Origin of the sequence: Flavobacterium sp. N502536 (assembly GCF_025947345.1) — a bacterium.
Lineage (GTDB): Bacteria > Bacteroidota > Bacteroidia > Flavobacteriales > Flavobacteriaceae > Flavobacterium.
On sequence record NZ_CP110011.1, the window covers coordinates 1,441,784 to 1,672,469 of the forward strand.

The window sequence follows — 230,686 nt, forward strand, 5'->3', positions numbered from 1 at the left end:
AGACACCATTCCACCAAAAGCTTTCATTTGCTTTTTGGCAATTTCATGAAAAGAATGACTTTTTAAACCCGGATAATAAACCGTATTAATTTTAGGATGATTGCTCAGATATTCTACTACTTTTTCTCCATTTTCGCAATGTCTCTGCACTCTCAATGAAAGTGTTTTGATTCCTCTTAAAACCAGGAAACTATCCATTGGTCCCAATGTTGCTCCGGTTGCAAATTGCTGAAAGTGCAATTGGTCTCCTAAAGCCTCATCTTTTACAATTAAAGCTCCGGCAATAACATCTGAATGTCCGCCCAGGTATTTTGTGGCAGAGTGCATCACAATATCAGCTCCCAGATCAAGTGGTTTTTGTAAATAAGGTGTTGCAAAAGTATTGTCAACCGCAAATAAAATATTATTCGCTTTGGTAATTTTAGCCACTTCTTCGATATCTGCTAATTTCATCAACGGATTGGTTGGTGTTTCAACCCAGATCAGTTTCGTATTTTCATTGATTAATGATTTCAGTTTTTCGATATCGGTCATATCCACAAAATGAAATTTAATACCTGAATCTTTATAAATTCGGGAGAACATTCTGTAGGTCCCTCCGTATAAATCATCCATTGCGATAATCTCATCACCGGCTTTAAACGATCTTAAAATACAATCTGTAGCCGCCAAACCTGATGAAAAAGCCAATCCACGAGTACCATTTTCAATACTAGCCAAAGCATTTTCTAAAGCTGTACGGGTTGGGTTTGACGCTCTGCTATACTCATAATCCGCCAAAGGTTTTCCCGGACTGGTTTGTATAAAAGTTGAAGTTTGATACACCGGAGGCATAACAGCTCCTGTAGCTGGATCATGATGCTGACCACCATGTATTACTTTAGTATTGAATTTCATAGAGTTATATTTTTAAAATGCATAATTATGGTACAAATTTACCGTTTAATTTATTTTAATCCTGACACAACTTCTTACCTTTGTATATAATTAACACTTTTTGACATGAAACAATATCCTTTTTTAATCTTTTTGCTTTTGACATTTGTAAGCTGCAGCAAAGAACTTTCGTTTGAAAATGAGACATTTGAAAAAGAATCTACATTGCCTTGTGAAAAGGACTGTCCGAAAATAACCATTGATGTTCCTATCGCAAAAAATATCCCAATTGTAGCCGATAGTATTAATAAAAAAGTTTTTGCGGTCATTAAAGAAATCGTCTATTTTGAAGAAGACCCGAAAAAAGCCAATGATTACAAAGCACTGGCGGCGTCTTTTATTGGCTCATATGAAGAAATGCACAAAAAATTCCCTGGCGAAACTTTTGGATGGGAGGCAAAAATAAAAGGAAATGTTGAATTTGAATCCGATCAGATTATCAACCTCAAAATTGACCACTATACTTTTACCGGAGGTGCTCATGGCTATCAGGGGTATCGTTCTTTACTGTTCCATTCTAAAACAGGAAAAACGATTTTTATCGATCAGATTTTTAAAAATGAAAAAGAGTTTCTGGCTTACGCTGAAAAAGAATTCCGTAAAAAATATAAAATCCCCGAAAAATCAAACATCAATGCAACAGGTTTAATGTTTGAAAATGACAAATTCCACCTGCCACAAAACATTTTTTACACCAAAGAAGGATTGCTTTTATATTACAACTCCTATGAAGCCGCTTCTTATGCTGATGGCCCAAAAGAACTGTTGTTCCCGTATGATGAAGTCAGTAAATATTTAAAATACCAATAGCTTTAAACCAAAGCTGCATAACTAAAAAACCTTTGTCGCTTTGCCCCTCTGAACCTTTGCCATTTTACTCAGAACCTCAGAACCTTAGCAGCTCAGAACCCCTACTTAGCTCCTTCCTGAAAATCGTATTTCATCTTACGCAAAATTCGAAGTGCTTCTTTAAAGGACAAATAAATATTTCCAAAAGGTTTTAAAAGCAGTTTGGCATCGATTAGTTTTTGTTTGGCATCGTCAAAGCCATTCAAATAACAAATCATAAAAGTAGAAGGCAGATTTTCCAGATCTTTCAATTCACGCCCCGACAAAGCGATCCCACGCTGCAGTTTTTGAAGCAGGGCCATATTCGAATTGTAAATGTGATACAGCATTTTTCGGTTGAATTCAGGAGGCTGAAAAAGCATTTCGCTGTCAATTTTGTAGTAACCGTTGTCAAAAAAATGAATGGTTTGTTTTTCTAACGGATAATAACTGGTTTTGTCGTTTAAGCCCAGCGGAACATACTCCGTTATGGTAAAACTATCTTCGTCATAAACAATCGTAACCACATCCTGAGCGGAATAAAAGAGTTTAATCTGTTCATTGATCAGCTCAATATCAACACGGGATAAGAAAGTTTTGTCTCTGGATTTTTTAGGAACTCCTGCCCAGCAAATTACAAACAATTCTTTAAAAACATGATATTTGGGTGACATGTCCTTGTGTCTGAAATTCATAAAATCAATTACACCGTCGAGTGTGTACTGAATACTGTTTCTCGAACTGTTTTCAATCCCGATAACGGTTTCTGTATTCTGATAGTTTTTTTCGATTTCGCCCTCAACGGGAACCGAATTACTCCCGCGACGCATAAAAACACTATTGGCAACAATCGTATGAATTCCTTTTTTGAAATAGGAGATTTTGCTTTTGGGTTTAATGGTCACCAATCCAATTACCTTATCTTTTGGAAGATTCGGAAAGGGCACATTTTCGTATTGAATTCTTGGTGGATTTTCTAAAAAAGCATTCACCAGATTCTGGATTCGGCTGTCATCAAAGAAATCATCGCCTACAATTTCGTTGTCGTGATCCTCTACTCCAACCACGATATAGGAATTATTCGTAGGATTTGAATTCGACAAAGCACAAATGTGTTTCAGGAATTTCCCTTTCCCTTCACGTGAATGTAGGTTCAATTGCCTTTTTTTATCATAAAAACTGCTCTCGTCGTTATGAGCGAGCAGGTTTTTTATTAAAAGGCGTTTATTGATCATTTTTTTTAGATTGTTAGACTGACTTAGACTTCTTAGACTAGCTTAGATCTTTAGACATTCTTAGAATGTTAAATTATTGAGTTGGGAAACAAATTACCAAACTTCTCAGACACCTAAATTAATCTAAAAATTCAAGAAGTCCGTCAACCCAATTTTAAGATTACTCACTTAGAACTTAAAAAAATCTAAGCAAGTCTAAGTTAGTCTAAAATTCTAAGAAGTCTAAGCCAGTCTAAGAAAAGTCTATAAATCTTTTTTAACAATGGTCGATGACGCCTGCGCGGTACTCATGACCACTAAATCGGCAATATTGACGTGGTAAGGTCTTGAAATCACAAAGTGAATAATATCGGCGATATCTTCTGCCTGAAGCGGATCAAAACCTTTGTACACATTCGAAGCTCTTTCTACATCGCCTTTAAAACGCACTTCACTAAATTCGGTCGCTACCATCCCGGGATGAATTCCGCCAACCCTAATTCCAAACGGATTTAAGTCGATTCGCATTCCGGCAGTAATCGCGTCAACGGCATGTTTACTTCCGCAGTACACATTTCCGTTTGGGTACACTTCTTTTGCAGCTGTTGAACCAATGTTTATAATATGTCCGGATTTTTTGGCGGTCATTTTCGGAATCACAGCTTTCGAAACATACAAAAGTCCTTTTACATTAATATCGATCATCGCGTCCCAATCGTCTAAATCTCCGGTTTGAATCGGGTCTAAACCATGTGCATTCCCAGCATTGTTTATCAAAACATCAATATCCGAAAAGGAAGCAGGAAGCGCTTCAATTTTTTCAAGAACCTCCTTTTTGTCCCGAACATCAAATGACAGGGAATGTACTTCTGTAAATGCCGAAAGTTCTTTTTCAAGTTCGCTTAAACGGTCGATACGTCTTCCGCAAAGCACCACTTTAAAATTGTTCCTGGCCAGTATTTGTGCGGTTGCTTTTCCAATTCCGCTTGTGGCACCCGTAATTAAAACTGTTTTTTTCATTGTATATTTTTATTTTTATGCCCCAGATTAAAAGATTTTCACAGATTAATCAATCCTTTCTAATCCTTTAATCTGTGGCAAAATATTTTTAGCATTTTCACTGAATACTGAAATCTGAATACTGAACACTAAGCCACATCGTCACCCATACTTTCCGTCCAGATCGCGAACCAGTCTTCTTTATCCATTTCCAATTCTACTGCTTTCATCAGCGATTGAATTCGGGCAACATTTACAGTTCCGGCAATTGGAATTACTTTGGCCGGATGTTTTAAAATCCACGCCAATAAAAGGGTATCTGAACCAAAACCATATTTTTTAACTAATTCCACCATCAGCTTTTTCAAACGGCGTGTTTTTTTAGTGTCTTCTCTAAAAACCGTTCCAAGCGGATTCCATGACAACGGACGGATTCCGTGTGTTTGCATATAATCAAAACTTCCGTCAACCATAGGCTCAAAATTGGTTGCTGAAAACTGCACCTGATTATAGCTCACTTCTGTTTTCTGACGAATCAGCTCGGTTTGTGAACTGGTAAAATTTGAAAGTCCGAAATCGATAATTTTACCTTCTGATTTTAGCTTTTCAACGGCTTCTGCAATTTCATCGGCCTGCATAAGCGGACTAGGTCTGTGCAGTAAAAAAACGTCAACATAATCTGTTTTCAGTTTCTTCAATGATTCTTCAACAGACCATACAATATATTCTTTAGAGTAATCGTAATGTTTGATTGTATTTTTACGGCTTTCAGCAATCATCTGGATACCGCATTTGGTGATTAATTGTAATTTTTCACGCGAAATTTTACTGGCCTGAAATGCTTTTCCAAAATCGGCTTCCGTAGTATAAGCGCCGTAAATATCTGCGTGATCAAAAGTAGTTATTTTATTTTCGATACAAATCTGTATCATGTTTTCCATTTCTTTAAGTGTTAGGTTTTTATCCCATACACCCCAATTCATAGTGCCCGAAATAATAGGCGATAATGCTGTTTTACTCATGGTTTTATTGCGTTATTTTTGGTAATAAATGTGCTTTTCTGAAGCATAATCACCAAAGTTCTTAAAAATATAAAAATAGATTCCCAATTCGTCCTTAAAATTAGGTCGTTGGTCGAAGTTTTAACCATTCTTTAACATCTTACTTCTCAAAAAATATTCAATTTGCACTCTCAAAAGTTAGGCATAAAAATCAACGTTTTAAAAAGGTTTTAAAAATATTTATATGGAAGAAAATACAACGACTTTAGACATTAGAGCGATAAATGAAAAAATTGAAAGAGAAAGTGCTTTTATAGACCTTCTTACAATGGAAATGAACAAAGTTATTGTGGGCCAGAAACATATGGTCGAGCGTTTACTAATCGGACTTTTGGGACAGGGGCACATTTTGCTTGAAGGTGTTCCGGGATTAGCCAAAACTTTAGCGATAAATACTTTGTCGCAGGCAGTTCAGGGTTCGTTCAGCCGTATTCAGTTTACTCCAGACTTATTGCCTGCCGATGTTGTTGGAACGATGATTTACAATATCAAAGCCAACGAATTTTCTATTAAAAAAGGGCCAATCTTTGCTAATTTCGTCCTTGCCGATGAGATTAACCGTGCTCCGGCAAAGGTGCAATCTGCACTTTTGGAGGCGATGCAGGAAAAACAAGTTACTATTGGCGATACCACTTTCAAACTAGATCGTCCATTCTTAGTACTTGCAACCCAAAACCCGGTAGAACAGGAAGGAACATACCAGCTTCCGGAAGCGCAAGTCGATCGTTTTATGCTTAAAACTGTAATTGACTATCCAAAAATTGACGAAGAGCGTTTTGTAATTCGTCAAAACCTAAAAGGAAGTTACGAAAAAGTAAATCCTGTAGTTTCTGTAGAGCAAATTTTGCGTGCGCAGGAGGCTGTTCGTGAAGTTTATATGGACGAAAAAATCGAAAAATATATCTTAGATATCATCTTTGCTACCCGTTATCCGGAGAAGTACAAACTTGCCGACTTAAAACCTCTTATCAGTTTTGGAGCATCACCACGTGGAAGTATCAATTTAGCTAATGCAGCAAAATGTTACGCTTTCATCAAACGTCGTGGTTATGTAATTCCCGAAGATGTTCGTGCAGTTGTACATGATGTTCTGCGTCACAGAGTGGGTATTACTTATGAGGCCGAAGCCGAAAACATTACTTCTGTAGACATTATCAACAAAATCGTAAACGAGATTGAAGTACCTTAAAAATAGTTTTCAGTTTTCAGTCACAGTAAACACCTTATTAAGTAAACTGCGACTGAAAACTGCGACTGAAAACTAAAGAAATGGATACAAAAGAGCTTTTAAAAAAAGTACGGAAAATAGAAATCAAAACCAAAAGACTGAGCAATCACATCTTTTCGGGAGAATACCACTCTTCCTTTAAAGGGCGAGGGATGACTTTTAGTGAAGTACGTCAATACCAATATGGCGATGACATTCGTAACATCGATTGGAATGTAACGGCGCGCTACAATGAAGCCCACGTAAAAGTTTTTGAAGAAGAACGCGAACTAACCATGGTTTTAATGGTGGATATTTCGGGCTCTGAAGGTTTTGGTTCAAAAAGTCAGTTTAAAAAAGACATCGTCACCGAGATTGCGGCAACGATGGCTTTTTCGGCTACACAAAATAATGATAAAATTGGTTTAATATTATTCTCTGACAATGTAGAGTTGTATATTCCCCCAAAAAAAGGACGTTCTCATGTACTGCGAATCATTCGTGAGTTAATTGAATTTGAACCTAAAAGTCACAAAACCGATATTTCACAAGCTTTGAAATTCCTGTCCGGAACACAAAAAAAGAAAGCTATCGTTTTTATGATTTCCGATTTTATGTCTGAAAATTACGAGCAGACTTTAAAAATTGCTTCTAAAAAACACGACATAACCGGCGTTCGCGTATACGATATCCGCGAGGAAAAAATTCCAAATTTAGGGATGGTGAGTATGCTTGATGCTGAAACAGGAAAAGTACAATTGGTCAATACCGGTTCAAAAACGGTGCGACTCAATTACGAAAAACATTACCAGGAGCGCGTAAACTATTTCAAAGATATTTTCAGCAAATCGGGAGCAGGAGTCGTAAATACAAGAGTCGACGAAAATTATGTGACCAAATTATTAGGTTATTTCAAATCAAGATAATTTAGATTGTTAGACTTCTTAGATTGTTAGAATATTAGATTTTAAAAAATATAAATATCCCAAAAATAAAATCTGCTTAAATCTGTGTCATCCGCGTGCCTTTTTTAAGCATTCATTTTAGACTAAAATCTGAAATCAAAAATCAAATGAAATTAAAATTTTACATATTTTTATTTTTACTTTCTTCCGCTGTTTTTGCGCAACAAAAACAAGTAGAGACAAGCATTGATACTACAAAAAATAAAATTGGCGCCGAATTTAAACTAACCTTAAAAACGGTTGTAAGTTCGAAGTCTACCGTTGTTTTTCCGAAACTAAAAAACATAGGACCTTTAGAGGTGATTCAATCGTATCCGATTGATACCGTAAAGAAAAACGACACTTACGAACTGATCAAAAAATATGGTTTAACACAATTTGATTCCGGAAAATATACCATTCCGGCGATTAAGATTTTAATTGACAAAAAACCTTACTTAACAGATTCTATTCGTGTTGAAGTGGCGAATGTAAAAGTCGACACCCTGCAACAAAAAATGTACGACATCAAAGACATCACTCCAGCCGATAGCGGCATGGGCAAATGGTGGCTTTATCTTTTAATTCTGATTGTAATTCTGGCCATTGGTGCTTTTGTATATTGGTACGTTAAGAAACACCAAAAGAAAAAGATAGAAGAGGAAGTTTACAAAACACCTATCGAAAAGGCGACCAGCTTACTAAACAATCTGGAGCAAAAAGAATTGGTGCAAAAAGGCGAAATTAAAGAATACTACAGTGAACTAACGGATATCGCCCGAAACTATATCGAAGAAGCCATTCACATTCCGGCCATGGAAAGCACCACTTCTGAACTGATTCAGGCCATCAGAACGGCTTCGACCAAAAAGAAAATGACTTTAACTCCGGAAACCGTTGAAAACCTAGAACGTGTACTACGTCAGGCGGATTTGGTAAAATTTGCGAAGTCTAAACCTTTAGAGTTTGAAATTACGGAAGACCGAAATAAAATTCAAAAAGTAATCTTAACCCTTGATAATGCTATTCCGACCGAAGTTCCGGCAGAGGAAGAAGATCAATTGTTGAACGAAGCACAAAAGCAAAAACAGATTAAGCTGCAGTTGTTAAAGAAACGCAACAAACGCATTGCGATTTCGGTAGGCTCGGTTTTGTTTTTATTAATAGCCACTACAGCCTTTTTTATCGTTACCAAAGGTTTCACCTATGTAAAAGATAATGTAATCGGACATCCGTCGAAAGAATTATTAGAGGGAGAATGGGTAAAAAGTGAGTACGGAAATCCGGGTATTTTAATCGAGACGCCAAAGGTTTTAAAACGTATGGATACACAGAAAGTGCTTCCGAAAGAAACTATGGCGCTGATCAAAGAAATGCAGCTTTTTGCTTATGGAAGAATGGTGGGTAATTTCTATGTAACCGTTTCAACAAGCAAATTTAAAAATCCGGTAGAACTTGATCTGGCCAAAGCACTAGAAGGTTCTCTAAAAGTTATTGAAGCTCAGGGCGGACAAAATATTATTGTAAAACAAGAAGATTTTCAAACCAACGAAGGCGTTCAGGGACTAAAAGGATACGGAACCATGACGGTCTTCAATCCGGTTGACAAAACAAGCTCAAAAGCATATTACGAACTTTTACTCTTTAAACAGGATCAGGGATTACAACAAATCCTGATTTTACACGAAGAAGGAGACACTTATGCGAATGATATTACAACCAGAATATTAAATTCTGTCGAACTTAGAAAAGCGAGTAACTAATGAATAAGATAACTTTTTTAAATCCGGAATTCTTTTGGTTATTTCTGTTAATTCCAATTGCGATCGCCTGGTTCTTCTGGAAACGCAACCAGCAGTCGGCGACTTTAAAGATGAGTTCCACGCAGGGTTTCAAAAACAGCGAATCATTGCTGACCAGATTAAAACCTTGTTTATATGTTTTCAGGGTTATTGCCTTAAGCTCTTTAATCGTTGCTTTAGCAAGACCAAGAACGGTTGACATCAGCAATCAGACTAAAACCACAAAAGGAATCGATATTGTAATGGCAATTGACGTTTCGGGTAGTATGCTGGCCAAAGATTTAAAGCCAAACCGTATGGAAGCTTTAAAAAGAGTGGCTGCAGATTTTGTTGAGGAAAGACCTAATGACAGGATCGGATTGGTTTTATATGCCTCAGAAGCATACACCAAAACTCCCGTTACAAGTGACAAAGCCATAATCTTAGAAGCCATAAAAGGAATCAAATACGATACGGTGCTGCAAGACGGAACCGGAATTGGAATGGGATTGGCAACAGCCGTAAACCGCTTAAAAGACAGCAAGGCAAAAAGCCGTGTCATTATTTTAATGACCGATGGTGTAAACAATGCCGGTTTTATCGAGCCTGAAACCGCTTCAGACATTGCAAAACAATATGGAATAAAAGTATATACCATTGGAATTGGTACCAACGGAATGGCTTTGTCTCCATATGCATACGCGCCAAACGGAGGTTTCTTATTTAAAATGCAAAAAGTAGAAATCGACGAGCAACTCATGAAAAGCATCGCCCGTAAAACAGACGGAACTTATTTTAGAGCCACAAGCAACGATCGATTGGCCGAAATATACAATGCAATCAATAAGTTAGAAACCACTGAAATACAAGAATTAAAATTCTACGATTACGATGAAAAGTACAGAGGATTTGTTTTATTAGCAGCCTTTTTACTATTATTGGAAGTAGGTTTACGAAATACGGTTTACAGAAGCTTTATTTGATTTTGGAAAAATCAAAAAATTCCAAAATTTAAATACCAAATAACAAAACTGGAATTTGGAATTTAAGTATTGAAAATTAGAAAAAAGTTGGAATTTGGAATTTATCCCCTCAACGATGGGATTGGAATTTTAAAAATTATATGGAATTAGACGAAAAAAAATATTTATACCTTTTATTCTTACTCCCGATTGTGGCGTGTATTTTCCTTTTCAATATGTATTGGAAGAAGAAAAAGCAACGCGAATTTGGTGATCTTGAAATGGTAAAAAGACTGAGCCCTGAACGTTCTGTTTTTAAACCTGTATTAAAATTATCGGTATTGCTTTTGGCACTTGCCTGTTTGATTATTGGATTGGTAAATCCGAAGATTGGGACCAAAATGGAAACTGTAAAACGTGAAGGTATCGATATTGTTTTTGCCGTTGACGTTTCAAAAAGTATGCTTGCCGAAGATGTTGCACCAAGCCGTTTGGAAAAAAGTAAACAATTGGTTTCTCAAATCATTAACAATTTAGGAAGCGACAGAATTGGAATTGTGGCCTATGCCGGAAGTGCTTTCCCGGTTTTACCGATTACCTCCGATTATAGTGTGGCCAAAATGTTTCTGCAAAGCATGACTCCTGACATGGTTTCTTCACAGGGAACTTCGTTGGACGAAGCCATTCGATTGTCTTCGACTTATTTTGACGAAAAAAGCAAAACCAGCAAACTGTTGATTTTGATTTCTGATGGAGAAGACCACTCTGAAGGTGCCTCAGCCGCTGCCGAAGAAGCCAATAAAATGGGAATGAAAATCATTACCGTTGGTGTTGGAACAGAAAAAGGAAGTACCATTCCGTTAAAAGAAAACGGAGTAGTCAGAAGCTATCAAAAAGACCAAAACGGAGAGACCGTTATTACAAAATTAAATCAGGAAGGTTTAAAAACTATTGCAAAAGCGACTAAAGGTGGCTATGTTTACGGCGGGAATACAAAGGAAGTTCTGGAATACGTCAAGAATGCCCTGAACAATATCCAGAAAACAGAATTTGAAGCGACTCAAATGGCCGATTTTCAATCCCAATTTCAGTGGTTCATCGGATTCGCCTTTCTGCTGTTGTTTTTAGATATTTTCCTTTTAGAAAGAAAAACAAACTGGATTAAAGAGTTGAATTTATTTAACGAAAAGAAATAATTAAAGTTAGCCACTAATTACACAAAGGAAAAAATGTCTTTGTGAGATTCAAAAAATAAAAAACAATTAAATTAGTGCAAATTGGTACAATTTGTGGCCCACTAAAAACATAAAAAATTAGAATGAAAAATTTACTTCTTTATATTTTACTAACATTTTCTTTGGCAGTTTCTGCTCAGGAGAAAGACAAAACATTGCCTGACGCCAATGAGGAATATAAGCAGAATAAATTTACTGATGCCGAAGCCAACTACAGAATTTCTGAGTCAAAATTCCCAAAACGCGCGACTGCCCCTTATAACCTGGGAAATACAATTTACAGACAAAATCAGGCTTCTGAAGCCAAGTTTGCTTACGCGAAAGCCATCAAAAATTCAAAAACAAGACCTGAAAAACACAAAGCATTTCACAACTTAGGAAATGTTTTCATGAAAGAGAAAAATTATACTCAGGCCGTTGAAGCCTACAAAGAAGCTTTGCGCAACGATCCGACTGACGAAGAATCGCGTTACAACTATGCTTTGGCCAAACAAAAACTAAAAGAAAATCCTCCGAAAAACGATAAAAACAAAGACAAGAATAAGGATAAAAAGAACGACAAAAAAGACGATCAGAAAAAAGACGGCGACAATAAAGACAAAAAGGACGGAAAAGACGATCAGAAAAAAGACGATAAAGGCGACAAAGACAAGGATAAAAAAGACGGCAAAAACGACCCTAAGAAAGATGACAAATCCGACAACAAAGGGGAGCCAAAACCAATGCCGGGAGGAATATCCAAAGAAAGAGTTCAGAATTTACTAGATGCGGTAAACAACGAAGAAAAGAAAATTCAGGACAAAGTAAACGCCCAAAAGGTAAAAGGTAACCCTAAAAAAACAGAAAAAGACTGGTAGACCGATTGTTTGTCGTTTATAGTTTATAGTTCTTAAACCAACCATAAACTACAAACAACCAACAACAAACTATAAACAACAAACCGATTAAACAAGTAATGAAAAGATATTTAATTCTATTACTATTCACTTTTCAGGGGCTTATGGCTCAGGTTCAATTTGAAGCCAAAGTAAGCAAGAACACGCTTGGCGTAAATGAAAGACTGCGTATTGACTTCATCATGAATGTGGATGGAGACAACTTTGACCAGCCTACATTTGATGGTTTTAAAATTGTAGCCGGACCCAGCCAGCAAATAAGTCAGTCCTGGATTAATGGAAGAAGTTCTTTTCAAAAAATCTATTCTTATATTTTACAGCCCGACCGCAAAGGGACTGTAACGATCAAACAGGCCGCAATTGAATACAATGGTCAGGTTTACAAAACGGCACCTTTAAAGATTGTGGTAACCAATGCCGTTGCACAGGAAAGAGATCCGAATGACAGACCGCAAGGGTCCAGTACAGGCGATGAAATGCTCAATCTTGTAGCCGAAATTTCAAAGACAAATCCATATCTGAATGAACCGATTACCGTGGTATACAAGTTGTATTTCAATTATATCAATGTAACAGGCTTCAAAGAACTGGCAAAACCTAAATACAACGACTTCTGGAATCAGAATATCGATATCAAACAACTGGCTGTTGAACAGGGAAGTTATCAGGGACAAAGATGTTATTATGTCATCTTAAAAAAGACCATTTTATATCCTCAAAAATCAGGAAGGCTTACGATTGAACCGCTTTCACTTGACATAGGTGTGCAGCTACCAACCAACCGTCGTGATATGTTTGGTCAGATGATTGTAAGCGACGACAACAAAGTCGTTTCAGCAGGTGCTAAAACAATCAACGTACGTCCTTTGCCGGAAGCTACGAAACCTGAAGGTTTTGGAGGTGCGGTAGGTAAATTTAATTTTACGGTGACCCCTTCTAAAACAACTTTGAAAAACGGAGAAAGCCTTGACTTGTTTGTGAGTGCCACCGGAAACGGGAACATGAAATTGTTTACGTTGCCAAAACCTGTTGTGCCTAATGCCTTAGAAATGTACGATCCTGTACACGACGAAAAGGTAACCACTTCACTGTCGGGAATGTCTGGAAAAATTAGCGACAAATACACCATCATTCCACAATACAAAGGGAAGTATGCGATCAAACCGATGCAATTTTCTTATTTTGATTTGAGTACCGGTTCCTATAAAACGATCACTTCTCAGGAAATTATGATTGATGTTTTAGACGGTCCGATGCAGGCAGAAGCAAATGCTACGGCACACGCCTCTAAAAACGTAATTGCAAAAACAGAACAATTTAAATACATCAAGCCTAAAACAACTTTAGTAGCTATTGCTAAAAACGATTTCTACGGCTCTAATTTGTATTATATTTTATTGTACCTGCCTTTCGTTATTCTGCCAATTATTATTCTGGCGAAGAAACGAAAAGAAGCCATTGACGGTGATGTAACCGGAAACCGTATTAAAATGAACAACAAGCTGGCGAAGAAATATTTATCTGAAGCTAAAAAACAGCTTAACAACAAAGAACCATTTTATATCGCGCTGGAAAAAGCAATGCACAATTTCCTGAAAGCGAAACTGCATATTGAAACCTCAGAAATGAGTAAGGATAATATTCGCGAATTGTTACTGTCCAGAAGTGCCAACCCGGAATCTGTACAGAGTTTTATTGATCTGACCGAAAACTGTGAATTCGCAAGATACGCTCCGGCATCAAGCGCGTCAATCCAGCAGGATTTTGACAAAGCTGTTTTGATCATTTCGGATTTAGAAAAGCAAATTGTTTAAACTTAAATAAACTCAAATCCGACTGGTTTTAAAAACGGGTCGGGTTTAAAAGAAATAAAATGAAAAACATAGTCTTGTACCTTTTTTTATTAATTACTCAGGTTTTCTTTGCTCAGAGCAGCTTTGAAAAGGGAAATGCGTTGTATCAAAAAGGACAATATCAACAAGCCGTTGATGTATATGAAAGCATTATCAAAGAAGACAAACAGCAATCGGCAGAATTGTATTTCAATCTGGCAAACAGTTATTACAAATTAAACAAAGTCGCTCCTTCGATCTATAACTACGAAAAAGCACTGGTCTTAAAACCACATGATCCGGAGACCTTAAACAACCTGAAATTTGCCAAGAAACTAACCATTGATGAAATCAAAGAAGTTCCAAAAGTAGGTTTCGCCAAACTGATTCAAAACTTTACCGGTATCTTCAATTACAATACCTGGGCTATCATTTCGATCGCAATTGCCTTCGCCTTTTTATTGACTTTTATTGGCTATTACTTTTCTCAGCTGACCCTTTCGAAAAGAATTTACTTCATCGGAATGTTTGTTCTTTTGGTGGCTTTGCTTTTAAGCGTTTCGGCAGGTATGTCTGAAAAAAATCATTTTGACAACGATCGTCCTGCAATTGTTTTTGCCGAATTGAGTGAAATTCGCAGTGAACCACAAAAAGCAGGCTCTGCCATTACTTTGTTACATGAAGGAGCTAAAGTCTACGTTTTAGAAACTGTTGGAGGCTGGAAAAAAATCGAATTAACCGACGGAACAGAAGGCTGGATTGATGCTTCAACCATTAAAGAAGTAAAATAAAATTTCTCTAAAACTCAAATAAAAAATCCCAAAACCAATTTTAAAATGGTATTTGGGATTTTCATTTTAGGCTCTAATTGTTTCAAAATCACATAAGTGATATAAGAATAATTAGATTTAAGACTGTTTAAGCAATAAACTTACTTATATCAATTTTACGGTTTACAATCAAAAAGTATAGGTTTTTAAAGGCGTCACACAGTAATCCAGCTTCACATCTGATTCAAAGACATCTGCAATCTGATCCTCGGCTTCAAAAAAGGAAAGTCCAATCTTGATCGTCTCCGGTTTGCATTCCGCGAGAAACTTATCGTAAAAACCTTTTCCATAACCTACCCGATTTCCAAAGCTATCAAAAACTAAAAGCGGCACAAAAACCACTTCAATCGTTTCAGACGGAACAGGCAAACCATTTACGGGTTCCGGAATATTATATTCGTTTTTCTTGATTCTGGTATTGTCTGTCAACAAAAAATGGGTCATGCCCCGGGTTTCAAAATCACTTTTTGAAACCACTATTTCTTTGTCTTTTCCCGAAAGCAAATGCAAAACATATTCGGTATTCACTTCCCGCTGTTCCTCAATCGGAAGAAAAACGTGGTAATAGGTTTTATCCCAAATGGGCAATTGGATTAAAGCATTGGCAATAGCCAGACTTTTTTCTTCGATATCATTTTCCGAAAGTTCTTTTCGAAGACTTTTATAGTGTAATCGTAACTCTTTTTTATTCGTCGGCATGTTCATCACTGTTTTTAGACATATGGTAAATGGCATCCCCTTCGTACACGATTGGCGAGTGATTGGCGTTAATCACAAACCCATCATGAGGTGCTTTTACTTTTTGTTCAAATTTACCAAACGGATCTGTAATAATGGCCAGGATAGTCCCTTTGGTTACAAAACGTCCAATCCTGTTATAATCGTGCAGCAGGCCTGAGCATTTGGCGCGCAGCCAAACCGAATTTTTAATATAAATAGAAGGTTCATCCTCTGTTTCCACCAGCTGTTTGGAATCGAGCATTTTTAAATAATGCAACAAACGCTTTGCTCCCTTTACCCCTTCATTTGCAACAAAATCATTAATATCCAGCGATTTTCCTCCTTCAAAAAGCAGCATTTTTACATTGGCTTTTTCGCAGGTATTTCGGAAAGAACCGTTGATGTTTTTAGAGTATAAAGTAAAAGGCGCGTTAAACACATCGGCAAGTATTTTCAACTCGGGATTGTTCTGTGTGATTCTGATTTGCGGAGCATTAAAACGGCTTGCTCCTCCGGCATGAAAATCAACTGCATAATCGATAATCGGTAAAATTTCGGCCACAATATGATAGGCAAAACGGCTTGCCAGAGAACCTTTTTTACTTCCCGGAAAAACCCGGTTCAGGTCACGCCCGTCGGGAAACTCTCTCGATTTATTTACAAAACCGTACATATTGATAATGGGAATACAAATGATAGTTCCTCTCGAAGGGCGATTGATTTTTTTGCTGATAATTTGTCGGACCACTTCGACACCGTTGATCTCATCTCCGTGGATTCCTGCCGAGAATAAAACAACAGGACCTTCTATTTTCGAACGGCGTACAATAACCGGAATATTAAGTTTTGTGGTGGTGTGCAGGCGCGCAATTTCAACGTTTATCGTTTTACTCTCACCCGGCAAAATTGCTTCGCCAAAAATAATCAGGGGTTTACTGTTTTTCATGTAGAATTATAAAATCTAAATATAGAAATTATTCTTTTGATTTCGTAAATTTGAAACTAAATCAATGTTAAGGTTTTTAAACGCCGAAAGGTTCTTTAAAAAGCACAACCGCTATCTTCAGAAATAAAACAGAATGCATAAACCGTCCTTAGATCTTCAAATCCAAACCTTGCCTGACAATCCGGGCGTGTATCAATATTATGATAAAGACGGGAAGATTTTATATGTTGGAAAAGCCAAAAACTTAAAAAAAAGAGTTTCCTCTTATTTCAATAAAATACACGATACCGCCAAAACCAATGTGCTGGTTAAGAAAATTGTAACCATAAAACACATCGTCGTTCCCACAGAAACCGATGCGCTTTTATTGGAAAACAACCTGATCAAAACCCTGCAGCCCCGATACAATGTGCTGCTTCGTGACGATAAAACTTACCCTTGGCTCTGCATCAAGAAAGAACCTTTTTCGAGAATATTCTCTACACGAAAAATGGTCAAAGACGGCTCTGAATATTTTGGCCCTTACACCAGTTTCAAAACTGTACATACCATACTCGATTTAATCAAAGAATTGTACCCTTTAAGAACCTGTAATTTCGATTTAAGCCAATCCAACATCGATTCAGGAAAATTTAAAGTTTGTCTCGAATATCACATTGGCAATTGCAAAGGCCCTTGTGAAGGACTGGAATCTTTGGAAGACTATCAGCGGCAAGTCGATGCGATTCGCGAAATTCTAAAAGGGAATTTCAAAGAAAGCATGAAAGACTTCAAACGACTGATGACTCAATATGCAAAAGATTTACGTTTTGAAGAAGCTCAAAAAATAAAAGAAAAAATTGATGTCCTCGAGAATTACCAGTCGCGATCGACTATTGTAAATCCGAAGATTACCAATATTGATGTTTTCTCGATTGTTTCGGATGAAAGTGCCGCCTATGTTAACTTTCTACAGATTTCGCACGGGTCGATTATACGTTCGCATACCTTAGAAATCAAGAAAAAACTGGACGAAACCGACGAAGAATTATTAGAACTTGCCATTATAGAGCTTCGCGAGCGTTTTCAGTTGCTTTCCAAAGAAATTATCGTTCCGTTTGAAATGGATCTGGGCGAAAACATTAAAACTACCGTTCCGCAACTGGGAGACAAAAAACAAATACTGGAGCTCTCGATTCGAAATGCAAAGTTTTACCGAATTGAACAGCTCAAACAGTTACAAATTATAGATCCCGACCGACATGCCAACCGAATCATGGCGCAAATGCAAAAGGACCTGCGATTGCCTGTTGAACCACGTCATATCGAATGTTTTGATAACTCAAACATTCAGGGAACAAATCCGGTCGCAGCCTGTGTTGTTTTTAAAGACGGGAAACCCAGTAAAAAAGACTATCGTCACTTTAACGTCAAAACCGTTGAAGGTCCTGACGATTTTGCTTCGATGACCGAAATCGTATACCGTCGTTACAAAAGACTGTTAGACGAAAATGAACCTTTACCGCAATTAATCATTATTGACGGTGGAAAAGGACAACTGTCTGCAGCATTAAAAAGCATCGATGCCTTAGAACTTCGCGGCAAAATTGCGATCATTGGAATTGCGAAACGACTCGAGGAATTATTTTATCCGGGCGATTCAATTCCGCTATATCTCGATAAAAAATCTGAAACTTTAAAAGTGATTCAGCAATTACGAAACGAGGCACACCGCTTTGGAATTACTTTTCACAGAGACAAACGAAGCAAGGCAGCGCTCAACTCTTCTGTAGAAAGCATACCCGGCATTGGCGAAAAAACAATGCTCACGTTAATACAACATTTCAAAAGTGTTAAAAGATTGAAATTAGCGACTGAAAAAGAAATATCCGATATCATAGGAGTGTCAAAAGCCAAAAAAATTGTCGACTTTTACAAAACCAACTAGTTATCTTTATGCGTACTGATCGACTGCCCCACGAAAATACCACATCGAAACGTTCTTTTTCTTCACTGCAAAAAGATTTTTCTAAAGTTGCTCTTTTCTTCCAGAAAGGAAAGGCGCTTTGTATTTCGCAGTTGTCATTCTCCATGTGGAGCGCAATGGTCTTACTTTTTGTAGTATTGCTAAATCCACAAAAAATATTCTCGCAGGAACAAAAAAAAGACAGTCTGAAAAGACCCAAAATTGGATTGGTTTTAAGCGGTGGAGGAGCCAAAGGATTTGCACACATTGGAGTGCTAAAGGTTCTCGAAGAAGCCGGAATCAAAATCGATTTTATTGGCGGTACGAGTATGGGATCTATAATTGGCGGACTTTATGCTTCCGGTTATAATGCAACACAAATCGATTCCATTTTCAAAAAGACCAACTTCGACGAACTCATCAACGATTACATTCCGCGTTCGTCCAAAAACTTTTATGGCAAAAAAAATGACGAGCTGTATGCCATCGTTTTGCCTTTCAGCAACTTCAAAATCGGAATTCCGGAAGCCCTTTCCAAAGGAATGTACAACTATAATTTGTTAAGCGGTCTTACGAGAAATGTACGTCATGTACGCGATTTCAACAAACTCCCGACCCCCTTTTTGTGTATTGGTACCAATATTGAAACCGGTGAAGAAGTTTTACTAAACAAAGGAAATCTCGTTCAGGCCATGATGGCAAGTGCGGCATTCCCTTCCCTGTTCACCCCTGTTGAAATTGATGGCAATTTACTGGTTGATGGTGGTGTAGTCAATAACTATCCCATCAAAGAAGTGCGCAACCTGGGCGCTGATATTATTATTGGTGTGGATGTGCAGGACGATCTTATGAACCGCAAAAACCTTAAAAACGCAACTAAAATACTGGTACAGATTACCAATTTGCAATCTATCGATAAAATGAAAAGCAAAATCAAGGATACCGACGTTTACATCAAACCGGACATTCGTGATTATGGCGTAATTTCATTTGACAAAGGAGAAGAAATCATCAGAAAAGGAGAAGAAGCAGCCTTTGCCGTTTATGAAAGAATTAAATCTTTGACCGATGAAACGCATTTTTATAAAAAACCAAAACTAAAAATTGTCACCGATACACTCGAGATTAAAGAAATAAACAGCGAAAACCTTGAGAATTACACCAAAGAGTACATTCGCGGAAAACTTCGTTTTAAACCCGGAAGCACCATCACCTATAGCGATCTTAAAACCGGAATCAACAATCTGAATGCTACCCAGAACTTTAGCACCATATCATATTGCCTGGAGCCGAATGAGCAGCAGGACAATCTTGATATCGTTTTGAAAGAAAACCCAACCCAGACTTTTTTAAAACTGGGCCTGCATTATGACGGACTTTACAAAAGCGGTATCCTGCTCAATCTTACCCATAAAAAAACCTTCTTAAAAAATGACGTTACTTCTATCGACGTTATTTTGGGAGATAACTTTAGATACGATTTCAATTATTATGTGGAAAACGGTTTTAATATCAGCTTTGGATTTCAGTCCCGATTGAACCAATTCAATCGAAATGTTACCACAAGCATCAGCACCTTAACCACACAGACTCCAAATATAAACCTCATTAATGTTGATTTCTTAGACATCACCAATCAGGCTTATTTTCAAACCATCTTTGTGCAAAAATTCCTCATGGGCGGTGGTTTTGAACACAAATATTTAAAAATCAACTCGCCTACACTTAACACTACAGGAAACATTATTGAAAAGAGCAACTATTTTAGTCTTTTTGGTTATTTAAAATACGATTCGTTCGACAAAAAGAGTTTTCCACACTCAGGCTTGTATTTCTCTACCGACTTGCAAACCTATCTGGCGTCATCCGATTACACCCATCAGTTTAAACCGTTCTCGATTGCACAGGCCGAAATTGCATTTGCAAAAACACTGTTCAGAAAAGCTACCGTAAAAATTGAAGCCGATGCCGGATTTAATATTGGCAGCGACAGCGTTCCGTTTTTCGATTTTATCCTTGGTGGATATGGTTACAGCAAAATCAATAACTTCAATTATTTTTATGGATATGACTTTCTAAGTATAGCCGGAAACAGCTTTATCAAAACCGCGATTACCTTAGATTATGAAATTTTTAAAAAGAATCACGTTAACTTATCTGCCAATTTCGCCAATTTAGGAGACGATATTTTTACTAAGGTCGACTGGATTTCGATGCCAAAATACTCCGGATACGCGGTTGGTTATGGATTAGAAACCATCATTGGCCCAATCGAAATCAAACAATCCTGGTCACCTGAACTATCTAAAAGCTACACCTGGTTTAGTATTGGATTTTCATTTTAGCACTAAGGCCAAGAATAATTCAATAAAAATGTACTATTTTTTTGCCCTTTAAAAATTATATCAAAAAAAAGTAAAATAAATCATGTTTATAAATGATATAATTTATAATTTTACTCAGCAAAAATTACGACATTTGTTATAATGAAAACAAAATGGACAGGTTTATTAGAGTATCTTCAATTCCTCATCAAGAGAAATCCTGAGTGAAGCTATCGAATTGAGATAATTAGTCAATTATAAGAATTGAGCTGATTATCTGTTCACACAATTCAAATTTTTCAAATTATCTAATTTTTAAATTATCTAATAGAAAAGCCATGCCATTATATCATAAACTTGGAGACTTCCCTCAAAAGAGACATACACAATTCGAAAAACCTAACGGAGGTTTCTACTACGAACAATTATTTGGAACTGAAGGTTTTCACGGACATTCGTCATTGTCGTATCACGTACACCGACCAACTCAGGTAAAAGAAATTTTAAACTCTTATTCCGTTGAGCCTAAAATTGCCATCGGAAAAAACATAAAATCATTACTTTTTAAAGGTTTTGAATTAAAACCGGAAAATGATTTTCTGGACAGCCGCAAAGCCATGATGGTCAATAAAGACTGTATTATTGGATTGGCTGCACCTAAAGAATCGCTTCGAAATTATTTCTACAAAAATGCCGATGCCGATGAGATGCTTTTCATCCACAAAGGAAAAGGAAAATTAAGAACCATGTTGGGAAACATCCCATTTGAATATGGAGATTACCTAATTATTCCACGAGGCATTATTTACCAAATAGAATTTGAGACGGAAGAAAACCGACTTTTTTATGTCGAATCGTACTCTCCTTTTTATACCCCAAAACGTTACAAAAACCAATCGGGGCAACATTTAGAGCACTCGCCGTTTTGCGAACGCGATTTTATTTTGCCAAACGAACTGGAAACACATGACGAAAAAGGTGATTTTTTAATTAAAATCAAAAAAGAAGGCATGATTCACGAAGTGGTTTACGCCACACATCCTTTTGATGTAGTGGGTTGGGACGGTTACAATTTCCCATACGGATTCTCGATTCATAATTTTGAGCCTATAACGGGACGTGTTCACCAACCGCCTCCGGTACACCAAACATTCGAAACGGCCACTTTTGTCGTTTGTTCTTTCTGCCCAAGACTTTACGATTATCATCCGAAAGCAATTCCGGCACCTTACAACCACAGTAATATTGATTCTGATGAAGTACTTTATTATGTGGACGGTGACTTTATGAGCCGTAACAACATTGAGCAGGGTCATATCACTTTACACCCAAAAGGAATTCCACACGGTCCGGCGCCAGGTGCGATGGAACGCAGCATTGGTCACAAAGAAACTCAGGAATTAGCCGTTATGGTTGATACTTTCCGCCCATTAATGGTTACAGAAGAAGCCATGGGTCTTGACGACGGTCAGTATTACAAGTCCTGGACGGAGTAATTAGCTAATTAGAAAATGAGATAATGTGGCAATTAGACAATGTGTTAATTATATAATAAAAAGTAGTCTTTGGATTACAAATTCATATCTTTAACCAGATGTAAAAATTATCAAATTTTCTAATTATCTCATTAACTAATTAAAACAATGACTTTCAATGATAAGTACAAAGACAATGTTCTTTTAATTAAAACATTCCATTTCGCCCTAAACATAATTGATTTCACGAGTGAACTTCAGGAACAAAAGAAATTCGTAATCGCTAATCAGTTATTAAAAAGCGGAACATCAATTGGAGCGAACTCAAAAGAAGCACAAAACGCAGAAAGCAAGGCCGATTTTATTCATAAATTAAAAATTGCAATCAAAGAAGCTGACGAATCTGAGTATTGGTTGTTTTTATGTGAAGCACATAAGGATTATCCAAATTGTAAAAATCTGTTAAACGATCTATCAGAAATTCAAAAAATTCTAAACAAAATAATATCAACATCTAAAATGAGATAATTTGTCAATGCGAAAATGTGTCAATGAGATAATTTTTATCGGAACGCACATTATCTAATTCTCTAATTAACTCATTTTCAAACTAAAAAAACAATATCAACATCAAAAGTGAAGTAATTAGATCATTTCCAAATGCGAAAATGTGAAAATGTGTCAATGAGATAAGTTTTATCGGAACGCACATTATCTAATTTTCTAATTAACTAATTATCAAATTACCTCATTTCCAAATTAAAAACAAAATGAGCAAAGAAGTAAAATCAGTAGAATACGGATTAGAAAAAATCTTTGAAGGAGCACAGGATTTCCTTCCATTATTAGGAACCGATTATGTAGAATTCTACGTTGGTAATGCCAAACAATCGGCACATTATTACAAAACGGCTTTCGGGTATCAGTCATTAGCTTATGCCGGACTGGAAACCGGAGTAAAAGACAAAGCCTCTTATGTTTTAAAGCAGGACAAAATCAGAATCGTTCTGACAACACCTTTAACACAGGATTCACCAATACACGAACACCTTAAAAAACATGGTGACGGTGTAAAAGTAGCAGCTCTTTGGGTTGAAGATGCCAGAAGTGCTTATGAAGAAACGATAAAACGTGGCGCTCGTTCTTTTATGGAGCCAACGGTTGAATCAGACGAATTTGGAGAAGTGATTCGTTCAGGAATCTATACTTACGGAGAAACGGTTCACATTTTCGTAGAAAGAAAAAACTACAACGGTATTTTCCTTCCGGGATATAAAGAATGGAAATCGGATTACAATCCGGAACCAACCGGTTTAAAATACATCGACCATATGGTTGGAAATGTAGGCTGGAATGAAATGAATACCTGGGTAAAATTCTACGAAGACGTTATGGGATTCGTAAATTTCTTATCATTTGATGACAAACAAATTACCACAGAATATTCAGCATTGATGAGTAAAGTAATGTCGAATGGAAATGGAAGAATCAAATTCCCTATTAATGAACCGGCAGAAGGAAAGAAAAAATCTCAAATCGAAGAATATTTAGATTTCTATGGCGGTCCCGGAATTCAGCACATTGCCATTGCTACAGATGACATCATTAAAACCGTATCACAATTGAGAGCAAGAGGTGTTGAATTTTTATCTGCTCCCCCTCACACCTACTACCAGGCAATTCCTGAGAGACTAGGCGTGCACATGGACATGATGAAAGAAGACATTAACGAAATTGAAAAGCTGGCCATCATGGTCGATGCAGACGAAGACGGTTACTTATTGCAAATATTTACAAAACCGGTTCAGGACAGACCAACACTATTTTTCGAAATTATTCAAAGAATGGGTGCAAAAGGATTTGGAGCAGGAAACTTTAAAGCCCTTTTTGAGTCAATCGAAAGAGAACAGGAATTGAGAGGAACGCTATAAAAACGCATTTTTTTTACATTATGCAAAAAAATTCTCTGTAAAACGATGGTTTTTATGCAAATGTTATGTTAAACTCACTTTTTAACATTTATTTTTTGAACTTTGTATCTATCTTTGCACTCGCAAATCAGGAAGGGGTGGTTTCCTTCCGAATTGATATAAATTTCATAATTTATAGTTTTTTGGTTAGTTAATAGCATAAAAACTCCGTCATTCCTTGACGGAGTTTTTTTGTTTTGGTACATTTGGAATAAAATTTGCATTTATTTATCTTTATAATGGAATGTAAAAAATGTACTATGAAAAAATTAGTTCTACTCCTATTAATTCTCACTACCTTAAGTTTCGACACTCAAAAAGAAAATGCTTTTGATACTGGAGAATACTTCAAATTCAGAATCCATTACGGAATTATCAATGCCGGCTATGCGACACTCGAAATTAAAGATGCCACAATCAACAATAAAAAAGTGTTTCACGCTGTGGGAAAAGGATACACTACCGGAATGTCAAAATTTTTCTTTAAAGTGGAAGATCTTTATGAGAGTTATTTTGACAAACAAAACGGAGACCCTTATCGCTACGTTCGAAAAATAAACGAAGGCGGTTACACCAAAAACCAGGAAGGCTTTTTCGATCAGCCCGAAAGCAAGGTTTTGGTAAAAGATTACAAACGAAAAACAGAAAAAACAATAGTAATTACTCCTAATGTACAGGATATCATCTCTTCTTTTTATTACCTGAGAAACCATCCAAGTATAGACAAATTAAAATCGGGGGAAGCCATTACAATTGACATGTTTTTTGACGATGAAATCACAAAATTTAAGTTAAAATATGTAGGCCGTCAAGATATTACAACTAAATTTGGCACCGTTTCTACGATGGTCTTCAAGCCATTAGTACAAACAGGAAGAGTTTTCAAAGAAAAAGAAAGCGTAACACTCTGGATCACAGACGACGACAACAAAGTTCCAATACGAATAAAAGCAGATCTGGCTGTCGGATCGCTTAAAGCGGATCTTGACGAATACAAAGGATTAAAAAATCCATTTAAAGCAAAAAAATAATGAACCCTACTGATCATTCAGAATCAATTTTAAAAGAGATTGACCTTAAATACCAAGCTATAAATCAAAAAACTGATGTACAATTAGAAGGATTACTTTGGTCAAAACCAATCACCTACTGGGATTACATTCAGACCGATGCCCTCTTAAGCTTACAAACACAACGCACGACGCTTCCTGACGAAATGGTTTTCATCATGTACCATCAGGTAAACGAGTTAATTTTTAAAATGATTTTGTGGGAAATTGATCAAATTGCCGATACACAAAACATTCAGGTTGCCTTTTTCAGCGAAAGACTTTCAAGAATCACCCGATACTTTGACATGCTGACCAATTCATTCAGCATCATGGAAAACGGAATGGAAGTCGACCAATACATGAAATTCAGAAATACCCTGACTCCGGCCAGCGGGTTTCAAAGTGCACAATACAGATTAATTGAATTTGCTTCGACCGATGTTATCAATTTAACCGATCGCAGATACAAACCCAACTTTGACGAAAACACGCCATTAGAAACCAGCTTCGAACATCTGTACTGGCAGGCTGCCGGAAAAGATTATCAGACGGGTGAGAAATCATACCTGCTTCAGGAATTTGAAAACAAATACAAAGATCAGTTTTTGAGACAGATGTCTACTTTTAAATCAAAAAACATCTGGCAAAAATTCACGCAATTACCTTTAGAAGATCAACAAAACCAAGAGTTAATTGATGCCATGCGTCATTACGACAAAACGGTAAACATTACCTGGGTCATGCAGCACCTAAACACTGCAAGAAAATACATACTGGAAAGCGGAAAAGGAAACGGAGAAGCTACCGGCGGAAGTGATTGGCAAAAATATATGCACCCAAAATACCAAAGACGCATCTTTTTTCCTAAATTGTGGGCCGAAGAAGAATTGTCCAATTGGGGAAATGAAGCAGCCAATTAATTTCCTAAAAAATTTAAAAGTTTGAAAAAAGCATTCGTAATTATAATCGTTTTATTCTCGATATTTTCATGTAACAAAACCGCTGAAAAAGTTGAAACTAAAATCACTAAACCAAAAACTAAAAAAGTAGAATTTGGTTTTAATTACGCCGACTTCAATGTCATTCACGATACCATTAAAAAAGGAGACTCTTTTGGATCTATCATTCAGGGGCAAAATATCGGAGATAAAAAAGTCTATGATGTTGTAGAACAAATCAAAGATTCTTTTAACGTAAGAACCATTCGGTACAACAAACCTTATACGGTACTTCGTTCTAAAAACAAAACAAACAAGCTTCAGGTTTTTATTTATCAGCCGGATGCCCTTACTTATTATGTAGTTGACTTTAGAGACAGTATTGCAAAAGCATACAAAAAAATAAAACCAGTCATTTTAAAACGCAAAATCATTGGAGGTGTTTTAAAAAGTTCCCTATCTGAAACCTTAGGAAACGAAAGTGTAGAAGCAGCTCTTGCCGGCAGAATCACCAAAGTATTCTCGTGGTCTATTGACTTTTTTAAACTTAAAAAGGGAGATCGTTACGGTTTAATTTTTACCGAACGTTTTATAAATGGCAAAACCTACGATGGCGTTGAAGATCTTCAAGCCGCTTTTTTTGAATACAAAGGTAAAATTATCTATGCTTTTCCTTTTGAAAGAGATACAACCTCTGGGAAAATTGAATATTATGACGATCAGGGAAAAACACTAAAAAACTTTTTCTTAAAAACTCCGATTAAGTTCAGCCGAATCACTTCCCGATTTACCGCAAACCGTTTTCATCCGGTACAGCATACCTGGAAAGCACACAAAGGAACCGACTATGCCGCTCCAACAGGTACACCAATTTCGACAACTGCGTCGGGAACGGTAGAAGCAACAGGATACACCGCAGGAAACGGAAACTTTGTGAAAGTAAAACACAACGGAACTTATTCCACTCAATATTTACACATGTCCCGAATTTTAGTTCGACGCGGTCAGCGTGTTACTCAGGGACAAACTATCGGACTAGTGGGCAGCACCGGTCTTGCGACAGGACCCCATGTATGTTACCGGTTCTGGAAAAATGGCATTCAGGTTGATGCTTTGAGACTGAACTTACCAACCGGAGAGTCTTTAACAGGAAATGCCAAAACCCGTTTCTTCCAACAAATCGAACCTTTGAAGAGAGAACTGGACAGCATTGGAAATCTATAAGAATCTGTATTTATCTTTAAAATAGAAGTAAACATGAAAAACAAACGCATTAAAGACATTCTTGATGAAACTTTTTCAGACTTAAAACTATTCTACAGAGACACTACTTTAAACGACAACTTACTTGCCGCTTATCAAATTGGGCAAATACTAAAAGAAAAAGATTTTACAGACATGTCTTTTCTTGGCGGCGGGCTTTCGGGCAATTGCAGATTTTTGATTGCAAGCGCCGGAGCGAGAGACCTATCCAAGTTCAATCCTGATTCGGTAAAAAACGGACATGCTCTTTTAGACGACAATTCTTTCTTTAAAGTATTAGACATTTATAAGATCGGCAACAAAACCCAAATCTTCCTGCTGAACATTCCCGGAAATTCGCTTCCACTTTTCAAAAATTCAACTTCAAATCTTGAAGAAGAAATTAGCGAAAAAGCTAAGCAAAAATTTGCCGCTAAAATCAACTCGTCTTTAATACCCGAACTTCAAACGGAGGATTGGAAAGAAAAAACAAAAGCCCCTGTTGGCATGAGCAGTACCGGCGAATTCTATTTTGATGATTCCACCATAAAAACTGAAGCCCCAAAAAGAATAGAAATCAACAAAGCCAGGAAACAGATTGAAATCAATAAAAAGCCCTGGTGGAAAATATGGTAAATAACCCTGCTGCTTCAAACACTATTTTGCCACTTCAGCCTTCCCGAATGAAACGAATTCTATTATTGCTTACTTGCGCAATAACCATAGGCTGCTCCAATAATCCCCACACTTTTATTTTAAACGATAAAAAAGAAAATAAGTACTTTGTTGCGGAATCAATCCACCGGGCATTTGAAGAAGATCTAATCGAGAAATCGCCTTTAATCGTCATAAACGGAGTTCCTTTCAGGTACAACAAAAAGCAGGACACCATAGTATTGCCTCTTAAAAAATCTGACATTATTAGCCTTGATTTTCTAAACAAAAACAGCAGCCGCATCATTTACAATGAAAAAGAAAACGATGGCGCTGTCATCATAACGACAAGAATTAAGGCCAAATAAACACATATATCGTTTTCGTAACTAATTGTTATATAATCGTGAAGCGTTACACTATTAAAAACTAATTTCAGTATTTTTGTTTTTTATAACCGCATTCTCAATTAAACAAAAAATGGCTTTAAACACAACAAACCCAACCGGGACTGAAGCGTGGAAAAATCTACAAAACCACTATAACGCAATTCACGAAACTACGATACAAGAATTATTTCAACAAGACAAAACTCGCGTTGAAAAGTTCAATTTACAATGGAATGACTTCCTTGTTGATTATTCTAAAAACAACATCAGCCAGGAGACCATTTCTCTTTTACTGGAATTAGCTAACTCAATTGGATTAAAAGAAGCCATCTCACAATATTTTGGAGGAGAAATCATCAACCAAACCGAAAACAGAGCCGTTTTGCACACTGCATTACGCGCACCTGAATCGGCAGTTATTAAAGTAGATGGCGAAAATGTAATTCCGGAAGTTTACGAAGTAAAAAACAAAATCAAACAATTTAGTCACGAAGTAATCTCAGGAGAAAGAAAAGGTTTCACCGGAAAAGCTTTTACGGATATTGTAAATATAGGTATTGGAGGTTCTGATCTTGGACCTGTTATGGCAGTTGAAGCCTTACAATTTTACAAAAACCATTTAAACTTACATTTTGTATCCAATGTTGATGGCGATCATGTAAACGAAGTAATCAAAAAACTGAATCCGGAAACGACTTTGTTTTTAATTGTTTCCAAAACGTTTACTACTCAGGAAACTTTATCGAACTCTGAAACCATTAAAGAGTGGTTTTTAAAGTCGGCTTCTCAGGAAGATATCGCCAAACATTTTGTTGCTGTTTCTACCAACATCCAAAAAGTAACCGAATTTGGAATTAATCCTGACAATGTTTTCCCAATGTGGGATTGGGTTGGAGGAAGATTCTCTTTATGGAGTGCTGTCGGTCTAAGCATATCTTTGGCAATTGGTTTTGACAACTACAACGAAATGTTAAAAGGAGCCAATCAAATGGATGAACATTTCAAAACAACAGCTTTCGACGAAAACATCCCTGTGATCCTGGCCTTATTAAGCATTTGGTACAATAATTTCTTTGGTGCTGAAAGTGAAGCATTGATTCCATATACCCAATACCTTCAAAAATTGGCCCCTTACCTGCAACAGGCAACCATGGAAAGCAACGGAAAAAGTGTTGGACGTGACGGAAAACCAGTAAACTATCAAACCGGAACCATCATCTGGGGAGAACCGGGAACAAATTCTCAACATGCGTTTTTCCAATTGATTCATCAGGGTACAAAATTGATTCCGACAGATTTTATCGGATTTGTCCAACCATTATACGGAAATGAGGATCACCACAACAAACTAATGTCAAACTTCTTTGCTCAGACTGAAGCTTTGCTAAATGGAAAAACAGCTGCACAGGTTCAGGCAGAATTTGACAAACAAGGATTATCGGCCGAAAAAGCTTCTTACTTGTTACCTTTTAAAGTTTTCACCGGAAACAAACCAACAAACACGATCTTAATACAAAAACTAACTCCGAAAAGTCTGGGGTCACTGATTGCTTTGTACGAACACAAGATTTTCGTGCAGGGTATCATCTGGAATATTTTCAGTTATGATCAATGGGGAGTAGAATTAGGAAAACAATTGGCGAATTCTATTTTGGATGAAATTAACACTAAGACTGTACAAAATCACGACAGCTCGACCTCTTTTTTGTTAAATCACTTTTTGAAGCACAAATAAAATTAACAAAAGCCCTCTAGCGCAACATACTGAAACGCCTTGATTTAATAAAAATTAAGGCGTTTTTTCGTACAAATAAGACTCAAAAGCGACCTAAAGTACTGGTTCTTGCAAGTTTAGCACTACAAGACTATTACAATTATTACGATTTTAACAAAATCAATGCCTAAAAATTTAAAAGAAGTACATTTTATCTAACAAAAAATAGAAAAATCATTTTAATGCGCAACACATTATATAAAACTTAATTTTCTTAACATTTTGATAACACTATCTGATTTAATTGTTATAATTTTGCCAAAAACAATAAACTAAATAACAAATGAAGACAATGAAAAATTGGTTACTTACTGGACTATTGTTCATGATAGTTTCAACCGCATTTTCTCAAGGAAAAATTTCTGGTATGATTACCGATGGGGTAGGCTCATTACCAGGAGCAAACGTAGTCATTAAAGGATCTACAGTTGCTACTTCTACAGATTTTGATGGTAAATTTACTCTTAATGCAACAACAAGTACAGGAGAAATCGTTATTTCTTTTTTAGGTTACGAAAACAAGACTGTAAAATTTTCAGTATCGGGTGGAACAGCTAACGTAGGAACCATCGTTTTAACTTCTAATTCTAACGAATTAAGCGAGATTGTTGTAAAAAGCACTATCGTCGACATCGCAAAAGACAGAAAAACTCCTGTAGCAGTATCTACAATTAAAGCTGCTGAAATTCAGGAAAAACTTGGAACTCAGGAATTTCCGGAGATCTTAAGAAACACACCTTCTGTGTACGCTACTAAAGCGGGTGGAGGTTTTGGAGATTCAAGAATCAACATTCGTGGTTTTAACCAAAACAATATCGCTGTAATGATCAACGGTATGCCGGTTAACGACATGGAAAATGGTTCTGTTTACTGGAGTAACTGGTCTGGTTTATCTGAGGTAGCTTCTGCTATTCAGGTTCAAAGAGGTTTAGGAGCTTCAAAATTGGTAACTCCATCTGTTGGAGGAACTATCAACATTGTAACTAAAGCTTCTGACAGAAAAGAAGGAGGATCTTTCTCTTCTGGTTTCGGAAATGGAAGAAACTTCAAAGTTCAAGGTTCATACAGTACTGGAAAATTAGCAAATGGTCTTTCTGCTTCTATCTTATTGTCTCAAACAATGGGAGACGGATACGTGAACGGAACTGAATTTGAAGGTTCTAACTACTATGTAGCTTTAGGATACGGAACAAAAAACGACAAGCATGACTTTCAACTTACAGTAACAGGAGCGCCACAATGGCACAACCAAAGATCTACTGTACCTACGATTGCTACTTACCAAAAATATGGTATCAATGGAGATCCAAACATCAGATATAACGCTGACGCAGGATTCTTAAATGGTGAATCTTACAACATCAGAAAAAACTACTACCACAAACCGGTAGCTTCTTTTAACTGGGACTATAAAATCAATGAAACTACCAAACTTTCAACTGTAGTTTACGCGTCTATGGGACGTGGAGCTGGTGCAGGAGCAACAGGTGGTATTGGTGGAAACACTTACAACAGTGCAGTATTCTTAACACCTAATGGTTTAGTTGATTACAACAAAATCCAAGCTTGGAACAACGGTACCGGACAAGTTAACTTTAACGGTGCAAACAGAACAAGAACACAAATTGGTGGTGTTTACCAAAACAGTTCTTCAACTGGTAGAACTGGAGCAGGAACTACTGCATCTCCATATGTTTACAACACTACATCAGGTATTTCACAAACTTCATCTATCAACTCTCATGACTGGTTTGGAGCGGTTATTAACCTGAACAAAAAATTATCAAATACACTTACTTTAGATTTCGGTCTTGATGCAAGAACTTATACTGGATACCACTTTACTGTTGTTAACGACAGATTAGGCGGAGGTGAATTCTTTGACAACACCATGGCAAGTTTGAAACCAACTGGAAGACGTCTTACAACTACAGCTGCTACAAACGTACAATGGAATGTTTTTGACAAAAGACAATATGACAAAATCTCATTCAACAGTACTGGAAAAGTAAAATGGTATGGTGCGTTTACTCAATTAGAGTACTCTAAAGACAATTTAACTGCATTCGTACAAGGAGCAGTTTCTCAACAAGGATTCAAAAGAGAAGATGACTTCGTTTACTTACCAACTGATCCATTAGCTTCTACTCCTTACAAAAACATCTTAGGAGGAAACGTAAAAGGGGGTGCTAACTACAACCTTAGCGAAAAAAGTAATGTTTACGTAAACGCTGGTTACTACTCAAGACAACCATTCTTTAACTCTGTTTATCCAAACAACAGATCAACAGTAAACCCTAACCTTACTAACGAGAAAATTGTTGGATTTGAGGCTGGATACGGTTTCCGTTCAAGATTCTTTAACGCTACAGTTAACGTTTACAACACAACTTGGAATGACAGATACTTAAAAGGTAATGCATTACCAACTGACCCAAATACTTACACTGAATACTTAGGATTAAACGAAGTACACTCTGGAATTGAAGTTGAAGGAAGCTCTAACATCACTGACAGATTAAAAGTAACAGGTATGATCTCTTACGGAATCTGGGAATACAAAGGAAATGCTACTGTTAACGCATACAATCAGGCAGATAACTCTCCTGTAGTTGGATACACTGCTGCAACAGTATACATGGACAAAGTAAAAGTAGGTGATGCTGCTCAAATGACAGCTTCATTAGGTGCTGCTTACGAAGTTTTAACAAGAGTAACTGTTGATGCAAACTACAACTTTAACGATAAATTGTACGCTGGATTAAGCCCGATTAACTTTGCAGATCCAAACAACAAAGGAGCATTACAATTGCCTTCTTACGGTTTATTAGATGCTGGTTTTTCATACAAAATGTTAGTAGGAAAAGACAAAGACAAATCAGTTAACTTCAGATTAAACGTTAACAACGTATTAGACAAACTTTACATTGCTGAATCAAGAACTAATACTTTTGCTGACGACAATCTTCCTGTAGCTACTGGTCAACCAGCTGGTTCAAAAGGAACTTACGCTTCTAACGGAATGCTTTACAATGGAGTTGCAAACGTAAACCAGGTTTTCTTTGGTTTCGGAAGAACATGGAACTTCTCTCTACGTTACGATTTCTAATATTTAGAATCTAAATAAATACCAAAAACGGCATTGACTTTTAGTCTGATGCCGTTTTTTTTATGCCTTTTTTGCTATATTTGTTTTAACAAAAAATTCAATTTATGTACTATTTTCTACAAAAGTTCCATTCAGGTTGGGCTTATTTAGCACTGTTGCTTTTATTAATTGCTGTTGTAAATGCCATCATCGGTCTTACTTCTAAAAAAGACTTTACAGGCAAAGACCGCAAAATTGCACTGTTTGCTTTGATCGGAACTCATACACAATTACTGATTGGTCTTATTCTTTATTTTGTATCTCCTTTAGGAAAAGCTGCCTTTGGACAAATGTCTAATGCAGAACTTAGACTTACCTCATTAGAGCATCCTTTAATCAACATTATAGCTATCATTTTGATCACTATCGGGTGGTCTAAACATAAAAAATTAGTGAATAGCGAAGCGAAATTTAAAACTTTCGCTATTTTCTACGGATTAGGATTATTACTTATATTAAGTAGAATCCCATGGAACCTATGGTTCTAAAAAAAACCAATTAAAGCCCTAAAATTAGGGCTTTTTTTATCTCGGCATATTATTTGTACAAACTCCCAAGTCTGAAAAAAAATAAAACATGAGAAATAAAAAATATATTTTACTCACTTCACTTACTATCACTTTTTTAAGTTGTTTTACCTATGTCATAAGTCAAACAAAACCAGCTACTGAACCTAAAATCACTCAGGATACTGTCAAAACTGCCAGACCTAATTTAATCGCAATACCAACCGATTCTGTTTTTACTGATAAAGGTTTAAAATTAAAACCTTACAAGAAAAATGCACATGCCTCCTACTACGCTGACCGTTTTAACGGAAAAAAAACTGCCAACGGAAGCCGATTCAGTAACAGCGCTTATACTGCAGCACACAAAAAACTGCCCTTCGGAACCAGAATAAAAGTTACCAATGAGGCCAATGGAAAATTTGTAATTGTAAAGGTTACAGACCGCGGTCCGTTTGTGAGAACAAGAGAACTCGATTTATCTAAAAGAGCCTTTATGGAAATCACTAAAAGCAAAGGAAGTGGTGCTATGAAAGTGACTATTGAAACGATAGTAGAGTAATAAAAAATTTAATATTCAAACCCGACAGCTTTAAAACTGTCGGGTTTGTTGTATTTTAAGGTCTAAACAAACTTGCGGATACTCATTACAATTCCGGTATGCACACCTTCATGATAATTATTAAAATCTAATGCCCCGTTTATATTTTTCAGGGTATATCCTAAGCTGGTTGTGTATTCGTTGTACTGAACAAAAATACCTGCTGCGAAATCCTTTTGAACCTGTTCTAAAGTAGTCGAAAGCAACGTTCGTATTTCATCCACTTCTGCTTGCGACACGTCTCCTTCCGGTTTAGTGTCTTTTCGGTACTTGGCAATAAACGCTTCCGAAATGGTAACCGGCAAGCCCGATAATTTATAAACCAGAGCCTGCTGTGAAGCAATACAATGTGCAATATTCCAAATGATATTATTATTAAATCCCGGCGGAATTTTGTTTAACTGTTCTAATGAATGATGGTCTAAAACTTTCAAAAGAATTTCTCTAATGGTCTTTTGTACTTCAAAAACTGAGTTCATATATTTATTTTTTTTCTAAAATTAGGCAATTTTAAGTTTCAAATGAATTTTCTTTGTAGTCTCTTAAATTTAAAATTATGAACAAAATATACTACCTGGCTTCCTGCGACACTTGTCGAAAAATTATCAAAGGTTTACCAAAAGACAACAATCTCGTTTTTCACGATATCAAACAAAACCCGATTACTACCGAAGAACTTGAAGAAATGTACCAGCTTTCGGGTAGCTACGAAGCTTTATTCAGCAAAAAAGCACAATTGTACAAGTCAATGGACTTAAAAAACAAGTCTTTAACCGAGGCGGATTTTAAGAAATACATCTTAGAACATTATACTTTCTTAAGTCGTCCGGTTTTTATCATTGATGGCAAAATTTACATCGGCAACAGCCAGCAAAACATCCTACAGGTAATGAAAGCTTTGGGCTAAAAAAAGTTAGCCACAAATTGCGCAAATTTTCAGGAATTATATATTGATTCATTTTCTCCAATCTGTTTCAAATTTGAGGTTCGTGTTATTCCGGCATTTAAGCTCCGGAATTTGTGTAAATTCGTGAAATTTGTGGTAAAAAACTTTAAAAAGCTTTACGCTTAACACTTTAGCATTTTACAGCCAAACACTGCAAACTTTTATTTATCTTTGCGCCTTTATACTCAATTATATGATACAATCTATGACAGGGTTTGGCAAAGCTTCTTTGCAATTGCCTACAAAAAAAATTACCGTTGAAGTAAAATCCTTAAATAGCAAAGGTTTAGATTTAAATGTTAGAATGCCTTCGCTTTACCGCGAAATGGAATTAGGTTTAAGAACTCAAATCTCTACCAAACTAGAAAGAGGAAAAATTGATTTCGGAATTTACGTTGAAAGTACTTCTGAACAAACCTCAACTAAAGTAAATGTTCCTGTTGTAAAAAACTACATTGCTCAGCTAAGAGAAGTTTACCCGGATGCCGACGAAACTGAACTAATGAAGATGGCCGTTCGCATGCCTGATACGCTAAAAACAGAACGTGAAGAAATTGACGAAAATGACTGGGAGCAAATCCAGGGAATCATTGAAGAAGCCTTAGAAAACATTCTGACTTTCAGAAAAGACGAAGGCGAATCTCTTGAAAAAGAATTCAATCTTAGAATATCGAATATCCGTCAATATATGAACGACGCTCTGGCACTTGATCCGGAACGTGTAAAAGCCATTAAAGACCGTTTACAAACTGCTATTTCAGAATTAAAAGTAAATGTGGATGAAAATCGTTTCGAGCAGGAATTGATTTATTATCTGGAAAAACTTGATATTACCGAGGAAAAAGTTCGTTTAACCAATCACTTAGATTATTTCCTTGAAACTATTAAAGGTACAGAAGCCAATGGTAGAAAACTAGGATTCATCACTCAGGAAATGGGTCGCGAGATCAATACCATGGGTTCAAAATCGAATCATGCACAAATGCAAAAATTGGTTGTAATGATGAAAGATGAGCTGGAAAAGATCAAAGAACAGGTTTTAAATGTACTTTAAAAGCCCTAAGCTTTAAGCATTAGGCTATAAGCAAAAAAACATAAAGTAAGAGAGCTTAAAGCGTACTGCCTAAAGCCTAAAGCATAAATTAATGAATAAAGGAAAATTAATTGTTTTCTCAGCACCTTCGGGATCGGGAAAAACAACTATAGTAAAGCATTTATTAGGGAAAGAAGATTTAAATTTAGAATTTTCAATCTCGGCAGCTTCACGCGAACCACGCGGAGAGGAAGAACACGGAAAGGATTATTATTTTATTTCGTTGGAACAATTCAAAAAGCACATTAAAGCAGAGGAATTCCTGGAATGGGAAGAAGTGTATCGCGATAATTTTTACGGTACTTTAAAATCGGAGATTGAAAGAATCTGGGCTTTAGGAAAAAATGTAATCTTTGATATTGATGTGGCCGGCGGACTGCGTATCAAACACAAATTTCCGGAACAAACTTTAGCGGTATTTGTAAAACCACCAAGTGTTGACGAACTAAAACGCCGACTAAAACAACGTTCTACAGAAAGTGATGACAAAATAAACATGCGAATTGCAAAAGCTTCGGTTGAACTGGCAACGGCACCGCAATTTGATACGATTATCAAAAATTACGATTTAGATACCGCTAAAGAAGAAGCGTATCAATTGGTAAAAGATTTTGTAAACAAATAGCTATTACACCAAGATTCACAAAGAAAAACTCAGAGATTCACCAAAATTTTATAAATTACTTCGTGAATCTCTGCCAGAACTCTGCGAATCTTTGTGAAACAAAACACTTATGAAAATAGGCCTTTATTTCGGAACGTATAATCCCATTCATGTTGGTCACTTAATTATTGCCAACCATATGGCCGAGTTTGCCGATTTAGATCAGATATGGATGGTCGTTACACCACACAATCCGCTTAAAAAGAAGTCTACCCTATTAGACGATCATCAACGTTTGCAAATGGTTTATTTAGCTACGGAAGATTATCCAAAAATAAAACCTTCAGACATAGAGTTCAAATTACCCCAACCCAATTATACCGTTAATACGTTGGTTCACCTGCATGAAAAGTACCCAACGCATGACTTCTCTTTAATTATGGGAGAAGACAATTTGAAAACGCTTCACAAGTGGAAAAACTACGAGGTTCTTTTAGCGGATTATGATATTTATGTTTATCCCAGAATTTCAGAGGAAGAGGAAAATATCGAATTAAAATCGCATCCAAAAGTTCATATTATTGATGCTCCGATTGTAGAGATCTCTTCTACCTTTATCCGAAACAGCATTAAAGAAGGAAAAAACATTCAACCTTTGTTGCCTCCAAAAGTTTGGGAATATATCGATCACAATAATTTTTATAAAAAGTAAATGTCTTTCTCTGCTTCGATTTTTTATCCAAAGAAACCCAAACAATTTGATTTTACTTTATCTGAAAAACTAACTTATTATACTTTAATTGCTAGTGTTTTGTATGTATTATTGCTTGTATTTATAGAAACTTCATTTGGATTTAAGATTTCAAAATATGCGTATTATTTGCTTATCATTCCTGTTATAATTTATTTCATTGCTGGCGCTATCAGGCTCAACGAATATGAGAACCTAAATGGATCTTTTATAGGAACAATTTCCTTTGAAGATGATTTTTTAGTTATTGATGCCAAACAATATCACTATAATAAAATAGAAAATTTAATTCTATACGGAAACTCTTATTCTGGTCAAAGAAACGAAAACACAAGATATGGTCCGTTATACAGCAACGGAATAAACAACTTGATTTCTTTTAATTATGAAGGTGAAAAAATCTCCCTAAATTTCAAATTAGATTCTGAAAGACATATTGATGAACTGCAATTAGCTTTATTGGACATTATTACCAATGAAAAAATTCCATATCAAAGAAAGTATTTGAATTTAATAAATACAGAACACCGCTCCTACACAAAATTTGAGTTATTCGTTGCGAAATTGATTAAAGAAAAAAGAATGGAATGCACGGAAGGATTGTTATTAATTGGATATGATTCTGATAATGAAGCAAAAGAATTAAGAGCAAAATACTGTTGCTAAAAAACATGACGACAATCACAAAAAAAAAGCCTGAATTTGAAAATTCAGGCTTTTTTTTTAAAATACTAGTTGCTTTATAAACAACTCCAGCGGAATATCATCAAAACTATTGATATATCATCCCTCGGGGATTTAGTAATTCAATTAATAAGTATCTGCAACAATACTATTAATTTTAACCCGAGATCTAATATCTGCTAAAGACTGATCTACTAAAAGTTTTCCATCTCTGAAAACTTCTTTCAATTCGCCCTGTTTTTCTTCTTCCCACGAAACATTATCCGTTAAATGATATACACCATCAATCAAATCAATTTTCATCAATCCTTTGGCTGATTTTTTAGTTCCGTCATCTGTGATCGGATCTTTAAAAATAGCTCTTCCTTCTCCGTCTACTTCTCCATAGGTGGCTTTCATCGCAAAACCAAAAGTATCTCTGGTGTTGTATTGATACGTGAATGAACCAATTCCTAAAACAACGTTGGTAGAAGCAAAACCTTTTTCTTTTAATCTTTCGCCAATCTGAGTTGCTCTGGCTACGGTAATACTATCCCCGTAAATAGCCCCAATTTGAGGAATAAGCTCTTTATATCCTTTTGCATTAACAGCGCCTCCAAAAACGTCCCAAAGCAGCTCAATTACCCTTTTTTCTCTTCTTCGTTTTTTCCGTTTGGATTACCGCAAATAATATCCACCGGATCTCCACTATCAGGACGGATCACTACTTTACCTTCTCTGGCAACGATATCTTCTTTTAATCGCGGCAAATAATCGGTAAGCACTTTCCATAAGTCCCAGGTATCCGAAACGATAGAAACGATTCCTTTTGGATATACTTCTGTCACCAATCTTTTGAAAGTTTCGCATTCGCCTTCCGTCGTTCCCATGCACATTACAGAATGCTCTGTTGCCGCAACCGAACCTGCGATTAATTCGGTATCCGAATTAGCCTTGTAATATTCTTCAAAAAAGTCAATTACCGGAATGGTGTCTGAACCTGTAAAGCTCAACAAATGTCCGGCAGCAGAAGTAATTGCAGCTTCAATTCCACCCATTCCTCTCATAGAGAAATCATGTGCCTGCCAGTCTACAAACTCAGGAGCAGAAGAGGTTTCTTCGGCAAATTTGTCCAATACTTTTCGATATTCTTTAGCAATCGTAGCAGAATTACAAGGCAGCCATACTACTGCAGACAATAAGGTTTCAAAATAATTCGTCAGCCAGAAGAACTCCGGAAGTGTGTTGTACATGGTAAACATTGGCACTCTTAAAGGTACGCTTACCCCTTCTGGCAACGCTTTAAATACCATTGGGATATATCCTAAATCGTGTAAATCTTCGATATGTTTGGTTCCAACCTGATTTTCACCTAAATAATTATTGATTCTGCGAGCGTATTTTTTAACCACTTCCTCTTTCGGCTGTTTAAAAAAATCGGCTTCAAAATCATGAATAATATATTTTTTGATGAAATATTGCAATCCGAAAAACACAACTTCTTCCAAACCTTCGATTCTTGATTTTCTTGGTGTCCAGTTGGAGTATACTAGTGTGGTTTTATCCGGATATTGTCTTCTGTGGTCAACTTTGTAACCGTCGGTTAATAATAATGGGTTCATAAAATTTCTTAGTTATTTTTATATTATTTATTTCTTCCTTTTTCATTTGAATAAAGCTGTTGCACGATATCACTTTGCCAATATCCTTTTGTTTCGACATCAAGACAGGTTAATTTACCATAAAAACCAGCTCCGGTATCAACATTCCACACATTGCAACCTTGCATTGGAATCTCTATATCATAATGAAGGGTTGGCGTGTGACCAATATAAATCTCGTTATAAAGTAATAATCTTTTCGGATAGGAAAGCGAATTTTTTTGAATTCTCTTATCCATTGTCAAAGCCATTTCCCACAACGTCCTATCCCACGAATAATTAGTTTTGTAATGTTCTTTCTCCGGACCATGCATCGACGAAAAACCGGCATGAATGAATAAATTGTTGTTTTCGTCTACAAAATAATCTTTCATGGTATGGAAAAAATGACGGTGTTTTTCTTTTTCTGAACGTTCAATACCAACATAACTCTCTATGGTCGATTTTCCTCCGTGCAAAAACCAAATATCGTTTATAACCTCATCCTCTAACCATTCCTGACACCAGACATCATGATTTCCTTTGATAAAAATACACTCCTGTTTTTCAGATAAATCAATAAGAAAATCAATTACTTGTTTTGATTCACTCCAGCCGTCTACATAGTCTCCCAGAAAAACAAACCGATCCGTCTCTGAACAGTCAATTCTGTCCAATAACTGAATTAATGCTTTTAATCCGCCGTGAATATCACCAAAAACAAAGGTTCTTTTCATGATTTAATTAAACTTATTATCGAGAGCTGTATCTAATTTTATTAGAAAGTCTTTTCCAAATGTATCATTCTCTAGACCTTCGTACAAAAATGCAGGTAAAGTTTTATCGCAGTTTTCTTTTTTACTCAAAATCGCCATGCATAAGGCGGCAACCGTATCGGTATCTCCACCATAATCTATACTTGTTTTCAGGCAATCTTTCATAGAAGTGGCTTCCGAAACGATTTTAATGACCGCTTGCGTCGTTGGATAACCGTGCATATCAATTGGCGAAGTAATCCTGTAGGTTTCATTTTCCTTTAGCGTTTCATTCAAAAATGGGATCAAAGTTGATCCATCCCCTAAATTGTATTTGAAGTAGTGAACCGCCAACGCAATACGCTTCGCACAACTGATCCCTTCGACTGTATAATGGGAAGTTCTTGCCTGAATTTCGCAGAACTGCATCAATTGATCAATATCTTTTAAGTAGCCAATACTATAAGCTCTCATGGCAGAACCGTTTCCGCTACTTCCTTTATCGATTGTTTTGATGAAATCAATTCCACTCTTACTGGCGTCCAATGCATTGTAAACTCTGTCGGAATACCCTCTTCTTTTATCTCTGTGAAAGACCTCAACAAATTTATCGGCCACTTTTACTTCGTTCCAGTTCTCGTCCTCTAACAGCAATTCTGAAATTGCAATTGCCATCTGAGTATCGTCTGTATATCTTTTGTAAATTTCGATATAAAGTCCGTGTTTATGATATTGGGTTAAATGATTGTTTTGAGCAATAAAATCCAAATCCCGAAATTCAAAACCTGCACCGTATGCATCGCCTATTGCTGCTTCTAGTATCATAATGAGTTGTGTTTTATAATTTAAAAATGGCGGCTGATACTTTTACGATTTAAATTCTATGTATTTTGCCGGAACCTCAGCAGTCAGCCAAACATTGTTTTCGGACAAATAAAATTTAAATCCGTCTTTGTACATGGCACCGCTTCTAACAGTCAGAATCTGCGGAACGCCTCGTCTGCTCCCCACCTTTATCGCCGTTTCTTTGTCTTTGGAAAGGTGTACGTGCTGGCGGCTCATTTTTTGTAAACCTTCACGTTTTATGCTTTCCATAAACTTTCCAACTGTTCCATGGTATAGAAACTCTGAAGGTTCGGCCTCATTCAGGTTCAGCTCAACCGAAATCGAATGTCCCTGACTGGCTCTGATTTTTGTTTTGGCTTCATTAAAAGCAAAACGTTTTTTATCATTGCTTTCTACCACATAATCCAAAAGTTCGACGTCTAATTTGTTTCCCTTTTGGGAACATTTTGTAATTAGCTCTTCTACATCTGCCCAACCGTTTTCGTCTAATTTTAAACCTATCGTTTCCGGTGAGTGTCTGAGTACCAGACTCAGAAATTTACTCACACTTTTTGCTATTTTTTCATTCATATTTTTTAATTTTTTAACGTTAAAGACAATCGTTCACACAAATCATCAATATCGTTTTTTCTTGCTACTCCCAAAATCCACTTTTGAGGAATGTTGTCAATTCCATAATAAATACCTGCCAAACCTCCTGTGATAGCAGCGGTTGTATCGGTATCTCCACCTAAGTTTACGGCTTTTAAAACGGTTTTCTCGTAGGAGTCCCCATTTAAAAAACACCATAAACTAGCTTCTAAACTATGAAGAACATAACCTGACGACTGGATTACATTTTCGGGATATTCCGCTATATTATTCTTTAAAATCCTATCAAACAATTGAAGTTCAAGAGGACTATATTTCTTGTCCTTTAAAGATTCGACAAGAATATCCTTCATCTTTGTATAAGCCACTACCTTATCACTGCCTTTTAAAAGTTCTAAGCAATACACAATGTAGATAAAACAGGCAAATCCTGATCTAAAATGGGCATGGGTAATAGACGATACTTCTTTTACTTTTTTATAAATGACTTCGATATCTTTTTCGTTTTTAAGATAAAAGACTAAAGGTAAAATTCTCATCAAAGAACCATTTCCATTATCCTCTTCAAAAAAATTACCCGAAAATCTGGCAGATTCCCCTTTTACCACTCTCGCTAAAGAATATCTTGTTGAGCCTCCAATATCAAATACTTTGTGGTGCGCTCCCCAGTACCCTTCCTGCATCCATTTTACAAAAGTTTGCCCCATGTTCTCTATGTCATAGCCCGTACACAAACTTTCGGCAGTACAAAAAGTCAATGAGCTATCATCGCTCCACGTTCCCGGAGGCTGATTCCAACACATATACCCCATCATATCTAAAACAGGGCTTTCTCTTAAAATCTCTCTTGTTTTAAATTCAACCGGAACACCCAGCGCATCACCAACAGCTACACCAAACAAACCTGATTTAATTTTATAATCGAAATCATCTTCTATTCTATCAGTATAAATTCTGAAATTCTCTTCATCAAAACAAACAAAAACAATTTTCTCGAATTGATTTTTTAACTCAAAATTATTGATGGTATTAATCGCGATTTCGGCCGCCAGGTCCTTTGGGAACTTATAGATCCCAGTACTTATATTAGGAAAAGCAATTGTTTTTATATTATTCGCGATCGCCAATTCTAAAACACTCCAATAGCAGTTTTGCAACAATTCGACTTCCAGACTTTTACCTCCATTCCAGACAGGTCCAACGGTATGAATCACATATTTTGAAGGCAAATCGCCGGCTGTTGTTAGTACAGCATCGCCCACTTTACAGCCGCCTTGTTTGTTTCGAATTTGAATACATTCCTCTAAAACAGCTTTTCCACCTTTTCTATGAATAGCACCATCGACTCCGCCACCGCCTAATAGTGAAGTATTCGCTGCGTTTACAATTGCGTCAATCTGAATTTCAGTGATATCCCCTTTTAGAATTTCTATTTTCATAACCTATACCTATCTCAATTCATCTCTAACTTCCATCAAAGCAAAACCTAACAAATTCAAGCCTTTCCATTTAGCGGGATTCAAAACATCTTTGTGATCACCAGCCATACCAATTCCCCAAATGGCATCAACCGGACTGGCTTCTACAATAATTCTGTCCTTCGTATTTAGTAAAAAAGTTTTTAGTTCTTGATTTTGACTGAATTTATGATAATTACCTTCTTTCACAATGTCAAATCTGGCAGCTAACCAAAGCGTTTCATTATAATTCTTCACTTCTCGTCCTAACTTTTTAGCTTCGGCAGGAGAATTGGCTTTAATAATTTTTGCTAAAACTTCGTTATCTTTAAACAATTCAGCCTTCTTAGCCATCATCCAGTGTTCGGCAGTTTTGTAAGTCACGTTATCAACGGTAAAAGCACTTAACCACCACTGACTGAAACAGGTTTTCGAAATGCTTCCGTCGTTTGTTGGCTGGTGTCCCCAAAAAAATAAAAATTTACTTTCCGGAACTATGGTATTTATATTGTATTTCATGTTTTCTGTTATTGAAACAAAGATGTGATTTCTTTGTTTTTTTGTTTCAGGTTTCAAGTTTCAGGTTCACTATGTAACTTGAAACTTTTTAAACTAATTGATCCAATCCAATCACCTGAACGCTTTCGCCTTCGAAATCTTTTACGGAATTGGTGGTAAAAATAGCGTCGAAGCAATTTAAAACTTCGAAACCTTTATTGAAAATTCCGTGGCTTACGGCCAGGTATAATTTTCCTGCATTTTTCTTTTTTAGCTCTTCGGCCAGTCCTACGAAAGTTCCTCCTCCGTCACAAATATCATCCACAATTAAACAATCCATTCCGTTTAGATCGTCTTCATATACTTTGAAACCAGATAATCTTCCGGTTTTTACATCGCGGCTTTTGCTGCATTCTACCACATCAATACCACCCAGAAATTCAGAAACTTTGTAGATTTTCTTTAAAGCGCCACCATCAGGAGAAATTAATTTTACGTTTTCACCAATTACTTTTAAAACTTCTGCTATAAAAGTATGATTAGGGATCACTTCGCAATTGTTTACCAATGCCGGAGTCACTTCAGAGTGCGCATCAAAAACAAACACTTTATTCAACTGAAGCGAATTGATGATATCAGCATATACTTTTACAGATAAAGATTCGCCTTTAATCATTACACGATCCTGTCTGGCTGCCGGGAAATACGGAATGAACAAATCAATTACTTTAACCTCCATTCTGCGCAGCGCGTCTACTGTGATGCACAATAAACCTAAATCGTTGAATGAATTTAATCGATGTGTAATGGTTACTTTTTGTGTAGGATCAAAATCAGGGTTAATTTTGATATGAGGCTCTCCTCCTGAAAATGTAAAGCTTTGGAATTTTATTTCTTCTGTATTAAGAATTGGAGTGAATTTTGGGTCTAAGTTAAGTATCATAGTTTTTTAGTTTGCGTTAATTATACGCAAATATAGATCAATATATTTATTAAACAATTTATTTTGTGTAAAATTTACGCAAACTTTATTTCGAAGTGAAAGCCTTTCTCGATTAACTCTTTATATTTCAAATCATTAAACCTAAAAAGTTTTGCAGGACGGCCGCTTTTTACGGGCGAAAAATGATCGGTTTGATCTAGAAAGCCATAACTGAGTATCTTCTTTCTGAAATTTCGACGGTCAATTTCTTTCTCCAAAATGGTACAGTAAAGATTCTCTAAGTCGGAAAATAGAAATTCTTGTGGAAGTAAATCAAAGCCCACCGGTTCATAAGTCAGTTTTGCTTTTAGTCTTGCGATCGCTTTTTTTACTATTAAATTATGATCGAAAGCCAGAGCGGGAATCTCGTCTATTTTGCACCATTGCACTCGTTCGGCATCGGTATCAGCCTTAATTTCCAGACCTGAAGCGTCTACTAAAGCATAATAGGCAACCGAAATGACACGATTTCTGGAGTCCCGGTTAATATCATCTCCAAAAGTATAGAGCTGTTCCATATAAGTAAGCCGAACATTGGTCTCTTCGTGCAGCTCTCTGATAACCGCTTCACTTAAAGATTCATCGTGTTTTACTAAACCGCCCGGCAAAGCCCAATACTTTTCGGCAGAGCCAAACTTTTGCTCAATTAAAAGGACATACAAACTGTTGTTCTTATATCCAAACACAATGGCATCAACCGCAATCCGAATATTTTGAAAATTCTCCATATCTAAAAAATCATATCTCACAAATATAACGAATGAGAGCCAATTTTATAATCTATCGCCTGAGCAATAAATCATAAAACTGACTCTCATCACTATCCTTTTTCTTTCTGCCTGTCTAATTTATTGTTACTGTTCTTTTTGGAATAGACGTACAATCTGCACCATTTTTTGCAACAGTAACCTCTGCTTTCACCTCATACGTTCCTGCTGCCGGGTAAATATGTGTAGTACTGGTCCCGGTTCCGGTGGTACCGTCGCCAAATGTCCACTTTACCCCCACTAAAGTTCCGGTTCCGCTATAACCAACGGAGTAGTTCATTAATTTCGGATTAGTAGCATCAGTTGAATTATGTAGTTTTACAAAAATTGCTTCTCCCAGGCAATCTACAATCTCCTCAGCGTCGTCTTTGCTGCAGGAGTTCGCCGCAAAAAACACCAGAGCAAGCATTAAAATTGATACTATCTTTTTCATTTTTATTTTTATTTAAGAATTTATTTATCAAAATTATTCTATAAAAATACAGAAAACAATGATTTTCATCATAATCGGTTACCAAAAAACAATTTTAATTCTTTGGAAATAATTTCAAAAAACGAATTCAAATTATTGTTTTTAGCGGTCAGCAGATACACATACTCTTCCGGTACATGAAAACTGTTCCATAACAATTGTAGTTTATTCTCTGTAATGTATTTTCTCGCATTGCAATTCCAGGTAACCGCAACTCCTTCATTATCGGATAACATTCGGAGCATTTCAGATTCAGAGGGAATAATATAATTTGGCACCATCGACGGCCTTTTTTTATTGAAAGCATGCAGCCAGAATAGTTTTATGTGCGGAATTCTTGCATCATGGCTGTACCATTTTTGCTCATTCAGCCACTGCTCTACTGCGGTATAATTATCCGCTTTCAGTTTCTGACGAAATTCAGTCGCATCCAAACGCACCGGCGCCACCATGATTAGCTTAATTTTTCCCACGATTTCATAAATCGTATCAAACGTATCATACCTTTTTGTGGTGATTGCAAAATCAAGTTTTTTAGCATCCACTAACTCAAAGAGCACATCGTTTTCTGCAAAAGTAAAATCGATTAAATCAAACTTAGAGATCAGCAGATTTCCAATACAATTAAAAAGATTCCTCGAAATACCAACCGAAATTAATCGGGTAGCATCTTCTGCTTTTGCGCGAAAAGTACTCTCTACATTTTCAAGCCGGTCGAGGGCATCTATGATTAAATTATTGAGTAACTTAGCGTATTCCGTTGGTTCTACGCCTTTTGACTTTCGGTTAAACAATTTATTCCCAACATGGGCTTCCAGCATTGAGATTTGCTGGCTAACTGCAGGCTGACTCATAAATAACTCTTTTGCAGCGATCGAAAAATTTCCGTTTTTATATACAGCCTTAAAGGTTCTGTACCACTCCAGATTCACCATGACATAAATATATTTATAACAAACATAGTTTATTTTATTTTTACTGATATCACTTTAACCGTAAATTTGATCAAAATTTAAACTTATGAAAAAAATAGCCTTACTTACGATTATAGCATTCAGTGCTTTTAGCACCTCTGCTATAGCTCAAAAATCAACAAAAAAAGGTACCAAAAAGGTACTATTTGTTGTAACCAGCAACGATAAACTGGGGAATACCGGAGAGAAAACCGGATTTTGGTCAGAAGAATTCGCTGCACCATATTATGAACTATTAGATCAGGGTGTCGAAATCACCATTGCTTCGCCTTTAGGAGGTCAGCCGCCAATTGATCCAAAAAGTGCCGATCCGGCATCGGCAACCGCAGACACTAAACGTTTTGACGCCGATAAAACTTTACAGGAAAAATTAAAACATACCCATAAACTTTCGACCATCAACCAGAAAGATTATGATGCTGTTTTTTATCCGGGAGGTCACGGACCACTTTGGGACCTGGTAGAAGATAAAAACTCGATTGCTTTGATCGAATCTTTCTACACTCATAAAAAACCTGTTGCCTTTGTTTGTCACGCTCCGGCAGTTTTAAAAAACGTAAAAGTTAACGGTGTCTTTTTAGTGAAAGGCAAAAATGTTACCGGTTTTACAAATGCCGAAGAGGAAGCTGTGGGGCTAACCAAAGTAGTTCCATTTTTACTCGAAGATGCTTTGACAAAAAATGGCGCCAAGTTTTCGAAAGAAGCCAACTGGCAGCCATATGCCGTACAAGACGGTCTTTTAATTACAGGACAAAATCCGGCCTCGTCTAAATTAGTGGCTGGAAAATTATTACAACAGTTAAAGTAAAAAAGGGGCTGAGGGACTAAGGTACTGAGATACTAAGGTTCTTAGGTACTTAACAAAAAAAACTTAGAACCTTAGTACCTCAGCGCCTCAGAAACTTAAAAATACAACAATTAAAACAACAAAGATGATAAAGGTTATGAATTACTAAGATTATAAACAAAAAAACTTAGTACCTCAGCGCCTTAACATCTTAGAAACTTAAAAAAAATGCTAAACTTTGAATTATACAATCCGACGAATTTAATCTTCGGAAAAGGACAAATTGAAAAACTTTCTACTCTGGTTCCTAAAGATGCCAAAATCTTACTGGCTTATGGTGGTGGAAGTATTTTTAAAAACGGAATTCACGAACAAGTCATCAACCATTTAAAGGGTTTTGATATTGTAGAATTTGGCGGAATCGAACCCAATCCACATTTCGAAACTTTAATGAAAGCGGTTGCTGTTATTAAAGCAGAAAAAATTGATTTCATTTTAGCTGTTGGTGGCGGTTCAGTAATCGACGGGGTAAAATTCATTTCAGCGGCTGTAAATTTCGACGGAGATCCGATTGATATTCTGCAAAAACGTTTACTTATTAAAGAAAACGCTGTTCCTTTCGGAACTGTTTTGACTTTACCTGCAACGGGAAGCGAAATGAATTCGGGAGCTGTTGTTACCATCGAAGCAACACAGGAAAAACTGGCTTTTGGCGGAAGTGCCCTTTTTCCTAAATTTTCAATTTGCGACCCAACTGTCATTGCTTCGTTGCCTAAAAGACAATTGCAAAATGGTGTTGTCGATGCCTATACACACGTAATGGAGCAATACCTGACTTACCCGCACGAAGGCTATTTACAAGACCGCATTGCCGAAGGAATTTTACAGACTCTAATTGAAGTTGGCCCAAAAGTAGTTGAGAATCCAACCGACTATGCTTTGGCTTCTAATTTTATGTGGAGCTGTACAATGGCTTTAAACGGACTGATCCAAAAAGGAGTTCCTTCGGACTGGGCCACCCACATGATTGGTCATGAATTAACGGCTTTGTACGGAATTGATCATGCCAGAACTTTGGCGATTATCGGACCTAGTTTGTACCAAATAATGTTTGATACGAAAAAAGAAAAACTCGCACAATATGGCCGAAGAATTTTCAGCTTAACGGGTTCTGATGATGAAGTGGCAAAAGAAGCAATCAATAAAACCGTTGCTTTTTTCCATACCATGGGAATGGATACTAAGCTCTCACAATACACCGACGATTATAGCAAAACAGCCGATTTTATCGTAAATCGTTTTAATGAAAGAGGCTGGAAAGGTTTGGGAGAAAAACAATTGATTACGCTGGAAAAAGTAAAATCGATTGTTGAAATGAGCTACTAAGGTATAAATTCCAAATAAAAAAATACAAATTCCAAATTCCAAATTTTATGCTCATTTGGAGTTTTACAAAAAAGGCGTTCTCACTTTCGGGGAACGCCTTTTTACAATACTAAAACAAAATTAACTAACTCAATTCTTGCTAAACTCATTAAATTCTAATTTATAAATAGTTACAACGTATTGATTGTCTTTTTATTGTACAGACCTGAAAATATTTTCTTTTTAATTTTAAACCTTCTGGAAACCATTGTATTTAATGGCGGTTTCTAAATTTCTTAAATGAGATTTTGTATTATTACTACATTATTAAGTACTTTTGCTTTAAATTATTAAAATAATGAGCGAAAATTTAAAATTTGCAGTAATTGGAGGAGGAAGCTGGGCAACGGCAATTGCAAAGATGTTATGCGTAAATCTTTCAGAAATTGCCTGGTACATGCGTAATGATGCTGCTATCGAGCACATACAGAAATACAAACACAATCCAAACTACTTAAGTTCGGTTGAATTTGACACTACAAAACTTAAACTGACGAACAATATTAATGAAGCTGTCGCTTATGCCGACTATGTGATTTTTGCAATTCCATCTGCTTTTTTAGATGGTGAATTAAAGAATCTAACAGTTTCACTGGCAGACAAAATCATCTTTTCGGCGATTAAAGGAATCGTTCCTGAGACAAGTTTGATCGTTGGAGAACATTTTCACATTCAGTACGACATTCCCTACTACAACATTGGTGTAATTACAGGTCCTTGTCATGCCGAAGAGGTAGCATTAGAACGACTTTCCTATTTAACCATTGCTTGCGGAGATCCTGATAAAGCACAGGTTGTTGCAAAACATTTATCCGGAAATTACATCAAAGCCAAAATTTCGGATGATATTATTGGTACCGAATATGCCGCAATGCTTAAAAACATCTACGCTATCGCAGCAGGAATTGCGCACGGTTTAGGTTATGGAGACAACTTTCAGTCGGTTATGATGAGTAACGGAATTCGCGAGATGAAAAAGTTCATCCGAAAAGTGCACAAAATGAAACGTAACATCAATGATTCGGCTTATTTGGGCGATTTATTAGTTACAGGATACTCTGTGTTCTCAAGAAACAGAATGTTCGGAAACATGATTGGAAAAGGGTACACAGTAAAAAGTGCCATGATGGAAATGAGCATGGTTGCCGAAGGATATTATGCCACTAAAAGTGCTTATAAACTAAATCAGGGTTACGGTGCTAAAACTCCAATTATCGATGCTGTTTACGCTGTTTTATACGAAGGTAAAGATGCGAAATCGGTTTTCAAGAAATTAACGGAGTCTTTGGATTAAGTTTTTTCTTAGAAGATAGATTATAGAGGCAAGATTATAGAAGTAAGAGTTTAGATTTCTATATATTAAAACAAAAAAGAGTCAGGACAGAATTAAAATTCATCTTGACTCTTTTTTTATCTCGTAAACAAGGTTTGCACTTTCCAGTCTATATTACTCTATGCTCTATAGTCTTGGCTCTACAATCTTGCCTCTATAATCTATTTCACCATAATCCCCTCAACAAACAAGATAGGCACTTCCTCGGTATCATTTTCGTTGATTAGGTTTGATTTAAAAGTAAATTTCTTGTCGTACAAAGTATTTCCAATAAAGAACGTTACCATAAACTCGTTGTTTAATACCAGTAAACTCTTTTCGACCATTTCGATTTTGACTACTGAAACTGCAGGAACCTCAACAAAGGCATGACGCAGTACAGACGTTTTTTTCATCTCTCCATCGATTGTTCCAAATGCTTTTGAAACGACCATAACGCTGTCTAGATTAAAATCACTGTCGTTTACCAGGTAGGCGTACCAAACCTTTTCCATAAAATCATCGCTCCATTCCTGAACGGCGGCTACGAATACATTTTCTACTTCCGGTATTGTTATGTCTTTTTTCATCTATTAAATTTTAAAAACCTTTGTCAAAGCCAGAAGCTTCAACAAAGGTTTGTTTATTATAAAGGTAATTTATAACGTAAAGTCATAGCCCTGATGGAAGCGGCATCCTTTTGTTTTTTTTCTTTAAAAAACAAAAGATACAGCGGACAGCAGGAAATAGCTCCTAAATATTTGCTTTAAACTGCTCTAAGAAACGAACATCATTCTCGTAAAACATACGAATATCACCAATTTGATACAGCAACATTGCAATACGCTCTACTCCCATTCCGAAAGCAAAACCGTTGAATTCGTCCGGATTGATGTCGCAGTTTTTAAGAACATTTGGATCCACCATTCCACAACCACCAATTTCCAGCCAGCCAGTTCCTTTGGTGATACGGTAATCGGTTTCGGTTTTTAGCCCCCAATAAATATCAATTTCGGCACTTGGTTCTGTAAACGGGAAGTAGGACGGACGTAAACGTATCTTAGATTTTCCGAACATTTCTTTTGTAAAATAAAGCAAAGTCTGTTTTAAATCAGCAAATGAAACATCTTTGTCAATGTACAAACCTTCTACCTGATGAAAAATACAGTGTGAACGTGACGAAATGGCTTCGTTACGAAATACACGTCCCGGAGAAATGGTACGGATTGGCGGTTTATGATTTTCCATATAACGCACCTGAACAGATGATGTATGCGTACGCAACAACACATCAGGATTTGTCTGAATGAAAAAAGTATCCTGCATATCACGCGCCGGATGGTATTCCGGTAAATTCAAAGCAGTAAAGTTATGCCAGTCGTCTTCGATTTCCGGACCTTCGGAAACATTGAATCCAATGTTGGCAAAAATATCAATAATCTGATTTTTAACGATTGAAATCGGGTGACGTGAACCAATAATTACTGGCTCTGCCGCACGTGTTAAATCACCAAAAACTCCTTTTACTTCTTGTTTGCTTTCCAGCTCTTCCTGAATAACTCTTACTTTTTCTTCGGCAACCGATTTTAAAGTATTTATTACCTGTCCGAAATCTTTTTTCTGGTCATTTGGAATATTTTTGAACTCTGTAAAAAGCTCTTTCAACAAACCTTTACTCCCTAAATACTTAATACGGAATTGCTCTAAAGATTCTTTATTTTTATCATTAAAGGCCTTGGCTTCCTCTATATGTTCTTTTATCTTGTCTATCATCAGTCTTGCTTTGAAGGTGCAAATTTACGTAATTTTAGTTGAAAGTTAGTAGTCGAAATTGCAGTTTTCGGTGAACTATATTTACAAAAATGGGGACCGCAACTAAAAACTAGTCAATAAGTTCTCTTTCTAAAAAATAATTCACAATGGCTTCTTTCATCAAAACCGATTGTTCTCCTGCTTTTAACGACGGTAATTCTTCTTTTACTTTATAATGCGGCCAGCCATCGGCATCAAAAAAATCAAATTCGTAAAACCCGTATGGCTCTAACAATCGACAAATGGCGATGTGCATCAGGTTTAATTTTTCATCTTTTTTGAATTCGCGGTGTACTTTTCCGAGTTCCTGAACTCCGATTAAATAAATTATAGCATCCAAATCAAGATCTTCTCCTTGCGAGAATTGATTAGACAGTATATCGACGAGCTTTTCCCATCGCTCTTTTAGTTGTGTATCTCTAGACATTGTATGATTTTTGATGGTTGGTTTTAGATCTTAGATTGCTGAAAAATTCAATTCTGAAGGGGACAGAACTACAATCTTAACTCTAAATTTTGATTTGCAAAGATACATAGTTCAAGACATTGCACCTAAAAAAATTAAACAGTTAGAAAAAGAGAACTCCAAAAAACGGCTGAACCTTTGCCACTCTGAACCTCCGAACCTAAAAAAGTATATCTTTGCGCTTTTTTAAACACACCCAAATATGAGTTTTTTTGATATAATTGTGGCCGCTCTTTTAGCTTTTAGCTTATATAAAGGAATTAAAAACGGACTTTTTGTAGAAGTTGCTTCTTTCATTTCTTTATTGTTGGGAATTTATATTGCCCTTAAATTCTCTTCTTTTATGAAAGAGCTTATCATGAAACACGTTTCATGGAATCCGAATACGATACAAATTACCGCTTTCATTCTGACTTTCATATTAGTGGTTATAGGCGTTTACTTCTTAGCCAAAATTCTTACCGGAATTGCCGATTTTGCTTTTCTGGGATGGGCGAATAAACTGGGCGGAGGCTTTTTCAGAATTTTAAAAACCATTCTGATTCTGAGTATTTTTATCGCTCTTTTTGAGAAAATCAATTTCAACAATACTTTTGCCAAAAAAGAAACATTAGACCATTCGATTTTTTACAATCCGGTTAAAAAAGTGGCAGCTTTCGTTTACCCTTCTGTTGAAAAATGGTACGAGGAATTTAAAGACATTCATGCCGAAACGTCTAAAGAAACACCTAAGGAAGAGTAATATCCCTGCCATTATATCTTACTAATTCAAAAAACAATAATCTTTACGAAACACCACGACCTCAGATAATTGAACAAAATAAATTATCTTGCCTGATATTTCCAACAACCGATTTAATTTATAATCAAAACCCGTATGTTGTATTTAACCGGCATTATAATCACCTTTTTTCTGGTTGTTGTACTGGCAAGCAAAAAGAACAAAACCGAGGCCGATAAGATTCTGGCACTCTGGTTGTTTTTTACCAGCTTTCATTTATTCCTGTTCTATCTTCATTACAAGAATGATTATAGCGACTTCCCCTTTTTTCTGGGAGTAGAACTTCCAATGCCTTTAGTTCAGGGACCCTTTTTATTTTTATACACTTCGGCTCTAACGAACCAAAATCGGTATAAAAAATTCAATCTTTTACACTTTATTCCTTTTGTAATTGCCTTTCTGGTATTGACTCCGTTTTACAATTTGCCTTTCGACGAAAAAGTGACTGTTTTCAAAAATGAAGGAAAAGGCTACGAGGTCCTGAATACTGTTTTGTATGCCGCAATATTACTTTCGGGAATTGTTTATGCTTTACTTTCCTTGCAGAAACTCGTAAAACACCGCAAGAACATCAACAATCAATTTTCGTTTACCGAAAAAATTAACCTGACCTGGCTGCGCTATTTAATCATCGGATCCAGCATCATTTGGCTCGTAGTCATTTTCTCTGACGATCAGTATATTTTTTCAGTTGTAGTTTTTTATTTGATTTTTATTGGGTATTTCGGTGTCAAACAAGTTGGGATTTTTACGAATCAACCCTTTTCCGAAAACAATCAAACTCTTATTTCAGTAGCAGAAAAAGCTGCTGTTGCCCATCCATCTGAAAAAATTAAATACGAAAAATCAGGTCTCACCGCCACAGAACTTCAAACCATTCATCAAAAGCTGACTCAGCTTATGAACGATGAAAAGCTCTATAAAAATGCCGACTTAACTTTAACCGAACTGGCACAGAAGATAAACGTTCATCCCAATACCCTTTCGCAGGTCATCAATTCGGCCGAACAAAAAAATTTTTACGATTACATCAACTCCCAACGTGTTGAGGAGTTTAAAAAAACAATCCGTTTACCCGAAAATCAAAAATTCACTTTCCTATCTGTCGCATTGGAATGTGGCTTTAATTCGAAAACGGCTTTCAACCGAAACTTCAAAAAAGAAACCGGGCTTTCTCCTTCTGAATATTTAAAATAATTTTCGTTTTAAACTAGAACCACCTTACAAGTTGGGGCGACCAGCATAGTACCACCGCGCATCTTTGCAGAAATTTAAACCAATTTATGCAATGAAAACCAAAGTACTTTACTCAGCCGTAATCGCTGTTTCAATTTTCTTTTTTATTGGATGCGAAAATGAAAATGACATTCAGGGACCTGGAAATTTAGTTCCGAAAACCGTCGATCAGGATGCCTCTATCCCTTCTATTTTTGTAAACGGAACGCAGCTGCACGCTGAGGCTTTCGGAAATCCCAACAACCCCATGCTGGTTTTCCTGCATGGCGGGCCCGGCTCTGATTATAGAAATGGCCTGAATGTAAAACAGCTCGCCAACGAAGGCTATTATGTGATTTTCTACGATCAAAGAGGTTCCGGATTATCTAAAAGACACGACAAAAACACCTACTCTATTCCCCTTGTACTTGATGATCTTACCGAGGTCATAAAATATTACCGAAAAACCAGTACTCAAAAAATATTTCTCTTTGGACATTCCTGGGGCGCCATGCTCGCTGCGGCCTATGTCAACCAATACCCAGCTGCTATCAATGGTGTTATTCTGGCAGAACCGGGAGGTTTAAACAAAAAACTATTAGACGATTATGGCGAAATGAGCCGGAAAATAAAATTATTCTCTGAGGCCACCAGTAATTTACTGTATGTTGATCAGTTCTTGACGGGAAAAGAAAACCAGCATGAGATTCTCGATTACAAATTTGGCATTTCTACCAGTTTCTCCTATGCAAAAGGCAACAAAGAAGGCATTCCAGGCCCATCGCCTTTTTGGAGAATCGGAACAACGGTTTTAGAAAGTTTCACTGATATCGCCGAAAATGATGGTTTTGACTTTACAACAAATCTAAGTCAGTATAAAACCAAGGTTCTCTTTTTATACGGTGAGTTCAATCAATCGTACGGTTTGTCTTTTGCTCAAAAAGAAGCCGCTTTTTTTCCGAATGCCGCCATAGCCGAAGTAAAAGGAACGGGACACGAGATGATTTACTTCAAATGGGAAAATGTACATCCGCTAGTGTTGAACTATTTAAACACACTAAAATAACCAGACGATGAAAACATTACTAGTACTAATTACCTTTATCTTATCTCTTTTCCTAACCAAAACCTATTCTCAAGTTATAAACTGGGAAAATCTTAAAGAGAATCAAAAGCACATTCTAAATATAAATGCGGGCTGGGAACATAGTTTTGTTTACGGACTTGCTTACGGTTACCATCTCAAAACCAAACTGCCAATTGTAGTCGAAGCTTCTTTTTCCTTGCCATCAGGCGAAACAATACCGGATGATTTTAAAAGTAAAATTGGTGGACAACTGAATCTTTACCAACTGAATCATTTCCGCTTTAATGCTGCGATTCACGGAATTTATCGTCGATACGAAAATCCGCTAGTCACCTTACAAAATTTTGGCGCCGATGCAACTGCGATTATCGGCTATTACAAACCAAAATGGTTTGTGGCCGGAGAATTTGGTTTTGACAAAGCGATTGTGACTCATTTTAAAAATTCGGCCGTTTATAAAGAAGTCTATCCCAACGTAAAAAACGGTTGGTACGAACCTGCAACGGGAGGCAATTTCAACTATGGCATACAAGCCGGATATTCCTTTCGGCGAACGGATCTTACTTTACGACTGGGAAAAATAATTACCCAGGATTTTAAAACAGAACCACTGATTCCAATATACTTTCAACTGGGGTATAATTTAAAATTAGAATGATTTAGTTAATTACACCAAACCCGACAAGTTTTTTGAAACCTGTCGGGTTTTATATTTCTCCTACTTTTTAAAGAAAATCACAGTATATTTTAACGTTTTAAAAGCCATTTTAAAATTCAGAATTCAACTATCGAAGATCAGCATTCCAGAATCCAAAACTTTGCGCTATCTTTGCGGCTTAATAACATGCTCTAAGGCAATTGCTACAGTGCAAATTTATACCCGGAAATTACTTAAACTCGTTTAGAGAATTGACATATTAAAATGAAGAAGATACGTAACTTTTGCATTATTGCACACATTGACCACGGTAAAAGTACACTGGCAGACCGCTTATTGGGCGCTACACAAACCGTTACAGCTCGTGAAGAAAAAGCACAATTGCTTGACAACATGGACCTGGAGCGTGAGCGTGGAATCACCATTAAGAGTCACGCCATTCAAATGGAATACACTTACAAAGGCGAGGAATATATTTTAAATTTAATTGACACTCCCGGTCACGTTGACTTTTCATACGAAGTTTCACGATCTATTGCGGCCTGCGAAGGTGCTCTTTTGATTGTTGATGCCGCTCAAAGCATTCAGGCACAAACCATTTCTAACTTGTATCTGGCTTTAGAAAATGACCTTGAGATTATTCCGGTTTTGAACAAAGTAGATTTACCAAGTGCCAATCCTGAAGAAGTAAGCGATGATATCATCGATTTATTAGGATGTAAATTAGAAGATATTATTCATGCTTCGGGAAAAACTGGTTTTGGTGTTGAAAATATCTTAGCAGCTATTATTGAAAAAATTCCAGCTCCAAAAGGAAATGTTGATGAACCATTACAGGCATTGATCTTTGATTCACATTACAACCCGTTTCGTGGAATCGAAGTTATCTTCAGAGTCATGAATGGTGAAATAAAAAAAGGGCAGAAAATTAAATTCATGGCTACCGGCAATGAATATTTTGCCGATGAAGTGGGAACTTTAAAACTAAATCAGGTTCCAAAAAATGTAATTTCTACCGGTGATGTTGGTTATTTAATTTCAGGAATTAAAGAAGCCAAAGAGGTAAAAGTGGGAGATACTCTTACGGATGCCAAAACACCAACAACCAATATGATTACAGGTTTCGAGGATGTAAAACCAATGGTTTTCGCCGGAATCTATCCTGTTGACACCGAAGATTATGAAGATTTGCGTTCTTCTATGGAGAAATTGCAATTAAACGATGCTTCGTTAGTCTTTACTCCGGAAAGCTCTGCTGCTTTAGGATTTGGTTTCCGTTGCGGATTCTTAGGAATGCTTCACATGGAAATTATCCAGGAACGTTTAGAGCGTGAGTTCGACATGACGGTTATTACTACCGTACCTAACGTTTCGTATTTGGCCTACACCAAAAAAGATCCCGAAACTGCATTTGTGGTAAACAATCCTTCAGACTTGCCTGAACCATCTCGTTTAGACCGTGTTGAAGAACCTTTTATCAAAGCAACTATCATTACAAAAGCCGATTTCGTTGGAAACGTAATGAGTTTGTGTATCGAAAAGCGTGGTCAGATTACCAATCAAACGTATTTGACAACAGAACGTGTTGAGCTGAATTTTGACATGCCATTGGCCGAAATTGTATTTGATTTTTACGATCGTTTAAAAACAGTTTCTAAAGGTTATGCTTCTTTTGATTACTCTCCTATTGGGATGAGGACTTCAAAACTGGTAAAACTGGATGTTCTTTTAAACGCACAAACGGTTGATGCGCTTTCTGCTTTGATTCACGAAGACAATGCTTACAACATCGGTAAAAAAATGACCGAGAAATTACGCGAACTGATTCCAAGACAACAATTCGACATTCCGATTCAGGCAGCGATTGGTGCTAAAATTATCGCTCGTGAAACCATTAAAGCACTTCGTAAAGACGTTACCGCAAAATGTTACGGTGGAGATATCTCTCGTAAACGTAAACTTCTTGAAAAACAGAAAAAAGGTAAAAAACGTATGCGTCAGGTAGGAAACGTTGAGATTCCGCAAGAAGCGTTTATGGCTGTTTTGAAATTGAACGACTAGTTTTTTTTTAGAATATAGAAGAAAAAACAAAGAATATAGAGAAAACCTGATGATGAAAATTGTCAGGTTTTTTTGTTTAGATTTGATACAAAAAGGAAGTAAAAAATGAGAATAGAAAAAAATAAAATCATACCATATAAAAATCTAACATGTAACGATTGGGATGAATATTCTCACTATAAAGACTTAGAAAATACAATTTTAATTATCAACTTTCCAATTATCAGAAATTCAAATCCAATAATTGGTCGATACGAAGATTTTAATTTTAAAAATTGTGTTTTTGAGTATGAAATTAAAATCATAAATATTAATGATCCTAGTTTAACAATTTCCTTTTTAAATTGTAAGTTCAAAAAACCAGTAAACATTGACAACAACAATATAAAAGAAATCAACTTAATTTGGCATTCAGACTCTGAGAAAGATTGGCACCTAAATTCTTTCTTCGAAAGTGAAATGAGTATTTCCAGCAACAAATTTGAATTATTTTGTAAAATTAAAGGGCTGAATCAAACGCAAAGTGGTTCTTTTTCTTTTGTCGGAAATATTTTCAATTCCCAGCCAAGAGAAATTAATCCAAAAAGAGAAACTCAATATGAAGTTTGCAACATCGAAAATTGTAATTTATTTAACGGAAGTTTCAACAACAATACATTTTACATGCCCTTTAGTTTTAAACACAATATATTAAAATACAATTCTGAATACTCAGGTCATAGTTTTATAAATAATCTTTTTCAAAAAAGTTATTTTTCATATACTGACTTTGGAAACAAAGCTAAATTCAACAGATGTGATTTTTTAGGAACAACTTTATTTGATCATGTTAAAAGCTCAAACCAGGAATTTAATAGCTGTAAATTCAACGGATATACTCATTTCAACAATGCAAAAATTTCAAATCTATCAATTTTATATTCTAGTTTTAATAGGCCAACTTCTTTCAACGAAGCAGAATTTGACATTCTAAAATTGTTTGAAGCAAAATTTATTAACGGCGTTTATTTTGATGAAATGAAAATAAATAAAGTTTTGGACAGATCATACTTAAAAGACAAATCTAAGATTTCGGACTGGAAAAAAACTTTGCGAACTATAAAGCAAGAGTCGCAAAAACTAGAAAATAAAATTGATTTCAATAATTATAGAAATTATGAGCTTGCAGCCCATTACGAAGAATTAAATATAGGCACAAATTTCAAAGATACATCGATTCTTTGGGCAACAAAATGGTCCTCTAATTTTGGAAACTGGTTTTGGGCGTTAGGTTTTACAGTAGTTTCTGGATTATTTTGGTTTTCAATTTTATATCGAATTGAAAATTCAGGAACGTTTAACTTTGAAAAGATAAACGAGTATTTTGTTGGAGCCTTTAGATTTTTTCTTGTTACAGACTTTTTCAATCCATTAGAAAATGACAGAACATATTTAGATAATGGCTGGAGTTGGTTAATTTTTATCTTTGGAAAAATCTTCATTGCATTTGGAATTTACGAAATGATACAATCCTTCAGAAAATTTAAAGCTTAAAATCATCTTAATCTCCTCTTGTATCAGCACAATATCATTAAGAGACCGGACAAAATAGGAATGAAAAATCAGACCATTTTTTCATAATCAACTATAAAAAAGCTGCCCTACCCATGTTCTAAACAAAAGCAATCTGTCTCAATTTGGAACAGCTTTTTTATTTCTTTAAACATCAAACCTTTGTAACTTTGAACCTCTGAACCTTTGAACCTAGAAAAAAATGGACGAAACCCCAAAACGATTTGACCGAATTGTTGCCATCCTGATCCAATTACAATCCAAAAAAATTGTAAAAGCACAGGAGTTGGCCGATCGCTTTGAAGTGAGTTTGCGAACGATTTATAGAGACATTCGAACGCTTGAAGCATCAGGAGTCCCTATTTACAGTGAGGCCGGAGTGGGTTACGCCCTGATGGATGGTTACAGATTGCCGCCGGTTATGTTTACACGCGAGGAAGTAAGCAGCTTTATTGCCGCCGAAAAACTAATGCAAAAATTTACCGATCCATCTCTTGGAGCACATTATGCATCGGCTATGTATAAACTGAAATCTGTTTTAAGAAGTACCGATAAAGACTGGCTCTCCAATATCGAATCACGAGTTGTAATGAATACCGCTGAGCCTCTGTTTAATGATAATTCGCCAAATACTTTAGCGCTTCTTTTTGAAGGTATTGCCGAGAAAAAACAACTTTTGCTTTCGTACAAAACCTACGAAACAGATACCGCTACACAAAGAAACATAGAACCGGTAGGCGTTTTTCACGACAACAACAATTGGTATTTTTTAGGATACTGCCATTTACGACAGGATTATCGTCAGTTTAGAACAGACAGAATTCAGGGTATTCGCAAAACAGACTCTGATTTTACAATCGAACACAATGCTTTAGAAACCTATATCAATAAAACAGAAACCTGTCCAACAACAAAAGTTCGCATCTTAATTGATAAAAAAATTGCCCGTTATCTGTCTACTGAAAAAAAGTACCACGGCTTTATCTCTGAAAAAGAAGTAGACGGAAAAATAGAAATGACTTTTATGTCACGTGATATCGAAAACTCATTTCCACGCTGGTTTCTCATGTATGGAGACTATGCTACTATTCTGGAACCCGAAAGGCTCAAAACCACAACACTGCAATTACTGGAAATCAACCGAAAAAGACTTTTATAAAAAAACACCTAAAGATGAGCTTCATCCTTAGGTGTTTTTCAAATCTAGTGTTTCTCTTTTACCACATTGTAAAAATTATAATCGGTATTGGAAGCATCGGTAATACCTATATTTCTTCCCATCGTTACAATTTGACCTCTGTGATACGTTCCGTGATTCACCACCTGCAACAAGTAATCGCTGACAGGCAAATCACACTGAAACCATGGATTTTCAATTTTGATTGTTTTCAACAACTGTTCGTCTGATAATGATGTGATGAATGCCGCTAATTTTGCAGATGTATTCAATAAACCTTCAAACACTTCATCCTTATTTAAATCAGTACCTTCCCTTCTTTCGGGCTGAGGTATTTCAGCTATTACCGAAAACCAATATTCTTCGGTTTCCCAAATATGATTTAATGTTTTAACAATACTTGTATAGCTTGAAAGAACTTCTTTATGCAGCAATTCGTCTGTTTTTGTTGAAAGCCAGTTCACAAATTGCTGATTGACCCATAAATTATAAGCTGCATAATTGGTCATAATTTTTTTAAAACTCATACCGTTCGATTTAAATTTGAATAAAGATAGAATAAAATTTATTTAACACTTCTGATCACTACTGTCTCTCCCAGAAAAAAGGAGGTTCGATATTTAAAGCTCTTAAATATACGTAAGCTTGTCCACGGTGATGTACTTCATTGTCAACAAAATACAAAACATTTTGGATTATAGGAAATTCATATTGACCAAACAGGTTGAATGTTTCACTAAAATCTTCAATCGACAATTGTTTCCAGTATTCGTTAATTTCAGCTGTGGCCTCATCCCATTTTTCAAGATACTGGGCTTTAAAGATTAATTTTTCAGATGCTTCTGTATAAGGTTTGATCTCTTTATTTACAATTCCTTTTAATGCCGGAGCTGCAATAGCTAAAAGCTCGTCTGTCAACTGCGCGAAAGTTCGCATTCCTCCAATCGAAAATTCAAAAAAATCTTTCTCCGGAAACGCTTCAATCACACGACGTGTAAGTGCGCGATGTCCTTGCCAGTGGATCAATAAATCTTCAGGAGTAATTACTTGGGCTGCTAATGTTTTCATAGTTTTAAAGTTTTAATTATTTCTTACTTCAAAAGTATTGAGGGCCGGTGACAACAGTTTGTCAGCAGGAAATAAAAAATTAAAATATTTTTCATTTTCTCTTGTACAGATACGATTCTCTATAGTTAAAGAGGGCGTTCCCAGAGAACATCTCCTTAAATTCGATAAAACCTTTGTACCTTTGCGCCTTAGAAACTTTGGAACTTAAAAGAAATGATCGAAGATAAAAATCCGCAGCGTACCAGTATAGCACAATTAGGTGAATTTGGCCTAATTGAACATTTAACCAAAAATTTTGATGTTACTCAGGAATCTACCCTGAAAAGTATAGGCGATGATGCCGCTGTTCTTGATTTTAAGGACAAAAAAGTAGTAGTCTCTACCGATTTATTAATTGAGGGAGTACATTTTGACCTGGCGTATATGCCTTTAAAACATTTGGGATACAAGTCGGTTGTGGTTAACCTGTCCGACATTTGTGCGATGAATGCAAAACCAACGCAAATAACGGTTTCTGTGGCAGTTTCTAACCGTTTCCCACTAGAAGCCTTAGAAGAATTATTTGATGGCATTACACATGCTGCAAAAGAGTATAAAGTTGATGTTATTGGTGGTGATACTACCTCATCGCAAAAAGGACTAATTATTAGCATCACCGCAATTGGTGAAGCCAATGAGGAAGAACTTGTTTACCGAAATGGCGCCAAAGGAACCGATTTACTTGTCGTTACCGGAGATATAGGAGCTGCTTATATGGGATTGCAAGTATTGGAGCGCGAGAAACAAGTTTTTCAGGTGAATCCAAACAGCCAGCCAGATCTGGACATGTACAGCTATTTAATCGAGCGTCAGTTAAAACCCGAAGCCCGAAAAGATGTTCGCACCTTATTACATGCACTTGAAATTAAACCTACAGCAATGATTGATATTTCAGACGGATTATCTTCTGAAATTATGCACATCTGCAAACAATCGAAAGTGGGTTGTAATTTATATGAAGACAAACTTCCACTGGACCCTCAATTCATCTCTACTTGTGAAGAATTTAATATCGACAGTACAACAGTTGCTATCAATGGCGGTGAAGATTATGAATTGTTATTTACCATCGACATCAATGATTTTGACAAAATAAAAGGAAATCCAAACTTCTCGATCATTGGGCACATGGCCGATGAAAGCGAAGGAGTGCATCTGGTAACGCGTGCCAACACAAAAATTGCTTTAAAAGCACGTGGTTGGGATGCCTTGACCGAATAGTTTTGCAGTCACAGTTTTCAGTCGCAGTATTTAGTAAAACTGCTAACTAAAACCTGAGACTGCAAACTGAGACTGAAATAAAAAAAATCCAAATTCCGGAAACATAACCGGAATTTGGATTTTTTTTATTTAGAATTTCCTTCTCTACAAAAGCCCTTTGCATTTTGCCTCTTTAACCAAGTCGTCATCAGAACCGCTTTTCACTTTAAGCAGCTCCTTAAGTCCTGCTTTGCGCTTTTCGATAGCATTGACAGAAATTGGGATGTATTGCGGCATATCTTCCAGCGAAGTTCCTTTTGACAAATGAAATAAAATCTGCTTGTCAAACTCATCAATTTCAATTGAATTATGAGTCGACTGATTGAGCATCTTTTGAACGGACTGACTGTAGTATTTATCACTTTTCATGACTTTATCAAACGCGAAAAGCAATTCATCAAAAGTGAGGTCATTTTTAATAATTAAGCCATTGGGGCTAATCGTTCGGATGATGGTTTTAATTTTTAATAACTCGGTATACATGGTAAGCAGAATTATTTTGCATTTTGGCATTTTCTTCAGGAGTAACTTTGCCAGATCTTCACCCGAAAAAATATCTTTCTCTTCATACGGTGGCATGCTGATATCTAAAAAAGCAACGTCAAATTCCGGAGTCTGAACATCTTCGATTAAATCATATCCCGATTTACAATCGTGGGCCTGCAAAATAAGAAACTCATATTGTTTAGGATTGTAGCGTGTAATCGCATTTTTATATCCTTCAATAATAAAGGGATGATCGTCAACAATTAAAATATTTTTCCTAATTAACTGAGGAACCGGGGCGTTGGGGTCAATTGTCATGTATGCTGTAGGTTTATTTTTTGATCTATAGGAATTTTAACCACTAAAAGAGTTCCTTCTCCTTTGACTGATTTTAAAGAAACGATACCTTTACATTCTGCAGCTCTGTATTGAATATTATGCAATCCTATTCCGTTTTTCGTTGTCTTGGTATTAAAACCAACTCCATCATCCGCAATTGACAGCACCAGATGGTCAACTTCGCTTTTAAACTCAACCACAATTGTAGTTGCCTCCGCATACTTATTGCAATTCTGAAGTGCTTCCTGAACAATTCTGTATAAATTAATTTTTACGGTATTACTCACCAGTTCCCATTTAATATTGGAATCAAAAGAGCTGACTAATTTTGTACCATAGGTGTTTCTCTGATCCTCAAACAATTTGTTTAAAATCGCGATAAAATTATTAATTAATTCTGATTTCTCTCTGTTTAAATCATGCGAAATCTCACGTATATCTTCTTCAATTTTTTTCAGTTCCTCGAGGTATTTTTTTCTCTTGGGAGCTGCTTCCAATTCGTCTACTTTATCTAAACTGTCAAGGCTGATTCTAACACCAAACATTCTTCCCAAAACACCATCGTGTAAATCCTGTGCTACTTTTTTCTTTTCTTTAATTCGGGTCTGTTCGATATCATTTTGCTGCAGAATCATCAAATTATAGATGTCTTCGTTGGCCACTTGCTGCTGTTGTTTAAAAAGTAGTTCCCGGTGTCTGGCCTGCTGTGTTTTGTAAACGTAGAAAAACAAACCAATCAGGGTACAAATACTGAAAACATAGATTAAGGTTTTATTTTTTTCCTGTAAGCTTGAATTTTGATCTTTTATTTCGTTGGTTTCGTATTGAATTCTGGAGAATTTCTCTCCAATAATCCGCTCCTCTCTTACCACTTTTTCATTAATCTCTATATATTCCTTTGAATATTTTGGAGCATTTTCAGGATCGACAATAGCAATCTGTTTAAGAGCATCTAAGGTATTTCCTAATTTATTTGAAACCCGGGATAAGTTTAAAGCCTGTTTTGAAAATTGAAAAGCTCTTAAGGTATCTTGCTTAAACCAATAATATTCAGACAAATGTATTTTATTCAATATAATTCCGGACGTGAGTTTTAAACTATCTCTAATTTTCAATGCCTCATAAAATTGATCCGGAAGTCCGTCAAACTCTTTTGATTTAAACTTAGCATAAGCCAAATTGTCTAAAAGCATTGCATACAAGGTTGGCCCCTCTACAAATAAATTTTCCTGCATCAAACCTTTCCTAAAATAAATTTTTGCCTTTTCGTAATCCTCCATACTTAGATAAACAAAGCCTATGTTGTTTAAGGAAGTCGCTTTTAACTGTAAATCCAATGGGATTGTTTTATCATCTAAAATAGTCAGTGCCTTATTATGAAACACCAATGCTTTATCATATTCTGTTCGCTCGTTATACAATATACCTAACAAATTATAACAATCATAAAGCTGATTATTAACGTCTTTCTTCTTTTTTAAAATTTGAAGTGCTTTAAAAACCATTATTTCACTTTCGAAATAATCGGCTTCACTAAACTGCAAATCTGCCTTGAGTAAAAATGTCTTGGCAAGATTAAGGTCGTCATTAATCTTTAAGTATATTTTTCCTGCTGCAAAATAATTTAAAAAGGCACTATCTGAAATCGTTTGTGAGCGATAATAATCGCCCAGGTACGTATGGACCTTGGCAATACTGAATGAATCTTTGCTGCTTATGGCACGTTCCAGAATTAACTTTGATGTTTTTTTATAGGCTTTCCAATCGCTCATGTTATAATAACGATTCGCCACCTTAAACAAATTCACTCTATTAAGCGAGTCATTCTTTTGCGCTATAATAATATCAAAAGCTTTTTGATTGTAGTTTTGCTTATACGCCAAAGGCAGATTAGCATCATTGGCCAATGAAAAATAGATAGAGAGGCTATCTATTGAAGAATTTTCATTTTTATCTTTCTCTGTTTTACTGGTACAACCCAACAAGATAAGAGATAAAAATAATAATATCGCGTGTGTGTGTTTCAATTGTACCTCTGATTTTTACCAAAAATACTAAAACTATAGACATAAAAAAAGGCTGTCAAAAACAGACAGCCTTTTACGATATGATTTTTTATTTTTCTTAATCTAGTTTTATAGTAGATCTTGTTGCCTGGCTGGCAGAAGCAAAACTTTTCAATTGAATTTTCTCGCTATGAAAATCTACTTTTCTAGTAGGTCTTGTCAGTTGTCCACCGCCACCGTCAAGAGCCACTTTGTTTTTGTTGTTCGACACTGTTGCTGGGTTTGCAAATGAAGCTACCAATACTAAAGAAAATATTCCGAATACTAAAGCTGTTTTTTTCATGATTTGAGGGTATTAAATGTTTGATTTTTTGTTTTGGGGAATCATCGCATTGTGCGAATCATGGCGTAAAACTAAGCCCACATTTAAAAAAAATGAATAGGAAAAAACAGGTTTATGGTAGAACGTAGCCAATTGATAGTCAATGGCAGGCAAATCAGTGTAATCGCCTAATTTTTAGACTTCTAAATAATTTCCTACAGCAAAATCGGCAATAATTAAATCAACATTTGATTTATAGGTTTTTGAAAAAGGAATTTTTTTGGAAGAATTTCGAATATAACAGATTGAGTTTCCATTGTGAATTCTTGCAATATAATTTTGATTGATAATGTAGCTGTTGTGAATTCGAACAAAAGGATGCGACAAAATACTTTCGAAATGTTTTAACGTTTTAAAAGCCGTTATCATTTCACCTGAACTCAAATAAATATCTGTAGAGTTGTTATCCGCCTGAAAGTAACTGATATCATTGGCATTGATGTACCGATAGTCGCCATACGATTTCACGCATAAAATAAGCGGCTGCTCGGTATCTTTCACCGGTTTTGCAAACAACTCACTTAACGGAGTGCTCTCTTCCTCCATGGGCTCTGCATCATTTGCAGGAAGTGTTTTTTCGAGTTTCAAAATGGTTTTCAATACATCTGACCGCAGGACGGGCTTTAGTATATAACCAAAAACACCATACTGAATGGCCTCAAAAGCCAAATCTTTCTTTGTAGTTGTAACGACTATCTTCGGAATAAGAACTAAAAAACGATGCAGTTCATTTATAAAAGCCAGTGATAAATTACTGGATAAATCTTTGGGATCAATTTCTAAAAAAACAAGGCAGGGACGGTGTTCTAAAACCAAATTCAGACCCAATTGGTAATTCGCAGCCGATCCCGCAAAAGTCAGTTCTGAAAAACCTTCTGCAATTGTTCTGGTTTTCAAAATACTTTCCACATCATCGTCAATGATAATATACGAATACTTTTTCAATCTTACATTCTGTTGATTTTTCATGAACCCCCTACAACTACCCCTTTAGTTTCACCAATCCTTTTAAAAAGATTTTGTCTCGCAATTTATTCGCAACTAAAAATACGAATTTCAGCTATTCTACTATTTCATTGTTAATATGTTACAAACAAATGTTAACACAAAAGGATGAAACGCAAAAATTATCGCCAAAATACACTATTTAACATTAAAAAAACCCAAACTCCGTGAAGGAATTTGGGTCTTTATATAAGAGTATGAATAAAAAATTACATTTTCATCAACCAGTTTTTCATCGAAACTTCGTTTTCAATTATAGCTTTCAATTCAGAAATCTTCACACGATCTTGTTTCATTGTATCTCTATGACGAATGGTTACCGTTTCGTCTTCTATGGTTTGATGGTCTACTGTAATACAAAACGGTGTTCCAAGTGCATCCTGTCTTCTGTAACGACGACCTACTGCATCTTTTTCATCGTAAGCTACATTGAAATCCCATTTCAAATCTTCAATGATTTTTTTGGCAATATCCGGTAAACCGTCCTTTTTAACCAAAGGCAATACTGCTGCTTTTGTTGGTGCCAAAACAGCCGGTAATTTCAACACTGTTCTTGTTGTTTGATCTTCGAGAACTTCTTCTTGCAATGAAGTTGCGAAAACAGCCAAAAACATACGATCTAAACCAACAGACGTTTCTACTACATACGGTACATAGTTTTCGTTTAGTTCAGGATCAAAATATTGTAGTTTTCTTCCTGAATATTCTTCGTGTGCTTTCAGGTCAAAATCTGTACGAGAGTGAATACCTTCTAACTCTTTGAATCCGAATGGGAAGTTAAATTCGATATCTGCAGCAGCATTGGCATAGTGCGCTAACTTTTCGTGATCGTGGAAACGGTAATTATCTTTTCCTAATCCTAAAGATAAATGCCAGTTTAAACGTGTTTGTTTCCAGTGCTCGTACCATTTCATTTCTTCACCCGGACGCACAAAAAACTGCATTTCCATTTGTTCAAATTCACGCATACGGAAAATAAACTGTCTTGCAACAATTTCATTTCTGAACGCTTTACCCGTTTGAGCAATTCCAAAAGGAACTTTCATACGACCTGATTTTTGCACATTCAGGAAATTCACAAAAATACCCTGAGCCGTTTCCGGACGCAGGTATAAATCCATTGCAGAATCGGCAGAAGCTCCTAATTTCGTTCCAAACATTAAGTTGAACTGACGAACTTCTGTCCAGTTTTTAGAACCTGTTTCCGGATCAGCAATTTCCAATTCTTCGATTAATGCTTTTACATCTTCTAAATCTCCATTGCCCAAAGAACGGCCTAAACGCTCTCTGATTTCTTTTTCTTTCGCCAAATATTCAATTACGCGGGCATTTGTCGTAACAAATTCCTGCTCATTAAAAGCATCTCCAAAACGAGCACTCGCTTTTTCAATTTCTTTTTTAGCCTTCAGATTAAGTTTTTCCGCATAATCTTCTACCAAAACATCGGCTCTGTATCTTTTCTTTGAATCTTTATTATCAATTAATGGGTCATTAAACGCATCAACGTGGCCTGAAGCTTTCCAGGTAGTCGGATGCATTAATATTGCAGCGTCTAAACCGACAATATTTTCATTCATCTGAACCATTGATTTCCACCAATATTCACGGATATTCTTTTTTAACTCGACACCATTTTGTGCATAATCATACACTGCACTCAATCCATCGTATACTTCGCTTGACGGAAAAATAAATCCGTACTCTTTTGCGTGCGAAACCACATTCTTAAATATATCTTCTTGTTTTGCCATAGTGATGCAAAAATATAAAAAGTACGTTTAAAAAAAAGAAAAATAATAAAGTTTGAAGCAATCATTTGGTTATTTTTGTAACTAAATTCTTTCTATTTGTGTTTAATTATCTAATCAACCTTTTTTTTCCTAAGGTTTGCCTGGGATGTCATGCTCTTTTACTCGATGGCGAAACTATTTTGTGTACCCGTTGTCGTCATGAATTGCCTCTTACTCAACATCATTTAAATCCAAAAAATGAAGCTGTAAAAAAATTTTACGGCAAGATAGATGTCAAGCATGCATCGGCATTTTTGTATTTCAACAAAAAAGGGATTGTTCAGGAACTTATCCATAATCTTAAATACAAAGGTCATGAAGAAATCGGAATCGTATTAGGCAATTGGTACGCCGAAGTTCTAAAAGATTTAAATTTAGAAACTCCTTTTGATGTGATCGTTCCTGTGCCGCTGCACCCTAAAAAACTAAAGGAACGGGGGTACAATCAGGTTACTGCTTTTGGAAAAACTTTGTCTAAAAACTTAGCGGTCGCCTTTGATTCTACCATACTGTATCGAAAAAAATACTCAAAAACCCAATCCAAAAAAAATCTTTTAGGACGATCTGAGAATATTGAAAGCATCTTTGATGTCCAATTTTCAGAAATAAACCACGACAAACATTTTTTAATCGTTGATGATGTACTCACTACCGGAGCCACACTTGAAGCCTGTTCCAGAGCTTTGCAAAAAATCCCGGGAGCAAAAATCAGTATCGTCTGCATGGCAATGGCGAACTCTTAGTATAAAAATCCCAATAAAAAAATTCCAAATTCCAATAACTGCCCATTGGTAGCTATTGGAATTTGGAATTTGACTTTTGGAATTTATTCTATTCTATTCTAGTTCACGATTATTTTCTTAACCGTTCTGCGATCTCCATCAATCACAGTTACCAGATACATCCCTGAAGTAACTCCGGCTAACTGAATGTTATGGTTAAAGTAAGACGTTCTGTCGTAAGAATTAAAATACACTTGTTTGCCCAATATATCGTGTACATAAACCTGAACTCTATTAATGGTGTCAGTTGAAAACTGAATCGTAAAACTTCCCTTATTTGGATTTGGGTACAACGTAAATGGAACATTTTCAAGATCAATTTCTCCTAAAACAAAAGTTTGATTGCAAATATTTAAAGAGGCTGAATTGATCGTTCCAAAATTACCTGAAACGTCATCACGAACTCTAAAGCTCCAGGTTCCTTGCGGATCCTGACCATTAAAAACTCTCAATGCATCTACCGGAATAACGATCTGACTTGTTACTTTAGAACAATCCAAAGGAACTCCTGCATCATCAAACTGAAGGATCAAAGTAGAGTTTATGCTACAGCTTTTATTATTGTACAAATTCACAACAGTGCCCTGCGGATTTATCATTTGTATTTCGAGATCAGAAAGTCTATCGTGTGTTACATTTACCATAACATTGACATCAGAAACTTTTCCGGTTGAAGCCGGTACATTTACCGTTCTGGTTGTAAAACTAGCCCCGGAAGGAATTGCAAAAGCATTCCCGAAACTATAAGAATCACAAGTGGTCGTTGAGGTATAACCCACTGAAAATGATTTACTGTTTAGTGCGTAATAAATATTTGCAGTTGGCTCAACCTTAATCCTGCAAGTGGTTGAAGCCGTTACACTGTTAGGAACCTGAACCAGCTGCGAACCGTCATTTGGCGTATTTGCGGCTAAAATTATCGGAAATGTCAAGCCTCCGTCTACAGACAATTTGATATTTACTGACGAAGATCCTGCCAGCGTGTTGGTATTATTCACATCCCAGGTTACAGTTTGACTCGATCCTATTGGCCAGCTTATATCTTCTCTATTTTGAGAAGTAACTGTAAAAGGACCTGCATTAGTAACTACGGTTGCAATCATAGTATCGGTATTGGTCTGCGCTGCTCCTAATGCTCCATTGTCTCTTGCCGTTAGCGTAAAATGCAACGTTCTTGCAACAGCAGAAACAGATTCCCAAGTTGTAGTTAACTTATTCAAAAGCACCGAATTTAGATCCGGCATATAACGAACAGGGGAACTTCCCGGACTTATAGATCTGAATAAAGGCCCGTTGGGCTTAGTTGGATAAGCAAGACTATTACTGTTTGCAGTTGATGATGTTGCGCTATCAAATTGCTCCCAGTTATACGTAATCGTACCAACCGAACTATTGCCTGTACCCACTAAAATAAAAGGAGTACTCATTGGAATTGTATAATCCGGCCCCGCATCAACAGTTGGAGGATTATTGGTAATTGCCGTATTAACAGAACAACTCTTTCCGGCAAGCGTATTCTGAATTTGCAAAATACTGGCATATGCAAAATAAGCATCTGAATGACTCTGAATGTCATAGCCCTGCGATATTCCGGCATATCCCATAATGGTTGAACCGCTTCCGGGCTCAACATTTAAACCTGTTCTTTCTGACCCATCATAAGAAAAAGTATGATTGGCTCCTAATTGATGTCCGATTTCGTGTGCTACAAAATCAATATCAAAGGTATCGCCTTCCGGCTTTTGATCGGATGGTGATGTATAGGCGCTTCCTTTCCCCATTGCGTCTGATGGTGTCGGGCTATCGCAAACACAGCCAATACAGCCGGCATTACCTCCGCCTCCATCATGTCCAAACAAATGTCCGATATCATAATTCGCTTCTCCTATTACCGAAGTTAAGGTACTCTGAACTTCTTTACTCCAATAATCGTTACCATCTGAAGGATCTCTTGAAGTTCCTTTGGACGGATCAGAATAAGGATCTGCTAATGCATTGGTATAAATTACAGCATCATTGTTTGCAATTAAAACGACTCTTACAGCAAGGTCTTTATTAAAAACCCCGTTTACTCTGGACAAAGTAGCGTTCATTCCGGCTACTGCTCCCGCTTTTGTACCTCCAAAATAAGCAGTATATTCTCCGGTACAGGACAACGCCAATCGAAAGGTCTTGAAAACTTTATTGTTTGCTGCCGACTTTGCAGTATTCGATGAGTTGTTTTTTTGCGACACCGCATCTAATGTTTTACAATCTAAGTGCGTTTTATCAGCCGCATCAGTATTGGTAAACAAAACATAAGAAGATCTATCTTCCTGGTTTTGTTCTATATACTCTGCTGGTTTATCGGTACGAAGTACCATAGTCTGAACTCCAATGGGTGCCACACTAAAATAAATTTTGGCCGTTTTATCGTCTAAACCGCGTCCTTCATAAGCTCTGATTTCAGGATACTTCGCCTGTAATTCAGGTTCAAAATTAGAATATTCCCAAACGGTAAAACGTTCTAAAACGCCCTTGGCATTAGGAATCGTAATTTCTGCCGAAGTACTATTTGCCGATTTACTGGTAGTTGTAACAAGTCTTGCTTTCAAAAAATCTGAATTCAACTTATAATACAACCGTCCTGAGTCAGACGAGATTCCTCTCTTACTCGGAGAAACCGGGCTCACTTTCTGCCACAAGGCATCGCTCTGGGCATATATATTAGCACAGCAGAAAATAAAAAATAAAAAAAGTAAATTTTTTCTCATATTTTGGAAATAACAGTATATCAAAATTACGTTAATAAAATCGAAATTTTAAACTTATCACATACAATTAATACTTTTTGGTTTGCAACTTGTGTAATTTTCACAAAAAGTAACCACCTGAGATTAAAAAATCAATTCCGCTTAGTGTCAAATTTAAAATAGATAGTATAAATTTGCACCATCTTAAATTATTTGTTTTGAAGCTCTTTCATTCTATAAACGATTTTCAGTCCACCAAGAAAACAATTTTAACTCTTGGAACCTTTGATGGTGTACATATTGGTCATAAAAAAATTCTGGAACGCATTACCCAAAACACCGAAAACGGAAAGTATGAAAGTTTGGTACTTACCTTTTTTCCACATCCAAGAATGGTATTGCAGGAAAAATCAGAAATAAAACTTTTGAATACCATCGCTGAAAAATCAAAGCTTCTGGAAGCAACCGGAATTGAAAACCTGGTGATTCATCCTTTTAACGAAAGTTTCTCGAGATTAACCGCTGAAGAATTTGTGCATTCCATTTTGGTCGATCAGTTTCATATTCAAAAAATAATTATTGGTCACGATCACCGATTTGGCAGAAACAGAACCGCAAATATTGATGATTTAATTGCTTTCGGTCATGAATATGGTTTTGAAGTTGAACAAATTTCAGCTCAGGAAATTCAGGACGTATCTGTAAGTTCAACCAAAATCAGAAAAGCACTGAATGAAGGAAATATGGCTTTAGCCAACGATTATTTAGGGTACAGCTACTTTTTAACCGGCGAAGTGGTTCAGGGAAAACAATTGGGAAGAACCATAGGTTTTCCAACTGCAAACCTGCACATTGATGAAGACTATAAGTTGATCCCAAAAGCCGGCGTATATGTAGTTAAAGTGCTAATCGATCAGGAAGAGGTTTCCGGAATGATGAATATTGGTTTTAATCCGACGGTTAACGGACAAAAACAAACCATTGAAGTGCATCTTTTTGATTTTGATGCCGACCTTTATGGCAAGAAAATTCAAGTTTCTTTATTGCAATACCTTCGCGAAGAACAAAAATTCGGTTCTGTCGATTTATTAAAAGAGCAATTAAATCAGGATAAAAAAGAGGCTTTGGCATTTTTGAGTAGTCTTTAGCAACCTCCCACTTTACAAATCAGCAACTGATTGCGAATCGGACGATTCAATAATCTCTTCAATTTAATGGATATTATTGGAGCGACAATCTTATGCAGCTCCGATAAACTAAATTCATCCCTTCTATTTTCTGAATAGTTGGGTGAAATATACTTTTCGTCCTTTTTAAATCATCGTAGTTATTTTTTTAGTAAATTTGATATAGAACTCTGTTTATCAAATATTTGCTATTAACTTCTTTAAAAATAACCATTATGAAATTACCTAAAGAAATTACCAACGGTTTTCTGATTTTCCTAGGAATTGGAATTTACTTTTTATTGATGAACGTATTAGGTTTGGCGCATTTATTCTATTTGCGAACCCTAAATGTCTTTTTTATCTTTTATGGTGTAAATAAAACAATGCGAATGAACCTTCATGAAGGTGAAACGAATTTTGTATCGAATGCGGTTTCGGCAATGGCAACCTCTGTGGTTGGTGTGGCTTTAAGCGTTTTTGGACTGTTAATTTACAGTTACGCCAGAGGTGGAGATGCTTATGTAAAAACACTTTCGGAAACATTCATGTTTGGCGGAAATCCTTCTGTACCAACTTACTGCATCTGCTTACTATTTGAAGGAATTGCTTCCTCGGTAATCGTCACGCTGATGATGATGCTGTACTGGAATAATAAATATGCTGCCGATTAATTTTTCAAAATAAATCAAACTTTTTAGCACTCTAAAATCATAAAAAAATACAATTCTATGATTTTAGAGTGTTTCTTTTTTGAAAATAGCTGTCAAATATTCATTTACAGGATTGGGCATTGGTTGATTGGAACAATTTAACTACTTTTGGAGCATCAAAAAACTGCATCAATGAGCATTACAAAACACAATTGGACAAAAGACGAAATAATCGCCATATATAATAAACCTATGATGGACTTGCTGTATGAAGCGGCAACCATTCACAGGCAAAAGCATGATCCTAACGTAGTTCAGGTATCTACTTTACTTTCAATCAAAACCGGAGGCTGTCCGGAAGACTGCGGATATTGCCCGCAAGCAGCACGTTACAACACCGGTGTTGAAGGAAATGATTTAATGAGTGTTAGCCAGGTTAAAGCACAGGCTTTGCGTGCAAAATCCAGCGGATCATCTCGTGTATGTATGGGAGCTGCCTGGAGAAACGTAAAAGATGGTGAAGAATTTGACCAGGTTTTAGAAATGGTACGTACCATTAATAAGCTTGATATGGAGGTTTGTTGTACCCTAGGTATGATTACCGAAAATCAGGCGCAACGTTTGGCTGAAGCAGGTTTATATGCTTACAACCACAATTTAGATACTTCTGAAGAATACTATAAAGATGTTATTTCAACACGTGGTTTCGAAGACCGTTTGCAAACGATAGAGAATGTTCGTAAAACGAATGTTACGGTTTGTAGTGGGGGAATTATCGGAATGGGAGAAAGTATCGAAGACAGAGCCGGAATGCTTGTTGCACTTTCTACTTTAAACCCTCAACCTGAATCGGTGCCAATTAATGCTTTGGTAGCTGTTGAAGGAACTCCGATGGAGGAAGAAAAACCAGTTGAAATTTGGGAAATGATCCGTATGGTGGCCACTACAAGAATTGTAATGCCGGATACACAGGTTCGTTTGTCTGCAGGAAGAACCAACATGAGCCGCGAAGGACAGGCAATGTGCTTTTTTGCAGGTGCAAATTCAATTTTTGCAGGTGATAAACTACTTACTACACCAAACCCTGATGTTCACGAAGACATGAAAATGTTTGAAATGTTAGGATTGAATCCACAAAAACCATTTATAAAAGTTTCACAGCCTAAAACGGTTGAAGCAGCTGATTCACAGTTTGCTCCTCTGGGCGAAAAACCAAAATGGTCAAGACCGGGACATACGATTGAAAGAAACCTTGAGGCTTCGGTAAAATCAAAAAATTAAGAAAAAGATTTTATAAATCTCGATAAATATTTTTAAATTGCTTATAACATGTGTTATAAGCAATTTTTTTATTTAAGAGAGATGAAGTTAAAACAAATCGAACGGGTAAAAAAAATTTCAAAAGCAGATTTTATTTCCCAATATGTAAAAAAGCAAATTCCTGTTGTTGTTGAAGAATTGACCGAAGACTGGCCAGCTTATCACAAATGGAAATTATCTTATATCAACGAAATCGCCGGCAACATCACCGTTCCCTTATACGATGACCGACCTGTAAATCATGAAGACGGCTTTAACGAAGCCCATACTACCATGAAAATGAGCGATTATATTCATCTTCTGGAATCCAAGCCAACAAACTATCGCATTTTTCTTTACAATCTGATGAAAGAAGTGCCCTCATTAAAAGAGGACTTTTTATGGCCGGATATCGGTTTGAATCTGGTTCGGCAAATGCCAATGCTGTTTTTTGGCGGCGAAAAGGCCCGGGTATTTATGCATTATGATATTGACTACTCCAATATTTTACACTTTCATTTTCATGGAGAAAAACAATGCATGCTCTTTGCTCCGGATCAGTCCAAATACATGTACAAAGTGCCGCACGCTTTAATTTCAAGAGAAGATATTGATTTTGACAATCCTGATTACGAAAAATTTCCAGCTCTAAAAAATGCACAAGGATATATCGCCAATCTAAAACACGGTGAAATGCTGTACATGCCTGAAGGATACTGGCATTATATGAAGTATTTAACCCCCGGATTTTCCATGAGCCTGAGGGCTTTTCCCAAAAGCATTAAAAACCTGTCGAAAGCCGTTTATAATGTTTTTATCATGCGTTATTTTGATATTATGATGCGCAAAATCAAAGGCCAAAAATGGATTGACTATAAAAATGAAAAGGCCATCCGGAATACCAACCAAAATCTGCAAAAGACCTATTGAGCGCCTTTATCTTATTGCTGAAAAAGCAGCTATAAAGATTCAATTTACAACTGCTTTTTCTGTTAATGGTTTAAAAAACTATTTTTCGGGTTCCGGTAGAGTCATTTTCCAACGTTACTTTTACCAGCACCATCTGAGACCCTGAAGTCAGATTGGGTATTTGCAGTTCTTTGTCGCTAATTTTCTTTTTGTTGTATATTAATTTCCCCGAGAGATCAAAAACAGAAACTTCTTTGAGTTGTTCTTTGGATGAAATTACGTTTATTATTCTGTTTTTAACCGAAACAAAGATGGCATTCTCCTGGTTTTCGAAATCACCCCTACCTAATGTTTTGCCTTTATAACGCAACACTAATCGATCTGAAAAAGTTCCGATCGCGGTTGTAAAAGTGTAATTACTCGCTTTTAAATCATGAATTACGCCGGCTACTTTATCTTCGATGTAAATGGGCTGTTCGTTCATATTAAGATCTACTTCGTCGATCGAAATCGTAAATTCACCCGCGATTGTAGTGCGATACCCTAACGGAACAATATCGGTATCCACAAAAGGCAGCGCACGACCCTGAATTACATAATTATTCCCGTTTGCTATACTGTAAAAATCGAGATAAGGATTAGCGTTAAAACTAATTCCGTCATAGTTGGTATCATACTCATTCGTAGCTCCCTCAATATATCCTACCAGTAACTGTTTAAAGGCTCCGGAGGTATTGCTCATGTTTAGCCAGATACGTTTTTTTACCACAGCTGTTTCTTTTGATGTGTTTTCAGATTTAAAGAACTGATTGTTATTTCCTGCTACCCGCATCGAATTGTTAAACTGTACTTTCCCTGCAGCTACAGTAGTTACAAAAAACGATTGTCCGGCTGCTATTTTACCTGTTGGTTTAATTCCATTATCATTGGCCGGATTATCACTATGTAAGGGATCTGATTTAGCAGAAACTCCGCCACTTAAATTATAAGAAGCATAATCATCGGTTGTATACTGATTTGTATAGGTTAATTGCACAGGCGTGTTGTGGGTCCAAAAATAAATAGTTCCGCCCAGTAAACTGTTTCCGCCTAGCAGGGCATCGGCACTTAAAGCAGATGGGTAGGGATTACCAACTAAATAACTTTTTCCCGAACTTAAAAGTTCTCCTTCCAGATTTCCATTGTTCGGAACTCCTGAGAAAATCCCTGTAAATGCTGTTTTAACCGTATTCGAATAAGTCTCCGGCCCGCGAATGATATACCCTTTGCCCACTACCATATTAGTTGTTCTATCGGTAACTACCCATTGCGTACCATCAAAACCAAAATATTTTGTTACTGCTGTTCCGGAGGAAAGATCAATTAGTCTTTGAGGATTTACAGGTGTTGACCAATACAGATAATCTTTTTTAAAGATCCCGGGACTTGTTCGCTCATAAAAAATACTTCCTGAATTAACGGCAGTATTCACCTGAAACAAACTTGAACTGCTTTTAAAAGTGAGCGAGGTTCCAGGTGCCGGATCGACCACTAATGCATTTTTAACTGTTAACGTATTTGATGAATTTATGGTTACTTTTTTTCCGGCATTCACCGTACAGCCACAACTGTTTACATCTCCGGATGAAGAAAAATCATCGGCAAAAACAATGTTCTGACTTACTGTTGGCGTTCCAAGCGACCATCCTCCCGCGATCGTATAGGTATTAGTTTCCAAAGCATTTATTACAATGTTCTGCAAAGGAAGAGAGGTACAAGTACCCGGATACTCTACTGTAAAATGATAAGTGCCGGGAGCCAAACCTGTGACCGTATATTTAGTCCAATCGCCACCTATCCCTCCGGTATAGTTATGAGAAACAGTTCCGGTCTGAACAATGGTATAATCGTTTCTATTGGGCAAATTCTTTAAAACTACTGTACCTGTCAGCGCATCGCAAGTGGGTTGAACAGGCGGATCGTTAAGTGGTGTATTCGGTACAGACTTAACGGTTATTGGATAGGTTGCCGTTGCCGTATAAGGAGTCGTACATACTGGCGAAGCCGTTACGGTCATGGTTAAGGTTACCACATTTCCTGAATCCGCCGTTACCGAAGTATAAGTTGGCGCAGCCGTTGTGGCATTGGTAAGCGACCCGGAACCATTATGTGTCCATAAAATTGTTCCGTTTGCCGCCGAAGCCCCGCTTACCGTTGCAGAAGCATTGGCACAAATGGTTTGCGAACCGCTTGAAGCAGCAGTTGGCTCGGCCTGAATATTAACCGTATAAGTTGCTGTCGCAGTTTGCGGAGCACATGCATTATTACTGGTAACCGTCATTGTTAAAGTTACTGTTCTTGCAGCACCTCCCAAAGCTGGAGTATAAGTTGGTGTAAGAGTTGTAGCATTAGACAATGATCCTGTACCTCCGCTAAAAGTCCACAGAATTGTCCCATTTGAGAATGATGCTCCGCTTACCGTTGCCGTTGCATTAGAACATATGGTAACACTACCTCCCGCTGTGGCTGTTGGTAAACTCGCAACTGCTACGGTTGTCGCTGCAGATACTCCACTTTCACAGCTTCCGGGATTCACCACCTTTACAGTATAACTTCCTGCCGTTGTTACAACAATACTTTGTGTTGTTGCACCAGTAGACCAAACGTTGTTGGTAGCCGAACTGGATGTTAAGGTGACATTGCCGTTCTGGCATATGGTTACAGAGCCCGAAGGTGATATGGTAGGTGTTGAAGGCAGAGTAGTCGTAGTTATATTTTGTACTGTTGCGGTTCCTGTTGCACTGGTTCCACAACCATTTTTCGATCTGAGTCTGTAATAATAAGTTGTACCTACGGTTAATCCAGTCACTGTATAGGTGGTAACATTTCCTATATCAAGAGCATTATATCCCGTTACAAAACTCGCAAAGTTATTGACAAGCGAAACATCTAATAAATAACTCACCGCATTGACCTCTGCAGTCCAATTTGCCTTAAATGCAGTACAAAAAATATTAGTGGCTGCCTGCAATACAACATTACCGGGAGAAACTGCAGGTTTGTACGTTATGGTATTAGAATAAGCACTGAGACAGCCACCATTAAAAGCTCTGACTCTATAGTAATAAGTAGTCGCATTGCTTAAACCGGTAATATTTGTAGTTAAAACATTCCCCACATTTAAACCATTGTAAGTCCCGACGAAACTTCCAAAATTAATATCGGTTGACAGATCAAGCGTATAGTAAGTCGCCCCTGCAACCGATTGCCAATTGGCAGTAATCTGAGTACAGGTAGCTGCGGTTCCGGCCAAAGCAACCGGAGCAGTTCCGGACGAAGTAACGTTTACAGTAGTCGTATTGTTTGCACTGATTGTTGAAACGCAATTGTCGGCTGCATTCCCACTTGTTCCAGAGGTTAAAGATGTAACCGTTAAAGTCTTAGCTCCTAAAGCAGAGAATCCCGGAGCTGTAAAAGTTCCGCTTCCGCTTCCCGTTACAGTCATACTTGCTGGGGTTTGCGTGACACCATCAACCTGATAAGCAACACTATATACTCCAACAGGTAAACTTCCGTTAAGTGTTATTGTTGACGATGTTCCGGTACAAATATTTACCGTTGTAGCACTCATACTGGTCAGACTATAAGTTGAACAATCGTATGAGATAACAACTCTTCCCGGGCCTCCATCACCTCCGGCTTTCCCAGCCCCAAGAACAGAGCTTTTAGCTCCACCGCCACCTCCACCGGGAACCGTACCAGGATTACCATCCACTGTACCCAATAAGGATGAGATTCCTACACCTCCTGCGCCACCACCATTTCCTCCATTTCCACCTGAACCCGAAGCGGCTGTTAAACCACTTTGTCCATCTACACCCGATCCACCATCGAATGTATTTGTACCCACACTTGAAGAAGCAAGACCTCCAGCTCCTTTAGCCGGGGTACCTCCCGATGTATTGGCTGTACCGCCACCACCGCCCACAGCAGAAACAAAACCGGTGACCGAAGAAGTTTTCCCTGCCTGACCATTAACTCCGGTACCTCCGGCACCTGCACCACCTGCAGTAAGAGAAATTGTCACTCCTGACGAAATTGTATATACTCCTCCGGCAAAAGCGCCTCCACCTCCACCGGCAGCTCCTTTTTCTAAGCTTAATCCGGCGTTAGTTGTACCTCCTCCGGCACCTCCACCTCCCCAGGCACTAATTGTTAAAGATGTTGAACCAGCCGGAATCACAAAAGTCGTAGTTAAATTTGTTGTTCCTGTAGCCGAAAAAGTGACTGTTTTAGTCTGTGCATAAAAAAATAAAGGCAATGCAAATAACTGAAGTGTAAGTAAATATTTTCTCATCGTGGTATTTTTTTATATTTAAAAACATAGCTTTTCAATCAGACAGAAATCCGATCAAAGTAATTTTTAAATACCTCAAAAAATAAAACAACAATACACAGGACAGATTAATCCTGAAGGCACAAATAAAATATTGGTAAGGAAAGTACTTTTTGTTTCATTTAATCGGGGCATTTAAATTCGCAATCAGTATTTAGGCAGATAAAAACTAACGGATATAGGTATTCCAAATAGTTTTAATAGCAGGTGATAAAAATTAACTTAACAGGCTTTTAAGCATTTTAATCGTAAAGTAATAACAAGGTACGATTTTATTTACAATGAAGCCACATGTTTTTGATTAAATTGTGCGATTTTAACACTTATCTTATTACACAATCTACTAAAAAGCAGTCCTTTACCAGTATATACAACGGATTAGCCCAATTTCTCTGCGAATTTCAAAAAGAAACAAAAGAGTACTTGTTTAGGAAATCAAAGAAGAAATTGTTCACTGAAAACAAACAGCAGGAATTAAAAGGTGCCTGACAGCTGTTTAAAGCAAAATTTTCCTGGTGATTAGCTTTCCACTTCTCAGTTTGATTTTTAGTATCAGAAACTGTTTCCCTGAATTGATTTTAAACCCTTGAAATTCCAAATTTTCAATATTTTCTTTTCGATACAATTCTTTCCCTAAAATATCAAAAATGATTATTTCGCTGATTGGTTCCCGAGCCGAAATCACTTTAATAACCCGATCTTGTACCGAGATCATAACATCCTGCTTTTTATCCTGAAAATCATCTTCTCTCTGCCCGTCATCGGCTGTACTGAATGCGACGTCTACTTTGTTTTGCCGCACACAGAGTCCATGACCATACAAGCAGCCCGTCAAAACCAATGAAAGAATTATTCTTTTTATCAAAACAGGAATTTTAAGCCAACAATACTTGCAAGAATTAACTCAAAAATAAATACTCTGTCTGAAACCTGCAATCCCCAATTTTAGTGATATTTTAAAAATATCTTTCGAAAAAAAAAGTCCATTCCGAAAAACGGAATGGACTTTTTGAAATAAAATTTTATTTACGGTTTATTGAAATATAACTTTTCTTGTGGCTGTAAAATCATTTGCCAAAGTTACCTTAACCAATAAAACCTGATTTGATGATGGTAAATTCTGAATATGTAATTCAGTATTACTCACTTTCTTTTTATTATAGAGGATTCGTCCCGATACATCATACACCGTAACTTCTTTGATGTTTTCTTGTGCAGACTGTACCGCAATTACTTTGTTTTTTATCGAAACTAAGATTCCGTCTTTAACTTTTTCGAGATCTCCAATTCCTAAAGTTTTACCCGTATAACGCAATACGAAACGTTCTGAAAAGTTACCCACTTCTGTTTTAAAAGTATAATTACTTTGGGTCAGGTCGTGAATAACTCCTGTAGTTTTATCTTCAATATAAATCACCTGCTTGGCCATTTTACCGTCTACCTCGTCTATTCCAATTGTGAAATCACCCGCTACAGCTGTTCGATAGCCTAATGGAACAACATCCGAATCGGTAAAAGGTAACGCACGTGCCTGAATTACAAATTTATCCGCATTGCTTACACTGTAAAAATCTAAATACTGATTACCATCAAGAGTTAATCCATCGTATAGGCTTTCATAATCGTTACTTGCTCCTTCTATGTATCCGACCAATAATTGCTTAAAAGCTCCTGTTCCACTGGTCATGTTTAACCAGATACGGTTCTTTTCGACAGCAGTTCCTTTTGAGGTGTTTGCAGATCTGAAAAATTGACCATTATCTGCCGCTCCTAATCGCATTGCGTTGGTAAACAATATTTTTCCTGCAGCCTTAGTCGTTAGAAAAAATGACTGTCCAGCCGCAATTTCTCCAGTTGGTTTAACACCACCGCCAGTGCCAAAATCTACATCCGATCTCGCTGCTGTTCCTCCAGTCAGATTGAATGAAGCATAATCATCCGCACTGTACTGATTACTTGGAAGAGGTTTTGCCGGTGTGTTGTGCGTCCAGAAATAAAGAGTACCATTTATTACATTTTCATTTGTTTTTATAAACCCTTCTATACCCTCTGAAACAACCCTCTCTGCACTTAAAGCAGATGGATAAGGATTTCCTATCAAGTAACTTTTTCCTGAAGCCAACATTTCTGTTTCTATATTTCCATTGTTCGGAACTCCTTTAAAACTTGCCGGATAGGCTGTCTTAGAGCTATTCGAATAACCGGACGGAGCACGAATAATATACCCTTTACCTATCACCATATTATCATTCCTGTTCGTTCGAACCCACTGTGTACCATCGAAACCATAATACATAGTGCTAGGCGTTGAAGACGAAAGATCGACCAATCTTTGTGGGCTTACCGGAGTTGACCAATATACATAATCTTTTAGCAATATAGGAGGTGTGGTACGTTCGTACGTGATATCACCTGTATTGGTTACATTATTTTTTTGTACTAAACTTGCTGTATTTTTAAAAGTCATTGTACCACCACTAAGTACTTTAACATCATTGGTAATAGTTAACGTATGTCCAATTCCTATTGTGACATTTGCACCTGAGTTAACTTCACAAGAACATCCGTTTACGTCTCCTGTAGAGATAAAATTGGAAGCAAAAATAAGTTTCTTACCTGCTGTCGTAGGAGTATCCCAACCATTGTTATAAGTCGCTACGGGAAGCGGATTAATTACAATCCCGGCAGTCGCCAAAGATGTACAGGTACCGTTTCCAACCGTATAGGTATACGTTCCTTCTCCAAGATTAACGTCTGTAACGACTGTTCCTGTATAAGGCACAACTACTGCTCCGGGTGATCTTGTTAAGGTACCTCCAGAAGGTAGCCCGCTTAAAGCAATACTACCAGAAGTTGTACAGGTTAGTTGGGTAACTGTACCGACTGTAGGTGTCGCCGGAAGTGGATTTACCACAAAATTAGCCTGAACTCTACAACTTGTATTACTAGCAAAAGCAGCATAATAAGGTGTTGTCGCCACAGTATCTGTATTCATTAGTCCTGACCCTGCAACACCAACAGGATTAAAAGAAGCCCCAGTAGCTATAGGATTACCACCTGTTGCATCCTTATACCAATTAATCCCTGTACTAATTTTTCCTCCAGATGGAGGCGTGATCTTCCAGGAAAATCCTCCTGTCGCAATTGGGCCATCATAGGTAGTTGATATTAGCGTATAAATTGTTCCTGCATTCAATGCAACCGTCATTAAAGGTTCACGGTCACTTCCACTATCATCATCTCCTCCAATGAAACTGCCAGTAGAACAGCTACCAGGTACAAAAGCACCGGAAACGATATACCCCATACCATCATAAGTGTTATCAGGATTCATTTCAAAAGTATATGTTCCCGAAACTGTTACCTGAAAACTGCTGGCAACATAATATCTATTATTGCCTCCGGGAAAACTACATGATGTCGTTCCACTTGGTCTGGCTGCTAGTGGATTTGTATTTATCCACGAACCTGCAATTACAAGTCCTAAATTTGTTGATGGATTTGCCATCATACTGCCGCTACCTCCCTTACATACTGCCGCATCTGTTGTTAATACTCTATTTATTGTAACATAGGCCGAAGCAGAATAAGCAATTGGACAACTTCCATTTTGAACTACAGCACGGTAACTTGTTGTTGACGCTACATTTGTAGCTGTATAAGTTGCTGCAGTATTTGATATAGCATTTACTACTGAAGCAAAATCATCAGTCGAAGATTCCCATCTAATTACAGATCCGGTACGTCCATTTAATGTTAATACAGTACTATTTGTTGCCGAACAACTTGAAGAACTACCAGTAACCGTTCCTCCAACACTTCCAGCGTTTACCGTTACCGTAAAAGTTCTTGTTGTACCAAATCCGCAGCCATTCCATGCCCGAACCCCAATACTTCCACTTAGTCCAGTAGACCCAATATTAACTGTAATTGAATTTGTACCTGCCCCACTAACAATGCTCCAACCCGATGGTAGACTCCAGTCATATGAAACAGCATTTGCCACACTGTTAACACTATAAACCTGACTATTAACGAATGTACATTGTGTTGCTGCTCCCGTAATTAGTCCTGGTTGTGCAGGTTGACTCGGACTTGTAACAAAAGTAACCTCATTACTTTCATTAAATACACAATTAACACCCGGGGCACTAGCCGCATTAATTGTCGCAATTCGCTTGTATTTTGTTATTGTGTTTGTTCCTGCAGCATTAATTACAGGAGGATCGTAGGTTCTTGAATTACCGTTAGAGGGAACATTTACATAGGTAGCTCCATTAGTTGAAACCATCCATTGATAATCAATGTATGGGTTCGGCGACTCGGCTCCCGAATCATTATACTTAAAAGATCCCTCAATTACACCCGGATCTCCACCTGAACAAAAATTGGTTGTCGCCGGAGCTGTAATTGTATTGGCATTTGCATCAAAAGGTACTGCTTGAAAACTTAACTGATTATTACCCGTATTTTCATAATAATCTAAAACAAGTTTTGAATTCGCTGCAAGGTTAACCAAAATATAATCATAATTTGTAGGCGTTTGCTGTACCCATCTATCAAAAACTCTATTGCCGTCTATATACAAACGAACACCATCATCACCCGTAACCTTTACAAAATAGCAACCAGGAGCTTTATTCCAAGTCATACGATATCGCACTGCAAAATTATGTGTTACAATACTTCCTCTTACATTGCCTTCTGAATATACATCAAAACAATTTGTATCATTGTTTGCACCAAAATTAAAATTTACCGGAATTACATCCGAACCAACATCATAGTACCCCGCATAATTCGCTGCCGACCCTGTAATGAATGGATAAGTAGTTTCAGAAAGAGTTGTAGATGAAGGAAAGCCTCCAGGAGGAATATCAGAACCTGTCCAATTATAAATATATCCCTTCCATGAACCTACTCCATAGCCCGTTTGAGAATCTGTCGTACTGGTACTAGTATTGGCTACTGTATTTAGCCTCATTGTCAATGTAGCTCCACTACCTGTTGTATTTGAGCAACCACTACCCCTTAGCAATAAAACCCTTATTCTTCCGGAAAGAGTTGCTGTCCAGGTTATATCAGCACCACCTGTTGAACTGTCTTGATCTAAATATGCGTTCCCAGTCGCATCATCAAACAGTCCCAAATATTCAATATTTGCACCACTATTCCAAGTATTAGGTACCGAAAATCTATAATTATATCCTTTTATTACATTAACTACAACATAACTTCTTGCGGTCATCGATCCGATCGTAATAGGGTTTGTTCCATCGATACAAAAAAACTGTTCTGCCCCAAGCTGAGTAGTTCCCGAACCCGGATAAACAGAACACTGTCCATAATTTATAAGATAAGTAAAAAACAATACAAAACTTAATAGTAGTTTTTTATTCATGGGGCTATGTGGTATTTATGATTAAATTTGTTTTTACAAACAAAACACAAAACGTACTGCATTAAAAAATACATTTTTTGATGTTCTGTTTTTAAAAAATAACGGCTAAAAACCTGTTTTACAAGGCCCTAATAAACTGTTAATTTTTGCGTACAAAAATATTATAATTCCTCACATATACAACATTTTAGCTGAAGACTTTTTTGAGAAAAACAAAAAAAATAGTTGTGTTTTTAACATTTAAATGACTATTTTTAGCAGCAATCGTTAAAAAGAAAGAAAAAACTCATGAATTCAATCTGTACTCCAAAAGAGGCCCTACTGAAATTAGAACATTACTGTGCCTATCAGGAACGTTGTCATGCCGAAGTGGTATCTAAATTGTACAGCCTGAAAATGACGACCGACGAGATTGATATGATTGTGGTTCAGTTGATTGAAACCAACTTTCTAAACGAAACACGATTTGCCTGCAGCTTCGCCAGAGGCAAACACCGCATCAAACATTGGGGCAGAATTCGAATAACCAATGAACTTAAAGCAAAACAAATCTCTTCGACCAATATTACGCTTGCTTTAAAAGAAATTACGGCCGAAGAATACGAAGCCACTTTCGACCAACTTTCTGAACGATGCTGGAATAGCATTACCGAAAAAAACACTTTAAAAAAACGAAAAAAATTCTGCGACTATATGCTTCGTCGCGGATATGAAAGTTTCCTTGTTTACGATAAAGTCAATTTACTTGAAAAAGAATTCTAGTCCACAAAAATCACGGGCCTAACCTCACTTCTTTCTGGCTTTTTTGGTCAAAATCATGACATCCACACATGCTATTTTCTTGTGAATTTTTTACTCAAAAGACGTTTTTCCTATTTATAGTTCTAAAAACCTAATGATTTTGAGCAGTATTTTGCGATTTTTCTTATACTTTAAAAACGCTATTTATAAGAAATAACACAGAATCGTATTTTTATACATGCATTTCGTCGACTATTTTAACGCTTTATCGATTAAATGACCATTGCAAAAACCCGTCTCTTCTCGAACACGTAGATGTATCTATCTTTGCCCGGGCAAAATTTTATCCCATTCCGGCATAACAAATTGTATAGCATACACTCACTATGAAGAAAACTTTACTTTCTAATGTTCCCTTTTTTAATGCAAAAAACCTGTCATCTCCTACCCGATTAAAGGTTGCCATTTTAACTTCTTTAATGGTGTTCTTTTTCAACTCAGCATATGCTCAATGTAGTGCACCTGCAACACCAGGAACAATCACTGGATCTGCAACAATCTGTCAATCTTCTACACAGACCTACAGCATTTCTAATGTGACGGGAGCAACTTCCTATATCTGGACTTCATCAAATGGTAACCTCCAAATTACATCCAGTCAGGGAACAAATTCAATAACAGTAACATCACCCGATTATAACCTAACCTCAAACCTTACGGTACGAGCTAAAAACAACTGTGGAGAAAGCTCATCAAGCTCTCTTTCCGTAAGTGTGGTCGGTAACTCAAGAGGCGGCGTAATAAACAGAGGAGGTCTTAACCAAATTTGCATAAACACAGATACAGGTACAATGCGCTTAGAAGGTAATCCCGTAGGATCTGTTGAGAAATGGGAAAAACGTTTAAATAATTCCTCGACCTGGACTGATATTGCCAATACTACAAAAACTTATTCCGAAGTTCCTTCTTCTGCGGGGACCTGGGAATACCGTGCCTATGTAAGCAACTATGGCTGTTCCCCTCAATATTCGTCTACCTATACAATAATCGTCAAACCTGAAGTTGTAATAACACCGGCTCCAGTTACCGAAGCAATGCAATTTTCCACTTCAGCAACATTAACCTACACTGGCAACAACTCAGATCAATATTATTTAAAATTTGATCCGGCCGCTGTAGCTGCAGGAATAAGCAGTAATACACAAAAAGGAAATACTTCGCAACCTAATGGAAGCATTACGATTCAGTTTCCATACTGTCTTGCCGTCGGAACCTACAATGCGGTACTTTATGTCGACACAGACTCTCCAAAATGTACTAGTAAAAACTACAATGTGTCTCTGGTTATAAAACCAAATCTTTCTGTTAGCGGTACTTTAAGTTCAGATCAAACGATATGCAATAATAAAACTCCCAACGACTTAGTACTTAATGGAGGGAGTGTGGATTCTGTCATAAAATGGCAAAATTCTACAGATGCAGAATTCACCAATCCGTACGATATCCCATCATCTGCAAAGTTAAAAACACTTCCAGGTGCCAAAATAGGCCCTTTATCTCAAAGCACTTATTTCAGAGTCATCAGTCAGGCTAATGGATGCAGCAAAACTACTTCTAATGTTGTACTTATAACTGTAGATAGCGGTGCGGCAGCGACTTTTACAAGTTCTCCATCTTCAACCACTTGTGCTAATACCACCACAACCTACACCACTCAACCCGGAAAAACTAACTATCGCTGGTATGTACCTGGAACCATCAATACGGATTATCAAATTCAAACCGGAGGAATTGGAACTTCAGATCATAGTGTAACACTTAAATGGTTAACAAAAGGAGACAAAACAGTAACGGTAAATTATTCAAATGGATGCTCGACAGCTGCAGACGCTAGCAATACGACTTCAGTAACAATAACAACTGCCCCAACAGTAGGCACTATCAAACAACCCAATTGCACTACACCTACCGGAAGTGTTGTTTTGGGTAACATACCTCATTCAGGAAAATTAATGGAATCCCGAGGAACGGAATATACGTATACCACTGCGGGAACAACCTACGAGATTACCGGATTAGCACCCGGAACTTACAAATTTGCCATTGACGATAATTGTACCAAAGTATATTCTGCGGATGTAGTGATCCTGCCCGGGAATGTCTGGAATGGAAATAAATGGTCAGGCGGAACACCATCATTCAACGATCTGATTCACTTTACCGGAAATTATACAGCAGAAGCCGATCTTAACGGATGTTCCTGTACGATTGACAATGGAGCGACAGTAACTATAAAATCGGGAGTGACTCTGACTGTAATGAACAGTATCGATGTTGATTCAGGACTTTTAGTATTTGAAAACAATTCAAGTTTGATACAAAAAACTAATGCTGTAAATACCGGAAATATTAATTATATCCGTACCAGTCCGCCTATATTTCAAAAAGATTATTTGTATTGGTCTACTCCAGTAACTCCACAAAAATTAGTGGACGTTTCACCTTTGACTACTGCCAGTAAATACTATGGTAATGACGGCACACAATGGGTACAAACCAACAGAGAAAGCAATATGGTTGTGGGGAAAGGATACATTATCCGAGGTCCTTCAAACTACACCAATACAAATAAACAAGAATTTACCGCAACTTTTAAAGGAGTTCCAAACAATGGAGATCTGGAAGGAGAACTTTTAGCTGCTGCAAAAAGTTACTTAATTGGAAATCCATATCCGTCTGCTCTAGATGCAGATTTGCTTTTGAAAGATAATCCGATGTTAAACGGAACTCTTTATTTCTGGACACACAACACACCGGCAAAACCTGTAGCAACGAATCAATACAGCAGTGATGATTATGCTTCATACAACCTGAGCGGTGGTGTTTCGGCAAAATCAGATAAACAACACAGTAACGATCCTGCAAAAGATAAAGGCGTTAAACCAACAGGAAAAATAGCAGCCGGACAATCGTTTTTTGTAACCACTAATGCCGGAGGAAAAGTAAAGTTCAACAATGCAATGCGAGTGGGAGGAGCCAATAACGGCCAATTTTTCAGACCTGGAAACACCTCCAAAGAAACTGCGATAGAAAAACATAGAGTTTGGCTAAACATGACCAATGCAACAGGAGCTTTTAAGCAATTATTAGTTAGTTACATCGAAGGTGCAACCAATGACTATGAAAGCAAATATGACGGACTAACTTTTGATGGGAATCAATATTTGGATTTTTACAGTGTAGATGCCAAAAACAAATATGTAATTCAAGGTCGTGCGTTGCCTTTTACCGATTCAGATCTTGTTCCATTGGGTTACCGAACTACTGTTGCAGGTGATTTTACAGTTGCCATAGACGAAGTAGACGGAAATATGAGTACTCAGGCCATTTACATCGAAGACAAAGCAACCGGAGTAGTTCACAATTTAAGCCAAAGCAATTATACTTTTAAAACCGAAGCCGGCACCTTTGCAGAACGTTTGACACTGCGTTATAAAGCTGCCAAGACCTTAGGAACGGGAGATTTTGAAAATACTGAAAATGGCATTCTGGTTTCAAGCAAAAACAAATCAATCCAGTTGTTGTCCTCGAAAGAAAACATAAAAGAAGTTTCTGTTTTTGATATCACCGGTAAACAGCTTTACAACAAAACCAAAATAAACAGTACCGAACTTCACATTCAGAACCTGTCATCAGGCAATCAGGTTTTATTGGTTAAGGTAACGCTGGCCAATGATTTTACCACCACCCGAAAGGTACTGCTTTAATAAACAGTAAATCCTATATTTTGTCCCATAAAAAAATCCATTCTGTTAGCAGAATGGATTTTTTTTATCTCTTAGATTGGTGTGAAACTATGGTTTTTCAATCAGAATACTAACTGCATTTCCTCCAAAACCTACCGCATTAATCAATATTTTTCTAAGGGGTTTAGTCTGTTTTTGCTCTTCTCCAAAAGGTACTCCGATAAAAGTATCGTGCTGAAACATTAAAAGTGCCAACTCTAAACTCAATATACCGGATGCTCCAAAAGTATGTCCAATCTTCCATTTATTGGTGGTGAGCAAAGGCAACTGAGAACCAAAAACCTTTTCGATAGCGCGTAGTTCCGTCAAATCTCCTTTGATTGTTCCTGGCGCGTGCATCACAATAGCATCAACCGTTTCGGGAGCAACATCTTTTAAAGCCATTTTCATTGATTTCTGAAAACAGGTCGCTTCTGCAGAAATTGAGATATTATGTTCTAAAATTTCGGTTGCATACCCCACTCCTGTAACGTATGCCAATGCATTTTCCTGTTCTCCAGATTCGAGACAACAAACCGCTGCACCTTCCCCAAAATCATAGTATTCTGGGTTTTATCAAAGTCGAACGCCAGATTGGGCCAGGATTCTAATTCCTGATCAATTCTTGAATATATTTTAAGCGCTCGCATTTGAGCAATCGTAAAATCGGTTAACGGAGCTTCACTCCCTCCCACCAAAAATTTATCTGCCATGCCTGATTTCAACCATGCCACTCCATTTAACAAAGCATGAAGCGCCGTTGAACAGGTTATAGAATGTGATATTTCGGGGCCTGTACTTTGCAAATCATGAGCAATCCACGACGATATATTTCCCAAAGTTGTGGTTGGAGAAGCTAAAGTTTGTGCCTTTCCGGTATCGATATATTCTTTGTAATGCTTTTCAAATAAATCTGTTGCCCCGCGTGACGAACCAATATTGATTCCAAAAATATCTTCTGAATTCCATCCTGCTTGCCTCACTGCCTCTCTTGACGCTGCCAAAGCAAACAAAACCGAATCATCTAAAAATTTATACTTCGGATCTGACTCCCGCACTTCTGCTACGATTTGTTTAGATTCGGCATCAAGAGCAGCAACAGACGTTTGCTGTTGATCTAAAAATTGTTTCGTAAAACAATGCTCACGATCCAGGTACTTTTTCCAAACTGAATCTGTAGTATTTCCTAAAGGTGAAATAGAAGAAAAAGCTGTTATGGAGATTTTTTTATTCAATGTTTGTAATTTATAACCCTAAGGTTGTTTTTCTAGCCGTAAAAGTCGCAAACCGCTACGGCAGGCTTCCACATCTTACTTCTGAAATTCAGTCCGTTTTACAAAAGTTTCCGCAACAATCTCTTTAATTTAGAGCCCTTACGATACTTTTTATTTTGACTTGGAGTAAACCCGTTAAGTCCGTGAAAATCTGTGTGCAAATTTACACCATTTCTATAGCATCTTCAATTGTTTTGTACACTTTTTGAAGCTGTTCGTCGCTCATTATATAAGGAGGCAAAATATAAACAATGTTTCCTACCGGACGCAAAACAACTCCTTTGTCAATAAAGAAATTATAAAGCTTGGTTCGCATTGAACCGTAATAACTTTCTTCAGAATCTGATTTGATTTCGACTGCAAAGATAACTCCCAATGTTCTGGCTGTAATTACTTTCGAATGATTCTCTATTTTCTTCTGAAAGTCGAGATGGCTTTTATGAATTCTCTCAATATTAGCCTGCATCTCCTCCGTATGCAACAACTCAATACTCGCCAAAGCCGCAGCACAACCTGTAGGATTCGCGGTAAAAGTATGCCCGTGAAACAAAGCTTTATTGATGTCATCGTCATAAAAAGCATCAAAAACTTCCTGTGTAAAAGTGGTAATCGCCATTGGGATTGTTCCTCCGGTTAGTGCTTTTGACAAACAAATCATATCGGGAACTTCGGTCACATAGTCCATTGCAAAGGTTTTTCCCGTTTTACCAAAACCCGTCATTACTTCGTCGGCAATCGTAAGAACATTGCTCTCTTTACAAATCTGCATTAGTTTTGCTAAAGCCTCAGGCTCGTACATCACCATTCCGGCGGCACCCTGCACCAAAGGTTCAAAAATAAATCCGGCACAATCATGCTTTTGAATTACAGCTCTCAAAGCGTCAAAACTTTCCTGCTCCTGCCCTTTTACCGGAACCGGAATTCGGACTACATCAATAAACATTCCCTGAAAAGCCTGCGTATAAAAAGAGATCCCACTTGCTGCCATTGCCGCGAAAGTATCACCGTGAAAAGCATTTTCAAAAGCAATTATCGTAGTACGCTTTTCATTCTTATTGAAAAAAAACTGCAATGCGACTTTGATGGCCACTTCCACTGCTGTGGAACCATTGTCAGAAAAGAAAATCTTCTGTTGGTTTTTAGGCAAAATTTCCATCAGCTTTTCAGCCACTTTGATCGCCGGCTCGTGTGTGAAACCGCCAAACAAAACATGCTCTAAAGTGGTTAACTGTTTGTAAATCGCATCGGCAATAAATCGATTACTGTGTCCAAACGGATTGACCCACCACGAAGCAATGGCATCAATATATTCTTTGCCGTTCTCATCCCAAAGTAAAGCGCCTTCACCTCTGGAAATTGCAATTGGAGTCTGTGCTGTTTTATGCTGTGTATACGGATGCCAAAGGTATTGACTGTCTTTTTCTGTTAATGTCATATCTTGTGAAATGTTTTTTTCTTGTGAAATGTGATTTGTAAAATGTGAGATGTACTTAGTGAAATGTTCTTTGTGAAATGTAAAATGTGAGTTGTGAGATGAAAGTTTTTTACTTTCCACAAACCACTTCTAACATTTCACAGATTACATCTTACAGATCACATCTTACAATTTTAATAAATTACTACGGAACAAATCGGCGTATTCCTTAATTACATTCTGATCAAAGTACGGTTCATCATCAATTCTTCCGATGCATTGTACTCCGGTTTTATTCAGAATTAAACTTTCGGTCGATTGATTTTCGTTTCCACTGAAGATGATTCCTGCAACTTCAAAACCTCTATTCTGAATCGCTTCTATGGTTAACAAGGTGTGATTAATGCTTCCTAAATAATGTCTTGAAACCACAATTACTTTATAATCGGACTGAATCAAATCGACAATGGTCTCCTTTTCGTTTAACGGAACAAATAGTCCACCGGCACCTTCAATTACCAAATGATTCGTAGTTTCGGGTTCCACAATCTTCTTTATATCTATCGTAACACCATCAATCTCCGCAGCCAGATGCGGACTTGCCGGTGTGTTTAACTCATATGCATTAGGGTAGAATTGAGATTTTGAATTGGAGATATGAGATTTTACTTTATGTGTATCGCTAAAATTCAAATCTCCAGCCTGAATGGGTTTCCAGTAATCGGCCTCTAAAGCTTCAACAACAATTGCCGAAGTAACGGTTTTACCAACATCAGTTGAAATTCCGGTAATAAATATTTTCATACTTCTTTTGTTTCACAAAGACTCACCAAGTGAATATCTGTTTAATAATGTATGCAAAAATACCAATAAAAAACAAAACCCATCATTGCGATGGGTTTGTTATTTTTTATTCTTCTTTCAGTTCGTCTATCACTTTTCTGATTTCCTTAGCGTATTTTCCATAGCAGTGATGTACCCACCATTCGGTAAACACGCCAATAAGTAAAATTGTAAGTACAAAAACAAACACAAGCAGTCCTAATTTTCTGTTGGCAAAACCCTCATCTAAAACCTGCATGAAATCCGGCATTTGGTACAGAATAAACCCGAAGAAATAAATGAGAAAAAAAGGCGATAACGAAAAAGTAAACGTTTTATAAAGCTGCATATTTAGCCTGATATCCAGATACGTTTCATACAAACTGTCTTTCGTTTTTAATGCCACCTTATTCAATCTTCTGTAGAACAAAAAAAGCTGCGTCAAATAATAAATGCCTATTGCAAGCAATATCGCAAAAATGAAGTAGAACGGTACCACTAAGTTTGGTGGAAACTTACTATCAAATGGTAAGAGACCTATAATCACAAAAGATAAAAACTGAATAAAGAATTCCATTCTTAAACTTTTTCTAATCCGATCCAAAGGCATACTTGCCGATTGTATTTTTTCTAAATTATTCGGAACAACGACGTTTTCGGTCTTTTCGTTATTCCATGCGTTTTGTATATCGTTAAAATCCATATCCCTGATTTTTAATTATTTCTTTTAATTTTTCTTTTGCTCTGTTGAGTTTCACCCTGGCGTTTCCTTCTGAAATTCCTAAGTTCTCACCAATTTCTTTATGAGAGAAACCTTCCAATTGATAAAAAATGATTGCTTTATCTATTTTTTCGAGTTTTTGAACCGCTTTATAAAAATGATCAATCTGACTTTCCTTGATGTGCGAATCGCCTTCATCTTCTTTAATATTCTCAGAGGCGATTTCGTACTTATCTACCTTTCGCTTTTCCTTTTTCAGAAAAACAATGGCTGTATTCACTGCGACACGATACATCCAGGTCGAAAACTGACTTTCGCTTCTAAAAGAATCATACGATTTCCAAAGCTGACAGATAATTTCCTGAAACAAATCCTGTTGATCGTCAGGATTATCCATGTACATCTTTGAAACTTTGTAAAGTATCCCCTTATGACTTTCGATCCGATTTAAAAATTCTTGTTCTTTCTCTTTCAAAATAATCTTAATTCAATATTGGTTTTACCTTATACCCCGCTTTTCTTAATAAATTAATCACTCCATAATCTCCTCCCAAATGTGCCGATCCTACAGCAAAAAAGACACTCTCTTTTTTCATCAATCCCGGCATGTTCTTTACCCAATTGATGTTTCTTTCGTCTAAGATAACCTTATTTGTTTTTTCACTAGACATTTTTTCATCGGTCGTAACATCATACAACCCACTTATATTTTCATTTTTATAAAGCGCGACTGACTCAGCCGTTAACGAAGCACTTAACCCCTCCAGCATTTGAAGCAATTCATCATCTGTATAAGCATTCTCGAGTATTTTCATTTGGCTTTTTACCGTTTCCAAACCTCCGATTTCAATGTTTCTTTTCTTGGCTTTCTCAATAAATTCCATTTCATACAGCCTGATATCGTCACAGCCGAAAGTTTTTACAGAAATCAGGCTCATTACCGTAGCCAGACTAAAAGCATCCACCTGTTTTACATTCATTCCGGTTGCTTTTTGCAGAATTACATCCAACTTTGAAAGTTGTTCCGAACTCAGCTTCTTGCTTAATGGTTCTTTCCCCATAGCCAATTGCTGCATGTCTGCCATCTCTTTTGGATCTGCAAAATCAATTTCCAAAACCAACTCATTAGACGCTTCAAATGCCTTTTTCGTTTTTTCAGACATAAAATAATCCTTTGCACATATGGTGTGAATGGTTCCATACAAATAAGATGGCTTTGACAATCCATTTCCGGACACTTCCCATAAAAGCGAATTTTCAAGTTTTGGAGATTTTAGCTGTGCTTGCGCTGTTCCGTTAAAAAATAATGCGACTGCTGCGATTGCTGATGTAAATAAATTTTTCATTTTGTTGATTGATTAATTGATTGATGATGATTTGATTGAGTTTGATTGATTGATTGATTTGATTTGATTTGACTGATTTGATTTGACTGATGATTGCTAAAATACGTATTACGATTTACTGTATTTTTTTCTCTGCCAGGATGCCAATGAAGCAAAGAAGAGGCAAATCATAATGAGGAGTAATTCTTTATTCGGTTTGTCTAAAATAAACTGATTCACTAAAGAATAGCCAAGTCCTGCCGAAGCGACAAAGACAAATACAAAATTGAATACTTTTTCGGTAACTGATATTGAAGTTGTTTTCATAATTATTTTGGTTTATTTGATTACGACTCGTAAGTAATCAAACATTCAAAACGTTACAAAAAAAATTAAACTTTTTTATAAAAGCCCAAGAACAAAGGGCTAACGGAAGTTTTTTTTATTATTTATAGTTTCACAGAGATACACAAAGAAAAAAAAAGCCCCACAAAATAACTTTGTGAGGCTCCGTGATATCTTTGCGATTCTTTGTGGAACAGCATATGCTAAAATACAAAATTTCCTAATAATTCTAAAATCTGATTGATTTCCTGTTCTGAATTATAACTATGAATACAAAAGCGCAAACGTTCCTGGCCTTCCGGAACAGTTGGAGAAAGTATGGGTTTTACATCGAAACCTTTGTCCTGAAGTTGTTGCGCAAGCCGTTTCACATTTTCATTTCCCGGACGATCGCAGATTGTATGGCCGATTTACTTCGAACAAACATGGGTTTCAGCCCCAACAAGTTTTTTTGCTGATTGAAGAATACGATGTTCTGACGTAACTTTTCAATCGTTGCTTTTTCTATTTCCAATTGCTGGTAGGCGATCAAAATTGCAGCAACAGAATGTGGTGAAAGTCCGGTAGTATAAATAAAGCTTCTGGCAAAGTTAACCAGATATTCTTTGAGATCGGGATCTCCTAAGACTACGGCACCATGACAGCCCAAACCTTTTCCGAAAGTCATGATTCTGGCAAAAATTCTGTTATGCAATTTCTGGTATTGCATCAAACCTTCACCCTTGTCTCCAAAAACACCCAAAGTGTGTGCTTCATCAACCACTAAGTAACAATTGTATCGCTCTGACAACTCTACTAATTCTTCTAAATTTGGACTATCTCCATCCATAGAAAAAACGGTTTCGGTGACAATATAGACCGTAGTATTCGGAAACTTCTGAATGAGACGCTCCAGATCTTCAAAGTCATTGTGATTGAATTTATATGATTTTGCATTAGACATGATGATTCCGTCACGAATAGAGGCATGACTCAACTCATCATACAAAATAACATCATTTCGTTGCGGTACAGCGCTAAAAAACCCAACATTGGCATCGTAACCCGAATTAAAGATTAATGCCGACTGAGCGTCATGAAATTCAGCAATAAAGGCTTCTGTAATTTGATACAAGGAGTGATTGCCCGAAATTAATCGAGATCCTGTGGCTCCATTTTGAAAAATCTCATTTTCAAGCAAATAAGCATGCGTGCGCTTAAAAATAGATTCTGATTTTGAAAAACCTATATAATCATTCGACGAAAAATCGACCAAATTACCCAATACGGGTAATTTTCGAAGCGAATTGTTTTGCTTTCGTATCTCTAATCTCTGATTCAGGTTTTCGGGTAATTTCATAAAAGCAAAGTTATAAAATTGATTGTAAAATAAACAACGAGGTGGCAGTATCAGTTACCCCGGTTTACTTACTCCAATTACAGCGACAAAAACCGCATTCTTTAATTGTTCAAAAGCACAAAATGAAGGCATAAAAAAAGACCTCAATTGCTTGAGGTCTTTTTCTTTATTCTAAAACTGTTTTAGTCAACTAAAACAATTACTTTATTATCTTTCATTTCAACAGTACCTGATGCAATCTCTAATGTATAGGTTTGCTCGTTTACTTTCGTGAATTTACTCGCTACTTCTTTAGAAAAATTAAACTTTGCAGCAGCAATTTTAATCGTTCCTTTTTCCAAAATAGAAACAATAGGAGCGTGATTATTCAATATTTGGAAGCTTCCATCCACTCCAGGTAATGTAACCGATGTTACTTCTCCTGAAAATAATTTTGCCTCTGGTGATACTATATCTAAAATCATAACTTTTTTTTAAATTCCAAATTATAAAATCCCAAATCCCAATTTTGGAATTTGGAATTTTTATTTTTTGATGTTTGTCAAGCTATGCTTGATTATGCTTCAGCTAACATTTTTTCTCCAGCTTCGATAGCATCCTGGATAGAACCTTTCAAGTTGAAAGCTGCTTCAGGAAGATGATCTAACTCACCGTCGATAATCATGTTGAATCCTTTGATAGTATCTTTAATATCAACCAATACTCCAGGAATACCTGTAAATTGCTCCGCTACGTGGAATGGTTGAGATAAGAAACGTTGAACACGACGTGCTCTTGATACTGATAATTTATCTTCTTCAGATAATTCTTCCATACCTAAGATCGCAATAATATCTTGCAATTGTTTGTATTTTTGAAGAATCTCTTTTACTCTTTGTGCACAGTCATAATGCTCATTTCCTAAGATTTGTGGAGTCAAAATTCTTGAAGTAGAATCTAACGGGTCAACCGCAGGATAAATACCTAACTCAGCAATTTTACGAGACAATACTGTAGTAGCATCTAAGTGAGCAAACGTTGTTGCCGGTGCCGGGTCAGTTAAGTCATCCGCAGGAACGTAAACCGCCTGTACAGATGTAATAGATCCTTTGTTTGTAGAAGTAATACGCTCTTGCATAGCTCCCATCTCTGTTGCCAAAGTTGGTTGGTATCCTACTGCAGAAGGCATACGTCCTAAAAGTGCTGATACCTCAGAACCTGCTTGTGTAAAACGGAAGATGTTATCAACGAAAAACAATACGTCTTTACCTTGATCAGTTCCTGCTCCATCACGGAAATACTCAGCGATAGATAATCCTGAAAGTGCTACACGTGCACGAGCTCCAGGAGGCTCATTCATTTGTCCGAAAACGAAAGTAGCTTTAGACTCTCTCATTCCTGGCATATCTACTTTAGATAAATCCCATCCTCCGTTTTCCATAGAGTGCATGAAATCATCACCGTATTTAATAATTCCTGACTCTAACATCTCACGAAGTAAGTCATTTCCTTCACGTGTTCTTTCACCTACTCCTGCGAATACTGAAAGTCCACCGTGACCTTTTGCAATATTGTTGATCAACTCCTGAATCAATACTGTTTTACCAACACCTGCACCACCAAACAATCCGATTTTTCCTCCTTTTGCGTAAGGCTCAATCAAATCGATTACTTTAATACCTGTGAATAAAACTTCAGATGAAGTTGATAAATCTTCAAACTTAGGAGCTTGTCTATGAATAGGCAAACCATTTTCTCCAGTTTTTGGCAATTCGCCTAAACCATCAATTGCGTCTCCAACAACATTAAATAAACGTCCATATACGTCTGGACCGATTGGCATTTGGATTGGATTACCAGTTCCAACTACTTCATATCCTCTAGACAAACCGTCTGTTGAGTCCATAGAGATTGTACGAACAGTGTTTTCTCCAATGTGAGATTGTACTTCTAGAACTAATAAAGTTCCATCTTTTTTAGTGACTTCTAGTGAATCATAAATTTTTGGAAGTTCAACATCCTTACCGTTGAAAACTACGTCAACTACTGGTCCAATGATTTGAGCAACTTTTCCTATTACTTTTGACATTACTTATGTATTTATTAAATAGCTATTTAGGTTTATCGAAAATACCTCTTTTTTCAGAGCGCAAAGATAATTTTTTAAAATATAAAATCAATATTTTTTTTATAAAAAATACTACGATTTTGTTTGATTCTTAAAAGTGAGGCCTCAAATACCGAAAACAGCATTTTTTAACCCCATAAAAAAAGCCACTGCGTTCTGAAAGCAAGTGGCTGTTTTATGAAAAAATAAATATTAATTTATAACTTTAGGATAAAGTGTCTGGTAATTCCCCACATCTACCCCTTTTAGATTGGAACCATATTTCGCATTAATTGCTTCAATAAATTTATTCGCAATAAATGCATAACCTCTAGCTGAAGGATGAACACCATCCAAAGAAAACACTCCCCCGAAAACAAATGTACTTGTCAAAGTATACCCGTCTACCGAAATTCCATTTGGAGTAGACAACTGTTTCATCAGCCCGTCAGCATCTACCAAAGCCAGACCATTTGCTTCCTGAGCTGCTTTGATTGTTAAATTATAGGCAGCAGTAGCCGTTTTAATATCAGCTATTTCTTTTGGTATCAAAACAAACTTATCCTGTAATGGGTATGTAATCCCAAACTTATCCAATGGCGCCGGAGGAGCCATTCCAATTCCTGAGTTAGCAGCTGTAGGTGCCGTTCCAATTGCTGCTCTGGTTGTCAAAAGCACCAAATCGGTAGCTTTAGCCTGACGCGCCTGACCAAAAACAGTACCATAAAAAGCCGCAGTCTGTGCTCCTACTGACGGTGTAAGTACCGCAGTAAGTTGTGCAGATAAGTTGGCAAGGGTTTCATCTTTTATCAATAATGGATTTGCCGCAGTAAGTGACAATAATTCAATTCTGTCTGTAACTCCCAAATAATTTAATGCACCTTTTAACGGACCATACAACTGTGTATTAAGTGCATTAATAGTAGCTGTCCCGACAGCTGCATTTCCATTCCCTAAAACAGAAATCGTTAATGGGTTATAAGGAACTGTTGTAAAGTGCGGTAATGTACTGATGTCTGGTAAATTGGCCACAACACCTTTTCTTCCGCTCTTAGACAACTCTGTTGCCAGGTTTTTATAAACAGCATCAAAAGTAGCCGGATCTGTAATCGGATTTGTTCCGTCTCCTCCGGACGTGGCGTAACCTAAGACATCGTTACCACCAATCCACAAAGAGAAAAAAGTTGGGTTCTGCGCTAAAGCATCCCCTAAAACCGTTGCGGAAGCCGAAGAAGCAATCCTTCCGAAATAAGGATTAGCACTGGCGTATCCTGCAAGTGCCAAATGAGTTGCTTTTGCTCCCGGAATTCCCAAATTACTGAAAGCTCCTGTCAAACGCGCGCTAATATCTGTACCCGAAATACCACTAACCGGAACCGGGGTACTTGTTGCCACATCTAAATACAATCTAACCCCCAAACTTGGTACCTGAACACCTCCGGAGGAAAACCCTCCAAGATTATCGGTCATAAAAGGTGTTGTAAAAGCACCTCCGCCTACCAATGCAAATTGCTGTGCCAGAATATTAGGGTATGCATTGGTCTGACCGGCTTTAAACAAAGCGTTGTCTGAAAAACCTGCCGCGAAAGAATCCCCCAACGCAACATACTTCGAAAAATTTGCCTGCCCCGAAGTTAACGGCTGACCATCTGACGAATCAGATACCGTTGCTACATCATCATCACTATTACAAGCCATAAAGGTTACTGAAACCAAAAACAGCCATTTTAAATTTTTTATCATGATCTACTATATTTTATAATTATCCTTTTCTGAATGCTGTATCCCGAAAAGCGAATAAATGGTTTGTTTCGTCTATTACTTCAAATTACGGATTGATCGTCCAGGAAACAAAATATTGCTGACCAATATATCCTGCACCAAGCACCTGAGCATATTCTTTTCCTCCGATATTTGAAGCTCCTAATTTGAAAATTGATTTTAATTTTGGAAGTCCGTAATTAATCTGCGCATCAATTACAGTTGCCTCTTTAATGATACCATCTGCAAAAGTTGATTCCCACTTGTATTCACTATTCCATCTTCCACTTACATTGAATCCGAAGTTCTCAAACAATTTATCATTTCCAAGAGATACCTTAACTCTGTGTTTTGGTGTATTAAAACCAGCTTCAAAACTTGGATCTTTTGCCTGATCAAAATCAAACTGAGCATAATTATAATTTACTCCTAATTCAAAATTAGCAATCACTTTTTTAGAAAGACCTACACCAAATCCAAACGATTTGATTTCAACATCTGTATTGGTATACAGCTGATAAGCTCTTATATTTCCACTCTGAAGCGCATGAAGTGTCTGGAAACCAGGATCTGTTGACCCGGCTAAAGGATTTGGCGCATCTTGTGTAGTACCATAAAAAGGTGCCACAACATTTAGATTCCCAATAAAATGGTTGTAAATATTATAGTAAGCATTAAGATCTACCGAAACATCATTGATAAAAGAACGATATCCCAATTCAAATGCCTTAACTTCCTCCGGTCTTACATAGTTTACATTTGTTTTTCTCAAAAGTGCTGCCGCAGCTACAGGATTACTTCCTGCCAAAGCAGCAAAAGCACTGGCTGAACTTGCTGTATACGAATTACCATAAGCATTCAAACCTGTCATTACAACAGTTGGTCCTCCTGCAAAAGCCTGACCTGTCGTTGTTGAAACAGGCAATGTTTCAGTGTAACGCAACAAGTTATCAGGGGCAGAACCTATCAATACTGCGCTTCCCACATTAAAACCTATATACTGATCCTGTGTAGACGGGTTTCTGAAACCAGTTTGGAACGATGCTCTGAAATTATGATTCTTTTTCTCTCCTCCAGAATATACAAAAGACACTCTAGGTGAAAAATTACCATCGAAATTTTTGGATTTATCATAACGAATAGAACCTGTAAATTTCAATCTGTCTTCCATAAATTTCTTTACCAGCTGTGTATAAGCACCATAATCCGTATAATTAATACCGCTATTACCATCGGTGTAAATTCTTCCGTGAGAATTTAACTCATACAATCTGAATGATCCACCAACCTGGATTTCAGCAAACTTTATCACATCTTTGAAGTTATAGTTTGCATCTGAGTGGTAAATTTTTGAATTATCTACCAGTTTTGATCCTGTAAGTACACTTTCGTCGTCAATTACCTGACTGAATGCATTCTTAAACGCTGTCGTACCTGGTAAAAAACGACCTGTATCCGCCGTAGTTCTTCCTGCCGCATGTGCCTGTTCAGGAGTTGCTCCTCCTAAAGTAGCCTGAACGTAAGCTCCTGCATACTGACCAAACCAGGTTTTATCGTCTTTCCATTTTCTGTTTATATTAATTCCGGTAAAAGCCATATCATAAGAATCTCCTCCATCCTCAGTAGTAGTATATCCTCTCACAAAGAAATTTTTCCCTTTGAATTCAATTTTGTGCTGTTGCATAAAAAAGTTATTCAGATAGTAACGGTTAGCTCCTTGGTAAACGGCATTTCCGAAACCAAATTTACTTTGCCAGATAATTTCCAATCGTTCATCACCAAAAGGCCTTCCATGAAAAGAAAAATCAATTTTAGTGTTTCCTGCTTTATTATTTGTAAGATCAACTTCGTTGTAACCAGTTCTGCTCACATTTTTGTTCGGCAACAAATTTACAGCCGAAGCAGGAAGCAGTCCTAAAGCAGCCAGAGACTGACCCACTCCTTTTAAATTAGTCGAAACCTCGTCTCCATAAACATTGATTCCATCATAATTAATATTACTTCTGTCAATTCCTGGAATTGTTTTGTCATTATAATTTGTAGCATACCAATCGGTAGCTTCCATATATGTAAAGTTTGCTTTGGCTGCAAAATATTTATTAAACGCATGTGCGAAACGCATCCCAAAATCATAATAATTATTAGTACCGGCAGCTTTCTGTGAAGTCACTCCGTATTTAAAATAAGCTGATGCTCCCTGATAAGTAAAAGGACTTTTACTATTCATAAACATAATACCGTTAAAAGCATTTGCCCCGTACAAAGCCGAAGATGCACCCGGTAACAGCTCAACACTCTGAACATCAATTTCCGAAACACCAATCATATTCCCCAAAACAAAGTTCAAAAGCGGAGATGAATTATCCATACCATCGACCAATTGCATGAAACGAGTGTTCGCTACAGTTGCAAAACCTCTTGTATTGATTGATTTAAAAGACATACTACTGGTATTCATCTGTACTTCTTTTAAGTTTTCCAGACCGTCATAAAAAGAAGGAGAAGCGGTTTTCTTAATATCCTGAATTCCCATTCTTTCAATGGTTACCGGAGATTCAAGTACTCTTTCAGGAGTTCTCGAAGCCGAAACCACAATTTCATTTAATTTGGTTTCCTCATCTTTTAAAATTACATTAATCTTTTGATTTACTGAGGTAACATTAACTGTTTTAGACTCGAAACCTACAGCCGAAACCTTAATTGTAAAAGGCAGCTTCGTAGAAGTATTTAACTTAAATGTACCATCGAAATCGGTAGAAGCACCGTTTGAACTTCCAACTACGACAATATTGGCTCCCGGAATAGCTTGTTTACTGCCATCAGTCACAGAACCGGTAATTGAATTCTGCGCAAAAGATATTCCGCTGAAAAACAACATAATTAATAAATAGACTCTCATTTGGTTAGATTTTGTTTAGTTTATACTACCAAAATACAAATAATTTTAATATGTATAAAAAAATGTTAAAAAAAATAAATATTCGATATAAAATTTGTTACAATATTAACTATTTGACAATTGATTTTATTAAATTAAACTCAAAGATCAAACTTGTAAAACCCTAAATACTATGCGTACATATTATTTTAAAGCAAAAAAATGAGGATTTAATAAAAATACACCGACGATAAAAAAAATATGACAATTAAAACGGCAAGCCCAAATATCTCTAAAGATTTAACAAATGCTATTTCATAATCCCTCTTTCAAATCGGTTGCAAATTTCTGCTGAGTCCGTACAAGCAATCCAAGCTTACTCCTTTTTCAGAAATCGATTGAACAGCAGTAATTGCATACGACGATATCATCCCTCATAACCCGAATCACCAGAAAAACATAAAATCGCAAATGCTCAGGCTCACTAAAAAATTATCTCTTTTCCGGAACAAAAAGCCGATCTGCCAAACATTAATAAAAAAACAACAAATTTTTCCTACAAATATAAAAATTAATATTTCAAAACCTACAAAACGATTTTAAAAATAAGCACAAACAAAAAAAGCGAGATAAAATCCCGCTTTTCAACTATTATGTTCCTTACCCCCACTAAAAAATGGATCCAAATAAGGTTTTCAAACCTAAATTATTTTTCAGATAATTGCTTCTCGACTTTTAACAATCGCTCTGAAAATGATTTAAGATTCTCATTTTCTTTCTTAAGATTTGTTATCTCTTTATTTTGTTCGATCATATAAAGTGTCATTTCTTCCATCTTCTTCAACAGATTCAAATTCATTTCCGCCAGCATCAAACCATTTTTTTCCACATCACTAGCTGATGGTATTTCCGGTAAATGTTTATTCTGTTTGATATATGCTTCCACTTCCTCCAATGATTTTAACTTATAATCGTTTGCAAAAACATAATCGGGAACCTCTCCTGCTTTAACAGTTACTTTGACTTCCTGCGCATGGATATTCCCTGCTACAGTCAGTTTTGAGTCAGGGTTTGATGTTCCAATTCCGACATTACCGTTAGATTGAAAAGTCACTTTTATTGAGTTTTCAATCAAATTATCAGAACCTCCGAAAGAAAGAAATAATTTCCCTTCGTTTAAAGAACTATTAGGCACCCACGTAAATCCTGAATGCTCTATTCCATACCCTGCAAAAAGAAGCATTGATGATGATTTTCCAGACACAGCTAAACCATCTCCAAAATGAATATGTGCTCTTGGTTGAGCAATATTTCTAATTATAGTAAAACCTCCCTGCACACCAAAATTACCTTTTTCATCTGCTATTAATATTTGGTTCCATGTTCCCCATTTGTTATCTGTTGGATAGGCATTCCTATAAAAAATACCGCCATTATTAAAATTTAGCTGATGATTTTTATCACCAGTATTTTCATTGTCCGCCCAAGGGGAAAAAGTTAAATTTGTAGAAAAAAACCCTGAACCCGGCACTCCTATAATACCTCTGGATTTAAAATCAACTCGAAAAGCTCGTGATGAAAAATTTGGCAAATCATTACTATCTCTAGTATCAAGAATCGATACAGCGGTTGAAACTTGTGCACTAACATTCATGCAAAAGAACATCCAACATAAAATGGGAGCTATTACTTTCATTAATTTACTATCTTTTTAAGTTCTTGAACGGTCTCCTCTAACTGCCTTTGTTTTTCTTTCATTACTAAATTTTCTTTCTTCATCTCAATCATATAAAGCGTCATTTCTTCCATCTTCTTCAACAGATTCAAATTCATTTCCGCCAGCATTAAGCCATTGCTCTCAATTTCCTTTGCTGATGGTATTTCCGGTAAATGTTTATTTAGTTTGATATATGCTTCCACTTCCTCCAATGATTTTAACTTGTAATCATTTGCAAAAACATAATCGGGAACTTCGCCCGCCCTAGCCGTCACTTTGACTTCCTGAGCATGAATATTTCCGGCAACGGTAAGTTTTGAACCTGGATTTACTGTACCAATTCCGACATTTCCATTTACATTTATTGCCATTTTAACACTTGAGTTTGTCACAAAGTTTATCCCCCCATGATCTCCTCCCGGATGATTATTCGTTATGTTAAGATCAAAATAACCCCCTAAACGATGCCCCGTACTACTATATCCTGAATTAACTTCAAGATCACAAGTATTATGATAACCAAATCGTACTATGCTGCTTCCTCCAGTATTACCTACCGCTCTTGTAAACGATGCGATAACTTCATTTGTATCCGTATTAAAGGAATTCGAAACCTGGAACTTAGAAGTGGGATTTAAAACCCCGACACCTACATTTCCATTTTCTATTCTCATAACATTACTACCTGTCCAATCACCAAAACGGATACCGCCAAACCAATGCAAATCCAAACCGGATGATCCAGGAACAGCAAAAGTGTCAATTTTGTAATTAGCAGGATCTCCAAACCCCACTATTGGCAAACCCTGGCTATACAAAGACGAAGCTTGTAATAATACCAGCAACACCGCAATCTTTCTTAAACTTAATAAACTCATACAAATTCTTTTTATTTATACTTTTTCTTACTCTCAAATCACTCTCCATAAACTTCTATCAGCTAGAACAAAATATTAGTCGAACTCTCTTTACTATAGAATTATGAAAACAATGGAAAAACAAGAACAACCATCTCTTCAATTAAAATTCAACTCTAATACCTATTTGATTTGCACTAGCTATTAAAATAGTTTTGGGAGCTGATTTATGATTTTCTACCAAACCGTCATTGTTTTTCGCAATGGCGGATTTAATTTTTTTCGGATATCCAATTTTAATAGGGATCTAAGCGATAATCATTGCACCTCCAATAATCGCGGCTGTAAAACTGGTACGCTCAGATTTAATTGAAGGATTATATCCATTTCCCGGATATGATGTGGTACTATTATCTGTGTTCATTCCTATGATTACGTTTGTTACGACAAGACCTGCCCCTCCATAAAGAAAAACATTTCCCCATGTTTTCTTGCTCCTTCCGGTATTATAAAGAGCCAATGCTTCTGGATTATTATCTAGATAAGCACGAACCACATTGGATGAAAGTTTTTTGTTTTCGGTATCGTTGTAAACCACTCCACCGCTTCTATAACTTAGTTGTTGCGAGAATACCGATACGGATACTACTAAAAATAGACTGGTAAGAAATACTTTCATGATCTTGATATTTATAATTATTTATATGTGCCTATGTTGTAAACACAAAAGATATCTCTACACTAAAAGGTCTTCTTCTTAAAAATTACGATTGGCTCGAAGTTCCTTATATGGACGAACTGTTTCCTGTTCTTTTTATAAATCTTATGTTCTTTCAAAACTTACTATTACGAAGTCAGGAGACTTCGCAGAGCGGGGCGAGTGTCCCATTCGCGGACAAAACATCAAAATCAATCCATTCTCTTTTAGAATCATCAACTCCTCATATTTATACATATTTATTTTTTCAATTTCAGGAACTAACTTTATATGCATTCACGAGCGGGAGGCTTGCGCCAGCAGGAGGACTTTATTAGTACTTATTTGTCCTCTAAAAATCATGTAATTTTCTTTACGTATTCTATTAAGAATCTTCTTTTTCTTGATGTTTAAAAACCCTGATTGATATAAATCTAAACTAATACTTAAATTACTAAGTGAAATCATTTTCATTTTTAGTCCTATCTTTTCTCCTTCTGTCAAGAAATCGTCTAAACAAAAACTAATTATTTCACTAGTATTTCTTTTGATAAAAAAAACATCATATTTTTTAATATTCTTATTTCGCTCTGTCAATTTTTCAAATTTAACTACTGATATTCTTGTTACAACAGAATCATTTTCAAATACATTAACTTTTGTGTAAGAGCTGGAAGAAAAATCGGGAGCCTTATCCTCAAAAGTAAAATTTTTATTAATCACATAATTTTCATTCGAATTATTATTGATTTTTAAAGTTAAAATTACTTTATTATCAGTTGTTGTTTTCGCATTTAGCAGTTCGATTTTAACATCCTGACAATAATTAAAATTGAAAAAACTTAAAAAAAATATTAAAAGTATAGCTCTCATAATTTCTATTTATTTAATTGATTTCTCCAATAATTCACTTGACCCACACCATCTGGAGCACCATATTTAAAATTCCAAGAATAATGAACACTATACTCTTCTTGATTTCTTTGTAGTCTTGATTGGCTAGACCAAGTTTGATAATTCATATCACAATTATAAACTACGTGTGATAATTCCGCACCATATGTATAAACAAAATCTAAATTCGTTTTTATTCTACTTGATGATAATGATATTGTGTATTTACCATTAGAATTCATTTCTGTTGTTCCCGAAGCCTCTTGCCCGTATTCATTATACAAACTTTCAGCCACTTCCAAATCTCCTAATTTACTTAATGCTTGTTTGAACACACTGCGCAATTCATCTACAGCATTTATATTATCTATGAACTCTTGATCAGTAAACCCAAATTTTCCGTTAGGATTTATTCCTTTCGCTTTTAGTTGTTCTTTAAAAGATTTGTTTTCCTGCATTTTATGCATTGCATGATTCAGCCCACTGACCACAAGTCCTGTAACGGCCCCCTGCCAAAAATTACCTCCTGTTAAAGCAGCTCCTGCTCCCCCAGCAACAGTACCAAAAGCTACTGTGCCCAAATCTCCCAGATTATCACCAATGCTATTAAAACCGGTACCTGCAATACCTACGGTTTTTCCGCCAACTGTAGTCGTATTGGTTCCTCCTTGGTACAGACTACTCGCAATACTACTCAAAGCTCCCGCTGCAAAACCACTCCAAAATTTACCTCCTGAAATTGCCGTCATACCTCCCTGAAAAGTACCATGTGCAACTGCGCTAACCGCAGCCTTGACATAAAAATTACCAATTGTACCCGCTGCACTTCCTATTCCAAAAGTCACTGCTGCACTTGCCGCACCAATAAAAGTAGACTTAACCAAACCACCCACACTAAAGGGTACATCAGCCAATAAAGCCGTTAAAGTATAGGTCGTTGCTGCTATAACAGCTCCTATGATTACTGCGATACCCAAACTAATTGCTTCCTCACCACTCGGATCTGTATATTTCAGTGGGTTATTGAGTACATAGCCATAACGATTGTAGTTTTGGGTATTGGACGGATCCTGTATAAAATTATCCGGCTGTAGGAAACGATGCAGTTTTGGATCGTACAAACGGCCATTCATGTTGATAATCCCTATGCTCTGCAAATGCTCGTGTCCGGTATATCCACGATCTAAAACAGTCAACAATCCTAAATCTGTACCAGCTCCGTTTTGCACTTTTAATACCGCTCCCCAAGCATCAAAGAGTCGTTTTTCGACAATTGAACCACTGTTATCCGTTACTGCCAAGATAGTGCCCTGGTAATCTCTATGTAAATATAAATAATTTTGTGCTGTTCCATCGCTTTTTACTACAAGGGGAGCACTATAACCATCACCCCCTATGTAAGTTACAAATTCTATAACACCGGTAGTTCTGTTTTCTTTGATTTCCATAGTCCCGTCACCCGAGTAATGTTTTCTAAGCGGACGAAGCAATTTATCTTCTTGCCCTCCTCCATAAAACATTGTACTGCGATCGTTACCATCATTATAGGTAAAACTAAGATACTCGATATAATTTCCATCACGTCCACGTTCCTTAATAGTTGCAGGGCTCTTAAACGTATTATAAGCAATATCTAAATCCAGCTTTGGAGCTGAATTGGCACCTGTACCTCTGTTTTTATAATAATCTAATGCCTGAGTAGATAATGTAATCGAGTTATTTTGATATGTTTTTCCAGTTACAGTATAATTATAAGTCCCCAAATTGTTTTGGGTAATTTTACCTTTTGCATCGTAAGTCTGTGTTTCTTGCTGACCCTGCGCATTATTATAGGTCAGTAATCGGTCTAATTCGTCATATGTAAAGTTTTCATTCCAATTAAACAGGTTATTCGTTCTATTGGTCAGATTCCCTCTTTTAGGTTCAAAAGCGGTTGTCAGAGTCATTACGTTCCCCGGATTGGTAACCGTTCTATCCCACTTAAACTGTGAGGCATAACCATATTGATCGTAATTATTATTTACGGCAATTCCGTTTCCTAAACTTGCATTTGTTAACTGTCCTCTTTCGTTTAGCGAATTGGTCTGCCACAATACCTGTTGCGTAGCGTCGTCTACAATTTGCCATGCAAAACCATTCTGATAAGTATGTTTTAGCTTCTTTGAACTTGATTTACCTCCTATAGCTGCTGTTGCTGTTTCTTTATCTGCACGTCCAAATGTATCATAAGTAATTTCTTTGGTGAAAGTAGCATAAGGGGTATTCTCTATTGTTTTGCTGACTCTTTTATAACTATCATATTCAAATGAATTGGTAATCGAATTGCCCTCCAGATTATTAACAAAAGTGCTTGTCGTTATTAAATTAGTAGCCGGATTATAAGCATAAGTCGTCTTACTGTTGGTATTATTCCCAACTATTGTTTTTTCAATTGTTTTTCCTGCGGCATCATATACGTAAGCAATTGTTCCGTTAGGTGTGGTCTCCGTTTTAATTTGTCCGAAAGCATCATAAGAATAGGTATACGTTCCGGCACTTGGATCAGTCATGGCAACTTTATTACCCCAACCGTCTATCGATATTGATACTTTGTTGCCCTGATAGTCTGACTCCTTTAATTGCCCGTTGGCGTAATATATAAAATTGACAGCTCCACCCGGATCTGTTGTCTGTGTTTTATTCCCTAAAGCATCAACTGTAATGGTTGTTACCTTACCATCATCGTTACTGGTTGTTGTTAATCCTGAATAAGATAAGCTTTGAACTTTTCCGGTATGTGATGTTATTTTTTCAGGACGCATTAAATAGTCATACTCATAAAGGGTCCATTGGCCTGGGGATGAAAAATAAGGTTCACTTTCTTTGGTTTTTCTGCCTAATCCATCATAAACAACCTGCTTAGAAACCATAGTGCCTGCTACAAAACCTTTAGTTGTTGTAACCACAACCCTCCCTAATACATCATACTGTGTTACCGTTTTACCATCAGTATTAGTTGTAGTGGTGGTGGTATAACCGCCGTCAGACAACTTGTTATAAACTATAGCAGTTGTTAGAGCTGTGGATGCAGTATTTTGTGTAGTCGTGTTGATGAGTTTTCCCCAATTGTCGTAGATGTAATCGTTGACAACTCCTAAATAATCTGTAGATTTAGTAAGCTGGCCTAAAGTATTATAAACGAAATTCGTCACAAAACCCTGATGGTCTGTTTTTTTGACTACAAATCGTTTCGTACTATCGTATTCATCAGTAATCGTTCTCGCTGCCGGTGGAGACGGGGCTCCCGGAGCACTTACTGTTTTTGTCAATAAATTCCCTATTGCATCATAACTCATATCCTCTATAATTGGATAGGTATTATGTCCTTTCTTTTCAGATCTTGTTAAATTTGATCCGGTGTAAGTATACTTTTCCTCAGAAGTGCGATTATCACCTGTATAAACCGTCTTCGAAGAATTGATCTTTTTAGGACGTCCTACATAATAAGCGTTACCAACTCCAGTAGGATTATTATCGTATTCGGTATCCACCGTAGTAGTTCCCTGCAAAGTGGCAGCGCTATACTGCTTTGAAACTTTTCTAACTTCTAAACCAAAGTAATTAGTACTTTGAACGGTTCCGTCATAAGTAAAAGAAGTTTCATTCTTCACTCCTGTCAAATGATCAACAGTAGTTTGTTTGGTAAGCAAAACATTATAAACACTCCCGTTTGAATTTGGAGCACTTCCACCTTGAGAAGCTGTTGTGGGAGAAGCTGTAAACTTGCTATTATTATTGGCACTGGCAATAAATCCAGGCTTTAGGATTATTTCTGGTGCCTGATAAACGACTGCTACATCATCATTTACTTTTGACAAGGCAATTATAGAACCGCTGGCTTTATAAGTCTGCCCGACGGTAACGGGGTCCTGTATCGTAATTGTATTTGGAATGGTACGCGACGAGACAGCATCACCACCCCCTTCTGTGTAAACGGCGAATTCATTTGTTTTTGTACTCAGTAAATTACTTGGCGTACTATTAAACACAGTGCTTCCATCAGTACTAGTCCAGGTAATGGTATTAGCCCCCTTTAGAGTAACATCATTAAACTGTGTGGTCCATATTTTAGCATCGCCGCTATTTAAATACCAACTGCTTCTGGTGGTTTTAACAAACCCAACTGTTCCCAAATTGAAATTAGACACATAACCTCTGTACCTAAAATCCTGGTATTTAGACACCCCATTGATTGTTGCCGTAAGTTTAGCAACCAAATAAGCTCCAGAATTCCTTATAATCTCAATGTTAGGATAATTTACTCCATTCTCTGAAGAATAAAAATCAGTTGAAGAATTTCCAAAACTGCTGTTTGCAGCTTCCATTGGTTTATACTCGATGCTTTGTTTTATGTTTCCTCTTGATTCTGTTACGCTTATCAATCTGTTTTCGGTATCAACATTTTTATTGAACTGGTAATATTCCACAATATTACTTTTTGCCCTTACAAATACTAAATCGGTATTAGCACCATCATATCTGTAATTTGAAGCCAAAGGGATTCCCAAAACCGGGGAAGCATTTCTATAAATACCAGAATCATACGTTTGTGTAAACCCCGAAACGCTTCTTTTTCCGATATTATTTGTAAATGCTGATATTGCCCACTCAGAATCGTGATTATTAATTTTTCCCTTAACTTTAAAATATTTCCTCCATACCCGTACTAAATCAGATTTCCCATCACCATTAATATCCATCGCATAATAACTGCTATAATGAACCTGTTCATCATAGGGATACCTTTCGCTATTCGTATCTGGACGATACTCCACTATATCATGAGATTCTTTTATAAAAAAATCCCCTTTTGCTGGATTTGGATTACTGTAGTAAATATGCCACTTTACGTCACCCTTACCTCCTTCAGAATCAGGAATCATAATATCTGTTTTTCCATCCCCATTGTAATCACCAAAGAGAATTTGCTTACTGGCCGAATATTTATCAAGTATACCTGAACCTAGAACCTCAAGCTCTATCCAGGGAGCAGTAGTTAACTGCTTAAAACTAATAATTTTATAAGTTTTATCCGTATTAACTAAAAGTATATCTGATTTTCCGTCACCGTTGAAGTCAGCTATATGTTTTTTATCTCCGTTTAAAATTGCACTATTTTGAAGACTTACAAATCCTCTTGAACCTAAAACGGAAGAAGCATTTGGGTCTAAGTCTAGAAGAAAGAATTTTCTTGGCACATCAGTTTTATAATATGTAAAACAAGAATAATCGGAATATCCTTCTCCGACATAAAAATGTTCCGTTTTAACAAAATAATACTTCTCATTAATTGTGCTAGAAATTAAAACTTCACTGATCCCATTACCATCAAAATCCCCTTCAAAATATTCATTTGAACTTTTTAACTTTGCATCCTCTTGCTCGCAGTCATAAAAGATTGCAACACCTGCACTACTATTTTCATTAAAAATCTGGTCAATATTTAAGCTTTGATCGTAAGTTGCTCTGTTATCAAATTCTACTATTTTATTTTGATCCAAAGTAACTGTCCCAGAATTCATATTGTAAACTCTAAAAAATAAAGAATTGATAGTCGCTCCAATTGAAACTACGGATTGAAATTGATTTATCTTATTATTTTTAATTGTTGTTGCTCCAAAAGTTGTTTTTGATGAGGCATCAAAAGGCAATGCAACAGGAACATTACCTGTACTTCCATTAAATAAATTAGTATAGATCTTATTTTTTGCTACAAAATCCAACCTACCATCTCCATCAAAATCACCTGCTAATTGTGCTTCATCAAAATCAAGGTTGTTAATGTATGGTTTTTCTATTTTTGTAGTAGAGGCAGTTGTTTTATCATATTCAAAAACGACAGGATTTGAGGGTTCTCCCTGCGCATTAATTTCCTGAATTTCTTTTACTCTTTGATAGCCAAAAGAATCTTCTGTATGCATTAGTGCATATGTTCTAAATGTCGCATTATTTGCATAGACTGTAATATTTTTTAATATCTGAGTAGCATATAACGAATTACCTTTCAAAAAATCACGTTCAACGCGAGCGGCTTCTTCATAATTAAAACTGATTTTATTCTGAGTAGCAATTCCTGCAATTGTATTTCCACTAAAAGCAATATTGTCTATATACAACTGATTTGTACCAGCGTAGGCAATCGTCTTATAATTATAATCTATAAAATTACCATTCACATCTTCATAGTGAACAATGTACCAAGCATTTAACGAAACTGAATTTTGTAAACTTCCAGAGCCTTTAGAACCGTACCAGCTTCGTGATCCATCGGGAGCTGTGACAATAAAATAAACAGTCGCACCTTCTATTTTTAGTTCGATTTTGGTATTGCTTTTATATTCTGTTTCATAAGTAGAACCACTTGCCCAGTATGTTCCCGTTTTTATCAAAAGTCTCTGACCATCTAACGCTAACTTATCATTATCATCAAAATCAACTCCGTCAACAAAACCATCAATATCGCGACGAGTAGAGATTCGGCTTACAGCCGAGATACTATTAATACTCCAGCCTTGTCCGGCAATACCGCCTCTAACACCGCTGCTATAGGTAAGATTAATTATAGGTGCAACACTTTTTATACTTGGAGGAGTAGCAATAGGCAAACTGTATGTTGCTGTACCTGCTGTCGAAATTTGTAATTCTCCTTTGGTATCTGTGAAATTTTGAGAAAAAGTTAAATTTGTAATTATAATTAAAATGAAAAGGTAAAATTGCTTCATATGATTTTTATTGCTTGATGATTTTGATCGATTTCTCTCCTCCGTCTTTATAGGAAAGTAAAACAAGATAAACACCTCCAGGGTAATTCTGAAAAGGAATATTTAAACTATTCATTCTTTCGTTTCCTTGGTAAGTCTGCAGTATCTGTCCCACCATATTATACACCTGAACAGAAGTCACATAATTCTCTTCGCCTAATTGCCATTGCAGAAAAAGTTCTTCTTTAACGGGATTTGGATAATAGGATATCACATCTTCCGGCGAAAACTTTAACAAATCATCCTCAGTTAACGCCTCAATTTCTTTAACGTCTTCTACCTTCTTAGCAGATTGTGAGCAGCCCGACAAACAAAGTTCTCTTATAATTTGATTCCCTGCTGCATCATAATTAAAAGTAATTTTTTGCTGTGCAGTGGCCAATAAACAAAATTGAAGACCAATAAAAAGTAATAGTTTTTTCATAGAATCGCTTTTAACGAATTTTTTGCAAATATAGAACCGCAATCCCCTTCCTACAAAAAATAACCAAAAAAAAATGCAAGACCTAAGTCTCGCATTTCTAAACACTTATATATTTTAAATAAAAATCTATTCTACTGTAACCGATTTTGCCAGATTTCGAGGCTGATCTACGTTACATCCTCTCATTACTGCGATGTAGTATGAAAGCAATTGTAAAGGTATTGTTGTGATCAGTGGAGACAACGCATCTGAAGTTTCAGGGATCTCAATTACATAATCAGCTAACTCACGAACCTGTGTATCTCCTTTGGTAACCACCGCAATGATTTTACCACTTCTGGACTTGATTTCCTGAATGTTACTTACAATTTTATCGTAATGACCTTGTTTAGGTGCAATAACGATAACCGGCATGTGCTCATCAATCAAAGCGATTGGCCCGTGCTTCATTTCGGCAGCAGGATAACCTTCAGCATGGATATAAGAGATCTCTTTTAGTTTCAATGCTCCTTCCAATGCTACCGGGAAATTATAACCACGTCCTAAGTACAAACAATTTGGCGCATCTTTAAAAGCTGCCGCAATTTCTTTTGCTCTGTCGTTAGTCTCTAATGCTTCCGCTACTTTTTCCGGAATAATCTCTAATTCCTGCAAATAGGTATGAAAATCAGTGTTTGATAACGTTCCCTTTGCTTTACCCAATCGCAATGCGATCATGGTTAAAACTGTAATTTGAGTTGTAAATGCTTTTGTTGAAGCCACTCCAATTTCCGGCCCTGCGTGTGTGTAAGCACCTGCATGACTTTCTCTTGAAATAGACGAACCTACAACATTACAAACTCCAAAAACAAAGGCACCGTTTTCTTTTGCCAATTTAATCGCCGCCATAGTATCAGCTGTTTCTCCCGATTGAGAGATCGCGATTACTACGTCATCTTTGTTGATAATTGGATTACGATATCTAAACTCTGAAGCATATTCTACTTCAACAGGAATTCTCGTAAACTCCTCAAAAATGTACTCTGCTACTAAACCTGCATGCCAAGAAGTACCACAAGCAACGATCAAAATTCGTTTTGCATTAAGGAATTTCTCTAAGTTATCCTCAACACCAGCCATCTGAACGATTCCTTCATTTGCATGAAGTCTTCCTCTGTACGTGTCTTTTATAACACTTGGCTGCTCGTAAATTTCTTTTAGCATGAAGTGATCATACCCTCCTTTTTCAATTTGCTCCAGATTCATCTGAAGCTGCTGAATATAAGGATCTACTAAAGAGTCGTCTTTAATTTTTCTAACTTTAAGCGGCTTGTGCAATCTGATGTTTGCCATTTCACCATCTTCAAGATAGATCGCATTTGAAGTGTACTCAATAAAAGGCGAAGCATCAGAAGCAATAAAATATTCTCCTTCTCCAACACCAATTGCCAATGGACTACCCAATCTGGCTGCTACAATTTCATTTGGGTTCTTTTTATCAAAAACAGCAATTGCATAAGCTCCTACTACCTGATTTAAGGCAATCTGAACTGCTTTACCCAACTTCAAACCTTCATTTTTCTGAACTTCTTCAATTAAGTTCACTAAAACTTCAGTATCTGTATCTGATTTAAAAGTATAACCTCTCTTTTTTAATTCTTCTTTAAGCGGTGCATAATTCTCAATAATTCCATTGTGAATGATAACCAATTCTCCTGAATTAGAAAGATGCGGGTGCGAATTTACATCATTTGGAACTCCGTGGGTTGCCCAACGCGTATGTCCAATTCCTATGCTTCCGGTTGCATTTAAGTTCTCTTTGGCTTTAACCTCAAGATCCGAAACTTTACCTTTTGTTTTACAAAGTTTTACACCAGATTCGGCGTCATACAACATAACACCGGCACTATCATATCCTCTGTATTCAAGTCGCTTTAATCCTTTGATTACAATAGGATAAGCCTCTCGATGACCGATATATCCAACAATTCCACACATATATTAATTATTAATTTGGTTTCGTGTAGTAAATTTCAAGCTGTAATTTTTTCCCTGTCGGAATAGTTGCACTTGAAGTACCTCCAAATAATACCGTCCCTAGCGGGCTGATTACTGAAGCTCTTGGTGCTTCTGAGATAACGCTGTTTTTTAGTTTTAATTTGTTAGAAGCTATGATACTCGCATCACCTGTCACCACCAAACCTAATCTTACGTTTTTCACAGTTGCATTCTTAATGATATTACGAATGTGATTCGTTAATCTAATTTTATAAGTTGTTCCTCTTTTCGTAGTAGGATCTAAACTTAAAATACCGCTATATACTGCTTTAGTTAATAGTGGGTTAGATGATGCAGCATCAGCCAGATAATCGGCGATAGGCACATTGTCATCCAAATTATACAAATAAATTCGTTTAGGCTCGTAAGTTCCTGCCATTTTATCTGTATCTATAGAAAAAACCAAATTAGCCTCATTGACCAACCAGTTCTTCGATCTGATTTCACTCAGTTTAGCACCAAAACCACTAAGTTCCAGTACTGCCAGTGATCCTTGTCCTCCTTTTAAATAAAGTCTGTCGTCTCCTGTTTTATTATTTGGATTGGCTATTGCATTAGCATAAGCAGGATCTTTAGCCTCCTTAAGCAAAGCTGCCGACGCACCTGTTAACTTAATGATTAAGGTTTTATCCTCCATTGTAGTTTCAGGATCTGTCGTTATAGCTGTTTTAGCTTTATATTTAATTGTAATTTTTCCGTTTGTTGCAAAATTCAGCAAAGCCATATTAGCCGGACTGCTGCCAGAACGTTCTACTTTGAAATACAATCCTCTGAAATACTCCTGAAAAACATCAGCAGAAGCAAGTTTCGCCGCTGGAGCTTTTAAAATTTTATCTGCAAAAAAGGCTTTATTCAGGTTCAAACGCATTTCGGGAGCCACTTTGGTACTTGTTACTTTTCCAGTTGTAGGATCTGTAGTGTCGTCCGTAATTTCGCTTGCATCAAAGAAAAACTCTTCATTCTGTGCTACTTTAGGGTCATCGTTTAACGGTTTACCTGTAGCAACATACGGTTTTTTAGATTTATCAAAATTGATATAACTGTCTACACCGGTATCCGTATCCATGTCCGTATTGTACAATTGTAAAAACTGTGCTCCTCCGTCAAAGTAAGAGCTGCGCATTTGAACACCAGACTCGTAAACACCTAATTTAATTTTTCCATTAGAAGCTCCGTAAATAGAATCTAACACAAAAGTTCGGCTTCCATCAGTATTCGTAGTCTTCACATGGTTATAATAAGGTACACTTAGTACTACACTTACTATTTCAGGTGCATCACCAATAGTTGGCGCATAGGTTTCTAAATTAACCTGAGTAGCAAAACTGGCAGTTGTACTACCAAAAACTGTATTATCGTAAACACCTAAACCATAATTTGCCGCTCCATTTGACTGAATTGGCGTTACTTCCTGATTATAAGCTAAAACTTCATATTTTTCAGATTCTAGTCCAAAATGATCATCACCGATCAAACCATCACCAATCGCATTAAAATCTTTATCGCAAGAATATAAAAGGACAACTGTTGCAACTAATAGTATTTTCTTAATAAAAGAAGTATTGTACATGTTTAATAATAAAGTTAAAATTTAAAGACCCATTGTTTTGTAGAAATTTGTATACGCTTCAGCGAATGCATCTTTCGTGGCGAAAGGTAAAAAAGGTTTTCCTGAAGATTCTATAAATTTTGTTAAACTTGGAGATACATTCTCAGAAGCTATAATTACAGCATCTGAATGCAATATACTGGCTTTTAGGATATTTTCGTAATTTGGTATTTCCAAATCAGCAACTGATTCATGCGGAACTCCGTCAAATTTCACTTTATTAATCATCTCCAGATCCAGATTCTCGTCAAAAGATTGTCCGTAAACAGAGGTTACAATTTTAGTTTCAGAAAATAAAGCCTCATTTTTATAATAGTGCTTCATGTAAATAGGTAACATCGAAGCCAGCCAACCGTGAACGTGGATAATATCCGGAACCCAGTTTAGTTTTTTTACTGTTTCAACAACTCCTTTTGCAAAAAAGATGGCTCTTTCATCATTATCAGGATACAAAACCCCTTCTTCATCGGCAAAAGTTGCTTTTCGCTTAAAATATTCATCATTATCAATAAAGTAAACCTGAATTCTTTCTTTCGGGATTGAAGCAACTTTAATAATCAATGGCATATCTAAGTCATTCACTACCAAGTTCATTCCTGAAAGTCTAATTACTTCGTGTAACTGGTGTCTTCTCTCGTTAATATTTCCATATCTTGGCATGAAAATTCTTATCTGACCTCCTTGATCGTTAATCATTTTTGGAACGTCATAAGACATTAAAGAAACCTCATTTTCAGCCAAATAAGGCACGACTTCAGATGATACATATAATATCCTCTTATCTTTCATAATAGTATTTTACTTAATTTTTGGTAATAAAAACGTTGCAAAATTACAAAATTTTATGCAGTTATTAACTAATATATTATGTTTGCACTAAATTTTAATAATACTGCCATGCATATTTTCTACGGTAAAGTAGCTTTGATAGCCTATTTAAAAACTATCAAAACCGCAAATTCTACTATCGGATTTGTACCTACTATGGGCGCTTTACACCAAGGGCATCTGGCTTTAATGCAAAGATCGCTTAAAGAAAATGACGATACCGTTGTGAGTATTTTTGTGAACCCAACCCAGTTCAACAACCCTGAAGATCTTGAAAAATATCCGCGTACTCTAGAAGAGGACGTGAAGAAAATGAGAGGTTTAAGCGACAAAATGATCCTTTACGCCCCTACTGTTGATGATATTTACGAAGGTCATACGATCTCTGAGGATTTTGATTTCGATGGTTTGGAAAACCAGATGGAAGGAAAATTCAGACCAGGTCATTTTAACGGAGTCGGAACTATCGTAAAACGTTTGTTTGAAATCGTTACTCCAACTAATGCGTACTTTGGTGAAAAAGATTTTCAGCAATTGCAGATCGTTAAAAAAATGGTCGAAAAAAATCATTTACCGGTAAATGTGGTCGGTTGTCCTATTTTCAGAGAAGACAATCAACTCGCAATGAGCTCCAGAAATGAGCGCCTCAGTCCCGAAGAGCGAAAAGAGGCTTCTATCATTTACAAGGTACTGACCGAAGCAAAAGAAATATTTGAGAAGGGCACTCCGGAAGAAACCATCCAATTTGTAGAAAATTCTTTCAAAGACAACGAAAGATTTGAACTCGAATATTTCGTCATCGCTGACGAATCCACATTATTACCTATAGAACACAAAAGCAACGACAAAAATTACCGTGCCTTTATAGCGGTATTTGTTAATTCTATAAGGTTGATTGACACCATTTCATTAAATTAATTTACCTTTGCACCATGCAAATTCAAGTTATAAAATCTAAAATTCATCGAGTAAAAGTAACCGGAGCTGATTTAAATTATATTGGCAGCATTACTATTGATGAGACTTTACTAGAGGCTTCAAACATCATTGAAGGCGAAAAAGTAGCAATTGTAAACATCAATAATGGTGAACGTTTTGAAACTTACGCGATCAAAGGAGAGAAAAATTCAGGAGAAATAACCCTGAACGGACCTGCTGCCAGAAAAGTTCAAAAAGACGACATTATCATTATCATATCTTATGCAACCCTGGAGTTTGAAGAAGCTAAAACTTTCAAACCGTGGATCATTTTTCCGAATGAAAATGATAATTCGCTAACCTAATCTTTCCTTATTACACTTTATTTCGATTTAGTTTGTTCAATATTTTTTGACACAAACAGTATTTTATTGGCCTAAATTCAATATTGCCTTTTATTAACCAAAAAGGCTTGCTATTTTTACCTCTACAATAAACTTGTTGGGTTTAAGTGACAAAAAATTGACTCAACACCTAAAAACATACTTCTTCCCTATAGAGACACATTTAGTATTGAAACAAAGTAGAAAGCTTTTTTACAGACACACTATCTATGTCACTATCTGTTAAAATGAATTCGCCCCAACGGATTACAATACTAAAAAAGCAAATAAAATGTTATATTGCTACACTATTACAATACTTTTTAACTCACTGAAATGCCCCCAACTCATGAAAAAAGTTTACCTACTTATTACTTTAATTTCGATTTCTGTCTTTTCGCAGAAAAAATTTGACAACATTAAATCCGAAAAGCTCGGAGAAGAACGAAGAATAACAATCGGCCTTCCGGAGTCTTACGAAGCCAATCCCGATAAAAAATATCCTGTTTTGTATTTACTCGATGGTGATTATTTATTCGATCCTTTCTCCGGTGCTATAAGCTATGGTACCTATTGGGGAGATTTGCCTGAGATGATTATTATTGGTGTTCATCAAAATAAAAACGACGAACGCGAAGACGATACGACTATTGATCAGAATACGGGACTTCCTTTTGAAAAAGGAGCCAGTTTTTTTGAGTTTGTTGGTGCCGAATTAGTACCTTACATCGAAAAGAAATACCGCACATCTCCTTTCAGAATTATCGCCGGCCATGATGTAACTGCAAGTTTCATTAATTTTTATCTGTACAAAGAACAACCTCTTTTTAATGCTTACATTGCTTTTAGTCCTGAACTTGCCAATAAAATGGAAGTTAGAATCCCCGAAAAACTAGCCAAAGCTACAGAGCCTTTGTTCTACTACCTTTCTGCAGCCGACGGAGACAATAAAAAGATCAAAGAACCTATCGAAAAATTAGACAGCAATATTAAAATTGCCAATAATCCGTTAGTAAACTATAAATACGATTTGTTTAAAGGTACAACGCATTACACTCAGGTTTTACATGCAATTCCGAGTGCCTTATATCAGATTTTCGATGTTTACAAGCCTATTAATTCTTCTGAATACAACAATAAAATTGCTGTTTTGGAAACAGGATATGCCGATTACTTAGAAAACAAATACAACACCATGTCTAAAGTTCTGGGAGTTCAGATTCCGGTGAGAATGAGTGATTTTAAAGTAATTGAAAACCTTATTCTAAAAAAGAACGCTTATGACGAATTAGGCAAAATGGCTGAAATTGGAAATGTAAATTACCCGAAAGCCATGCTGGGAGAATATGAATTAGGATTGATGTACGAGAAAATGGGTGACCCAAAAAGAGCTTCAAAAAAATACCAAAATGCTTCTCAAATGGAACCAATTGGTGATTTGAATAAAGATTTGATGTACGAGAAAATGGACCAGATGAATGCACTTGCAAAAACCACCAAATAATGTCAAAAGTTAAAACTTCTTTTTTTTGCCAAAACTGCGGAACTCAATATGCCAAATGGCAAGGGCAATGCAATGCCTGCAAAGAATGGAATACTATTGCCGAGGAAATTATTCAGAAGCAGGAAAAAGTAGCCTGGAAAAGCGAACCTACTTCAAACGGTAAAGCACCGCGTCCTTTAAAAATTAATGAAATTGATTCGGCACAGGAAATTCGAATGAATACTACTGATGGCGAGTTGAACCGTGTTTTGGGTGGTGGAATTGTTCCCGGATCCCTGACGCTACTGGGAGGTGAACCCGGCATTGGAAAAAGTACACTTTTGCTACAAATTTCACTAAAACTACCGTACAAAACTTTATACGTTTCCGGTGAAGAAAGTCAGAAGCAAATCAAAATGCGCGCAGAGAGAATCACGCCCAACAGCGATAATTGCTACATCTTGACGGAAACCAAAACACAAAATATTTTCAAACAAATTGAAGCGATAGAACCTGAAATCGTAATCATCGATTCGATTCAGACTTTGCACACCGATTACATTGAATCAACCGCGGGAAGTATTTCTCAAATCAGGGAGACAACTGCCGAACTGATCAAATTTGCCAAAGAAACCAATATTCCAGTAATTTTAATCGGGCACATTACCAAAGACGGAAATATTGCCGGACCTAAAATTCTCGAACATATGGTCGATACTGTTTTGCAGTTTGAAGGCGACCGAAATCATGTGTACCGAATTTTGCGTTCGTTAAAAAATCGTTTTGGGTCTACGGCCGAACTCGGAATTTATGAAATGTTAGGCAGTGGCTTACGCGAAGTGTCCAACCCTTCAGAGATTTTGATTTCGCATAAAGACGAGGAATTATCCGGAACCGCCATCGCCACCACACTTGAAGGCATGCGTCCTTTGATGATCGAAATACAATCATTGGTGAGTACTGCAGTTTACGGAACTCCACAACGAAGCACTACGGGCTACAATGCTAAAAGACTGAACATGATTCTGGCGGTTCTGGAAAAAAGAGCCGGATTTCGCTTAGGCGCCAAAGACGTCTTTCTAAATGTTACGGGTGGAATTTCTGTTGATGATCCTGCTATTGATTTAGCTGTTGTTGCTGCTATTTTATCTTCCAATGAAGACATTCCGGTAACAAAAGGATTCTGTTTTGCAGGTGAAGTTGGACTCTCAGGCGAGATTCGTCCGGTAAATCGTGTCGACCAGCGTATTCAGGAAGCCGAAAAACTTGGATTCACCACTATCTTTGTATCCAAATACAATAAAATTGCGTTAAAAAATATAGGAATCAAAATTGAATTGGTGGCTAAAATCGAAGATGTGGCCAGTATTCTTTTTGGTTAATTTTTATCAACCTACCTATGAAATTCCCAAAACAAAAAATAATAAAAGCACTTGTAATACTAGCCCTGGTATTGGTAGTGCTTTTTTTAGGATTTTACTTTTTCCGTGATTCGCTTCTCAAACAAGCCATCGCCAAGGTGACGAACAAAATGAACACGGAGTACAACAGTACATTTTCTGTAAAATCGGCTTCATTTGACGGCTTATCCGGTATAAAACTGACCAACGTAATTCTCGTTCCAAAAAACGCTGATACACTTTGTCATATTGAAAAAATAGAAACCAGCATCAGTTTAGCCAATTTATTGATTGGTGATGTTCAAATTGGAACTTTAAAAATCAACAATGGTTATATCCAACTGGTGAAAAAAGGAGATGTTCGTAATTTTGACGCCTTCTTAAAAAAGGACAAATCAGATTCGGACAAAAATGAAAAGCGCAAATATGCCACTTTTGCCTACCGTATCATTTCTAAACTACTCAATCTGGTTCCGACAGATATGAAGCTTGAGAATTTAAATTTCAGAATTGACGACAATGGCAAAAAAACATCTGTTGCCATCAATAAACTGGTTCTCGACAACAAACAACTTGAGACCAATCTTCATGTCCAAAGCAAAGATTTTGATCAGCGCTGGAACATCAAAGGTTTTGCCGATCCAAGAAATAAAAAAGCAGACATTCGTTTTTTTAATCTGGATACCGGAGCAATCCGAGTTCCGTACTTAGACGAACGTTACAATTTAAAAGCCAGCTTTGACTCGATCCGACTAAATGTTCAGAACATCGAAAAAGACGGCAGCGAATTACACCTTGACGGTTACACCTCTATCACGAACTTAAAAATCAATCATCCGAAAATTGCCAGTAAAGACGTTGTGATCAAAAATGCCCGTTTTGATTATCGTTTCTTACTGGGGGATAGTTTTATATCGATCGACAGTACTTCGACCATGCAACTGAACAAAATAAAACTGCATCCTTATGTTTCGTACGACACCGAAAAAGATACGGTTTATACTTTAAAAGTAAACATTCCGAAAATGCAGGCGCAAAACTTTATTGTTTCCCTGCCTGAAGGTCTGTTCACTCATTTTGAAGGAATGGAAGCCGCCGGAAGTTTTGACTATAAGCTCGATTTCAGATTCAACAAAAACAAACCGAACACCTTAGTTTTTGACAGTAAATTAAACAAAGAAGGTTTAAAAATCACGAAATACGGGGAAGCCGATCTTAACAAATTAAACGGCGAATTTGTTTATCGTGCCATTATACAAAATGTACTGCAGCGCCCGGTTCTAGTTGGAAATGCAAACCCCAACTATACTCCTTTAGATCAGATTTCTCCTTATTTGCGAAAGTGTGTTTTAACGACGGAAGATCCTTCGTTCTTCTCGCACCGCGGTTTTATCAATGAGGCTTTTAAGCAATCTATTTTAAAAAATATCCGAACCAAAAAATTCTCACGCGGTGCCAGTACCATTAGCATGCAGCTCATCAAGAACGTTTTCCTGACGAGAGAAAAAACGCTTTCACGCAAACTCGAAGAGATTTTACTGGTTTATATTCTGGAAAACAACAGAGTGGTAAGCAAGGAAAGAATGCTGGAAGTTTATTTCAACATTATCGAATGGGGTCCAAATGTGTACGGAATTGGCGAAGCAAGTCATTTTTACTTCCAGAAAAGCCCTGCCAATTTAAATGTTGATGAATGCCTGTACTTAGCGACAATTATTCCGAAACCCAGAAAATTCATGTATCAGTTTAATGATCAAGGCAATTTAAGGGATTATGCATTGAAAAATCAAAAATTCCTGAAAAATTTAATGTTCCGAAGAGGTTTGCTGGTTCCTGAAGATACTCTTGGACAATTACCAGTTTACATTTCAGGAAATGCGCGTTCCTTGATAAGGATTAAAGCTCCGGATTCTACAGCGGTGAAGAATGATTCTTTGGCTATTGAGGATGAGTTTGATTTATAAAAACACCCATTTCACGAAGCGACGCTATTTTTTGTTCTGAAATCGTTTTTACTTTTCATAAAAAATTCCACAAACTTTCACAGACTATACCTCTGTCAATTTGTGGAATTTGTATTTTATCTGAGAGCTAATTAAGGTGCCGGATCGGGAATTATTGCCTGAACAGCATTTATTTCGGCTACAATTTCGCTTGACAATACGACATCAATAGTATCAATATTTTCTTTTAACTGCTCCATAGTTGTAGCTCCTATAATTGCACTGGTTAAAAATGGCTGTTGCAGCACAAATCCCATGGCCAATTGGGTCAATGTCAGGTCGTGTTTCTTTGCAATTTCCTGATATAACTTTGTAGCTTGTGTACTTTGTTCGCTATTGTAACGTGTGTACTGCGGAAAAAGGTTGATTCTGGCATTTGGATGTGCCTCACCAGTTAAAAACTTACCCGTTAAAACTCCAAAAGCTAAAGGAGAATAGGCCAGCAATCCCACATTTTCGTACTTCGAAACTTCCGCAGAGCCTACCTCAAAAAGTCGGTTCAACAAGCTATACGGGTTTTGAACGGTTTTGATCCTTGGCAAGTTATGGTATTTACTTTCTTCCAGAAAGCGCATCATTCCCCAGGCATTTTCATTGGAAACTCCAATGTGTTTTATTTTTCCTTCTTTGATTAGTCCGTCGAATGTTTCTAATACTTCTCTGAAGTTATCTTCCCACGCATCGTCATGACCATTAAAAGAACGCTGTCCAAAACAATTGGTTTTACGCTCCGGCCAATGCATTTGATACAAATCGATATAATCGGTCTGTAAACGTTTTAAGCTGTTTTCTAAAGCATATTTAATACTCGCTGGTGAGAAATCACCCTTTTCGCGCATATAGGTAAAAGCCGGATTTGGCCCCGCAATTTTAGTCGCCAATACCACTTTGTCGCGATTTCCCGATTTCTTAAACCAGGTTCCTATAATTTTCTCTGTACTTCCGTACGTTTCTTCACGTGCCGGAACAGAATACATTTCGGCAGTATCAAAAAAATTAACGCCTCTCTCCAATGCATAATCCATTTGCTGATGCCCTTCGGCCTCTGTATTCTGTTGCCCGAAAGTCATTGTTCCGAGGTTTATTTTACTAACTTTTATGTCGGTATGGGGTAAAGTTGTGTATTTCATACTTTTTTAAGTTGCTAAGCCCCTAAGGAGCTAAGGTTCTAAGTTTTTCTTTAAAATTCTAATAATTCAAAGATACGATGCTATTTCTCAAATAGAAATTTGACAAAAGTTAAAAAAATTACAAGATTTCTTTAAGCTTCTGAAACACGGAGTCATCAAAATTACATACACTTACTCACGTAACTAAAGAAGGTTCAAAGTAAAACTTTGAACCTTCTCATAAAAATCTTAGAAACTTAGTTCCTCAGAACCTTAGCGTCTTAGTTAATACTATTAAGCATCTCCGCGATTTCATCTAATCTTGGCGTTAAGATGATCTCGATTCTGCGGTTCTTCGCTTTTCCTTCCGGAGTGGTGTTACTCGCCAATGGAGAAAATTCGCTGCGACCTGCTGCTGTTAATTTTTGCTTGTTGATTTTAGCGTTTTCGCTTAAAATATTTACAATTGCAGTAGCTCTCTTGGTCGATAAATCCCAGTTATTGGCAATTGGTCCTGAACCTGCGTACGGATCATCATCCGTATGTCCTTCAATTAAAACTGAAAGATCAGGGTTATCACCCAGAACTTTACCCAATTCAACAACTGCCTTTCTACCTTCGGTACCAACAGCCCAGCTTCCTGAATTGAACAACAATTTGTTCTCCATAGAAACGTATACTTTTCCGTTTTTCTGTTCTACAGTCAGACCTTTTCCTTCAAAACCGTTTAAAGCTTTAGACAACGTCTCTTTCAATTTACGCATGGCCTCTTCTTTTGCAGCGATCATTGCTTCCAATTCGTTCAGGCGGTTTGCTGTTTTATCCAAACGAGCTTGTTCTTCTGCTAATTTTTTAGATTTCGCCTCCAGTTGTGCCAACAGTTCACGGTTTTTAGCCATATTGCTTTCTAAAGCATCGTTGCTGTTTTTCTCTAAAGCATTATAAGAATCCTGAAGTACTTTATATTTTTTCTGCTGAGCAGCCAGATCCGCTTTTTGTTTTTCAAGATCTGTTTTGGTTGCGTTTAAATCTTTTGTTAAAGCATCACGGTCCAGTTCTAACTGATTTTTTGATTTTTGTAAACTCTCATTTTCATCAGCAATTGAACGGTTTTCTTTTTTCAGATCCGAATATTTGGTTTCAAGATCATTGTAAATTTTCTTAGACACACAAGAAGTCATAGACATTGCTACGACCAATAGTCCGATAGAGGTCTTTTTAATCATTTTTTGTTTTATTTGGAGGGCATTAATACTAATGTTTAAATTTAATAGCAATGGCAATGTTTAAATTTAAACAGCAATTCATTCAACAATAACAATACCACTTTTACTCGATTTCGACTAAAACCGGGCAATGATCTGAATGAACGGCATCCGGAAGAATCACAGCTCTTTTTAACCTGTGTCCCATAGAGTCACTTACCAGATTATAGTCAATACGCCAGCCTTTATTGTTCCCTCGGGCTCCTGCGCGGTAGCTCCACCACGAATAATGGTGCGGATCTTTATTAAAATGACGGAAACTGTCTATAAAACCAGACTTCATAAATCCGTCCAGCCATGCACGTTCAGCAGGTAAAAAACCCGAAACGGTTTTGTTGCGAACGGGGTCATGAATGTCAATAGCTTCATGGCAAATGTTATAATCACCACAAATGATCAGATTCGGAATCGTTTGTTTTAACTCATTAATATAGGTTTGAAAATCATCCATAAACATAAATTTATGGTCTAATCTTTCAATATTAGTTCCTGACGGTAAGTACAAACTCATCACAGAGCAGTCATCAAAATCGGCACGAAGGTTACGCCCCTCAAAGTCCATGTGCTGAATTCCGGTTCCGTAAACCACATTATTGGGTTTTGTTTTAGACAAGATGGCAACACCACTATATCCTTTTTTAGTTGCCGGATAATAATATTGGTACGGATAACCTGCGGCAGTAATATCGTCTACCGGAATTTGCTCTTGGGTAGCTTTTATTTCCTGAAGACAAATCACATCAGGATTCGCTTGTTGCAGCCATTCGATAAAGCCTTTGGTAATTGCGGCACGTATTCCGTTTACATTATAAGAAATAATTTTCATCAGCGTTTTTTTTAGGATTTCAAATGTAATAAAAAAGTGGAAAGTTTGCATTTGAAACAGCGAAAAGTAGAGTTTTTTGTTATCTTTGTTCGCTGCTCTAATAAATTAAAAATAGTACATGGGTTTAGTTACCGCGAAAGAAGTTGCAAAAGCGATAAATGTTGATAAGTACGGAGTTTTGGGTACTTTTTCGGGCTGGATTCTTATGAAAGTTCTTAAGATATCTACCCTTAATAAAATTTACGACCACAATAAGCATTTAGAAGATGTTGCATTCTTAAACGGAATTTTAGATGAGATGGAAATCAAATTTGAAATTCCCGAAGAAGATTTAAAACGTTTACCGAAAGATGGCGCCTATATTACCATTTCCAATCACCCTCTGGGTGGAATTGATGGTATTTTGCTTTTAAAATTGATGCTTGAAAGAGAACCCAATTTTAAGATCATCGCCAACTTTTTACTGCATAGAATTGTTCCGCTAAAAAAATACATCATGCCTGTCAATCCTTTTGAGAATCATAAGGATGCCAAGTCAAGTGTGGTAGGAATTAAAGAAACCTTACGTCATTTAAGCGACGGAAAACCACTTGGGATTTTCCCGGCCGGAGAAGTTTCGACTTACAAAGACGGAAAACTGGTGGTAGACAAACCATGGGAAGAAGGCGCTTTGAAATTAATTCGAAAAGCCAAAGTTCCGGTTATCCCTATTTATTTCCATGCCAAAAACAGTAAGTTGTTTTATTGGCTTTCTAAGATTGACGATACTTTACGTACTGCAAAATTACCATCGGAGTTGCTAACGCAAAAAGATCGTGTTATTAAAGTTCGTATTGGAAAACCAATCTCCGTAAACGAACAGAACGAAATTGAATCTTTTGAAGACTACTCTGAGTTTTTAAGAAAGAAAACCTATATGCTGGCTAATCCTTTTGAGAAAGACAGCAAATTGCTAGACACCGCAAGCTTAAAAATTCCGAAAGCACCTAAAAAAATTGCAACACCGGCAAATGAATCCAAAATGATTGACGAAGTCAATGCATTAAGAGACAGCGATTGCAGGTTATTGCAAAGTAAAAACTACGAAGTATTTTTTGCCCGTGCCAAGTCGATCCCGAATATCTTACACGAAATTGGACGTTTACGCGAAATCACTTTCCGTGAAGTAGGTGAAGGTACCAATGAATCTATTGACTTAGATCAGTACGACCAATACTACCACCATATGTTTTTGTGGGACGATGAAACCAAAAAAATCGCAGGCGCTTACCGTATGGGATTGGGTTCAGAAATCTATCCAAAACACGGTATTGAAGGTTTTTATCTAACCGATCTTTTCAGATTTGAGCCGGAATTACACGATATGATGCATAAATCGATCGAAATGGGTCGTGCTTTTATCATCAAAGAATACCAGCAAAAACCAATGCCTTTGTTCCTGTTGTGGAAAGGAATTATTCATACCACCTTACGTTATCCGGAACACAAGTATCTGCTTGGTGGTGTAAGTATCAGTAATCAATTTTCTGACTTCTCAAAATCATTGATGATTGAGTTCATGAAGTCGAACTATTACGATCCTTATATTGCACAGTACATTCACCCGAAAAAGGCCTACAAAGTAAAATTAAAAGACGCTGATAAAGACTTTATCTTCGACGAAGCAGAATCTGATTTGAACAAGTTTGATAAGATTATTGACGAACTGGAGCCTGGAAACTTACGTTTGCCTGTTTTAATCAAGAAGTACATCAAGCAAAATGCCCGTGTAGTTGCTTTTAACGTTGATCCTTTGTTCAACAATGCTGTAGACGGTTTAATGTACATTAGAATAGCAGATATTCCTGAAAGCACGATGAAACCTGTTATTGAAGAATTTCAAATAGAATTGGAACGCAAATTATCGGAGAAAGAAGATTAATTTCATCACACCTATATAAAACAAAAAATCCCATCTTAAAAATGGGATTTTTTTATGCTTTAAAACAGCTTAAAACCAGCCTTTTTGACCAACCTGATAAGTTTGATAAAACTCTTCGTCTGTTCTTGTCAGATAGATTATTCCTTCCTTATTATATCCCAAATAGAATTTGTGAATACCCAGGAAACCTAACAAAATTGCTAAGATTCCCGCAACTACTTTTTTATTCTCTTCCCGATGAACCGGAGGATTATTCCAATGTTCTGTTTTACTGTTTTCCATTTTTATAGTGTTTTTTAGTTATGCTAATTCAACTTTATGAGGATGGAATTCTGAGGTCTTAAAACCAAATCGATTGATGCAAAATATCATCAAAAGAGCTTTCCCGGATAAAAAGAACCAATCGTATCAAATGATAAAAGGCTAAAAAATAAGCCATATTGTAGGCTAATTTTCTGTTGTACAGCAGTCCCGAAAAATATTCTTTTTTGGTAATAAGTTCAGTTGTCAGTATAATGATGGTAAGCCAGCAGAATACGATAACAAAAGGCCCCAATATATGGTAACTAAGAGATTTGTAGATGTCACCCTGATAAAAATAAACCAGTGATTTGGTGATGCCACAACCCGGACAAGGAAAACCAGTCACCATTTTGAAAGGACAAAAGGACTGATCTGATTCCAGATGGTTATTATGATTGTCAAGCATTAAAAAAAACGGAACTATCAGTGTAATTGCTGCACCGATAATTCCGTAAATTTTACGTTTTGTTCTACTATTATTTGTATAATCTGTTGATATCACCTTGTACTATCATTGCTGCTGCAAAAGGGAAAAAGAACCCTAAAACAATTAATAAAGTGGATTGGTCTTTTTGAAGCTCTCCAGTTCTTTGATAAACTTTTGGCAATGCTTCTTTACCAGCCAAGTAATAAAAATAAATGTTTACCGGTGTACAACATCCTGCAAAAATTGCAATCGGCTGTGAGATAACTTCTTTACCTGCAACGGCATTTAAAACCTCAGATACTTTAATGTTCCAGTAAATCAAGTACAATCCGCATGTTAAAAATCCAAAAAGCAATACCATAACTGGATCTACCTTAAATACCGGAATTGGTTCATTAAAATTATTAGACGTTTCTTTTAAATCGTTTTCCATTTTTTTTAGTTAAAATTAATTGGTTATGTCCTACTCTTCGGATTTTCGGTTCCTCCTATTTAGAAACAATATTATTAAAAATTAACTTTAAAAACTAATTATCGCCCAAAATTCTACAGAAAAGACTCGTTATTTAATTGTAAAAACAAGCCCAAAACGTTGTCCTTCACCCCTAAAACTATCTCTGAAAGACCGCTTTTATTTTGTCTGCAATTACCTGCGCCAACCGTTCGTGGCTTTCAAAAGTCCAGCCTGCGATATGAGGAGTTAGCAAAACATTTTTAGATTCGAGCAAATATTTAAAAGCCTCGGGCGTGCTTTCTTCCTGAAACAGGGTCTCAAAAGATAATTTCTCATACTCCAAAACATCCAAACCGGCGCCTAAGACTTTTTTAACCTTCATGGCTTCCACCAAGTCTGCTGTCACAATATTTTTACCGCGTGAGGTATTTATAATCCAAAAGGGCTTTGCAAAAGCATTAATAAAATTTTCATTCACCATTTTATCGGTTTCAGGAGTCCACGGAAGATGCAGGCTCAGCACATCGCTTTTTTGCTGCAGTTCTGCCAATGAAACCTGCTTTGCATTTTCATCTCCTACATGGTCAAGAATATCATAACACAGTACTTCGGTCTCAAAGCCGCGAAGTTTTTTAGCAAATGCTTTTCCCATGTTTCCGTAACCAATGATTCCCACGGTTTTGCCATCAAGTTCATGCCCCCTGTTGCTCTCACGGTTCCAGTGTCCCGCTTTTACTTCAGCGTCGGCCTGATTGAGATTGTTAAACAAAGACAAAATCACTCCCAAAGAATGTTCTGCAACAGCATTGCGATTTCCTTCCGGAGCAGCAATTAAATGAATTCCTTTTGTTTCGGCATACTCGCAATCAATGCTTTCTAAACCTGCTCCTACTCTGGCAATAAACTTTAAGTTGACCGCATGATCTAAAAAGTCCTTGTCAATTTTAAAACGGCTTCGAATGACGATTCCGTTATAGTCCTGAATTTTTGCTTCAATTTCTTCTTTAGAAGATTTAAAATCGGCGTGGTTTTCAAAACCGGCATCTTCCAGTTGTTGCCATAAAATTGGATGATTGCTATCAATATGAAGAATTTTTATGCTCATTGTATTCTATTTTTATCAAACAAAAATACAGCTTATTCTTTATTTAAGCTGTTCTTTAAGTTTGCCGTTTTTACTATTAATCTTCAAAAATCAAAGCGACTACTCCTAAAGATGTTTTAAAAAAATCATCAATTTCTCTATTCTAAGTTTCATAGCAGAGACATTAACCACTGGAATTAAGCCTCTTACACGCTAAAGTTCTCATAAACTTAACATGATCAAACTATTTAATTTCATACTTTTATGGGTGAAATTAAATTTCAGAAAATAATAGGCCCCATTTTGCTTCATCACATTGAGTTTTAAATAAGTAATTATATTTTAATCAATTAAACTTCAGTAATTATGGCAACAAAAGATTTAACTATTATTTTAGTCCACGGCGCTTGGGGAGATGGTTCACATTGGCAACATGTAATTCCAGGATTAGTAAAAGAGGGATATAAAGTACGAAGCGTTCAAAACCCATTGACTTCTTTACAAGATGATATTAATAAAACTCAGGATTTGATTGATGCACAGGAAGGAAAAGTACTTCTGGTGGGCCATTCATACGGAGGAGCAGTAATCTCAGGTGCAGGACATCATGATAAGGTTGTAGGTTTAGTATATATTGCCGCATTTGCTCCTGATGCAGGAGATAGTTTGGGAGCTCTTTTAGGACGAAGACCCGGATCAGGCGGAGCCAGTATCTATCCCGACCCAAAAGGTTTTTTATGGATTAAGTACGATGAGTTTCACGAAGCATTTGCTCAGGATTTAGACAAAGAAGAGGCTCTGATTTTATCATTGGCTCAAAAACCTATCCACGGTCAGTGCTTTGGAGATATCGCAGGTGAACCGGCATGGAAAACAAAACCAAGTTGGTATCAAATTTCCAACTTCGACAATATGATTCCACCAGAAACAGAAAAAGAAATGGCAGAGCGAATCCAACCTAAAAAAATCATTCGCTTGGATGCAGGACACGCCTCGCTGGCATCGCATCCTAAAGAAGTGACAGCCTTAATTTTAGAAGCGGCTGCAACCCTCTAAAAAACACTCCAAACCGCTAATCTGATTGGCGGTTTTTTTGTTTTTAATACAATCCAAAACACCAGCGCCAAGCCTCTTAATTTTTTATTCGTTAGTTTTTTTTTAACTTTGGAAATATAAGCCTTAAAAAAATCGCTTCAAAATCTCCTGAACTTCAATAAAAATGAAATTAACAAAAACTTTTAAAGCCTTCTTCAACAACGAAAAATCAGGAGGACTACTCTTGCTTTTTGTTACCATAATATCGCTTTACCTCGCCAATTCCTCCATTCAATCCGAATATATTGCTTTTTGGGAAAAAGACCTGAACGGGCATTCCATCACACACTGGATTAATGATGGCTTGATGACTATTTTCTTTTTATTAATTGGATTAGAACTGGAAAGGGAAATTTACCACGGTGAATTGTCTAATATTAAAAATGCCTCTTTACCCATCATGGCTGCTTTGGGCGGGATGCTGGTTCCTGCCGCTATTTTCCTGGTTTTAAACTTTGGAACGGCAACTCAAAACGGAGCAGGAATTCCGATGGCAACCGATATTGCTTTTGCAATTGGAATTTTATCTCTTTTAGGAAAAAAAGTTCCCTCATCGCTAAAAGTTTTTTTAACAGCCTTAGCCGTTATTGATGATCTGGGTGCTATAATTGTTATCGCGATCTTTTACACTACCTCAATAGCCTTTGTAAATCTTGCAATTGCTTTAGGAATCTGGATCTTCTTATTTGTGCTGAACCGCATGAAAGTTCAAAACCTGATTCCGTATTTAATTGGAGGTGTCGTAATGTGGTATTTCATGCTAAACTCAGGTGTTCACGCTACCATTACGGGTGTTATTCTGGCGTTTGTAATTCCGTTTGGAAATGGCGATGAAAACTCTAGTTCCTATAGACTGCAGCACTTTTTACACAAACCCGTTGCCTTTGTTATTTTGCCTTTGTTTGCTATAGCCAATACTTGCATTGCTATTCAGTCAGACTGGCACGAAGGTTTGAACCACCCAAACACGTACGGAATTATTCTGGGCTTAGTAGTCGGTAAGCCTTTAGGTATTTTACTTTTCTCGTCTATTGGTGTAAGTCTTGGATTATGCAGTTTGCCTAAAAGCTTAAAATGGGCTCATATACTAGGTGCCGGAATGCTGGGTGGAATTGGTTTTACCATGTCCATCTTCATAACCATCCTGGCCTTTACAGATCATGAAACTATTATTTTCTCTAAAATAGCTATTCTGATCGCCTCTGTGCTTTCGGGGCTTTTTGGATTGTTTTATCTGAAATACACTTTATCAAAGAAAAAAATCGCATAGTTTTTCAAAAGAGAATCAATTGTCAAAAATTTGAATAAAAATAAAAATAAAAAATCCCAAATTCCAATTTACTAAAACTTGGAATTTGGGATTTTTAATATTGGGATTTAATGCCTATCCTTTAATCTGTTTCAAAGAGGTTTTAATTCCTTTTATCAAAGACGAACTGAAACCATTGTGCTCCATTTCGTTCAAACCTACAATTGTGCAGCCCTGAGGCGTCGTAACACGATCGATTAATTGTTCCGGATGTACTTTCTCCTCCAGTAACATTTTCGCTGCTCCTTTGACCGTTTGAGCCGCAATTGCCAATGCGGTATTAGAATCAAATCCGATTTCAATACCTGCCTGCATAGAAGCACGAATATATCTCAAAGCGTATGCTGTTCCGCAGGCACCAAGTACCGTTGCGGCATCCATTAATTTTTCATCGATAACCGGAGCAGTTCCAAGATCCTGAAATAACTCAACAATTGGTAATGCTTTATCCCTGTCTTTTTCAGGAAAAGAGATACAAGTCGCCGATTCACCGAACTGCGCTGCTATATTGGGCATAATTCGCACTACCGCAAATTCATTGTTTGTTTTTAACTGAAGCATATCCAAAGACAATCCGCTTACAGCCGAAGCAATTGTTTTTCCTTTTATTACGGGTAAAATCTCCGCCAGAACTACATCTACCTGATACGGTTTTATGGTTAAAATAACCACATCGGCTTCCTGAATAGTATGTTTATTGTCTGAAGAAACCGTAATTCCATACTCTGTTAAATACTGAATACTGGCCGTGTTTCTTCTTGTGACGGTAACCTGGTTGTGTTTAGAGAATTTGGCAATTCCCAAGGCAATAGAAACCCCAAGGTTTCCTCCTCCTATAATGTGTATTTTCATACTGGTTGTTTTTTGAATTATTGTTGGTTGATTAATAGCTTTAAATCATTTCAATACAGCAGCAATTGAGTGTAATTCATTTTTACTTCAATAAAGTTTTTATGAATTACACCATCAATAGGCTGTATTTGGTTTTTATAATAACTTCCCTTTTAATAGTAAGGAAGCGATAGTAAAATAGATCACTAATCCCGTTACGTCGACTAAAGTAGCCACAAACGGTGCTGATGAAGTTGCGGGGTCCAGTTTGAGTCTTTTTAACAAAAAGGGTATCATAGATCCCGAAAGCGTTCCCCATAAAACAATAAAAACTAAGGAAAGAGAAACGGTCAAACCAATTGTTAACCAATGTTCTCCATATTCATAAAGACCGGTTTGTTGCCAAACCAGAATCCTGATAAAACCAACAATACCCAGAATAGCACCCAGTAAAAAACCTGACGCGATCTCTTTCTTCATTACATACCACCAGTCTTTTAAGGTAAGTTCTTTCAATGCCATAGCACGAATGATAAGGGTCGCTGCCTGTGATCCCGAATTTCCTCCACTCGAAATAATAAGCGGAACAAATAAGGCTAAAACTACTGCTTTCTCAATTTCGCCTTCAAAGAAACCCATTGCCGAAGCCGTAAACATTTCTCCAATAAACAAAACCACTAACCAAGTGGCTCTTTTTTTGACCATTTCGCCCAAACGTGTCTGAACGTATGGCAATTCAAGAGCTTCCAATCCCCCGAATTTCTGAATATCTTCGGTATCTCTTTTCTCAATTTCGTCCTTTATGACGTCAATAATATCATCAATCGTAATTCGGCCCACTAAACGTCCCAGTTCGTCTACCACCGGAATTGCCTCCAGGTCGTATTTATCCATCATTCTGGCGACTTCAACATCGGGTGTTTCTACGTTTACAGAATACAGTTTTCTGATATATATATCGGAGATTTGTGTTTTGGTCGATGTTGTCAACAGGTCCTTAAGCGACAATCTGCCTTTAAGTCTGTTTTCATCGTCAACAACATAAATAGAATGTACTCTGGAAACATTTTCTGCCTGAATACGCATTTCTTTCACACAAGTCAGTACGTTCCAGTTTTCGTTGACTTTCACCAACTCTTTGTGCATGATACCTCCGGCAGTATCTTCGTCGTAACGCAATAAATCAACGATTCCTTTTGCGTGTTCTACGTCCTGAAGCTCCGAGATTACCTCTGCTTTTCTGTCTTTTGAAAGTTCACCAATAATATCTGCCGCATCATTGGTTTCAAGTTCATCCAGCTCTTCAGCGATTTCTTTTGGCGAAAGTCTGTTTAAGATTTGTTCACGCAAATCATCCTCTAATTCCAGAAGAATTTCGGCTGTTTTTTCGCTATCTAAAACCTTAAAAATATAAGTTGCTTCATCAATGTCAATTTCATCGAGGATTTCAGCGAAATCCGCATGGTGCATGTCATTTAATAAAAATTCAAGCTCCTTATTGTCTTTAGCTTGGATGAGTTGAGCAATTTTTTTAATTAGCTCTTTACTTATTTTAAACTCCATCGGCTTCTATTTTTTGAGTCAAAGCAATAAATTCTTCTACACTAAGTTGTTCCGGACGTTTATCAAAGATAGTGTCTTCTCGCAACTTATCGGTTAAATTTAATGTTTTCAAACTGTTACGTAATGTTTTTCGTCTTTGCTGAAAAGCCGTTTTCACTACTGTAAAAAACAACTTTTCTCCGCAGGGAAGGCTATAGTCTTCCTTTCGGGTCATTTTCATCACACCCGACTTGACCTTGGGCGGAGGAATAAAAACGTTTTCATCTACCGTAAACAGATACTCTGTAGTATAGAAAGCCTGGGCCAATACGGATAAGATTCCGTATGCCTTTGAGCCTTTTTTCTCGCAGATACGTTCTGCAACTTCTTTTTGAAACATCCCCGAAAATTCCGGAATCTGATGTTTGAATTCTAAAGTTCTAAAAACAATCTGCGTCGAAATATTATAAGGGAAGTTTCCGATAATAGCAAATTGCTTGTTCTCGTAAACCTCGTTAATATTGTATTTCAGGAAATCCTGAGAGATAATTTTATCTTTTAGTTTTGGATAATTTTCACCTAAATACACCACTGATTCAGTATCGATCTCGATTACATGTGTATTAATTGGTTTGTCAAGCAAATACTTAGTCAACACACCCATCCCCGGTCCTATTTCTAAAACCTCATCATATCCGTTAAGGCTTAAGGTATCTGCAATCGCTTTGGCGATACTTTCATCCTTCAGGAAGTGTTGTCCTAAATGTTTTTTGGCTTTTACTTTTTCCATTCTCTTTTCTAGATTCTTAGATTGTTAGACTTCTTAGATTATTAGACATTCAAAATACCGAATAATCCAAAAACCAAATAATCTATTTCTTATTTTGTTTGCCATAAAGGCACTAGGGTCTTTTGCTACAAAGGCGCTAAGACACAAAGTTTTATTTCTTCTTTTCCAAATCAATTACAATTATAAAATTGTCTTTGTTTTTATCCACTTTATTTTTCACAGGAAATCTGCTTATTCTTTCACATAAGCGCAAAAAACTATAAAACCGCTCTGTTTTAGACAGCTTCAAAAAATCTTCCTGTCGCTGTTTATTACTTTCTTCTAAGGTTTGAAATCGAATCTCCATTTTTCCCTAGATTAGATTTTTAATGTTCTGAAATCACTTCTAACTCTGTTCTGAAAGAAAGCATTTTGTCGGCAAACAACCCTAGTGCTTCTTTATGAAACTCAGGTTCGTCTTCGATATAATAGCGATCCAGAGTCTCCTTACTGTCTGTAACATACTGAACAGAATATGTAATTCCGCCCATTTCTTCCTCTATCATTACTCTGACAATTCTCGCCGAAGAAAACTTCTTTGTGGCTAAAATTTCAGGTATGTGTTTTTCCTGCATCCACTTCAGCCATTGGTCGTGAACACTCTCGTGTATATTGGTGGTAACGTTGTAAATTATCATTCTTTTTAAAGGTTCTGAGATTCTAAGGTTCTAAGGCTCTGAGTTTTTTTATCCACTAAATCCTTAAAAACAAATCATCGTATTGCTAATTCTCTTTTTTTTGAATTTGGAATTTGCTTTTTTTTGGCATTTACAAATTCTTGTCTCCTCTTAACTGTCGGTATTTTTTTCTCGCATCTACAAAATAGATACTGTCCTGATGGTTAAAAATTACCTTCTCATATAATGGCTTCGCCTTTTCTGCATCATGCAGTTCATCGTCGTAAATTTCTGCTGAGAAAAACAAGGCTTCGTCTACATAAATTCCATCACCATGATGCTCAATAATCTGCTGATACTGCCCTAAAGCCGAGGTATAATCCTTCAGGCTTTCGTAAATCTTACCTAAACGCAACATTGTAACAGCTTCTATTTCCTGTCCTTTAAAGCTTTTCAATATCCCCTGAAACTGAGCAATTGCTTCCTGCTTTTTATTCTGGTACATTAAAAAATCGCCTTTGGCAAACTGCTTTAATGCGGTTTGTGTTGAATCGGCAACCGTATTATCGTTGATCAGTAAAAAATACTCGAGCGCATCATTGGCAATTAATTGCGTATTTGCAGCTTTCAATTCTTTAAACTGTTTCAAAGCCCATTCAAAATCGCCTTTGTAATAACTCGTTTTGGCTGCTTTTAAACTCGCTTCGTGCGCCATGACATCATTCTTTAAATCCAATTGAATTTGAGAATAATAAATCAGCGCCTGATTGAATTTTTCCTCTAAAAGCAGGATGTCAGCCAACTCCATCTTTGCATCAGCCTGCTGATAAGCATTCAAATTTAACTCCAGCGCTTTCTTAACAATTTCCTTGGCTTCTTCGGTCTTTTTAAGATTAAAGGCCAGAAAATGCGCCTGAATTATTTGCAAAGATAAGGTAAAAGGAGTTATTTCATAGGTTGTAAGCAATTGTTGTAACTCGGTACTAATAATTGCATAGTCTTTTTCCTGTGCTTTATCGATTTTAATCTGCATCAGAGACGAATTTGTCTGAATGAGTAAATCAAGATCTTTGGTGTTCAGAAGGATAAAATTCAGAATTTCTTCTGCTGTTTCGGTGTCGTCCTCATTCAATGCAAACTGTCCTAAATTAACAATACTCGAAAGTGATTCGGGTTCCCGTTTGTAGATTGCTTTTTCCTGAATGAAAGCTTTTCCGAATTCTTTTTGCTGTACATAAAACCAACTCAGGTAATGATTCCAAAACACATCCTGATCTTTTTGTGTTTTCAAAATCAAAGCTTTACGCATCGCATCTTTAAAAGCCGTATTATCGGTTTCACCATTCATGAAACGCGATAGTTGTGTCTGAATTAAATTGGCATTCTGTGGATTCTTATACGATTCCGTCAGCAAAAGATCAATCATCTGATCGGTTTTTCCCAACTGTCCGTACAACATTCCGATTTGAAAGTTGAAATTGTAATTGGGCTGCACCAGCATTGCCGTCTGATAAGCACTTAAAGCATATTCAAGCAATACTTTTTTCTCGAAAGAATTGCCCACTCCGTAAACATCATTCGGATTGGTTTTGATTTTTTCGATCGCCTGTTCGTAGTAGCTTTTGGCTTTGGCATCGTTTTTTTGCAGTTGAAAATTATATCCCAATTCTACCAAAAAAACGCCCTGCTTGTATTTGTTGTAGCGATCCTGAATTACTTTTTGTGCTTTCTCAAATTGCTGTAACTGCTGATAACAATCGATCGTTCTTAAAAAGTATTGGGTATTGGATGGTGCGCTATTTAAAAGCTCTTCGTAACTGATTTTGGCCTTTTCAAAATCACCTTTATCGTAATAATACTGTGCAAGCTGTTCATTCTGTGAAAATGCAAAAGTAGACCAGAACAAAACGATATAGATGATGCAGTTTTTCATATTTTAGTCTTTTATATACTCGGTAATGATCTAATTTTCAACAGCTACTAAAAACCTCAACTGTAACTGTAAACATATACGGCTTACTGAACGTCGTGACTGTAAACGGTAGCTTTTGATTTCCAGACAATCAATCCCAAACCAATCAAAATAAAAGGAATACTCAATATTTGTCCCATATTAATTGGCATACTGTTTTCGAAAGCTTCCTGATTTTCTTTGAAAAACTCAATTATAAATCTCGCGAGAAACAATAACATCAGGAAATACCCGAAGATTAACCCATCGGCTTTTCGAATTTTCTCTGACTTGTACATTGCATACAAAATTACGAAAATCAACAGATAAGCAAATGCTTCATACAGCTGGGTAGGATGTCTTGGAATCATGTCGTCTCTTTGAAAAACAACACCCCAGTCTCCATTGGTAGGTTTTCCGTAAATTTCAGAATTCATAAAATTCCCAAATCGGATAAAAGCTCCTGTAACCGGAACTCCAATTGCCATTTTATCTAAAAGCCATAAGAACTTCACTTTATATTTTCGACAATACAAAACCATCGCAATTAAAACTCCGATTGATCCACCATGACTCGCCAGTCCCTGATATCCAACAAATTTGTAAACTCCGGCCACTTTCTGAATGGGTAGCAAAATTTCTATAGGATGTTGTAAAAAATAGGATGGTTCATAAAAAAAACAGTGTCCTAATCGCGCTCCCAAAATTGTCCCAACGATTACATAAACCAGTAAACTATCGAGATTGTCCAGTGAAAGATTTTCTTTTTTGTAAATGTTTCGCACAATAGCGTAGCCCAGTAATAACCCACAGGCAAAGAAAGCACCATAATATTTTAACGGAAAACTATCTGTTATCCAAAAAATAACGGGATCTGCGTCCCAATTTAAAATCCCTTTCATCTTCCTTTTTTTTTAGTTGTAGTTCTTAGTCTAAATTAAGAAACCTAACAGATTTTGGAACCTGTTAGGTTTAATTCTAAGTACTGTAAAATTTAGTTTATAATATCAAATCCACAATAAGGTCGTAATACTTCCGGGATTACAATTCCTTCCGGGGTTTGGTAATTTTCTATGATTCCGGCCAAAACTCTTGGCAATGCCAATGAACTTCCGTTTAAGGTATGTGCCAGTTGGTTTTTCCCGTCTTTGTCTTTGAAACGCAATTTCAGACGATTGGCCTGGAAAGTTTCAAAGTTAGAAACTGAACTGATTTCTAACCAGCGATCCTGTGCTGTAGAAAACACTTCGAAATCATAAGTCAAAGCCGATGTGAAACCCATATCACCACCACACAAACGTAAAACGCGGTACGGTAATTTTAATTCTTTTAAGATGTCTTTTACATGCTCTACCATTCCGTCTAATGCTTCATAAGACTTCTCAGGGTGTTCAACACGTACAATTTCTACTTTGTCAAATTGGTGTAAACGATTTAATCCACGTACGTGAGCTCCATATGAACCAGCTTCACGACGGAAACATGGCGTATAGGCGGTATATAAAACCGGCAATTCACTTTCGTTTAAAATTACATCACGGAACAAATTTGTAACCGGAACCTCAGCTGTTGGAATCAAATACAAATCATCAATTGTTGAATGATACATTTGTCCTTCTTTGTCCGGTAACTGTCCTGTTCCATATCCTGAAGCTTCATTTACCAAATGCGGTACCTGAACTTCATTGTATCCGGCAGCCGTATTTTTATCTAAAAAGTAATTGATCAAAGCACGCTGCAAACGGGCTCCTTTACCTTTGTACACCGGAAATCCTGCTCCTGTGATTTTTACACCCAGTTCAAAATCGATGATATCGTACTTTTTTACCAATTCCCAGTGTGGCTGTGCACCTTCATGCAAAACCGGAATATCTCCTTCCTGAAAAACATTTAAATTGTCATCCGGTGTTTTTCCTTCCGGAACAATATCAGCCGGTAAATTTGGTAAAGTGTATAATTTATTGGTTAATTCGGCAGCTAAAGCTTCTGCTTTTTCGCCCAATTCTTTGCTTTTTTCTTTTAAGGAAACTGTTTTTTCTTTTAAGATTGCCGCTTTTGATTTCTCTCCCGCTTTCATCAATTCCCCTATATCTTTGGATAATTTATTAGATTCAGATAAAGTGTTGTCTAATTCTACTTGTGTTGCGCGACGGTTTTCGTCTAATTGCACCACTTCTTCCACAACGCTTTTAGCATCGATATTACGTTTTGCTAAAGCCTTGATTACTTTCTCCTGATTCTCTCTAATAAATGCGATTTGTAACATAGCTTGTTTTTTATAACTATTGTATTTTTTTATAATGGAAGCAAATTTAAGGAAATGTTTCCTAAGATCACGACAAAGTTGATTCTAAAGTTATTTCGAGAGTTATTACACAGCGATACACGAAATATTCGCAGAGCTGCGCAAAGAATTTTATAGAAACCCGTTATTTAACACATAGCAACAAGGGTTCTGTATCTATAAACAAAGGGATTTCACTTCATTTAAATGCACATAATCTCTTATGTGAAAGAAATATATTTCTTTTTTGTTCTCTTTTTTACACCTAAAATCTATGATTCAATGTGTTGAATGTTTTTTTGTTAATTATGGCCAACGCATTAAACACATCTCAAAAATAATATGTGTCGAGCCGATGGCTCTTTTATGGTTATGATTATTTTTTACGACGGATTAAAATCCATCGCTACAATATTGGTCGAGCCGACGGCTCTTTTATCGTTATGCTTATTCTATACGACGGATTAAAATCCGTCGCTACAATATTGCTCGAGCTGATGGCTCTTTTGCAACGTTAATCTTTATCTTATGAAAACCTATTTGGACATGGATTGTTATTCATTAACAACAAAAACAACCGCATAAGTAAGTTCCGAAGGAACAACAAATTTTGTAACAACGGATTTTAATCCGTTGAAAATAAAGCGTCTTCAAAATTAAGTTCCGGAGGAACGATACATTTCGCAACAGCTTTAACCACAACAATGATTTTCAATTCATTTTAATACATAACGACAGAGGTCCTGTATCCTCAAAAAGGCGTTTCAATTCATTTACAAGCCTATTCATTACTCTTTAATCACCCTAAAAGTTACTGTCGAATCTGCTGTAGTCACTTTCAGCACATAAAATCCGGAAGATAAAGTCGAAATATCTATTTTTCCATCAGTACTTTTGCCTTTTAAAACGGTAACAGATTCAAAATTAAAAAACTCATAATCGAAGCTTTCGGCATCAAAATCTTGTATTGAAATCACCGTTTTTGCAGGATTCGGAAAAACAAAAGGCTTTTTGGTAATTGCAATATCCGACCGGGTATTCTGGCACGCGCTTTCTAATAAAGAGGGCAAATCTGTTTCGTCATACACTAAACTATAATTGAGTTCTTTTGCTTTCTGAAACCATTCGCAGGCTTTTTTGTACTTATGCTGATCCAGATAAATGATGCCGAGATTTTTCATGGCATACGAATTGTTTTTGTCTCTTTCTAATACCGATTTCAAATCGGCAATTCCTTTCTCTGATTCTCCTAATTTATGATACAATAAACCGCGGACAGTTCTTAAATCTCTGCCTCCGTAGGCCGAAGTTTGTTCGGTAATTACTTTTTCAGATACAAAAGCTAAGGCAACATTTTCCATTGCTTTCTCATATTCTCCGCTATCGCTGTACAGTCGTGCAAGTCCCCATCTTGCGTATGGGTGATCCGGTTTTACCGCTATGATTTTCTCCAAATAAAAACGTGCCAGATCGTCTATCTTTCTGCGTTGAAGCAATGACGCAAAGTTGTACAGAATACGCAAATCGTCGGGAGCACTCTTTATTGCTTTATGGTAATACTGAATCGCAAAATTATCCATTTCACGCGAAGCATAAAGAAATGCTAAACGGTCATACAGTTTGCTTCTAAACAGATCCTTTTTTTGTTCTAATGAATCGGCCAGAGCGATACTTTTATTTTTCGGATCTTTATCAACCGCATATTCTACCTTTTTCAAATCTTCAAGAGCCAAAGTAATATTGCCAAGACTCACGCTTAACACACCGCGATTGTACATATCATTAACTTTTGTGGGATTGTAATTGGTTTTAACATTGATTTCGGTAAGCAGCTTAAGAGCCTTTTTTACCGTTTCTTCCCTGTCTTTAGTAAACGGCAGTTTATGATCGGTTCTGCTTATTTGTTTTCCATGCGAAAAATTCCAGGTGACTAATTTCTCTCCTTGTTGGTTGTACTGAAAACAATCGGAATCTTTTAGACCTTTTTCGTCATAATAAAAAACCTCATTTAATTTTCCATTCGGATAATAGGTTTTGGTACTGTCCGGATTGTTATCTGGTCCGTACCAAATTTGTACCGAAACGACATGATCGTCATAATAATAACGAGTAACATTATCAGCGGCATCCGTACCTTTTACCTGAGCTGATAAGGCAACAGGCAAAAACAACAGGGCAAAGGTTCTTTTTATACAGCTGAAAATTTGTGCGCTCAAAATTTTATTGGTTATGCAGAAAATGCATTTTGGGTAAAATTATTTGTTTTCTATCAATAACATTTTCAATTCATCGGTTTTTAAATAAGCCGCAAACCTGCCTGATAACAACAAAACTTCTCTTTCTTCGAAAAAACTTTACGGCTTCGCGCCATAGCTAGACTAAAAACTAAGCCCTCTTAATCTCATGTCCCACAAATTCCTCCAAAGTCGCAAACATATCGTCTACAGAAAGGACTTCAAAATCGGGATGATTTTTTAAGAAGTTAGCATTCAAGGTAACCAGATTTTCCTCTAATTCATAAAACGTATCGTTGTTCAGCAAATCACGTGTTGGATTAACGCCTTCCAGTTTTCCGCTTACAAATTTATTAAGCTTTACACTGCTCATCAATTTGACTTTTTTGCTTTGCTGCTGGAACAACTCCAGGTGTTTTTCGGCACCAATCAAAGCCAGCCCTTCTTCAATAAGTTCGTTTAACTCTTTATTCCAACCCGATTTATAGACAAACTGAGCAAAATTCCCTTCAACATATTGCGAATAGTAATAATCCAGATAATAACTCATCAGGGCATCTTCATGAATAAATTCGTCATCAACCCCTTCTTCACGCATTAAATTGATTACCGAAATGTTTGAGTGAATCACATCCTGAAGATTTTCACTGTTCATTGCCGTTTCAGAAACTATTATTCTACCAAATTCCTCCATTTTGATTTTGTTTTGAGATTGATTTGCAAATTTCGGAGAAATAATAATAGGAATGAGAATATTTTTTTTGGCGTTTCCCTCCGGGCCGAGCTATCCGCTGCAAGTCCTCGCACTTCCTTTGTCAGGCTGCGGGCTTTTCGCTACTATCCCTAACGCACATTCGTGTTTATAATAAGAGATCGTTTTGAAGGAAAAAATATTATTTTAGCATTGAGAACAAAACTGGGCATCCGGAAATTGAAGTTTTTGGATATCATGATATTGAAGAGTTCAACTACTATCAGAACTAAACAATCTTTACGCTTAAAAAATATAAATTGAGAATAACTACTAATTCAGAATTTGAAGAGACGTTTTCTTTCCTAAAAAGAATGGGGAACACAATCCCGAACGCAAAGGCCTCTTTCGAATTATTAAAAGATTTGAATCCGGAAACTGCGAATTTACAAGCTGAAATTCTGATTTCTGCGATCCATAAAATCCAGTATCAATCTAACACCAATAGTTATTTCTACTTTTATTTCCCGATAGTCAGTCATATCCTGTATTACAAACCTCAACAAGAAACAGCTCTTTTAAAATTTTTAGTAGGTCCGAACTTCGCAAACGGAATCTCCGAAGTGGATGAAATGATTTCAATTATCAAAGGAGCAATGGATTTTAAACTGAAGGAAAACAATTTTTATTTAACCCCGGAAAGCCAATTTTGGGTTATAAATGAACTTCAAAAATTAGAAACAGAGATTCAAAGAGAATATAGACAGCTGTTGGAAAGAACTGGAGGAATAAAAAGTATGTTCCAATTTAAACAGCATCCGATTCATCACTATTCTTCTTTTCATTCATTTTTGCCACTAAAGCTTTCAAACGCAAAGCCTGCGCTTTTTTTTCTTCCTGAAGCTTAACCTTTTTTCGTTTTAGTAATTTGGTATGCAAAGCCTTGTTTTTGCCATTTTTTTCGGGTCCTTTTGCCATAATGAATGTCCTTATAATTAGTTTTACAAAGATAAAGAACTAATTGCAAAGACGATTAATTACTAACTTTGAGCAGAGAATAAAATTATAAACACATAGAAACATCGTTTTTGTTTGCTCAAAAAAGACGTTTCGCTTAATTTTAATGCACAGAGCTGGCTATGTAAAAGAAAGATGTTTCCTTTTGCCTTCTATATTTCGCTAAACCTATGTTTCTATGCGTTGGAATATCCTTTTTTCATTCAATGCACTAACTTAACCCAAAATGACACCAACCTTCTTCGATACCCAGGAAAAATTCAGAACATGGTTAGAAAAACATCATCAAAAAGAAACCGAACTTTTAGTTGGTTTTTATAAGGTGAGCAGTAAAAAACCGTGTATGTCGTGGTCAGAATCGGTAGATCAGGCGCTATGTTTTGGCTGGATCGACGGCATTCGAAAATCGATCGATAATGAAAGTTATACGATACGGTTTACGCCCCGAAAGAAATCCAGTATCTGGAGCGCCATCAACATCAAAAAAATCGAAGACCTCACCAAAGCCGGACTCATGATGCCCGAAGGTCAAAAAGCTTTTGAATTTAGATCTGAAGAAAGATCCAAAATTTATTCGCACGAAACTGCCCCTTCAGTTCTTAGTCCCGAATTTGAGAAACAGTTTAAAGCACACCCAACTGCCTGGGAATATTTTGATAACCAAGCGCCCTCGTACAAAAAAGTAATGATTCACTGGATTATGACTGCCAAGCAGGAAAAAACCAGGCTTTCGAGATTAGAGAAAGCCATACAAATAAGTGAAGAACAAAAACGAATGTTATAAACGCTGTTGTTTTGAAATGCTATAAACTGTAACTTTATTCCGTTAAAAAAAAGAAAAAGCGATGAAAGGAAGAACAGCATTGGAATATTACGTTTTAGATGTATTCTCAAATAAAAGCTACAAAGGCAACCCGTTGTCGGTCGTTTTTACGGATGGTAATCTAGACATCGAAACTTATAAAGATATTGCAAAAGAATTTGGCTATTCTGAAACTTCATTTGTTTATTACTCCAAAGATCAAAAAGCGCTAAATGTGCGTTCGTTTACACCTATCGGTTTTGAAATTGATGGCGCAGGACATAATTTATTGGGTGCCGTTTGCGGAGCATTGCTAAAAGAAATACCCATTTTTGAGGAACAGGACGAGCACAACCGTTTTGTAATCATGAAGAATTCTCCAATACCAATCACCGTAAGCTTTGATCCTAACACACTTGATCCTATCGTGCAAATGCACCAAAAATCGGCTGAGATTAAACGAGAAATTCCAACTTATAAAATAGCCGTAGCACTGGGTTTAAAGATTGAAGACTTGGACAGTAACGACTTTGTGCCTACCATTGTAAAAACCGAAGTTGCCCACACTATGGTTCCAATCAAGAACAGTCAATTGCTGAACGAATGTGTTCCCGATAATAAATTGCTAATCGAGATTTCGAAAGAATACCAATCCGAAGGTTTTTATTGTTTTACCATTAGTCCAAATGAAGACCATATTGTCGAAACACGATTCTTTAATCCGATCATCGGAATAAACGAAGACCCTGCTACCGGAACCGCCGCCGGACCACTGATTGGCTTTTTGACTCAGAAGAAATTTACGAAATCCAATCACGAATATAAAATTCTACAAGGAGTTAAATTAAAACAAGCGTCGATGATTGAAGTCATGAACAGAGCCAATGATATTTTGGTTGGAGGTTCGTCTGTTATAACAATGCGCGGAGAACTATACTTATAATACCTCCGTTTTTTAAAATTAAACCTTTAGATCATAATGCCTGATTTTAAAAATAAAACATGGGTACTCAGCGATTTTATACCATTCGTACAGGCAAAAAAAGATCGCGCTCTTACCTACGACAGCAACTATTATTACAGTGTTTATGTGCCGGATCATATCGATTCTCTTTCAGCTGAAATGACCGTGTACATTGGAGACACCTCTGAAATTGACGACGATGATAACGAAATTTACCCTCCGGAGGTTCTTGAAATAAATTTTTGGTTTGGGTATTCCTGCGATAATTTTCAGGATGTTATTGATTTGGCGACAAAACAAAACCAAAAAGTTAGTATTTCTCAAATAGTTGCCTGTCTCAATCATTACAGCCAATACGATAACTTCTTAGATATAAACTAAAAAAGCTGCACATGATGCAGCTTTTTTTTATGAAAAACAGGAACTTTTATTTTTTAATTTCCTTTGGTAATGTTGGTTTCTGCTGAGGCGGAATTCGTTTCTTTAAAAACAGAATCTGTCCTAAATGGCTGGATTGATGCTCCATAACATGAAACCAGCAATATTGGTTTGTCCAATCGTATCTTTGCTGAACTTCAGCAAACCAGGCATCATCTCTTTTCTTTAATTCCTCAATAGTTTTAGCTCTTACTTCATTATAAATATCTAAATAATATTGTACGTCGTGCCCCTTAAATTCATCACGTCCGCCCTGATCTAAGTTTAAGGCAGCATCCCATTTTTTCTTCTCTTCTTCATTAAACCCTCTGTTTTCGAAGGTAAAAACCTGATAATACTTTTCGGCAGCCGCAAGGTGCATTACCAATGATCCGATTCGGTTGGCTTGTTCGTCATGCAAATAATCAATTTCGTATGGACTCATATTCTTCACCGCTCTTTCTACACGAGCCTTAAGGTCTTCAAGCATCGATATCATGTCTCCAATTTTTGGCGATGCGCCTTCCACATTCCCAATTTTCGCTTCTAATCTTGGTTTAATACCGCTTCCTTCCAGCAGCAAACTGTTTTTACCGTCGGTACTGGATTTGTCAAGTGTAATTTTATACTCTTTCACTTTTACATAAGCATCTTTTGAAATGCCCAGACCCCATTTCGGAATCTCACCATTTTTTAAAGGTGTTTCAAAACTTGGATTTAAAACTGCCAATGGTTCAAAAACACCTTTGTCGTTTTCGATCAGCAATTCGAATTTATCAAAATAAAACTTCCCGTTATACAAACAAAGACCTCCAAAACTCAATGATTTACTATTTTTATCGATGGTCCCTTCCACAGTATACGATTTCCATTCGTTTGATTTAACAGGTCTGTCACTCATATTATCAAAAAAACCGTCCTCGTCATTCTTGGTATCTACTCTGGCCCAAACTCCTGCCCAGGACTTAGGTTCGGTAGTCTCTACTTTTACCGATGCAATTACTCTGAACTTTTTCTTTACAGGAGATTGAATTTCTATCGTCTGATTGAAAGATGTCCAATCACTCGAAACCGTCTTTTGTGTTTGGGCATGAGCCAAAACAAAACATAAAAGCAACAAGGGGGTTACCAATTTTTTCATTCTTTATATTTTTAAAAATTTAGGTAAATATAACACACTTTTTTAAGGAAATAACTTATCATAATTGAGAAATTAAGCAAAAATGAAAACAAAAAAAGCCACATCAGTTTAGATGCAGCTTCTTTATCAGAATAACCAAAAACGATGTTCTTAGTTTGTTTTCATTGGTGGTAAATCAAATGCTTTTGACTCGTGTTCGAAATTATTACGGTGTCCGCCATCGCAAAAAGGCTTGTTTGCCGATAATCCGCAACGGCAAAGACCCAATGCAGATCTTCCTTGTAGTCCGTAAACAGCTCCTTCAGAATCCATGATTTCGAAATCGCCTTCTATTTTTATTGATCCGTTTTTATTGATAATCAGTTTTGTCTTGCTCATATTAATTGCCTTTTTCTTGTTTTTTTGAACACAAAGGTTGCGAAATAAATCCTGAAGATTTTAACAGGGATGCTAGTTTAAACTGGTTCTATTTTATGGGTTATTGTGCAGAGATTCGCAAAGATTAATCGTACTGTCCGGCTGAGCGAAGTCGAAGCCTCCTGTTAAGAGTCACTTTGCATGGCTTCGACTTCGCTCAGCCAGACGATCGGTACTATTGTCATTTCGACCGAAGGGAGAAATCACACTCGCTTATAGACAAAGATTGTGGAGTTCTTTTGTGATTTCTCCCTCCGGTCGAAATGACATAAAATGAGAAAAACTTCACGCCTTCACGACATCCAAAAAACAAAATTCTTCACGAATCTCTGTGCTTTTTCTCTGTGAAACTCCGCGCAATAACAAAATCTCAATTCTATTGCTTATTTTTGCACTCAATAAAATTGAGTTATGATACAGAATCCAAAGAGATATACTATTACGGCAGCCTTACCATACACCAACGGACCTATCCATATTGGCCATTTGGCGGGGGTTTACGTGCCTGCAGATATATATTCGAGATATTTACGTTTACAAGGAAAAGATGTTGCGTTTATTTGCGGAAGCGATGAACACGGTGTTGCAATTTCGATGAAAGCCAAAAAAGAAGGAGTTACGCCACAACAAGTTATTGATAAATACGACGGTGTGATCCGTAAATCGTTTGCTGATTTCGGAATTTCATTTGACAATTATTCCAGAACTTCAGCTAAAATTCACCATGATACGGCTTCGGAATTCTTTAGAACCCTGTATGATAAAGGCGATTTTATTGAAGAAATAACCGAACAATTGTACGATGCCAAAGCCAATCAGTTTTTAGCGGATCGTTTTGTGGTTGGAACCTGCCCGAAATGTGGTAATGAAGAAGCATATGGAGATCAGTGTGAAAAATGCGGATCGACTTTAAATGCGACGGACCTGATTAACCCAAAATCGACAATTACCGGAGAAACGCCAATCTTAAAATCAACGAAACACTGGTTTTTACCCTTGGACAGATATACCGATTTCTTAACAGAATGGATTTTGGTTGGACATAAAAACGACTGGAAACCCAATGTTTACGGACAAGTAAAATCATGGGTTGACGGCGGACTTGAGCCTCGTGCGGTAACGCGTGACCTTGACTGGGGAATTGATGTTCCGGTTGAAGGTGCCGAAGGAAAAAAATTATACGTTTGGTTTGATGCCCCTATCGGATACATCTCGTCTACTAAAGAATGGGCTGCCCGTGAAGGAAAAGACTGGGAACCTTACTGGAAAGACGAAGACACCAAACTAGTTCACTTTATAGGGAAAGACAATATTGTTTTTCACTGTATTATTTTCCCGGCGATGTTAAAAGCCGAAGGAAGTTATATTTTACCGGACAACGTACCTGCAAATGAGTTTTTGAATTTGGAAGGAAACAAACTTTCGACTTCTAAAAACTGGGCAGTTTGGTTACACGAATATTTAGAAGAGTTTCCGGAGAAACAAGATGTCTTGCGTTATGCCTTAACGTCAAACGCACCTGAAACTAAAGACAACGATTTTACCTGGAAAGATTTTCAGGCGAGAAATAACAACGAACTGGTAGCGATTTTTGGAAATTTCATCAATCGTGTAGTCGTTTTAACCAATAAATATTACGACGGATTTATTCCAAAACCGAATGATTTCAACGAAGTTGACGAGGCTGCTTTGGCAGAATTGAAAGCTTACCCGGCTGTTATTTCAAGTTCGGTTGAGCGTTACAGATTCCGTGAAGCTTTAGGTGAATTGATGAATGTAGCTCGTTTAGGAAATAAATATTTAGCCGACGAAGAGCCTTGGAAAGTAATGAAAGACAATCCGGAGCGTGTAAAAACTCAAATGTATGTAGCCTTACAAATCGCTGCTGCGCTGAGCATTTTGGCTGAACCGTTTTTACCTTTTACTGCCGCTAAATTATCCAAAATCCTGAAAAATGAAGGCAAACTGAAATGGAATGATGTTGCTGAAAATTCAGAATTGATTCCGGAAGGCCACCAAATAGGAGAAGCCGAATTACTTTTCGCAAAAATTGAAGACGAAGAAATTCAAAAACAAATAGACAAATTGGAAGCTACAAAAACCGCTAACCTTGCCGAAAGCAAACAACCTGAGCCACAAAAAGAACTCATTCAATTTGAAGATTTCGCTAAAATGGATATTCGTGTTGGAACTATTTTGGAAGCAGAAAAAATGCCAAAAGCCAACAAACTTCTGGTACTGAAAGTAGATACCGGAATTGATGTTCGTACAATCGTTTCAGGAATTGCAGAGAGTTTTTCTCCGGAAGAGATCATCGGAAAACGTGTTTCGGTTTTGGCCAACTTAGCGCCAAGAGCACTTCGCGGTGTAGAAAGTCAGGGAATGATCCTGATGACTACAAATGCCGAAGGAAAACTTGTTTTCATCAATCCGGATGCCGATGCTCCGAATGGTGAAACGGTAAACTAATTGATTTAATTAGAAAATATGACAATTTGATAATGCGATAATTTTCTAAATTTATAAACCCGACAGGTTTTAAAAACCTGTCGGGTTTGCTGAACAATTGTCCGAAATTTTCGAGGTCATTCTGGTAACGGAGACCGGCGACGATCAGGATCTGCGAACTAAAATGATGAACTGCATCAAAACCAGTAAGATGTTAGCGAAAGCGCTTGAACCATTTTCTGACCTGCAAATTAAAGAGGCCTGCGGTAAAATTTTGAATGCTTAACACTCTCTTAAACGCGTGAAATTGACAACTGATTCACGCGTTTTTCTTTTTTAACAACCTTTCTTTTCAGTTAAAGTTTACGAAAAAAACGATTAATAATTTTTTTTAAGTTTATAATATTCGTTATTTTACACCAAAAACACACCTTTTAACGAAAAAATCGTAAAACCATGCTAATCCGTTTTGTTGTCAGTAACTTTATGTCTTTCAAAGATGAGACAGAATTCAATATGCTTCCCGCAAAAGGAAATGGCTCTCGTCAACTCACTAATCATATAAAAAAAACCAAATCTGGCGTTGAAGTTTTAAAAACGGCAGCAATTTATGGGGCAAATGCAGCAGGAAAAAGTAATTTGATAAGAGCAATTGCCTTCTTGAAATCTATCGTAATAAATGATGTCGAACTATTAGTGCCGCAAAGCAAAAGATTCCGTCTTGATGAAACCTATCTTGATAAACCTTCAACTTTTCGAATTGAATATGAATACCAAGGAATTCATTTTGATTATGCTGTAGAAATTTTTAAAGGAAAAATAAAAGAGGAGTGGCTCTATTTAATAAATTCAGTTAAAAAAAACAACGAAGAACTTTTATTTAGAAGAAAGAATAAAGATGTTGAGTTCGGAGAATACTTTAAAAGCAAAGATGATGTTTCATTCGCTAAAAAATTCCTTAAAAAACAACTTAAAGACAATCAAACTGTTTTAAATAATTCCTATTCCCTTTTTGAAAGTACTAATATTTTAGATAAAATCTGTGAAGCTTTTTCAAAACTTCATACCGTTTTTCCAAACTCTATAAATATTGAATTTACTCAATCGGTTTTATTAGGAACTAAAAAGCTAGATTTCGTAAGTAAAATGCTCACAAACAGCAAAACTGGAATTGAAAAAATTGTACTAAGGAAAGTCGAGTCTGACTTATTCTTTGGATTAGACGATGTTAGTTTCAAAAACAATCTTATCGATCAAATTGAATCCAGCATTCAAAATGATGCAAACAACACAAAAGAAAAATCGCTTGTTTTTACATATAGAAATAAGCACTTTAGTTTCATAAGGGAAAATGACAAATACTTTGTTCTTGTGTTATGCACTCAACATGAAAATTCAAGTTTTGCATTTGATTTTAGTGAAGAATCTGATGGTACAAATAGGCTTTTCGAACTATCTCCAGCTTTCGAAGAATTATTGTATGAAGATGATTTTGTATATATTATTGATGAATTAGAAAGAAGCATGCATCCTTTATTAGCTAAAGAACTTTTAAAAACATATTCATTAAATTCAAAAACTAATAGTCAATTAATTTTCACCACTCACGAAAGCCATTTATTAGATGATAATTTGCTTCGCCGGGATGAAATATGGTTTACAGAAAAAAAATCTGATGGCAGTACAGAATTTTATCCGTTAAGTAACTTTAACCCTAGAGGTGACAAAGTCTTAGAAAGAGGTTATTTAGAAGGACGATATGGAGGAATACCATTTTTAGGAGATTTTTCAAAATTAATTACTGAAGAAAATCTTTTATAAATGGAGCGTAAGAGATATACATTAGATGATTACAACAAAAAGGCCTCTTTTAAAGACGCAACTAAATTCTTCATTGTTTATGAGGGAGAAGATAAGGAACCTAAATATTTCGGAACTTTTAATAATTTATTTTTTGAACCTAAAAAAGCCAGTATTTTACACGTTTTTGAAAAAGACACTAATATTAAGGGCTCTCAACCAAAAAAACTAATAGAAAGAGCAAAATCTTTTATTGAAAATCCACCTAAGGATTTACCTGTAACTCCGTCTGCAGATGACAAATATAGGTTTGTGCTTGATGTAGATCAACATCCAAAAGAGGAATATCCAGAACTAAAAAAATATTGCGAAAGTCTAATTGATGCAGATTTATTTATAAGCAATTATTGTTTCGAAATATGGCTATTATTTCATTTAGATGAACCAGAAAATATTATATGTAAAACTAGTAAAGAATCAAAAACAGAACTCGGAACAAAACATACCGATTCAAAAATAAAAAACTATCCTAAAGGGTATTTAACTCATGAATATCTTTTGAAAGCGATCGAAAGAGCTGAAAAAGCTGACGCAAATAAAGATGATTATTTTCCTGCTGAAAAGTCAACAAAAGTATACTTATTAATGAAGGAACTTCTTAAATACTCAAAAATTAATATTGAAGTTATTGATCCCAAAATAATATAAGCCTTTTGCTTTACAAATAATAAACAATGAAAATCACCAAACCAAGATTAGCCTTAATTTGCGGAATACTTTGTATTTCGATTTTTCCAATATTGGTTAAACTGAAACTGGCGCCCGGATTGATTTCGGCTTTTTACAGAATGTTTTTTGCTGTGATTTTACTTTTACCTTATGTAATCATCACCAAAAGTTTTAAACTTCCAAAAACGAAGCCTTTTCTTCTGGCGGTACTTTGCGGTATTTTATTCTCCTCAGATGTTGCAGTTTGGAATATTGCTATTCAGGATTCGAGTGCTACACAGGCTTCTTTACTTACCAATTTATCGCCGCTTTGGGTTGGAATTGGGTCTTTTTTCTTTCTTAAAATACGACCAGCCACCAATTTCTGGATCGGAACCGTGGTTTCGCTATTCGGGATGGTCACTTTGGTAGGCTTTAGCTTTTTTATGGATTTAAATTTTGATCAGGCCTTCTTGTTTGCCGTTTTATCGGGTATCCTCTATTCGATTTATCTTTTGGTGAGCAAAAAAGTACTATCTGATGTTGATGTTTTGTCCTTTATGACCATTAGTTTATTGGCTTCAAGCGTTTACTTGGCCGTACTTTGTTATGCTTTGAATCAGCCTTTCACCGGTTTTTCTGATACGGGTTGGTTTGTATTGGCACTTCAGGCGGTAATTTGCCAATTGTGTGCATGGCTTTCTATCAGTTACGCCACCCAGCACATGCGTGCCACAAGGGTTTCACTAAGTTTATTGAGTCAGGCTGTAATTACATCCATTTTAGCTTGGTTGTTTTTGGAAGAACAAATAACTTTACAAATGGTTTTCGGCGGAATCATTTTGCTCTTCGGAATTAGAATTACGTTCTATGATAAAACGATTTCTTTAAAGAAGCTTTTTTCTAAGAATTAGATTGAGTGCTGTTTGCCCGCGGATAAAACAGATTATACTGATTTACGCAGATTGATTGTGCCAAAATTCGTGAATTCGTGACGAAAAATTCTCCCGCAGATTTAGCAGATCTGGCAGATTATTCCAGAATCATTGAAATCATTTTAATCTGTGGCAAAAAAATTAGTGCTAATTCGTGCAATTCGTCGTAAAAAAACCTGAAACAAAGAAAACCTGAAACCTGAAACAAAAAAACATCCTTACCTATGTTACATAAAAACAAAATACCCAACTTAAAAGTAATCGCATTTGATGCTGATGACACTCTATTTGTAAACGAACCTTACTTTCAGGAAACAGAACATAAATTCTGTGCTTTGATGGAAGATTACCTTTCTCATCAGGGGATTTCGCAGGAATTATTCAAAATCGAGATCGAGAATTTATCTTTATACGGTTACGGAATCAAAGGTTATATTTTATCGATGATTGAAGCGGCCATAAACATTTCAGATAAAACCATTCCGATTGAGGTTATCGAAAAAATCATCCAATATGGAAAAGAGTTACTCGAAAAACCGATCGAACTGCTGGACGGAGTCGAAGAAACGCTAAAAACGCTACACGGAAAATACAAACTGGTTGTCGCTACAAAAGGCGACCTGAAAGACCAACACAGCAAGTTGCACCGTTCGGGTCTGGGGCATTATTTTCATCATATCGAAGTAATGTCGGACAAACAGGAAATTGATTACACCAAATTACTAGGACGTTTAGACATCCAGGCAGATGAATTTCTGATGATCGGAAACTCACTAAAATCGGATGTTTTACCCGTTTTAGGAATTGGAGGTTATGCGGTACACATTCCGTTTCACACCACCTGGGAACACGAAAAAATCAATCACAAAATAGAACATGCGCATTTCAGTTCTTTCGAAAAAATTACTGAAATCCTTCAGAACTTATTGTAATGAAAACACTTTTAGACTTAGAAAACTGGAATAGAAAAGAACATTTTGCACATTTCATTCAAATGGAAGAACCCTTTTTTGGCGCCACCGTTGAAATTGACTGTACGCAGGCTTATGAAACAGCAAAAAGTCTTCAATCTTCCTTTTTCATTTATTATTTACACAAAACACTCGCTGCTGTAAATGCAATTGAGAATTTTAAATACCGTATTTCCGGAGATCAGATCTACATTAACGATCGCATCGATGCCTCGGCTACTATCGGACGTGCAGACGGTACTTTTGGATTCTCGTTTATGGAATACAATCCCGACTTTAAAATCTTTCAAAAAACGGCTTTAGAAGAAATCGAACGCATTCAAAACACCACGGGTCTTTTTACAAGATCTTTTGAGAATGATAATTTAATTCATTTCTCGGCCATTCCGTGGTTGAATTTTACTTCGCTTTCGCATGCCCGCAGTTTTACCTTTCCGGACAGCTGTCCAAAGGTTTCTTTTGGAAAAATGATGACCTCGCCAACCGGAAAAAGAACCATCGCCATGTCTGTTCATGTGCATCACGCCTTAATGGACGGATTGCACATGGGACAGTTTGTTGATTATTTTCAGGAATTAATGAATCAATAACTCCAAAATAAAGGCTTAAATTTGGAATGATATTTGTCGATAAAAGCACATGAAAAAACTACTTCTTTTCTTGTTACTAGCCTATCAGTCAACACTGTTGAGTCAAACCATTTTGGCTTCCTATCCGCTAGATTTAAAAAGGTACGATCAGAACAATTACATCTTAAATGTCGAAGATAAGGCAACAAAGGATGTATTTGTTTTTGCTACAAACACTCAAAATCTCACTATTTTGAGATACAACAGTGCCTTGTTCTTAAAAGATGAATTCACATTATCGCGTACCAATCTCGAAAAGAGATCCATTATTGGCTATAGTTTCAGCCCAGACGGGAATCCAACTCTTTATTGGGCTTCCGAGGATTCTTCGGACATTTGGGTCATCAAATATTATCTAGAAACCAAAACCTATAAAATTTTAAAATTTCAATATCCCTCTTCAACTGAATATATCGTTGCTAAATTCCAAAGCAATAACTTATTCTATCTGCTTTCCAAAGACGTTTCGCGTCATACCTTGACGGCTTACGTTTTTAAAAACGGAATTGTGGAAGAACGCATATTTGATTTCTCTGCTTTTACTTTTCAGAATAAAAAAACCCAGCCTTTGTCTTTCAGCCAGATCATTCAGGAAAATCCAATTATAAAAATCGATCCGGACGACTATACTCCTTTAGACAAAGCCTCTAAAAAAAGTAAAATTTATATCGAGAACAATCATTTTATCCTGACGTTTGACCATAATCCAAAAGAAACACAGCTTTTTGATCTGAATTTGGAAAATCAGGATGTTATTGAAAAGAAAATTAAGCAGTCTGAGACTAAAACAGCTCGAAAAATAAGCAACTCTTTTTATTATGAAAAGAAACTTTATCAGATCAATGCCAACGAAGATGAACTGTTGCTTGACATTAGGAATTACGATTCAGACGAGCTTATAAAAAGCATCCGAATTGCAAAAGAAGATACGATTCGTTTTAAAACTTCTCCTTTGTTTGTTCAGCAAGGCGGCGAACGTCAACCAAGGACATTAAAAAACACCAAGAGATTTCTGCAGCATTTGTCGTCTTTAGAAATAGGCTTATCGGTTTATGAAAATGGAACAAGCACCTTTATGACACTGGGAGGAACACCACGTGTTGGTGGCGCTTATTACACGGTAATGAATGATACTTTTACCTGGGACTATCTGCCGGTTGTAAACGACGAAACCGTATTTTTTGAAACTGCTCTAGATGAAAAATCTGAATTTATTGGCAAAGATCCGGCGCCAATGGCACTTGACAATCTGTATTATTACCTCAACACCAATAAAAAAGTGATCTTGGAGAATGTCTTGAAATTTAACGATTATTACATTTTAGGCTATTACGATACCGGCTCCAAACAATACACGATGCGTAAATTCACTGATGGATTTCCGGACGATCAAATGCAAAATCCAATCATCGACAAGGCTACTTTTTCGAAACCTTTTTCTTTTGAAAAACCTTAAATTTATTGAGAATTAATCCAAATGTCTGATGTTTTCGGATTTGAAAAAAAGGGAATGGATTATTTTTTCTAACTTTACAAAAAAGACACATATTATGTTATCAAAAAATATTGAAACAGCTTTAAACAAGCAAATTCGCATAGAGGCAGAATCTTCGCAAACCTACCTTTCTATGGCTTGTTGGGCTGAAGTACACGGACTTGAAGGAATTGCTCAATTTATGTACACACAGTCAGACGAAGAGCGCGCACACATGCTAAAATTAGTAAAGTATGTAAACGAACGCGGAGGTCACGCTCAGATTACCGACCTAAAAGCACCTAAAACATCTTACTCTACCTTTAAGGAGATGTTTGAAACGCTTTACAACCATGAGATTTTTGTTTCAGAATCTATTAACGAGTTGGTACACATTACTTTCTTAGAAAAAGATTATGCTACCCATAATTTCTTACAATGGTACGTATCTGAACAAATTGAAGAGGAAGCTACAGCTAAATCGATCTTGGATAAAATTAACTTAATTGGAGACGACAAAGGCGGACTATACTTGTTCGACCGTGATATTCAACAGTTAACGGTTACCAGCTCGATCGCTATCAACCCAAAATAAAAAAAGTTAAAGTTTATTTAGAATATATAAAAATAACATTTTTCTTTTATATTTGCCTCTGTTTTTATAATACAGAGGAAAATTGAGCAAGAAAGAAAAAGACAAGGACAAAAAAAAGGATAAGAAGAAAAAGAAGAATAAAGCTGCTATCCTTGAGAACATTAAGAAGTTGGAAAACTGTAAATCTTCTTGTTGTGAGAAATACAAAAAAAGTGAAAAGAAACGTTGTTCACGTTGTCCTATGTTTGATTTATTCAAAAAAACGGCTTAACAATTATATACAAACCCACCATCTGGTGGGTTTTTTAGTTTAATGCCCTGAATACCCACAATAGAATAACTAGTATTCTTTTGAAAAATCCGTTTTTATCCGCGTCTTCGTGAAACGAATCCGCGTCATCTGCGTGACAATACAGAAGAAGCTCTTAACTTTTGCAATTGACTCGCACAATCCTTAAATCTTTGTGTAACTTTGTTGTTATCCGTTTTTATTTCTACGGTTAAAAACGAATTTCCTTATTTTTAATATAGATCCTCAAAAAGACGCAGCATTACTTATGGAAAACCAAATTACGATACCCAAATCCAGTCTTGATTTTCTGACTCAGGTTAAAAAAAACAATAACAAACCCTGGTTTGATCTGCACAAACCAAAATACTTAATCGAATTAAATCATATTGAAACCTTTGCAGGAGCTTTGCTTCAGGAGCTTTCTAAAACAGATGTTCTGGAAACAGCCTCGGGTAAAAAAAGTGTCTACCGAATTTATCGCGACATTCGTTTCTCCAAAGACAAAACTCCTTTTAAAACCTTCTGGGGAGGCAGCTATACCAGAGCCACAAAAGAAAGACGTGGTGGTTATTACTATCATCTCGAAAAAGGAAACAGTTTTCTGGCCGGTGGTTTCTGGGGACCCAACGCTGCCGATCTGAAACGCATCAGAGCCGAATTTGGTCACGATCCTCAACCCATGCAAAAGATACTGCAGTCAGAGTCCTTCGTGAACAATTTTGGCAGCTTACAGGGAGAACAGCTCAAAACAGCCCCTAAAGGTTATGATATAAACCATGAAGCTATTGATTTACTTCGCTACAAACAATTCCTCGTTATCAAACGTTTTACTGATGAAGAGGTACTAAGTCCTGATTTTCTGGAACAGGCCCTTGATACTTTCAAAAACATGAGACCCTTTTTTGATTACATGAGCGAAATTTTAACAACAGATACCAATGGCGCTTCTGTACTATAAATAAAAAATAAACCCGACAGGTTTCAAAAACCTGTCGGGTTTGATTATTAAATCGTGGCGTTATTTATTTCAACAATAAAATTTCGCTGACAACCACTTCGGTAATAAACTTTTTCTCTCCGTTTTTATCGTCGTAACTTCTATGCGTCAGTTTGCCTTCAACGGCAACCTCTTTTCCTTTCACGACAAACTTTTCGATAATTTCGGCTGTTTTGCCCCAGGCGGTAACACGATGCCATTCGGTTTGTTCGACCTTCTGTCCTTTGTCGTTGGTATACTTTTCGTTGGTAGCGATATTCAAATGCGCTAATTTTTTTCCGTTTTCTAATGTTTTAATTTCCGGATCGTTTCCTACGTTCCCAATTAACTGTACTCTGTTTTTCATTGCATTCATGGCGTATAATATTTAAATGTTAGTATAAGTGAATTCGTTAATCAAATTCAACAAGGCAAAGATGCGACACACCTCTGCAATTATCCGGTTAACAACTATTTACTTTCGGTTGTAACTATTTGTAAGCGTTTGTAAATGGAAATTATTTTGTATATTTGAGAGAAACCTTACGATATGCAGACAAAAATCAATAAAGTCGAATTGCGAAATTTGGAATTCGATGACTATAAGCAGCTAAAAGATTCTATGGTAGAATCGTATCCCGAAATGGCCGATTCTTACTGGAAAGAAGGTGATATTAAAAGATTACTTTCTATTTTTCCCGAAGGGCAGCTTGTTATACTGGCGGATGGAAAAGTCGTAGGATCCGCTTTATCGTTAATTGTGGACGAAAAGCTAATCGACAAAAGGCACAACTACAAACAAGCAACAGGAAACCATACTTTTTCAACCCATAATAAAAATGCCGAGATTCTGTATGGAATTGATGTCTTTATTCACCCCAACTATAGAGGTTTACGTTTAGGCCGACGTTTATACGACGCCCGAAAAGAACTTTGCGAACAGTTAAATCTAAAAGCAATTGTTTTTGCCGGCAGGATTCCAAACTATGCTCAGCACTCTAAAAAGCTCACTCCCAAAAACTATATCGACAAAGTAAAACACAAAGAATTACACGATCCTGTACTCTCTTTTCAGTTAAGTAATGATTTTCACGTACTTCGAATTATGAAAAACTACCTCGAAGGCGACGAAGAATCAAAAGAATTTGCAGTGCTTTTAGAATGGAACAATGTGTATTATGATGAAAGTCCAAAATTGATTAACCTCGAAAAAAGTGTTATTCGTCTGGGACTGATTCAATGGCAAATGCGTCCGCTTAACAATATCGAAGAGTTTTTTGAGCAGGCGGAGTTTTTTATTGACGTGGTTTCCGGTTACGGAAGTGATTTTGCACTGTTTCCCGAACTTTTTATTGCGCCTTTGATGGCCGACTACAACCATTTGTCTGAAGCCGAAGCCATTCGCGAGCTGGCCCGTTATTCTGATCCCATCAGAAAGCGTTTTCAAGAATTTGCCATCTCGTACAACATCAATATCATTACCGGAAGTATGCCTTATTTAGACAATGGCAACCTCTACAATGTTGGTTTTCTGTGTAAGAGAGACGGAACTTCGGAAATTTATACTAAAATCCACGTAACACCGAATGAAGTACAGCATTGGGGAATGAAAGGGGGTTCTCAATTTAAAACCTTTGACACCGATTGCGGGAAAATTGGTATTCTGATTTGCTACGATGTCGAGTTTCCGGAACTTTCGAGAATAATGGCCAACGAAGGAATGAATATTTTATTTGTTCCGTTTTTAACCGATACTCAAAATGCATACACCAGAGTAAAACACTGCTCGCAGGCGCGTGCCATCGAGAACGAATGTTATGTGGCTATTGCCGGCTGTGTGGGTAACCTGCCAAAAGTAAACAATATGGACATTCAATATGCCCAGGCCTCTGTTTTCACACCTTCTGATTTTGCTTTTCCAAGCAACGGAATTAAAGCGGAAGCAACACCAAATACAGAAATGACGCTTATTGTTGATGTCGATTTGAACCTCCTAAAACAACTTCACGAACACGGAAGTGTACGTACGTTGAAAGACCGAAGAACGGATTTGTATGAAGTTAAAAAAATAGATTCATGAAAACATGCCTTGAATGCTCTGAGAAAATTGTAGGCAGGGAAGACAAAAAATTCTGCTCGGACAGCTGTAGAAATGCCTACAACAATAAAATAAACAAAGACAGCACAAATTTCATGCGTAATGTGAACAATAAATTACGGAAAAATTACCGAATTTTGAGCGAACTAAACTCTGAAGGTAAATCTAAAGCAACGAGAGATAAAATGATAAATAAAGGTTTTGATTTCGATTTCTTTACCAATATCTTGCAGACCAAAACAGGAAATACCTACTATTTTCTGTACGACCAGGGATATCGCCCTTTGGACAATGATTATTTTATGCTTGTTAAGAAAGAAATATAGTACGTATTTACCATGAAAAAAAACCAGACCTCAATTCTAGCCGTAATTTGCATTCTTGCCATTCTTAGTATTATATACGCCACAATGATGCCTCAGTTAATTTCCAAGGGAGATGAAGCCCTTGCTGAATTTTCAACGGACCGGGCTCTAAGTCAAGTCAAAATTATCGCTCAAAAACCGCACTATGTAGGTTCACTTAATCACGAACTGGTAGCCAATTATCTTAAACTGGAACTCAACCGAATTGGACTCGAAACCAGTGTTCAGGAAGGTTTTACGTTAAATGATTGGGGAATATTGGTAAAATCAAAAAATATACTTGCCCGCATCAAAGGGACCAACAATACAAAAGCACTTTTGCTGCTCTCTCATTACGACAGTGCGCCACATTCTTTCTCAAAAGGTGCAGGTGATGACGCTTCGGGTGTTGCAACTATACTAGAGGGAATCCGTGCTTTCTTGTATGCCAAACAACCTCATAAAAATGACATCATCATTCTTTTTTCAGATGCTGAAGAATTGGGTTTAAATGGCGCGGCTCTTTTTGTAAACAACCATCCATGGGCAAAAGACGTAGGTTTGGTACTGAATTTTGAGGCCAGAGGATCGTCAGGACCAAGTTATATGTTAATGGAAACCAACAAAGGAAACAAAGCATTGGTTGAAGAATTTTCGAATGCAAAAACTACTTATCCCGTTTCCAACTCATTAATGTACAGCATCTACAAAATGCTTCCAAACGATACCGACTTGACGGTTTTCAGAGAACAAGGAAACATTCAGGGATTCAACTTTGCTTTTATTGACGGTCATTACAACTACCACACCCAGCAGGATGATGTACAGCACCTAAGCAAAACCACGCTGGCACACCAGGGAACTTACCTCATGCCTTTATTAAAATACTTTTCCAATACCGATCTAAATGCGACAACATCAACTGAAGATTATGTTTACTTCAGTGCTCCGTTCTCCTTCATCAGTTATCCTTTTTCATGGGTATTACCGATGACCATTATTGCTTTGGGATTATTGGTTCTATTCATTTTTATTGGAAAAGCCAAACGTGTCATCACTTTCAGAGAAATATTCAAAGGATTTGTTCCGTTATTGGGATCGATCGTGATCGCGGGGCTGGTAACCTTTTTGGGATGGAAAATTATTTTGCAAATCTATCCGCAATATTCTGATCTCCTAAATGGATTCACCTACAACGGCCACGCTTATATCGGCGCCTTTGTAACGCTTAGTATTGCCATTTCGTTTGCTTTCTACCACCATTTTTCAGAAGCTAAAATTACCATGAACCATTTTGTAGCACCGCTGCTACTGTGGATCATTATTAATGCATTTGCCGCAAACAGCTTAACGGGTGCAGGTTTTCTGATTATACCGGTATATTTTGGTATCCTTCTGTTCGCCGTTTTTGTTCTTACCCAGCATTATAGTTTAGGACTTAACCTGCTGTTTAGTATTCCGGCATTCGTTATCATAGCGCCTTTTATCGTAATGTTTCCGGTTGGTCTTGGATTAAAAATCCTTTTTGTGAGTGCTATACTTACCGTACTACTTTTCGGATTGGTATTGCCCATCTTTGGCCCGTTTGCCAAAAAAGGAATCTGGACGATCTTTTTCTTTGCGGTTTCCATTGGCTTTTTTGTTTATGCAGGATATCATTCCGACTACGAGCACGGAAAAGCAAAATCAAACAGTTTGTTATACGTTTATAATGCCAATACTAATTCTGCCACATGGGCAACCTACGATGTCAATTTAGACGATTGGACCAAAACGTATTTAGGACAAACAAATCAGAAAGCGGTTGGATTAAATACATTACCAATAGCCAGTAAATACAGTTCAGGTTTTACTTATAGCGCAATTGCCCCTGTTATACCTCTTGCGAAACCAACAATTGCCTTCCTAAAAGACAGTGTGGTAGGCAATAACCGCTATTTAAAAATAAAAATCATCCCAAACAGAAAGGTAAATCGTTACGATATTTATGCCAATCCAAAAATGACCTTTTTCAATTTTAAAGCCAATGGAGTTACAACTTTAGGGCAAAAAGGAAACCGTCTGGAGCGTAATGGCATGAAAATATTATCCTACTATGTGGTAGGCAACGAACCTTTGGTAATGGACTTTTACATTAACAAATCATCTGTTCTTGACATGGATTTGATAGAAAGTTCGTTTGATTTAATGACAAATCCGCTACTTAAAGTAAAACCAAGAAGCGACTGGATGATGCCAACACCTTTTGTTTTAAATGATGCCGTATTGATTCAGCAGAAAATAAAAAGATACACGGCAGCGGTAACTGCTCCTGTACCTGCAACAATAGCCAAAGACAGCACTGCCGTAAAAAAAGACAGCTTAAAACCTCTGGCAAAACCAATTGTTAAACCGCAATAAAACCACTTATTATGGCAACAAATATTTCTACAATACTGTTAAATGCTCCGTTAGAAAAAGTCTGGAACACCCTGACTCAGCCAGAACTGGTCAAACAATGGCAATACGGCAGCGATTTAATTACGGATTGGAAAATTGGTAATGAAATCAGATTTAGAAATGAATGGGAAGGCCAGGTTTTTGAGCAATGGGGAACGGTTCTGGAAGTTATTCCGAATCAAAAGATCAAATATTCTTTATTCTTTCCTAGACCCGAATTAGAAGATAAACCCGAGAATTACTTTATCATGAGTTATATTCTCTCTGAAGAAAATCAGAAAACAAAACTCGAAATTGTTCAGGAAGACCATCGTCCCGGAGCGGTTCAGGAAAAACCTCAGGGCGAAGAAAATCCAATTTTACAAGCATTAAAAGCTTTAATCGAATCCTAAAAATGAGTTTTAAAATAATAAAGGCAAACTTTACGTAAAGTTTGCCTTTTTCTTTTAGCAGGCACATTCCATTTTCAAACCTGTTGGTAGACCGTTTGTCCCCTCAGTCGCATAACCGTCAAACTTCCACCACTCGATTCCTCCAATCAGTTCTTTTACTTTAAAACCAAGTTTTGCCATATTCAAAGCTCCTTTTGTCGAAGCATTACAGCCAATTCCGTCACAATAGGTCACGTATAAAACCTCCTTGTCCAGATGTTGAGTGCTTTCAGTTGTCATTTCACGATGCGGAATGTTGATCGCTGTCGAAATGTGTTCTGCTTCAAACCCAAAAGCTTTACGGGCGTCAATTGCGATTACTTTCTCTCCATTATTCAAGGCATCAAACAAATCAGACGGATCCATTTCGAAGGCCAGCTTATTCTCATAGTGTTGAATCTGTGCTTCCATTTTTACAGTTTTAATGTTTTAGTTTTTCAAATGTAGCGCAACCACTCTTTCCATAAAAACGAAAAGAATTCATTCACTTCATTACTTTTTTTCATAGAAAAGCCATCCTGAAATTTTGTTTCTTTGTACTTCTAATTCCCTAAAAAAATGGAAATACGTCATTTACGATTAATAAAAGCAATTGTTGAAGAAGGAAGCATCACTAAAGCAATTGACAAATTGCATTTGACACAATCGGCTTTGAGTCATCAGCTTAAAGAAGCCGAATACCAATTGGGAACCGCCATTTTTCTGCGAACCAATAAAAAACTGGTGCTGACCAAAGCCGGCGAAAAGATCTACGAACTTGCCAATGAAATTTTGGACAAGCTCTCCCAAACCGAATTGCAAATCAAACAAATGGTTTATGGAGAATACGGTGAAATCAGAATTAGCACCGAATGTTTTTCAAGTTACCACTGGCTGCCGTCGGTTTTAAAACAATTCCATCTTTTATATCCAAACGTCGAACTTAAAATTGTAACCGAAGCAACTCATATTCCGATACAAAAATTACTGGAAAACACCATCGATATTGCCGTAATCAGCGATCAGATCAAAGACAACAACATTCGATATATTGAGCTTTTTCAGGATGAAATGGTCATGGCTGTTTCTGAAAATCATGCCTGGGCAACTAAAAAATATGTGGTAGCCGAAGATTTTATCGACGAACATTTACTCATTCACTCCTTTCCGATGGAAACGGTTACGATACATCAGTTTATACTGGCACCCGCCAGGATCACTCCCCGAAAAATAACTGCCCTGCCGCTTACAGAAGCATCGCTCGAAATGGTCAAAGCCGATATGGGCGTAATGTCAATGGCAAAATGGGCTTTGTTACCCCATTTAAAAAACAATCCGATAAAAGCTGTAAAAATTGGAAAAAACGGTTTAAAAAGAAAACACTTTATAGCGATTCGGGAAAATCAGGAATATCCGGATTACTTTCATCGCTTCATCACTTTTTTACAAAACGAAATCAATCTTCAATGGAATATTCAATAAGAAACTGTGAACCAGCTGACTTATCAAAACTGGTGGTTTTATGTCAAAAACATGCGGACTATGAAAAAGCTGTGTTTTCTCCGGAAGGAAAAGAAAATAAGTTAAAAGAAGCTTTGTTTGGCGATCGTCCAAAATTGCATTGTCTGGTCGTGGCAACAAAAGATACGATTGTAGGTTATGCTTCCTTTACGTTTGACTTCTCGACCTGGAATGCCGCAACTTTTCTTTATATGGACTGTTTATTTCTCGAAGAAGAAGCCAGAAGTTTTGGTATTGGCGAAATTCTGATCGAAAAACTAAAACAAATTGGAAAAGAAAACAATTGCGTCAATATGCAGTGGCAAACTCCTCAATTTAACGAAAGAGCCATCAAATTCTATCACAGAATGGGCGCAAAAGGAAAAGACAAAGTGCGATTTACTTTGGATCTCTAATATTCTAATCCGCAAAGAGGTAAAGAAAAAATTACAGTAAGTTCTGGTTTTAATTCTTTATAGCTATGAAAGGCTGTACCTTTGCGACTTTAAATGAAAAATGACACAAATCAGTATTTTAGGATGCGGCTGGCTGGGATGGCCTCTGGCGAAAAAGCTAATAGATAAAGGACATTCGGTAAGCGGATCAACGACTTCTGAAAACAAACTTCCGAGTTTAGAAGCATCGGGAATAAAGGCTTTCCTGGTTGCGGTTGAAAGCGAAAGTGTTTCAAACAGCATCACTGATTTCCTGGCGGAAAGCGAGATTCTGATTATTGATATTCCGCCCAAATTAAGAGAAAAAAGCACCAGTCTTCCGAGTCCATCTGAGAAGATATTTGTTCGAAAAATTGAAAACCTGATCCCGTTTATAGAAAAATCAGCCGTAAAAAAAGTGCTGTTTGTAAGTTCAACCGCAGTTTACGGAAATGACAACGGAACGATCACCGAAGAAACTATCCCGAATCCGGAGACCGAAAGCGGCAAACAATTGCTTTTAGCAGAAGCTTTACTCCAAAAAAATCAAAACTTTGCCACCACTATACTGCGTTTTGGCGGTTTGATCGGAGAAGATCGTCATCCGGTAAAATTTCTGGCCGGAAAAGAGAACCTCGAAAACCCCGATGCTCCCGTGAACCTAATTCATCAAAACGACTGTATCGGCATCATCGAAGAAATCATAAAGCAGTCGAAATGGAATACCGTTTTTAATGCTGTTGCCCCTTTTCACCCCACAAGAGAAGAATATTACAGTCAAAAAGCGAAAAGTCTAAATCTTGTTGTGCCACAATTCAGTACACAGCAATCAAACATTCAGAAGATTATTTCAAGTGAGAAAATTGAAGCTGTTTTAAACTATCAATTTAGATTAGACAATTACTAAAAAACTCCTATCTGGCTGAGTGAACCCGAAACCTTTTCACAAGCCTTCAACTCCGCTCGGGTGACAATCGTTTACCAAAACTAAAATTACCTGCATAACTTATATTATTAAAAAAACTTTACGAACTTTGTGTAAACCTTTACCCTTTTTCGATTAAAAACTATGGAAACAGCTTACATCTATTCACCATTAGGAATCACCAAAATTGTTGGAGACGAGGAAGGTATTGCTGTGATCTCAGTTTCAGATGTGGGAACAACTGAAGTTTCTCCAACTATTCCCGACGTTTTACAAGCGGCTGTTTCGCAGCTTCAGGAGTATTTTGAGGGTAAAAGAACCGATTTCGATTTAAAGCTAAATCCAAAAGGAACCGACTTCCAACAAAAAGTATGGAAATCACTATTGGAAATTCCATTCGGAAAGACCGTGAGCTATATGGATCAGACCAAAAAACTGGGTGATGTAAAAGCAATTCGGGCTGTTGCCTCGGCAAATGGTAAAAATCCGTTGTGGATTGTGGTTCCCTGTCATCGTGTAATTGGCACCAATGGCTCTTTAACAGGTTATGCCGGTGGTTTGTCCCGCAAGAAATGGCTGCTCGAACATGAAAATCCCAGTACACAGCAAAGTTTGTTTTAGTTCTTTTTCGATAAACTTAAATGATTGTCGCTTTATGTTGACCCTACTTTAACGAAAATGAATCACAAAAAAAACAGCATCGCAGCTTTAAAAATATAAGCTATTTCTTATTTTTAAAATCATTTGTGTACTTTTATAAATCTAAATGTCTAAAATTCTAAGACGTCTCAATAATGATTGAAAAAATAAATCTTAACAATATCCTTTTCCTAGATATCGAAACGGTACCCGAAGAGGAGAATTTCAATTCGCTTGACGCAGAAATGCAATCACTTTGGGATCACAAGACACAATACCAGCGCAAAGACGATTTTACTCCCGAAGAGTTTTATGAGCGTGCCGGAATCTGGGCTGAATTTGGTAAAATTGTCTGTATCTCGGTCGGTTATTTTACTATCAAAGGCGATATTAGAAATTTTAGGGTGACCTCTTTTTTTGGAGACGAAAAGAAAATCCTTCGCGATTTCAATAATCTGATCAACAATCATTTCGATAAACCGCAACATCTGTTGTGCGGACACAATGCCAAAGAGTTTGACATTCCCTTTATTGCACGACGTATGATTATCAACCAGATTGCCATTCCGGACAAACTTAATTTATTTGGAAAAAAGCCCTGGGAAGTAGCGCATTTAGATACTTTGGAATTGTGGAAGTTTGGCGATTACAAACACTTTACTTCTTTAAAACTACTGACCAAAATTCTGGGAGTTCCTTCTCCAAAAGGCGATATCGACGGTAGTCAGGTCGCACATGTTTTTTATGTCGAGAAAGATATCGACCGTATTGTAACCTATTGTGAAAAAGACACAATTGCTGTAGCTCAAATTTTTCTGCGTTTGCGCCGGGAAGATTTATTAATTGATGATGAAATTATTCATGTCTAATTCTGCTTTAAATGACGTACTCCAAAATAGCTCAACTCCGACTTATTTCTCAAAAACTTCATAAAACGGCTGACAGCTCACCAAAAGAAATTGTAAAGCACTTAGGCGCGATGCAGGCTCAGGACTATGCGATGGCAAAATGGGCCGTTGGCTCCCGTTGCAATGCTTCTGAAAAAGAAATCGAAGAAGCTGTTAACTCAGCACAAATTATCCGAACCCATATCTTACGACCTACCTGGCATTTTGTCGCTGCCGATGATATTTACTGGATGTTGGACGTTTCCGGACCACAAGTGAAACGCATTGTAACTTCCTATGTTAAAAAATTTGGTTACGATGCCAAGAAATTAGATCACATTAATACCTCTATCGAAAAAATACTGGCCGGAAACAATCATCTGACGCGTGAGGAGATCATGCAGGAACTTGATATCACTAAGACCTCCGGTCATGATCATTTATCCGGTCCCATTATGATGTATGCCGAACTTGATGGTTTAGTCTGTAACGGAAAAATGAAAGGAAAGCAACAAACTTATGCCTTACTGGAAGAAAGAGTTCCAAAACCGCAGACCAAACTAACAGAAGAAGAAGGCCTGGCGAAACTAGCGCTAAACTACTTTGAAAGTCACGGTCCTGCTACGCTTCTTGATTTTTCCTGGTGGTCGGGTTTTTCTCCTACCAGCTGCAAAAATATCATTAATGCAATTAAATTGCAATTAAACTCCATTACCGTTGACAATCAGACCTATTGGTTTAAAAAGGAGCTACCTACCGAGGATAACTTCCGCGAAAGCGTTCACTTTCTACCGGCTTTTGATGAGATTTTAATTTCGTATAAAACCCGTGAAGCCTCCATTTTACCCGAACATCAGTCGAAAGCTTTTACGAACAATGGTATTTTCAAGCCCATAATTATGGAAAACAGCAAAGTTATCGGGATCTGGAAACGCACCGTCAAAAAAGAGCATACCAAAATAGAAACACAGTTTTTCAATGAGACCGAAAACCATAAAAAAGCAGTGTTATTTGAAAGCATTAAATCTTTTGAAACGTATTTAGGAACCAAAATTCTAATTGAATAATTCCAAATTTCACAAAACGATGGTACTTTCCATCAAATACTTCTCGTTTCCGCTTTAAAATCCTTGCTCATTTTAGGGTTAAATAATTACATTTACAAAAAAATTTAATTATGGTATTGAGCAGATTTTGGTTAGCGATCTTTGTGTCTTCAATTTTATTTGTAGTAGTGAGCTTATTTACTGGAAACAGTTACACTCTCGATTTTATTTTGAACGGACAAAAAGACGATCCAATTCTGGTATCTGAAAAATATCTGGAACAAATTCCTGCTTTTGTAAGAGACAGCATCGACTTAAAAGAAGATAAAACCATGATTGTAAACAGGGATTTAACAAATCCTGACACCACTTATGTTTACAAAAACAAAACCGTAAAAATTTACAGCGGCGTACAAAAGTCAGACGGTTTATTGCCAACCTGCAAAAGTACCCTGATCGACATCATCATTCCATTAATTGCCTACCTGGCCTTTTTCTGTGGGTTAATGGAGCTTTTAATTATCTCGGGAGCTTCCGAAAAGCTAGCCAGATTCCTAAGTCCGATGTTTACCAAAGTATTCCCTACCGTTCCCAAGAATCACCCTTCGATATCGTATATGACCTTAAACTTTGCCGCTAACTTTCTTGGTTTAGATTCGGCTGCCACTCCTTTTGGACTAAAAGCAATGGAGAGTTTACAGGAGCTGAATGTCGAAAAAGACAAAGCAAGTGATGCACAAATTATGTTTATGTGTCTGCATGCCTCGGGTTTAACCCTAATTCCGACTTCAATTATAGGATACCGTGCCGCAGCCAATGCAGCGAATCCGGCCGATGTGATGCTTCCTTGCATCATCACTTCGTTAATCGGAACCATCGCAGCATTCCTAATTGTTGGAATCAGACAAAAAATAAACTTCAAAAGCGCTTCATTAGTACTCGCCTTAATGGCCATTATTGCTGCCATCATTGGACTGTTGTTCTACGTAAATCATTTAGATTTAATCGGAAAAAACTATTTCACTTCTAATCTTTCAGGATTGATGTTAGTTGGAATCATTGGTATTACACTGATTTTCTCCTTCATTCATGAGAAAAAATTCACAGCACAGGACACTACAATGTTTGATACTTTCGTTGTTGGCGCAAACAATGGTCTGAAAACCGGAGTTAAAATATTCCCTTATGTTCTTGGAATGCTGGTCGCCATCTCTCTTTTTAGAAATAGCGGACTGTTTGAAATTATCAGCAACGGAATCGGTTTTATCTTTAGCAGTATTGGAGTAAGTTCTGAAATCATAAATGCATTGCCGGTTGCATTACTCAGACCTTTCAGTTCAGGAGGTTCCAGAGGTTTTTTACTGGATTCGATGAGTACCTTCGGAGCAGATTCGCTTACAGGACGTTTAAGCAGTATTTTCCAATGTAGTGCCGAAACTACTTTTTATGTGATTGCCGTTTACTTTGGATCGGTAAACATTAAAAACACCCGATATGCACTTACCACAATGTTGTTGGTTGATTTTATATGTGTAATCGCCGCTATTTTTGTAGCAAGCTGGTTTTTTTAATTCTTTAAAAAATAAGCTTGTTTCTTACAAAAACAATTATATTGTAAGAATATTTTGTATTTTTACATTCTATTTAATGCGAAAGATACAAAGTGGCAAACACCTATCATCAAATTTACATTCAGACCGTTTTCGCTGTCAAATATAGAAACGCGCTTATCAATAAGGAATGGAAATCCACGTTGCTGAGTATACTAGGCAATCTGATAAACGAAACAGGCTGCAAAACCATACTGGTAAATGGTACCGAAGATCATGTTCACTGCTTTCTAGCCTTAAAACCTAACATTGCTGTTTCTGAATTAATGAAAACCATAAAGGCGAAATCATCAAAATATGTAAATGATCATAAGCTTACAAAATCCAGATTTGAGTGGCAGGTAGGTTATGGTGCCTTTTCATACAGCCGATCACACATTGATGCCGTTTATAAATACATCCAAAATCAGGAAGAACACCATAAAAAACAATCTTTCAAAGATGAATATTTGGAGTTTTTAGAAAAATTCAAGGTCACTTTTGATGAAAAATATCTTTTTGACGATTTGATATGAACCGATCCATTGGATCTTTGAATTTGATATCCCAATATTTTAAAAACGAATAATACCGTTATAAATATTGGCCGATCCGATAGATCTCTAAATTTGTTGTCCCACATGTTTAAACCGGATTGAAATCCGGCTCTACAAGATTGGTCGATCCGATGGATCTTTGAATTTGTTATCCCATATGTTTAAACCGGATTAAAATCCGGCTCTACAAAATTAGTCGAGCCAAAGGCTCTTTATTTGGATATCTAAATATTCTAAAGCGCATTGAAATTCGGCCCTACGATATTAGTTGGGTCACAAAATCCTATTTTAACGATTGCAAAATTCCGTAGGAATGGCTTATTTTGTAACAACGGATTTTAATCCGTTGAATCGAACCCCAAATATTAATTAAACCACAAACCTCCTATTCTAACGATTGCAAAATTCCGTAGGAATGGCTTATTTTGTAGCAACGGATTTTAATCCGTTGACAAATAAAACGACCATCATATAAAATAGTTCCGGAGGAACGAAACATATTACGACCATATTCTTCGAACAAAACCCAAAGCAACACCAAATCATGAAGCCACAATACCTTTTTCTTTTATCGCTTTTAATCGCCTGCCAAAAACCAAAACCTGTTTCTCAGATTCAAACTGACAAAACAAATTCAGAAAAAAAATCTGGTCTCCTTGTTTCTAAAGAAAACTTCTTAAAAACGGATACCCTTTTGGTTTATACCGATGGTGAAACTTCAAAAGATCATTATATACTGGCGCATTTGTTAGATCGAAAAATGGATAAGGACAGTCTTGTAACGGGGAAATACCAACTTGATTTTTATTTTAATAAAACCAAAACTGCCGATACAAAACTTAGTATTAAAGGAATTGATGAAGGATCCGAATGGAGTGTTATTTACGGACTGGGTCAGGAAAGCAGCCAAAATTCTCCTTTTATACAAATTCATTTTGGATACCCAGCCTGTGGTTATACGCAAAACAACTATTTGTATTACTTAAAAAACAGCAGTCTGCAATTGGTTCATGAATGGTACAGCATGTCTGACAGTGGATGGGGCAGCTGGGTTGAATTCGGAAATATTGCTCCAAAAAGCAATCCCGAATCGTTCTATTGCAAAACGGTTGCTTTTGAACCGGATGATAATGATGAGAATATGGGAACCGTTACTTACTCAGACTCAACTGTTTTTCGCTTAAGCGGAAATCATTGGAAGAAGCAATTACTTTCGGTAAAAGACAAGAATTATTTTGAGAAAAAAATGAGTTTTGACGATTTCCACAATCAAAAGTAAAGGAGTAAAAACAAGGCTTATTCAAATTCTTTCTTAGGTAAATAATTTCTAACTTTGTAAAAAACAAAGCAATGATTGATTTTATATACCAGGACCCTTATCCTATTTTAAAGGATGATACGCAATACCGCAAAATCACCTCTGATTTTGTAAAAGTAGAGCAATTTGGACAACGTGAAGTTTTAACCGTTGACCCAAAAGGATTAGAATTATTGGCTGAAGAAGCCCTTACAGATGTTTCGTTCATGTTGCGAACCACACATTTGCAAAAACTGAGAAACATTCTTGATGACCCTGAAGCCACAGACAACGACCGTTTTGTAGCTTACAATTTATTACAAAATGCATCGGTTGCTGCCGAAGGTCAGTTACCAAGCTGTCAGGATACCGGAACGGCTATTGTAATGGCAAAAAAAGGAGAAAGTATTTTTACAGGTGTTGATGATGCGGAATGGTTGAGCAGAGGAATTTTCAATACGTACCAAAAACGCAACCTCCGTTATTCTCAAATAGTACCGATTTCGATGTTTGAAGAAAAAAATTCAGGCTCGAATCTTCCGGCACAAATTGACATTTATGCTAAAAAAGGAACTTCATACGAGTTTTTATTTATGGCAAAAGGCGGTGGATCTGCTAATAAAACCTATTTATACCAACAAACAAAATCTTTACTGAATGATAAATCCATGGATGCTTTCATTCGCGCAAAGATTAAAGATTTAGGAACATCAGCTTGTCCTCCGTACCACCTGGCTTTAGTAATTGGAGGAACTTCTGCGGAAGCGAATCTAAGCGCTGTTAAAAAAGCATCTGCCGGTTATTACGATCATCTGCCGACTTCCGGTAATATGGCTGGTCAGGCATTCCGTGATTTAGAATGGGAACAACGCGTTCAGAAAATCTGTCAGGAGAGTGCTATTGGTGCTCAGTTTGGCGGAAAATATTTCACACATGACGTTCGTGTAATCCGTTTGCCGCGTCACGCTGCTTCCTGCCCGGTTGGATTGGGAGTTTCTTGTTCAGCAGACAGAAATATTAAAGGAAAAATTACGAAAGACGGAATTTTCGTAGAACAATTAGAAGTAAACCCGAAACAATTTTTACCGGAAACAGCTCCACACTTAGAAGCTCCTGTTGAAATTGACCTGAATATGCCAATGGCTGATATTTTGGCTAAGCTGACACAATATCCAATTAAAACACGTTTAAAACTGAACGGAACTGTGATTGTAGCCCGTGATATTGCACACGCCAAGATCATGGAATTACTCGAAGCTGGTAAACCAATGCCGGAATACTTTAAAAATCATCCGGTTTATTATGCGGGACCTGCAAAAACTCCGGAAGGAATGGCCTCAGGAAGTTTTGGACCAACAACTGCAGGACGTATGGACGTTTATGTCGATGAATTTCAAAAACATGGAGGCAGCATGATTATGTTAGCCAAAGGAAACCGCACCAAACAAGTGACAGATGCCTGTCAAAAATATGGCGGATTCTATTTGGGATCTATTGGTGGCCCTGCCGCTATTTTAGCACAGGATAACATTCTAAAAGTTGAAGTAGTAGATTTTGAAGAATTAGGAATGGAAGCGGTTCGTAAAATCACCGTTAAAGATTTCCCGGCTTTTATTATTACTGACGATAAAGGGAATGATTTTTTTGAAAATCTTTAAAATGAGGTTCTAAGGTGCTGAGGCACTAAGGTTCTAAGTTTTCTTAAACAATAAAAAACCGCCCTTGTGGCGGTTTTTGTTTTTTACTATGTATTAGCTCCTTTGAACCTTTGTCCCTTTGTTACTCTGAACCTCAGCACCTCAGTACCTCAGCACCTTAGAACCTCTTAATCCAATTCTTCACTTTCAAAGGCGATAAAATGAGACAATTGTCCCTTTACATTAAAAACGGGGCTTGCATTAATTTTACATTTATAGGTACGGCCGTCTTTTCTATAGTTTTCTAACGTTTTTTCAAAAGGAATTTGCTTTTGGATGGCCGTTTTAATTTCTTTAAGAACAGCCTTAGAAGTAGCGGGGCCCTGAAACATCTTGGGTGTTTTACCCAAAACTTCTTCTTCCCTGTAACCTGTCATTCTTCTGATTCCGTTTGAAGCAAAAATGATCTTCAGGTCTAAATCGGTAACAACAACAACTTCTTTCTTCATTCGCTCTTCGATCTCCAGCTTATTTGTATCCCACGAAAACTGACTCGAAATTTTGTTCACTTTCTTTACATCTGTAAGAATAGCTTTCAATTCTTTCAAATGTTCACAATGAAAATCCCACGCCATAATCGGGACTGAATTACGATGAGAAACTTCTTCTGATTTATTAGTTTTCATTGCGAATGATTCAATATTAATATACTCCTTCTCTCAAAGGTAGAGAGAAAATTCCTCACAAAAGAACAAATTGCATAATTTAATTATTCTTTAATGCAATTAAAAGGAAAATTTAAGTTGGACCACTACAGCCTTCTTTTCTTCGGTATTTAAATTGTTCAGGGAAATCCCCAATAACCTGACCGAATCTTTCATTCGTTCCTGATATAAAAGCTCCTCTACGGTCTCTAAAATCAAACTTTTATCGGAAATAAAGTAAGGCAATGTTTTACTTCGGGTTTGTTGCGTAAAATCGCTGTATTTGATTTTGAGTGTCACCGTCTTACCCGATATATTGTACTTCTTTAATCGCCGCTCTAAAGATGCCGCAATTTTTTCGAGCTGTTCCAACATAAAAATCTCCGACGATAAGTTAACATCAAAGGTATGTTCCGCCGCAACTGATTTAGTCACACGATAGGCTTTTACCTCACTGTTATGAACTCCCCGAACCACATTGTAGTAAAAGGCACCCGATTTTCCAAAATGTTTCTCCAGAAACTCCAGCTCTTTACTTTTAAGATCTGCTCCTGTAAAAATACCCAGTTGGTACATTTTCTCTGTTGTCACTTTCCCAACGCCATAAAACTTCCGAATAGGCAGTTCTTCGAGGAAAGCTAAAACTTCATCCGGATTGACTGTTTTTTGTCCGTTTGGTTTGTTGACATCTGATGCGATCTTGGCTACAAACTTATTCACCGAAATTCCTGCTGAAGCTGTGAGTCCAACCTCATTCAAAATTCGGAGTCTGATTTCCTGTGCGAGCAGACTTGCGCTGGGATTGCCTTTTTTATTTTGCGTTACATCAAGGTAAGCTTCATCAAGCGAAAGAGGCTCAACAAGATCCGTGTAATCATGAAATATTTTATGAATTTTACCCGAAATTTCTTTGTAGCGATCAAAACGCGGACGGACAAAGATAATTTCCGGACAATATTTTTTAGCCAAAACACCACTTATCGCACTTCGTACACCAAATTTTCTGGCTTCATAGCTTGCCGCCGAAACAACACCCCTATTCTCTGATCCGCCAACAGCCACAGGTTTTCCGCGTAAAGCCGGATTATCCATCTGCTCTACCGAAGCATAAAAAGCATCCATATCAATATGAATGATTTTTCGATATATTGGGGTTTCGGACATGTTACAAATTTAAAGAGGAATGACACAAAATGTACCGAAATAATCATAAAAATATCCGCTCCAATCAGCCCCTTAAAATTCATTCTAAATCTCAAATTCCAAATCCGAAATTCCAAATTCCAAATTTCACATCTCACATTTCACATTTCACATTTCACATATGACAATTCAAATCTTAGCCATTCGTAAAGATTCTCAAGTTAATAGTCACAAACGAATCATTTTCTTTATTTTTGTAATTCTACATTAAAGAATTAAAATGCGAACATTTGTTATAGGCGACATACACGGCGGTTTACTCGCACTTGAACAAGTGATAGAAAAAGCCAAAGTTACCACACAAGATACTCTTATTTTTTTAGGCGATTATGTTGACGGATGGAGCCAGTCTCCTCAGGTAATTGAATATTTAATGGACTTAAAGAGCAAACAAAACTGTATTTGCATTAGAGGGAATCATGATGAACTGCTTTTGTCCTGGTTTAAAAACAAAACAGAAGATGTTGACGAAACCTTATGGTTCAAACACGGTGGAGAAGCAACCGTTCTGGCTTACGAAAAATTGAGCCCGGAAAAGAAACAGCTACATATTGCTTTTCTCGAATCGCTGGAAGATTATTACCTTGACGATCAAAACAGATTATTTGTTCATGCCGGTTTTACCAATTTGAATGGAGTCAAATATGAATTTTTTCCAAAATTATTCTATTGGGACAGAACTCTTTGGGAAATGGCGCTGTCCTTAGACCCCAATTTAAAAAACGATCACGCACTTTATCCCAAACGTTTTACGTTGTATAAGGAAATCTATATTGGGCATACCCCGGTTACCCGAATTGGAGAGACTATACCGGTTCAAAAAGCGAATGTCTGGAACGTCGATACCGGTGCTGCTTTTAAAGGTCCACTGACTATTTTAGATGTTGATACCAAAGAATTCTGGCAAAGCGAACCGTTAAACGAATTGTATTCTTCTGAAAAGGGTAGGAATTAATCCCTAAAAAGCTATTTTTGCACTTTAAAAAATAATTAAAATTTATATTTATGAAAAAGGTAATTACACTTTTGTTTTTAGTATCATTTGGATTCACGCAAGCACAACAGGCTTTTAAAGGAAAAGGAGATATTAGAGTAAATGTTGGTGCTAACTTACAAGATGGTGGTTCCGGAATTCAGGGTTCAGTAGATTTTGGTCTTGGAGAAAACTTCTCTTTTGGCTTTGTAGCAAATTATTTATTAGGAGTAGACAACTTTACCGGTTTCTATCACAACAATCCAACTCCTTATACCGATGTAAAACCGGAGTTTAAAGATCGTTTTGATGCTAAGGCCAGAATTAATGCTAACTTGAGCAGTGTGATTGGTGTTGACCAATTGGATATTTACCCGGGTTTAAGTTTAGGACTTCATAATTTTGGTGGTCATGTTGGTGGTCGTTATTTCTTTACGGACGGATTTGGTGTTTTCACCGAAATTGGATTCCCTATCGCAAAATACGGTAACAACAATGACGTATTTGATCATTTAAACAATCAGGTAACTTTTAGTTTAGGAGCTTCATTCAACTTGCAATAAGCCCCCGAACCTACCGAATTCCAAATTTTGCAGAAAGCAAAATTTATAAAATTTAAAACCGCCAATCAGGCGGTTTTTTCATTTGTACTCTATTTGCTTACTAAAATGCTCCAGTGGGCTCCACTATACACTTTATGTTTTTCTGAGAAATTTCCCTGGTTGACCGCCAGCGAGAAGTTTAAAAGGCTGTTAAAATAACAAACCTCGGTACCAATTGCTGCTTCACCAAATGTATTTACTAATTTAAGTTTTCCTTCGTATACTTTTTTAGTGCCCTTAAAAACCTGAACCTTCACCAGATCTCCCGCTTTCAAATCTAAATTCGAAACCGTTTTTTTGTCGATATTCGTCCACACATTTCCATACTGGACATCCAGAACAGGAATACCTCCTTTGATAAATCCTTTTTCAAAAACCGGTTTCTGGTAATCGATTTTGACAACCTCATTGGGCAGTTTAGGCCCTACTTCTTCAAATGTAATGGTTTTTGAAGCCAAGCGTGCTCCCGTAAAAGCATATACATCACGGCCATGAAACGTATAAGATTCATTTGAATTGTGGCGACGGTTTTTGACTTCATCGATTTCACGAATTTCCTGAATGCCTAATTGTTCCGCAATTAAAGTCAGCGTTCCGTTATCAGGAGTCACAAAGTAATGCCCGGATTTTGTCAACAAAACCACTGATTGTCTCGCCGTTCCTACTCCCGGATCACAAACCGATACGAATACCGTTCCAGCCGGATAATATTGTGCGGTTTGCGACAGGCGATAAGCAGCCTCCCAAATATTATATGCCGGAATTTCATGGGTCAGATCAAATATCTTCAAATCTGTCGAAACTCCCATTGCCACACCTTTCATGGCGGATACGGCTCCGTCTTTCAATCCAAAATCGGATTGAAAAACCAATACATTATTCTGTGAAAAACTCTTAAAAGCAATCACACACAAAAGAAGTACTACCCGTAATTTCATCTCTAACTTTTTAAGATTATTGGATACACAAACTTACGAAAACCGGTTGAAGCACAACCATCGAAAGTTGCTCTTAGACCATTCATAAAAAAAAGCCCCGCAAATTACGGGGCTTTTGATCTTAAAATTACAATTTTTATTTCTTAGCGAATTTTTTAACAATTCGTTTATTTCCATTATTCAATTCGATAATGTAAAGTCCCGTTTTTAAAGCTCTTACATCAATTGGATTCCCGGAAATCTCTCCAGTGCTAACTTGTTGACCCAATGCATTTGTAATTCTAAACGTATATCCTGTATTGTCTGTTAATGAAATGTTTAACTCATCAACAACCGGGTTTGGATACAATGCGAATCTTGACGTTTCGTTAGTTTCCAATAATCCAGTAGCAATTTCCTGATTTACAATAGCTCCGGAAGCAGTGATATTAATTGAATAATCTTCTACCTGCCCATAAGAGAACGTCTCACAAGAAGTTGGTATACCATTGTATTTCATAGAAACTCTCAATCTTGTGGTTCCTAGTGCCGCCGTAGCCGGAATTGTAATTGTTCCTGTAGCTGTAGCTGCTGTAGAGGTTGCTTTGGTCCAGGCTGTTTCACCTGCATCTGTAAAATCACCATCCTGATTGTAATCGATAAACACAGCATAAGCTTCGCTGTAAACAGTAGAAGTCCAAACCGGAGTGATAGTTATCGTATAAGCTGTTCCTCTTGTTGCATTTGTAGAAATAGCGGTATAGTTTTCATAACCTGCCGTTCCGGTTGAAGTGTTATTGATTGTCCCGAATACTACTTTACCGATTCTCTCGTCTACAGTGCTGCTTCCCTGAGAAGCACAATACGATACCGTTGCTGCAGTAGTGGTAACATTTACGACATTACTTGCCGCCGAAACATTTCCTGCTGCATCTTTGGCTTTCACACTAAAACTATAAGCTGTAAGTGCCGTTAAACCTGTTACAGTATAACTTGTTGTAGTAGAAGAACCTTTTAGGGTTGTTCCCTGGTAGATATCATATCCTGTAACAGCAACATTATCTGTTGAAGCAGTCCATGTCAAATTAGTTGTTGTACCTGTAGTACCAGAAGCTGCAAGACTTGTTGGAGCTGTTGGTGCAACGGTATCTGTAGAACCTGAATAAGCAGCACCAATACCTACTGCATAAAATGCATTGGTTGTAGCGATAACTTCAGGCGAACCAGCACCATACAAATCAATAGCTGATTGTATCCCTGAAGTTCTTGCATTGGCGTAAGTCGAGTTGGCAGTCAAATACACACTTTCTAAACGGTATGCAATTTTTGCTGCTTTATCGATTGTAATACCTGTTACATTATAGGCATTTCCAATATCGTTTGTCCCTGTTTTACCAACAGACAAAATGTAAAACCAGTGATTTAATACCCCTGAATTGGTGTGAACGCCGCAATAATCATTACTGCTTGTTGGAGTACAATTTGGGTTGATCCAATAGGTTCCACCGTAAGTATCCGGCTGACCTTCAGAGTTTGGATCGCTCATCGAACGTAAAGCAAGGTGTCCTGATCTTCTTTCGATATCTTCTCCAATTAACCAGATCGATTTTGTTGGTGCAGCTGCATTTTCAATACAAGCCCCCCAAATATCTGAAAACGCTTCATTCATAGCTCCGGATTCTTTTTGATAAGCCAAGTTCGCGGTATACGTACAAACCGCATGTCCGATTTCATGTCCCGCAACATCGATAGCTGTTAAAATATCAAAATAAGTTCCGCTACCGTCTCCGTAAGTCATTACGCTACCGTTCCAGTAAGCGTTGTCGTAAGCATTGCTGTAATGCACGTAACTTTTTATGATTGCTCCCGCGTTGTCATAGCTATTTCTGCCATGTACAGTCGACCAGTAGTCATATGTTTTTTCAGCTCCCCAATGTGCATCCAGTGCACCATTGTCTTTATTGGTATTGTTAAACTCGGCAGCTGTCCAGTTGTTATCGGCATCTGTAAAGTTTACAGCAGCGGTATAACTGGTTCCTTTTTTCATGTTGTAGGTGTTTATTCCTAAACCTCTTGTTGCATCTGCAAGTATATAAGATGCGCCGCTTAAAGTGGTTTGTATCACCTGCGTTCCGCTATAACGTGTCGCTGCATTTGCGGCAACAAAAGCTTTTTTGGCATTAGCATCATTTTGACTGATTGCTTTTGCTTTAGCCGCTTTTACTTTACTCCCGTGGCTGTACTCGCCAAGGTGTTTGATAGTAGCATTATAAAACAAGACTTTTCCGGTTTCAGCATCGATGTAAAGATCACCGCGGCTTACCGGATTGGTGGCATAAATATCAAATTTATAGGCCAATCTTACTTTATCTGATTTTCGGTTTTGGCCCTGGTCTTCCATTGCCGGCAATAAAACCAATTCGCCTTTTGGCTTTTCGTAGTTCATTGCAGCAGCGTCTGCCGGGGTTTCCCATAGATACTGTTTTGCTCCTGTGTAAGCAACCGCTCTGTCGAAAGCAGCTTTACTGGATAATTTTGGGGTTGTTTTTACATTTTCAAGAGCATAAAATTCTCCGTTCATCGAAACTAATTTTCCGTCTTTTGAATGTAGCGTGTAGTTGGCAAATTCTACTTTAACACCTTGCTCGTACAATTGAAACTTTTCGTGTGTAAAACCTTCTTTATCAGAGTCTATCCTAACTTTCGCAAAAGACTGGTTGTCTTTTAGCCCTAGTTGTTCTTTAAAAACAGTATTGTAATCTGTTCCTCTGTAAGTCGATTTATCACTAAACGTGATTAAGCTTGGTTGCCCATTTTCAGATACATTTTTCTGACTTACCCGTTTGTCTGTGTTTTGGGCAAATCCCGATACTGAAAATGTAAGAATAACAACGGCCGTTGTCATAATTCCTGGTAATTTTTGGTTCATAATAATGTGGTATTTAGTTTGGTTAAATGATTACAAATAAAATACTAAACGTAAGTAAATACTTTATTTATAAGATAAAAGTATTTTATTTCGGTTAGATAATCGATGAAATTTGCCTTTAATCGACAAAATGCAACACTTTTTACCTTAAATTCACTTTTATTTAACAAACTGTGATTATTTCACAAAAAATAGGCCCAAAAAATAATTATTCTACTGATTATTAATACATTAAATACTAAAAGTCAGGAAATATAAGGGTTTCCGTAAAAAATCAACCTCCTCCTTCCTTCTTAATTTTTTCCTACAAAAAAAGGCCAGCCCTTTTAAAAGCTAGCCTTCATGCGATTTTATCACAATTACAGAATTATCTTATATCCATCTCCGGAATTTCTCCTTCAATGATCAAATCAGCTTCGGTTGAGGCAATGATATGTTCAACAGAAATACCTGGCGCTCTTTCTAAGAGCTTAAAACCATTTTTAGTTACTTCGAGAACAGCAAGCTCGGTTACTACTTTTTTAACGCAGCCTACACCTGTTAAAGGCAAACTACATTTTTTTAGGATTTTCGATTCCCCTGCTTTGTTTACGTGCATCATGGCAACGATGATGTTTTCGGCAGAAGCTACCAGATCCATCGCACCGCCCATTCCTTTCACCATTTTACCCGGAATTTTCCAATTTGCGATATCTCCATTTTCAGAAACCTCCATAGCCCCCAAAATAGTCAAATCTACTTTCTGGCTTCGGATCATTCCAAAACTAAAAGCCGAATCAAAGAAACTGGCTCCCGGAAGTGTTGTAATGGTTTGCTTTCCGGCATTGATGATATCTGCATCTTCCTCACCGGCAAAAGGGAACGGCCCCATACCAAGAACACCGTTTTCACTTTGAAATTCCACTGCAATATCCTCTCTGACATAATTTGCTACAAGAGTTGGAATACCAATCCCAAGGTTCACAAAATATCGGTCTTTTACTTCTTTTGCAATACGTCTTGCAATATCTTCTTTTGTTAACATATTTTTGAATGTGTCAATTACTCAATTAGTTAATGTGAAAATTAGACAATTAGATAATGTTATTCTTTATGCAATCCAATAATTATCTCATTCTCTAATTATCTCAATTATTTATTTTTTACTTATAAAATAATCCCAGGTTGCTTTTGTGATATCAGCAATCATTTTTTCGGTATTTTCCTGAGATTCTGTAATGTTCGTTAAATAAACGGAAAGAACAAAATGTTTTCCATTTGGGAGTTTAACGATCCCCACATCGTTCATGGCAACCCGTAAATTAGCATCGTTGGTTCCCGACATTCCGGTTCTGTGTGCCAACTCTGTATTTTCAGGCAATCCTGCTTTCATCCAGGTAAGCCCTCTGGAAGTTTCGACCATGATCTGATACAAATACTTTGTTGTGGCTTCTTTTAACACTTCACCCTTAAAGAATTTCTCCAGCAATACTGTTGTCGCCCATGGCGTTGTGGTATTCACATAAAGATTCTTCCAGGTTTTCATTTGCTCCTCGTTAACCTTAACAACGAAGTCCTTAATCCCCTGTTTGTTTATGAATTTTTGTACTGCCTTTGTACCACCCAATAAATCAATCAGAATGTCACAGCCATTATTATCGCTATGTGAAACCGTATAGCGCAACAATTTATCCAGCGTTAAACTCCTGTTTCCATCGGGAAAATCTTCCCTCATCGGACTCCAGGTATCTGGGTGTAAATCTTCTTTTTTAATGAAAATTTCCTGCATTAATGACAGCTTCCCTTCATCCACTTTGTTTAAAACAGCCAAAGCAATATGAAATTTAAATACACTCATCATAGGAACCTTTAGGTTTCCATTTATACTCAAAGTGTCTTTATCTTCAATGCTTTTGATCGCAATTCCTACTGTAGCATTCTTATCTGCAACAATCTGGCGTAATTTCTCACGCAGCTCTACTGTCGTCTGGGCAAAAGCCTGAAACGACAAGAAAGAGAACAGGAGGGTACAAAAAGCTTTGGTCATTTTTTTTAATGTGTCAATTTGAAAATTAGATAATGTTATTCTGTACGCAATCCAATAATTATCTCATTTTCTAATTATCTAATTACCTAATTATCTATTTCTAACAGTACGTTGCTCGATTCTCTTCTCAAATTTTTCTCCCTGAAAGATACGCTGTACCATAATTCCCGGAATGTGGATCTGGTTTGGATCTAATGTTCCAACCGGAACTAATTCTTCCACTTCGGCAATGGTTATTTTACCAGCTCCTGCCATACAGGCATTGAAATTTCTGGCTGTTCCTTTAAAAATCAGATTTCCGGCTTCGTCACCTTTCCAGGCTTTTACAATGGCAAACTCTGCTTTAAAAGCCTGCTCCATGATGTGCATTTTTCCATTGAATTCACGAACCTCTTTTCCTTCGGCAACTTCCGTTCCGTAACCTGCAGGTGTAAAGAAAGCCGGGATTCCGGCTTGTGCGGCACGACAGCGTTCGGCTAAAGTTCCCTGTGGAGTCAATTCAACTTCCAGTTCTCCTGAAAGCATCTGACGCTCAAATTCAGCGTTTTCTCCCACATAAGAAGAGATCATCTTTTTAACTTGTTTTTTTTGCAAAAGCAATCCCAAACCAAAATCATCCACTCCCGCATTATTCGAAATACAGGTTAAATCTGAAATTGAAGTATTTACCAGGGCTGCAATTGTATTTTCAGGAATCCCGCATAAACCGAAACCGCCAAACATGATCGTCATTCCGCTTTCAATTCCTTTGATAGCATCCTGAACGTTATTTACTTTTTTTGTAATCATAACAAACTGTCTTTATTACTGTATATTTTTGATAAAAATAAGATTTTTAGATTAAATTATAACGATTTCGTAAAAAATAAAATGATTGATTTTACCCGCCAAAAACCAGCTGCTGTTTAGCACTCTACTGTTACTCTCTGGTACAAACAGCTGCCATTGAAACCAACTTTAATCTATGAACAAAAAAAATCCTTTTGTATTCTTCCGGATTTAGAAGAGCACAAAAGGATTTATAATTTTAAAAAGAACTAAAGTTACAATTCGAATTCGTCTGTATTTTGCTCTGTTTGTGTAGTATCTTTTACCACTGCCGGTCGGGTATAACAATCTACTTTTATAGAAAGATTGGCCGGACGTTCAAACTCCGATTTTGAAATCTGAAGTCCTTCATCGGCATAACACAATTTCATGAAGTACCCCCAGATTGGTAATGCTGCTGTTGCCCCTTGTCCGTAAGTCAAGCTTTTGAAACGTGCCGAACGGTCTTCACAACCTACCCAAACTCCGGTTACAAGGTTTGGTACCATTCCCATAAACCAACCATCTGATTGGTTTTGCGTTGTTCCTGTTTTACCAGCAATTGGGTTTTTGAACATGTACGGATATCCTGTCCAACGGTTATCTCCGCTTCCACCGCCCTGCGTACGCAAACGTGCACCTGAACCGGTTTCGGTAACTCCTTCCAACAATTTGATTACTGCAAAAGCAATATCTTTATTTAAAACGTCGTGTGATTCCGGAATTGGCTCATAGATCACCTCTCCGCTTTTGTTTTCAATACGGCTTAAAAATTGCGGTTTTACATATACACCCTGATTAGCAAATGTGCTATACGCAGCAACCATATCTTCTACTGTAATGTCTACGGCACCAAGTGCGATAGACGGTTGAGCAGGAATTTCGGTTTTAACTCCTAACTTGTGAGTTAATTCTACTACAGCTTCAGGACCTGTTCGGTCAATCAATTTAGCCGATACAGTATTGATCGAATTGGCAAGACCTTGTTTCAGGGTTACCATTCCGCGGTATCTGTTATCAGAGTTTCTTGGTTCCCAGTCGGCAGTAACATTATGACGTCCTTTGTGAATCATAAAAGGTCCATCCAGGATTGAATCACAAGGAGACATATTTAGCTGCTCAATAGCCGTTGCATACACAAACGGTTTAAAGGTAGATCCTACCTGTCTTGCTCCCTGTCCAACGTGATCGTACTGGAAATATTTATAATTAATTCCACCCACCCATGCTTTAATGTTTCCGGTTTGAGGCTCCATTGCCATTAAACCAGATTGCAGGAAGTGTTTGAAATAACGAATCGAATCAAGCGGTGTCATCACGGTATCGCGTTCTCCTTTCCAGGTAAACACACGCATTTTTGTTTTTACTTTGAAGGAAGCAATGATATCTTCATCGCTTTTATCCATCTCTTTCATGAGCGCCCAGCGTGTTGAATTTTTCATCGCCTGCATCATGATACGGTCAGTTTCAGCTTGTGTAATGTTTACAAACGGCGCATTTTTATTGGTTTTCATTTCAATAAAAAATTGCTGTTGCAGGTTTTTCATATGTTCCGAAACAGCTTCCTCTGCGTGTAGCTGCATTCTTGAATCGATAGTGGTGTAAATTTTTAAACCATCTTTGTAGATATCATAATCTGAACCATCTGGTTTTTTATTCTCTGCAACCCATTTTTTCATGTAATCACGAAGGTATTCTCTGAAATAAGTAGCAGTTCCTTCACGGTGACTTTCCAATTTGAATTTTAAAGCAATTGGAAGTGCCTGTAATCTTAACTTTTCTGCGGTTGTAATCATTTTTGCTTTTTCCATTTGAGAAAGCACTACGTTACGACGGTTTTTTACGCCTTCCGGATTACGAACAGGATTGTATAATCCTGAGTTTTTGAACATTCCAACTAAAATAGCCGATTCGTCCATCGTTAAATCTTTAGGATCTTTAGAAAAGTAGGTTTGTGCTGCCGAACTTACTCCAACAGAATAGTTTCCAAAGTCATACACATTACAATACATGGCCAAAATTTCATTCTTGGTATATTGTCGTTCCAGACGAATGGCGATAATCCACTCTTTTATTTTTTGTACAATTCTAAAAGGAAGAAACTTAGATCCTTCTCCGTGAAATAATTGCTTGGCTAATTGTTGTGTTAAGGTACTGGCTCCACCATTGGTTCCTAAACTAAAAACAGCTCTTAAAGTTCCACGTCCGTCAATTCCGGAATGCTCATAAAAACGGGCATCTTCGGTCGCCACCAAAGCTTCTACCAAACTTTTTGGCAAATCGGAATACTTCAACTGTGACCTGTTGGTTTTGAAATATTTACCAATAACCACTCCGTCAGACGAAATGATTTCGGTGGCTAAATTGGAATCCGGATTCTCCAGATCCTCAAAAGAAGGCATTGAACCAAATAAGCCCCATGAGGCAAATAAAAAGAAAGCAAGAACTCCTAATAAACTATAGGCAAAAATTCTCCAGAACTTCTTTTTGTAGTAATTAATATCTTTAACGCTAGTGGATTGATTGTTTTTCTTAGCAGCCATAACTATTTTTCTAATCTTTTTGTTCTATTCTAAAACCAACATCTGTAATACCTTCTAAAGCCTGAACTCCAGGAATTTTGCCTGATTCTCTGACGGCTTGTTTGATATGTACTTTGTATTTTCCTTTAAACTTTACGTCTTCTTTGTAAAACAATTTGCTTTCTTTAATGTCAGTAAAACCGTTTCCTAACAAGGTACCGTCGGGATTTGCCATTTGGTACTCTAAAGTATCTACTTTGGTGAAACCGCTAGGCGTTTCGATAGCCACAATCAGAAACAAATTATTGAACGGATAGTTGTTATTGTCTCTCAGATTTACAAATAAATTGTATTTTTTGGTAGAATCTAAAACCGGCAGATCGAAGGTTACAATACTGTCTTTGTGCCACGCACTTCCAACAGATTTGTATTCATCGAATACTCTTTTTTTATCGCAGGAAAAAAGAAGTATTGCTGCCAAAAGAAGAATCCCGCTATTTTTTATTCTCATTTTTAGTAATAATTATAGGTTTTCTAGGCTCAGATGGTTTTTTAGGCTCAGCTGGTTTTTTATCATTCGAATTATTGGGTTTGTTCGATTGATTTTGCTTGTTGTGGGGTTTATTCGATTTATTCTGATTCCCAACAGCCGGTTTATTGGTATTGTTATTGGCCTGTTGTGGCTTGTTTGGAGTGGCCACAACTGCATTTTCAGCATTTGGTTTGCGTTTACGACTTGGCTTTTTCTTTCTTTTTGGCTGATCGAAACGGGTTAAACTTTCCTGCCCCATTGCGTTATTAAAGTCTTTTTCAGGTTCTGAAGTCACTTCAATTGCAAAATCTTCTAATGAAGATACTTTGTTTTTTTGTTTGTTTTCGGCAATAATTTCTTTGACCTGATCGATTTTTAAAACATGCCAGTTGGCAAAATTATTGGTGTAAGCAAACCACATTAATCCTTTAAAAATATCTTGTTTCTGACAAATGGCATCTCCTTTTTCGGTCACTAATTTAGTATCGTAATCCGGGAAATCTTTCAGCGCATCCATATAAGTGTCTAACTCATAGTTCAAACAACATTTTAACTTTCCGCATTGTCCTGCCAGTTTCTGAGGATTCAGTGAAAGCTGCTGATAACGCGCTGCCGATGTGTTGACACTTCTAAAATCGGTCAGCCAGGTCGAACAGCAAAGTTCACGCCCGCAAGAACCAATTCCTCCCAAACGAGCTGCTTCCTGACGGAAACCTACTTGTTTCATCTCTACTCTGGTACTGAATTCTTTGGCAAAATCTTTAATCAGAAGCCTGAAATCGACTCTGTCGTTTGCCGTGTAGTAAAATGTAGCTTTTGATCCGTCTCCCTGAAATTCAATATCCGAAATTTTCATTTCCAGCTTATGCTGAATCGCCAATTCACGGGCGCGAACTTTCATTGGTTCTTCACGGTCACGCGCTACAGACCAGATATCAATATCTTTTTGAGAAGCTTTTCTGTAAATTTTAGGAACTTCGTTACTTTCAGGATTTACGCCTTTTTTCTTCATTTGAATTTTTACCAATTCGCCTGTCAAAGTCACAATTCCAATATCATGTCCCGGTGAAGCAACAGTTGCTACAATATCACCAATACTTAACGTTAATTTTTCTGAATTTCTAAAGAATTCTTTGCGTCCGTTTTTAAAACGAACCTCAACACAATCAAAAATCGCCTCTCCATTAGACGGGCTCATATTCGCGAGCCAGTCAAAAACCGTCAATTTATTGCAGCTATCGGTGCCGCAAGTCCCATTATTTTTACAACCTTTTGGTGCACCACCATCTGAGGTTGAACAACTTGTACATGCCATAATTATATATGTAGTGTCGCAAAAAAGCGACTTAAGTTCATAAACGTTTGATCGGTAAAGATAGTATTTTTTTTAGTTTGCTTTTTAACGATTAAAACTAAAGGGGTGTTAAATACGTAAAAGTCTCTTTTTTAATTAAAAACGCATTTTTTAACGGTATTTTTTAATTATTATTCAATCACCAACTTACTTTGTACGGCTTTCCTTTACAATTTTCTTTTTTATTTATCAAATTATATTTTTTTTCTTATAAAATATATTCCGAATATTTTTGCGCAAAATTTATTTAGTTTTAATAAAAATAATATGATAAAAAATTACGTTTTTAAACTCTTTGCAATTGTCATTTTTGGCATTTTACTATCCGGTTGTTCTCAGAATGACGAATATTCAGCTATTGAAAAACAAGAATCACTAGTACTGACCCGCTCAAAAGAATGGCTGCATCAAAAACAGGTCGTAAACGATACCGATGTAAAATGGAATTCCGCAACCCTGTACCAACAAAGTGCCGAAAATTCTTATGTTGCTATAATTCCGGTGCGCTCTTCCGATCATTTTCTTTTGCAAAAAATTGTGCTTGAAATCAATGATTATAATATTACAGGAAAATTATGGAGCTTTAATTTTAAAGATTCACAAGAAATAGAGACGCTGCAAAAAATAGCAACACACAAAATACTGGAATCTTTCACTGGTGAATTAAGAATTACTAACTTAGAGACCATGGAAACAAGAAACGATAACTACAAACTAGGCATCGCCAATAGTAATAGTCTTTTTTCAAAAAGTAGTGGAGCCGGAATCTGTAATAATTGCCACGGAAGTGGAGACGAAGGTGCTATTAAATTAAACGAGGTAGTCGTAACCGGACCCGGAGGAAGCCCTTGGCCCAACCCTATCACCAATCCTGTAAATCCACCAATATTGCCAATTGGCGGTGGTTCTTTTGGAAGCGGAGGCGGTTCATCATCCAATCCTTTGAACATCAACAACCAGCTTACCGGAAAAGAAAAGTGTTTAAATGATTTATTAGATCAAAAAGGAGATTCCTTTGTACAGGATTTACTAAAAAATTTCAAAGGAAAATCTGAATTTGATATTAAGATAGGTTCAAAAAATAATGTGTTTGTTACAAAAGACGGGGTGACCACTGAAGTCAATGGAGCGACTCATCCACCCAAAAATAATGTAATCGAAATAGAAATAAATTCTTCCCGAATCAATGCACATTCTGCTTTGGATGCGGCCAGAACTATTTTACATGAGTACATACATGCTGACATCTTCAGGAAACTTAATTCAGTAAATGGAGGTAGCGGAGTTCTTAATTTCAAAACTACGTATGAAGCCTATGGAAACCAACACGGTGCAATGGCTGCTCTATATCTTGAAAGTATGAAAAATGCGTTAAAAGATTTCCATAAAAACATGCTTGGCAGCGACTATAACAAATACACGGATTATTATGGCGAACAGCCTAGCGATGCTTTTTATGAAGCAATGGCCTGGGGAGGTTTAAAAGATAATGACGTTAAAGCCTGGAACGATCTTTCGGCTACCAAAAAAGCGGAAATAGAAAATCTGGCCAGAAGAGCCAATCTTTTAACAAAACCAGCACCTTGTCCAAACTAACCTTATAAAAACTGGTAAGTATGAAAAAACATATGGTATTTGCATTTCTATTGCTATGTATTGCCGGCAATGTAAATGCTCAGGGAAAAGCAAAGGATACATTATTTTTTAATGTTGATCCGTATTACAGCATATCACCGACAATTACTCCAAATTTGGAGAACAGAGCCTATTCTGAAACGCAGGAGGCACTCAAAGAGCAGATGAAACATACCCAAACAAATGGATACCTCTATTTTGTTGGAGACGGCTATTTGACAAAGAATTTAAAGCCGAAAAAGGTGCTGTCCATAAAAGACTATATCGAGAATAGAAAATTTTACCTGGACGGAAAATACAACAAGATCATAGACAAATGGAAACTGAAAGATTCATTGACCAACAAATACAAAATATACTTTGTTCATGGTGATGAATTTATCGCGCCAAGATATCTGGAATACAGTTCTTATTATCCAATAGGAAAAGGAGAAAGCGCTATCGTTAACAAGGTAAAAGACACGCTCTTTTTTAAACTGGATAACAAATATATAAAGTCGTATCCTCAAAGTCCGGATCATTTTTATCTTGCAGACGGTGGTAACATCGCTACTTCGGGTTCCTTTTTCTTCAGAAAAGTTCAGCTATCAAATAATGTGAAACCGGAAAAAATACTTTCCATTGAAAATTTTGTCCAATCGTCCCGGTTTTACAATAAGGACAAAACACAAAAATTAAATGATTATGAACTTGCAGAATATTTCAACAATTATGTGATCTATTTAGTTTCTGATAAAAAAACGGGATATATTCAGGTGGAATCAGGTTTTGTAATTGAGTAATATTCATTTACCAGCATACAAATAAGCATACACAAAAACTTTTTCTCGTCTTATAAATTAAACCCGACAGGTTTCAAAAACCTGTCGGGTTCGTTGTTTTTGGGGTATAAAAAAACCTAACAGCATTTTAAATCTGTTAGGTTTTTATTTTATAACAATCCAGAACTTACTCCAGAATCTTATATATTTTATCTGACAATCTAATTCTGAAAGGAACCTCAAAAGTAACCTGATCACCAATTGTAGCTGTTGAAGTTTCAGCTCCATTCACAATCAATTTCTCTAAAACCAATTCCTGATTACCAGTCGTTGGTCCGGAAATTAAGATTTTGTCGCCACTGTTTAACTCTTGATTTTCAATTGTAAATTGTCCCACCTGAGCTTTTACATAATAATGCTCTGCTTTTCCAAGAAGTACTTTTTTGACTTTTACTTTCTGACGGATATCAGCTGGTTTCTCGGCTGCAGCCAAAGCAGTATTAGGCAAATCGCCCGAATGCTTGAATTTTAAATTTTCTGATTTTCCTTTTCTGAAAACCTTGTTTCCAACTTGTTTTCCGGTTCTTAAACGAACCTGATCTACTAAAGGCATGTGAATCACTTCCAGACATTCTGTCGAACAGCAGTTTTCCATTGCCGTTTTACATTCATCACACTGAATAAATAATAAATGACACCCGTCATTTTCACAATTGGTATGATTGTCACAAGGTTTTCCACATTGGTGACATTGCGAAATGATATCTTCTGTTATTCTTTCACCCAGACGGTTATCAAACACAAAGTTTTTCCCAATGAATTTGCTTTCTAAACCTTCGGCCTCAATCTGTTTGGCGTAGTTGATGATACCACCTTCCAGTTGAAAAACGTTTTTGAAACCCTGGTGTTTGAAGTAAGCACTTGCTTTCTCGCATCGGATTCCTCCGGTACAATACATGACAAGATTTTTATCTTCTTTATGATTTTGTAGCTGTTCGTTGATGATTGGCAAACTCTCTCTAAAAGTTTCAACATCTGGAGTAATGGCATTTTTAAAGTGCCCTACTTCACTTTCGTAGTGATTTCTAAAATCGACCACAATAGTATCCGGGTCGTCTAAAATCTCGTTGAATTCTTTGGCTTTCAGGTGAACGCCTATATTGGTTACATCAAAAGTTTCGTCGTTTAAACCATCAGCGACAATTTTATGACGAACTTTAATGGTTAGTTTTAAAAAGGAGTGATCGTCATGCTCTACAGCTTCATTCAATCGTATGCCTTTCATAAAATCGTAGACCTCCAGAGTTGCTCTAAAAGCCTCCAAATTTTCGGCAGGAATACTCATTTGAGCATTAATACCTTCGTTAGCAACATAAATTCGGCCTAAAGCATCAAGCTTGTTCCAGGCAATAAATAAATCGTCGCGAAATTTTTTGGGATCTTCAATTTTGGCATACGCATAGAAAGACAACGTTAGTCGTTGTTTACCGGCATCATCGATCATGATGGCTCTTTCTTCTGCGCTCAAAGTGTTATACAGTTGCATGCTATAAACAGTTTTAAGTTAAGAATATATGTGATTTTTAAAATCTGGTGCAAAAGTACCATTTATTTTTAGATTAAAAATGCTATTAACATTTCATCTCATTTTTTTTTTGTGAGGAGGAAGTCCTGTGTTTATAATGGTATTTGTGGTTTTGGCACAAAGGTACTGAGGCTCTATAAAAACAAAAAAGCACTATTTTCATAGTGCTTTTTTATATAACCTTTGTGCCTTTGCACCTAAAACCCTTAGAGCCTCAGCGTCTCAAAACCTTAGTACCTTAAAGAATTAACAGAACTCCTCAAAAGCATCTTTCAAATTCTCAGCGATCAATTCAGCTGGACGTCCTTCGATGTGGTGACGCTCTAACATGTGAACCAATTCTCCGTTTTTGAACAAAGCCATAGATGGCGATGATGGAGGAAAAGGAAACATATGTTGTCTTGCAGCATCCACCGCTTCTTTGTCAACACCTGCGAAAACTGTAATTAAGTGATCTGGTTTTTTAGCTCCTTCTAAACTCATTTTAGCTCCCGGACGTGCATTTCTTGCAGCGCAACCGCAAACAGAGTTTACGACAACTAAAGTGGTACCTTCAGCTTTGATAGCATTATCTACAGCGTCAGCACTATGTAAATCTTGAAAACCAGCAGCTGTTAATTCAGCTTGCATCGGTTTTACCATTTCTTCTGGATACATATTTTTTATTTTTAAGTTTTACTTTTGAACTGCAAAGTTACAAAGTTTACTCGCAACTACTTAAATTCAGGTATAAAGTTTTGTTATAGTTCGATTGTTATTTACTAAACTTTTTTTGGTAAGGGTAAGTCTCATAGATCGTATTGTCTTCATTGAGAGAAAAACCTTTAGTAGCATCCTCTCTGGCAACTCCCACCAAAGCCATAACTTCTTCTTTGGGTTTACCCTGTTTCAGCCAGCAGATCGCTTTATAATACTTCGCATCTGAAAATTCAGGATAAATTTTAATCGCTTTATCAAAAATGGCAATTGCTTCGTCCCATTTTTTCAATTCGTAGCGTGCAATTCCCTGATAAAAGTAAGCTGTTGGATGTTCTAATTGCTGTCTGTTTTTATAAATATCATTTACATAATCGTCAAACAGCTTTTCGGCTTTATCGTATTCATTCAATTGCAAATAACAAAGCCCTATATAAAAACTATAGGTATGATCCATGACATAACTGTTTCCGTAAAGTTTAATGCATTCTTCAAAATCAACAATCGCACTTTTATACGTTTTCGCAAAAATACATTTTATAAAAGCCCGGTACGGAAGCCATTCTTGTTTATTATAACGAACAGCTTTATCCAGAAAAGGCATTCCGACTTCGTATTTCTTGCATTTAAAATACGGCATTGCTTTTTGTTGCCACAGATAAGCTATTGTGCTATCTTTTTTTAGACCTTCGTCGATGCAATTTTGCCATTCTGACATTTGAAAAGTATAATTGTACTTATAGGCACAACTGTCTAAGTATTTGACCTGAATAGCATCATGTGCTTTGTTTGTGGATACTTGCGCGTAAGAAATAATCGAAAAAAAGAAACTGAATCCTAAAATAATGTTTTTCAAAGGTTATTGGTTTAAGTTGAATTTATTTGGAAGAAAAATCACTCTAAATAACGCTTTTATAAACGGCATTTTGGGACACTTTAAAATAACTTTAACATCCTCTAACAAGGTGGTTTCTTCGTCTAAGAATTTAAAAATCAAAGGGGGACTTCCTTTTTTAAATAAGGACGAAAAAATACGGCTCCCCAATTCATTATGGCGATAAAGAATATCCAAAAGCAATAAATCGTAAAACCAGAATCTGCTTTTTTTATGAAATGCACTCATTTTGAGCGACGTTGAAGAACTCAGAAAGGCCACTAATTCAGCTGATTTTTTATCCGAATTTCTAAAAGTATAACCCGTGCTTGCTTTCGTCCAGCCCCCGGCAGTTCCAATATTCAAAACGCGTTTGGTATTTTTCTTCCAAAACGGATAGGCGGTCATGGAAATACTCCCCTGCTCTTTATCCAGAATTTGGTAGGAATAAACTCCTAACTTCTCCAGGTAAATCTGAATCTCATTTTCGTATTCTTCCTTAGAAAGCAAATACTCCGAAAACAAGGTATATTCTACCAGGGCTTCGGTTTTTGAAACCGGCAAAACATACATAAAACGTGTGTTGTGTTTTTGTTCAACCGAAAAATCCATAAAAGTAGCTTGCTCCGGATTGAAGACTTCTTTTTCAGATTTCACAAACCAGCCTGTAAAATGCTGCTGTAAAACAGGATACTTCGTTTGACTTAATGCAAATGATGAAGTGTAAATACTATTGAACAGCTGATTACAGGTGTACCTGTTTTCTTCTGTTCCAATAAAAACATGAGTTTCAAGCTCGTTGATATTGGTTACTTTTTCGTTTAAAAAAGTAACATTGGAATGTTTTGCAAGTTCGTCAAAAACAAAATTGTAAAAGTCTAGTCCCCGAATTTGGCTGTATTGATAAGGGTTCAGATTGAAATCACGTTTAAAATTTCCGTCGGCAAACAAAGCAGAGTCCCATTTTTTGGCAACAATCGGATTCCAGATCGTTTTATGATCGGCCCAAAAACACCAGGTTCGGTCATTTGTTTTTTTCGCATCCTGATCCAATACTAAAATTGATTTGTCTGAGAAGTTCCCCGACAATGCCATTTTGTAAACGGTCATCAAAGCCGCTAAACCTGTTCCGGTAAAAATGTAGTCGAAGTGTTTAATTTGCGAAGAATTCATTTTCAAAAATAAGAAATTTTATTCTTGCAGCTTTTCTAAAATCACTTTAAAATCGGTAGGATTAAGGTAATTACTGTACTGCAGAACGATCTCATTCTTCTCATTCAAAACACATAAAACCGGATATACAATCTGTTCCTTTAGTGTCCCGAGCTGCAAAGCCAGTTCATGAACACCAACCTTGTTACCCGTAGGTTTGTATTTAAAAACCTGATTATTAAAACTAATGTCTCGTTTTTCTTCGGCATTAAAATCGATGAAATAGAAATCGGAATTGAGTTTATCGATGATTTCCTGATTCTTGAAGGTTGTCGATTTCATTCTTTGGCAATACTGGCACCAATCGGTATGAATAAAAACAATGATTTTCCGTTTTTGAATTTGCTGCAAACGATCTACTTCCTCAAAAGTACTTCCCTTCAGCTGGCAAAATCCTGTTGAAGTGATTCCGAAGAAGAAAATAAGTAAAAACAGCTTTTTCATTGTTTTGTTTTTTTTTGCCACAGATTATAAAGGATTTCTCTTTTGCCACGAATTAAATTGTAAATCTTTGTCTAAAAAAGTGATAATTCGTGAATTCGTGGCAAAAAAACAAAACTACTAACCTTTTTCCTCTGCGATCCCAATAGCTTATTGGGAGTAATCATAAATTTACCTAAAAGTATATCGCAATCCCAAAAAGCCACGAATCGTTTGATTTTGCCCGTAAACATAAGTGGTATCAAAAGTCAAACCATACGGATTGTCTGGTGTAACCAGTACTTTACCCGCCGAATCGTACTGCACATTTTTATCAAACGGATCATTGGTTCTCGAAATCAAAAACGGATTATTCTGCTTTGGAGTAAAGTTCAATAGGTTTTTCACTCCTCCGTAAAGCTCGAAATTCTTCCAGCCCGAATAACTAAATTGTATGTTTTGAATGCTGTACCATGGCGAGTTTGGATTTCTCGGATCGTATTCGTTCAATAAAGGCAATTTCATTGGGCTGTAAACATTTCCAGTATAATCCAGTAATAAATTCCAGGGTTCAATTTTATAGGATACGCTCCAGGTTCCGGTAAATCTTTCGGTTAAAAAAGGTCTTTGCGAAATTCCGTCCTGAACATTTTTATTGTCTAAAACAGTCGCTCCGAGAATAAACTTTAAACTATTGGTGAAGTTAACATCGACATTCGTACTGATTCCCTGACTGATAGCATAACCATCAATATTATCGTAAATGATTTTATTGGGATCGGTTTCATAATCTGAAATGATTTTATTGCTGAAGCGGGTATAAAAAGCGGTTGTTTCAATTCCGATAAAAACACCGCTGTCAAAGTTTATTTTTTGAATATAATTCAAATTTACGTTGACCGATTTCTCCGGTTTTAAATCATTCTGAAGCACAACATCGCGTGATCCTGTCAGGGCTGCATGATCTTCTGTAAACAAATTTACAACCCTAAATCCGGTTCCGGCATTTAATCGGAAGATGGTATTATCATTTGCTTTAAAACGATAGGCGAATCTGGGCGTAAAGATAGAACCATGAATGGAATTATAATCGTATCGCGCTCCCAGTAAAACCTGACTCTTTGGAGAAAACGTGATCTCATCCTGAACAAAAATCCCCGGTAACCAAGTACTTTCGGCTTCTTTTGTTGCCGGTGTATTGTCGTTGTAATACGAATATCGGGTCGCAATTCCGGCAAGGAAATCATTTGCTCCTATTTTTTTATCCCAGGTTAATTGCAGGAAACCTATTTTTTGATTCGCAATATACGAGGTCGTTCCATAGCGGCTGTCCTGATAATGCACGTTTCCGGAGAACGAAAGCATCAGTTTCTCTTCAAAAGGCAATTGATAACTTCCTATTAATTCTCCTCTTTTGGTATAAATACTTTCACCGTAAATTTCATCACCTCCACGGTATTTTTTCTCCCAACGAACGTCGCCACCCCAGCGATCTTCATACATACCACGTGCTGCGATGGTAAAAAGACGATTGTTATTGCGATGAAAACTCCACTTATTAAATACCGAAATCCTTTTAGAAAGTGTCACATCTGTAAAATTATCTTTGTCTTTATCGATAACCTGATCGTAATTGAAATAATTAACCCCTAAAAGTGAAGTCGCTTTTTTTCCGGCATTAAACTTCATTCCTAAATCAAGATTGTTTTCAAAATAGGTAGTGGTGAAATAATCGGCAGAAAAAACCGGAGCATTCGTTGGGTTTTTAGTAATAATATTGATTAGCCCTCCAACAGCCTCACTTCCGTAAAGAGAAGAAGCCGGACCTTTTACAATTTCTATTCTTTCTACCAGAGAATTCGGAATTCCGGACAAACCATAAACTGTCGAAAGACTGCTGACTATGGGCATCCCGTCGATTAAAACCAAAGTATACGGCCCTTCCAAACCGTTGATATGGATGTCACCGGTATTACAAACTCCGCAATTCAGCTGTGGTCTGACTCCGTTTATATTCTGAAGTGCTTCATAAATGCTGGGTGTTGGATTCTTCTTAAAAAAAACAGGCGAATAAACCTCAACGGGAACGGCACTTTCGAGACGTTTTACCGCTTTTAAGGTTCCCGAAACAACCACTTCGTTCAATTGATTGTCTGTATCGTCCAATTCGAAATCATAGGATGGAGCAACATCCTTCATAACGTCAATCTTCTTTTTTAAGGTCTGAAAACCTACCAGCGAAACTTGAAGCGTATAATTTCCAACCGGCACTTTTTCGAAGTTGTAATGTCCCAAACTATCCGTAACCGTTCTGTATTTTGTTCCTACTAAATGCACATTTGCCAACTGTACCTGATGGCCGTCAGCGGAGATAATCCCGGAAACAGAATTGGTTTCTTGGGCAAATGAAAACTGTAAACAAAACAAAAGCAGTATTAAAAATAGTTTTTTCATTATTATAAAATTAAATTTAGACAAAACTAAAAATTAAATTTGACAAATAGTGTTTCTAAAGTCAAAAACTTCAAAACAGACTTCAATTCAATGTTTTATGGGGATTTTACTGACATTGAAACGGAATTAGTCCTCTTCCTTTTTAAAGCAGATTAATCAAATTTTGTTCTTGCAAACGGAGACAGCTTCTATAGCTTCATGTAAGATGAAATGCCTTTTGACAAGCTATACTAACGCTGCCTCTATGTGTTTACTAAAAAATTATTTCAGACAAATGATTCGTCAATGAGTTCTTTATTGATCGAAGCCCCTGCGAAAGATCCTGAAGAAACAGCCATCGCAACAGATCTTGCCTGAATATGGCAATCGCCACTGGCAAAAACTCCAGGAACTGTGGTTTTTTGAAATGCATCTACTTTCAGCAGCCCTTGTTCGGTCAATTCGCAGCCTAAAGATTTCGGTAGCGGACAATGTTGTTCGAAAGGCAACTTAAAGTAAACCGCTTTCACTTCAATTTTGGATTGATTTTTAAAACCAATATGCTGAATATATCCATTTTCCTGCTCTACAGCCACAATTTCATCTTCTATAATTTGAATTTTATGTTCTTGTAAAATTCGGGATTGTTCTAAAGTAAAGATTGATTTTCCGTTCGTCAGTATTCTTAAATCAGTGGTCCAGTTCGAGATGAGTTTTGCATATTCAAAGCCCATATCGCCATTGGCAATGATCGCTGTTTTTTCTTTTTTAACTTCATAGCCATGACAGTACGGACAATGTAAAATCGAAATTCCCCAACAGTCCGCAAAACCATCAATTTTAGGCAGAAGGTCTCTTATTCCCGTGGCGAATAATACCTTTTCGGAAGTAAACACTTTTCCGGATTCTGTTTTGATCTCAAATCCGTTTTCCGTTTGAATTGCGCTAATTGCCAATCCGTTATAAAACTGAACGGTATCGTAAAAGTCTACCTGTACCTTGGCTTTCGCCGAAATAACTGCGGGTTTCTCCCCATCGTGTGTTATAAAATTATGCGAATGTGGTGTTTGTCGGTTACAAGGCAAACCACTATCTATCACCAAAACCTGTCGTAAAGAACGTCCCAGACTCATGGCTGCCGAAAGCCCGCTATAACTACCTCCAATAATTATAACCTCATAATTCGTGTTGTGTATCATGATTTAGTATTTTTAAAAAGCTCGGGGAATTGGAAAAAGATCGTTTTTTGGAAAAAACCCGTCCTGAAAGTCTACAATTTCATCTGCTGTACAAAGACACTTTTTCAGTTCGCTGAGAATTTCATTCTCTTCTATTTTCTGACCAATAAAAACCAATTCGTTGAGTCTGTCACCAAAATTAGAAGTCCACCGCTCCTCGATAATATCCTGAAATTCAACAAAATTGTTAAAAGTCATTCGTTCGCTTAGCGGCATACTTGCCCACCATACTCCGGCTCCTTCGGCTTTCATTGATCCACCGGATTGGCTCCAGTTTATCGCTTGTTCCGGTCGGGAGGCCATCCACAATAGTCCTTTACTGCGAATGATGTTGGCAGGAAAATCGGATGTAATAAAATTCCATAACCGATTGGGATGAAAAGGTCGCGGATCTCTGAACACAAACGAATTAATTCCGTACTCCTCCGTTTCCGGCGTATGAATTCCTTCCAATTCCCTGATCCAGCCGGCTGAGTTTTCGGCCTCTTCATAATTGAACAGTGCTGTATTCATGATTTCGTTGGGATTTACTTTTCCTAAAACCGAAGTAATTATTTTCGCTACCGGATTAAGTTTTTGGATAAAAGCTTTTAAAAACAATAAGGATTCAGCACTAATAAGGTCCGTTTTGTTCAAAATAATAACATTGGCAAATTCTACCTGATCTACCAAAAGATTCACTATTGTTCGATTGTCATTTTCAATGTTGGATACGTTTTGCTCCTGCAATGTTTTAGCGGAACCGAAATCTTTAAAAAAGTTAAAACTATCCACAACAGTAACCATCGTATCGATAAAACTAAACCTGGACAAATCAATATTCTCCTCTTCATTGACAAATGAGAAGGTTTGGGCTACCGGAATGGGTTCGCTAATACCCGTACTTTCAATAAGCAGGTAATCAAATCTGTTTTCCTTTGCCAGTTTTTCGACTTCAAGCATCAAATCTTCCCGCAGGGTACAGCAAATACAACCGTTTGTCATTTCGACCAATTTTTCCTCTGTTCTCGATAAGCTATGTTCCTTCTTTACGAGTTGCGCATCAATATTAACTTCACTCATATCATTAACAATCACGGCAACTTTTAATCCTTCTTTGTTGTGAAGAATATGATTGAGCAGTGTCGTTTTTCCTGCGCCAAGAAATCCGCTTAATACGGTTACGGGTAATTTTTTCATGGTTAAGCGTGTTTATGGTTTCTATAATTCAGAAGATGCCCGACAATCATTCCGATGCCGCCTATAAAAATCAGATCCAAATGAATGTCGAGTATAATTTCACTTAGTATGCTGATCCAAATGAGGCACATCGATAAAATTAAAGCTGTCGCGACTAAAAGACTTGATTTTTTAATAATTTTGAGAACTGCAACCAAACCTATGGAAGCAAAGATCAAATCGATAAACGGATTGTGACTTAAACCCAAAGGTAAAATCGTAAGAAGCGGAAATACGAGACAATGAACCAGACAAATGGTAGCACTTGAGATTCCTAATATATCGTAAAAAGGTGTCGTTGTTTTCTTCATTTTCAGTACATTTGCTTAATGCAATTATGTTGCAAATATATACTTTTATTTTAAATGCAACATTGTTGCGTTAATATTTTTTAATGCTCTAAAAATGAAAACAACAAGAAATACAGCAGCAAAGACAGCCGTTCTAGAGATTTTTGACAAATCGAAAACAGCCCTGTCACACACCGAAATTCACAAACTAACGGAGGATTTATGCGATCGCGTGACCATCTACAGAATATTAGACCGCTTAGTAAACGATGATATCGTACATAAAATCGTAAACCTTGACGGAACGGTAAAGTATGCCAAATGCCATCATCATGCGCAACGAGTACACATTCACAATCATGCTCATTTTAGCTGTGAAAAATGTTTAGAGGTAACTTGTCTGGAGAATGTAAAACCGAGTTACATTATTCCGCACAATTATAAGGTAAACGATATAAACTTCACCTTGTCAGGATTGTGTCCGAATTGTTTGAATTCAAACATTTAAGTTTTAGACTTGTCTAAAAATATTGTTGTGCGAATATAATTTATCCCTATATTTGTTCAAACAACATTTTTACAATGACCAAATCTTTAGAAGAAGTTCATCAATCGGTTGCAACACAGCATAAAAAAACAGGTTTCAGAAAAATATTAGCGTTTTTAGGTCCGGCATACCTCGTAAGTGTGGGGTATATGGATCCCGGAAATTGGGCGACAGACATCGCCGGAGGTAGTCAGTTTGGATATTCTTTGCTTTGGGTTTTACTGATGAGTAATTTAATGGCTCTGCTCCTTCAGAGCTTAAGCGCCAGACTCGGAATCGTGACACAGCGAGATTTAGCTCAGGCATCACGCGAGACCTATTCTAAATTTATCAATTACATTTTATACTTTTTAGCCGAAATTGCCATCGCAGCCTGTGATCTTGCCGAAGTTCTGGGTATGGCGATCGGAATTAATCTCCTTTTTGATATTCCGTTGATTGAAGGCGTTTTAATCACGGTATTAGACACTTTCCTGCTGTTATTCCTTATCAACAAAGGAATCCGAAAAATGGAGGCTTTTATTATTGTACTTGTAGCCATCATTGGGTTTTCGTTTATATTCGAAATGATTTTTGCTGAACCCGAACTGGATAAGGTTATTTATGGTCTCGTGCCCTCAATTCCAAGTTCTGCTGCTTTGTATATCGCTATCGGAATCATTGGTGCAACGGTAATGCCTCATAATTTGTACCTGCATTCGTCGCTGGTACAAACCCGAAAGTTCGACAGGACTCCCGCCGGAATTAAACAGGCGCTGAAATACAACTTTATAGATTCGACCATCGCCTTGAACCTTGCCTTTTTTGTCAATGCCGCCATACTAATTCTGGCAGCGGCGACCTTTTACAAAAACGGAATGTTTGAAGTAGCCGAAATTCAGGATGCACATAAATTCCTCGAGCCCTTACTGGGAACCAAATGGGCTCCAATTTTATTTGCTGTGGCCTTAATTGCTGCCGGACAAAGTTCTACCGTAACCGGAACCCTGGCTGGACAAATTGTAATGGAAGGTTACTTGAATTTGCGCATCCAGCCTTGGGTTCGCAGAATTATAACACGACTTATTGCTATCGTGCCTGCTGTCATAGTGATTTTAATTTATGGCGAGAGCGTAACGGGAAAACTGTTGATCCTTAGTCAGGTTATTTTAAGTCTACAGCTGGGTTTTGCGATTATTCCACTGATTCATTTTGTGAGCGATAAAACCAAAATGAAAGGATTTCATATTTCCAGAACAACACAGGTCGCAGCATGGATTATTGCTTCGATTATTGTAACCTTAAATGCAAAACTGGTATTTGACGAAATCACTTCATGGCTCGAAAGTTCAAATAACCCAACGGTACTCTGGTTTACTGTTGTTCCGCTTGCTTTTGGATTCCTGGCCCTGCTGCTTTACATCGTATTCAAACCTTTTGTTACCCGAATAAAATCAAACATTGAAAATCATTCCCCACATCATTTAAAATTAGTTTATACGCCAAAGGAAAGTTATGGCAAGAAAAATATAGCCATTACGGTCGATTTTTCTAAAGCCGATGAAGCCGCACTAAACAATGCCTTTGAACTGGGCGGAATCGATGCGCAATACACCTTAATTCACATTGTAGAAACTGTTGGAGCTTTGATGTACGGTGGTAATGTTGACGATCATGAAACGACCATCGACGAAAAATTACTATTAGAGTATAAAGAGATGCTTTCCACAAAAGGTTTCAAAATCAAAACCGAACTTGGCTTCGGAAAACCAAACAGTGTGATTCCGAACATCATCAATGTTGGTAATTTCGACATTCTGGTAATGGGAACCCACGGCCACACTGGTCTAAAAGATATTTTGTTTGGTACAACAGTAGATAAACTGAGACATAAAATTTCTATACCTTTGTTGATTGTTAAATAAAGCCGCTAAGGTTCTGAGTTGCTAAGTTTCTAAGATTTCCTCTTTGATGCTTTTAACTTAGCAACTCAGAACCTTAGAACCTTAGAACCTCAAAAAAAAATGACTTTTTCAGAAGAAAACTATCTTAAATCCATATACCATCTTACGGCTTCGAACGATGCTGAAGTGAGCACCAATGCTATTGCCGAAATGATGGAAACCAAAGCTTCATCAGTTACGGATATGCTTAAAAAGTTGTCTGAGAAAGATTTAGTGAATTACAAAAAGTATCAGGGCGTTTCATTGACCGAAAACGGAAAACTAGCCGCCAAAATGATTGTTCGGAAACACCGCTTGTGGGAAGTGTTTTTAGTAGAGAAACTAAATTTTTCCTGGGATGAAGTTCATGATATTGCCGAGCAACTCGAACACATCAAATCGGAGCAGTTGATTAATCGTCTGGATGATTTTCTGGGAAATCCTACCGAAGATCCGCACGGAGACCCAATTCCCGATGCCAATGGACGAATCGTCAAAATCGAGAAACAATTGCTTTCTGAATTAACGGACCATCAAACCGGAGTCTGCGTTGGTGTAAAAGATACTTCCTCAGAATTCCTAAAGTATCTGGACAAACAAGGGATTGCTCTGGGGTCGAAAATTGAATTCTTATCAAAAGAGTCATTCGATTTATCCGTTAAAATTAAGGTTGATGGAAAGGAATTGTCTATTTCGAATAAAATTGCCTCAAACTTGTTTGTAAAGCTGGTTTAGAGATTTGTTATTCTTTAATGGATAAAGATTTTTTAGATCTCCATAAACGTGCCGAGCCTACGGCTCTCCATCTTTTGGCGAATTTATCATTTGGACGGATTAAAATCCGTCCCTACAAAATTAAAAGGGCGAGCCTATGGCTCTCTTTTAATCATTGCTTCAGGAAAGTTCCGGAGGAACGATAAATACTATAGCAACGGATTTTAATCCGTTGACCCAAAAACACAAAACACAATAGAGTTCCATAGGAACGGAACATATCGTGACAACGCAAAAGTTCGAAAGGAACAATAGAATCAACCGTATGTCTTATCGGTTTGTGAAACCCATTTTCCAGCAACATCAACATTTTGTCTCAGCAGCAAATTTAGCTGACCAATATGATGCTGTACATGCCGCATGTTGTACAAAATCATCTCAATCCGACTGTAGTTCTTATTTGAGGTAATGAATCTTTCTTTTGAGGTTTCTTCGTTTAATCCCTCAATTAAATAAAAAACCTTTTTACGGGAATACTCCAGATAGTCAAGTAGTTCTTCTTTCCGGTAAATTCTTTCGGGTAAAATTCCTTGCGGATCAAACTCTGATAAAGAAAAGGGTATAGGAGGAGAAAATGTATCCGGCTCTGCAGATGCATAATAATCCATCCAGAAAATAGTGTGATAAGCAGAATACCAAAAATCTATTTTGTCCCAAAAATGTTCAGGACAAACTAAAATCGAACTTTCGAGCATGTCTATTACAGCGCCAAATTGTCTCCATAATATTCCTCTAAGTTCATCCATAACTTCCTTTTTAAACAATCCCTTTCTCAATCATCTCCAGCATAACCGGTGATGCGTTCTTAAAAGTAGGTTCCTGTTCAATGATGCTTCCGGCATTCTTTTTATTTACTTTGAAAGTAACATCGTTGACTGTGGTAAACAAAAGTGCGGTCAGAAATGGCTTTTTGATATAAGATCCTAAAACCAATAAAGCTTCATCCAGCGTATGAATGCTTTCAATTTCTTCCGTTTTATAACGAGTCGTTAATGAAATAGAGAAGGTATTGTCTTCATTTAAAACTAAACGAAAATAAATATTCTTAATCTCGGTATCGCCCATTGTTTTGGCCAAAGTCAATTTTGCGAAAGTTCCGGCCTGGATGCTTTCTTTAACTCGTTCACAAAAAAGGGCAAATATTGGTTCGTACATTTTTTTAAGGTTCTAAGGTTCTGAGATGCTGAGGTTCTAAGTTTTTTTAACCGCAAAGTTCGCTAAGATTTACGCAAAGGGCACAAGTAAAATTAAAAACTTTGCAAACCTTACGTAAGCCCTTGTGGCCTTTGCGGCTATGAAAAAATTATTTTCCTGTAAATTCAGCTTTACGTTTTTCTAAAAAGGCAGTTGTTCCTTCTTTAAAGTCCTGGGTTCCGAAACATTTTCCGAATGATTTTATTTCGGTATCAAAACCATTTTTACCATCTGCAAAATTCGCATTGATCGATTTTATAGCTTTAGCGATAGCAAACGGTGCATTTTTAATAATTTTCTGAGCAATTCCGCCAGTAAATTCTAAAAGTTCAGCTTGTGGCACTACGTGATTTACTAAACCGTACTGCTTAGCTTCTTCTGCAGAAATCATTGCGGCAGTCATAATCATTTCCATTGCACGGCCTTTCCCTACTAACTGTGGCAAACGCTGTGTTCCTCCGTAACCCGGAATCAATCCTAAAGTTACTTCCGGCAATCCCATTTTTGCATTGTCTGAAGCTACTCTAAAATGACATGCCATGGCCAGTTCTAGTCCGCCACCAAGAGCAAAACCATTAACGGCTGCAATTACAGGTTTCTTTAAATTTTCGATAAGATCAAATAAGGTTTCCTGACCCTCTGCAGCCAGCTGTGCTCCTTCAACAATATTATAATTGGCAAATTCTGAAATATCGGCCCCGGCTACAAATGCTTTCTCGCCACTTCCGGTGATAATGATAACACGAACATCGTCATTTTTACCTAACAATTTCACTGCTTTACTTAAATCGCTGATCGTAGCTTTGTTTAATGCATTTAATTTGGTAGGTCTATTGATGGTTACGGTTGCTATTTTTTCTTCAATTGAGATTAAAAGATTTTCGTAGTTCATGATGCTTAATTTATGAGTTTGTTATCGGTAAAGAAACCCTGAATGTGGTTCCTTTTCCGTAAGTTGATTCAAAGGTAATTGTTCCTTTGTAATTTTCGATAATGTTTTTGATAATTCCGAGTCCTAGCCCCATCCCGCTCGTTTTCGTAGTAAACTTTGGTTCGAAGATTCTACTAATATCCTGTTTCTGAATTCCGATTCCGTTATCTTTTACCGCAATTTCAACATTATTGTTTCGGCGTTTTACGGTTACTACAATAGATTTATGAAACTGGCTTTCCGGAATTGCCTGTGTGGCATTTTTAACGAGATTGGTGATAACCCGTATCAATTGCGTACGGTCCATTTTGGAAATAATTTCTTCCTCCTCGCTTTCAAAAACAATATAATCTTCATTGAAAATATCTAACGAAAGCTCAACAACCTCCACCACATTTAAGGTTTCGTTTTGTTGTGCCGGCATCGACGCAAAGTTCGAAAATGCCGAAGCCACAGCGGTCATGGTATCAATTTGCTGGATTAAGGTCTCTGAATAATCGTTTAATTTTTGCTTAACATCCGGCGCGGTCGGGTCAAACTTGCGTTGAAAACTCTGCACCGTTAATCGCATCGGCGTAAGCGGATTTTTAATTTCGTGTGCTACTTGTTTTGCCATTTCACGCCAGGCTTCTTCACGCTCGCTTTGGGCCAATTTTATGGCACTGGTTTCCAATTTGTCGACCATTCCATTATAAGCCTTGATCAGAAAGTTAACTTCCTTGCTATTCGCTTCTAAAACAATCTTTTCGTTTTTCTGATCTAAATTGGTTTCTTCCAGTTTATCCGAAATTGTTTTAAGCGACTTTGTAATATAAGTCGATAAGAAATAAGCCAGTCCAAAAGCGACAATCAGCATAAAGGAATATACCTGACTTAGACGAATCAAAAAGGTATTGAGCTCATTGTCGTAGTACCCGTCATCTTCTAAATATGGGAGATTCAAAATTCCAAGAGGCTTGAACTTTTCATCTTTAATCAAGCTATAAGAAGATCTGTTTTTAACGCCATCAATCGTTTTAATGTCTACAAAACGTTTTTCGATCGAAGACCGCACTAATTTCAGAATGTATTCCGGAATTGGCGGCGCTACTTTATCGACAGCGAAAGACTCCTTTGAGGATTTCAGTAATTTCCCGTCAAGACTGTAAATGTTGATTTCGATTTTATGAATCTGAGCCAGTTCGTGTATTTTATCTTTAAAAATCAGATCCAGATTGGCCGTTTTTAAAGGATAGGTTGTGGTGGAAAGCACATAATTAATGTGTTCTTTTACTGCATTTTCTTTACGCTCGAGACGTTCCTGATGGTATTCTTTTGCTTCATTTTTAAACTGAATAATCGAAATAGAAGCCAATAAAAACGATGCCACAACAATCAATACAATCATCGAAAGGAAAATCCTGACACGCAAGGAAAGCATCGACATTTTGAAGTTGTTAAACATATTTTTTAGTATTCAGTCTCAGTGTTCAGTCTCAGTATTCAGTCTCAGTATTCAGTCTCAGCATAAACTGAAAACTGCGACTGCGACTGAAAACTAGTACTGCGACTGAAAACTATTTCTTTTCTCTAATTCTTTTATAAAAACGGAATCCCAGCATGATCAAAACCGAGAATAAAATAATTCCGATAACGCCAAAAATCCAGTTGATGGCACTTTTTAAAACCACTAAAAAAACTACTGCAAACAGTATGATGGTAGCACCTTCATTCCATAAACGCATGAAGTTATTGGAATATTTCACCTCATCATTCTGTAGTTGCTTAAAAATCTGATGGCATTTTAAATGATACAGATACAGCAGAAAAACAAAACACAATTTTACATGCATCCATGGCATTTTGAGCCAGGCGTTTCCTAAATCGGTAAAAAACAGCATCCAAAAAGCAAAAATACTTGCTAAAATTGCGGACGGCCATGTAATAATGTACCACAAACGATAGGCCATTATTTTGTACTGTGCCTGCAAAATTTCTTTTTCAGGAGATGGTTTTTCGCTGGCTTCGATTTGATACACAAACAAACGCACTATATAAAACAAACCTGCAAACCAAGTGATTACAAATATAAGATGCAGTGATTTTAAGTAATTGTAATATTCCATTATTATTTGTTTCAAGTTTCAAGTTTAAGGTTTCTTCTAAAGTTGATTATAGCTTGAAACCTTAAACCTGAAACAAATATTATTTCGCCCAATCGTTAATCCAGTTACTCACGGTCTGGCACCACTCGTCATCATCATTCAAACACGGAATTGCTAAGAAATCTTCTCCTCCGTTTGCTTCAAAATCTTCTTTGGCGCGCATTGCAATTTCCTCTAAAGTTTCTAAACAATCTGAAACGAAAGCTGGTGTTACCACCGCTAAATTCTTGATTCCTTTTGCTGGCATCTTATCAATTTCAACATCAGTATAAGGCTCCAGCCATTTGTCTCCCGCTAAACGTGACTGAAAAGTTAAGCTATACTTATCTTCAGGAAGCCCTAATAACTTCACGACTTGTCTGGTTGTTTCATAACACTGATGACGGTAGCAAAAATCATGTGCCGGTGAAGGTGTATTACAACAAGATCCGTCAATTTTACAGTGTGATTTTGTTACATCGGTTTTACGAATATGACGTTCCGGAATTCCGTGGTACGAGAACAATAAATGATCGTAATCAAAACCAACCAAATGTTTCTGAATAGAATCAGCCAGATTCTTGATATAATCCGGTTTATTGTAAAACGCAGGAACATCAGTAAAAGTCATTTGCGGAAATTTCTTCTTGCGAATTTCTTCTGCCTTTACTAAAATAGTTAAAGTCGAAGCCATCGCATATTGTGGGTATAAAGGGAAAAGCAATACCTCTGTAACACCTTTTTCATGTAATTCCTGAAGTCCTTTTTCGATCGTCATGCTTCCGTAACGCATTGCTAAAGCAACAGGTACATTTACCAAAGGCTGAACTTTTTTTTGCATTCTTTCAGAAAGTACAACCAAAGGAGAACCCTCATCCCACCATATTTTCGCATAAGCATGTGCTGATTCCTCTGGTCTTTTTCTTAAAATAATACCACGAACCAACAAAGCTCTTAATAAATACGGGACATCAATCACGTATTTATCCATTAAAAATTCGTCTAAGTATGGTTTTACATCTTTTGGTTCTGGGCTTTCCGGAGATCCTAAGTTTACTAATAATACGCCTTTCATGTTTTTTGCTTTAGGCTTTAAGCTCTAGGCTTTAAGCTTTTTATTTGTTTTTAAAATTTTCGTCAAAAGTAGGACTTGTAACTTTTTAGAAATATGATAATTATTACTTTTTAATTATGTTCTTATTTATAAAATTGATGCTTCAAAACATCATCAGTTTTTATCTTTTTTATATTTGCTGAATAGTTTTTCCAATGATTTATATTCTTCCTCTGTTCCAAAGTTATCTGTCTTAATTTCCTTTTTAGAACTAATCAGATAAAACTGACGACAGGAAAGACAGATTTTGGCAACTCCTGAGATTTCTTCATTCTTTTTAAAAATCAAAATATCCCTATATTCAGGTGCACAAGCATATACGTTTTCAAACATCTTTAAAGAAGATTTCTCCAAAAAAATATCATTTCTTAAATACTCAACGTCTTTTTTAGATAATTCAAATTTAGAAAACCCATCAGAATTAATTGTTTTATTAAAAACATCACTATTCACTTTCTCAGGATAGGCATCGAAAAAAATCTTATCTTCAATAGTATTGTCAATGCCTTTACTGTGATTATCATCCATTTCTTCTTCTTTGCTTTTATTCAATGAATAATATTCAACACTATCAAAATCAAAAAACATTTTTTCTTCTTTTGATTTACAAGATAGAATTAAAAAAAGCAATAAAACTATTGAATATCTTCTAACCATTAAACATTCGCATTAATCGACATCAGGTATTTTTTAGGAGTGGTGGCAAATTTTTTCTTGAATGCCGCTATAAAATGACTCCCTGTGCTGTAACCAATTTTTAGCCCTACCTCATTTACGTTATAAGAACCGCTGTCGAGCAGTTTTCGGGCGAAATCCATTTTATAATCAAACAAAAATCCATATACCGTATCGCCATAGATTTGTTTGAAACCCATTTTTAGTTTCTTCAGATTCAAACCAATTTCATCGGCCAGTTCCTGTAAACCCGGAGGTTCAGCCATATTTGCAATGATAATTTCTTTCGCTCGTCTTATCTTTAAAACGTTATCCTCATCAATCAAAAACGGACATTGTTCTGCATTTGGATCTTCGGTTCGGTTAAAATACAGGCTGAGTAATTCATATCCTTTTCCTTTGTAATAAAGGTTTTTTATAGACGGATGCAAGTTGTAATGAAACAGCTGGCTCAGTACAATAGCCATAGAGGGACTAATATTTCCTTCGTTATAATATTTTTTGTCCTTATTATCAGGACTTAAAAAAGTAATATAATCTGCTTCGGCAGAAAACAACGCGTGAAATTTTTTGATCGATACGATTACTGAAATCACCCACGAATTTGGAGAAAGTTCTAAATTCAATGGTAATTCTTTCTGCGGATTGTACAAAAGCAACGATTTTTCTTCCTTCAATTCTAAAGCATAACTACCCTGATTGAATAAAAATTTAGCATTGCCTTTTATTCCGAAATGAAACTGTATCAGACCACTACCTACTTCGTGCTGCCCCAAAAAGAGCTCTGAACTGTCGTTTTGAAAACGGATCAGCGTAAAGTCATCTTCGATTTTTATAATTTCCTGAGAACTCATAGCGATATTTTTTTGAAACAAAAATTAGCCTAAATGGAAAATGTTATTTAGAATCACTCTAAACAAAACAATTCTAACAACTTGATTTTGCTACAAAAATACTTCTTTTTGCATAAAAACAGTTGTTTAGAAACAAAAAAACATGTAGCGATACAAAAAGTACTTTTAGCGTTACTTTTGTAAACACTATAATGATAATTTTGTTGCACTTTTATGAAAGTGAATTTATGGAAAACAATAACGTACCGAAACACCTTTATTTTTATTCAGTTGGTCTGAGTTATAAAAAAGCTGATGCTGAGGTCAGAGGTCAATTTAGTTTGGATGCAGTTGCTAAAACACGTTTGCTGGAACAAGCTAAAAATGAGGGAATAGAAAGTTTAATTGTCACTTCGACCTGCAACAGAACCGAGATTTACGGTTTTGCAGAACATCCTTTTCAGTTAATAAAATTAATTTGCGATAATAGTAACGGATCTGTTGATGCTTTTCAAAAAGTAGGATTCGTTTATAAAAATCAGGAAGCAATTAATCATATGTTTCGCGTAGGAACTGGCTTAGACAGTCAGATCTTAGGTGACTTCGAGATTATTTCTCAAATCAAAACCAGTTTTACCCATTCCAAATCATTTGGTTTAGCTAATGCTTTCTTGGAAAGACTGGTAAACGCCGTAATTCAGGCGAGTAAAAAAATCAAGAACGAAACAGAAATCAGTTCGGGAGCCACTTCGGTTTCTTTTGCATCGGTACAATACATTCTTAAAAATGTAGAAGATATTGGAAACAAAAACATTCTGCTTTTCGGAACGGGAAAAATAGGTAGAAATACTTGCGAAAATTTAGTAAAACATACTAAAAATGAACACATCACCTTAATCAATCGTACCAAAGACAAGGCAGAGAAACTAGCCGGAAAACTAAATCTGATTGTTAAGGATTATTCCGAATTACATCTTGAACTTCAAAAAGCTGATGTGGTAGTTGTTGCAACGGGTGCTCAGAATCCAACAGTAGACAAAGCAATCCTGAATCTAAAAAAACCTTTATTGATTTTAGATTTATCCATTCCGAAAAACGTTAATGAAAACGTGGAGGAATTAGAAGGTGTAACTTTGATTCATATGGATTATTTGTCGCAATTGACGGATGAAACGCTGGAAAACAGAAAACTTCATATTCCTGCTGCCGAAGCTATTATTGAAGAAGTTAAAGAAGAATTTATAACCTGGACAAAAGGCCGCAAATTCGCCCCTACCATTAATGCTTTAAAAGAGAAACTAAATGCGATTAAAAACTCGGAATTAGATTTTCAAAGCAGAAAAATTGCTGATTTCAATGAAGAACAGGCTGAAATTATCAGTAACCGTATCATTCAGAAAATCACTACTCATTTTGCCAATCACTTAAAAGACGACAATACCATGGTCGATGAAAGCATCGAATGGATCGAAAAAGTCTTCAAAATAAAAGCATCTTAATTCTTAAACACATAGAAACATAGTTATTATAGATTCGAGAACATAAAGTCAAGATTAGAAAATCTGGATTTTTTCACATAGCTATGAGGTTTATTAACAAATGAAATGACTTTCTACATTTTTTAATCTATGCCTCTATGTGTTTAAGAAATAATAATCAAATCATCTTAACTATTGAGTTTGATTTAAAAAACAAAAATGGCAGAAAAAACAATCAGAATTGGAACTCGCGATAGCGAATTAGCACTTTGGCAGGCACATACTGTCGAGAAAAAACTAAACGATCTTGGGTATAAAACCGAGATTATAGCTGTAAAATCTACAGGTGATATTATTCTTGACAAACCTCTTTACGAACTTGGAATTACAGGAATATTCACCAAAACTTTAGATGTTGCCATGATAAATGGCGATATAGATATTGCTGTTCATTCGATGAAAGATGTACCGACTGCTTTACCAAAAGGTATTGTTCAGGCGGCAGTTTTAGAAAGAGCCAATGTTCTCGATATTTTAGTTCATAAAGGAAATCCTGATTTTGCTAATCCAAGTACAATTGCAACCGGAAGTCTGCGTCGTCAGGCACAATGGTTCAACAAATATCCGAATCACACTGTTGTCGATTTACGTGGAAATGTAAATACCCGTATGCAAAAACTACAGGACAACAACTGGGACGGTGCTGTTTTTGCCGCTGCAGGTTTGGAGCGCATCAACTTAAAACCAGAAAATTTTATCGATTTAGACTGGATGATTCCCGCACCGGCACAAGGAGCAATGATGGTTGTGGCGATGGAGAACGACAATTATGCTTTAGAGGCTCTGTCACAATTAAACGATATTGAAACGGAGATTTGTACCTATATCGAACGTCAGTTTTTAAGAACTTTAGAAGGAGGCTGTACAGCACCAATTGGGGCTTTGGTTCGTTATAACGAAGACGAGGACACACTTCATTTTCAGGGAGTTTTACTTTCGGTTGACGGAAAACAAAAACTGGAAATCGACAAAACCGTTGAAATTGGAGAGTGGAAAAAACTAGGATTCTTTGCTGCTCAGGAAATCCTGAACAACGGCGGAACCGAATTGATGCAGGCTATTAAAGAATCTTTGAAGAAGTAATGAGTAAATCAATTCAAATATTATCTACAAAAAAGCTCTCAACTGAACAAAAGCAAGCGTTAACAACCGCAAATCTTGAAGTTATTGAGGCTGATTTTATTCAAACAGAGAATAAACCTTTCGAAATAAAAGACCTCAACGATAATTTAATCTTTACGAGTCAGAATGCGGTTCACAGTATCCTATCGCATCCAAAATTGGAAGAACTGAAAAGTAAAAATGTATTTTGTGTCGGATTAAAAACGAAGATCCTTTTGTCTGAAAGCGGATTCAATGTTGTCGCTTACACCGGATATGCTGCTGATTTAGCTGAAATCATTACTTTAATTTATCGCAGTGAAAGCTATACTTTTTTTAGTGGAAACCTGCGTAGAGAAACTTTACCAAAGGCTTTAAAAGATGCTGAGATAAAATTCAATGAAATTCAGGTTTATGATACTTCATTGACACCTCAAAAAATAAAAACCGCTGTTGATGCTATTCTATTCTATAGTCCTTCTGGCGTTGAAAGTTATCTGAAAGAGAATACTATTAAAAAGGAAACCTGCTTTTGCATTGGAGAAACCACTGCTGAAGCCTTACATAAAATTACCAAAAACATCATAATTGCAGATCAGACAACGGTTGAAGATGTCATTGAAGATGTTTTACAAGAATATAAATAACAACAATAAACAAACCCGACAGGTTTTAAAAACCTGTCGGGTTTAAAATATAAACCTTATGTTAAAAAACGACCTATTTTTAAAAGCACTAAAAGGAGAAACTGTTCAACGTCCACCAGTTTGGATGATGCGTCAAGCCGGAAGATATTTACCGGAATTTAGAGCTTTGCGTGATAAATATGATTTTTTCACCAGATGTGAAACTCCTGAACTGGCTGCCGAAATCACTGTTCAGCCCATCCGCAGAATTGCTCCGGATGCTGCGATTCTATTCTCTGATATTTTGGTTGTTCCGCGTGCAATGGGAATTCACGTAGAATTAAAAGACAATTTAGGTCCAATTATTCCTGATCCGATTCGTACAATGGAACAAGTCAATCAGGTTATTGTTCCGGATGTAAACGAAACTTTAGGTTATGTCTTTGATGCTATTAAATTGACTAAAGAAATGCTGAACGACGAAGTACCGTTAATTGGTTTCGCCGGTTCACCATGGACCATTTTCTGTTATGCCGTTGAAGGAAAAGGTTCTAAAAGTTTTGATACTGCAAAAGGATTCTGTTTTTCAAATCCGGTAGCAGCGCACACTTTATTACAAAAAATTACAGATACCACAATTCTATACTTAAAAGAAAAAGTAAAATCAGGAGTTGATGCCGTTCAGATTTTTGATTCATGGGGAGGAATGCTTTCTCCGGTTGATTATCAGGAATTCTCCTGGAAATACATCAACCAGATTGTAGATGCTTTGGCAGAGGTTACTCCGGTTATCGTTTTCGGAAAAGGATGTTGGTTTGCCTTAGGCGAAATGGGCAAAAGTAAAGCTTCCGCACTTGGTGTAGACTGGACTTGTACGCCAAGAAATGCTCGTTATTTATCGGGTGGAAACATTACTTTACAAGGTAATTTTGATCCTTCAAGATTACTTTCTCCAATTCCAACCATCAAAAAAATGGTTCATGAAATGATCGACGAATTTGGAAAAGACAAATATATCGTAAATTTAGGTCACGGAATTTTACCAAATATTCCTGTAGATCACGCTAAAGCGTTTATTGACGCGGTTAAAGAATACGGGAACTAGTTTTCAGTTTGGCAGTCACAGTTTTTAGTTACCTAACATCAAACTGAAGACTGTGACTGAAGACTGCGACCGAAAACTCAATAAAACATGCTCAACAAAGGACTCAGAGACGAAGAAAGCATCAGAATAGAGAATACTCTAAAAACGTTGCGTGCCTTAATTTTTGTTCCTAAGTTTTGGAATGCTGAAGATATAAGTCTCATCGACGAACAACTAAAAGGATTTGGCTTAAGTTTAGAAAGAACCATTGAAATTCCTGAAGAAGATTTGATTATTCTGTTACAACGTTGTCATTTAGACTGGGATCAACAGGAGCAATTTGCAGATCTTTTGGTGGATTTATCACAAGAAAAACAATTTGACTTTTTAGGAAAAGCACTGGCCATTTATCAGTATATCCAGCAAGAAAGCAAGGTTTTCTCCTTTGGAATAAATACTAAAATCGCTTCGGCCAAAAACAAATCATAATGGTTTTTACAGATTGGAAAATAAATACGATTGCCGATATTCTTCCTGAGGAATTTTTCACCCTCATCGAAAAGAATAAAAACCACATTCAAAAAACGTTTCCCGTTACCCTTTCCTACTGTACTGATCTTGAAAAAACAAAACAGTTTATTGCCTATAATCAGGATAAAGAAAATCATAAAGAAGGATACTTTTTTTACCCAAGAGACAACAAAACCAATACTTTAATTGGTTATTTGTGTATAAAAAGCATCGATAATCGCATTTCAAAATGTGAGTTGGGTTATTTTGTTGATGAAGATTATCAGGGAAAAGGAATTACTTCAAAAGTAGTTTCTGAAACCTTAGCTTATTGCTTCAATACTTTAAACATGAATAAAGTATTTATTTGTACTTCAAAAATCAACACAGCAAGTCAGCAGATTGCTTTAAAACATCATTTTAAACAAGAAGGAATATTAAGAGAAGAATTCAAGAACAGCGACGGAACACTAGAAGATGTTGTGTACTTTGGATTACTCAAATCAGAATACAATACTCATGAAAGATAAATTTTACGCTTACATACAAAAGTTACAGGATCAGATTTGCAATGGTTTAGAAGCTGTTGACGGAACTGCAAAATTTCGTGAAGATCTTTGGAAACGCCCGGAAGGTGGTGGTGGAAGAACACGTGTTATTGAAAATGGTGCCGTTTTCGAAAAAGGAGGTGTCAACATTTCGGCGGTTCACGGAAAACTACCGGAAGCCATGCAAAAAATGTTTAAGGTAGGTGAAGCCGATTTCTTTGCCTGTGGATTAAGTTTAATCCTTCACCCAAAAAATCCAATGACTCCAACGGTTCATGCCAATTGGCGTTACTTTGAAATGTACGATGAAACCGGAAAAGTAATCGAACAGTGGTTTGGTGGCGGTCAGGATTTAACGCCTTACTATTTGTTTGAAGAAGATGCGATCCATTTTCATCAAACCTGCAAAACAGCCTGTGACAAGCACAATCCCGAATTTTATCCGAAGTACAAAAAACAATGTGATGCTTATTTCTGGAATGCACACCGCAACGAAGCCCGTGGTATTGGCGGTTTGTTCTTTGACTATTGCAAAGTAAATGAAACAATGGCTATGGATGACTGGTACAATTTTGTAACCGAAGTGGGTAATAGTTTCCTCGAAGCTTATGTTCCGATCGTAGAAAGAAGAAAAAATCTGGAATATACCGCAGAAAACAGGAACTGGCAGGAAATTCGTCGAGGTCGATATGTCGAATTCAATTTAGTGCACGACAAAGGCACCTTGTTCGGTTTAAAAACCAACGGAAGAATTGAAAGTATTTTAATGAGTTTGCCTCCACATGTACAGTGGGTTTACGATCACCATGCCGCAGCAGGAAGTGTTGAGGAAAAATTGGTTCAGGTGTTAGAAAATCCTGTTGATTGGGTTTCACCACAATAGTTTTTCTGTAACTCTTTTTAAATTGTAAATAATTTCGTTCAAAAACAACAAAGTGTTTGTATATTTTTTGTAGATTTAGCCCTTAAACCCATAAGGATGACATCTATAAAAACCCATTGCTATGGCAAACACTTATTCTCAATTGTACATCCATATTGTTTTCACTGTTAAGGGCCGGCAAAACTTAATTTCCAAAAATTGGAAAGCTGAAATCTATAAATACATCACCGGCATTGTTAGCAATAAAGGACAAAAACTGATTACAATTAACGGAATGCCGGATCATATTCACATCTTGATCGGATTAAAACCGGACAAGTCGATATCGGATTTAGTAAGAGATATTAAGGCAAATTCTTCAAAATTCATCAATGACAAAAAATGGATAAATGGAAAATTTGAATGGCAAAATGGATTTGGAGCCTTTTCGTATAGCCATTCACATCTAACAAATATTATAAAATACATTGAAAATCAGGAGGAGCATCACAAAACAAGAACATTCAAAGAGGAATATATTGGTTTTTTGAAATTGTTTGATGTTGATTTTAAAAATGAATATTTATTTGATGATGTTACAGAAGATTGAATGAGACCAAGATACCACTCCTACGGAGTTCAAAATTCAAAATACAAACCCACATTTCTATAAAGATGTTGCTCCTTACGGAGCTTTCTAAAAATAGTAGAACTCAAATTCTAAAAGACTATCCGATTTACTAGAAGCCTAAAACGAACTGAGACAAACCCACAAACGATTTTTTAATGACACCTCCCAAAGTCCCAAAGGGACAATATATTTCTAGATTTTTTTGTAGATTTAGTTTTTAAACTCCGGAGGAATGACACAAAATTGCATTATTTAACAAATAAGCCTAAAACGAACTAGCACAAACCCATAAACGATTTTTTTAATGATCCCTCCCAAAGTCCCAAAGGGACGATATATTTCTAGATTTTTTTGTAGATTTAGTTTTTAAACTCCGGAGGAGTGACACATAATGCATTATTTAATAAATGAATCTAAAACTGATTTATATAGTGTTCTTCGGAAGTCTTTTTGGGTGTTTTGCTCAAAATGACTCCCTGCGCAATCCCTATTTTAAATCTTATGATGATAAAATCACTGCTGGTTTTTACTATTTAGATACTTCAAATAATTTTCAGATTGGTTCTGAATCTGAGGGAGAGAAAAGAACTTTTGAATTGAGTCCCAATCGACGAGAGCAACTGGGGGTGAGTTTAAGTTACAAATTTGTAGACATCAGTTTTGGCTTTGCACCGAAATTTTTCACGGTAAACAAAGACAATTCAGACTCTAAATTGTTCAGCTTCAACACCCGGTTTTACTTAAAAAAGTGGATGCAATCCTTCACCTTTATCAATCAAAGAGGGTTTTATATTGGTGACAAAGACTTTCAGACCGCATATCCTCGTATGCGTACCACCAAAATTGGAGGAACAACATCCTATGTTTTTAATGATAATTTCTCCTATAAAACATTGGTCAACCAAAACGAATGGCAGACCAAAAGCTCAGGAAGTTTCATTCCGACTTTTTCATTTTATTACACCAATATCAATCTGAACAATAGCCCAGACTCTTCAGATGGCGAAATTTACGTTTTTTCGCTAGCCCCCTCCTACTTTTACAATCTTGTGATAAGTGATCACGTTTTAATTGGAGCAGGAGTTGCACTTGGAGCAGGAATTAACAATATTGATAAAGTAACCTCTACTTTGCTCCAATTAGACTTTAATTTAAAGCTTGCCTATAATAGAGATCGCTTTTTTGGTTTTGTCAATGTAAACACGGTTAATTTCATTCAGAGCAATAATACCGAAGCCTTACTAAACGATAACATTTCAACTTTAAAGCTAAGTCTTGGCTACCGCTTTGATCCTCCAAAGAAAGTAAAAGAGATCTACGAAAAAATCAATCAGAAAACCGGGCTTTAATACCTTCCCGAATGGTCTGGAAAAAATGGCAGCAAAATACGCAACAGTAGCCGTTGCCTATTATCATTAATTTGACAGGTTTTACACCTCTGAAATAAAAAATAGTTACTCAAAAACCAGCCATCAGTTTAGCTGTTTTTCTTTAACTTTATGACATTCTTCGTTGGGCATCATCAACAAAAAACAAATCTATATTACTGTGTATTAAAATGGATCACCCCAACTGATTCAATATCAATAATTTATACTAAAATCATTATTATGGAAAACAGAGAGGCTTTGAATACCACACAATTGAATCGCATGCAGACCGGAAAAGGATTTATCGCCGCTTTAGATCAAAGTGGCGGAAGTACACCAAAAGCCTTAGCGCAATATGGTGTCGAGGAAAACAGTTACTCGACTGAGGAAGAAATGTACACTCTTGTGCATGAGATGAGAACCCGCATTATTAAAAGTCCCGCGTTTAACAGTGAGTATATTCTGGGCGCTATTTTATTTGAAAATACGATGGACCGCAAAATCGATGAGCTTTATACTTCCGATTATTTGTGGGAAAAGAAAAACATCGTTCCCTTTTTAAAAGTAGACAAAGGCTTGGCCGATCTTGCCAATGGAGTACAGCTGATGAAACCCATTTCTAATTTAGACGAATTGTTAACCCGTGCCGTTGAACGAAATGTTTTTGGAACTAAGATGCGCTCTGTGATCAAAGAAGCTAATGCCAGTGGAATTCGCGAAGTAGTCGAGCAACAATTTGCGGTAGGCCTTCAGATATTTAAAAAAGGACTCGTGCCTATTATTGAACCCGAAGTAGACATTTACAGTCCTGATAAAGAAAAATCAGAGCAAATTCTTAAAGCAGAAATCATCAGACAACTCAATGCACTGGATAAAGAAGTAAAAGTGATGCTAAAACTTTCTATTCCAACCGTAAATGATTTTTACAAAGAATTAATGTCCGATCCGCATGTTGTGCGGGTGGTGGCGCTGTCCGGTGGTTATGCACAGGAAGAAGCCAATCAAAAACTGGCACAAAATCACGGATTGATCGCGAGCTTCTCCCGTGCCTTGTCGGAAGGATTAACGTTTGGTCAGTCTGATGAAGATTTTAATTCGAAACTCGAAAAATCAATTCAAGGCATCTATGCCGCATCGATCTGATCAAATTATACTATAAAAAAAGTCCCCGAAAGATCTTTCGGGGACTTTGGTTTTAAAAAGTGCTTTAGCTTATTTACTCAATTCGTCGGCTAAATCCAGCGTTTGCAAAATGATGTTTTTATCTGACTTTAATGCGTTTAATTTCAGCTCAAATGTCAATTTATTATTGATCAGTTTTTTAGGAGACTGAAATGTGACCTCATTAAACTGCTCTGCTAAACGCTTCATTTTTGATGATTCTTTTTCCTGTGCTTTACCGGAATTGTCATAGGCAAATGATGCTCTGGCAAAATTTAATTTTCCTGAGATGTAATTTTTCTTTAACTCTTTTTTGGCCTCCTTAACAAAAAGTCCTTTTCCGGCATCAAAATAATCCAGTGTATTGGCGATTAATACCACATCTTTGTCTTTTTTGATAAAAACAGTACCATACTCCTCCGTTCCCAGAATTTGATAAAAATCTCCACGCTGCTCTAGAAACTTTTTACGAAGCCCCAACTGAATTAACTTATCCCCAAAAGTTGGATGAGTTGACGTAAACACTACTGAAAATAACGGAATATTCTTCTTCACTTTTTCCTCCGTTATCTTTTCCTCATAATTTTCGTCGTAGCCATACGATTTCTTTGTCACCTCAACTTCATTTACATGGTATAAAAACAGGCTTAAATCACCATCAAAAAGTGTTGCAGTAGCCTCTTCATCCACGATAGTCGAAATTAAGTCCGTAACAACCGTTAAATCTTCCTTTACCAGGTACTGATTCTGGAATAAATCTGCCATTAAATTTGGGAAATTTTCAAGAGCCGCTTTAGTATTGATATGATAAGACATATAACCTAATGGCTTTTCATCGGGAAAGTAATTGAAAATATTTTTGTTGATTTTTCGGTCGGTCATCTTTCCGGCAATTGCTGCCATTGCTTCAGTATACTCCACAACTTCCTCAATACGGGCATTGTCATTGTCAAAATAAAAATCCAGATTAATCCCTTTTACCATACTGGCCGCATTATTTTGCAGTGGTAAAAACTTATTATAGCTGGTAAACTTAGACAAAGCGCTGTACGCCGAATTTAAGCTGGTCATCGCTGAGCTGTAATTCAGCCATGAAGAAATATCTGCTGCGACGTTTACCTTCTCTGAAACAGGAGCCGTGAATCCGTTTTCGAACAATGATTTGATAAAAAGGCTTTGCTGTTCGGATTGTAAAAGATTGAAATCGGCCTCCTCTTTTTCATATGCTACATTAGACACCGCCATAGCTTCTTCTGTTTCTTTTGCAGCACTAATCGCAGCCTCTTCAGCCGATTGCGCAGGTTCTTCTACCGTTTCCGTTGAAGTTTCCTGATAAGGTTCGTCTATTGCAACAGAATCTTGTGCTGTGCTTTCCCAGTCATATGATTTTGGTTTGTACTTTTTAGTCAACTCTACCAATACCAAATAATTATCGTTCCAGACAAATGAGGCCTTTTTGTTTTTTGGTGTAAAAACCGCATATTTTCCGTAATCCTGAATGGAGGGAACCTCAACCGAATCTGTGTTTTTATTTTTGGTATGCTCCTCAATTAAAAACTGTCGTACCGCTTCTTTGCTTTTAATGGGCATGGTCACCTGATAATACGGAATACTATCGGTGAAGTTTCCGTGAACGGTTATTTTCTGATCCAATTTAAAAAGAGCGGTATACTTGCTCAGATCCAGATTGGCTTTGCCTTCTTTGTATCTACGAATCAGCGGATGATTTAATACCTGATCAATGCTTACTTTTTTGGACAGCTGATCTCCGTTAAACTGTACAAAATAATCGTAGGGCTTTGAATTGACCTGGCCAAAAGTCAAATGCGTGGCAAATAATAGAAATAAAAAATAAAACTGCTTCATAAATCAAGGGGTTAATTGGATTGTATTGTTCATTAATGCCGATTTTTTAAGTACGCTGTACATACTTTGTTTGAGAAAAACGGTCTTTTTGTTCTGCGAAATTTTACTGTTCGGATTCGCCACAGCCTGAATATCTTTATCAAAAGTGTAAATCGCAATAATACTCGCCGCTTCCAGATCTTCCTTTTTCTTCGGGTCTTTTACAATTTTTTCGGGAACGGGATAAGAGGCTATTCTTTCAAAACTTTTGGCATTGCTGCTAAAATGAATCTGATTGCTTTGATTATTGATGGTGTTGACAACGGCATTGAGCGCCTTCAAATTGGCATAATTGAGTTTGATAATAAACATATACTGATCAAAATCGGTTTTGGTTGTTACATTCGTAATGCCCTCCATTTTTAAGGCTTTGGCTTTAAAGTCTTCCAGTTTTTTAGTGATTTCCTGTTCGTTTGGAATTTTCACCCATCCACCTCTTCCATCCACATGGCCGATTTTGTCTTAAACCAGGATTTCGAAAAGTCAACCATCAGCGTATATTCACCGCTTTGGTCATCGTGGTGTTTGATTCTTTCTGTTATTTCAAAACAGCTTGTCAGCAGCAAGCAACAGCATAATGCGAGAAATTTCTTCATCAGACAAATTTATAGGTAAATATCCAAAAAAACCAGAGGCTGCGGGTTAATTCTAAAGGCACAGCTTCCAAATATTTTTTAAACTTCAGAAACGAAGACAAAACGACAAGATCCTGCAAATTTTTAGATAATATTAACGGATTCTAAAGCACGCTAAACGCCTTATTCTGTTCCTTTTTCTTTAACTTTGTGCCACTTAATAAAAAGTAACACATTCTTCAAAAAAATAAAAAACAATACTTTAGAAATTAAGATTCTCCATCAGATTTCAAAGAAATCGGCTGCAATCTAAAATCTAAAATCTAAAATCTAAATTTTTATGTTCCCATTACAAAGAAACCGCCGTTTGAGAACCAATGAATCCATTCGTTCTTTAGTTCGTGAAACCAGTTTAAGTCCACAGGATTTTATGCTTCCGATGTTTGTTACAGAAGGAAAAGATGTAAAAGTTGCTATTCCGTCAATGCCGGGAATTTACCGTCATTCCTTAGACAATACCATCAAAGAAGTGAAAGAAGCCTGGGATTTAGGAATCAAAGCGGTGAACATCTATGTAAAAATCAGTGATCATTTAAAAGATAACAAAGGTGTTGAAGCCTGGAACAAAGACGGTTTGATGCAACAAACCATCCGTGCCATTAAAGATGCCGTTCCCGAAATGATCGTAATGCCAGATGTGGCGCTTGATCCTTACTCGATTTATGGCCATGATGGAATTATCGAAAACGGACAACTTCTTAACGATCCTACCGTTGATGCCTTAACACGAATGAGTTTAAGCCACGCGGAAGCCGGAGCCGATTTTGTTGCGCCAAGTGATATGATGGATGGACGTGTGTTATCGATCAGAAAAGCTTTGGAAGAAAACGGACATCACAATGTAGGAATCATGAGTTACAGTGCTAAATATGCTTCGGCATTTTACGGCCCTTTTCGTGACGCTTTAGATTCTGCTCCCGTAGATTCTCAAAATATCCCGAAAGACAAAAAAACATACCAGATGGATTATGCCAACCGAATTGAAGGAATTCGCGAAGCTTTGTTAGATGTTGAAGAGGGTGCTGACATCGTTATGGTGAAACCGGGAATTGCTTATTTGGACATTGTTCGCGAAGTAAAAAATGCCGTTCATGTGCCGGTTGCGGTTTACCAAGTATCTGGTGAGTACGCTATGGTAAAGGCCGCAGCAGAAAGAGGGTGGCTCGATCACGACAAAATTATGTTAGAGCAACTATATTGCATTAAGCGCGCTGGCGCCAGTATTATCTCGACTTACTTTGCCAAAGAAGCAGCAATCTTACTAAACAAATAACATGAAAAAAATACTATTCTTATCAGCCGTTCTCGCGTTCGCATCCTGTAAAAAAGAAACCGTTGAAGCTCCAGTTGAAAATACAACGGAAGCCTATTCAGAAGGAGAAACTGCAAAAGCTAAAACTCCGGTAGAGTTTGGAAAACAAATTTTTGAAGGACAGGGAAATTGTTTCTCCTGTCATCAACCGGACAAAAAAGTAATTGGTCCTAGTATTCAGGAAAT

The 230,686-nt window shown here is 36.8% G+C and carries 201 protein-coding genes and 3 pseudogenes (2 of these 204 cut by a window edge); 102 read left to right on the forward strand and 102 right to left on the reverse strand.

From position 1 onward, the window contains the following. Positions 1–897, reverse strand: the 5' portion of a protein-coding gene (locus OLM61_RS06495) for a cystathionine gamma-synthase (RefSeq protein WP_264525588.1). 246 nt of this gene lie to the left of the window's left edge; 897 of the gene's 1,143 nt are visible here — the first part of the coding sequence; the start codon lies at positions 895–897; its stop codon lies off the left edge, out of view. Positions 898–1,002: 105 nt separating this feature from the next. On the opposite strand from OLM61_RS06495, the gene OLM61_RS06500 reads away from it, so the two are divergent. After that, positions 1,003–1,746, forward strand: coding sequence for a DUF3298 and DUF4163 domain-containing protein (locus OLM61_RS06500; protein ID WP_264525589.1), 744 nt, complete (start codon positions 1,003–1,005; stop codon positions 1,744–1,746). 101 nt (positions 1,747–1,847) lie between these two features. On the opposite strand, the gene OLM61_RS06505 is transcribed toward OLM61_RS06500, so the two are convergent. The 3 genes from OLM61_RS06505 to OLM61_RS06515 all read right to left on the reverse strand — a co-directional run bounded on the left by OLM61_RS06505 (position 1,848) and on the right by OLM61_RS06515 (position 4,999). Continuing rightward, positions 1,848–2,999, reverse strand: a complete 1,152-nt coding sequence (locus tag OLM61_RS06505) for an ATP-binding protein (protein WP_264525590.1) — start codon at positions 2,997–2,999, stop codon at positions 1,848–1,850. Between the two features lie 243 nt (positions 3,000–3,242). Further along, entirely contained in the window at positions 3,243–3,998 is a 756-nt protein-coding gene (locus tag OLM61_RS06510; RefSeq protein WP_264525591.1) for an SDR family NAD(P)-dependent oxidoreductase, read from the reverse strand. Positions 3,999–4,126: 128 nt separating this feature from the next. After that, positions 4,127–4,999, reverse strand: coding sequence for an aldo/keto reductase (locus tag OLM61_RS06515; RefSeq protein ID WP_264525592.1), 873 nt, complete (start codon positions 4,997–4,999; stop codon positions 4,127–4,129). Positions 5,000–5,222: 223 nt separating this feature from the next. On the opposite strand from OLM61_RS06515, the gene OLM61_RS06520 reads away from it, so the two are divergent. The 8 genes from OLM61_RS06520 to OLM61_RS06555 all read left to right on the forward strand — a co-directional run bounded on the left by OLM61_RS06520 (position 5,223) and on the right by OLM61_RS06555 (position 14,686). Then, positions 5,223–6,227, forward strand: coding sequence for an AAA family ATPase (locus OLM61_RS06520; protein ID WP_007807095.1), 1,005 nt, complete (start codon positions 5,223–5,225; stop codon positions 6,225–6,227). 80 nt (positions 6,228–6,307) lie between these two features. Further along, positions 6,308–7,171: a DUF58 domain-containing protein gene (locus OLM61_RS06525; protein WP_264525593.1), complete on the forward strand. Its 864-nt coding sequence runs from the start codon at positions 6,308–6,310 to the stop codon at positions 7,169–7,171. Between the two features lie 146 nt (positions 7,172–7,317). Beyond that, positions 7,318–8,952 carry a BatD family protein gene (locus tag OLM61_RS06530; RefSeq protein ID WP_264525594.1) on the forward strand — a complete coding sequence of 545 codons (1,635 nt, stop codon included), beginning with the start codon at positions 7,318–7,320 and terminating at the stop codon, positions 8,950–8,952. Further along, entirely contained in the window at positions 8,952–9,953 is a 1,002-nt protein-coding gene (locus OLM61_RS06535; protein WP_264525595.1) for a vWA domain-containing protein, read from the forward strand. The genes OLM61_RS06530 and OLM61_RS06535 overlap by 1 nt, the downstream gene beginning before the upstream one ends. Before the next feature lie 140 nt (positions 9,954–10,093). Further along, positions 10,094–11,128, forward strand: a complete 1,035-nt coding sequence (locus OLM61_RS06540; RefSeq protein ID WP_264525596.1) for a VWA domain-containing protein — start codon at positions 10,094–10,096, stop codon at positions 11,126–11,128. Between the two features lie 122 nt (positions 11,129–11,250). Beyond that, entirely contained in the window at positions 11,251–12,024 is a 774-nt protein-coding gene (locus tag OLM61_RS06545) for a tetratricopeptide repeat protein (RefSeq protein ID WP_264525597.1), read from the forward strand. Positions 12,025–12,122: 98 nt separating this feature from the next. Next, on the forward strand, positions 12,123–13,877 hold the full coding sequence (locus OLM61_RS06550) for a BatD family protein (protein WP_264525598.1): 1,755 nt from the start codon (positions 12,123–12,125) through the stop codon (positions 13,875–13,877). A gap of 59 nt (positions 13,878–13,936) precedes the next feature. Continuing rightward, a complete protein-coding gene (locus OLM61_RS06555) occupies positions 13,937–14,686 on the forward strand; it encodes a tetratricopeptide repeat protein (protein WP_264525599.1) in 750 nt (249 codons plus the stop codon). A gap of 168 nt (positions 14,687–14,854) precedes the next feature. Here the strand turns inward: OLM61_RS06555 and OLM61_RS06560 are convergent, their stop codons facing one another. Beyond that, the gene (locus tag OLM61_RS06560; RefSeq protein ID WP_264525600.1) at positions 14,855–15,424 is read right to left on the reverse strand and encodes a 5-formyltetrahydrofolate cyclo-ligase; all 570 of its coding nucleotides are present in this window, start codon (positions 15,422–15,424) and stop codon (positions 14,855–14,857) included. Further along, a complete protein-coding gene (locus tag OLM61_RS06565; protein ID WP_264525601.1) occupies positions 15,411–16,391 on the reverse strand; it encodes a succinylglutamate desuccinylase/aspartoacylase family protein in 981 nt (326 codons plus the stop codon). The genes OLM61_RS06560 and OLM61_RS06565 overlap by 14 nt, the downstream gene beginning before the upstream one ends. A 133-nt stretch (positions 16,392–16,524) precedes the next feature. On the opposite strand from OLM61_RS06565, the gene uvrC reads away from it, so the two are divergent. From uvrC to OLM61_RS06635, 14 genes are all read left to right on the forward strand, one after another. Further along, positions 16,525–18,318: an excinuclease ABC subunit UvrC gene (gene uvrC / locus OLM61_RS06570; protein ID WP_264525602.1), complete on the forward strand. Its 1,794-nt coding sequence runs from the start codon at positions 16,525–16,527 to the stop codon at positions 18,316–18,318. Positions 18,319–18,461: 143 nt separating this feature from the next. Further along, a complete protein-coding gene (locus OLM61_RS06575) occupies positions 18,462–20,681 on the forward strand; it encodes a patatin-like phospholipase family protein (RefSeq protein WP_264526365.1) in 2,220 nt (739 codons plus the stop codon). A gap of 317 nt (positions 20,682–20,998) precedes the next feature. Beyond that, complete coding sequence (locus tag OLM61_RS06580) at positions 20,999–22,156, forward strand: homogentisate 1,2-dioxygenase (protein WP_264525603.1); 1,158 nt, start codon at positions 20,999–21,001, stop codon at positions 22,154–22,156. A gap of 147 nt (positions 22,157–22,303) precedes the next feature. Next, positions 22,304–22,663, forward strand: a complete 360-nt coding sequence (locus OLM61_RS06585) for a four helix bundle protein (RefSeq protein WP_264525604.1) — start codon at positions 22,304–22,306, stop codon at positions 22,661–22,663. Between the two features lie 242 nt (positions 22,664–22,905). Further along, positions 22,906–24,066: a 4-hydroxyphenylpyruvate dioxygenase gene (gene hppD, locus OLM61_RS06590; protein ID WP_264525605.1), complete on the forward strand. Its 1,161-nt coding sequence runs from the start codon at positions 22,906–22,908 to the stop codon at positions 24,064–24,066. A 299-nt stretch (positions 24,067–24,365) separates the two neighbouring features. Continuing rightward, the gene (locus OLM61_RS06595) at positions 24,366–25,136 is read left to right on the forward strand and encodes a DUF3108 domain-containing protein (RefSeq protein WP_264525606.1); all 771 of its coding nucleotides are present in this window, start codon (positions 24,366–24,368) and stop codon (positions 25,134–25,136) included. After that, positions 25,136–26,077, forward strand: coding sequence for a tryptophan 2,3-dioxygenase family protein (locus OLM61_RS06600; protein ID WP_264525607.1), 942 nt, complete (start codon positions 25,136–25,138; stop codon positions 26,075–26,077). The genes OLM61_RS06595 and OLM61_RS06600 overlap by 1 nt, the downstream gene beginning before the upstream one ends. Positions 26,078–26,098: 21 nt before the next feature. Next, positions 26,099–27,319 (forward strand): M23 family metallopeptidase, encoded by a 1,221-nt coding sequence (locus OLM61_RS06605; RefSeq protein WP_264525608.1) that lies wholly within the window; start codon positions 26,099–26,101, stop codon positions 27,317–27,319. Positions 27,320–27,352: 33 nt separating this feature from the next. After that, a complete protein-coding gene (locus OLM61_RS06610) occupies positions 27,353–27,973 on the forward strand; it encodes a hypothetical protein (RefSeq protein WP_264525609.1) in 621 nt (206 codons plus the stop codon). Next, positions 27,967–28,359, forward strand: coding sequence for a hypothetical protein (locus OLM61_RS06615; protein WP_264525610.1), 393 nt, complete (start codon positions 27,967–27,969; stop codon positions 28,357–28,359). Before OLM61_RS06610 ends, OLM61_RS06615 begins: the two co-directional genes overlap by 7 nt. Positions 28,360–28,471: 112 nt before the next feature. After that, positions 28,472–30,115 (forward strand): glucose-6-phosphate isomerase, encoded by a 1,644-nt coding sequence (pgi, locus tag OLM61_RS06620; RefSeq protein ID WP_264525611.1) that lies wholly within the window; start codon positions 28,472–28,474, stop codon positions 30,113–30,115. 322 nt (positions 30,116–30,437) lie between these two features. Then, entirely contained in the window at positions 30,438–33,263 is a 2,826-nt protein-coding gene (locus tag OLM61_RS06625) for a TonB-dependent receptor (RefSeq protein ID WP_264525612.1), read from the forward strand. Between the two features lie 104 nt (positions 33,264–33,367). Continuing rightward, a complete protein-coding gene (locus tag OLM61_RS06630; protein ID WP_264525613.1) occupies positions 33,368–33,790 on the forward strand; it encodes a hypothetical protein in 423 nt (140 codons plus the stop codon). A gap of 88 nt (positions 33,791–33,878) precedes the next feature. After that, on the forward strand, positions 33,879–34,370 hold the full coding sequence (locus OLM61_RS06635) for a septal ring lytic transglycosylase RlpA family protein (protein ID WP_264525614.1): 492 nt from the start codon (positions 33,879–33,881) through the stop codon (positions 34,368–34,370). A gap of 62 nt (positions 34,371–34,432) precedes the next feature. Here OLM61_RS06635 and OLM61_RS06640 read toward each other — a convergent pair whose 3' ends face one another. Then, positions 34,433–34,888 carry a DinB family protein gene (locus OLM61_RS06640; RefSeq protein ID WP_264525615.1) on the reverse strand — a complete coding sequence of 152 codons (456 nt, stop codon included), beginning with the start codon at positions 34,886–34,888 and terminating at the stop codon, positions 34,433–34,435. 77 nt (positions 34,889–34,965) lie between these two features. Between OLM61_RS06640 and OLM61_RS06645 the strand changes: the two genes are divergently transcribed. The 5 genes from OLM61_RS06645 (at position 34,966) to OLM61_RS06665 (ending at position 38,469) form a co-directional block, all read left to right on the forward strand. Continuing rightward, the gene (locus OLM61_RS06645) at positions 34,966–35,316 is read left to right on the forward strand and encodes an arsenate reductase family protein (RefSeq protein WP_264525616.1); all 351 of its coding nucleotides are present in this window, start codon (positions 34,966–34,968) and stop codon (positions 35,314–35,316) included. A 232-nt stretch (positions 35,317–35,548) separates the two neighbouring features. Then, complete coding sequence (locus OLM61_RS06650) at positions 35,549–36,409, forward strand: YicC/YloC family endoribonuclease (RefSeq protein WP_264525617.1); 861 nt, start codon at positions 35,549–35,551, stop codon at positions 36,407–36,409. 91 nt (positions 36,410–36,500) lie between these two features. Further along, positions 36,501–37,073 carry a guanylate kinase gene (gene gmk / locus OLM61_RS06655; RefSeq protein WP_263362153.1) on the forward strand — a complete coding sequence of 191 codons (573 nt, stop codon included), beginning with the start codon at positions 36,501–36,503 and terminating at the stop codon, positions 37,071–37,073. Positions 37,074–37,182: 109 nt separating this feature from the next. Then, complete coding sequence (gene nadD, locus OLM61_RS06660; protein WP_263362154.1) at positions 37,183–37,764, forward strand: nicotinate (nicotinamide) nucleotide adenylyltransferase; 582 nt, start codon at positions 37,183–37,185, stop codon at positions 37,762–37,764. Beyond that, on the forward strand, positions 37,765–38,469 hold the full coding sequence (locus OLM61_RS06665) for a hypothetical protein (RefSeq protein WP_264525618.1): 705 nt from the start codon (positions 37,765–37,767) through the stop codon (positions 38,467–38,469). It abuts the gene before it with no gap. Positions 38,470–38,613: 144 nt separating this feature from the next. Here the strand turns inward: OLM61_RS06665 and OLM61_RS06670 are convergent. From OLM61_RS06670 to OLM61_RS06720, 10 genes and pseudogenes are all read right to left on the reverse strand, one after another. After that, a pseudogene (locus tag OLM61_RS06670) lies at positions 38,614–40,088 on the reverse strand (nicotinate phosphoribosyltransferase). 23 nt (positions 40,089–40,111) lie between these two features. Continuing rightward, entirely contained in the window at positions 40,112–40,843 is a 732-nt protein-coding gene (locus tag OLM61_RS06675; protein ID WP_264525619.1) for a metallophosphoesterase family protein, read from the reverse strand. A 3-nt stretch (positions 40,844–40,846) separates the two neighbouring features. Then, positions 40,847–41,686 carry an ADP-ribosylglycohydrolase family protein gene (locus tag OLM61_RS06680; RefSeq protein ID WP_264525620.1) on the reverse strand — a complete coding sequence of 280 codons (840 nt, stop codon included), beginning with the start codon at positions 41,684–41,686 and terminating at the stop codon, positions 40,847–40,849. Between the two features lie 42 nt (positions 41,687–41,728). After that, positions 41,729–42,277, reverse strand: coding sequence for an RNA 2'-phosphotransferase (locus OLM61_RS06685; protein ID WP_264525621.1), 549 nt, complete (start codon positions 42,275–42,277; stop codon positions 41,729–41,731). A gap of 5 nt (positions 42,278–42,282) precedes the next feature. Continuing rightward, complete coding sequence (locus OLM61_RS06690; RefSeq protein WP_319800545.1) at positions 42,283–43,737, reverse strand: O-acetyl-ADP-ribose deacetylase; 1,455 nt, start codon at positions 43,735–43,737, stop codon at positions 42,283–42,285. Between the two features lie 9 nt (positions 43,738–43,746). Continuing rightward, positions 43,747–44,274 carry an NADAR family protein gene (locus tag OLM61_RS06700; RefSeq protein WP_264525622.1) on the reverse strand — a complete coding sequence of 176 codons (528 nt, stop codon included), beginning with the start codon at positions 44,272–44,274 and terminating at the stop codon, positions 43,747–43,749. A gap of 88 nt (positions 44,275–44,362) precedes the next feature. Continuing rightward, entirely contained in the window at positions 44,363–45,196 is an 834-nt protein-coding gene (gene prs, locus OLM61_RS06705; protein WP_264525623.1) for a ribose-phosphate diphosphokinase, read from the reverse strand. Positions 45,197–45,270: 74 nt separating this feature from the next. Beyond that, the gene (locus tag OLM61_RS06710; protein ID WP_264525624.1) at positions 45,271–45,963 is read right to left on the reverse strand and encodes an NUDIX hydrolase; all 693 of its coding nucleotides are present in this window, start codon (positions 45,961–45,963) and stop codon (positions 45,271–45,273) included. 115 nt (positions 45,964–46,078) lie between these two features. Continuing rightward, positions 46,079–46,435 (reverse strand): PKD domain-containing protein, encoded by a 357-nt coding sequence (locus OLM61_RS06715; protein WP_264525625.1) that lies wholly within the window; start codon positions 46,433–46,435, stop codon positions 46,079–46,081. A 68-nt stretch (positions 46,436–46,503) separates the two neighbouring features. Next, positions 46,504–47,409, reverse strand: coding sequence for a LysR family transcriptional regulator (locus tag OLM61_RS06720; protein WP_264525626.1), 906 nt, complete (start codon positions 47,407–47,409; stop codon positions 46,504–46,506). Positions 47,410–47,494: 85 nt separating this feature from the next. Between OLM61_RS06720 and OLM61_RS06725 the strand changes: the two genes are divergently transcribed. The 3 genes from OLM61_RS06725 to OLM61_RS06735 all read left to right on the forward strand — a co-directional run bounded on the left by OLM61_RS06725 (position 47,495) and on the right by OLM61_RS06735 (position 50,954). Then, on the forward strand, positions 47,495–48,256 hold the full coding sequence (locus tag OLM61_RS06725) for a type 1 glutamine amidotransferase domain-containing protein (protein WP_264525627.1): 762 nt from the start codon (positions 47,495–47,497) through the stop codon (positions 48,254–48,256). A gap of 207 nt (positions 48,257–48,463) precedes the next feature. Next, positions 48,464–49,621, forward strand: coding sequence for an iron-containing alcohol dehydrogenase (locus tag OLM61_RS06730; protein ID WP_264525628.1), 1,158 nt, complete (start codon positions 48,464–48,466; stop codon positions 49,619–49,621). A 337-nt stretch (positions 49,622–49,958) separates the two neighbouring features. After that, the gene (locus tag OLM61_RS06735; protein ID WP_264525629.1) at positions 49,959–50,954 is read left to right on the forward strand and encodes an NAD(P)H-dependent glycerol-3-phosphate dehydrogenase; all 996 of its coding nucleotides are present in this window, start codon (positions 49,959–49,961) and stop codon (positions 50,952–50,954) included. A gap of 200 nt (positions 50,955–51,154) precedes the next feature. Here OLM61_RS06735 and OLM61_RS06740 read toward each other — a convergent pair whose 3' ends face one another. From OLM61_RS06740 to OLM61_RS06750, 3 genes are all read right to left on the reverse strand, one after another. Further along, a complete protein-coding gene (locus OLM61_RS06740) occupies positions 51,155–51,562 on the reverse strand; it encodes a hypothetical protein (protein WP_264525630.1) in 408 nt (135 codons plus the stop codon). Positions 51,563–51,725: 163 nt separating this feature from the next. Further along, complete coding sequence (locus tag OLM61_RS06745) at positions 51,726–52,745, reverse strand: phenylalanine--tRNA ligase subunit alpha (RefSeq protein WP_173965092.1); 1,020 nt, start codon at positions 52,743–52,745, stop codon at positions 51,726–51,728. Positions 52,746–52,854: 109 nt separating this feature from the next. After that, positions 52,855–53,211, reverse strand: a complete 357-nt coding sequence (locus OLM61_RS06750) for a hypothetical protein (protein ID WP_264525631.1) — start codon at positions 53,209–53,211, stop codon at positions 52,855–52,857. A 241-nt stretch (positions 53,212–53,452) separates the two neighbouring features. On the opposite strand from OLM61_RS06750, the gene OLM61_RS06755 reads away from it, so the two are divergent. The 7 genes from OLM61_RS06755 to OLM61_RS06785 all read left to right on the forward strand — a co-directional run bounded on the left by OLM61_RS06755 (position 53,453) and on the right by OLM61_RS06785 (position 61,762). Further along, positions 53,453–53,992: a CvpA family protein gene (locus tag OLM61_RS06755; protein WP_264525632.1), complete on the forward strand. Its 540-nt coding sequence runs from the start codon at positions 53,453–53,455 to the stop codon at positions 53,990–53,992. 135 nt (positions 53,993–54,127) lie between these two features. Then, a complete protein-coding gene (locus OLM61_RS06760; RefSeq protein ID WP_264525633.1) occupies positions 54,128–55,228 on the forward strand; it encodes a helix-turn-helix domain-containing protein in 1,101 nt (366 codons plus the stop codon). A 91-nt stretch (positions 55,229–55,319) separates the two neighbouring features. Continuing rightward, on the forward strand, positions 55,320–56,312 hold the full coding sequence (locus OLM61_RS06765) for an alpha/beta fold hydrolase (protein WP_264525634.1): 993 nt from the start codon (positions 55,320–55,322) through the stop codon (positions 56,310–56,312). Between the two features lie 7 nt (positions 56,313–56,319). Then, a complete protein-coding gene (locus OLM61_RS06770) occupies positions 56,320–56,991 on the forward strand; it encodes a hypothetical protein (RefSeq protein WP_264525635.1) in 672 nt (223 codons plus the stop codon). 264 nt (positions 56,992–57,255) lie between these two features. Continuing rightward, on the forward strand, positions 57,256–59,052 hold the full coding sequence (gene lepA, locus OLM61_RS06775) for a translation elongation factor 4 (protein WP_173965098.1): 1,797 nt from the start codon (positions 57,256–57,258) through the stop codon (positions 59,050–59,052). Between the two features lie 105 nt (positions 59,053–59,157). After that, on the forward strand, positions 59,158–60,585 hold the full coding sequence (locus OLM61_RS06780) for a hypothetical protein (RefSeq protein ID WP_264525636.1): 1,428 nt from the start codon (positions 59,158–59,160) through the stop codon (positions 60,583–60,585). 220 nt (positions 60,586–60,805) lie between these two features. Then, the gene (locus tag OLM61_RS06785; RefSeq protein WP_264525637.1) at positions 60,806–61,762 is read left to right on the forward strand and encodes a helix-turn-helix transcriptional regulator; all 957 of its coding nucleotides are present in this window, start codon (positions 60,806–60,808) and stop codon (positions 61,760–61,762) included. Between the two features lie 44 nt (positions 61,763–61,806). On the opposite strand, the gene OLM61_RS06790 is transcribed toward OLM61_RS06785, so the two are convergent. Together OLM61_RS06790 and OLM61_RS06795 are read right to left on the reverse strand one after the other, a co-directional pair. After that, entirely contained in the window at positions 61,807–62,307 is a 501-nt protein-coding gene (locus OLM61_RS06790; protein WP_264525638.1) for a DinB family protein, read from the reverse strand. Positions 62,308–62,365: 58 nt separating this feature from the next. Continuing rightward, positions 62,366–62,848 (reverse strand): DinB family protein, encoded by a 483-nt coding sequence (locus OLM61_RS06795; protein ID WP_264525639.1) that lies wholly within the window; start codon positions 62,846–62,848, stop codon positions 62,366–62,368. Positions 62,849–63,061: 213 nt separating this feature from the next. Here OLM61_RS06795 and thiL point away from each other — a divergent pair, with 213 nt between their 5' ends. Next, on the forward strand, positions 63,062–64,108 hold the full coding sequence (gene thiL / locus OLM61_RS06800) for a thiamine-phosphate kinase (protein WP_264525640.1): 1,047 nt from the start codon (positions 63,062–63,064) through the stop codon (positions 64,106–64,108). A 144-nt stretch (positions 64,109–64,252) separates the two neighbouring features. On the opposite strand, the gene OLM61_RS06805 is transcribed toward thiL, so the two are convergent. The 5 genes from OLM61_RS06805 to OLM61_RS06825 form a co-directional block, all read right to left on the reverse strand. Continuing rightward, positions 64,253–64,951, reverse strand: coding sequence for a response regulator transcription factor (locus tag OLM61_RS06805; protein ID WP_264525641.1), 699 nt, complete (start codon positions 64,949–64,951; stop codon positions 64,253–64,255). Next, positions 64,948–66,999 (reverse strand): tetratricopeptide repeat-containing sensor histidine kinase, encoded by a 2,052-nt coding sequence (locus OLM61_RS06810; protein ID WP_264525642.1) that lies wholly within the window; start codon positions 66,997–66,999, stop codon positions 64,948–64,950. The genes OLM61_RS06805 and OLM61_RS06810 overlap by 4 nt, the downstream gene beginning before the upstream one ends. A 97-nt stretch (positions 67,000–67,096) precedes the next feature. Further along, a complete protein-coding gene (locus tag OLM61_RS06815; protein WP_264525643.1) occupies positions 67,097–67,321 on the reverse strand; it encodes a hypothetical protein in 225 nt (74 codons plus the stop codon). Positions 67,322–67,495: 174 nt separating this feature from the next. Further along, the gene (locus tag OLM61_RS06820; RefSeq protein WP_264525644.1) at positions 67,496–68,305 is read right to left on the reverse strand and encodes a LytR/AlgR family response regulator transcription factor; all 810 of its coding nucleotides are present in this window, start codon (positions 68,303–68,305) and stop codon (positions 67,496–67,498) included. 269 nt (positions 68,306–68,574) lie between these two features. Continuing rightward, positions 68,575–70,116: a glycine--tRNA ligase gene (locus OLM61_RS06825; protein ID WP_264525645.1), complete on the reverse strand. Its 1,542-nt coding sequence runs from the start codon at positions 70,114–70,116 to the stop codon at positions 68,575–68,577. A 98-nt stretch (positions 70,117–70,214) separates the two neighbouring features. Between OLM61_RS06825 and OLM61_RS06830 the strand changes: the two genes are divergently transcribed. Next, on the forward strand, positions 70,215–70,898 hold the full coding sequence (locus tag OLM61_RS06830) for a ComF family protein (RefSeq protein WP_264525646.1): 684 nt from the start codon (positions 70,215–70,217) through the stop codon (positions 70,896–70,898). 98 nt (positions 70,899–70,996) lie between these two features. On the opposite strand, the gene OLM61_RS06835 is transcribed toward OLM61_RS06830, so the two are convergent. Further along, a complete protein-coding gene (locus OLM61_RS06835) occupies positions 70,997–73,690 on the reverse strand; it encodes a reprolysin-like metallopeptidase (RefSeq protein WP_264525647.1) in 2,694 nt (897 codons plus the stop codon). A 197-nt stretch (positions 73,691–73,887) separates the two neighbouring features. On the opposite strand from OLM61_RS06835, the gene OLM61_RS06840 reads away from it, so the two are divergent. The 4 genes from OLM61_RS06840 (at position 73,888) to OLM61_RS06855 (ending at position 77,717) form a co-directional block, all read left to right on the forward strand. Further along, a complete protein-coding gene (locus OLM61_RS06840; RefSeq protein WP_264525648.1) occupies positions 73,888–74,817 on the forward strand; it encodes a bifunctional riboflavin kinase/FAD synthetase in 930 nt (309 codons plus the stop codon). A 254-nt stretch (positions 74,818–75,071) separates the two neighbouring features. Further along, positions 75,072–75,509, forward strand: coding sequence for a hypothetical protein (locus OLM61_RS06845; RefSeq protein WP_264525649.1), 438 nt, complete (start codon positions 75,072–75,074; stop codon positions 75,507–75,509). 171 nt (positions 75,510–75,680) lie between these two features. After that, positions 75,681–76,769 (forward strand): biotin synthase BioB, encoded by a 1,089-nt coding sequence (bioB, locus tag OLM61_RS06850; RefSeq protein WP_264525650.1) that lies wholly within the window; start codon positions 75,681–75,683, stop codon positions 76,767–76,769. Positions 76,770–76,850: 81 nt separating this feature from the next. After that, positions 76,851–77,717 carry a cupin-like domain-containing protein gene (locus tag OLM61_RS06855; protein WP_264525651.1) on the forward strand — a complete coding sequence of 289 codons (867 nt, stop codon included), beginning with the start codon at positions 76,851–76,853 and terminating at the stop codon, positions 77,715–77,717. 70 nt (positions 77,718–77,787) lie between these two features. Here the strand turns inward: OLM61_RS06855 and OLM61_RS06860 are convergent, their stop codons facing one another. The 3 genes from OLM61_RS06860 to OLM61_RS06870 form a co-directional block, all read right to left on the reverse strand. After that, positions 77,788–82,032 carry a T9SS sorting signal type C domain-containing protein gene (locus tag OLM61_RS06860; protein ID WP_264525652.1) on the reverse strand — a complete coding sequence of 1,415 codons (4,245 nt, stop codon included), beginning with the start codon at positions 82,030–82,032 and terminating at the stop codon, positions 77,788–77,790. A 535-nt stretch (positions 82,033–82,567) separates the two neighbouring features. After that, positions 82,568–82,936, reverse strand: coding sequence for a T9SS sorting signal type C domain-containing protein (locus OLM61_RS06865; protein WP_264525653.1), 369 nt, complete (start codon positions 82,934–82,936; stop codon positions 82,568–82,570). A 168-nt stretch (positions 82,937–83,104) separates the two neighbouring features. Beyond that, a complete protein-coding gene (locus OLM61_RS06870) occupies positions 83,105–87,472 on the reverse strand; it encodes a T9SS sorting signal type C domain-containing protein (protein WP_264525654.1) in 4,368 nt (1,455 codons plus the stop codon). A 288-nt stretch (positions 87,473–87,760) separates the two neighbouring features. Between OLM61_RS06870 and OLM61_RS06875 the strand changes: the two genes are divergently transcribed. Further along, on the forward strand, positions 87,761–88,234 hold the full coding sequence (locus OLM61_RS06875; protein WP_264525655.1) for a regulatory protein RecX: 474 nt from the start codon (positions 87,761–87,763) through the stop codon (positions 88,232–88,234). Between the two features lie 365 nt (positions 88,235–88,599). Continuing rightward, on the forward strand, positions 88,600–91,980 hold the full coding sequence (locus OLM61_RS06880) for a T9SS sorting signal type C domain-containing protein (RefSeq protein ID WP_264525656.1): 3,381 nt from the start codon (positions 88,600–88,602) through the stop codon (positions 91,978–91,980). Positions 91,981–92,067: 87 nt separating this feature from the next. Here the strand turns inward: OLM61_RS06880 and OLM61_RS06885 are convergent. The 21 genes and pseudogenes from OLM61_RS06885 to OLM61_RS06985 all read right to left on the reverse strand — a co-directional run bounded on the left by OLM61_RS06885 (position 92,068) and on the right by OLM61_RS06985 (position 121,787). Then, positions 92,068–93,233, reverse strand: a pseudogene (locus OLM61_RS06885) (beta-ketoacyl synthase N-terminal-like domain-containing protein). Positions 93,234–93,435: 202 nt separating this feature from the next. Further along, entirely contained in the window at positions 93,436–94,707 is a 1,272-nt protein-coding gene (gene bioA / locus OLM61_RS06890) for an adenosylmethionine--8-amino-7-oxononanoate transaminase (RefSeq protein WP_264525657.1), read from the reverse strand. Between the two features lie 165 nt (positions 94,708–94,872). After that, entirely contained in the window at positions 94,873–95,490 is a 618-nt protein-coding gene (bioD, locus tag OLM61_RS06895) for a dethiobiotin synthase (RefSeq protein WP_264525658.1), read from the reverse strand. A gap of 106 nt (positions 95,491–95,596) precedes the next feature. After that, a complete protein-coding gene (locus tag OLM61_RS06900) occupies positions 95,597–96,211 on the reverse strand; it encodes a DUF485 domain-containing protein (protein ID WP_264525659.1) in 615 nt (204 codons plus the stop codon). Continuing rightward, positions 96,201–96,632 carry an RNA polymerase sigma factor gene (locus OLM61_RS06905; protein WP_413614373.1) on the reverse strand — a complete coding sequence of 144 codons (432 nt, stop codon included), beginning with the start codon at positions 96,630–96,632 and terminating at the stop codon, positions 96,201–96,203. Before OLM61_RS06905 ends, OLM61_RS06900 begins: the two co-directional genes overlap by 11 nt. A gap of 79 nt (positions 96,633–96,711) precedes the next feature. After that, positions 96,712–97,575 carry a TraB/GumN family protein gene (locus tag OLM61_RS06910; RefSeq protein WP_264525661.1) on the reverse strand — a complete coding sequence of 288 codons (864 nt, stop codon included), beginning with the start codon at positions 97,573–97,575 and terminating at the stop codon, positions 96,712–96,714. Between the two features lie 108 nt (positions 97,576–97,683). Continuing rightward, positions 97,684–97,881, reverse strand: coding sequence for a hypothetical protein (locus tag OLM61_RS06915; RefSeq protein WP_264525662.1), 198 nt, complete (start codon positions 97,879–97,881; stop codon positions 97,684–97,686). 221 nt (positions 97,882–98,102) lie between these two features. Continuing rightward, positions 98,103–99,238: pseudogene (locus OLM61_RS06920) on the reverse strand (aminotransferase class I/II-fold pyridoxal phosphate-dependent enzyme). Positions 99,239–99,420: 182 nt separating this feature from the next. Continuing rightward, complete coding sequence (locus OLM61_RS06925; RefSeq protein WP_264525663.1) at positions 99,421–99,702, reverse strand: F0F1 ATP synthase subunit epsilon; 282 nt, start codon at positions 99,700–99,702, stop codon at positions 99,421–99,423. A gap of 92 nt (positions 99,703–99,794) precedes the next feature. Continuing rightward, positions 99,795–101,306: a F0F1 ATP synthase subunit beta gene (gene atpD, locus OLM61_RS06930; protein WP_017495935.1), complete on the reverse strand. Its 1,512-nt coding sequence runs from the start codon at positions 101,304–101,306 to the stop codon at positions 99,795–99,797. A 231-nt stretch (positions 101,307–101,537) separates the two neighbouring features. Continuing rightward, positions 101,538–103,067, reverse strand: coding sequence for an SGNH/GDSL hydrolase family protein (locus OLM61_RS06935; RefSeq protein WP_264525664.1), 1,530 nt, complete (start codon positions 103,065–103,067; stop codon positions 101,538–101,540). Between the two features lie 85 nt (positions 103,068–103,152). Continuing rightward, positions 103,153–105,984, reverse strand: a complete 2,832-nt coding sequence (locus tag OLM61_RS06940; RefSeq protein WP_264525665.1) for a TonB-dependent receptor — start codon at positions 105,982–105,984, stop codon at positions 103,153–103,155. A gap of 685 nt (positions 105,985–106,669) precedes the next feature. After that, positions 106,670–107,659, reverse strand: coding sequence for a tail fiber protein (locus OLM61_RS06945; RefSeq protein WP_264525666.1), 990 nt, complete (start codon positions 107,657–107,659; stop codon positions 106,670–106,672). Continuing rightward, the gene (locus tag OLM61_RS06950) at positions 107,659–108,558 is read right to left on the reverse strand and encodes a tail fiber protein (RefSeq protein ID WP_264525667.1); all 900 of its coding nucleotides are present in this window, start codon (positions 108,556–108,558) and stop codon (positions 107,659–107,661) included. Before OLM61_RS06950 ends, OLM61_RS06945 begins: the two co-directional genes overlap by 1 nt. 286 nt (positions 108,559–108,844) lie before the next feature. Further along, a complete protein-coding gene (locus OLM61_RS06955; RefSeq protein ID WP_264525668.1) occupies positions 108,845–109,216 on the reverse strand; it encodes a hypothetical protein in 372 nt (123 codons plus the stop codon). Between the two features lie 315 nt (positions 109,217–109,531). After that, positions 109,532–110,107, reverse strand: a complete 576-nt coding sequence (locus tag OLM61_RS06960) for a hypothetical protein (protein ID WP_264525669.1) — start codon at positions 110,105–110,107, stop codon at positions 109,532–109,534. 5 nt (positions 110,108–110,112) lie between these two features. Next, a complete protein-coding gene (locus OLM61_RS06965; protein ID WP_264525670.1) occupies positions 110,113–116,889 on the reverse strand; it encodes an RHS repeat-associated core domain-containing protein in 6,777 nt (2,258 codons plus the stop codon). 7 nt (positions 116,890–116,896) lie between these two features. Continuing rightward, positions 116,897–117,352, reverse strand: a complete 456-nt coding sequence (locus OLM61_RS06970; RefSeq protein WP_264525671.1) for a T9SS type A sorting domain-containing protein — start codon at positions 117,350–117,352, stop codon at positions 116,897–116,899. A 126-nt stretch (positions 117,353–117,478) separates the two neighbouring features. Beyond that, positions 117,479–119,329 carry a glutamine--fructose-6-phosphate transaminase (isomerizing) gene (gene glmS / locus OLM61_RS06975; protein WP_264525672.1) on the reverse strand — a complete coding sequence of 617 codons (1,851 nt, stop codon included), beginning with the start codon at positions 119,327–119,329 and terminating at the stop codon, positions 117,479–117,481. A gap of 10 nt (positions 119,330–119,339) precedes the next feature. Beyond that, entirely contained in the window at positions 119,340–120,959 is a 1,620-nt protein-coding gene (locus OLM61_RS06980; protein ID WP_264525673.1) for a DUF4270 domain-containing protein, read from the reverse strand. Positions 120,960–120,980: 21 nt separating this feature from the next. Next, a complete protein-coding gene (locus tag OLM61_RS06985) occupies positions 120,981–121,787 on the reverse strand; it encodes a glycogen/starch synthase (protein ID WP_264525674.1) in 807 nt (268 codons plus the stop codon). Between the two features lie 78 nt (positions 121,788–121,865). Here OLM61_RS06985 and panC point away from each other — a divergent pair, with 78 nt between their 5' ends. The 5 genes from panC to OLM61_RS07010 all read left to right on the forward strand — a co-directional run bounded on the left by panC (position 121,866) and on the right by OLM61_RS07010 (position 127,974). Next, entirely contained in the window at positions 121,866–122,744 is an 879-nt protein-coding gene (gene panC / locus OLM61_RS06990) for a pantoate--beta-alanine ligase (RefSeq protein WP_264525675.1), read from the forward strand. Between the two features lie 14 nt (positions 122,745–122,758). Further along, positions 122,759–123,109, forward strand: a complete 351-nt coding sequence (panD, locus tag OLM61_RS06995) for an aspartate 1-decarboxylase (protein ID WP_017495920.1) — start codon at positions 122,759–122,761, stop codon at positions 123,107–123,109. 367 nt (positions 123,110–123,476) lie between these two features. Further along, a complete protein-coding gene (locus tag OLM61_RS07000; RefSeq protein WP_264525676.1) occupies positions 123,477–124,631 on the forward strand; it encodes an alpha/beta hydrolase in 1,155 nt (384 codons plus the stop codon). Next, a complete protein-coding gene (gene radA, locus OLM61_RS07005) occupies positions 124,631–125,992 on the forward strand; it encodes a DNA repair protein RadA (RefSeq protein WP_264525677.1) in 1,362 nt (453 codons plus the stop codon). Before OLM61_RS07000 ends, radA begins: the two co-directional genes overlap by 1 nt. Positions 125,993–126,009: 17 nt before the next feature. Then, positions 126,010–127,974 carry a transglycosylase domain-containing protein gene (locus OLM61_RS07010; RefSeq protein ID WP_264525678.1) on the forward strand — a complete coding sequence of 655 codons (1,965 nt, stop codon included), beginning with the start codon at positions 126,010–126,012 and terminating at the stop codon, positions 127,972–127,974. A gap of 131 nt (positions 127,975–128,105) precedes the next feature. Here the strand turns inward: OLM61_RS07010 and OLM61_RS07015 are convergent, their stop codons facing one another. From OLM61_RS07015 to OLM61_RS07025, 3 genes are all read right to left on the reverse strand, one after another. Then, the gene (locus tag OLM61_RS07015) at positions 128,106–129,143 is read right to left on the reverse strand and encodes an NADP(H)-dependent aldo-keto reductase (RefSeq protein WP_264525679.1); all 1,038 of its coding nucleotides are present in this window, start codon (positions 129,141–129,143) and stop codon (positions 128,106–128,108) included. Between the two features lie 260 nt (positions 129,144–129,403). Next, positions 129,404–130,348, reverse strand: a complete 945-nt coding sequence (locus OLM61_RS07020; RefSeq protein WP_264525680.1) for a flagellar motor protein MotB — start codon at positions 130,346–130,348, stop codon at positions 129,404–129,406. A gap of 103 nt (positions 130,349–130,451) precedes the next feature. Further along, entirely contained in the window at positions 130,452–131,213 is a 762-nt protein-coding gene (locus tag OLM61_RS07025; RefSeq protein ID WP_264525681.1) for an exodeoxyribonuclease III, read from the reverse strand. 118 nt (positions 131,214–131,331) lie between these two features. Here OLM61_RS07025 and OLM61_RS07030 point away from each other — a divergent pair, with 118 nt between their 5' ends. Next, positions 131,332–133,134: a lysophospholipid acyltransferase family protein gene (locus OLM61_RS07030; protein WP_264525682.1), complete on the forward strand. Its 1,803-nt coding sequence runs from the start codon at positions 131,332–131,334 to the stop codon at positions 133,132–133,134. A 69-nt stretch (positions 133,135–133,203) separates the two neighbouring features. On the opposite strand, the gene OLM61_RS07035 is transcribed toward OLM61_RS07030, so the two are convergent. The 4 genes from OLM61_RS07035 to OLM61_RS07050 all read right to left on the reverse strand — a co-directional run bounded on the left by OLM61_RS07035 (position 133,204) and on the right by OLM61_RS07050 (position 135,423). Further along, the gene (locus tag OLM61_RS07035) at positions 133,204–133,416 is read right to left on the reverse strand and encodes a TM2 domain-containing protein (RefSeq protein ID WP_264525683.1); all 213 of its coding nucleotides are present in this window, start codon (positions 133,414–133,416) and stop codon (positions 133,204–133,206) included. A 58-nt stretch (positions 133,417–133,474) separates the two neighbouring features. After that, on the reverse strand, positions 133,475–133,939 hold the full coding sequence (locus tag OLM61_RS07040) for a DUF2752 domain-containing protein (RefSeq protein WP_264525684.1): 465 nt from the start codon (positions 133,937–133,939) through the stop codon (positions 133,475–133,477). After that, positions 133,914–134,297 carry a DUF4234 domain-containing protein gene (locus OLM61_RS07045; protein WP_173964637.1) on the reverse strand — a complete coding sequence of 128 codons (384 nt, stop codon included), beginning with the start codon at positions 134,295–134,297 and terminating at the stop codon, positions 133,914–133,916. Before OLM61_RS07045 ends, OLM61_RS07040 begins: the two co-directional genes overlap by 26 nt. Before the next feature lie 178 nt (positions 134,298–134,475). After that, the gene (locus tag OLM61_RS07050; protein ID WP_264525685.1) at positions 134,476–135,423 is read right to left on the reverse strand and encodes a 2-hydroxyacid dehydrogenase; all 948 of its coding nucleotides are present in this window, start codon (positions 135,421–135,423) and stop codon (positions 134,476–134,478) included. Positions 135,424–135,768: 345 nt separating this feature from the next. On the opposite strand from OLM61_RS07050, the gene OLM61_RS07055 reads away from it, so the two are divergent. Continuing rightward, positions 135,769–136,458, forward strand: a complete 690-nt coding sequence (locus OLM61_RS07055) for an alpha/beta hydrolase (protein WP_264525686.1) — start codon at positions 135,769–135,771, stop codon at positions 136,456–136,458. A 163-nt stretch (positions 136,459–136,621) separates the two neighbouring features. Beyond that, entirely contained in the window at positions 136,622–137,767 is a 1,146-nt protein-coding gene (nhaA, locus tag OLM61_RS07060) for a Na+/H+ antiporter NhaA (RefSeq protein WP_264525687.1), read from the forward strand. A gap of 114 nt (positions 137,768–137,881) precedes the next feature. Here the strand turns inward: nhaA and proC are convergent, their stop codons facing one another. From proC to OLM61_RS07105, 9 genes are all read right to left on the reverse strand, one after another. Next, on the reverse strand, positions 137,882–138,658 hold the full coding sequence (gene proC, locus OLM61_RS07065; protein WP_264525688.1) for a pyrroline-5-carboxylate reductase: 777 nt from the start codon (positions 138,656–138,658) through the stop codon (positions 137,882–137,884). A gap of 135 nt (positions 138,659–138,793) precedes the next feature. Then, a complete protein-coding gene (mgtE, locus tag OLM61_RS07070; protein WP_264525689.1) occupies positions 138,794–140,200 on the reverse strand; it encodes a magnesium transporter in 1,407 nt (468 codons plus the stop codon). Continuing rightward, entirely contained in the window at positions 140,190–140,969 is a 780-nt protein-coding gene (rsmA, locus tag OLM61_RS07075) for a 16S rRNA (adenine(1518)-N(6)/adenine(1519)-N(6))-dimethyltransferase RsmA (protein WP_264525690.1), read from the reverse strand. The genes mgtE and rsmA overlap by 11 nt, the downstream gene beginning before the upstream one ends. 365 nt (positions 140,970–141,334) lie before the next feature. After that, positions 141,335–141,646 carry a DUF4286 family protein gene (locus tag OLM61_RS07080; RefSeq protein ID WP_264525691.1) on the reverse strand — a complete coding sequence of 104 codons (312 nt, stop codon included), beginning with the start codon at positions 141,644–141,646 and terminating at the stop codon, positions 141,335–141,337. Positions 141,647–141,776: 130 nt separating this feature from the next. Beyond that, positions 141,777–143,558 (reverse strand): tetratricopeptide repeat protein, encoded by a 1,782-nt coding sequence (locus OLM61_RS07085; protein WP_264525692.1) that lies wholly within the window; start codon positions 143,556–143,558, stop codon positions 141,777–141,779. A gap of 83 nt (positions 143,559–143,641) precedes the next feature. Then, positions 143,642–144,478, reverse strand: coding sequence for a prolipoprotein diacylglyceryl transferase (gene lgt / locus OLM61_RS07090; protein ID WP_264525693.1), 837 nt, complete (start codon positions 144,476–144,478; stop codon positions 143,642–143,644). A gap of 92 nt (positions 144,479–144,570) precedes the next feature. Continuing rightward, positions 144,571–145,842, reverse strand: coding sequence for a serine--tRNA ligase (serS, locus tag OLM61_RS07095; protein ID WP_264525694.1), 1,272 nt, complete (start codon positions 145,840–145,842; stop codon positions 144,571–144,573). Between the two features lie 806 nt (positions 145,843–146,648). Continuing rightward, complete coding sequence (locus OLM61_RS07100) at positions 146,649–148,076, reverse strand: tetratricopeptide repeat protein (RefSeq protein WP_264525695.1); 1,428 nt, start codon at positions 148,074–148,076, stop codon at positions 146,649–146,651. 169 nt (positions 148,077–148,245) lie between these two features. Next, positions 148,246–148,788 (reverse strand): hypothetical protein, encoded by a 543-nt coding sequence (locus OLM61_RS07105; protein ID WP_264525696.1) that lies wholly within the window; start codon positions 148,786–148,788, stop codon positions 148,246–148,248. Between the two features lie 371 nt (positions 148,789–149,159). On the opposite strand from OLM61_RS07105, the gene OLM61_RS07110 reads away from it, so the two are divergent. The 4 genes from OLM61_RS07110 to OLM61_RS07125 all read left to right on the forward strand — a co-directional run bounded on the left by OLM61_RS07110 (position 149,160) and on the right by OLM61_RS07125 (position 151,949). Then, complete coding sequence (locus OLM61_RS07110; RefSeq protein WP_264526409.1) at positions 149,160–149,693, forward strand: hypothetical protein; 534 nt, start codon at positions 149,160–149,162, stop codon at positions 149,691–149,693. A 335-nt stretch (positions 149,694–150,028) separates the two neighbouring features. After that, positions 150,029–150,586, forward strand: a complete 558-nt coding sequence (locus tag OLM61_RS07115; protein WP_264525697.1) for a YdeI/OmpD-associated family protein — start codon at positions 150,029–150,031, stop codon at positions 150,584–150,586. A 61-nt stretch (positions 150,587–150,647) separates the two neighbouring features. After that, positions 150,648–151,547 (forward strand): PhzF family phenazine biosynthesis protein, encoded by a 900-nt coding sequence (locus OLM61_RS07120; protein WP_264525698.1) that lies wholly within the window; start codon positions 150,648–150,650, stop codon positions 151,545–151,547. 36 nt (positions 151,548–151,583) lie between these two features. Further along, the gene (locus tag OLM61_RS07125) at positions 151,584–151,949 is read left to right on the forward strand and encodes a hypothetical protein (RefSeq protein WP_264525699.1); all 366 of its coding nucleotides are present in this window, start codon (positions 151,584–151,586) and stop codon (positions 151,947–151,949) included. Between the two features lie 46 nt (positions 151,950–151,995). On the opposite strand, the gene OLM61_RS07130 is transcribed toward OLM61_RS07125, so the two are convergent. Both OLM61_RS07130 and OLM61_RS07135 read right to left on the reverse strand, forming a co-directional pair. Further along, positions 151,996–153,126, reverse strand: a complete 1,131-nt coding sequence (locus OLM61_RS07130; protein ID WP_264525700.1) for a DinB family protein — start codon at positions 153,124–153,126, stop codon at positions 151,996–151,998. A 150-nt stretch (positions 153,127–153,276) separates the two neighbouring features. Then, a complete protein-coding gene (locus tag OLM61_RS07135; RefSeq protein ID WP_070906333.1) occupies positions 153,277–153,504 on the reverse strand; it encodes a CDGSH iron-sulfur domain-containing protein in 228 nt (75 codons plus the stop codon). Positions 153,505–153,954: 450 nt separating this feature from the next. Here OLM61_RS07135 and metG point away from each other — a divergent pair, with 450 nt between their 5' ends. The 11 genes from metG to OLM61_RS07190 all read left to right on the forward strand — a co-directional run bounded on the left by metG (position 153,955) and on the right by OLM61_RS07190 (position 164,353). Continuing rightward, positions 153,955–156,012: a methionine--tRNA ligase gene (metG, locus tag OLM61_RS07140; RefSeq protein WP_264525701.1), complete on the forward strand. Its 2,058-nt coding sequence runs from the start codon at positions 153,955–153,957 to the stop codon at positions 156,010–156,012. Positions 156,013–156,109: 97 nt separating this feature from the next. Continuing rightward, entirely contained in the window at positions 156,110–156,277 is a 168-nt protein-coding gene (locus OLM61_RS07145; RefSeq protein WP_264525702.1) for a hypothetical protein, read from the forward strand. 200 nt (positions 156,278–156,477) lie between these two features. Then, complete coding sequence (locus tag OLM61_RS07150) at positions 156,478–157,812, forward strand: AAA family ATPase (RefSeq protein ID WP_264525703.1); 1,335 nt, start codon at positions 156,478–156,480, stop codon at positions 157,810–157,812. After that, entirely contained in the window at positions 157,813–158,499 is a 687-nt protein-coding gene (locus tag OLM61_RS07155) for an RloB family protein (RefSeq protein ID WP_264525704.1), read from the forward strand. It begins immediately after the preceding gene. 26 nt (positions 158,500–158,525) lie between these two features. Further along, complete coding sequence (locus tag OLM61_RS07160) at positions 158,526–159,413, forward strand: DMT family transporter (protein ID WP_264525705.1); 888 nt, start codon at positions 158,526–158,528, stop codon at positions 159,411–159,413. A gap of 245 nt (positions 159,414–159,658) precedes the next feature. Continuing rightward, a complete protein-coding gene (locus tag OLM61_RS07165; RefSeq protein WP_264525706.1) occupies positions 159,659–160,366 on the forward strand; it encodes an HAD family hydrolase in 708 nt (235 codons plus the stop codon). Next, positions 160,366–160,995 (forward strand): chloramphenicol acetyltransferase, encoded by a 630-nt coding sequence (locus tag OLM61_RS07170; RefSeq protein ID WP_264525707.1) that lies wholly within the window; start codon positions 160,366–160,368, stop codon positions 160,993–160,995. Before OLM61_RS07165 ends, OLM61_RS07170 begins: the two co-directional genes overlap by 1 nt. Before the next feature lie 49 nt (positions 160,996–161,044). Continuing rightward, entirely contained in the window at positions 161,045–162,490 is a 1,446-nt protein-coding gene (locus tag OLM61_RS07175; protein WP_264525708.1) for a hypothetical protein, read from the forward strand. Positions 162,491–162,584: 94 nt separating this feature from the next. Further along, positions 162,585–163,103: a ferritin gene (locus tag OLM61_RS07180; RefSeq protein ID WP_263362227.1), complete on the forward strand. Its 519-nt coding sequence runs from the start codon at positions 162,585–162,587 to the stop codon at positions 163,101–163,103. Between the two features lie 82 nt (positions 163,104–163,185). Beyond that, positions 163,186–163,374: a hypothetical protein gene (locus OLM61_RS07185; protein ID WP_017495881.1), complete on the forward strand. Its 189-nt coding sequence runs from the start codon at positions 163,186–163,188 to the stop codon at positions 163,372–163,374. A 286-nt stretch (positions 163,375–163,660) separates the two neighbouring features. Further along, positions 163,661–164,353, forward strand: coding sequence for a DUF2461 domain-containing protein (locus OLM61_RS07190; RefSeq protein ID WP_264525709.1), 693 nt, complete (start codon positions 163,661–163,663; stop codon positions 164,351–164,353). A 64-nt stretch (positions 164,354–164,417) separates the two neighbouring features. Here OLM61_RS07190 and OLM61_RS07195 read toward each other — a convergent pair whose 3' ends face one another. Next, positions 164,418–164,747, reverse strand: coding sequence for a single-stranded DNA-binding protein (locus tag OLM61_RS07195; protein ID WP_264525710.1), 330 nt, complete (start codon positions 164,745–164,747; stop codon positions 164,418–164,420). Positions 164,748–164,921: 174 nt separating this feature from the next. On the opposite strand from OLM61_RS07195, the gene OLM61_RS07200 reads away from it, so the two are divergent. From OLM61_RS07200 to OLM61_RS07215, 4 genes are read left to right on the forward strand one after another with little or no spacing between them, the layout of a single operon-like run. After that, positions 164,922–166,451: a carbon-nitrogen hydrolase family protein gene (locus OLM61_RS07200; RefSeq protein ID WP_264525711.1), complete on the forward strand. Its 1,530-nt coding sequence runs from the start codon at positions 164,922–164,924 to the stop codon at positions 166,449–166,451. After that, positions 166,448–166,795 (forward strand): hypothetical protein, encoded by a 348-nt coding sequence (locus OLM61_RS07205; RefSeq protein ID WP_264525712.1) that lies wholly within the window; start codon positions 166,448–166,450, stop codon positions 166,793–166,795. The genes OLM61_RS07200 and OLM61_RS07205 overlap by 4 nt, the downstream gene beginning before the upstream one ends. A gap of 12 nt (positions 166,796–166,807) precedes the next feature. After that, positions 166,808–169,213, forward strand: a complete 2,406-nt coding sequence (locus OLM61_RS07210) for a M28 family peptidase (RefSeq protein WP_264525713.1) — start codon at positions 166,808–166,810, stop codon at positions 169,211–169,213. 11 nt (positions 169,214–169,224) lie between these two features. Further along, positions 169,225–169,644: an SRPBCC family protein gene (locus OLM61_RS07215; protein WP_264525714.1), complete on the forward strand. Its 420-nt coding sequence runs from the start codon at positions 169,225–169,227 to the stop codon at positions 169,642–169,644. Positions 169,645–169,698: 54 nt separating this feature from the next. Here the strand turns inward: OLM61_RS07215 and OLM61_RS07220 are convergent, their stop codons facing one another. Then, entirely contained in the window at positions 169,699–170,094 is a 396-nt protein-coding gene (locus tag OLM61_RS07220; RefSeq protein WP_264525715.1) for a rhodanese-like domain-containing protein, read from the reverse strand. A gap of 147 nt (positions 170,095–170,241) precedes the next feature. On the opposite strand from OLM61_RS07220, the gene OLM61_RS07225 reads away from it, so the two are divergent. The 10 genes from OLM61_RS07225 (at position 170,242) to OLM61_RS07270 (ending at position 180,194) form a co-directional block, all read left to right on the forward strand. Continuing rightward, on the forward strand, positions 170,242–171,144 hold the full coding sequence (locus OLM61_RS07225) for a LysR family transcriptional regulator (RefSeq protein ID WP_264525716.1): 903 nt from the start codon (positions 170,242–170,244) through the stop codon (positions 171,142–171,144). Next, a complete protein-coding gene (locus OLM61_RS07230; RefSeq protein WP_264525717.1) occupies positions 171,129–171,578 on the forward strand; it encodes a GNAT family N-acetyltransferase in 450 nt (149 codons plus the stop codon). Before OLM61_RS07225 ends, OLM61_RS07230 begins: the two co-directional genes overlap by 16 nt. A 100-nt stretch (positions 171,579–171,678) precedes the next feature. Further along, the gene (locus tag OLM61_RS07235) at positions 171,679–172,503 is read left to right on the forward strand and encodes an NAD(P)H-binding protein (RefSeq protein WP_264525718.1); all 825 of its coding nucleotides are present in this window, start codon (positions 171,679–171,681) and stop codon (positions 172,501–172,503) included. A 162-nt stretch (positions 172,504–172,665) separates the two neighbouring features. Further along, the gene (locus OLM61_RS07240; RefSeq protein ID WP_264525719.1) at positions 172,666–173,142 is read left to right on the forward strand and encodes a methylated-DNA--[protein]-cysteine S-methyltransferase; all 477 of its coding nucleotides are present in this window, start codon (positions 172,666–172,668) and stop codon (positions 173,140–173,142) included. Positions 173,143–173,315: 173 nt separating this feature from the next. Continuing rightward, complete coding sequence (locus tag OLM61_RS07245) at positions 173,316–174,029, forward strand: 3'-5' exonuclease (protein ID WP_264525720.1); 714 nt, start codon at positions 173,316–173,318, stop codon at positions 174,027–174,029. A gap of 11 nt (positions 174,030–174,040) precedes the next feature. Then, entirely contained in the window at positions 174,041–175,114 is a 1,074-nt protein-coding gene (locus OLM61_RS07250) for a winged helix DNA-binding domain-containing protein (protein ID WP_264525721.1), read from the forward strand. 110 nt (positions 175,115–175,224) lie between these two features. Then, entirely contained in the window at positions 175,225–176,664 is a 1,440-nt protein-coding gene (locus OLM61_RS07255; protein WP_264525722.1) for a nucleoside recognition domain-containing protein, read from the forward strand. Positions 176,665–176,756: 92 nt separating this feature from the next. After that, complete coding sequence (gene tnpA / locus OLM61_RS07260) at positions 176,757–177,218, forward strand: IS200/IS605 family transposase (protein WP_264525723.1); 462 nt, start codon at positions 176,757–176,759, stop codon at positions 177,216–177,218. A gap of 565 nt (positions 177,219–177,783) precedes the next feature. Further along, positions 177,784–178,518 carry a hypothetical protein gene (locus tag OLM61_RS07265; RefSeq protein ID WP_264525724.1) on the forward strand — a complete coding sequence of 245 codons (735 nt, stop codon included), beginning with the start codon at positions 177,784–177,786 and terminating at the stop codon, positions 178,516–178,518. A gap of 71 nt (positions 178,519–178,589) precedes the next feature. Then, positions 178,590–180,194 (forward strand): fumarate hydratase, encoded by a 1,605-nt coding sequence (locus tag OLM61_RS07270; RefSeq protein WP_264525725.1) that lies wholly within the window; start codon positions 178,590–178,592, stop codon positions 180,192–180,194. Positions 180,195–180,361: 167 nt separating this feature from the next. Here the strand turns inward: OLM61_RS07270 and OLM61_RS07275 are convergent, their stop codons facing one another. Then, complete coding sequence (locus tag OLM61_RS07275; RefSeq protein WP_264525726.1) at positions 180,362–180,859, reverse strand: PAS domain-containing protein; 498 nt, start codon at positions 180,857–180,859, stop codon at positions 180,362–180,364. Positions 180,860–180,958: 99 nt separating this feature from the next. After that, positions 180,959–182,041, reverse strand: coding sequence for a DNA polymerase IV (dinB, locus tag OLM61_RS07280; RefSeq protein WP_264525727.1), 1,083 nt, complete (start codon positions 182,039–182,041; stop codon positions 180,959–180,961). A 259-nt stretch (positions 182,042–182,300) separates the two neighbouring features. Here dinB and OLM61_RS07285 point away from each other — a divergent pair, with 259 nt between their 5' ends. After that, on the forward strand, positions 182,301–183,035 hold the full coding sequence (locus OLM61_RS07285; protein WP_264525728.1) for a metallophosphoesterase family protein: 735 nt from the start codon (positions 182,301–182,303) through the stop codon (positions 183,033–183,035). Between the two features lie 50 nt (positions 183,036–183,085). Then, positions 183,086–183,616 carry a DUF6646 family protein gene (locus OLM61_RS07290; protein ID WP_264525729.1) on the forward strand — a complete coding sequence of 177 codons (531 nt, stop codon included), beginning with the start codon at positions 183,086–183,088 and terminating at the stop codon, positions 183,614–183,616. An 89-nt stretch (positions 183,617–183,705) separates the two neighbouring features. Here the strand turns inward: OLM61_RS07290 and OLM61_RS07295 are convergent, their stop codons facing one another. The 8 genes from OLM61_RS07295 to OLM61_RS07330 form a co-directional block, all read right to left on the reverse strand. Then, positions 183,706–184,593, reverse strand: coding sequence for an S-adenosyl-l-methionine hydroxide adenosyltransferase family protein (locus tag OLM61_RS07295; RefSeq protein ID WP_264525730.1), 888 nt, complete (start codon positions 184,591–184,593; stop codon positions 183,706–183,708). A 136-nt stretch (positions 184,594–184,729) separates the two neighbouring features. Beyond that, complete coding sequence (locus OLM61_RS07300) at positions 184,730–187,501, reverse strand: M4 family metallopeptidase (protein WP_264525731.1); 2,772 nt, start codon at positions 187,499–187,501, stop codon at positions 184,730–184,732. Positions 187,502–187,868: 367 nt separating this feature from the next. Continuing rightward, positions 187,869–188,525 carry a 3-oxoacid CoA-transferase subunit B gene (locus OLM61_RS07305; protein WP_264525732.1) on the reverse strand — a complete coding sequence of 219 codons (657 nt, stop codon included), beginning with the start codon at positions 188,523–188,525 and terminating at the stop codon, positions 187,869–187,871. A 111-nt stretch (positions 188,526–188,636) separates the two neighbouring features. After that, entirely contained in the window at positions 188,637–189,527 is an 891-nt protein-coding gene (gene bla / locus OLM61_RS07310; RefSeq protein ID WP_264525733.1) for a class A beta-lactamase, subclass A2, read from the reverse strand. Positions 189,528–189,617: 90 nt separating this feature from the next. Next, positions 189,618–190,316 carry a CoA transferase subunit A gene (locus OLM61_RS07315; RefSeq protein ID WP_264525734.1) on the reverse strand — a complete coding sequence of 233 codons (699 nt, stop codon included), beginning with the start codon at positions 190,314–190,316 and terminating at the stop codon, positions 189,618–189,620. Positions 190,317–190,570: 254 nt separating this feature from the next. Then, entirely contained in the window at positions 190,571–192,877 is a 2,307-nt protein-coding gene (locus tag OLM61_RS07320; RefSeq protein ID WP_264525735.1) for a penicillin-binding protein 1A, read from the reverse strand. A gap of 10 nt (positions 192,878–192,887) precedes the next feature. Further along, positions 192,888–193,367, reverse strand: coding sequence for a gliding motility lipoprotein GldH (locus OLM61_RS07325; protein WP_264525736.1), 480 nt, complete (start codon positions 193,365–193,367; stop codon positions 192,888–192,890). Beyond that, positions 193,351–194,703: a stage 0 sporulation family protein gene (locus tag OLM61_RS07330; RefSeq protein ID WP_264525737.1), complete on the reverse strand. Its 1,353-nt coding sequence runs from the start codon at positions 194,701–194,703 to the stop codon at positions 193,351–193,353. The genes OLM61_RS07325 and OLM61_RS07330 overlap by 17 nt, the downstream gene beginning before the upstream one ends. A 306-nt stretch (positions 194,704–195,009) precedes the next feature. On the opposite strand from OLM61_RS07330, the gene OLM61_RS07335 reads away from it, so the two are divergent. Beyond that, positions 195,010–196,338 carry a hypothetical protein gene (locus OLM61_RS07335; protein WP_264525738.1) on the forward strand — a complete coding sequence of 443 codons (1,329 nt, stop codon included), beginning with the start codon at positions 195,010–195,012 and terminating at the stop codon, positions 196,336–196,338. 20 nt (positions 196,339–196,358) lie between these two features. Continuing rightward, positions 196,359–197,159, forward strand: a complete 801-nt coding sequence (locus OLM61_RS07340) for a hypothetical protein (RefSeq protein ID WP_264525739.1) — start codon at positions 196,359–196,361, stop codon at positions 197,157–197,159. Positions 197,160–197,325: 166 nt separating this feature from the next. On the opposite strand, the gene OLM61_RS07345 is transcribed toward OLM61_RS07340, so the two are convergent. From OLM61_RS07345 to OLM61_RS07385, 9 genes are all read right to left on the reverse strand, one after another. Next, positions 197,326–198,684, reverse strand: coding sequence for a rhodanese-related sulfurtransferase (locus tag OLM61_RS07345; protein WP_264525740.1), 1,359 nt, complete (start codon positions 198,682–198,684; stop codon positions 197,326–197,328). A gap of 285 nt (positions 198,685–198,969) precedes the next feature. Beyond that, positions 198,970–199,380: a BrxA/BrxB family bacilliredoxin gene (locus OLM61_RS07350; RefSeq protein ID WP_173964459.1), complete on the reverse strand. Its 411-nt coding sequence runs from the start codon at positions 199,378–199,380 to the stop codon at positions 198,970–198,972. 97 nt (positions 199,381–199,477) lie between these two features. Next, positions 199,478–200,275, reverse strand: a complete 798-nt coding sequence (locus OLM61_RS07355; protein ID WP_264525741.1) for a tetratricopeptide repeat protein — start codon at positions 200,273–200,275, stop codon at positions 199,478–199,480. A gap of 3 nt (positions 200,276–200,278) precedes the next feature. Next, on the reverse strand, positions 200,279–201,466 hold the full coding sequence (locus tag OLM61_RS07360) for a lycopene cyclase family protein (RefSeq protein WP_264526367.1): 1,188 nt from the start codon (positions 201,464–201,466) through the stop codon (positions 200,279–200,281). A gap of 18 nt (positions 201,467–201,484) precedes the next feature. After that, positions 201,485–201,949, reverse strand: coding sequence for a thioredoxin family protein (locus tag OLM61_RS07365; RefSeq protein ID WP_264525742.1), 465 nt, complete (start codon positions 201,947–201,949; stop codon positions 201,485–201,487). Between the two features lie 168 nt (positions 201,950–202,117). Further along, complete coding sequence (locus tag OLM61_RS07370) at positions 202,118–204,379, reverse strand: TonB-dependent receptor (protein ID WP_264525743.1); 2,262 nt, start codon at positions 204,377–204,379, stop codon at positions 202,118–202,120. Between the two features lie 266 nt (positions 204,380–204,645). After that, positions 204,646–205,557: an NAD(P)/FAD-dependent oxidoreductase gene (locus OLM61_RS07375; protein ID WP_264525744.1), complete on the reverse strand. Its 912-nt coding sequence runs from the start codon at positions 205,555–205,557 to the stop codon at positions 204,646–204,648. A 12-nt stretch (positions 205,558–205,569) separates the two neighbouring features. Further along, a complete protein-coding gene (locus tag OLM61_RS07380) occupies positions 205,570–206,775 on the reverse strand; it encodes a GTP-binding protein (RefSeq protein WP_264525745.1) in 1,206 nt (401 codons plus the stop codon). A gap of 2 nt (positions 206,776–206,777) precedes the next feature. Then, the gene (locus OLM61_RS07385; protein WP_264525746.1) at positions 206,778–207,125 is read right to left on the reverse strand and encodes a MerC domain-containing protein; all 348 of its coding nucleotides are present in this window, start codon (positions 207,123–207,125) and stop codon (positions 206,778–206,780) included. Between the two features lie 94 nt (positions 207,126–207,219). Here OLM61_RS07385 and OLM61_RS07390 point away from each other — a divergent pair, with 94 nt between their 5' ends. From OLM61_RS07390 to OLM61_RS07400, 3 genes are all read left to right on the forward strand, one after another. Then, the gene (locus OLM61_RS07390; protein ID WP_264525747.1) at positions 207,220–207,612 is read left to right on the forward strand and encodes a Fur family transcriptional regulator; all 393 of its coding nucleotides are present in this window, start codon (positions 207,220–207,222) and stop codon (positions 207,610–207,612) included. A 74-nt stretch (positions 207,613–207,686) separates the two neighbouring features. Continuing rightward, the gene (locus OLM61_RS07395) at positions 207,687–209,555 is read left to right on the forward strand and encodes an Nramp family divalent metal transporter (protein ID WP_264525748.1); all 1,869 of its coding nucleotides are present in this window, start codon (positions 207,687–207,689) and stop codon (positions 209,553–209,555) included. A 99-nt stretch (positions 209,556–209,654) separates the two neighbouring features. Next, complete coding sequence (locus tag OLM61_RS07400) at positions 209,655–210,308, forward strand: metal-dependent transcriptional regulator (RefSeq protein ID WP_264525749.1); 654 nt, start codon at positions 209,655–209,657, stop codon at positions 210,306–210,308. Between the two features lie 296 nt (positions 210,309–210,604). On the opposite strand, the gene OLM61_RS07405 is transcribed toward OLM61_RS07400, so the two are convergent. From OLM61_RS07405 to OLM61_RS07440, 8 genes are all read right to left on the reverse strand, one after another. Continuing rightward, a complete protein-coding gene (locus OLM61_RS07405; RefSeq protein ID WP_264525750.1) occupies positions 210,605–211,093 on the reverse strand; it encodes a DinB family protein in 489 nt (162 codons plus the stop codon). A 10-nt stretch (positions 211,094–211,103) separates the two neighbouring features. Next, positions 211,104–211,502: a hypothetical protein gene (locus tag OLM61_RS07410; RefSeq protein ID WP_264525751.1), complete on the reverse strand. Its 399-nt coding sequence runs from the start codon at positions 211,500–211,502 to the stop codon at positions 211,104–211,106. Between the two features lie 148 nt (positions 211,503–211,650). Beyond that, entirely contained in the window at positions 211,651–212,433 is a 783-nt protein-coding gene (locus OLM61_RS07415) for an enoyl-CoA hydratase/isomerase family protein (RefSeq protein WP_264525752.1), read from the reverse strand. Positions 212,434–212,443: 10 nt separating this feature from the next. Beyond that, positions 212,444–213,859, reverse strand: a complete 1,416-nt coding sequence (locus OLM61_RS07420; protein ID WP_264526368.1) for an ATP-binding protein — start codon at positions 213,857–213,859, stop codon at positions 212,444–212,446. Positions 213,860–214,028: 169 nt separating this feature from the next. Next, positions 214,029–214,577, reverse strand: a complete 549-nt coding sequence (locus tag OLM61_RS07425) for a CopD family protein (RefSeq protein ID WP_264526369.1) — start codon at positions 214,575–214,577, stop codon at positions 214,029–214,031. A gap of 79 nt (positions 214,578–214,656) precedes the next feature. Further along, positions 214,657–215,670 carry a ferrochelatase gene (gene hemH / locus OLM61_RS07430; protein ID WP_264525753.1) on the reverse strand — a complete coding sequence of 338 codons (1,014 nt, stop codon included), beginning with the start codon at positions 215,668–215,670 and terminating at the stop codon, positions 214,657–214,659. A 153-nt stretch (positions 215,671–215,823) separates the two neighbouring features. Beyond that, complete coding sequence (locus OLM61_RS07435; RefSeq protein ID WP_264525754.1) at positions 215,824–216,366, reverse strand: hypothetical protein; 543 nt, start codon at positions 216,364–216,366, stop codon at positions 215,824–215,826. After that, on the reverse strand, positions 216,366–217,238 hold the full coding sequence (locus OLM61_RS07440) for an AraC family transcriptional regulator (RefSeq protein ID WP_173964474.1): 873 nt from the start codon (positions 217,236–217,238) through the stop codon (positions 216,366–216,368). The genes OLM61_RS07435 and OLM61_RS07440 overlap by 1 nt, the downstream gene beginning before the upstream one ends. A gap of 227 nt (positions 217,239–217,465) precedes the next feature. Here OLM61_RS07440 and hemA point away from each other — a divergent pair, with 227 nt between their 5' ends. From hemA to OLM61_RS07490, 10 genes are all read left to right on the forward strand, one after another. Continuing rightward, positions 217,466–218,716 carry a glutamyl-tRNA reductase gene (hemA, locus tag OLM61_RS07445; RefSeq protein ID WP_264525755.1) on the forward strand — a complete coding sequence of 417 codons (1,251 nt, stop codon included), beginning with the start codon at positions 217,466–217,468 and terminating at the stop codon, positions 218,714–218,716. A gap of 198 nt (positions 218,717–218,914) precedes the next feature. After that, entirely contained in the window at positions 218,915–219,838 is a 924-nt protein-coding gene (gene hemC, locus OLM61_RS07450) for a hydroxymethylbilane synthase (protein ID WP_264525756.1), read from the forward strand. Then, positions 219,838–220,503 (forward strand): uroporphyrinogen-III synthase, encoded by a 666-nt coding sequence (locus OLM61_RS07455; protein WP_264525757.1) that lies wholly within the window; start codon positions 219,838–219,840, stop codon positions 220,501–220,503. Before hemC ends, OLM61_RS07455 begins: the two co-directional genes overlap by 1 nt. A 58-nt stretch (positions 220,504–220,561) precedes the next feature. Next, positions 220,562–221,587, forward strand: a complete 1,026-nt coding sequence (hemE, locus tag OLM61_RS07460; RefSeq protein ID WP_264525758.1) for a uroporphyrinogen decarboxylase — start codon at positions 220,562–220,564, stop codon at positions 221,585–221,587. Positions 221,588–221,674: 87 nt separating this feature from the next. After that, the gene (locus tag OLM61_RS07465; RefSeq protein WP_264525759.1) at positions 221,675–222,055 is read left to right on the forward strand and encodes a hypothetical protein; all 381 of its coding nucleotides are present in this window, start codon (positions 221,675–221,677) and stop codon (positions 222,053–222,055) included. After that, positions 222,055–222,606: a GNAT family N-acetyltransferase gene (locus OLM61_RS07470; protein WP_264525760.1), complete on the forward strand. Its 552-nt coding sequence runs from the start codon at positions 222,055–222,057 to the stop codon at positions 222,604–222,606. Before OLM61_RS07465 ends, OLM61_RS07470 begins: the two co-directional genes overlap by 1 nt. Beyond that, the gene (gene hemF / locus OLM61_RS07475; protein ID WP_264525761.1) at positions 222,596–223,507 is read left to right on the forward strand and encodes an oxygen-dependent coproporphyrinogen oxidase; all 912 of its coding nucleotides are present in this window, start codon (positions 222,596–222,598) and stop codon (positions 223,505–223,507) included. The genes OLM61_RS07470 and hemF overlap by 11 nt, the downstream gene beginning before the upstream one ends. Positions 223,508–223,628: 121 nt before the next feature. Then, on the forward strand, positions 223,629–224,096 hold the full coding sequence (gene tnpA / locus OLM61_RS07480) for an IS200/IS605 family transposase (RefSeq protein ID WP_264525762.1): 468 nt from the start codon (positions 223,629–223,631) through the stop codon (positions 224,094–224,096). Positions 224,097–224,524: 428 nt separating this feature from the next. Further along, positions 224,525–225,466, forward strand: coding sequence for a DUF4421 domain-containing protein (locus tag OLM61_RS07485; RefSeq protein WP_264525763.1), 942 nt, complete (start codon positions 224,525–224,527; stop codon positions 225,464–225,466). A gap of 261 nt (positions 225,467–225,727) precedes the next feature. Then, a complete protein-coding gene (locus tag OLM61_RS07490) occupies positions 225,728–226,630 on the forward strand; it encodes a fructose bisphosphate aldolase (protein WP_264525764.1) in 903 nt (300 codons plus the stop codon). A gap of 69 nt (positions 226,631–226,699) precedes the next feature. Here the strand turns inward: OLM61_RS07490 and OLM61_RS07495 are convergent, their stop codons facing one another. The 3 genes from OLM61_RS07495 to OLM61_RS07505 are packed head-to-tail and all read right to left on the reverse strand — an operon-like array spanning position 226,700 to position 229,149. Beyond that, positions 226,700–228,514 (reverse strand): hypothetical protein, encoded by a 1,815-nt coding sequence (locus OLM61_RS07495; protein ID WP_264525765.1) that lies wholly within the window; start codon positions 228,512–228,514, stop codon positions 226,700–226,702. 3 nt (positions 228,515–228,517) lie between these two features. Further along, positions 228,518–229,000 (reverse strand): hypothetical protein, encoded by a 483-nt coding sequence (locus tag OLM61_RS07500; protein ID WP_264525766.1) that lies wholly within the window; start codon positions 228,998–229,000, stop codon positions 228,518–228,520. Beyond that, positions 228,976–229,149: a hypothetical protein gene (locus tag OLM61_RS07505; RefSeq protein WP_264525767.1), complete on the reverse strand. Its 174-nt coding sequence runs from the start codon at positions 229,147–229,149 to the stop codon at positions 228,976–228,978. The genes OLM61_RS07500 and OLM61_RS07505 overlap by 25 nt, the downstream gene beginning before the upstream one ends. Positions 229,150–229,468: 319 nt before the next feature. Between OLM61_RS07505 and hemB the strand changes: the two genes are divergently transcribed. Next, complete coding sequence (gene hemB / locus OLM61_RS07510) at positions 229,469–230,461, forward strand: porphobilinogen synthase (RefSeq protein ID WP_264525768.1); 993 nt, start codon at positions 229,469–229,471, stop codon at positions 230,459–230,461. Position 230,462: 1 nt separating this feature from the next. Then, on the forward strand, positions 230,463–230,686 hold the 5' portion of the coding sequence (locus OLM61_RS07515) for a c-type cytochrome (protein ID WP_264525769.1). It continues 178 nt past the right edge of the window; 224 of the gene's 402 nt are visible here — the first part of the coding sequence; it begins with the start codon at positions 230,463–230,465; its stop codon lies off the right edge, out of view.

Coding starts and splice junctions, on each gene's coding strand:
- OLM61_RS06500 (WP_264525589.1), top strand. CDS start 1,003: ATGAAACAATATCCTTTTTTAATCTTTTTGCTTTTGACATTTGTAAGC.
- OLM61_RS06505 (WP_264525590.1), bottom strand. CDS start 2,999: ATGATCAATAAACGCCTTTTAATAAAAAACCTGCTCGCTCATAACGAC.
- OLM61_RS06510 (WP_264525591.1), bottom strand. CDS start 3,998: ATGAAAAAAACAGTTTTAATTACGGGTGCCACAAGCGGAATTGGAAAA.
- OLM61_RS06515 (WP_264525592.1), bottom strand. CDS start 4,999: ATGAGTAAAACAGCATTATCGCCTATTATTTCGGGCACTATGAATTGG.
- OLM61_RS06520 (WP_007807095.1), top strand. CDS start 5,223: ATGGAAGAAAATACAACGACTTTAGACATTAGAGCGATAAATGAAAAA.
- OLM61_RS06525 (WP_264525593.1), top strand. CDS start 6,308: ATGGATACAAAAGAGCTTTTAAAAAAAGTACGGAAAATAGAAATCAAA.
- OLM61_RS06530 (WP_264525594.1), top strand. CDS start 7,318: ATGAAATTAAAATTTTACATATTTTTATTTTTACTTTCTTCCGCTGTT.
- OLM61_RS06535 (WP_264525595.1), top strand. CDS start 8,952: ATGAATAAGATAACTTTTTTAAATCCGGAATTCTTTTGGTTATTTCTG.
- OLM61_RS06540 (WP_264525596.1), top strand. CDS start 10,094: ATGGAATTAGACGAAAAAAAATATTTATACCTTTTATTCTTACTCCCG.
- OLM61_RS06545 (WP_264525597.1), top strand. CDS start 11,251: ATGAAAAATTTACTTCTTTATATTTTACTAACATTTTCTTTGGCAGTT.
- OLM61_RS06550 (WP_264525598.1), top strand. CDS start 12,123: ATGAAAAGATATTTAATTCTATTACTATTCACTTTTCAGGGGCTTATG.
- OLM61_RS06555 (WP_264525599.1), top strand. CDS start 13,937: ATGAAAAACATAGTCTTGTACCTTTTTTTATTAATTACTCAGGTTTTC.
- OLM61_RS06560 (WP_264525600.1), bottom strand. CDS start 15,424: ATGCCGACGAATAAAAAAGAGTTACGATTACACTATAAAAGTCTTCGA.
- OLM61_RS06565 (WP_264525601.1), bottom strand. CDS start 16,391: ATGAAAAACAGTAAACCCCTGATTATTTTTGGCGAAGCAATTTTGCCG.
- uvrC (WP_264525602.1), top strand. CDS start 16,525: ATGCATAAACCGTCCTTAGATCTTCAAATCCAAACCTTGCCTGACAAT.
- OLM61_RS06575 (WP_264526365.1), top strand. CDS start 18,462: ATGTGGAGCGCAATGGTCTTACTTTTTGTAGTATTGCTAAATCCACAA.
- OLM61_RS06580 (WP_264525603.1), top strand. CDS start 20,999: ATGCCATTATATCATAAACTTGGAGACTTCCCTCAAAAGAGACATACA.
- OLM61_RS06585 (WP_264525604.1), top strand. CDS start 22,304: ATGACTTTCAATGATAAGTACAAAGACAATGTTCTTTTAATTAAAACA.
- hppD (WP_264525605.1), top strand. CDS start 22,906: ATGAGCAAAGAAGTAAAATCAGTAGAATACGGATTAGAAAAAATCTTT.
- OLM61_RS06595 (WP_264525606.1), top strand. CDS start 24,366: ATGAAAAAATTAGTTCTACTCCTATTAATTCTCACTACCTTAAGTTTC.
- OLM61_RS06600 (WP_264525607.1), top strand. CDS start 25,136: ATGAACCCTACTGATCATTCAGAATCAATTTTAAAAGAGATTGACCTT.
- OLM61_RS06610 (WP_264525609.1), top strand. CDS start 27,353: ATGAAAAACAAACGCATTAAAGACATTCTTGATGAAACTTTTTCAGAC.
- OLM61_RS06615 (WP_264525610.1), top strand. CDS start 27,967: ATGGTAAATAACCCTGCTGCTTCAAACACTATTTTGCCACTTCAGCCT.
- pgi (WP_264525611.1), top strand. CDS start 28,472: ATGGCTTTAAACACAACAAACCCAACCGGGACTGAAGCGTGGAAAAAT.
- OLM61_RS06625 (WP_264525612.1), top strand. CDS start 30,438: ATGAAGACAATGAAAAATTGGTTACTTACTGGACTATTGTTCATGATA.
- OLM61_RS06630 (WP_264525613.1), top strand. CDS start 33,368: ATGTACTATTTTCTACAAAAGTTCCATTCAGGTTGGGCTTATTTAGCA.
- OLM61_RS06635 (WP_264525614.1), top strand. CDS start 33,879: ATGAGAAATAAAAAATATATTTTACTCACTTCACTTACTATCACTTTT.
- OLM61_RS06640 (WP_264525615.1), bottom strand. CDS start 34,888: ATGAACTCAGTTTTTGAAGTACAAAAGACCATTAGAGAAATTCTTTTG.
- OLM61_RS06645 (WP_264525616.1), top strand. CDS start 34,966: ATGAACAAAATATACTACCTGGCTTCCTGCGACACTTGTCGAAAAATT.
- OLM61_RS06650 (WP_264525617.1), top strand. CDS start 35,549: ATGATACAATCTATGACAGGGTTTGGCAAAGCTTCTTTGCAATTGCCT.
- gmk (WP_263362153.1), top strand. CDS start 36,501: ATGAATAAAGGAAAATTAATTGTTTTCTCAGCACCTTCGGGATCGGGA.
- nadD (WP_263362154.1), top strand. CDS start 37,183: ATGAAAATAGGCCTTTATTTCGGAACGTATAATCCCATTCATGTTGGT.
- OLM61_RS06665 (WP_264525618.1), top strand. CDS start 37,765: ATGTCTTTCTCTGCTTCGATTTTTTATCCAAAGAAACCCAAACAATTT.
- OLM61_RS06675 (WP_264525619.1), bottom strand. CDS start 40,843: ATGAAAAGAACCTTTGTTTTTGGTGATATTCACGGCGGATTAAAAGCA.
- OLM61_RS06680 (WP_264525620.1), bottom strand. CDS start 41,686: ATGATACTAGAAGCAGCAATAGGCGATGCATACGGTGCAGGTTTTGAA.
- OLM61_RS06685 (WP_264525621.1), bottom strand. CDS start 42,277: ATGAATGAAAAAATAGCAAAAAGTGTGAGTAAATTTCTGAGTCTGGTA.
- OLM61_RS06690 (WP_319800545.1), bottom strand. CDS start 43,737: ATGAAAATAGAAATTCTAAAAGGGGATATCACTGAAATTCAGATTGAC.
- OLM61_RS06700 (WP_264525622.1), bottom strand. CDS start 44,274: ATGAAATACAATATAAATACCATAGTTCCGGAAAGTAAATTTTTATTT.
- prs (WP_264525623.1), bottom strand. CDS start 45,196: ATGATACTTAACTTAGACCCAAAATTCACTCCAATTCTTAATACAGAA.
- OLM61_RS06710 (WP_264525624.1), bottom strand. CDS start 45,963: ATGGAGAATTTTCAAAATATTCGGATTGCGGTTGATGCCATTGTGTTT.
- OLM61_RS06715 (WP_264525625.1), bottom strand. CDS start 46,435: ATGAAAAAGATAGTATCAATTTTAATGCTTGCTCTGGTGTTTTTTGCG.
- OLM61_RS06720 (WP_264525626.1), bottom strand. CDS start 47,409: ATGGTGAATCTGGAGTGGTACAGAACCTTTAAGGCTGTATATAAAAAC.
- OLM61_RS06725 (WP_264525627.1), top strand. CDS start 47,495: ATGAAAAAAATAGCCTTACTTACGATTATAGCATTCAGTGCTTTTAGC.
- OLM61_RS06730 (WP_264525628.1), top strand. CDS start 48,464: ATGCTAAACTTTGAATTATACAATCCGACGAATTTAATCTTCGGAAAA.
- OLM61_RS06735 (WP_264525629.1), top strand. CDS start 49,959: ATGAGCGAAAATTTAAAATTTGCAGTAATTGGAGGAGGAAGCTGGGCA.
- OLM61_RS06740 (WP_264525630.1), bottom strand. CDS start 51,562: ATGAAAAAAGACATAACAATACCGGAAGTAGAAAATGTATTCGTAGCC.
- OLM61_RS06745 (WP_173965092.1), bottom strand. CDS start 52,745: ATGATAGACAAGATAAAAGAACATATAGAGGAAGCCAAGGCCTTTAAT.
- OLM61_RS06750 (WP_264525631.1), bottom strand. CDS start 53,211: ATGTCTAGAGATACACAACTAAAAGAGCGATGGGAAAAGCTCGTCGAT.
- OLM61_RS06755 (WP_264525632.1), top strand. CDS start 53,453: ATGAGTTTTTTTGATATAATTGTGGCCGCTCTTTTAGCTTTTAGCTTA.
- OLM61_RS06760 (WP_264525633.1), top strand. CDS start 54,128: ATGTTGTATTTAACCGGCATTATAATCACCTTTTTTCTGGTTGTTGTA.
- OLM61_RS06765 (WP_264525634.1), top strand. CDS start 55,320: ATGAAAACCAAAGTACTTTACTCAGCCGTAATCGCTGTTTCAATTTTC.
- OLM61_RS06770 (WP_264525635.1), top strand. CDS start 56,320: ATGAAAACATTACTAGTACTAATTACCTTTATCTTATCTCTTTTCCTA.
- lepA (WP_173965098.1), top strand. CDS start 57,256: ATGAAGAAGATACGTAACTTTTGCATTATTGCACACATTGACCACGGT.
- OLM61_RS06780 (WP_264525636.1), top strand. CDS start 59,158: ATGAGAATAGAAAAAAATAAAATCATACCATATAAAAATCTAACATGT.
- OLM61_RS06785 (WP_264525637.1), top strand. CDS start 60,806: ATGGACGAAACCCCAAAACGATTTGACCGAATTGTTGCCATCCTGATC.
- OLM61_RS06790 (WP_264525638.1), bottom strand. CDS start 62,307: ATGAGTTTTAAAAAAATTATGACCAATTATGCAGCTTATAATTTATGG.
- OLM61_RS06795 (WP_264525639.1), bottom strand. CDS start 62,848: ATGAAAACATTAGCAGCCCAAGTAATTACTCCTGAAGATTTATTGATC.
- thiL (WP_264525640.1), top strand. CDS start 63,062: ATGATCGAAGATAAAAATCCGCAGCGTACCAGTATAGCACAATTAGGT.
- OLM61_RS06805 (WP_264525641.1), bottom strand. CDS start 64,951: ATGACAATTGACCCCAACGCCCCGGTTCCTCAGTTAATTAGGAAAAAT.
- OLM61_RS06815 (WP_264525643.1), bottom strand. CDS start 67,321: ATGAAAAAAACAGCTTTAGTATTCGGAATATTTTCTTTAGTATTGGTA.
- OLM61_RS06825 (WP_264525645.1), bottom strand. CDS start 70,116: ATGGCAAAACAAGAAGATATATTTAAGAATGTGGTTTCGCACGCAAAA.
- OLM61_RS06835 (WP_264525647.1), bottom strand. CDS start 73,690: ATGAGAAAAAATTTACTTTTTTTATTTTTTATTTTCTGCTGTGCTAAT.
- OLM61_RS06845 (WP_264525649.1), top strand. CDS start 75,072: ATGAAATTACCTAAAGAAATTACCAACGGTTTTCTGATTTTCCTAGGA.
- bioB (WP_264525650.1), top strand. CDS start 75,681: ATGAGCATTACAAAACACAATTGGACAAAAGACGAAATAATCGCCATA.
- OLM61_RS06855 (WP_264525651.1), top strand. CDS start 76,851: ATGAAGTTAAAACAAATCGAACGGGTAAAAAAAATTTCAAAAGCAGAT.
- OLM61_RS06860 (WP_264525652.1), bottom strand. CDS start 82,032: ATGAGAAAATATTTACTTACACTTCAGTTATTTGCATTGCCTTTATTT.
- OLM61_RS06870 (WP_264525654.1), bottom strand. CDS start 87,472: ATGAATAAAAAACTACTATTAAGTTTTGTATTGTTTTTTACTTATCTT.
- OLM61_RS06875 (WP_264525655.1), top strand. CDS start 87,761: ATGAATTCAATCTGTACTCCAAAAGAGGCCCTACTGAAATTAGAACAT.
- OLM61_RS06880 (WP_264525656.1), top strand. CDS start 88,600: ATGAAGAAAACTTTACTTTCTAATGTTCCCTTTTTTAATGCAAAAAAC.
- bioA (WP_264525657.1), bottom strand. CDS start 94,707: ATGACATTAACAGAAAAAGACAGTCAATACCTTTGGCATCCGTATACA.
- bioD (WP_264525658.1), bottom strand. CDS start 95,490: ATGAAAATATTTATTACCGGAATTTCAACTGATGTTGGTAAAACCGTT.
- OLM61_RS06900 (WP_264525659.1), bottom strand. CDS start 96,211: ATGGATTTTAACGATATACAAAACGCATGGAATAACGAAAAGACCGAA.
- OLM61_RS06905 (WP_413614373.1), bottom strand. CDS start 96,632: ATGTACATGGATAATCCTGACGATCAACAGGATTTGTTTCAGGAAATT.
- OLM61_RS06910 (WP_264525661.1), bottom strand. CDS start 97,575: ATGAAAAATTTATTTACATCAGCAATCGCAGCAGTCGCATTATTTTTT.
- OLM61_RS06915 (WP_264525662.1), bottom strand. CDS start 97,881: ATGAAAACAACTTCAATATCAGTTACCGAAAAAGTATTCAATTTTGTA.
- OLM61_RS06925 (WP_264525663.1), bottom strand. CDS start 99,702: ATGATTTTAGATATAGTATCACCAGAGGCAAAATTATTTTCAGGAGAA.
- atpD (WP_017495935.1), bottom strand. CDS start 101,306: ATGTCAAAAGTAATAGGAAAAGTTGCTCAAATCATTGGACCAGTAGTT.
- OLM61_RS06935 (WP_264525664.1), bottom strand. CDS start 103,067: ATGATAAAAAATTTAAAATGGCTGTTTTTGGTTTCAGTAACCTTTATG.
- OLM61_RS06940 (WP_264525665.1), bottom strand. CDS start 105,984: ATGAGAGTCTATTTATTAATTATGTTGTTTTTCAGCGGAATATCTTTT.
- OLM61_RS06945 (WP_264525666.1), bottom strand. CDS start 107,659: ATGAAAGTAATAGCTCCCATTTTATGTTGGATGTTCTTTTGCATGAAT.
- OLM61_RS06950 (WP_264525667.1), bottom strand. CDS start 108,558: ATGAGTTTATTAAGTTTAAGAAAGATTGCGGTGTTGCTGGTATTATTA.
- OLM61_RS06955 (WP_264525668.1), bottom strand. CDS start 109,216: ATGAAAGTATTTCTTACCAGTCTATTTTTAGTAGTATCCGTATCGGTA.
- OLM61_RS06960 (WP_264525669.1), bottom strand. CDS start 110,107: ATGAGAGCTATACTTTTAATATTTTTTTTAAGTTTTTTCAATTTTAAT.
- OLM61_RS06965 (WP_264525670.1), bottom strand. CDS start 116,889: ATGAAGCAATTTTACCTTTTCATTTTAATTATAATTACAAATTTAACT.
- OLM61_RS06970 (WP_264525671.1), bottom strand. CDS start 117,352: ATGAAAAAACTATTACTTTTTATTGGTCTTCAATTTTGTTTATTGGCC.
- glmS (WP_264525672.1), bottom strand. CDS start 119,329: ATGTGTGGAATTGTTGGATATATCGGTCATCGAGAGGCTTATCCTATT.
- OLM61_RS06980 (WP_264525673.1), bottom strand. CDS start 120,959: ATGTACAATACTTCTTTTATTAAGAAAATACTATTAGTTGCAACAGTT.
- OLM61_RS06985 (WP_264525674.1), bottom strand. CDS start 121,787: ATGAAAGATAAGAGGATATTATATGTATCATCTGAAGTCGTGCCTTAT.
- panC (WP_264525675.1), top strand. CDS start 121,866: ATGTTTGCACTAAATTTTAATAATACTGCCATGCATATTTTCTACGGT.
- panD (WP_017495920.1), top strand. CDS start 122,759: ATGCAAATTCAAGTTATAAAATCTAAAATTCATCGAGTAAAAGTAACC.
- OLM61_RS07000 (WP_264525676.1), top strand. CDS start 123,477: ATGAAAAAAGTTTACCTACTTATTACTTTAATTTCGATTTCTGTCTTT.
- radA (WP_264525677.1), top strand. CDS start 124,631: ATGTCAAAAGTTAAAACTTCTTTTTTTTGCCAAAACTGCGGAACTCAA.
- OLM61_RS07010 (WP_264525678.1), top strand. CDS start 126,010: ATGAAATTCCCAAAACAAAAAATAATAAAAGCACTTGTAATACTAGCC.
- OLM61_RS07015 (WP_264525679.1), bottom strand. CDS start 129,143: ATGAAATACACAACTTTACCCCATACCGACATAAAAGTTAGTAAAATA.
- OLM61_RS07020 (WP_264525680.1), bottom strand. CDS start 130,348: ATGATTAAAAAGACCTCTATCGGACTATTGGTCGTAGCAATGTCTATG.
- OLM61_RS07025 (WP_264525681.1), bottom strand. CDS start 131,213: ATGAAAATTATTTCTTATAATGTAAACGGAATACGTGCCGCAATTACC.
- OLM61_RS07030 (WP_264525682.1), top strand. CDS start 131,332: ATGGGTTTAGTTACCGCGAAAGAAGTTGCAAAAGCGATAAATGTTGAT.
- OLM61_RS07035 (WP_264525683.1), bottom strand. CDS start 133,416: ATGGAAAACAGTAAAACAGAACATTGGAATAATCCTCCGGTTCATCGG.
- OLM61_RS07045 (WP_173964637.1), bottom strand. CDS start 134,297: ATGGAAAACGATTTAAAAGAAACGTCTAATAATTTTAATGAACCAATT.
- OLM61_RS07050 (WP_264525685.1), bottom strand. CDS start 135,423: ATGAGCATAAAAATTCTTCATATTGATAGCAATCATCCAATTTTATGG.
- OLM61_RS07055 (WP_264525686.1), top strand. CDS start 135,769: ATGGCAACAAAAGATTTAACTATTATTTTAGTCCACGGCGCTTGGGGA.
- nhaA (WP_264525687.1), top strand. CDS start 136,622: ATGAAATTAACAAAAACTTTTAAAGCCTTCTTCAACAACGAAAAATCA.
- proC (WP_264525688.1), bottom strand. CDS start 138,658: ATGAAAATACACATTATAGGAGGAGGAAACCTTGGGGTTTCTATTGCC.
- mgtE (WP_264525689.1), bottom strand. CDS start 140,200: ATGGAGTTTAAAATAAGTAAAGAGCTAATTAAAAAAATTGCTCAACTC.
- rsmA (WP_264525690.1), bottom strand. CDS start 140,969: ATGGAAAAAGTAAAAGCCAAAAAACATTTAGGACAACACTTCCTGAAG.
- OLM61_RS07080 (WP_264525691.1), bottom strand. CDS start 141,646: ATGATAATTTACAACGTTACCACCAATATACACGAGAGTGTTCACGAC.
- OLM61_RS07085 (WP_264525692.1), bottom strand. CDS start 143,558: ATGAAAAACTGCATCATCTATATCGTTTTGTTCTGGTCTACTTTTGCA.
- lgt (WP_264525693.1), bottom strand. CDS start 144,478: ATGAAAGGGATTTTAAATTGGGACGCAGATCCCGTTATTTTTTGGATA.
- serS (WP_264525694.1), bottom strand. CDS start 145,842: ATGTTACAAATCGCATTTATTAGAGAGAATCAGGAGAAAGTAATCAAG.
- OLM61_RS07105 (WP_264525696.1), bottom strand. CDS start 148,788: ATGGAGGAATTTGGTAGAATAATAGTTTCTGAAACGGCAATGAACAGT.
- OLM61_RS07110 (WP_264526409.1), top strand. CDS start 149,160: ATGGGGAACACAATCCCGAACGCAAAGGCCTCTTTCGAATTATTAAAA.
- OLM61_RS07115 (WP_264525697.1), top strand. CDS start 150,029: ATGACACCAACCTTCTTCGATACCCAGGAAAAATTCAGAACATGGTTA.
- OLM61_RS07120 (WP_264525698.1), top strand. CDS start 150,648: ATGAAAGGAAGAACAGCATTGGAATATTACGTTTTAGATGTATTCTCA.
- OLM61_RS07125 (WP_264525699.1), top strand. CDS start 151,584: ATGCCTGATTTTAAAAATAAAACATGGGTACTCAGCGATTTTATACCA.
- OLM61_RS07130 (WP_264525700.1), bottom strand. CDS start 153,126: ATGAAAAAATTGGTAACCCCCTTGTTGCTTTTATGTTTTGTTTTGGCT.
- OLM61_RS07135 (WP_070906333.1), bottom strand. CDS start 153,504: ATGAGCAAGACAAAACTGATTATCAATAAAAACGGATCAATAAAAATA.
- metG (WP_264525701.1), top strand. CDS start 153,955: ATGATACAGAATCCAAAGAGATATACTATTACGGCAGCCTTACCATAC.
- OLM61_RS07150 (WP_264525703.1), top strand. CDS start 156,478: ATGTCTTTCAAAGATGAGACAGAATTCAATATGCTTCCCGCAAAAGGA.
- OLM61_RS07155 (WP_264525704.1), top strand. CDS start 157,813: ATGGAGCGTAAGAGATATACATTAGATGATTACAACAAAAAGGCCTCT.
- OLM61_RS07160 (WP_264525705.1), top strand. CDS start 158,526: ATGAAAATCACCAAACCAAGATTAGCCTTAATTTGCGGAATACTTTGT.
- OLM61_RS07165 (WP_264525706.1), top strand. CDS start 159,659: ATGTTACATAAAAACAAAATACCCAACTTAAAAGTAATCGCATTTGAT.
- OLM61_RS07170 (WP_264525707.1), top strand. CDS start 160,366: ATGAAAACACTTTTAGACTTAGAAAACTGGAATAGAAAAGAACATTTT.
- OLM61_RS07175 (WP_264525708.1), top strand. CDS start 161,045: ATGAAAAAACTACTTCTTTTCTTGTTACTAGCCTATCAGTCAACACTG.
- OLM61_RS07180 (WP_263362227.1), top strand. CDS start 162,585: ATGTTATCAAAAAATATTGAAACAGCTTTAAACAAGCAAATTCGCATA.
- OLM61_RS07190 (WP_264525709.1), top strand. CDS start 163,661: ATGGAAAACCAAATTACGATACCCAAATCCAGTCTTGATTTTCTGACT.
- OLM61_RS07195 (WP_264525710.1), bottom strand. CDS start 164,747: ATGAATGCAATGAAAAACAGAGTACAGTTAATTGGGAACGTAGGAAAC.
- OLM61_RS07200 (WP_264525711.1), top strand. CDS start 164,922: ATGCAGACAAAAATCAATAAAGTCGAATTGCGAAATTTGGAATTCGAT.
- OLM61_RS07205 (WP_264525712.1), top strand. CDS start 166,448: ATGAAAACATGCCTTGAATGCTCTGAGAAAATTGTAGGCAGGGAAGAC.
- OLM61_RS07210 (WP_264525713.1), top strand. CDS start 166,808: ATGAAAAAAAACCAGACCTCAATTCTAGCCGTAATTTGCATTCTTGCC.
- OLM61_RS07215 (WP_264525714.1), top strand. CDS start 169,225: ATGGCAACAAATATTTCTACAATACTGTTAAATGCTCCGTTAGAAAAA.
- OLM61_RS07220 (WP_264525715.1), bottom strand. CDS start 170,094: ATGGAAGCACAGATTCAACACTATGAGAATAAGCTGGCCTTCGAAATG.
- OLM61_RS07225 (WP_264525716.1), top strand. CDS start 170,242: ATGGAAATACGTCATTTACGATTAATAAAAGCAATTGTTGAAGAAGGA.
- OLM61_RS07230 (WP_264525717.1), top strand. CDS start 171,129: ATGGAATATTCAATAAGAAACTGTGAACCAGCTGACTTATCAAAACTG.
- OLM61_RS07235 (WP_264525718.1), top strand. CDS start 171,679: ATGACACAAATCAGTATTTTAGGATGCGGCTGGCTGGGATGGCCTCTG.
- OLM61_RS07240 (WP_264525719.1), top strand. CDS start 172,666: ATGGAAACAGCTTACATCTATTCACCATTAGGAATCACCAAAATTGTT.
- OLM61_RS07245 (WP_264525720.1), top strand. CDS start 173,316: ATGATTGAAAAAATAAATCTTAACAATATCCTTTTCCTAGATATCGAA.
- OLM61_RS07250 (WP_264525721.1), top strand. CDS start 174,041: ATGACGTACTCCAAAATAGCTCAACTCCGACTTATTTCTCAAAAACTT.
- OLM61_RS07255 (WP_264525722.1), top strand. CDS start 175,225: ATGGTATTGAGCAGATTTTGGTTAGCGATCTTTGTGTCTTCAATTTTA.
- OLM61_RS07265 (WP_264525724.1), top strand. CDS start 177,784: ATGAAGCCACAATACCTTTTTCTTTTATCGCTTTTAATCGCCTGCCAA.
- OLM61_RS07270 (WP_264525725.1), top strand. CDS start 178,590: ATGATTGATTTTATATACCAGGACCCTTATCCTATTTTAAAGGATGAT.
- OLM61_RS07275 (WP_264525726.1), bottom strand. CDS start 180,859: ATGAAAACTAATAAATCAGAAGAAGTTTCTCATCGTAATTCAGTCCCG.
- dinB (WP_264525727.1), bottom strand. CDS start 182,041: ATGTCCGAAACCCCAATATATCGAAAAATCATTCATATTGATATGGAT.
- OLM61_RS07285 (WP_264525728.1), top strand. CDS start 182,301: ATGCGAACATTTGTTATAGGCGACATACACGGCGGTTTACTCGCACTT.
- OLM61_RS07290 (WP_264525729.1), top strand. CDS start 183,086: ATGAAAAAGGTAATTACACTTTTGTTTTTAGTATCATTTGGATTCACG.
- OLM61_RS07295 (WP_264525730.1), bottom strand. CDS start 184,593: ATGAAATTACGGGTAGTACTTCTTTTGTGTGTGATTGCTTTTAAGAGT.
- OLM61_RS07300 (WP_264525731.1), bottom strand. CDS start 187,501: ATGAACCAAAAATTACCAGGAATTATGACAACGGCCGTTGTTATTCTT.
- OLM61_RS07305 (WP_264525732.1), bottom strand. CDS start 188,525: ATGTTAACAAAAGAAGATATTGCAAGACGTATTGCAAAAGAAGTAAAA.
- bla (WP_264525733.1), bottom strand. CDS start 189,527: ATGACCAAAGCTTTTTGTACCCTCCTGTTCTCTTTCTTGTCGTTTCAG.
- OLM61_RS07315 (WP_264525734.1), bottom strand. CDS start 190,316: ATGATTACAAAAAAAGTAAATAACGTTCAGGATGCTATCAAAGGAATT.
- OLM61_RS07320 (WP_264525735.1), bottom strand. CDS start 192,877: ATGGCTGCTAAGAAAAACAATCAATCCACTAGCGTTAAAGATATTAAT.
- OLM61_RS07325 (WP_264525736.1), bottom strand. CDS start 193,367: ATGAGAATAAAAAATAGCGGGATTCTTCTTTTGGCAGCAATACTTCTT.
- OLM61_RS07330 (WP_264525737.1), bottom strand. CDS start 194,703: ATGGCATGTACAAGTTGTTCAACCTCAGATGGTGGTGCACCAAAAGGT.
- OLM61_RS07335 (WP_264525738.1), top strand. CDS start 195,010: ATGATAAAAAATTACGTTTTTAAACTCTTTGCAATTGTCATTTTTGGC.
- OLM61_RS07340 (WP_264525739.1), top strand. CDS start 196,359: ATGAAAAAACATATGGTATTTGCATTTCTATTGCTATGTATTGCCGGC.
- OLM61_RS07345 (WP_264525740.1), bottom strand. CDS start 198,684: ATGCAACTGTATAACACTTTGAGCGCAGAAGAAAGAGCCATCATGATC.
- OLM61_RS07350 (WP_173964459.1), bottom strand. CDS start 199,380: ATGTATCCAGAAGAAATGGTAAAACCGATGCAAGCTGAATTAACAGCT.
- OLM61_RS07360 (WP_264526367.1), bottom strand. CDS start 201,466: ATGAATTCTTCGCAAATTAAACACTTCGACTACATTTTTACCGGAACA.
- OLM61_RS07365 (WP_264525742.1), bottom strand. CDS start 201,949: ATGAAAAAGCTGTTTTTACTTATTTTCTTCTTCGGAATCACTTCAACA.
- OLM61_RS07370 (WP_264525743.1), bottom strand. CDS start 204,379: ATGAAAAAACTATTTTTAATACTGCTTTTGTTTTGTTTACAGTTTTCA.
- OLM61_RS07375 (WP_264525744.1), bottom strand. CDS start 205,557: ATGATACACAACACGAATTATGAGGTTATAATTATTGGAGGTAGTTAT.
- OLM61_RS07380 (WP_264525745.1), bottom strand. CDS start 206,775: ATGAAAAAATTACCCGTAACCGTATTAAGCGGATTTCTTGGCGCAGGA.
- OLM61_RS07385 (WP_264525746.1), bottom strand. CDS start 207,125: ATGAAGAAAACAACGACACCTTTTTACGATATATTAGGAATCTCAAGT.
- OLM61_RS07390 (WP_264525747.1), top strand. CDS start 207,220: ATGAAAACAACAAGAAATACAGCAGCAAAGACAGCCGTTCTAGAGATT.
- OLM61_RS07395 (WP_264525748.1), top strand. CDS start 207,687: ATGACCAAATCTTTAGAAGAAGTTCATCAATCGGTTGCAACACAGCAT.
- OLM61_RS07400 (WP_264525749.1), top strand. CDS start 209,655: ATGACTTTTTCAGAAGAAAACTATCTTAAATCCATATACCATCTTACG.
- OLM61_RS07405 (WP_264525750.1), bottom strand. CDS start 211,093: ATGGATGAACTTAGAGGAATATTATGGAGACAATTTGGCGCTGTAATA.
- OLM61_RS07410 (WP_264525751.1), bottom strand. CDS start 211,502: ATGTACGAACCAATATTTGCCCTTTTTTGTGAACGAGTTAAAGAAAGC.
- OLM61_RS07415 (WP_264525752.1), bottom strand. CDS start 212,433: ATGAACTACGAAAATCTTTTAATCTCAATTGAAGAAAAAATAGCAACC.
- OLM61_RS07420 (WP_264526368.1), bottom strand. CDS start 213,859: ATGATTGTATTGATTGTTGTGGCATCGTTTTTATTGGCTTCTATTTCG.
- OLM61_RS07425 (WP_264526369.1), bottom strand. CDS start 214,577: ATGGAATATTACAATTACTTAAAATCACTGCATCTTATATTTGTAATC.
- hemH (WP_264525753.1), bottom strand. CDS start 215,670: ATGAAAGGCGTATTATTAGTAAACTTAGGATCTCCGGAAAGCCCAGAA.
- OLM61_RS07435 (WP_264525754.1), bottom strand. CDS start 216,366: ATGGTTAGAAGATATTCAATAGTTTTATTGCTTTTTTTAATTCTATCT.
- OLM61_RS07440 (WP_173964474.1), bottom strand. CDS start 217,238: ATGAGTTCTCAGGAAATTATAAAAATCGAAGATGACTTTACGCTGATC.
- hemA (WP_264525755.1), top strand. CDS start 217,466: ATGGAAAACAATAACGTACCGAAACACCTTTATTTTTATTCAGTTGGT.
- hemC (WP_264525756.1), top strand. CDS start 218,915: ATGGCAGAAAAAACAATCAGAATTGGAACTCGCGATAGCGAATTAGCA.
- OLM61_RS07455 (WP_264525757.1), top strand. CDS start 219,838: ATGAGTAAATCAATTCAAATATTATCTACAAAAAAGCTCTCAACTGAA.
- hemE (WP_264525758.1), top strand. CDS start 220,562: ATGTTAAAAAACGACCTATTTTTAAAAGCACTAAAAGGAGAAACTGTT.
- OLM61_RS07465 (WP_264525759.1), top strand. CDS start 221,675: ATGCTCAACAAAGGACTCAGAGACGAAGAAAGCATCAGAATAGAGAAT.
- OLM61_RS07470 (WP_264525760.1), top strand. CDS start 222,055: ATGGTTTTTACAGATTGGAAAATAAATACGATTGCCGATATTCTTCCT.
- hemF (WP_264525761.1), top strand. CDS start 222,596: ATGAAAGATAAATTTTACGCTTACATACAAAAGTTACAGGATCAGATT.
- tnpA (WP_264525762.1), top strand. CDS start 223,629: ATGGCAAACACTTATTCTCAATTGTACATCCATATTGTTTTCACTGTT.
- OLM61_RS07485 (WP_264525763.1), top strand. CDS start 224,525: ATGAATCTAAAACTGATTTATATAGTGTTCTTCGGAAGTCTTTTTGGG.
- OLM61_RS07490 (WP_264525764.1), top strand. CDS start 225,728: ATGGAAAACAGAGAGGCTTTGAATACCACACAATTGAATCGCATGCAG.
- OLM61_RS07495 (WP_264525765.1), bottom strand. CDS start 228,514: ATGAAGCAGTTTTATTTTTTATTTCTATTATTTGCCACGCATTTGACT.
- OLM61_RS07505 (WP_264525767.1), bottom strand. CDS start 229,149: ATGAAGAAATTTCTCGCATTATGCTGTTGCTTGCTGCTGACAAGCTGT.
- hemB (WP_264525768.1), top strand. CDS start 229,469: ATGTTCCCATTACAAAGAAACCGCCGTTTGAGAACCAATGAATCCATT.